General features: G+C 39.2%; 227 protein-coding genes, 2 tRNA genes, 1 pseudogene and 1 riboswitch (2 of these 231 running past the window's edge). Of the genes and pseudogenes, 125 read left to right on the top strand and 105 right to left on the bottom strand.

Features of this window, described 5'->3' with window-relative positions:
- The 4 genes from GR160_RS03235 to GR160_RS03220 form a co-directional block, all read left to right on the top strand.
- Positions 1-350: the 3' portion of an MFS transporter gene (locus tag GR160_RS03235; RefSeq protein ID WP_160748393.1), read on the top strand. The gene continues 1,294 nt to the left of window position 1, outside the view; 350 of the gene's 1,644 nt are visible here — the last part of the coding sequence; the start codon falls outside the window, past its left edge; the stop codon is at positions 348-350.
- A gap of 72 nt (positions 351-422) precedes the next feature.
- Positions 423-532: riboswitch (SAM riboswitch) on the top strand.
- Between the two features lie 147 nt (positions 533-679).
- Positions 680-1,858 carry a PLP-dependent aspartate aminotransferase family protein gene (locus GR160_RS03230; protein WP_160748392.1) on the top strand — a complete coding sequence of 393 codons (1,179 nt, stop codon included), beginning with the start codon at positions 680-682 and terminating at the stop codon, positions 1,856-1,858.
- Positions 1,859-1,867: 9 nt separating this feature from the next.
- Entirely contained in the window at positions 1,868-3,103 is a 1,236-nt protein-coding gene (locus GR160_RS03225; RefSeq protein ID WP_160748391.1) for a homoserine dehydrogenase, read from the top strand.
- 266 nt (positions 3,104-3,369) lie between these two features.
- A complete protein-coding gene (locus GR160_RS03220) occupies positions 3,370-4,317 on the top strand; it encodes an alpha/beta fold hydrolase (protein WP_160748390.1) in 948 nt (315 codons plus the stop codon).
- 40 nt (positions 4,318-4,357) lie between these two features.
- Here GR160_RS03220 and GR160_RS03215 read toward each other — a convergent pair whose 3' ends face one another.
- The 3 genes from GR160_RS03215 to GR160_RS03205 all read right to left on the bottom strand — a co-directional run bounded on the left by GR160_RS03215 (position 4,358) and on the right by GR160_RS03205 (position 7,773).
- Positions 4,358-5,332 (bottom strand): transglutaminase family protein, encoded by a 975-nt coding sequence (locus tag GR160_RS03215; protein WP_160748389.1) that lies wholly within the window; start codon positions 5,330-5,332, stop codon positions 4,358-4,360.
- A gap of 84 nt (positions 5,333-5,416) precedes the next feature.
- Positions 5,417-6,343, bottom strand: coding sequence for an alpha-E domain-containing protein (locus GR160_RS03210; protein WP_160748388.1), 927 nt, complete (start codon positions 6,341-6,343; stop codon positions 5,417-5,419).
- A 17-nt stretch (positions 6,344-6,360) separates the two neighbouring features.
- Positions 6,361-7,773: a circularly permuted type 2 ATP-grasp protein gene (locus tag GR160_RS03205; protein WP_370519205.1), complete on the bottom strand. Its 1,413-nt coding sequence runs from the start codon at positions 7,771-7,773 to the stop codon at positions 6,361-6,363.
- 277 nt (positions 7,774-8,050) lie between these two features.
- Between GR160_RS03205 and GR160_RS03200 the strand changes: the two genes are divergently transcribed.
- The 8 genes from GR160_RS03200 (at position 8,051) to GR160_RS03165 (ending at position 15,171) form a co-directional block, all read left to right on the top strand.
- Positions 8,051-10,222 carry a S9 family peptidase gene (locus tag GR160_RS03200; protein ID WP_160748386.1) on the top strand — a complete coding sequence of 724 codons (2,172 nt, stop codon included), beginning with the start codon at positions 8,051-8,053 and terminating at the stop codon, positions 10,220-10,222.
- Between the two features lie 102 nt (positions 10,223-10,324).
- The gene (locus tag GR160_RS03195) at positions 10,325-11,083 is read left to right on the top strand and encodes an alpha/beta hydrolase (protein ID WP_160748385.1); all 759 of its coding nucleotides are present in this window, start codon (positions 10,325-10,327) and stop codon (positions 11,081-11,083) included.
- Between the two features lie 124 nt (positions 11,084-11,207).
- Positions 11,208-11,810, top strand: a complete 603-nt coding sequence (locus GR160_RS03190; protein ID WP_160748384.1) for a hypothetical protein — start codon at positions 11,208-11,210, stop codon at positions 11,808-11,810.
- A gap of 2 nt (positions 11,811-11,812) precedes the next feature.
- Positions 11,813-12,109 (top strand): transcriptional regulator, encoded by a 297-nt coding sequence (locus GR160_RS03185; RefSeq protein WP_160748383.1) that lies wholly within the window; start codon positions 11,813-11,815, stop codon positions 12,107-12,109.
- Between the two features lie 53 nt (positions 12,110-12,162).
- A complete protein-coding gene (locus GR160_RS03180; protein ID WP_160748382.1) occupies positions 12,163-12,819 on the top strand; it encodes a DUF1361 domain-containing protein in 657 nt (218 codons plus the stop codon).
- Positions 12,820-12,866: 47 nt separating this feature from the next.
- Positions 12,867-13,304 carry a hypothetical protein gene (locus GR160_RS03175; protein ID WP_160748381.1) on the top strand — a complete coding sequence of 146 codons (438 nt, stop codon included), beginning with the start codon at positions 12,867-12,869 and terminating at the stop codon, positions 13,302-13,304.
- A gap of 43 nt (positions 13,305-13,347) precedes the next feature.
- Positions 13,348-14,739, top strand: coding sequence for a cell envelope integrity protein CreD (gene creD, locus GR160_RS03170; RefSeq protein WP_160748380.1), 1,392 nt, complete (start codon positions 13,348-13,350; stop codon positions 14,737-14,739).
- A gap of 60 nt (positions 14,740-14,799) precedes the next feature.
- Positions 14,800-15,171, top strand: coding sequence for a hypothetical protein (locus GR160_RS03165; protein WP_160748379.1), 372 nt, complete (start codon positions 14,800-14,802; stop codon positions 15,169-15,171).
- A 1-nt stretch (position 15,172) separates the two neighbouring features.
- Here GR160_RS03165 and GR160_RS03160 read toward each other — a convergent pair whose 3' ends face one another.
- On the bottom strand, positions 15,173-16,729 hold the full coding sequence (locus GR160_RS03160) for a hypothetical protein (RefSeq protein WP_160748378.1): 1,557 nt from the start codon (positions 16,727-16,729) through the stop codon (positions 15,173-15,175).
- A gap of 269 nt (positions 16,730-16,998) precedes the next feature.
- Here GR160_RS03160 and GR160_RS03155 point away from each other — a divergent pair, with 269 nt between their 5' ends.
- The 6 genes from GR160_RS03155 (at position 16,999) to GR160_RS03130 (ending at position 25,542) form a co-directional block, all read left to right on the top strand.
- The gene (locus tag GR160_RS03155; protein WP_160748377.1) at positions 16,999-18,165 is read left to right on the top strand and encodes a 2-isopropylmalate synthase; all 1,167 of its coding nucleotides are present in this window, start codon (positions 16,999-17,001) and stop codon (positions 18,163-18,165) included.
- 5 nt (positions 18,166-18,170) lie between these two features.
- On the top strand, positions 18,171-19,553 hold the full coding sequence (gene leuC, locus GR160_RS03150; RefSeq protein WP_160748376.1) for a 3-isopropylmalate dehydratase large subunit: 1,383 nt from the start codon (positions 18,171-18,173) through the stop codon (positions 19,551-19,553).
- 1 nt (position 19,554) lies between these two features.
- Positions 19,555-20,133 carry a 3-isopropylmalate dehydratase small subunit gene (gene leuD / locus GR160_RS03145; protein ID WP_160748375.1) on the top strand — a complete coding sequence of 193 codons (579 nt, stop codon included), beginning with the start codon at positions 19,555-19,557 and terminating at the stop codon, positions 20,131-20,133.
- A gap of 1 nt (position 20,134) precedes the next feature.
- On the top strand, positions 20,135-21,247 hold the full coding sequence (leuB, locus tag GR160_RS03140) for a 3-isopropylmalate dehydrogenase (RefSeq protein ID WP_160748374.1): 1,113 nt from the start codon (positions 20,135-20,137) through the stop codon (positions 21,245-21,247).
- Positions 21,247-22,110 carry a branched-chain amino acid transaminase gene (locus GR160_RS03135; RefSeq protein ID WP_160748373.1) on the top strand — a complete coding sequence of 288 codons (864 nt, stop codon included), beginning with the start codon at positions 21,247-21,249 and terminating at the stop codon, positions 22,108-22,110. Before leuB ends, GR160_RS03135 begins: the two co-directional genes overlap by 1 nt.
- A 132-nt stretch (positions 22,111-22,242) precedes the next feature.
- Positions 22,243-25,542 carry a glycosyl hydrolase gene (locus tag GR160_RS03130; protein ID WP_160748372.1) on the top strand — a complete coding sequence of 1,100 codons (3,300 nt, stop codon included), beginning with the start codon at positions 22,243-22,245 and terminating at the stop codon, positions 25,540-25,542.
- Between the two features lie 91 nt (positions 25,543-25,633).
- Here GR160_RS03130 and GR160_RS03125 read toward each other — a convergent pair whose 3' ends face one another.
- The gene (locus tag GR160_RS03125) at positions 25,634-26,701 is read right to left on the bottom strand and encodes a branched-chain amino acid aminotransferase (protein WP_160748371.1); all 1,068 of its coding nucleotides are present in this window, start codon (positions 26,699-26,701) and stop codon (positions 25,634-25,636) included.
- Between the two features lie 202 nt (positions 26,702-26,903).
- Here GR160_RS03125 and GR160_RS03120 point away from each other — a divergent pair, with 202 nt between their 5' ends.
- Positions 26,904-27,581: a DUF4920 domain-containing protein gene (locus tag GR160_RS03120; RefSeq protein WP_160748370.1), complete on the top strand. Its 678-nt coding sequence runs from the start codon at positions 26,904-26,906 to the stop codon at positions 27,579-27,581.
- Positions 27,582-27,676: 95 nt separating this feature from the next.
- Positions 27,677-28,147 (top strand): hypothetical protein, encoded by a 471-nt coding sequence (locus GR160_RS03115; protein WP_160748369.1) that lies wholly within the window; start codon positions 27,677-27,679, stop codon positions 28,145-28,147.
- Positions 28,148-28,270: 123 nt separating this feature from the next.
- Here the strand turns inward: GR160_RS03115 and GR160_RS03110 are convergent, their stop codons facing one another.
- Positions 28,271-28,654: a MazG nucleotide pyrophosphohydrolase domain-containing protein gene (locus GR160_RS03110; protein WP_160748368.1), complete on the bottom strand. Its 384-nt coding sequence runs from the start codon at positions 28,652-28,654 to the stop codon at positions 28,271-28,273.
- Positions 28,655-28,728: 74 nt separating this feature from the next.
- On the opposite strand from GR160_RS03110, the gene GR160_RS03105 reads away from it, so the two are divergent.
- From GR160_RS03105 to GR160_RS03070, 8 genes are all read left to right on the top strand, one after another.
- Positions 28,729-28,923 (top strand): hypothetical protein, encoded by a 195-nt coding sequence (locus tag GR160_RS03105; protein WP_160748367.1) that lies wholly within the window; start codon positions 28,729-28,731, stop codon positions 28,921-28,923.
- Between the two features lie 100 nt (positions 28,924-29,023).
- Positions 29,024-29,488: a hypothetical protein gene (locus tag GR160_RS03100; protein ID WP_160748366.1), complete on the top strand. Its 465-nt coding sequence runs from the start codon at positions 29,024-29,026 to the stop codon at positions 29,486-29,488.
- A gap of 9 nt (positions 29,489-29,497) precedes the next feature.
- Positions 29,498-31,279, top strand: a complete 1,782-nt coding sequence (locus GR160_RS03095) for a sensor histidine kinase (protein ID WP_160748365.1) — start codon at positions 29,498-29,500, stop codon at positions 31,277-31,279.
- Positions 31,276-31,887, top strand: coding sequence for a response regulator transcription factor (locus GR160_RS03090; protein WP_160748364.1), 612 nt, complete (start codon positions 31,276-31,278; stop codon positions 31,885-31,887). The genes GR160_RS03095 and GR160_RS03090 overlap by 4 nt, the downstream gene beginning before the upstream one ends.
- Before the next feature lie 280 nt (positions 31,888-32,167).
- Positions 32,168-32,758 (top strand): penicillin-binding protein activator LpoB, encoded by a 591-nt coding sequence (locus GR160_RS03085; protein ID WP_160748363.1) that lies wholly within the window; start codon positions 32,168-32,170, stop codon positions 32,756-32,758.
- 27 nt (positions 32,759-32,785) lie between these two features.
- Complete coding sequence (locus GR160_RS03080) at positions 32,786-34,618, top strand: COG3014 family protein (protein ID WP_160748362.1); 1,833 nt, start codon at positions 32,786-32,788, stop codon at positions 34,616-34,618.
- 9 nt (positions 34,619-34,627) lie between these two features.
- Positions 34,628-35,011, top strand: coding sequence for a hypothetical protein (locus GR160_RS03075; protein WP_160748361.1), 384 nt, complete (start codon positions 34,628-34,630; stop codon positions 35,009-35,011).
- A gap of 133 nt (positions 35,012-35,144) precedes the next feature.
- Positions 35,145-36,521 carry a hypothetical protein gene (locus GR160_RS03070; protein WP_160748360.1) on the top strand — a complete coding sequence of 459 codons (1,377 nt, stop codon included), beginning with the start codon at positions 35,145-35,147 and terminating at the stop codon, positions 36,519-36,521.
- A 27-nt stretch (positions 36,522-36,548) separates the two neighbouring features.
- Here the strand turns inward: GR160_RS03070 and era are convergent, their stop codons facing one another.
- The 8 genes from era to GR160_RS03030 form a co-directional block, all read right to left on the bottom strand.
- Complete coding sequence (gene era / locus GR160_RS03065; protein ID WP_160748359.1) at positions 36,549-37,433, bottom strand: GTPase Era; 885 nt, start codon at positions 37,431-37,433, stop codon at positions 36,549-36,551.
- A gap of 223 nt (positions 37,434-37,656) precedes the next feature.
- A complete protein-coding gene (locus tag GR160_RS03060) occupies positions 37,657-37,944 on the bottom strand; it encodes a hypothetical protein (protein ID WP_160748358.1) in 288 nt (95 codons plus the stop codon).
- The gene (locus GR160_RS03055) at positions 37,934-38,329 is read right to left on the bottom strand and encodes a hypothetical protein (protein WP_160748357.1); all 396 of its coding nucleotides are present in this window, start codon (positions 38,327-38,329) and stop codon (positions 37,934-37,936) included. The genes GR160_RS03060 and GR160_RS03055 overlap by 11 nt, the downstream gene beginning before the upstream one ends.
- A gap of 11 nt (positions 38,330-38,340) precedes the next feature.
- Positions 38,341-39,015 carry a DUF4145 domain-containing protein gene (locus GR160_RS03050; RefSeq protein WP_160748356.1) on the bottom strand — a complete coding sequence of 225 codons (675 nt, stop codon included), beginning with the start codon at positions 39,013-39,015 and terminating at the stop codon, positions 38,341-38,343.
- Between the two features lie 27 nt (positions 39,016-39,042).
- Positions 39,043-39,270 (bottom strand): hypothetical protein, encoded by a 228-nt coding sequence (locus tag GR160_RS03045; protein ID WP_160748355.1) that lies wholly within the window; start codon positions 39,268-39,270, stop codon positions 39,043-39,045.
- A 23-nt stretch (positions 39,271-39,293) separates the two neighbouring features.
- Positions 39,294-39,845, bottom strand: a complete 552-nt coding sequence (locus GR160_RS03040; protein ID WP_160748354.1) for an autotransporter outer membrane beta-barrel domain-containing protein — start codon at positions 39,843-39,845, stop codon at positions 39,294-39,296.
- Positions 39,846-39,900: 55 nt separating this feature from the next.
- Positions 39,901-40,377, bottom strand: coding sequence for a hypothetical protein (locus GR160_RS03035; RefSeq protein WP_160748353.1), 477 nt, complete (start codon positions 40,375-40,377; stop codon positions 39,901-39,903).
- Between the two features lie 54 nt (positions 40,378-40,431).
- Positions 40,432-40,824, bottom strand: coding sequence for a helix-turn-helix transcriptional regulator (locus GR160_RS03030; protein WP_160748352.1), 393 nt, complete (start codon positions 40,822-40,824; stop codon positions 40,432-40,434).
- 91 nt (positions 40,825-40,915) lie between these two features.
- On the opposite strand from GR160_RS03030, the gene GR160_RS03025 reads away from it, so the two are divergent.
- Together GR160_RS03025 and GR160_RS03020 are read left to right on the top strand one after the other, a co-directional pair.
- A complete protein-coding gene (locus GR160_RS03025) occupies positions 40,916-41,164 on the top strand; it encodes a hypothetical protein (RefSeq protein ID WP_160748351.1) in 249 nt (82 codons plus the stop codon).
- 31 nt (positions 41,165-41,195) lie between these two features.
- Complete coding sequence (locus GR160_RS03020; protein WP_160748350.1) at positions 41,196-41,345, top strand: hypothetical protein; 150 nt, start codon at positions 41,196-41,198, stop codon at positions 41,343-41,345.
- On the opposite strand, the gene GR160_RS03015 is transcribed toward GR160_RS03020, so the two are convergent.
- Positions 41,320-41,610: a hypothetical protein gene (locus GR160_RS03015; protein WP_160748349.1), complete on the bottom strand. Its 291-nt coding sequence runs from the start codon at positions 41,608-41,610 to the stop codon at positions 41,320-41,322. The genes GR160_RS03020 and GR160_RS03015 overlap by 26 nt on opposite strands.
- Positions 41,611-41,728: 118 nt before the next feature.
- Between GR160_RS03015 and GR160_RS03010 the strand changes: the two genes are divergently transcribed.
- The 18 genes from GR160_RS03010 (at position 41,729) to GR160_RS02925 (ending at position 48,691) form a co-directional block, all read left to right on the top strand.
- Positions 41,729-41,917, top strand: a complete 189-nt coding sequence (locus tag GR160_RS03010) for a hypothetical protein (RefSeq protein ID WP_160748348.1) — start codon at positions 41,729-41,731, stop codon at positions 41,915-41,917.
- Between the two features lie 6 nt (positions 41,918-41,923).
- Positions 41,924-42,148 (top strand): hypothetical protein, encoded by a 225-nt coding sequence (locus GR160_RS03005; RefSeq protein ID WP_160748347.1) that lies wholly within the window; start codon positions 41,924-41,926, stop codon positions 42,146-42,148.
- Between the two features lie 180 nt (positions 42,149-42,328).
- On the top strand, positions 42,329-42,634 hold the full coding sequence (locus GR160_RS03000) for a hypothetical protein (protein WP_160748346.1): 306 nt from the start codon (positions 42,329-42,331) through the stop codon (positions 42,632-42,634).
- An 87-nt stretch (positions 42,635-42,721) separates the two neighbouring features.
- The gene (locus tag GR160_RS02995) at positions 42,722-42,862 is read left to right on the top strand and encodes a hypothetical protein (RefSeq protein WP_160748345.1); all 141 of its coding nucleotides are present in this window, start codon (positions 42,722-42,724) and stop codon (positions 42,860-42,862) included.
- Positions 42,849-43,133 carry a hypothetical protein gene (locus GR160_RS02990; RefSeq protein WP_160748344.1) on the top strand — a complete coding sequence of 95 codons (285 nt, stop codon included), beginning with the start codon at positions 42,849-42,851 and terminating at the stop codon, positions 43,131-43,133. Before GR160_RS02995 ends, GR160_RS02990 begins: the two co-directional genes overlap by 14 nt.
- Before the next feature lie 146 nt (positions 43,134-43,279).
- Entirely contained in the window at positions 43,280-43,501 is a 222-nt protein-coding gene (locus GR160_RS02985; protein WP_160748343.1) for a hypothetical protein, read from the top strand.
- Positions 43,498-43,806 (top strand): hypothetical protein, encoded by a 309-nt coding sequence (locus GR160_RS02980; protein WP_160748342.1) that lies wholly within the window; start codon positions 43,498-43,500, stop codon positions 43,804-43,806. Before GR160_RS02985 ends, GR160_RS02980 begins: the two co-directional genes overlap by 4 nt.
- Positions 43,796-45,493, top strand: a complete 1,698-nt coding sequence (locus tag GR160_RS02975) for a hypothetical protein (protein WP_160748341.1) — start codon at positions 43,796-43,798, stop codon at positions 45,491-45,493. The genes GR160_RS02980 and GR160_RS02975 overlap by 11 nt, the downstream gene beginning before the upstream one ends.
- A 3-nt stretch (positions 45,494-45,496) precedes the next feature.
- Positions 45,497-45,730, top strand: coding sequence for a hypothetical protein (locus GR160_RS02970; RefSeq protein ID WP_160748340.1), 234 nt, complete (start codon positions 45,497-45,499; stop codon positions 45,728-45,730).
- Position 45,731: 1 nt separating this feature from the next.
- Positions 45,732-46,085 carry a hypothetical protein gene (locus GR160_RS02965; RefSeq protein WP_160748339.1) on the top strand — a complete coding sequence of 118 codons (354 nt, stop codon included), beginning with the start codon at positions 45,732-45,734 and terminating at the stop codon, positions 46,083-46,085.
- A 21-nt stretch (positions 46,086-46,106) separates the two neighbouring features.
- A complete protein-coding gene (locus GR160_RS02960; protein WP_160748338.1) occupies positions 46,107-46,367 on the top strand; it encodes a hypothetical protein in 261 nt (86 codons plus the stop codon).
- Positions 46,364-46,528, top strand: a complete 165-nt coding sequence (locus GR160_RS02955; RefSeq protein WP_160748337.1) for a hypothetical protein — start codon at positions 46,364-46,366, stop codon at positions 46,526-46,528. The genes GR160_RS02960 and GR160_RS02955 overlap by 4 nt, the downstream gene beginning before the upstream one ends.
- A gap of 149 nt (positions 46,529-46,677) precedes the next feature.
- The gene (locus GR160_RS02950) at positions 46,678-46,887 is read left to right on the top strand and encodes a hypothetical protein (RefSeq protein WP_160748336.1); all 210 of its coding nucleotides are present in this window, start codon (positions 46,678-46,680) and stop codon (positions 46,885-46,887) included.
- 21 nt (positions 46,888-46,908) lie between these two features.
- A complete protein-coding gene (locus tag GR160_RS02945) occupies positions 46,909-47,193 on the top strand; it encodes a hypothetical protein (protein WP_160748335.1) in 285 nt (94 codons plus the stop codon).
- A gap of 15 nt (positions 47,194-47,208) precedes the next feature.
- Positions 47,209-47,838 (top strand): hypothetical protein, encoded by a 630-nt coding sequence (locus GR160_RS02940; RefSeq protein WP_160748334.1) that lies wholly within the window; start codon positions 47,209-47,211, stop codon positions 47,836-47,838.
- Positions 47,839-47,859: 21 nt separating this feature from the next.
- Positions 47,860-48,207: a hypothetical protein gene (locus GR160_RS02935; RefSeq protein WP_160748333.1), complete on the top strand. Its 348-nt coding sequence runs from the start codon at positions 47,860-47,862 to the stop codon at positions 48,205-48,207.
- 2 nt (positions 48,208-48,209) lie between these two features.
- On the top strand, positions 48,210-48,422 hold the full coding sequence (locus GR160_RS02930) for a hypothetical protein (protein ID WP_160748332.1): 213 nt from the start codon (positions 48,210-48,212) through the stop codon (positions 48,420-48,422).
- A complete protein-coding gene (locus GR160_RS02925; protein ID WP_160748331.1) occupies positions 48,419-48,691 on the top strand; it encodes a hypothetical protein in 273 nt (90 codons plus the stop codon). The genes GR160_RS02930 and GR160_RS02925 overlap by 4 nt, the downstream gene beginning before the upstream one ends.
- Positions 48,692-48,732: 41 nt before the next feature.
- Here the strand turns inward: GR160_RS02925 and GR160_RS02920 are convergent, their stop codons facing one another.
- From GR160_RS02920 to GR160_RS02910, 3 genes are all read right to left on the bottom strand, one after another.
- Entirely contained in the window at positions 48,733-49,059 is a 327-nt protein-coding gene (locus tag GR160_RS02920) for a hypothetical protein (protein WP_160748330.1), read from the bottom strand.
- A 3-nt stretch (positions 49,060-49,062) separates the two neighbouring features.
- Positions 49,063-49,467, bottom strand: a complete 405-nt coding sequence (locus GR160_RS02915; RefSeq protein WP_160748329.1) for a hypothetical protein — start codon at positions 49,465-49,467, stop codon at positions 49,063-49,065.
- Positions 49,468-50,268: 801 nt separating this feature from the next.
- Positions 50,269-50,448 carry a hypothetical protein gene (locus GR160_RS02910; RefSeq protein ID WP_160748328.1) on the bottom strand — a complete coding sequence of 60 codons (180 nt, stop codon included), beginning with the start codon at positions 50,446-50,448 and terminating at the stop codon, positions 50,269-50,271.
- A 334-nt stretch (positions 50,449-50,782) separates the two neighbouring features.
- Here GR160_RS02910 and GR160_RS02905 point away from each other — a divergent pair, with 334 nt between their 5' ends.
- From GR160_RS02905 to GR160_RS19255, 26 genes are all read left to right on the top strand, one after another.
- Entirely contained in the window at positions 50,783-52,246 is a 1,464-nt protein-coding gene (locus tag GR160_RS02905) for a hypothetical protein (protein WP_160748327.1), read from the top strand.
- 1 nt (position 52,247) lies between these two features.
- The gene (locus GR160_RS02900; RefSeq protein WP_160748326.1) at positions 52,248-53,258 is read left to right on the top strand and encodes a hypothetical protein; all 1,011 of its coding nucleotides are present in this window, start codon (positions 52,248-52,250) and stop codon (positions 53,256-53,258) included.
- Positions 53,259-53,280: 22 nt separating this feature from the next.
- A complete protein-coding gene (locus tag GR160_RS02895) occupies positions 53,281-53,844 on the top strand; it encodes a hypothetical protein (protein ID WP_160748325.1) in 564 nt (187 codons plus the stop codon).
- Positions 53,845-53,883: 39 nt separating this feature from the next.
- Complete coding sequence (locus GR160_RS02890; protein ID WP_160748324.1) at positions 53,884-54,435, top strand: hypothetical protein; 552 nt, start codon at positions 53,884-53,886, stop codon at positions 54,433-54,435.
- 93 nt (positions 54,436-54,528) lie between these two features.
- On the top strand, positions 54,529-54,894 hold the full coding sequence (locus tag GR160_RS02885) for a hypothetical protein (protein WP_160748323.1): 366 nt from the start codon (positions 54,529-54,531) through the stop codon (positions 54,892-54,894).
- Complete coding sequence (locus tag GR160_RS02880; RefSeq protein WP_160748322.1) at positions 54,894-55,184, top strand: hypothetical protein; 291 nt, start codon at positions 54,894-54,896, stop codon at positions 55,182-55,184. The genes GR160_RS02885 and GR160_RS02880 overlap by 1 nt, the downstream gene beginning before the upstream one ends.
- 4 nt (positions 55,185-55,188) lie before the next feature.
- Positions 55,189-55,977 (top strand): hypothetical protein, encoded by a 789-nt coding sequence (locus GR160_RS02875; protein ID WP_160748321.1) that lies wholly within the window; start codon positions 55,189-55,191, stop codon positions 55,975-55,977.
- Between the two features lie 4 nt (positions 55,978-55,981).
- Positions 55,982-56,170 (top strand): hypothetical protein, encoded by a 189-nt coding sequence (locus tag GR160_RS02870; protein ID WP_160748320.1) that lies wholly within the window; start codon positions 55,982-55,984, stop codon positions 56,168-56,170.
- 4 nt (positions 56,171-56,174) lie between these two features.
- Positions 56,175-56,693 (top strand): hypothetical protein, encoded by a 519-nt coding sequence (locus tag GR160_RS02865; protein ID WP_160748319.1) that lies wholly within the window; start codon positions 56,175-56,177, stop codon positions 56,691-56,693.
- A gap of 11 nt (positions 56,694-56,704) precedes the next feature.
- Positions 56,705-57,142: a hypothetical protein gene (locus GR160_RS02860; RefSeq protein WP_160748318.1), complete on the top strand. Its 438-nt coding sequence runs from the start codon at positions 56,705-56,707 to the stop codon at positions 57,140-57,142.
- A gap of 2 nt (positions 57,143-57,144) precedes the next feature.
- Entirely contained in the window at positions 57,145-57,609 is a 465-nt protein-coding gene (locus GR160_RS02855; protein ID WP_160748317.1) for a hypothetical protein, read from the top strand.
- Positions 57,609-58,079 (top strand): hypothetical protein, encoded by a 471-nt coding sequence (locus tag GR160_RS02850; RefSeq protein WP_160748316.1) that lies wholly within the window; start codon positions 57,609-57,611, stop codon positions 58,077-58,079. The genes GR160_RS02855 and GR160_RS02850 overlap by 1 nt, the downstream gene beginning before the upstream one ends.
- 66 nt (positions 58,080-58,145) lie before the next feature.
- On the top strand, positions 58,146-58,415 hold the full coding sequence (locus tag GR160_RS02845; protein WP_160748315.1) for a hypothetical protein: 270 nt from the start codon (positions 58,146-58,148) through the stop codon (positions 58,413-58,415).
- Between the two features lie 4 nt (positions 58,416-58,419).
- Positions 58,420-59,304 (top strand): hypothetical protein, encoded by an 885-nt coding sequence (locus tag GR160_RS02840; RefSeq protein ID WP_160748314.1) that lies wholly within the window; start codon positions 58,420-58,422, stop codon positions 59,302-59,304.
- A complete protein-coding gene (locus tag GR160_RS02835; RefSeq protein WP_160748313.1) occupies positions 59,304-60,911 on the top strand; it encodes a hypothetical protein in 1,608 nt (535 codons plus the stop codon). The genes GR160_RS02840 and GR160_RS02835 overlap by 1 nt, the downstream gene beginning before the upstream one ends.
- 6 nt (positions 60,912-60,917) lie before the next feature.
- On the top strand, positions 60,918-61,289 hold the full coding sequence (locus tag GR160_RS02830) for a hypothetical protein (RefSeq protein ID WP_160748312.1): 372 nt from the start codon (positions 60,918-60,920) through the stop codon (positions 61,287-61,289).
- 2 nt (positions 61,290-61,291) lie between these two features.
- Positions 61,292-61,555, top strand: a complete 264-nt coding sequence (locus GR160_RS02825; protein WP_160748311.1) for a hypothetical protein — start codon at positions 61,292-61,294, stop codon at positions 61,553-61,555.
- Positions 61,539-61,874, top strand: a complete 336-nt coding sequence (locus GR160_RS02820; protein WP_160748310.1) for a hypothetical protein — start codon at positions 61,539-61,541, stop codon at positions 61,872-61,874. The genes GR160_RS02825 and GR160_RS02820 overlap by 17 nt, the downstream gene beginning before the upstream one ends.
- The gene (locus tag GR160_RS02815; RefSeq protein ID WP_160748309.1) at positions 61,874-62,428 is read left to right on the top strand and encodes a hypothetical protein; all 555 of its coding nucleotides are present in this window, start codon (positions 61,874-61,876) and stop codon (positions 62,426-62,428) included. The genes GR160_RS02820 and GR160_RS02815 overlap by 1 nt, the downstream gene beginning before the upstream one ends.
- A complete protein-coding gene (locus GR160_RS02810) occupies positions 62,404-62,901 on the top strand; it encodes a M23 family metallopeptidase (protein WP_160748308.1) in 498 nt (165 codons plus the stop codon). Before GR160_RS02815 ends, GR160_RS02810 begins: the two co-directional genes overlap by 25 nt.
- Positions 62,898-63,488, top strand: a complete 591-nt coding sequence (locus GR160_RS02805; protein ID WP_160748307.1) for a peptidoglycan-binding protein — start codon at positions 62,898-62,900, stop codon at positions 63,486-63,488. Before GR160_RS02810 ends, GR160_RS02805 begins: the two co-directional genes overlap by 4 nt.
- 5 nt (positions 63,489-63,493) lie before the next feature.
- On the top strand, positions 63,494-63,958 hold the full coding sequence (locus GR160_RS02800; protein WP_160748306.1) for a hypothetical protein: 465 nt from the start codon (positions 63,494-63,496) through the stop codon (positions 63,956-63,958).
- Between the two features lie 2 nt (positions 63,959-63,960).
- A complete protein-coding gene (locus GR160_RS02795; protein ID WP_160748305.1) occupies positions 63,961-66,690 on the top strand; it encodes a zincin-like metallopeptidase domain-containing protein in 2,730 nt (909 codons plus the stop codon).
- A gap of 1 nt (position 66,691) precedes the next feature.
- Complete coding sequence (locus GR160_RS02790) at positions 66,692-67,015, top strand: hypothetical protein (protein ID WP_160748304.1); 324 nt, start codon at positions 66,692-66,694, stop codon at positions 67,013-67,015.
- A 12-nt stretch (positions 67,016-67,027) separates the two neighbouring features.
- Entirely contained in the window at positions 67,028-67,396 is a 369-nt protein-coding gene (locus GR160_RS02785) for a hypothetical protein (protein WP_160748303.1), read from the top strand.
- Positions 67,397-67,429: 33 nt separating this feature from the next.
- Positions 67,430-67,597 (top strand): hypothetical protein, encoded by a 168-nt coding sequence (locus GR160_RS19255; RefSeq protein ID WP_202390693.1) that lies wholly within the window; start codon positions 67,430-67,432, stop codon positions 67,595-67,597.
- 129 nt (positions 67,598-67,726) lie between these two features.
- Here GR160_RS19255 and GR160_RS02780 read toward each other — a convergent pair whose 3' ends face one another.
- Both GR160_RS02780 and GR160_RS02775 read right to left on the bottom strand, forming a co-directional pair.
- Entirely contained in the window at positions 67,727-68,968 is a 1,242-nt protein-coding gene (locus tag GR160_RS02780; protein ID WP_237421159.1) for a site-specific integrase, read from the bottom strand.
- A 56-nt stretch (positions 68,969-69,024) separates the two neighbouring features.
- Positions 69,025-69,097, bottom strand: a tRNA-Met gene (locus GR160_RS02775).
- Positions 69,098-69,337: 240 nt separating this feature from the next.
- Here GR160_RS02775 and GR160_RS02770 point away from each other — a divergent pair.
- Together GR160_RS02770 and GR160_RS02765 are read left to right on the top strand one after the other, a co-directional pair.
- Positions 69,338-69,790, top strand: coding sequence for a 6-carboxytetrahydropterin synthase (locus GR160_RS02770; RefSeq protein ID WP_160748302.1), 453 nt, complete (start codon positions 69,338-69,340; stop codon positions 69,788-69,790).
- Positions 69,791-70,072: 282 nt separating this feature from the next.
- On the top strand, positions 70,073-70,297 hold the full coding sequence (locus GR160_RS02765; RefSeq protein WP_160748301.1) for a hypothetical protein: 225 nt from the start codon (positions 70,073-70,075) through the stop codon (positions 70,295-70,297).
- Between the two features lie 720 nt (positions 70,298-71,017).
- Here GR160_RS02765 and GR160_RS02760 read toward each other — a convergent pair.
- The 5 genes from GR160_RS02760 to GR160_RS02740 form a co-directional block, all read right to left on the bottom strand.
- Positions 71,018-71,098 (bottom strand) — tRNA-Tyr (locus GR160_RS02760).
- A 158-nt stretch (positions 71,099-71,256) separates the two neighbouring features.
- Positions 71,257-72,828, bottom strand: a complete 1,572-nt coding sequence (locus tag GR160_RS02755) for a murein L,D-transpeptidase (RefSeq protein ID WP_160748300.1) — start codon at positions 72,826-72,828, stop codon at positions 71,257-71,259.
- 205 nt (positions 72,829-73,033) lie between these two features.
- Complete coding sequence (locus GR160_RS02750; protein WP_160748299.1) at positions 73,034-73,906, bottom strand: T9SS type A sorting domain-containing protein; 873 nt, start codon at positions 73,904-73,906, stop codon at positions 73,034-73,036.
- 185 nt (positions 73,907-74,091) lie between these two features.
- Positions 74,092-74,982 carry a T9SS type A sorting domain-containing protein gene (locus tag GR160_RS02745; RefSeq protein ID WP_160748298.1) on the bottom strand — a complete coding sequence of 297 codons (891 nt, stop codon included), beginning with the start codon at positions 74,980-74,982 and terminating at the stop codon, positions 74,092-74,094.
- A gap of 104 nt (positions 74,983-75,086) precedes the next feature.
- A complete protein-coding gene (locus tag GR160_RS02740; protein ID WP_160748297.1) occupies positions 75,087-75,905 on the bottom strand; it encodes an AraC family transcriptional regulator in 819 nt (272 codons plus the stop codon).
- Positions 75,906-76,104: 199 nt separating this feature from the next.
- On the opposite strand from GR160_RS02740, the gene GR160_RS02735 reads away from it, so the two are divergent.
- Entirely contained in the window at positions 76,105-76,860 is a 756-nt protein-coding gene (locus GR160_RS02735) for an AraC family transcriptional regulator (RefSeq protein WP_160748296.1), read from the top strand.
- 24 nt (positions 76,861-76,884) lie between these two features.
- Positions 76,885-78,045 (top strand): NAD(P)/FAD-dependent oxidoreductase, encoded by a 1,161-nt coding sequence (locus GR160_RS02730; RefSeq protein ID WP_160748295.1) that lies wholly within the window; start codon positions 76,885-76,887, stop codon positions 78,043-78,045.
- A gap of 66 nt (positions 78,046-78,111) precedes the next feature.
- Here the strand turns inward: GR160_RS02730 and GR160_RS02725 are convergent, their stop codons facing one another.
- On the bottom strand, positions 78,112-79,749 hold the full coding sequence (locus tag GR160_RS02725; protein WP_160748294.1) for an ABC-F family ATP-binding cassette domain-containing protein: 1,638 nt from the start codon (positions 79,747-79,749) through the stop codon (positions 78,112-78,114).
- Between the two features lie 205 nt (positions 79,750-79,954).
- Between GR160_RS02725 and GR160_RS02720 the strand changes: the two genes are divergently transcribed.
- The 14 genes from GR160_RS02720 (at position 79,955) to GR160_RS02655 (ending at position 103,043) form a co-directional block, all read left to right on the top strand.
- Complete coding sequence (locus GR160_RS02720; RefSeq protein ID WP_160748293.1) at positions 79,955-80,155, top strand: hypothetical protein; 201 nt, start codon at positions 79,955-79,957, stop codon at positions 80,153-80,155.
- A gap of 214 nt (positions 80,156-80,369) precedes the next feature.
- Positions 80,370-80,990, top strand: coding sequence for a TetR/AcrR family transcriptional regulator (locus GR160_RS02715; RefSeq protein ID WP_160748292.1), 621 nt, complete (start codon positions 80,370-80,372; stop codon positions 80,988-80,990).
- The gene (locus GR160_RS02710; RefSeq protein WP_160748291.1) at positions 80,980-82,332 is read left to right on the top strand and encodes a TolC family protein; all 1,353 of its coding nucleotides are present in this window, start codon (positions 80,980-80,982) and stop codon (positions 82,330-82,332) included. Before GR160_RS02715 ends, GR160_RS02710 begins: the two co-directional genes overlap by 11 nt.
- A gap of 5 nt (positions 82,333-82,337) precedes the next feature.
- Complete coding sequence (locus GR160_RS02705; protein WP_160748290.1) at positions 82,338-83,426, top strand: HlyD family secretion protein; 1,089 nt, start codon at positions 82,338-82,340, stop codon at positions 83,424-83,426.
- Between the two features lie 5 nt (positions 83,427-83,431).
- Positions 83,432-85,024 carry a DHA2 family efflux MFS transporter permease subunit gene (locus GR160_RS02700; protein WP_160748289.1) on the top strand — a complete coding sequence of 531 codons (1,593 nt, stop codon included), beginning with the start codon at positions 83,432-83,434 and terminating at the stop codon, positions 85,022-85,024.
- A 187-nt stretch (positions 85,025-85,211) separates the two neighbouring features.
- Positions 85,212-85,505, top strand: coding sequence for a DUF3861 domain-containing protein (locus GR160_RS02695; RefSeq protein ID WP_160748288.1), 294 nt, complete (start codon positions 85,212-85,214; stop codon positions 85,503-85,505).
- A gap of 210 nt (positions 85,506-85,715) precedes the next feature.
- A complete protein-coding gene (locus GR160_RS02690) occupies positions 85,716-89,387 on the top strand; it encodes a two-component regulator propeller domain-containing protein (protein ID WP_160748287.1) in 3,672 nt (1,223 codons plus the stop codon).
- A gap of 300 nt (positions 89,388-89,687) precedes the next feature.
- Positions 89,688-92,699: a DUF4982 domain-containing protein gene (locus GR160_RS02685; RefSeq protein ID WP_160748286.1), complete on the top strand. Its 3,012-nt coding sequence runs from the start codon at positions 89,688-89,690 to the stop codon at positions 92,697-92,699.
- Between the two features lie 374 nt (positions 92,700-93,073).
- Complete coding sequence (locus tag GR160_RS02680; protein WP_160748285.1) at positions 93,074-96,073, top strand: TonB-dependent receptor; 3,000 nt, start codon at positions 93,074-93,076, stop codon at positions 96,071-96,073.
- A 12-nt stretch (positions 96,074-96,085) separates the two neighbouring features.
- The gene (locus tag GR160_RS02675; RefSeq protein WP_160748284.1) at positions 96,086-97,759 is read left to right on the top strand and encodes a RagB/SusD family nutrient uptake outer membrane protein; all 1,674 of its coding nucleotides are present in this window, start codon (positions 96,086-96,088) and stop codon (positions 97,757-97,759) included.
- A gap of 82 nt (positions 97,760-97,841) precedes the next feature.
- Complete coding sequence (locus tag GR160_RS02670; RefSeq protein ID WP_160748283.1) at positions 97,842-98,864, top strand: LacI family DNA-binding transcriptional regulator; 1,023 nt, start codon at positions 97,842-97,844, stop codon at positions 98,862-98,864.
- Positions 98,865-98,881: 17 nt separating this feature from the next.
- Positions 98,882-99,844, top strand: a complete 963-nt coding sequence (locus GR160_RS02665; RefSeq protein ID WP_160748282.1) for a polysaccharide deacetylase family protein — start codon at positions 98,882-98,884, stop codon at positions 99,842-99,844.
- Positions 99,844-100,767 (top strand): sialate O-acetylesterase, encoded by a 924-nt coding sequence (locus tag GR160_RS02660; RefSeq protein ID WP_160748281.1) that lies wholly within the window; start codon positions 99,844-99,846, stop codon positions 100,765-100,767. The genes GR160_RS02665 and GR160_RS02660 overlap by 1 nt, the downstream gene beginning before the upstream one ends.
- 182 nt (positions 100,768-100,949) lie before the next feature.
- On the top strand, positions 100,950-103,043 hold the full coding sequence (locus tag GR160_RS02655; RefSeq protein ID WP_160748280.1) for a T9SS type A sorting domain-containing protein: 2,094 nt from the start codon (positions 100,950-100,952) through the stop codon (positions 103,041-103,043).
- A gap of 79 nt (positions 103,044-103,122) precedes the next feature.
- Here GR160_RS02655 and hisS read toward each other — a convergent pair whose 3' ends face one another.
- Complete coding sequence (gene hisS, locus GR160_RS02650; RefSeq protein WP_160748279.1) at positions 103,123-104,547, bottom strand: histidine--tRNA ligase; 1,425 nt, start codon at positions 104,545-104,547, stop codon at positions 103,123-103,125.
- Positions 104,548-104,631: 84 nt separating this feature from the next.
- On the bottom strand, positions 104,632-105,099 hold the full coding sequence (locus GR160_RS02645; RefSeq protein WP_160748278.1) for a hypothetical protein: 468 nt from the start codon (positions 105,097-105,099) through the stop codon (positions 104,632-104,634).
- 95 nt (positions 105,100-105,194) lie between these two features.
- Between GR160_RS02645 and GR160_RS02640 the strand changes: the two genes are divergently transcribed.
- From GR160_RS02640 to GR160_RS02630, 3 genes are all read left to right on the top strand, one after another.
- Positions 105,195-106,439: an ABC transporter permease gene (locus GR160_RS02640; protein ID WP_160748277.1), complete on the top strand. Its 1,245-nt coding sequence runs from the start codon at positions 105,195-105,197 to the stop codon at positions 106,437-106,439.
- A gap of 76 nt (positions 106,440-106,515) precedes the next feature.
- Positions 106,516-107,757, top strand: coding sequence for a peptidase T (gene pepT, locus GR160_RS02635; protein WP_160748276.1), 1,242 nt, complete (start codon positions 106,516-106,518; stop codon positions 107,755-107,757).
- 151 nt (positions 107,758-107,908) lie between these two features.
- Positions 107,909-108,493, top strand: coding sequence for a YdeI family protein (locus GR160_RS02630; protein WP_160748275.1), 585 nt, complete (start codon positions 107,909-107,911; stop codon positions 108,491-108,493).
- Between the two features lie 42 nt (positions 108,494-108,535).
- On the opposite strand, the gene GR160_RS02625 is transcribed toward GR160_RS02630, so the two are convergent.
- Complete coding sequence (locus GR160_RS02625) at positions 108,536-109,588, bottom strand: oxidoreductase (RefSeq protein ID WP_160748274.1); 1,053 nt, start codon at positions 109,586-109,588, stop codon at positions 108,536-108,538.
- 103 nt (positions 109,589-109,691) lie between these two features.
- On the opposite strand from GR160_RS02625, the gene GR160_RS02620 reads away from it, so the two are divergent.
- From GR160_RS02620 to GR160_RS02605, 4 genes are all read left to right on the top strand, one after another.
- The gene (locus GR160_RS02620) at positions 109,692-110,906 is read left to right on the top strand and encodes an RsmB/NOP family class I SAM-dependent RNA methyltransferase (RefSeq protein WP_160748973.1); all 1,215 of its coding nucleotides are present in this window, start codon (positions 109,692-109,694) and stop codon (positions 110,904-110,906) included.
- Between the two features lie 78 nt (positions 110,907-110,984).
- On the top strand, positions 110,985-112,097 hold the full coding sequence (locus GR160_RS02615) for an endonuclease (protein ID WP_160748273.1): 1,113 nt from the start codon (positions 110,985-110,987) through the stop codon (positions 112,095-112,097).
- A gap of 180 nt (positions 112,098-112,277) precedes the next feature.
- A complete protein-coding gene (locus GR160_RS02610; RefSeq protein ID WP_160748272.1) occupies positions 112,278-113,360 on the top strand; it encodes an endonuclease in 1,083 nt (360 codons plus the stop codon).
- Between the two features lie 200 nt (positions 113,361-113,560).
- Positions 113,561-114,985 (top strand): L-serine ammonia-lyase, encoded by a 1,425-nt coding sequence (locus GR160_RS02605; protein WP_160748271.1) that lies wholly within the window; start codon positions 113,561-113,563, stop codon positions 114,983-114,985.
- Position 114,986: 1 nt separating this feature from the next.
- On the opposite strand, the gene GR160_RS02600 is transcribed toward GR160_RS02605, so the two are convergent.
- The 8 genes from GR160_RS02600 to GR160_RS02565 form a co-directional block, all read right to left on the bottom strand.
- Positions 114,987-115,688: a sulfite exporter TauE/SafE family protein gene (locus GR160_RS02600; protein WP_160748270.1), complete on the bottom strand. Its 702-nt coding sequence runs from the start codon at positions 115,686-115,688 to the stop codon at positions 114,987-114,989.
- Between the two features lie 162 nt (positions 115,689-115,850).
- The gene (locus GR160_RS02595) at positions 115,851-116,300 is read right to left on the bottom strand and encodes a FixH family protein (protein ID WP_160748269.1); all 450 of its coding nucleotides are present in this window, start codon (positions 116,298-116,300) and stop codon (positions 115,851-115,853) included.
- Positions 116,301-116,316: 16 nt separating this feature from the next.
- Positions 116,317-117,735, bottom strand: a complete 1,419-nt coding sequence (ccoG, locus tag GR160_RS02590) for a cytochrome c oxidase accessory protein CcoG (protein WP_160748268.1) — start codon at positions 117,733-117,735, stop codon at positions 116,317-116,319.
- 6 nt (positions 117,736-117,741) lie between these two features.
- Positions 117,742-118,647, bottom strand: coding sequence for a cbb3-type cytochrome c oxidase N-terminal domain-containing protein (locus GR160_RS02585; protein ID WP_160748267.1), 906 nt, complete (start codon positions 118,645-118,647; stop codon positions 117,742-117,744).
- Positions 118,648-118,659: 12 nt separating this feature from the next.
- A complete protein-coding gene (locus tag GR160_RS02580; RefSeq protein ID WP_160748266.1) occupies positions 118,660-118,854 on the bottom strand; it encodes a CcoQ/FixQ family Cbb3-type cytochrome c oxidase assembly chaperone in 195 nt (64 codons plus the stop codon).
- A gap of 5 nt (positions 118,855-118,859) precedes the next feature.
- Positions 118,860-121,052, bottom strand: a complete 2,193-nt coding sequence (ccoN, locus tag GR160_RS02575; protein ID WP_160748265.1) for a cytochrome-c oxidase, cbb3-type subunit I — start codon at positions 121,050-121,052, stop codon at positions 118,860-118,862.
- Positions 121,053-121,054: 2 nt separating this feature from the next.
- A complete protein-coding gene (gene ccoS, locus GR160_RS02570; protein WP_160748264.1) occupies positions 121,055-121,228 on the bottom strand; it encodes a cbb3-type cytochrome oxidase assembly protein CcoS in 174 nt (57 codons plus the stop codon).
- Positions 121,229-121,436: 208 nt separating this feature from the next.
- Complete coding sequence (locus GR160_RS02565) at positions 121,437-122,348, bottom strand: AEC family transporter (RefSeq protein WP_160748263.1); 912 nt, start codon at positions 122,346-122,348, stop codon at positions 121,437-121,439.
- 127 nt (positions 122,349-122,475) lie between these two features.
- Here GR160_RS02565 and GR160_RS02560 point away from each other — a divergent pair, with 127 nt between their 5' ends.
- The 4 genes from GR160_RS02560 to GR160_RS02545 all read left to right on the top strand — a co-directional run bounded on the left by GR160_RS02560 (position 122,476) and on the right by GR160_RS02545 (position 125,519).
- A complete protein-coding gene (locus GR160_RS02560) occupies positions 122,476-122,883 on the top strand; it encodes an Rrf2 family transcriptional regulator (protein ID WP_160748262.1) in 408 nt (135 codons plus the stop codon).
- A 58-nt stretch (positions 122,884-122,941) separates the two neighbouring features.
- Positions 122,942-123,589, top strand: a complete 648-nt coding sequence (locus GR160_RS02555) for an NAD(P)-dependent oxidoreductase (protein WP_160748261.1) — start codon at positions 122,942-122,944, stop codon at positions 123,587-123,589.
- 172 nt (positions 123,590-123,761) lie between these two features.
- Complete coding sequence (gene meaB / locus GR160_RS02550) at positions 123,762-124,808, top strand: methylmalonyl Co-A mutase-associated GTPase MeaB (RefSeq protein ID WP_370519204.1); 1,047 nt, start codon at positions 123,762-123,764, stop codon at positions 124,806-124,808.
- A 72-nt stretch (positions 124,809-124,880) separates the two neighbouring features.
- A complete protein-coding gene (locus GR160_RS02545; protein ID WP_160748259.1) occupies positions 124,881-125,519 on the top strand; it encodes a DUF4159 domain-containing protein in 639 nt (212 codons plus the stop codon).
- A 250-nt stretch (positions 125,520-125,769) separates the two neighbouring features.
- Here the strand turns inward: GR160_RS02545 and GR160_RS02540 are convergent, their stop codons facing one another.
- The 10 genes from GR160_RS02540 to GR160_RS02495 all read right to left on the bottom strand — a co-directional run bounded on the left by GR160_RS02540 (position 125,770) and on the right by GR160_RS02495 (position 141,902).
- Positions 125,770-126,945 carry an aldose epimerase family protein gene (locus tag GR160_RS02540; RefSeq protein WP_237421158.1) on the bottom strand — a complete coding sequence of 392 codons (1,176 nt, stop codon included), beginning with the start codon at positions 126,943-126,945 and terminating at the stop codon, positions 125,770-125,772.
- A 98-nt stretch (positions 126,946-127,043) separates the two neighbouring features.
- Positions 127,044-127,748, bottom strand: a complete 705-nt coding sequence (locus GR160_RS02535) for an L-ribulose-5-phosphate 4-epimerase (protein WP_160748258.1) — start codon at positions 127,746-127,748, stop codon at positions 127,044-127,046.
- A complete protein-coding gene (locus GR160_RS02530; protein WP_160748257.1) occupies positions 127,732-129,423 on the bottom strand; it encodes a ribulokinase in 1,692 nt (563 codons plus the stop codon). The genes GR160_RS02535 and GR160_RS02530 overlap by 17 nt, the downstream gene beginning before the upstream one ends.
- A gap of 118 nt (positions 129,424-129,541) precedes the next feature.
- A complete protein-coding gene (locus tag GR160_RS02525; protein ID WP_160748256.1) occupies positions 129,542-131,533 on the bottom strand; it encodes an alpha-L-arabinofuranosidase C-terminal domain-containing protein in 1,992 nt (663 codons plus the stop codon).
- A 126-nt stretch (positions 131,534-131,659) separates the two neighbouring features.
- Positions 131,660-132,661, bottom strand: coding sequence for an arabinan endo-1,5-alpha-L-arabinosidase (locus GR160_RS02520; protein WP_160748255.1), 1,002 nt, complete (start codon positions 132,659-132,661; stop codon positions 131,660-131,662).
- Positions 132,662-132,663: 2 nt separating this feature from the next.
- Entirely contained in the window at positions 132,664-133,590 is a 927-nt protein-coding gene (locus GR160_RS02515; protein WP_370519203.1) for a glycoside hydrolase family 43 protein, read from the bottom strand.
- Between the two features lie 67 nt (positions 133,591-133,657).
- Positions 133,658-135,271, bottom strand: a complete 1,614-nt coding sequence (locus GR160_RS02510; RefSeq protein ID WP_160748253.1) for an arabinan endo-1,5-alpha-L-arabinosidase — start codon at positions 135,269-135,271, stop codon at positions 133,658-133,660.
- Positions 135,272-135,282: 11 nt separating this feature from the next.
- The gene (locus GR160_RS02505; RefSeq protein ID WP_160748252.1) at positions 135,283-136,842 is read right to left on the bottom strand and encodes an alpha-N-arabinofuranosidase; all 1,560 of its coding nucleotides are present in this window, start codon (positions 136,840-136,842) and stop codon (positions 135,283-135,285) included.
- Between the two features lie 402 nt (positions 136,843-137,244).
- Entirely contained in the window at positions 137,245-138,801 is a 1,557-nt protein-coding gene (locus GR160_RS02500; protein WP_160748251.1) for a RagB/SusD family nutrient uptake outer membrane protein, read from the bottom strand.
- A gap of 17 nt (positions 138,802-138,818) precedes the next feature.
- On the bottom strand, positions 138,819-141,902 hold the full coding sequence (locus tag GR160_RS02495) for a TonB-dependent receptor (protein ID WP_160748250.1): 3,084 nt from the start codon (positions 141,900-141,902) through the stop codon (positions 138,819-138,821).
- Positions 141,903-142,137: 235 nt separating this feature from the next.
- Between GR160_RS02495 and GR160_RS02490 the strand changes: the two genes are divergently transcribed.
- Positions 142,138-142,824, top strand: a complete 687-nt coding sequence (locus GR160_RS02490) for an NUDIX domain-containing protein (protein ID WP_160748249.1) — start codon at positions 142,138-142,140, stop codon at positions 142,822-142,824.
- An 8-nt stretch (positions 142,825-142,832) separates the two neighbouring features.
- Here GR160_RS02490 and GR160_RS02485 read toward each other — a convergent pair whose 3' ends face one another.
- A complete protein-coding gene (locus GR160_RS02485; protein ID WP_160748248.1) occupies positions 142,833-143,489 on the bottom strand; it encodes a DUF4294 domain-containing protein in 657 nt (218 codons plus the stop codon).
- Between the two features lie 79 nt (positions 143,490-143,568).
- On the opposite strand from GR160_RS02485, the gene GR160_RS02480 reads away from it, so the two are divergent.
- Positions 143,569-144,657, top strand: a complete 1,089-nt coding sequence (locus tag GR160_RS02480; RefSeq protein ID WP_160748247.1) for a M42 family metallopeptidase — start codon at positions 143,569-143,571, stop codon at positions 144,655-144,657.
- A gap of 61 nt (positions 144,658-144,718) precedes the next feature.
- Here GR160_RS02480 and GR160_RS02475 read toward each other — a convergent pair.
- The 3 genes and pseudogenes from GR160_RS02475 to GR160_RS02465 form a co-directional block, all read right to left on the bottom strand.
- Positions 144,719-146,173: pseudogene (locus GR160_RS02475) on the bottom strand (catalase).
- A gap of 87 nt (positions 146,174-146,260) precedes the next feature.
- Positions 146,261-146,998, bottom strand: coding sequence for a hypothetical protein (locus GR160_RS02470; protein ID WP_160748246.1), 738 nt, complete (start codon positions 146,996-146,998; stop codon positions 146,261-146,263).
- A gap of 8 nt (positions 146,999-147,006) precedes the next feature.
- On the bottom strand, positions 147,007-147,990 hold the full coding sequence (locus GR160_RS02465) for an alpha/beta hydrolase (protein ID WP_160748245.1): 984 nt from the start codon (positions 147,988-147,990) through the stop codon (positions 147,007-147,009).
- A gap of 449 nt (positions 147,991-148,439) precedes the next feature.
- Here GR160_RS02465 and uxaC point away from each other — a divergent pair, with 449 nt between their 5' ends.
- The 5 genes from uxaC to GR160_RS02440 all read left to right on the top strand — a co-directional run bounded on the left by uxaC (position 148,440) and on the right by GR160_RS02440 (position 155,662).
- Positions 148,440-149,843 carry a glucuronate isomerase gene (uxaC, locus tag GR160_RS02460; RefSeq protein ID WP_160748244.1) on the top strand — a complete coding sequence of 468 codons (1,404 nt, stop codon included), beginning with the start codon at positions 148,440-148,442 and terminating at the stop codon, positions 149,841-149,843.
- A gap of 5 nt (positions 149,844-149,848) precedes the next feature.
- Positions 149,849-150,868: a sugar kinase gene (locus tag GR160_RS02455; protein WP_160748243.1), complete on the top strand. Its 1,020-nt coding sequence runs from the start codon at positions 149,849-149,851 to the stop codon at positions 150,866-150,868.
- Positions 150,869-151,029: 161 nt separating this feature from the next.
- Entirely contained in the window at positions 151,030-152,562 is a 1,533-nt protein-coding gene (locus tag GR160_RS02450) for an MFS transporter (protein ID WP_160748242.1), read from the top strand.
- An 8-nt stretch (positions 152,563-152,570) separates the two neighbouring features.
- Positions 152,571-154,031, top strand: coding sequence for a tagaturonate reductase (locus GR160_RS02445; protein ID WP_160748241.1), 1,461 nt, complete (start codon positions 152,571-152,573; stop codon positions 154,029-154,031).
- 17 nt (positions 154,032-154,048) lie between these two features.
- The gene (locus GR160_RS02440) at positions 154,049-155,662 is read left to right on the top strand and encodes a UxaA family hydrolase (protein WP_160748240.1); all 1,614 of its coding nucleotides are present in this window, start codon (positions 154,049-154,051) and stop codon (positions 155,660-155,662) included.
- A 16-nt stretch (positions 155,663-155,678) separates the two neighbouring features.
- Here GR160_RS02440 and GR160_RS02435 read toward each other — a convergent pair whose 3' ends face one another.
- From GR160_RS02435 to GR160_RS02385, 11 genes are all read right to left on the bottom strand, one after another.
- Positions 155,679-156,707 (bottom strand): LacI family DNA-binding transcriptional regulator, encoded by a 1,029-nt coding sequence (locus tag GR160_RS02435; protein WP_160748239.1) that lies wholly within the window; start codon positions 156,705-156,707, stop codon positions 155,679-155,681.
- A 248-nt stretch (positions 156,708-156,955) separates the two neighbouring features.
- Positions 156,956-157,768 carry an alpha/beta hydrolase gene (locus GR160_RS02430; RefSeq protein ID WP_160748238.1) on the bottom strand — a complete coding sequence of 271 codons (813 nt, stop codon included), beginning with the start codon at positions 157,766-157,768 and terminating at the stop codon, positions 156,956-156,958.
- Positions 157,765-158,283 (bottom strand): GNAT family N-acetyltransferase, encoded by a 519-nt coding sequence (locus GR160_RS02425; protein ID WP_160748237.1) that lies wholly within the window; start codon positions 158,281-158,283, stop codon positions 157,765-157,767. Before GR160_RS02425 ends, GR160_RS02430 begins: the two co-directional genes overlap by 4 nt.
- A gap of 125 nt (positions 158,284-158,408) precedes the next feature.
- Positions 158,409-158,627 carry a putative signal transducing protein gene (locus GR160_RS02420; RefSeq protein ID WP_160748236.1) on the bottom strand — a complete coding sequence of 73 codons (219 nt, stop codon included), beginning with the start codon at positions 158,625-158,627 and terminating at the stop codon, positions 158,409-158,411.
- A gap of 2 nt (positions 158,628-158,629) precedes the next feature.
- Positions 158,630-159,295, bottom strand: coding sequence for a DEAD/DEAH box helicase (locus GR160_RS02415; protein ID WP_160748235.1), 666 nt, complete (start codon positions 159,293-159,295; stop codon positions 158,630-158,632).
- A gap of 83 nt (positions 159,296-159,378) precedes the next feature.
- The gene (locus GR160_RS02410) at positions 159,379-160,542 is read right to left on the bottom strand and encodes a sigma-54 dependent transcriptional regulator (protein ID WP_160748234.1); all 1,164 of its coding nucleotides are present in this window, start codon (positions 160,540-160,542) and stop codon (positions 159,379-159,381) included.
- A gap of 168 nt (positions 160,543-160,710) precedes the next feature.
- Entirely contained in the window at positions 160,711-162,012 is a 1,302-nt protein-coding gene (locus GR160_RS02405; RefSeq protein WP_160748971.1) for an ABC transporter permease, read from the bottom strand.
- The gene (locus GR160_RS02400) at positions 162,009-162,938 is read right to left on the bottom strand and encodes an ABC transporter ATP-binding protein (protein ID WP_160748233.1); all 930 of its coding nucleotides are present in this window, start codon (positions 162,936-162,938) and stop codon (positions 162,009-162,011) included. Before GR160_RS02400 ends, GR160_RS02405 begins: the two co-directional genes overlap by 4 nt.
- Before the next feature lie 192 nt (positions 162,939-163,130).
- Entirely contained in the window at positions 163,131-164,255 is a 1,125-nt protein-coding gene (gene dnaJ / locus GR160_RS02395) for a molecular chaperone DnaJ (protein ID WP_160748232.1), read from the bottom strand.
- Between the two features lie 23 nt (positions 164,256-164,278).
- Positions 164,279-164,842 (bottom strand): nucleotide exchange factor GrpE, encoded by a 564-nt coding sequence (locus GR160_RS02390; RefSeq protein ID WP_160748231.1) that lies wholly within the window; start codon positions 164,840-164,842, stop codon positions 164,279-164,281.
- A gap of 176 nt (positions 164,843-165,018) precedes the next feature.
- Positions 165,019-165,927 carry a TIGR01777 family oxidoreductase gene (locus GR160_RS02385; protein WP_160748230.1) on the bottom strand — a complete coding sequence of 303 codons (909 nt, stop codon included), beginning with the start codon at positions 165,925-165,927 and terminating at the stop codon, positions 165,019-165,021.
- 191 nt (positions 165,928-166,118) lie between these two features.
- Here GR160_RS02385 and GR160_RS02380 point away from each other — a divergent pair, with 191 nt between their 5' ends.
- The 5 genes from GR160_RS02380 to GR160_RS02360 all read left to right on the top strand — a co-directional run bounded on the left by GR160_RS02380 (position 166,119) and on the right by GR160_RS02360 (position 170,798).
- Complete coding sequence (locus tag GR160_RS02380) at positions 166,119-166,790, top strand: YggS family pyridoxal phosphate-dependent enzyme (protein ID WP_160748229.1); 672 nt, start codon at positions 166,119-166,121, stop codon at positions 166,788-166,790.
- 126 nt (positions 166,791-166,916) lie between these two features.
- Positions 166,917-168,290 (top strand): exonuclease domain-containing protein, encoded by a 1,374-nt coding sequence (locus GR160_RS02375; RefSeq protein WP_160748228.1) that lies wholly within the window; start codon positions 166,917-166,919, stop codon positions 168,288-168,290.
- A gap of 21 nt (positions 168,291-168,311) precedes the next feature.
- Positions 168,312-169,148 (top strand): ion transporter, encoded by an 837-nt coding sequence (locus GR160_RS02370; protein WP_160748227.1) that lies wholly within the window; start codon positions 168,312-168,314, stop codon positions 169,146-169,148.
- A complete protein-coding gene (gene miaA / locus GR160_RS02365) occupies positions 169,145-170,071 on the top strand; it encodes a tRNA (adenosine(37)-N6)-dimethylallyltransferase MiaA (RefSeq protein ID WP_160748226.1) in 927 nt (308 codons plus the stop codon). Before GR160_RS02370 ends, miaA begins: the two co-directional genes overlap by 4 nt.
- Entirely contained in the window at positions 170,058-170,798 is a 741-nt protein-coding gene (locus GR160_RS02360) for an acyl-[acyl-carrier-protein] thioesterase (RefSeq protein ID WP_160748225.1), read from the top strand. Before miaA ends, GR160_RS02360 begins: the two co-directional genes overlap by 14 nt.
- Positions 170,799-170,936: 138 nt before the next feature.
- Here GR160_RS02360 and GR160_RS02355 read toward each other — a convergent pair whose 3' ends face one another.
- The 14 genes from GR160_RS02355 to GR160_RS02290 all read right to left on the bottom strand — a co-directional run bounded on the left by GR160_RS02355 (position 170,937) and on the right by GR160_RS02290 (position 189,148).
- Positions 170,937-171,659, bottom strand: a complete 723-nt coding sequence (locus GR160_RS02355) for a response regulator transcription factor (RefSeq protein WP_160748224.1) — start codon at positions 171,657-171,659, stop codon at positions 170,937-170,939.
- A 6-nt stretch (positions 171,660-171,665) separates the two neighbouring features.
- A complete protein-coding gene (locus GR160_RS02350) occupies positions 171,666-173,186 on the bottom strand; it encodes a sensor histidine kinase KdpD (RefSeq protein WP_160748223.1) in 1,521 nt (506 codons plus the stop codon).
- Positions 173,187-173,257: 71 nt separating this feature from the next.
- Positions 173,258-173,845 (bottom strand): dephospho-CoA kinase, encoded by a 588-nt coding sequence (gene coaE / locus GR160_RS02345; RefSeq protein WP_160748222.1) that lies wholly within the window; start codon positions 173,843-173,845, stop codon positions 173,258-173,260.
- Entirely contained in the window at positions 173,842-174,837 is a 996-nt protein-coding gene (locus GR160_RS02340) for a glycosyltransferase family 2 protein (protein ID WP_160748221.1), read from the bottom strand. The genes coaE and GR160_RS02340 overlap by 4 nt, the downstream gene beginning before the upstream one ends.
- 97 nt (positions 174,838-174,934) lie before the next feature.
- Positions 174,935-180,538: a T9SS type A sorting domain-containing protein gene (locus tag GR160_RS02335; RefSeq protein WP_160748220.1), complete on the bottom strand. Its 5,604-nt coding sequence runs from the start codon at positions 180,536-180,538 to the stop codon at positions 174,935-174,937.
- Positions 180,539-180,816: 278 nt separating this feature from the next.
- Positions 180,817-182,007 carry an enoyl-ACP reductase FabV gene (fabV, locus tag GR160_RS02330; protein ID WP_160748219.1) on the bottom strand — a complete coding sequence of 397 codons (1,191 nt, stop codon included), beginning with the start codon at positions 182,005-182,007 and terminating at the stop codon, positions 180,817-180,819.
- A gap of 63 nt (positions 182,008-182,070) precedes the next feature.
- Positions 182,071-183,723, bottom strand: a complete 1,653-nt coding sequence (gene recN / locus GR160_RS02325) for a DNA repair protein RecN (RefSeq protein ID WP_160748218.1) — start codon at positions 183,721-183,723, stop codon at positions 182,071-182,073.
- Between the two features lie 103 nt (positions 183,724-183,826).
- On the bottom strand, positions 183,827-184,708 hold the full coding sequence (locus GR160_RS02320) for a DUF4835 family protein (protein ID WP_160748217.1): 882 nt from the start codon (positions 184,706-184,708) through the stop codon (positions 183,827-183,829).
- Positions 184,701-185,912: a bifunctional phosphopantothenoylcysteine decarboxylase/phosphopantothenate--cysteine ligase CoaBC gene (gene coaBC / locus GR160_RS02315; RefSeq protein ID WP_160748216.1), complete on the bottom strand. Its 1,212-nt coding sequence runs from the start codon at positions 185,910-185,912 to the stop codon at positions 184,701-184,703. The genes GR160_RS02320 and coaBC overlap by 8 nt, the downstream gene beginning before the upstream one ends.
- Before the next feature lie 8 nt (positions 185,913-185,920).
- Entirely contained in the window at positions 185,921-186,241 is a 321-nt protein-coding gene (locus GR160_RS02310; protein ID WP_160748215.1) for a DNA-directed RNA polymerase subunit omega, read from the bottom strand.
- 7 nt (positions 186,242-186,248) lie between these two features.
- Positions 186,249-187,055 carry an outer membrane protein assembly factor BamD gene (locus GR160_RS02305; protein ID WP_160748214.1) on the bottom strand — a complete coding sequence of 269 codons (807 nt, stop codon included), beginning with the start codon at positions 187,053-187,055 and terminating at the stop codon, positions 186,249-186,251.
- 152 nt (positions 187,056-187,207) lie between these two features.
- Positions 187,208-187,720, bottom strand: a complete 513-nt coding sequence (locus GR160_RS02300) for a ferritin (RefSeq protein ID WP_160748213.1) — start codon at positions 187,718-187,720, stop codon at positions 187,208-187,210.
- 30 nt (positions 187,721-187,750) lie between these two features.
- Entirely contained in the window at positions 187,751-188,626 is an 876-nt protein-coding gene (gene dapA / locus GR160_RS02295) for a 4-hydroxy-tetrahydrodipicolinate synthase (protein WP_160748212.1), read from the bottom strand.
- A gap of 3 nt (positions 188,627-188,629) precedes the next feature.
- Positions 188,630-189,148 carry a hypothetical protein gene (locus GR160_RS02290; RefSeq protein WP_160748211.1) on the bottom strand — a complete coding sequence of 173 codons (519 nt, stop codon included), beginning with the start codon at positions 189,146-189,148 and terminating at the stop codon, positions 188,630-188,632.
- Positions 189,149-189,254: 106 nt separating this feature from the next.
- Between GR160_RS02290 and GR160_RS02285 the strand changes: the two genes are divergently transcribed.
- Together GR160_RS02285 and GR160_RS02280 are read left to right on the top strand one after the other, a co-directional pair.
- On the top strand, positions 189,255-189,986 hold the full coding sequence (locus tag GR160_RS02285; RefSeq protein ID WP_370519194.1) for a 5'-nucleotidase C-terminal domain-containing protein: 732 nt from the start codon (positions 189,255-189,257) through the stop codon (positions 189,984-189,986).
- Positions 189,986-190,894 (top strand): bifunctional UDP-sugar hydrolase/5'-nucleotidase, encoded by a 909-nt coding sequence (locus GR160_RS02280; RefSeq protein ID WP_160748209.1) that lies wholly within the window; start codon positions 189,986-189,988, stop codon positions 190,892-190,894. Before GR160_RS02285 ends, GR160_RS02280 begins: the two co-directional genes overlap by 1 nt.
- Positions 190,895-190,974: 80 nt before the next feature.
- On the opposite strand, the gene yajC is transcribed toward GR160_RS02280, so the two are convergent.
- The 4 genes from yajC to GR160_RS02260 form a co-directional block, all read right to left on the bottom strand.
- On the bottom strand, positions 190,975-191,262 hold the full coding sequence (gene yajC, locus GR160_RS02275) for a preprotein translocase subunit YajC (RefSeq protein WP_160748208.1): 288 nt from the start codon (positions 191,260-191,262) through the stop codon (positions 190,975-190,977).
- A gap of 17 nt (positions 191,263-191,279) precedes the next feature.
- A complete protein-coding gene (locus tag GR160_RS02270) occupies positions 191,280-191,756 on the bottom strand; it encodes a DUF1573 domain-containing protein (RefSeq protein ID WP_160748207.1) in 477 nt (158 codons plus the stop codon).
- A gap of 19 nt (positions 191,757-191,775) precedes the next feature.
- The gene (gene nusB / locus GR160_RS02265) at positions 191,776-192,720 is read right to left on the bottom strand and encodes a transcription antitermination factor NusB (RefSeq protein ID WP_202390690.1); all 945 of its coding nucleotides are present in this window, start codon (positions 192,718-192,720) and stop codon (positions 191,776-191,778) included.
- A gap of 90 nt (positions 192,721-192,810) precedes the next feature.
- The gene (locus GR160_RS02260; protein ID WP_160748206.1) at positions 192,811-193,914 is read right to left on the bottom strand and encodes a Glu/Leu/Phe/Val dehydrogenase; all 1,104 of its coding nucleotides are present in this window, start codon (positions 193,912-193,914) and stop codon (positions 192,811-192,813) included.
- A gap of 197 nt (positions 193,915-194,111) precedes the next feature.
- On the opposite strand from GR160_RS02260, the gene GR160_RS02255 reads away from it, so the two are divergent.
- Entirely contained in the window at positions 194,112-195,869 is a 1,758-nt protein-coding gene (locus GR160_RS02255; protein ID WP_160748205.1) for an ABC transporter ATP-binding protein, read from the top strand.
- A gap of 69 nt (positions 195,870-195,938) precedes the next feature.
- Positions 195,939-196,310, top strand: coding sequence for a PUR family DNA/RNA-binding protein (locus GR160_RS02250; RefSeq protein WP_160748204.1), 372 nt, complete (start codon positions 195,939-195,941; stop codon positions 196,308-196,310).
- An 81-nt stretch (positions 196,311-196,391) separates the two neighbouring features.
- Here the strand turns inward: GR160_RS02250 and GR160_RS02245 are convergent, their stop codons facing one another.
- Both GR160_RS02245 and GR160_RS02240 read right to left on the bottom strand, forming a co-directional pair.
- Positions 196,392-196,724 carry a tRNA-binding protein gene (locus GR160_RS02245; protein ID WP_160748969.1) on the bottom strand — a complete coding sequence of 111 codons (333 nt, stop codon included), beginning with the start codon at positions 196,722-196,724 and terminating at the stop codon, positions 196,392-196,394.
- 141 nt (positions 196,725-196,865) lie between these two features.
- A complete protein-coding gene (locus GR160_RS02240) occupies positions 196,866-197,798 on the bottom strand; it encodes a peptidylprolyl isomerase (RefSeq protein ID WP_160748203.1) in 933 nt (310 codons plus the stop codon).
- A gap of 105 nt (positions 197,799-197,903) precedes the next feature.
- On the opposite strand from GR160_RS02240, the gene GR160_RS02235 reads away from it, so the two are divergent.
- The gene (locus GR160_RS02235; RefSeq protein ID WP_160748202.1) at positions 197,904-198,707 is read left to right on the top strand and encodes a bifunctional 2-polyprenyl-6-hydroxyphenol methylase/3-demethylubiquinol 3-O-methyltransferase UbiG; all 804 of its coding nucleotides are present in this window, start codon (positions 197,904-197,906) and stop codon (positions 198,705-198,707) included.
- 37 nt (positions 198,708-198,744) lie between these two features.
- Positions 198,745-199,194: a DUF1569 domain-containing protein gene (locus GR160_RS02230; RefSeq protein WP_160748201.1), complete on the top strand. Its 450-nt coding sequence runs from the start codon at positions 198,745-198,747 to the stop codon at positions 199,192-199,194.
- A gap of 182 nt (positions 199,195-199,376) precedes the next feature.
- Here GR160_RS02230 and GR160_RS02225 read toward each other — a convergent pair whose 3' ends face one another.
- Entirely contained in the window at positions 199,377-204,248 is a 4,872-nt protein-coding gene (locus GR160_RS02225) for a PKD domain-containing protein (RefSeq protein WP_160748200.1), read from the bottom strand.
- A gap of 461 nt (positions 204,249-204,709) precedes the next feature.
- Between GR160_RS02225 and trmD the strand changes: the two genes are divergently transcribed.
- On the top strand, positions 204,710-205,384 hold the full coding sequence (gene trmD, locus GR160_RS02220; RefSeq protein ID WP_160748199.1) for a tRNA (guanosine(37)-N1)-methyltransferase TrmD: 675 nt from the start codon (positions 204,710-204,712) through the stop codon (positions 205,382-205,384).
- A gap of 119 nt (positions 205,385-205,503) precedes the next feature.
- On the opposite strand, the gene GR160_RS02215 is transcribed toward trmD, so the two are convergent.
- Entirely contained in the window at positions 205,504-206,529 is a 1,026-nt protein-coding gene (locus tag GR160_RS02215; protein ID WP_160748198.1) for a low specificity L-threonine aldolase, read from the bottom strand.
- A 55-nt stretch (positions 206,530-206,584) separates the two neighbouring features.
- Between GR160_RS02215 and prfB the strand changes: the two genes are divergently transcribed.
- Positions 206,585-207,686, top strand: a protein-coding gene (prfB, locus tag GR160_RS02210) for a peptide chain release factor 2 (protein WP_160748197.1) whose coding sequence is annotated in 2 segments (ribosomal slippage) — positions 206,585-206,647 and positions 206,649-207,686 — 1,101 coding nt in all. Because the reading frame shifts where the segments join, the coding sequence is not laid out codon by codon here.
- A gap of 84 nt (positions 207,687-207,770) precedes the next feature.
- Here the strand turns inward: prfB and GR160_RS02205 are convergent.
- Positions 207,771-208,628, bottom strand: coding sequence for a DUF2911 domain-containing protein (locus GR160_RS02205; protein WP_160748196.1), 858 nt, complete (start codon positions 208,626-208,628; stop codon positions 207,771-207,773).
- A gap of 140 nt (positions 208,629-208,768) precedes the next feature.
- Here GR160_RS02205 and GR160_RS02200 point away from each other — a divergent pair, with 140 nt between their 5' ends.
- Both GR160_RS02200 and GR160_RS02195 read left to right on the top strand, forming a co-directional pair.
- Complete coding sequence (locus GR160_RS02200; RefSeq protein WP_160748195.1) at positions 208,769-209,242, top strand: SRPBCC family protein; 474 nt, start codon at positions 208,769-208,771, stop codon at positions 209,240-209,242.
- Positions 209,239-210,522 (top strand): deoxyribodipyrimidine photo-lyase, encoded by a 1,284-nt coding sequence (locus GR160_RS02195; protein WP_160748194.1) that lies wholly within the window; start codon positions 209,239-209,241, stop codon positions 210,520-210,522. Before GR160_RS02200 ends, GR160_RS02195 begins: the two co-directional genes overlap by 4 nt.
- Here GR160_RS02195 and GR160_RS02190 read toward each other — a convergent pair.
- The 20 genes from GR160_RS02190 to GR160_RS02095 all read right to left on the bottom strand — a co-directional run.
- Positions 210,519-211,811, bottom strand: coding sequence for a phenylacetate--CoA ligase family protein (locus GR160_RS02190; protein WP_160748193.1), 1,293 nt, complete (start codon positions 211,809-211,811; stop codon positions 210,519-210,521). The two genes, GR160_RS02195 and GR160_RS02190, sit on opposite strands and share 4 nt — an antisense overlap.
- Positions 211,812-211,813: 2 nt before the next feature.
- Positions 211,814-213,478, bottom strand: coding sequence for a C45 family peptidase (locus GR160_RS02185; RefSeq protein WP_160748192.1), 1,665 nt, complete (start codon positions 213,476-213,478; stop codon positions 211,814-211,816).
- Between the two features lies 1 nt (position 213,479).
- Positions 213,480-215,006 carry an NAD(P)/FAD-dependent oxidoreductase gene (locus GR160_RS02180; protein ID WP_160748191.1) on the bottom strand — a complete coding sequence of 509 codons (1,527 nt, stop codon included), beginning with the start codon at positions 215,004-215,006 and terminating at the stop codon, positions 213,480-213,482.
- Positions 214,999-218,697, bottom strand: a complete 3,699-nt coding sequence (locus GR160_RS02175; protein ID WP_160748190.1) for an MMPL family transporter — start codon at positions 218,695-218,697, stop codon at positions 214,999-215,001. The genes GR160_RS02180 and GR160_RS02175 overlap by 8 nt, the downstream gene beginning before the upstream one ends.
- Complete coding sequence (locus GR160_RS02170; protein WP_160748189.1) at positions 218,690-219,874, bottom strand: DUF2062 domain-containing protein; 1,185 nt, start codon at positions 219,872-219,874, stop codon at positions 218,690-218,692. Before GR160_RS02170 ends, GR160_RS02175 begins: the two co-directional genes overlap by 8 nt.
- Positions 219,875-219,972: 98 nt before the next feature.
- On the bottom strand, positions 219,973-220,455 hold the full coding sequence (locus GR160_RS02165) for a hypothetical protein (RefSeq protein WP_160748188.1): 483 nt from the start codon (positions 220,453-220,455) through the stop codon (positions 219,973-219,975).
- A gap of 51 nt (positions 220,456-220,506) precedes the next feature.
- The gene (locus tag GR160_RS02160) at positions 220,507-220,878 is read right to left on the bottom strand and encodes a 3-hydroxyacyl-ACP dehydratase (protein ID WP_160748187.1); all 372 of its coding nucleotides are present in this window, start codon (positions 220,876-220,878) and stop codon (positions 220,507-220,509) included.
- A gap of 63 nt (positions 220,879-220,941) precedes the next feature.
- Positions 220,942-221,586: a porin family protein gene (locus GR160_RS02155; protein ID WP_160748186.1), complete on the bottom strand. Its 645-nt coding sequence runs from the start codon at positions 221,584-221,586 to the stop codon at positions 220,942-220,944.
- A gap of 43 nt (positions 221,587-221,629) precedes the next feature.
- Entirely contained in the window at positions 221,630-222,241 is a 612-nt protein-coding gene (locus GR160_RS02150) for an outer membrane beta-barrel protein (protein WP_160748185.1), read from the bottom strand.
- Between the two features lie 18 nt (positions 222,242-222,259).
- Positions 222,260-222,844: a hypothetical protein gene (locus tag GR160_RS02145; RefSeq protein WP_237421157.1), complete on the bottom strand. Its 585-nt coding sequence runs from the start codon at positions 222,842-222,844 to the stop codon at positions 222,260-222,262.
- Positions 222,845-222,851: 7 nt separating this feature from the next.
- Positions 222,852-223,478 (bottom strand): outer membrane lipoprotein carrier protein LolA, encoded by a 627-nt coding sequence (locus tag GR160_RS02140; RefSeq protein ID WP_160748183.1) that lies wholly within the window; start codon positions 223,476-223,478, stop codon positions 222,852-222,854.
- Entirely contained in the window at positions 223,468-224,244 is a 777-nt protein-coding gene (locus GR160_RS02135) for a polysaccharide deacetylase family protein (protein ID WP_160748182.1), read from the bottom strand. Before GR160_RS02135 ends, GR160_RS02140 begins: the two co-directional genes overlap by 11 nt.
- Positions 224,238-225,302, bottom strand: coding sequence for a beta-ketoacyl synthase N-terminal-like domain-containing protein (locus tag GR160_RS02130; RefSeq protein WP_160748181.1), 1,065 nt, complete (start codon positions 225,300-225,302; stop codon positions 224,238-224,240). The genes GR160_RS02135 and GR160_RS02130 overlap by 7 nt, the downstream gene beginning before the upstream one ends.
- Positions 225,302-226,498, bottom strand: coding sequence for a beta-ketoacyl synthase (locus GR160_RS02125; protein ID WP_160748180.1), 1,197 nt, complete (start codon positions 226,496-226,498; stop codon positions 225,302-225,304). Before GR160_RS02125 ends, GR160_RS02130 begins: the two co-directional genes overlap by 1 nt.
- On the bottom strand, positions 226,498-226,755 hold the full coding sequence (locus GR160_RS02120) for a phosphopantetheine-binding protein (protein ID WP_160748179.1): 258 nt from the start codon (positions 226,753-226,755) through the stop codon (positions 226,498-226,500). Before GR160_RS02120 ends, GR160_RS02125 begins: the two co-directional genes overlap by 1 nt.
- Before the next feature lies 1 nt (position 226,756).
- Positions 226,757-227,362, bottom strand: a complete 606-nt coding sequence (locus GR160_RS02115) for a 3-oxoacyl-ACP synthase (RefSeq protein WP_160748178.1) — start codon at positions 227,360-227,362, stop codon at positions 226,757-226,759.
- Positions 227,362-228,501, bottom strand: coding sequence for a beta-ketoacyl synthase (locus GR160_RS02110; RefSeq protein WP_160748177.1), 1,140 nt, complete (start codon positions 228,499-228,501; stop codon positions 227,362-227,364). Before GR160_RS02110 ends, GR160_RS02115 begins: the two co-directional genes overlap by 1 nt.
- Entirely contained in the window at positions 228,501-228,947 is a 447-nt protein-coding gene (locus GR160_RS02105) for a thioesterase family protein (protein ID WP_160748176.1), read from the bottom strand. Before GR160_RS02105 ends, GR160_RS02110 begins: the two co-directional genes overlap by 1 nt.
- The gene (locus GR160_RS02100; RefSeq protein WP_202390689.1) at positions 228,922-230,208 is read right to left on the bottom strand and encodes an ABC transporter permease; all 1,287 of its coding nucleotides are present in this window, start codon (positions 230,206-230,208) and stop codon (positions 228,922-228,924) included. Before GR160_RS02100 ends, GR160_RS02105 begins: the two co-directional genes overlap by 26 nt.
- A protein-coding gene (locus GR160_RS02095) for an ABC transporter ATP-binding protein (protein WP_160748175.1) crosses the window boundary here: on the bottom strand, positions 230,201-230,686 show its 3' portion. 267 nt of this gene lie beyond the right edge of the window; only the last 486 of its 753 coding nucleotides appear in the window; the start codon falls outside the window, past its right edge — the gene reads right to left on this strand; its stop codon occupies positions 230,201-230,203. Before GR160_RS02095 ends, GR160_RS02100 begins: the two co-directional genes overlap by 8 nt.

The following is a 230,686-nucleotide window of genomic DNA, read 5'->3' as shown; positions in this document are numbered from 1 at the left end:
ACCAGCACTACAAAGAACAGTTTTTGGCACACCTTACCCCTTACGATACTACCTATACCGATGCAAATTCGGCAGCCGTGCAGTCTTATGTAAGCAAAGGTTTTACACAACAGGAAGCGATCGCGCTGGCACATTCATCCATCATGAAACAGCTTACCACACAGGCACAGCTGTTAACATCACAAACCATTTTTTTAATTGTTGCGACGGCAATATCGGTCATAATCGTGTTGGTACTAACCTGGCCTTTGACCCAAAAAGTATATCAAAAATACATTTCAGGTAAAATCACAAGCAAAAAAACAACTTCACAACAACCACAAATACAAGCACATAATAATTATTTTTAAAAATTTTTAAAAAAATATTTGGAAATTAATATTATTGTGTCTTACCTTTGCTGCAAGTTCTTTAAAAGATTATTCTTATCCAGAAAGACTGAGGGAATTGACCCTATGACGTCTTGGCAACCTGTTCGTTTTGCGAATAAGGTGCCACATTCAACCACGCCAATGGCGGGGAAAGATAAGTTAAGAAATGCAGATTATTTCAACAAATATATATGCCCTTCTGACTTATCGGAAGGGCTTTTTTATTTTAAGCACTTTCGATAGACTGGTTTAGAAAATTTTTTATTGACTAATTAATTAGTAATAAAAATTTTAAAAAATTAAACAACATGAAAGAGCAAACTGCAATCCTAAACAACCTCCCTATCGATCCTTTAACCGGAAGCATTTCTGTGCCAATTTACCAAACATCTACATTTGTTCAGGAAGCACCGGGCGTACACAAAGGGTTTGACTATGCCCGCAGCAACAACCCTACCCGCAAAGTACTTGAAGATGCCATTGCCCAACTTGAAAACGGCACAAACGGCTATGCTTTTGCCAGCGGCCTTGCAGCTATAGATGCAGTTATAAAATTGCTTTCTGCCGGGGATGAAGTTATTGCGGTTGATGATATTTATGGCGGTGCTTTCAGGCTGTTTACCCACGTTTACGAAAAATTTGGCATCAGCATTAAGTATGTCGACACTACCAATGCACAAAACGTAGCCGATGCCGTTACCGATAAAACTAAGCTTATCTGGATTGAAAGCCCTACTAACCCTACCCTTAAAATATCTGATATTGCAGCCATATCTGCCATTGCAAAGGCTAACAACATACTGCTTTGCGTAGACAACACATTTGCATCGCCCATAGCACAAAAGCCTATTAACCTTGGTGCCGATATTGTGGTACACAGTGCTACCAAATACATATCGGGCCACAGCGACCTTATTGCAGGCCTTGTAGTTACAGCTACCGAAGAGCTTGGTGCAAAAATTAAATTCATACAAAACGCATCGGGTGCTATACTTGGGCCGTTCGACAGCTGGTTGGTTATCCGTGGTATAGAAACCCTAAGCCTGCGTATTAAAGCCCATGCTGAAAATGCACTTAAAGTGGCAGAATATCTACAAACTGAGAAACTGATCAAAAACGTTTACTATCCTGGCCTTCCTACACACCACAACCACGATGTGGCTAAAAAACAGCTTAAATATTTTGGAGGTGTGGTAACGTTTGACCTTGTGATAGACGATAAAGAACTGGCTTCTAAAATAGTATCGGGCACTAAACTGTTTAAGCTTGCCGAAAGCCTTGGTGGCGTAAAGAGCCTGTGTTGCCTTCCAAGCGAAATGACCCACAAATCTATCCCGGTAGAAAAAAGGTACAGTTCCGGCGTAACCGACAGCCTAATCCGCCTGTCTGTTGGCCTTGAAGATGCCGATGACCTTATTGCCGACCTGAAACAGGCTTTTGCAGCCGCAGTTGAAGTTAGTGCCGATAAAGAAGTAGCAACCGTTTAATACCTCACCATGTCGAGAAAGCAATTAAATATAGGCCTTTTTGGGTTTGGGTGCGTGGGCAACGGCCTTTATGAGGTGCTGCAAAAAACCCCTGCCTTAAGGGCAAACATAAAGAACATTTGTGTTAAGGATAAAAATAAGGAGCGCGAAATTGCTGCCGAAAATTTTACCTTCGACAAAAATGACATCCTTAACGACAACGATATTAATGTAGTTGTAGAACTTATTGACGATGCCGATGCGGCTTTTGAGATAGTTTCGGCTGCACTTAAAAAAGGTAAGGCGGTAGTTTCTGCCAATAAAAAAATGGTTGCCGAGCATTTTACCGAGTTGCTGCAACTTCAAAAAGAATACAACGCTCCCCTGCTTTATGAAGCTGCTGCATGTGCCAGTATGCCCATAATCCGTAACCTGGAGGAGTATTATGATAACGACCTTTTGGAATCTATAGAAGGTATTGTAAACGGTTCTACCAATTACATACTTACCAAAACCTTTGCCGAAAACCTTAGCTATGAGGCAGCGCTTAAAGAAGCACAGGAAAAAGGATTTGCCGAAAGCAACCCTATATTAGATACTGGTGGATTTGATGCCAAATATAAACTGCTTATACTGCTTGCACACTCGTTTGGCTACATTGCCAACCCGGATGATGTGTTTAACATCGGCATTGACAACATTGGCGAACTGGAACTAAAATATGCTAAAGAAAAAGGCTATAAAATAAAACTGGTGGCACAGGCATTTAAAGGCGCTAACGGAAACCTGAGTGCTTTTGTAATCCCTAAATTTGTTACGCCCGAAGACCGTCTGTATAACGTAGACGATGTATTTAATGGGGTGATTACCAAAACCAGCTTTGCCGACACCCACTTTTTTGTGGGCCGTGGCGCGGGGTCGTTCCCAACGGCATCGGCAGTACTGTCGGATATTTCGGCACTGAGCTATGACTATAAATACGAGTACAAAAAAATATACCGTCAGGAAGATGTAAGGCTAACTAACGATGCCGAGCTTAAAGTGCTGCTTCGCCACAAAAAGGAAAATGCCGAGGCACTAAAACTGCACTTTAATACGGTTGAGGAAGCCTACACCAACAGCAACAGCGGTTACATAACCGGCAACATTACACTTGACAACTTAAAAGCCTTACAGGCTAAAAATAACGGCGAACTTTCTTTTATACTTCTTAATGTAGTAACAGAACAGGAAGCAGCAGTTGCAGAAACTGTAGCTTTGGCTTAACACGATAACGCTTTTCCACAAATAGCGCAGTTGTTTCCTAAACCAGCTGCAACTAAAGCCCTATATTTTTATATAGGGCTTTTTGTATTTCAACTCTTTAATAATCTGCATTATAAGCCAACACTAAAATAATTAAAAACAATCAGCTCAAATCAGTAATTGTTAAATTTTTAAAAACAATCATTTTTATAGCTGTAAAAATTCAGAAATTTATAATGAAAATTCATACGAATAATTTTCAATTGTGTATTAAATTTTTCATTAAAATGATTCGAAAACACCTTATACTCATAGCTTCATCAATGCTTTTATTAAGTTGTACGGCAGCTAAAGATAAAAGCACTAACGAACTGTTTTTAAATAAGAAAGCAGAAAATAAATACATCTCTGCCTACAATAACACTATGAAATTGTGGCCTGTTCCTTATGAAGAAAAAGATATTACTACCACTTATGGTAATGCCCATATAATTATCAGTGGCCCCAAAGACGGCAAACCTTTAGTATTGCTTCATGGCATGGATGCAAGCTCTACCATGTGGTATCCTAATATAGGGTCGTATGCTAAACATTATAGAGTATATTGTATTGATTATCTGACTGAAGCAGGAAAATCGATTAAAAATGAGGACGCTAAATTTAACCCTGATGATATTACTCCCTGGTACACCCAAATATTTGATGCCTTAAAACTCAAAAAATTTGACCTTGTAGCAGCATCGCGTGGTGGATGGGTAGCTACAAACTATGCACTAAAATGCGATGGAAGAATAAAAAAAATGGTATTACTTGCGCCTGTACAAACATTTGAAGGCATTAATATGCAATCTAAAACAATGACGGCTGCAAATTTTAAATTTTTCCCCACCAGAAAACGCCTGAATAAAATGGTTGCATATTTTTCGGAAAAGCCCGAGAAAGTAAGCCATCAGTTTAAGGAACAAATGTATTTGGGAACCAAGAATACAAAAACCAAAATGGATTTACTGCACATGAAACCTTTTAGCGATAAAGAACTAAAAAGCCTTACGCTGCCTGTATTGGTGTTGGTAGGAGATAACGATATACTTAATAAGCCCGAAATAACAGAGAAAGCTAAAGAACTTTTGCCCAATTGTAAAACAGAGATTATAAAAGATGCCGGGCACTTTTTAACTATGGATCAGCAGGAAAAAGTAGATGCTACTATCATAAAATTCTTAGAGAGTAAATAGGTCTATTTTCAGTCGTAGTTGCATAACTGCGACCGAAAACTTACTGTTGCTGTTGCTGCTGCTGCATATCTAAAAACTTTTGATAAGAGTTTCGGTTAACAGGAATTTCTAAGGGTTGTGTTTCTGATATATATGCTGGCTCAGTAAATACATGGGTGTTTTCATCTGCTTTCTCATTACTTATAAGCACAGAAACCGTTAGCCTATGATTGCCGGGACCTTTATAGGTTCCTTTAACAGGCGTACAATCAGAAAAGTCACGCCCATAAGCAATCTTAACATGGCGGTCGCTTACCCAGCAATTGTTGGTTGGGTCTATGGCAAACCAGCCATAATCGGGTATGTACGCTTCTACCCAGGCATGAGTAGCTCCCTCTCCCCTAAGCTCATGGTTTACAGGGCAAATATAACCGCTTATATAACGAGAAGGTATGTTCAGTGTGCGCAGCATTTCTAAAAGCAGGTGCGCAAAATCCTGGCATACACCAGCCTTAAGTTCCCACACTTCATCAATTTTTGTAGTTACATTGGTAACTCCCTGCTTATAAGCAAAATTAGTATATATATATTCTGACAGTTTAGACACAACCTCTAAAACAGATGTTCCGGGTTTTAAAATACTCTTTGTCAAAGCTTCTATCTCCGGCCTGTAGTTGTACACATCAGGACGGGCAAAATCTATAAAATCAAATGTATCTTTCAGTTCGGCAAGCACTTTCCACTCTTCATCAGGAAACGCTGTAGGATCAGGAAATTTAACCGGGTTTGTAAATACCTCCAACTCTGATTTTATTTCCAGTTCGCTGTGTGGTTCCACTATAGTAAACACCCCGGTAGAGTTGCCCAGATAATCTGTAAAATAGTCTATAGGCACATTGGGGTTTATAGTAATTTTAATATCGCGTATTTCCTGTTGATCAGAGCTTTGCGGCTTAAGCATTATCTGATTGGCGCTGTCGGTTACAGGCTCCGGATAATGATAACGGGTAATGTGTTTTATATGATATAAAGGCATAGTCTGCTATCTCAGTTTAGTTTGTTTGGGAGGCAAATATCATACTTTTAAGGCGTTTTATAATCGGTTTTTTATAAAATTATATTAATACGCCACTTTAAAATAATGCTTGTCGAAAGCTTCGACAATATCATACAACGCAAATTCCAGCCTGCTGATATATTCTAAACGCGAATCGTTATTATCCTCAGGTTTAATATACTTAAGCATAGCAATGCTTTTGCCTATCATAAACTCAATAGTATCTTTTTGCTCTTCAAGGTTGCTTTTTTTTAGGTTTTTGCTAAAGGCTGCAATTTGGTTTAAGGCAAAAGCAAGCGAGTTAGGAAAATGCTCTTCATATAATATCTGGTTATACATAGATTCAGCATTAAACGATCCTGCATTGGCTTTAAGATAATATTCATAGCCGCTCAGCGATATTAGTAAATACCTCCAGCTAACGGGGTCTACTGTATCGGCCCGTGTAATATCTGATAGTAATAACTGTCGTTTTAAAAGTTGAATACACTGTAACGCCCTCTCTAAAAATCCGCCTATGCGAAGAAAAAAGAATCCTTCGCCCCTAAACATAGAACTGTCTACCGTGCCATAATAATGCATGCATTGCTTTATAAAGACATCAAAAACCGTCATAGGGTCATGATTAGCTATGTTTGCCTTTAAAGCAGGATTGCGCATTTGATGATAAAAATCGTTAAGCGATTGCCACAGGTCTTTTGTAATGTGATCTTGGGCACTACGGGCGTTTTCTCTTGCACGCAAAATGTTGTTGCATAACGAATATTCAAGATTGTTATCAAAAAAAATGTTCTGCAATATATTTACGTCTCCCGAACATGCCGCCGATTTTTCACCGGGATTGTATTCATTATAAATGGTTTCCCAGCTAATAATAGGTGTGCCATCCTGCGAGGCAATGTATAATGTTTGTAAATTTCGAAGATGTATATTGGTGCGCTCCATGTAGCGGCTCATCCAAAAAATATTTTCGGCTACTCTGCTTAGCATCAGTGTATTTTTAAACGTTAGTCAATAATCCAGGTGTCTTTACTGCCACCGCCCTGAGAAGAGTTCACTACAATAGATCCCTCTTTAAGCGCCACACGCGTTAGTCCGCCAGGCACTATATCTATACCGTCAGGTCCATAAAGTGCATAAGGCCTTAAATCTACACGGCGTGGTTGCAGCTTACCGTCAATATAGCATGGAGCTGTAGAAAGTTTAATAATGGGCTGGGCAATAAACTGGCGTGGCTCGTTATTTATTTCTTTAATAAATGTTGCCACTTCTTCATCGGCAGCGCAATCGCCTATAAGCATTCCATAACCGCCACTCTCATTCGTGCGTTTAATTACCATATTTCTAATATTCTCTATGGCATATTTTCGCTCATCCTGATTTTCCATTTTATAGGTAGGCACGCTTTTAAGAATAGGCTCTTCATTAAGATAATACTTAATCATATCCGGTACATAAGAATATATGGCTTTATCGTCGGCAACACCATTGCCCATAGCATTAACTATAACCACGTTACCTTTACGGTAAGCATGATAAATACCCGGAACCCCAAGCATACTGTCAGGCCTGAAAACTAATGGGTCTATAAACTCATCGTCTACCCTTCGGTATATAACATCTACCTTTTTAAGCCCTTTGGTGGTTTTCATATAAACTTTATGGTTTTGCACCACAAGGTCGCGCCCTTCTACAAGTTCGATGCCCATTAAACGAGCAAGTGTAGTATGCTCAAAATAAGCAGAATTATATATTCCCGGCGTTAAAAGAACAACGGTTGGCCTGCTGCTCTTTTCATGGGCAAGTGCCAAAAGATTTTTTATTAAAAGTTCCGGATATTCTTTTACCTGTCTTACCTTGTTATCCGGCAGTATGTTAGGAAAAATACGCGAACTCATATTACGGTTTTCGAGCATATAGCTTACACCGGAGGGAGTACGGAGGTTATCTTCAAGCACATAATAAGAACCATCATAGTCGCGAATAAGGTCTATGCCACTAATATGGGAGTAAATATCAAAAGGCACGTTTACATTTACCATTTCCCTTAAATAATTAGGACATGAATAAATGAGCGATGCAGGTATTATACCATCTTTAATTATAAACTGCTGATGATAAACATCTTTTAAAAATATATTAAGCGCTTTAAGCCTTTGTTTTATGCCTTTTTCTATAAAATCCCATTCGGCCGCTTCTATAATACGGGGAATCATGTCGAACGGAAAGATCTTTTCAATACCCTCCCCACTACTATATACAGTAAAGGTTATTCCCTGTGTCATGAAAAGCTTTTGTGCAAGCTCGTTTTTAGCTTCTACTTCGTTGTTTTTTAAAGCACTAAACGAAGAAATGAATTTTGCATAATGGTCGCGCACTTTGCCGGGAGCCATCATTTCATCAAAAACGCCTTTTAGCATGTCATAGTTACTCACAATTGATTTGTTTTCCATAAAATGAAGCTAATTAACATTTGTTTATTTATTATTTGGCTAAATGTAAGTTTTTCTTTGATAATAATAACACAAAAACATCAAAAACAATAAATATTTCACATTTTAAAAAACCAACAATAAAACAAAAGCACGCAAAACACTGATTTACAATACGTTAAAGTCTAAAATAGAAAATGAAGCTTCAATAATTCTGTACAAGCCAACTTATTATTTAAATTAGCTTTTTAAAATTATAGCGATAATGAAAAAAATTTTATGGCTCTTCCTGCTTAGCGGAATGGCAGCCACAGCACAAAAAAACCTGACAATACAGGAAGCAACCTTAGGCCAATATCAGGCTTTTGCCCCTAAAAGCCTTGTGGCACCGCACTGGAGACCTGACAATCATACTATAACCTACCTTGACGACACTTATGGCAAATTGATGCAGCGCAGCGAGGCAAACAAATGGGCTGAGAGTGTTTTAGCAACCAAAGAAGATATAGCTGGTGCTCTTAAAACTAAATTCAACAACGATACTTTTAATTTAAGAATGTTTCCATATACCTATATATGGAAGGATAAAAATTCTATACAATTTGAAATAGGCGGAGAAAAATCAAGCTATTTAGTGGTTTATGATATTGAGAAAAAAACTCTTATCAATGCTGTAGCAACCAATTCTGATGCTGCAAATTCAGTGCTATCTCCCAACGGAACATCTTCTGCATGGCTTAAAGAAAATAACATTATAATAAGCAAAGCATCAGGAAACACTGAGGTTACAAAAGATACCGATAAAGGTATTGTAAATGGTAGTGACTATGTTCATCGTCAGGAATTTGGTATAGACCGTGGCATGTGGTGGAGCCCGGACAGCAACAAGTTATTGTACTACCGAAAAGACGAAACCATGGTAGCCAATTTTCCTTTAGTGCAGTGGGATGAACGCATTGCTAAGGCTAAAGAGATTAAATATCCTATGGCAGGTATGAAAAGCGAAGAGGTGACACTTGTGGTTTTTGATACCACTCAAAACAAATATGTTACACTTAAAACCGAAGGGCCTAAAGAGCAGTTCCTTACTACCGTTACATGGTCTCCTGACAGCAAATATATTTATGTAGGGGTGCTTAACCGTGAGCAAAACTACTTAAAACTAAACAAATATGACGCTGCAACCGGAAACCTTTCTAAAACATTGTTTGAAGAAAAAGCTACCACATATGTAGAGCCTTTGCACAACTTAACTTTTGTTCCCGGTAAAAATGACCAATTTTTATACAGAAGCGAGAAAGAAGGCTATGAACAACTGTATTTGTACAATACTGACGGTAAGCTAATAAAAAAGTTAGGCTATAAAGATGTGGTGATCACTGAATTTTTAGGCTTTGATAGCAATGCAAAAAATGTATTTTATATAGGAACTGCTAACAACGGCCTTGACAGGCAATTATATAAGGCAGAACTGTCATCGGGGAAAACCACGCAGATAACAACAGGATCCGGCACGCATGAGGCATTGGTTAGTAGCGACGGGGCATTTGTTTTAGATAATTTTAGCGCACTTAACACTGCTAATAATGTATCGGTTATAAACGTAAAAAATAAAAAATCAGAAACATTATTTAATGCCGAAAATCCATATGCCGGTAAAACCATTTTACCTAAAATTGAATTTGTTACGGTAACATCTGCCGATGGAAAAACCCCGCTTAACGGTAGGCTGATCTATCCTGCAAATTTTGATGCCACTAAGAAATATCCGGTAATGGTGTATGTTTACGGAGGGCCACATGCACAGCTTGTAACCAATAACTGGCTTGGCGGTGCACGATTGTTTGATGTATACATGGCTCAGCAGGGATATTTGGTGTTTACTGTAGACAATCGTGGCAGCGATGCCCGAGGCCGTGATTTTGAGCATGTGGTACACCGAAACCTGGGGGTTAATGAAATGGCAGACCAAATTAAAGGTGTGGAATTTCTTAAAGGCAAAGCTTTTGTAGACCAAAACAAAATTGGTGTATATGGCTGGAGTTTTGGTGGCTTTATGGCAACATCCTTAATGCTTGACCATGCTGATATTTTTAAAGTGGGTGTAGCAGGTGGCCCAGTGTGCGACTGGAAATATTATGAGGTTATGTATGGCGAACGCTATATGGATACCCCACAGGAAAACCCTGAAGGCTATGAAAAAACAAACGTAATTAAAAAAGCACCTAAATTACAGGGAAGATTGCTTGTAATTCATGGGGCGCAGGATAATGTTGTGGTTCAGCAACACAGTATGGAGTTTATTGAAGCGTGCATTAAAGCAGGAAAACAGGTAGACTACTTTTTGTATCCTACCCACGAACACAATGTGAGAGGCAAAGACAGAGTACACCTCAACCAAAAAATTGCCGATTATTTTGATACACATTTAAAATAAAATTTTAACAAGGCCGCCCGAAATATCAATTTCGGGCGGTTTTTATTATAAATTCATACTAAGATCTATCCCTATAAATTTTTATTGATGTATTTTCAGGACATGAAAACTGAAAATACAAAAAGGGCTGATATTGGCAGTGTATCTGAGTTTATTATAGAGGCACCTCAACTGAAGCGCAATAAAACCATTTGGGTGTATCTGCCTTATAATTATGAGCAAAATAGACAGCATTACCCTGTAATATACATGCACGACGGGCAGAATGTATTTGACCATGCCGAAAACGAAAAACACGAGTGGCATGCTGAAGACAAGCTAAACGATTTGCATTCACAGTCAATTATAATAGGTATAGAACATGGTGGGAGTACTCACCGCATAGACGAGATGACTCCCTATAAAAATGAGAAATATGGTGGAGGTCATGCCGATGATTACCTCGATTTTATAGTAAACACGCTTAAACCATATGTTGATGCCAATTATAAGACCCTGCCTGATACAGCAAACACTACAATATTTGGCAGCTCTGTAGGTGGATTAATATCGTTTTATGCTTTGCTTAAATTCCCAGATGTTTTTGGCAATGCCGGTGTATTCTCTCCTTCGTTTTGGTTTAGCGATGAGATATTTAAACTCATACAAACCATTGAGACTATAACAGGGCGTATATATTTTATGGCGGGAGACCACGAAAGCACCAATATGGTTCCTGATATTGAACACATAGAGCAACTAGTTTTGGAAAGGGTACAAAGTTCGGCACAGGTACACAAAAAAGTTGTCCACAATGGCAGGCATAACGAAAAACTATGGCGCAGGGAATTTGCCGATGCCTATATATGGCTGTTGGGATAGTTTTTTTAGATTGCCGGATTTCTTTACACCCTCTCTAAAAGTTTATTTTTGAGTAAAAATTCTTCCTCTCCCCCATTGTCATTCCAAATATTATATTTTACTTTGCGATTCAAAGTACTTTAAAATGGAAAATTACTTAAAGGATATTCAGGATATTAAAAAAATGATGGACAGGTCTACCCAGTTCATTTCCCTTAGTGGTCTTTCAGGCATTTTGGCCGGAATCTATGCATTGACCGGGGCATTTTTTATAAAGTACATTGCAAATCTTAACTATGGCTATGTTACTTTAGAAAGCTATTCGTTTAGACTTATCCTCATCATTGCCCTGGCAATTCTTGCTTTATCTGTAGGCACTGCATTTTTGCTTACTTTCAAAAAGGCAAAAAAGCATGGTGAAACAGTATGGAACAGTACTTCTAAAAGGCTGGCAATAAACTTTCTTATACCATTGTTTACAGGCGGTATATTCTCACTTCTCCTTATAAAAAATCAATATTACGGACTTATAGCTCCCGTTACCCTAATATTTTACGGGCTTGCCTGCATCAATGCCAGCAAATATACGCTTCGCGATGTGCGCTATTTAGGCCTCACCATTGTGATTATTGGCCTCCTTGCCACTTGGTTTATGGGCTACGGACTTGAGTTTTGGGCACTGGGGTTTGGTGTGTGCCACATAGTGTACGGATCTGTAATGCATTATAAATACGACCGTAAACAATAGTTTTGAAAAATATTTTACAACATATAAACAAAGCATTCGATCACCGTATTCGTTTGGGTATTATGAGCATACTTATGGTTAATGAGTATGCCGATTTTAATACACTCAAAGAATTGCTTGGCGTTACCGACGGCAATCTGGCAAGTCATGCCAAAGCGCTTGAAACAGAAAACTATATTATGATAGAAAAACAGTTTATAGGGAAGAAACCTAACACCCGCTATATGGCCACCAAAGAAGGTCGTAAGGCATTTAAAGACCATATTGACGCGCTTGAAAAACTGATACAAAAACAGTAGCATTTTTTTATTCTTTTACTTTGAAAAACAAAGTACTTTTAAAAATATAAATTATGAAAACAATTCAACAACCAATCAATCAAACGGTTAGCAGGCCATCAATGCTTATGCTGCTTGCAGGCTTTTGCATGGCACTATTGCTTCTACGGGCAAAACTTACCCAAAGCATTTACCTGTTTTTTCTTATATGGAATTTGTTTTTAGCATACACACCATTAGCACTAACATATTTTTTAATCTTTAAAAGAACTTTAATTAAAAAATGGTACTTCTACCCTGCCTTTATATGTTGGCTATTGGTATTGCCTAATGCCCCATATATAATTACCGATTTTATACACCTCTATAAAGATTCAGCCATACCTGTTTGGTTCGATATATTGCTTATAGCATCTTTCACACTATGTGGGTTATTGTTTGGGCTTGCTTCTATGAAAAATATGCACCGCATGCTGTCTATAAAGTTTAATAATAATATAGCAAACGTAGTGCTTGGCATTAGCAGCCTGCTATCGGGGTTTGGTATTTACTTAGGCCGTTTTTTAAGATATAACAGTTGGGATGTGTTGCACAAACCGCTTGCGCTTACAGCAGATATTTTTAACAGCCTGTTTGCTAATGAAACTTACAAAGCAGCTTGGGGAATTACGCTTGGGTTTGGTACGTTGCTGTACCTGCTCTTCCGCCTTTATTATGAACCTGAAAAATAAAAAAATTTATCCATCTACTTTGAAATTCAAAGTAAAAACTAATGCTTATGAAAACAATGAAAGAAAAGATCGAGGCTGTTCGAATAGAATTTGAACGCAAAAAGAAGAAAACAACCGCCCTACAACTAATAAAATACCCGAAAGACAGTTTGGGGCACAACTTAGGTAAACACCTGCTCGACACCAACTATGGCACTAATGTTACAGCCGAAAAAGAAGACGTCTATCAACTGCTTATAGCACGCGGAGAGGTATCCGTTAAAGAAGATATAGCCACGCAGTTTTACATTTTTGGTAATGGTAGCAATAGCCTCCGCACGCTGCTTGCTATGATGGTGGGCATTGCATTATGCCCGTTTTATGCAGCATATTTTTATAAACGATACAAGGAGGGCAAAGAAGCACTACGCTTTTATGACGTAGACCATTTTGGCATGTTGCACCTGCCTGTGGAAAGAATTAAAGACACTTTTTTGATACGATAATAACAAGACCATATAATAACCATTTAATCTAAAATTAATTTTTATGGAAACCAATCAAAACACCAATCAAGACCAGCCTCAGTATCAATATCCTGAGCCACAAAAAATTAATATCTTTCAGTCAACAACAGCCCGGGTTATCCTAGTAGGATTGTTAACACTTGTACTGCTTATCCCACTGCAGTTTGTTAAAAGCCTGATATTTGAAAGAGCGGCTTTACAGGATGATGTGGCAAATGAAATTGCTAAAAAATGGGGTGGCAGCGTGTATTTTTACGGTCCTGTACTTAAAGTACCCTACAAAGTAGTTACAGAAACCGAGGTAACGGATCAAACTACTAAAAAGGTAACAGTGCAACGCACAATGTCTACGGATTATGCCTACTTTTTTCCTGAAAAACTGGAGATAAACTCTAATGCAAAGACTGACACCAAGTATCGTAACAATTATAAGGCAACGGTGTTTAACAATCGCATGGAGATAAAGGGTCACTATCCTACTCCCGACTTCAGTTCGCAAAACATTGCTCCGGAAAATATAGAGTGGGAAAAAGCCAGTGTACTTATAAATACTAACAACCTCAAAAGTATTAAAGGTGCTGTAAATGTAAACTTTAATGGAAACCAATATGCATTTGAGCCTGTTGCTAAAGAAAACGAATCTGATAGTGTAGCAACCCTTGAAACAAAGGCCATAAACATACAGCAGGCTTTTGATGGCACCATGCCTTTTAATCTAAATATAACCTATGACGGCAGCAGGCAAATAGATATTGTACCTATAGGTAAACTTACCGAGGCTACTATGGCATCTAACTGGCCATCGCCAAGTTTTGACGGTAATTTTTTACCCGAAGACAAAAAGGTTACTAATAGCGGATTCACAGCCTACTGGAAAGTTTCGCACCTTAACAGGCCGTTCATGCAACAGTATTTTTCAGTGCTTCCAAACCTGGAACGCTATACGTTTGATGTAAAATTTATAATCCCTGTAGATGAATACCAGCAAAATGAACGTGCTTCAAAATACGGGTTCTTAGTTATCGGGCTCACATTCCTTATCTTTTTCCTTATTCAGAGTATCAGCAAAATAAGCATACATATTTTTCAGTACAGCATGGTTGGACTGGCACTTATAATGTTTTATACACTGCTAATATCTATTACAGAGCACAGTAGCTTTAAATTGGCCTATCTTGTGGCAGGCATTGCTGTTGTGGTAATGATAGGCACTTACTCAATATCAATCCTGAAAAATAAAAAGTTCCCGCTGTTTATAGCTACATCGTTAACAGCATTATACAGCTTTATTTATATCATTATTCAGCTTGAAAAATATGCACTATTGGCGGGCAGTATCGGTCTGTTCTTTATTCTTGGGGCAGTAATGTTCGTGTCAAGAAAAATAGACTGGAATAACACGAAACAAGTTTAAGTAAATCAATTTTCAAACCTCTGTGGCAGGGGCTACAGAGGTTTAAAAAATCTAAAATATATGGAACAACTTATACTTTTCACATGTGCTCAGGTAACTTTTATTTTGATGTTGTTGTGTATAAAGAAACACTTTAGCAATACAATGATCAGCTTGCTTGCTTCAATATTTTTCTACATTAGCATTATAATAATGGTGTTGTACACTAATTATATTTTTAAAAGCAGGCTTGACGCTTTCGACCTCAACAGGGATGGCTTATTTACTGAAAATGAAATAAATACTGATCAACAAAAGGCCATGAAAGCAGTAATAGCTGATACCGGCCGCACTTTAGCACCTTTTACAGGTATTATATTCTCCGCTTTATACTTTGCAATAATAAGGATATTATTAGCCGCTTTAAGACGTAAAAAAACTACTCAAAGCTAAACTATACCTTGTGCTTTCCTGCTACCTTGCGGGCTATAACATCGGCAATGGGTTCTCCGTTAATGTGGCCTTCCAGCCACGACAGAAGATCAAGATATAAAAATGCCCTGCGCTCAAAAGGATGATTTTCATACTGGCTCAAAATTGCATGAAACCTCCTGAACTCATCTTTAATATGCAGTGGCGATATTTGCGGCAGGCTTTCCAAAAAGCCCATCAATGCACGTTGCACTTCATGCAAGTGGTTCATTTTGCTTAAAAATATGCGTGTAGATTTTATAAGAGCCTCAAGCCTGTAGTCCTGCCCAGCCTCATAATGCGCGGCAAGATTTAGTATCATGGTAAAGCAAACCAAGTCTTCACGCAATGGAGTGCTTTTGTTATCAATAATCTTTTTAAGAAAATAAATACACTTATCATATTTTCTGTTCCCAAAATAAAGGCAGGCCATTTTATAATATAATATCATAATATGGTGGTCGTCTACCTTATCCCTGTAGCGTTCAATCTTTTTATTAATGGTGTCCAACAGCTCTTCACCATCAGTATATTCGGCTTTCATAAACCTTAAATTCAGTTTATTAGAATACACATATAAAAAAGACAATACCATAATATTATCATCCTCAGGAATATCGGTACTGGTAAGCAATAATTCAAAATCGTTGAGGGCAGTTTCAAACTGTTTTACACGATTTAGGTAAAACAACGATTCTAATACATAATGATGCCCTTTTATATAAAACACCGGGTGCACCGTTATTAAATGTGGTGCCTTGTCAAACAATGCAACCCACTTACTGGCATATTTATAGCACGACACAAAATCCTGAATTATAAAACTGTACCAAACATAAGCCTGGCAATACCAAAGCTTTTCCCTAAAGCCCAAACGCTTTTCATCATATTCCGGCAAATGATCAAAGAAATATGCAGACACTTCGTCTTTTTCTTCGGGTGTACGCACATAACCATTCTTTAAAAAAATGTTATACAAATACAGCGTAAGGTTAGAGAGCTCGCTTGCGATAGTATTAAGGTGCGTAAGCTCATTGGTTTGCTCAATAAGCAATTCGGCACGATTGGGACGGCTGCGGGTAATGTATTGCGACTCTATTATCTTTTCGAGGTCTAAAATTTCGTATCCAATGTTCTTCTCTTCATACAGCAGTGCAAGGGTTTTTATCTTTTCAAGCACTTTCAGGCTTTGCTGATAGAGTCCTTTACGGTACAATATCATGGCAAAATCAAGCTGCTCCCTTATCTGCAACGGCACACTCCGTACTGATGGGTTAAGCCGAAGGCTGGTAAGTATCTGGTTGTACAGGTGCGACTTTATATTAGATAGTTGCTGCTTGGTAATATCAGTACTGTTAAGTATAGCGGCCTCATCATACTTTGTCTGGGTACACAAAATTTTAAACAGGCTTATAAATTTGCTCTCGCTGTTCATCGCTACCCGGCCGGCATAAAGCGAGAACTGCCTCTTTTCTGAAGCAGTAAGCGACTTTACAAGCGCAAAAAGATTATCGGTTAATTCGTTGTTATTCTTGATCATTATACTTTAATAACGACTATGCTTTCAACTGTCGTATATCAATCCGAAATTTAGCTAATTTTCATCATAAATCATATATCATCGAAGCTACTGTTTAAAACATTTTAAAATACTTTTTTTAAGCATCGTAATAAAAATAAGCTTAAAAAACTATAAATCAAAAACTTAAAAAATAATTATGCACGCCTAACATCGTAAAACTACTTTTAATACAAACCGCTATTTGTTATGTATCAAATAATTTAGCTACATACAAAAACTATGATGAGATGGATTACGTAGAAATTTTTGATACTACCCTAAGAGACGGCGAACAGGTACCGGGCTGTAAATTAAATACAGGCCAGAAACTGCGTATTGCCGAACAGCTTGATACATTGGGTGTTGATGTTATAGAAGCTGGTTTCCCGGTTTCGAGTCCTGGTGATTTTCAGTCGGTCACAGAGATTGCCAAACTGGTAAAGAATGCTACCGTGTGCGGACTTACCCGTGCCGTGGAAAAAGATATTGAAGTTGCTGCAGAAGCCCTTAAATATGCCAAACGGCCGAGGATACATACCGGTATTGGCACGTCTGAATCGCATATAAAATATAAGTTCAATACTACTCCTGATAAGATATTGGAGCGTGCTTTTCAGGCTGTTTCTTACGCCAAAAGCTTTGTAGAAGATGTAGAGTTTTATGCCGAAGATGCCGGACGAACGGATAACGAATTTCTTGCAAAAGTGTGCAGCGTTGCCGTAAAGGCGGGTGCTACAGTGCTTAATATTCCTGATACCACAGGCTATTGCCTGCCGGACGAATACGGAGCTAAAATTAAATACCTTAAAGAACATGTAGAGGGCATTGATAAAGTGCGCCTGTCGTGCCATTGCCATAACGACCTAGGCCTTGCCACCGCCAATGCTATTGCGGGTGTTATTAATGGTGCAAGGCAAATAGAGTGTACCGTAAACGGCATAGGCGAACGCGCGGGTAACACATCTTTGGAAGAAGTGGTAATGATACTCCGCCAGCATCCTAAATTAAACCTTAATACCCATATAGACACCAAACGCCTGTTGAGCATCAGTAAAATGGTTGCCGAAGAAATGGGCATGATTGTTCAGGCCAATAAAGCCATAGTGGGCGAAAATGCCTTTGCACACAGCAGCGGCATCCACCAGGATGGGGTTATAAAAAACCGCGAAACCTACGAGATTATTAACCCAGCCGATGTGGGCGTTAACGAGTCTTCTATTATCTTAACCGCGCGCAGCGGCAGGTCGGCACTGGCATACAGGGCTAAAAACATTGGCTACGAGTTTACTAAGTTAGACCTTGATATTATTTATTCAGAATTTATAAACTTTGCCGATACCTGCAAGGTGGTAGACGATAACCACATTCATCATATAGTAGAATTGTCAAAGAACAAGTTTCAATTAAGTATTTAAGTAAAATGAAAAAAACGCTTTTTGATAAAGTTTGGGATGCCCACGTGGTAGAGTCGGTAACAAACGGCCCCGATATTTTATATATAGACAAGCACCTAATACACGAGGTTACCAGTCCGCAGGCTTTTAACGAGCTTGAGGAGCGCGGCATACCGCTTTTTCGACCTAAAAAAATTGTTGCCACGGCAGACCATAACACCCCTACCCTTAACCAGCATTTGCCCATTAAGGATGAAATGTCGCGCAAACAAATAGAAGAACTTACAATCAACTGCCATAAAAACAACATAGAGTTTTATGGCCTTGGGCATAAATACAACGGCATTGTGCACGTTATAGCACCGGAGCTTGGCATAACACAGCCGGGCATGACCATTGTATGCGGAGACAGCCACACCAGTACCCATGGGGCTTTTGGCACCATAGCCTTTGGTATTGGCACCAGCCAGGTAGCACAGGTATTTGCAAGCCAGTGCCTGCTGCTGGAAAAGCCTTTAAAAATGCGCATTAATGTAAACGGCAAACTTAAAAAAGGTGTATTGCCTAAAGATGTTATACTGTATATTATAGCCAAACTTGGCACGAACTCGGGCACAGGATATTTTTGCGAATATGCAGGCAATGTTTTCCGTGAAATGTCTATGGAAGGCCGCATGACCGTGTGCAACATGAGCATTGAAATGGGTGCCCGCGGAGGCCTTATTGCTCCTGACGAAACTACATTTGAGTATGTGGCAGGACGGGAGTTTGCCCCTAAAGGCGAAGAGTTTGATGCAAAGGTAGCCTACTGGAAAACCCTTGTTACCGATGAAGGCGCTGTATTTGACAAAGAGATTGATATTGATGCCGAAGAAATAGAGCCAATGCTAACCTATGGCACTAACCCGGGCATGGGTATAAAAATAGGCGATACGATTCCGCAAAGCACCGAAGCCAGTACCGATAAGGCATTGGCTTATATGGGTTTTGACTCGGGGCAGTCTTTGTTAGGCACTCCTATAAACTACATTTTTATAGGCAGCTGTACCAACTCACGCATAGAAGATTTCAGGACTGTGGCAGAATATATTAACGGCAAACGCAAGGCCGATAATGTAACCGCGCTTATAGTGCCGGGTTCGCAGCAGGTAGCCAGCGAAATGAAAGCTGAAGGGCTTTATAAAATATTTGAAGACGCAGGTTTTCAGGTACGCCAGCCGGGCTGTTCGGCATGCCTTGCCATGAACGATGATAAAATTCCGGCCGAAGAATACTGCGTTTCTACCAGCAACCGCAACTTTGAAGGCCGTCAGGGTCCCGGTGCACGTACCATACTGGCAAGCCCGCTTACAGCTGCTGCCATAGCCATTGAAGGAAAAATTATAGACTTTACCAAAAACCTGAATTAGCATGCAAAAGTTTACAACACTTACCGATGTGGCCATGACGCTAAACATTGAAAATGTGGATACCGACCAGATTATACCGGCACGCTTTTTAAAATCGACCGATAAGAAAGGTTTTGGCGCTAACCTGTTCAGGGACTGGAAATATATAAAAGACGAAGAACTCAACCCCACCTTTGCACTCAACAACCAACAGCACGGGCCTATATTAATTACGGGTAACAATTTTGGCTGCGGTTCGAGTCGCGAGCATGCGGCGTGGGCATTGTCAGGGTTTGGGTTTAAAGTAATTGTATCAAGCTATTTTGCCGATATTTTTAAAGGCAACTGCCTTAACAACAGCCTACTGCCATTACAGGTTAGTCCTGAATATTTAAAATTCCTTTTCGATACATTAGAACAGAACCCAGCCGAGCCGGTAACCGTGAACCTTGAAGAGCAAACCATTAGCTGTGCCGGAAAACAGGAAAGTTTCGAAATCAATAACTACAAAAAAATATGCTTGATAAACGGTTATGATGATATCGATTTTTTACTGAGCAAACTGGATGCCATTACACAATTTGAAGAAAAATATAGTTAATATGCAATTAAATATAGCTGTTTTAGCCGGAGACGGCATTGGCCCGGAGGTTACAAACGAAGCCATTAAAATACTCAAAGCTGTTGCAACGCGCTTTGAACACAACTTTACTTTTAGCCATGCCCTATTGGGAGCCTGTGCTATAGATAAATATAATGAGCCGCTACCTAACGATACCCTTGAAACCTGCCTTGCCGCAGATGCGGTGCTTCTTGGGGCGGTAGGCCACCCTAAGTATGACAATAACCCCGATGCACCTGTACGCCCGGAACAGGGCTTGCTTGCCATTCGCAAGGCGTTGCAATTGTTTGCAAATATTCGCCCTATAACCATTTACGATAAGTTGATAGAGCAGTCACCACTAAAGGCAGACCGCATTGCGGGGGTAGATATTTCTATTTACCGCGAACTTACGGGAGGTATTTATTTTGGCGAAAAGCATTTAAGCGAAGATAAAACCGTAGCTTCCGACCTGTGTTCCTATTCGGTACAGGAGATAGAACAAATTACCCACATGGCCTTTAAGGCTGCACAAAACAGGCGTAAGAAAGTTACGCTGGTAGACAAGGCAAACGTACTGGAAACATCGCGCCTGTGGCGCAGGGTGGTTGGCCAGATAGCAACCCAATATCCTGATATAGCTTTAGACTTTTTATTTGTTGACAATGCTGCCATGCAGTTAATATTAAACCCTAAACAGTTTGATGTAATGCTTACCGAGAATATGTTTGGCGATATACTATCAGACGAGGCTAGTGTAATTGGTGGCAGTATTGGCCTTGCAGCATCGGCATCTGTAGGCGATAAGTACAGTTTGTTTGAGCCTATACATGGCTCATACCCTGCCGCTACAGGCAAAGGCATTGCCAACCCGGTGGCCTCTATACTTTCGGCCGCGTTGCTTTTAGAGCATTTTGACCTTTATGATGAGGCAACTGCCATTAAAGAAGCGGTATCTACAAGTATTGAGCAGGATTTTTGCACTACGGATATTAACCCTGAAAGCACCTACAGCACAAGTGATGTGGGCAGCTTTATAGAAAGCCTGATTTTAGGCAATGAAACTTTTACTAACAGTACTAATGTAGCCCTTGGCAAATCAACAATTATATAATGTATTATAACGAAAATACCATTGTTTACTTAAATGGTGAGTGGCTCCCTTCGGCTCAGGCAAACGTGAGCCTGTACAACCAGACCATGCATTACGGCAATGGTATTTTTGAAGGCATAAGAGCCTATAGTACAAATAATGGCGTAAAGATTTTTAAACCGAAAGAGCACTATGAGCGTATGCTGAAATCGGCTGCGCTGATGCACATTAAAACCGATTATACGGTTGAACAGCTGACTTATTTAAGCTATGAACTGCTTGAGAAAAACGGAATGACAGATGCCTATATAAGGCCATTGTTTTATTTAGACCCTAACATGTCGTTAGTTCCTGTAGATAAAACCAATCTGTTTTTGTGTGCCTGGGAATGGGGTCGTTACCTTGGCGACAAGCTTTTGCGTATTAAAACATCCTCTTATCAGCGCCCAAACCCTAAATCGTGCCATGTTGAGGCAAAAACAGTTGGGCATTACATCAACTCAATACTTGCCACCACAGAAGCTAAACAAAACGGTTTTGACGAAGCCCTGATGCTGGATGCGGCCGGGTTTGCAGCCGAAGGTCCCGGTGCCAATTTCTTTTTTGAGAAAGACGGTGTTTTGTATACCTGTCCATTAGGCAATATACTTCCGGGAATTACACGCAATACGGTTATAGACCTGGCGAAGCAAAACGGCATTATCATACACGAAAAATTCTTTACAATTGAGGAAGTAAAAACCGCCGACAGCGCTTTTTTTACAGGAACAGCAGCTGAGATTGCCGGTATAGGTTCGTTAGATGACTATATATTCCCCATGGAGTGGAACAACAGTTTGGGAAAAAAACTTTCAGCATTGTATCAGGAAGAAGTACGGAAATAGAAAAAACACTCTTTAATAGTAAAGTTCAGTTTAAAACCTGAACTTTTTTTTGTGAAACATTTTTCAACTACAACGTTTGAATATATTTGTACAATAATAAAAAATCCCTATAATCACTCATAATTACATCCATTGAAAAAAATCTACAACAAATATTTTCTATTATTTCTGTACGGTATATCAGCTATTAGTATCTGTAACTTTTTTGTATCATGTACAGCCAAACAATCAAAAAAAATATCTGTTTTAAATTCTCTAAAGAATGGGTTTGAAATACCCCAGGATAGTACCCGAACAAAAGTATGGTGGTTTCATGGCGAAACCGAAACTACTAAAGAAGGAATTACTGCAGATTTAGAAGCATTTAAAAAAGTAGGTGTTGGCGGTGTTATATATTACGACCAAAACCATGGAAAGGCAGAAAAAGCATTAGAAGGCTTTTCTAAAGAATGGTGGGAAATGCTTCGATTTTCTGCTGAAGAAGCAAAACGTCTTGGTTTAACCTTCGAAATTCACATTTCCAACGGGTATGTTGCCGGTGGACCATGGATTGATAATGAGAACAGTATGAAACGCCTTGTTGCCACAGAAATGTTACTGGATGGAGGAAAGCGATTTACCGGCAAGTTAGCCGAACCAAAAAACAAAAGCAACTTTTATAAAGATGTTGCTGTACTGGCTTTTCCTGCAAAAAGAGGCACCGGAAAAAATTCAGCTACAGAAAAAGTAATAATTACTTCTGACAATAAAGATATAGACCTCAAAAAGCTTTTTAATCCAAGCACGGAGAGCCTTACTAAAATTGAAAGAAATGAGTCTGGTATTTACATAAACCTTCAATTTGAGGCTGACTTTGAAGCTCGAAGTATAACTTATAAAATGCAACCCCGCGGCAAAGCTACAACAAGCGCAACAAATGTGCCGGGTGCTCCTGCCAAATCTTTTGTAGGAACCGGATATCGCGTTTTACCTGATTTTGGCCAACTTGAAGTATCTGCTGATGGCATTCATTTTGAAAAGGTATGTGACCTTAAGCCTATTTACAAGGCACATGAAAGCTGGAGACAAAAAACTTTATCGTTTAGTGCCGTTAAGGCAAAATACTACAGGCTTTATTTGCACGACTGGTGGGAAGAAACAGAAAAAAATCAACAAATGATGATTAACTCCATAGTGTTAAACTCATCAGCAAAAATAGACCTCTGGGAAGAAAAAGCAGGATTATTTGCTGAATATACCGAAACATCAAAAAGTCCAAACTATAGCTCTGATGAAGTTATAGCTTCTGACAGCATAATTGACATTACCGATAAGTTAGATGCCAATGGTTTATTAAACTGGGAAGTTCCAAGCGGAAAATGGAACGTTATCCGTTTTGCCTACGAGCCTACGGGTGCTTCTATAAAACATGGAAGGTCGAACCTTTTAGGAAAGGAATGTGATAAATTGTCTGTTAAGGCAGCAAAAATTCATTGGGATAATTATGTAGGCAGAATAGCCGATTCATTAAATATTAGCGGTAGTGGGCATCTTACAGGAGTTGCCATGGACAGTCATGAGGCCGGTGCGCAAAACTGGACAGATGATTTTATTAAAGAATTTGAAACCCGTCAGGGATATAACGCTGTAAAATTTTTGCCTGCAATGGTAGGGTATGTTGTTGACGGCACAGACAAAACCGAAAGTTTTCTATTCGATGTAAGACGAAATATTGCAGATATGATATCTGATAATTACTATGGCACTTTTGATAAACTAAGCAAAGAAAGAGGACTTACATTTACTGCTCAGGCAGTTGGAAATGCCCTCTGTATAGTAGCCGATCCTATACAGGCAAAAAGCAAAGTAAGCAAACCACAGGGAGAATTTTGGGTTATACATCCGGATGGAAATTATGATATTAAAGAAAGCTCCTCATCAGCTCATTTATATGGTAAAACAATTGCGTCTGCTGAAGCTTATACAGATACAAAATATTCTAACTCACTATCTGAATTAAAGTCCCTTGCAGATTATGCCTATGCATTTGGCATAAACGAGTTTGTAATATGTGCTTCGGCTTATCAGCCATGGTTAGATAAAATTCCGGGAAGCACCGGCGGCGGACGTCATTATGCTATTAACCGAAGTAATACATGGTGGAATTACAGTAAGCCCTTTTGGGATTATCAGGCCAGAAGTGCATATCTTATGAGAATCGGGAAACCTCATGCCGATATTTGTGTATATCTTGGAGAGAATGCCCCTGTGAAAATTCTTACTTACCGCCTGCCCAATATACCGGGTGGATTTGATTTTGATGCTTTTACAACAGATGCATTAATTAACAGGATGCAGGGCGATGACGGTAAAATAGTTTTACCGGATAGAGTAAATTATAAAATGATGGTATTGCCTGAGAGTGGAGATTTAACACTGAACGCTTTACGAAAAATTGCTTCGATTGTTAAAATGGGCGGAAATGTTTTTGGCAACCGTCCCGTGAAATCTGCTTCTGCAATTGATCTTGGCAAAGATGATGAGTATCAGCAATTAGTAGCTATGCTTTGGGGTAAAGAGCCAACTGCCAAGGGGAAAATGAAAACCGGTAAAGGTTTTATATACTGGGGAATGACTTTAGAAGATGCACTTAAAGATGCACAAATTAAACCCGATGTTGTTTTAGCAAACTCCAACACTAAAGACTCCAAAATTTATTTCTGTCACAGAGAACTGCCTGACTCGGACATTTTCTTTTTGGATAATCATAAGGATGTCGAAGAAAAAAACACCTTTACTTTTAATTCTGTTAAAAAACATGCTCAATTGTGGAATCCTGTAACCGGAGAACGTTTTTCGATCGTCTCAAAAAATGGTTTGGCATCTTATGATCTAGTCTTAGCCCCAAAAGAATCATATTTTATTATATTGACAGACAACTATGAAAGGCTTCCTGTTAAACAGTTTGACAACGAACCTGATAAAGTACTAATGCTTAACGACTCATGGAACGTATTTTTTGATAAAAAAATGGGAGGCCCGGGCAACGTTAAATTTGACTCTTTAACAGACTGGACAAAATCAAGTATTCCTGGTATAAAATATTACTCGGGTACAGCTATTTATTCAAAAGATATAAGTTTAAAGAATAAAAATAAAAAAGTATGTATTGAAACCGGCAATCCAGACTTTATAACAGAGGTTAAAATCAATGGAAAAAGTGCCGGAATAATATGGTGCTCACCATGGCAACTTGATATTACAAACTTTTTAAGCAATGGAAAAAACACTATCGAAATTCATGTGGCAAATTCTCTGATGAACAGAATGATCTATGATAGTCAGCTTTTAGAAAAAGACAGGATTACTTACTCGTATCCGGAAATTGTTCAACCAAATGACAAATTAGAACCATCAGGTTTAACAGAAGTAAAATTATTAATGTATGAATAGTTAAAAAAGTGCCGTTTAATAGCTAGGCTATTAAACGGCACTTTTTTAATCCAGATTATGTATAACTGAGTGATGTTTAAAAACAGTTTTATTACACTTTTACTGTCCAGCCAAAAGTATCTTCGGCAAGTTTGTGCTGAATGTTCGTTAACTTATCTTTAATTTGAAGCGATAGCGGATTTTCCTGTTTAGGAAGTTCATAATAAACATCCTTGTAGCTAAATCCTGCGATCGGATTTACTACAGCAGCCGTACCTGCGCCAAAAATTTCTTTAAGAGATCCGTCTTTAGCAGCTTCTATAAGCTCTGACACTAATATTGAGCGAACTTCAACCTTAATATTGTCGCGCTCAGCAAGCTCTAAAATACTTTTTCGGGTAACCCCATCCAATATTCTCTCGCTTGTAGGGGCAGTATAAAGGGTATCGTTAATTTTAAAGAAAACGTTCATGGTGCCTGCTTCCTCAAGTTTTGTGTGTGTAGCATCATCCGTCCAAATCACCTGCTGGTATCCCTGCTGGTTGGCAAGACGAGTTGGGTAAAACTGAGCAGAATAATTTCCGGCAGCTTTAGCAGCACCAATACCTCCATTGGCAGCACGGCTGTAATGTTCAGCAATAAGTACTTTAACTTCACCCTGATAGTAAGACTTGGCAGGTGATAATATAATTGCAAATCTGTACTGGGCACTAGGTGCCGCAATAACGCCATGTCCGGTTGCAATCATAAAAGGACGCAGATACAAAGAGTTTCCTTTGCCTTTTTTTACCCAGTCTTTATCTAAACGGATAAGTTCTTTTAAACCTTCGATAAAAATATCTTCCGGTACTTCCGGCATTGCAAGCCTTACAGCAGATTTGTTGAAACGCTCAAAGTTTTTATCCGGCCTGAAAAGCCACACTTCGTCGTTTTCATCTTTGTAGGCTTTCATACCTTCAAAAATTGCCTGGCCGTAATGAAAAACCCTTGATGAAGGATCCATTGACATTGGTGCATAAGGGGTAATAACCGGCGTGCCCCATTCGCCATCCCTGTAGTCGCAATACAGCATATGATCTGTAAAAACATTGCCAAAAGAAAGGTTTTCAAAATCTACCGATTCTATTTTTGATGTTTCAGATTCATTTACTGTAATACTTAATGTTTTGTTTTCGCTCATCAGGGATAATTTTGTAGTTAAAAGTTAGTCGTGTTATGGCAAATTTACTAAAAAATCATGTTAAAGGGCTTTTTGTAAAATAAAAATGAAAATTAAAAAAATAAAGCCTTGAAAATAAGAGTTATAAATAATGAGTAGACATTGTGGGGTTTTAAAGATTTCTATATAAATTTGTCACACCAAATCTAATTTTCGTTAAAAAATGAAAAAAACATTGCTTGTTGGAGCAGCATTGCTAACACTTGCTGCCTGTAAAAAAGAAACTGAGGTTAAAACCGAAAATACTGTTATAGAAACGGCTACAGATACTGTTAGCATTGATACGGATACTATTACTGCAAATGAAACTTCTGAAGTTACTGAACAAAAAGAAGTAGTTGAAGCACCTGAAGCTGTTGAAAAACCTGAAGTTAAAGAGAAAAAAGAAACCGCTTCCAAACCCGAAATAGCTGTTAAAGTTGCTAAGGATGTAAAAGTTGACTATGCATCTTTTGGTGATAAAATATTGGCAGATAAAGCATTGAGCAAAGAACAGATGTTTGCTAAATATAAAGGCTTAAAACCAGGCGATAGTGTTTCTATAAAATTTGCAACAAAAATTAAAGATGTTTGCCAAAAGAAAGGTTGCTGGATGTCTTTGCAGTTACCTGACGAAAAAGAATCGTTTGTAAAGTTTAAAGATTATGCCTTTTTTGTTCCACTAAATGCTGCGGGGCAGGATGCTGTTGTTAGCGGCAAAGCCTTTGTTAGCGAAATATCTGTAGCACAGCTGAGGCATTATGCCAAAGATGGCGGAAAAACCGAAGAAGAGATAAACAAAATCACTGAGCCTAAAAAAACATATGGTTTTATTGCCGATGGTGTTTTAATAAGCAAATAACATATACTGATTTTAGCCACGAATTACACAAATTTTCACGGATCTTACAGCGTGAACAGTGTAAATAATTCGTGGCTAATTATTTTTAAAGATAGATGAAAAACTACATAGGGCTTGCATTAGCGCTTATTTCTATTATTGGTTGCAATAAAAAACAGGAAGCTTCAAATACAGTAACTGCTGAAAAAGACACTCTTCCGGCAACATGCAATAAACCTGCGAAGAAAGAGTTTAAAATGTATGAAATGAGCCAGATGGCCGCTCTCATGGAGCAAATGTATGTAGACAACCAAAGGCTTAAAGAACGTATTATAAAAGGCGATACCATTGGCACTTTCCCTAAGCATATACTAAACATACACTCATCTGCAATGACAGATGAAAGCGATAACGATGCTTTTTTTAAAGAGCAGGCAGCTAAATTTATTAAGGCACAGCAACTTATATACAGCGACCCTGATAATGCAAAGCAACATTTTAATGATGCCGTTTCGAGCTGTGTGCAATGCCATGAGGGCAAATGCGAAGGCCCCATTCCACGCATTAAAAAGCTTTACATAAAATAATTACATGGAATTTATTGCTGAACTGCTTGCAGAAATACTTTTCAATATAGTTTTTTCGGTTGCATTTGCTGTATTGAAAAGTATTTTTGTTGGTTTTAAAAAGATGGTTTACACAGCTACTAATTACTTAAGTATCTCTGTAAAATTTGGTTTAAAATAATTAGGTCCCTTCATAACCTTACCGTCTTCCCTGTAAATAGGCTTACCGTCTTCGCCCAGTTTACTCATGTTGCTGCGCTGAATTTCATTAAAAACCTCCTCTATCTTGTATTGCAGGCCGTGTTCTAAAATAGTTCCGCACAAAATATAGAGCATATCGCCCAGGGCATCGGCAATTTCTACAATATCTTTATTTTTAACCGCTTCAAGATATTCCTCGTTTTCTTCTTTCATAAGGTTATAGCGCAACAGGTTTACGGCATCTCCAAGACAGTCTTTAGGTGTTTCGCTAATGCCCAGTCCAAAAGAGGTATGAAATTCTTTTACGGCATCTAATTGTATTTTCATGGTCTAAAATTTAAGGCTTAAAAATACCCAAAAATACTCCTGCAATAGCTTAACTTTGCAAAAAAGATTTCAACATGTTTAGTACCGGACAACTTGTTTTTGCACTTTGTTTTATTGTAGGCTTTGTTGCCGTAATGATATTTGTATACAGAAAAGACCTTGCCCTGCACAAAAAATATTATAAGGGAAGCTACCGTATACTTATTGCCTTTTTACTTTTTATTGCAGCACTGTTTGTTGTAAAGTTTCTTACTAAAGACAAAGTTTAAACAGCTTATTGATAAATATTTTAAAATCCCCACTATTGGGGATTTTATTTTTAATTTAAGTTGCTGTAATTTGTACTAAACCAATAAAACATTAAATATTATGAAAGTGTACACAGGATTTGGGTATTTTAACCCTGACAAAAAAACAGCAACCGTTGAGGTTTGCCTTCCTCCGGCAAGCCCTGCAACCAATGGATATAAGTATGAATATGTAAACATATCAAATGGCACTTATGATGCCCTTGTGGTATTTGTAAAAAAAGAAACTGATAATGGTGCAGATCTTAGCGGCATTAACTTAAATTATGAAAGTAGAGCAATAGACTTAAAAAATGGCGTAACCACCTATAGTGGAGATAATGGTACCGCACAGGCTTTTACCTACACTAAAAACATTATTTTAATAATACATCATGAAGCTAATACAGCTGTATATAATGATGTTAGCAAGCAACTGTTTGGCAACCTTAATACAATAGCCACTACAGGGACAATAACCATAATTCCCTCAAATACAGCAGACGGCCCTGTCAATACTGGGGTTGGTACGGTAAAAAAACTATAAAATTGATAAATGAAAATAATATTAAGAATTAACCTGCTTACATGCCTCTTATTTATAAGTACGGCTTATTCTCAATATAATTCAAACTTGCTAAAGGCAGAAGAAAAAGCCAATGCTACGGACAATAGCGCGGCATTAAAATTTATAGCAAAAGTAGACACAACAGCCTTATCTAAACCGGATAAGGCTTACTATACTTATGTTAAGGCCAAAATATTAGAAAACTCAGGCAGGGAAGATGAAGCCATACAGCAATACTTTACTGCAAAAAAATTATTTAAAGAGGCAGACAGCATAGAAAAATCTATCGACGTTAATCTTGACATTGTTTATGCTATTGATGGACAAACCAACAACACCGTTGAATATCTGCATTACATAACCGAATATCTTGACTATAATATAAAATATAATGACCCATTTAAAATGGCGCGTGGGTATTCGTATATGGCTCAATATAAAATGCGAAAAAAAGCTTTTAAAGAGAGCCTTAATTATTATTTTAAAGCATTAAATCTTTTTAAAGAAACAAAAAGTGTATACCAAGAAGCTAACGTATATCACAATATCGCTACACTGTATAACGAGCATCTTAGCAAACCTGATTCTGGTCTTTATTATTTAAAAAAAAATGCTGATTTAATACTTCTTACAGATAGTAATCCATATGAATTGTATCATAACTATGTAAATCAGGCATCTTCATACAGGCATTTAGGCAATTACAATAAGGCTATTGAATTACTGCTCAAAGCCGACAAGCTGCCTATTAAAGATAACGTAGATAAGCACAAACAACTACTCTACGAAATATTACACCAAAACTATAAAAGTATAAATGATAATGGCAATGCCTATAAATATCTTTTAAAAGAACAGGAACTTACCAAGAAAATAAACATTACCGAGCAAAATATTGCTATTGGTAACATCAATACAAAATATGAAACTCTTGAAAAAGAGCTTGAAAATAGAGAGCTAAAAGATAAAGACAAAATTAATACAATATTAGTGTACACATTAATTGGACTTTTAACCGCTTCTTTTGTAATTGGGGTTTTGATAGTAAAAAACTCCCGAAGGAAAGAAAAAATATTACATCAGGATAAACTCATCGAACAGCAAAGGTTTGACAAAGCTTTTAAAGAATATGAGCTTAGCAGTATAGACCTTATACTTGAAGGGCAGGAAAAAGAACGTCAACGCATTGCAAACGACCTGCACGACAATTTGGGCAGCATGCTGGCTACCCTGAAACTTAATTTTGAAAACCTCAAAATGCGTAAAAAAGAGACCACTGAGGATGACGCCAAACTTTACGAAAAAACGGATAGCCTTATTGATGAAGCCTACCAAAAAGTGCGCAGGATGGCGCATACAAAAAACGCCGGGGTTTTAGCCAATGACGGTTTAATACCGGCCATAAAAAGACTTGCTGAGAAAATGTCAGTACAGGGAAAACTGCAAATAAATGTAATTCCGTTTGGATTTACAGACAGGTTGGATAATACGCTGGAAATTGCTATCTTTAGGATCGTTCAGGAACTGGCTACCAATATTATTAAACACAGCCAGGCAACTGAGGCAACCATACACTTAACCCAGCACGACTACAATTTGAACATTATTATTGAAGATAACGGTGTAGGTATGGATACCTCAAAAATAAATTTTTCAGACGGCATGGGATTGCACAGCATTACCAAAAAAACTGAGCAGCTCGACGGCACACTTACTATAGACTCAACTCCCGGCAGGGGCACAACCATAATTATAGACCTACCTATATGATACAGCTTGTTATAGCCGAAGACCACCAATCGTTAATTGATGGTTTAAAGATATTTTTTGAATATGAAAACGATATAAAAATTGTTGGCGAAGCTAACAATGGCGAAAGCTTACTTGAAATTGTGCGCAGCAAAAAGCCTGATGTTGTACTTACAGACATCCGTATGCCTAAAATGGATGGTATTGCTGCTACCCGCATTATCAAAAAAGAATTTCCTGCATGTAAAGTAATCGCATTCAGCATGTTTGAACAGGAAGAGGCCATTGTGCAAATGCAGTCTGCAGGAGCATCGGGTTACATACTCAAGAATGCATCATTAAAAATAGTACTTGCAGCCATTAGAGCCGTAATGCGAGGGGAAACTTTTTTTGACGATGCTATTCCTGCCACAAATCATGCTTCCGAAAATGAGGTTCATTTAAGCAAACGCGAAGAAGAGATCTTAAGGCTTATAGGTAAAGGAAAAACTTCTCATGAAATTGCCGAAATACTTTTTATTGGCAAAACAACGGTAGACACGCACCGAAAAAACATCCTTAAAAAATTAAATCTTCAGGGAAAAACAGAATTGCTGCGTTACTCTATGGAAAAAAAATACGAATTTTAGATCACTTTTACATACTGGCACCTTAAAAATACCCAATAATGGGTATTTTTTTTTATTGTAGAATGTCGCAAATTTGCAATGCAAGCTTACTCTGATAAGAGAGGGACTAAAATTTTTATTTTAGTTATTTTGTAGTTGGTTTAGGAAAAAAATACCCTTCGGGGTATTTTTTGTTTATATATATCTTACATGCTGTAAATTGTGGCATGCAGTTTGTAATAACCAAAAATATAACACATTTTTTTAATTACCTTTACATAAATTAACCAATACATCAATCATGAAAAATAGTACAATCGCATTAATGGCTGCCCTTACAATTTCTGTTTCACTAACAAATTGCGGCTCTCCAAAAGTTACACGTGTTAGCGATACAACCGTTACCGACCTTAGCGGACGCTGGAACGAAACAGACTCACGCCTTACTGCAGAAGAAATTACAGCCGAACTTATGGATCATGCATGGTACAGCACTTATGCAGCCGAAAATGCTGGTAAAAAGCCTGTAATAATTGTTGGGCTTATAACAAACAAATCACACGAGCATATAGCTACCGAAACTTTTTCTAAAGATATAGAGAAAGCCATTATTAACTCTGGCCGTATGAAACTGGTACAGGCAGGCAACATGCGCGAAGAAATTAGGGCAGAGAGAGCAGACCAGCAAAACCATGCATCGCAAAGCACCATGAAAAAATTTGGTCTTGAAAACGGTGCCGATTTTATGCTACAGGGTACCATAAATTCTATTACAGACCAAAACAAAAAAGAAAAATCGGTTTACTATCAAATAGATCTTGAGCTTACTAACATTCAAACCAATGATAAAGTTTGGATTGGCGACAAAAAGATCAAAAAAATGATAAAATAGTACAACCAGGCTAAAACATTTTTTTAAATGAAAGCAACCAAAAGAACTGTTGCCGCCTTAATGGCGGCACCCGTATTTTTATTGTTTGCCCTGCAGTCCTGTAGTACTTATAACTTAAAAACTGCCGATATTGAAAACCAGTTGGTTACAGGGCAGTTTACCGAAGCTTCAAAAAGCATTGATGCCAATAAATTTCTTAATAAAAAAAGAAACAGGCTATTATATCTTTTAGAAAAAGGTAAGATGGAACACCTGGCCGGCAATTATACCGAAAGCAACCGGCTTTTTGAGCAGGCCTATATACTTATAGACGACCAGATAAAAACAAACGCCGGGCAAACAGTAGCTGCAAAGTTTACAAACCCAATGGCTGAACCTTACAAAGGAGAAGATTTTGAAAAAGTGACCATACATTATTACATGGCACTCAATTATTTCTTTTTGGGACAACCTAACGAGGCATTAGTAGAGGCAAAAAGGATAAACATTAAGTTATTACAACTTAATGAAAAATATAAAGAAAATAAGAACAAATACACCCGCGATGCCTTTTCGCAAATTTTACAGGGCATTTTGTATGAAGGCACAGGCGATATAAACAATGCTTTTATTGCCTATCGCAATGCCGAAGAAATTTATTCCGGCAGTAATGGCTCTTATTTTGGCGTTGCCATGCCGGAACAGCTAAAAAAAGACTTGCTTCGCACAGCGCGCCAACTTGGTTTTACAGAAGAATATAATGCTTATCTAAAAAAGTATAATATCAAGGCACCAAATTCTACTCCTGTAGCACCCACAGGCGAAGCTATCATTTTTTGGGAAAACGGCCTTGCCCCTGCCAAAGACCAAATAGTAGCCACAGTATCTGGTGCAGGACACTTTTTTTATGCAACCTATATGGATGAGGGCGAAGTGTTCGATATACTTTTACCCATTCCGCTGGGCACAAATGTGGGTACAATAAATGCAATAGCAATACCAAAATACAGAACAAGGCCGAGCTTTTATAACAAGGCTGCTCTTATTGTAAACGGTCAGGAACAGTTTTTTGAAACTTCTCAGGATTTTAATTCGATTGCGCGTCGCTGCCTAAAAGACCGAATGCTCAGGGAAACGGTAGACCTTGTGGTTCGTTTTGCAGCAAAAAAAGGTGGCAGTGCCCTTCTTGCTGCTATTGCCAAAGAAACCCTTGGCGATACAGGCGAAGACCTTGTAAGACTTGGAGCCGATGCTGCCGGTGCACTAACCGAAAAAGCCGATACGCGTAACTGGCAATCACTACCATCTACCATTGGCTACACCCGTGTTCCATTACAGCAAGGCATTGAAAACAAGTTTGTAATTAAAAAGTATGGTCCAAATGGAATTGTTGATAATGACACTATTAGTATTCCTTACGGGCGCGGACTTCAAATTATAAACTATTTCGACCTTGGGCGCACTCAGGTAATACCTAACCAGAATACAACATCCAAACCAGTTGCTTCTAAAGCTGAGCCAATCTCTAAAACTATTGCCGAAAAATATGATAAATGGATTGATGGCGGCAATGGTCTTTCATACAAAGTATCTTACTACAACACCAACAAAGATGATATACAACAATATGGTAAAAAAATAGTTTTTAGATCAGACAGGCCTACTACCATTACGTATGTAATTACAGAAAAACCATATAGTAAAGATCTAAAAGTTGTAACTCTTGATGAGTATGAGAAGCTCGAAGATGAAGGGAAGACCGATAATGCTACATATATGCTAACGGATAAAATAACTCCGGGCAAAGAAATTACAGGATGGTATCCTTACATACACAAAAATCCTGATTTTTATGTAACTATTTTAAAAGTAGAACCTTAAATTGCAGTTATGAAAAAGTTTTTATTCATATCTCTGCTTGCAATGATAGCAAGTATTTCGATGAAGGCACAATCTGCCGGATGGGAAAGCTGGCAAAAAACAAGTTGTTACAGTAAAATATCGTTTCGGCTAAAAGATGAGGGCATGCGTGGGGAACAGCACGTTTGGAAAGTTCAGTTTAAAAATGATTACGAACAGCTCATTTCTTTTAATTATCATGTAACCGATAAAATGGGGCAATACAATACAACAACTCATCGAAAAACCATAATGGGAGGTCGTATAAGCGATGAACTGGAAGTATTCACAAAAGAACAAGATCTCTTTTTATTGGTAGATAAAGTAAGCCTGTCTCCTTATCCTAAAGATTTTGTTGAATGCGACAGCAACTAACACTTGTGTATTAGTAAATTAAATTGTATATTTAAAAGCATCTGTATATTTAAAAAAGGTGTTTATACAATATAAAGTTCCTTGCTTAAATAACAGAAATATTCATAATTTTACGCCACCGTAAATTTCTTACATGAAGATTGTAAAATATATATTTCTGCTTCTGCTTTTGGCTTCTATAGCCACAACCGTATTTATTGCCACTCAGGACGGAAAATATACAATAAAGAGAGAGAAAGTAATAAATGTATCCAGACCCGTGCTCTATAATTATTTAAATGATTATAAAAATTGGGAAAATCTGGGCTTTTTTGCCAATGCCGATACTTTGGCTACTTATAGCTATTCTGATAATTCAGTTGGCGCAGGTGCTACTATGAGCTGGCTAAAAGACGGTAATGGAGGAAGAATAGAAACACTGGAAACTGCTAACAACGACTCTATAAACCAAAAGGCAGAATTAGAAAATCTTGACGCCAATGTTACCTGGATTTTAAAAGACACCCTTAAAAGTACTAAAGTAAAAGTTCGTATTAGCGGAAAACTGACGTTTACACAAAAAGCATATGCCCTCTTAAATGGTGGTACTAACGTAACCATAGATTCTTCTTTAGAAAAAGGACTTGTAAACCTAAATAACTTTTTAGTGAAAGAGGTTCAGAAATTTTCTACCGAAGTTGTTGGCGTAGTAAATAAAAAGGCAACATTTTATTTAGGGACTACTTCTACCCTGCCTATTGCAGATGTAAATAAAAAAGCAATTGGAGCCTTTGATAAATTGTTAGAGTTCTCTAAAGAAAACAGAATCACCGTAACCGGAAAGCCATTCATCTTATATCAAAATATAAATAAAGCTAATCAAACTGCTACCTGCACATATAGCATACCCATTAAAGATGAGATGTACACAGCTCCTGGCAGCGATTATGCAGGAGGCAAATTACTTGCTTTTAATGCGCTTAAAACAACACTTAGAGGAGATTATTCTCATTTACCTAAAGGATGGCAAGCGGCACGCAAGTATATGTCCGAAAAAAAAATACAGGAAAAAACCACTGCTCAATATTTAGAAGTCTATACCAAAGGAGTTTCGCAAACGCGAAGACCATCTTTACTTGTTACTGACATTTATATTCCTGTGGGTGCTCCGGATATTATTGTTACAGATACGTTGATAAAACCGGTTATACCGACGATAGTAACACCTCCAACTGGCTCAACAGCAAAGCCGACAACAACAAATGTAAAACCAGTCATAAATCCTGCAAATAATAAACCTACCAGTTCAACTGTTCCGCTTAAACAGGCAGGCAGTATCCTCGCTAAACCTGCCGGAACTACAACTCATGTAACTCCGCAAAAACAAACTCAGGGCAATACATCAACAAAACCAGCTTCTACTACTCCGGTAAAGCCCTCAACCACAAATCAACCTAAGCCAAAACCAGCAAAAGCAACAACTAAACCCACATCATCGGGTGGAGACGACCTTAACCCTCCGAGGGCATAAAAAAACCTGCAAAAAGCAGGTTTTATATTATTTGTTATTATAACCAAATCGTCTTAGCTGAAAATTATTGCTGCGCCAGTCTTTATTGACTTTTACAAACATTTCTATGTGAATTTGTTTGCCAAAAAACTTCTCAAGGTCTTCGCGAGCCTGTATACCAACTTTTTTGATTGCAGCCCCTTTATGCCCTATAATGATACCTTTTTGGGTATCACGCTCTACCATAATAACAGCGCGAATACGAATGATATTATCATCTTCTTTAAATTCCTCTGTCTCTATCTCTACAGCATACGGAATTTCCTTATCATAATTCAAAAGTATTTTTTCGCGTATGGTCTCGTTTACAAAAAAACGCTCCGGCTTATCAGTTAACGCATCTTTAGGGTAATAAGGCGGAGATTGTGGCAATAATTCAAGAATACGGCTAAACACTTCCTGAACATTAAAATTTTGCAATGCACTTATAGGATATATCTCGGCATTAGGCACTTTCTCTGTCCATAATGCAACCTGTTCTTCAAGCTTTTGCTGGTCGCTGGTATCTATTTTATTTAATAATAAAAGTACGGGAATCTTAGCATGTACTATTTTATTAAAGAAGGCTTCATCTTTAAGTTCCTTCTCTCCTATCTCTACCATATAGATAAGCACATCGGCATCCTCAAAAGCAGATTTCACAAAATCCATCATCGAATTTTGCAACTCATAAGCAGGTTTGATGATACCTGGAGTATCAGACAGCACAACCTGAAAATCATCGCCATTTACAATTCCCAATATACGGTGGCGTGTAGTTTGAGCCTTACTGGTAATTATAGAAAGACGCTCACCCACAAAAGCATTCATAAGAGTGCTTTTACCTACGTTAGGATTACCAATTATATTTACAAAACCTGCTTTGTGCAACATATCTCAAAAGTATTAATGTAAAAAAAGCCACTCATTTCTGAATGGCTTTACTTAGTAGCGGGAACAGGACTCGAACCTGTGACCTTCGGGTTATGAGTTCTATAAGAACCCGAAAACACACGAACTTTGCTATCAAAAGAGGCCAAAACCTTACGGTTAGAGAGGCAATTTCTAAAATGTTATAGTAAAAGTGTTCAGTTTCCTGTTCACGTGACAAAGGTACTTATTTAGAATTTTTAATATTCATTTTTAAATCTTTTTTCAATTTAATTTCTTTTTCTAATTCTATAATCTTCTTTTCCAGACTTTCTCGATTATACTCTTCCTTAAAATAGGCTTCCAGGGCTTCTAAATATATATTCTTCGCTTCCTGGAGTTCTAAGTAGGCGTTCAATTCCATTTCTAAAGCTTTTCTACGGGCTTTCAGGGAAGTAATAAATGCTATCATTACAGCCAATAAAGCGGCTAAGACAGCTAAGATTTCAAGTATTGTCTCCCAATTATCTACCATTTCTTTCGGAATTAAAAATTACAAATTCATTGCCTTCTTTAATGTAATAGATGTATTTGTCAAGTCCTAAAGTCATTATGACAAATACTATTATCAATGTCTGAAAATTGTAGACTGTTTCAATATTTTTATTTTGAGGGACATGACCATATATACCCATCAAAAAAATAATTATTAGAATAAGCACCGCATACATTGAATTAGGCATTCTATTAAGTGAGATAACTATACCAGCAACAAACATCGCTGTAGACATAGTTAAATTACGTTCAGAAATAGGTTCTTTATAAAAGAAAGTTATTAAAAATGGTAGCATTAATAATCCAATATTAAGCAGTAAGCTTAAAAAGTAATTATCCCATTTTTTTCGAGTGTCTTGTGCCATCTTAATTTGTTTTATGGCTTATTGTATGGTTTAATACTATTTAAATAGTGAGCCTTCTTGTATTCTTTATCTAGTTCAGCCAAAACGTAATCAATAAGGTCTTTCAGCATTGTTAAGTCAAATTGCTCAAAAATTTTGTAATAATGAGCATGGTCATTGCCTAACCAAACAGCCCTTTCTAATATGTCTTTTATATCTCCGGTAAAATAATCCTTTAATACTTGTGCTAATGCTTTACCTTTAATTTTTTCGATATCATTGGGAAATTTTGCAGTAGCTAAATCTTTTACTAAATATTCGATAGATTTTCTATAACCCATTCCTGCTATTTCATCTAATCCTGCATTTTCTGCTTGCACACTTTGATTGTAAGTTTTAATAAACTTTGATTCAAGTGTTGAATCGCCTGCACTTTTTAATTGTAATACTGGCTCAGGCCATATACGCTCTTGAGGACAAGAATCTAAGAATCGTATGAAGACAAATTCTGCCCCAATTAATTCGTTTTCGCATACAATAAGTCTTTGACAAGACATATTAGTACATCTCCATAGTGAAATAAGGCTTTCTTTAGAAGAATGTTTTTGTGAACATCCAACTTCAGTACATATTTGAGTTACATAGCAATATGGACATATATTTGGAGCTACAACATCATAATAGTTATTATGCACTAATGAATTCATAATAGAACAATATTTAGACTTAATATATCAATAATTGGCATAGAGATTTTTGACGCAGTTGCCACATACCGGACGACCTTGACTTGCACACTCTTTTCGAGCCTCATTTTCGTCAAGACATGCAAAAACAGTATGGTTTGAGTCAACCTTATCCATAGCTTCACAAATAGATTCAGGTTCAACAAAGCAACGGAGATCATCTTTAGCCATTAATCCCTTAAAAAGATGCAGTTCTTCTGTATCTTTTCTTTTCATAAGTGTATATACTAATGCCATAATTAAAAACTATATCCAAATTTAACACCGGTTCTCACAGCCCATTCGTCCACGTTTTTGTTGTCTATGTCGCCTTTGCCTTTTATCTCAATTTTCCACATGGCACCAATAAAAGGATCTATAGAAAAGTTGCCCAGCTGTATTTTATATCCAATCTCGGGAGCAAAGAAAGAAAAGTAGCTATAAGTGCCATCTACCACTCCAAAAATAAACAGGTTTTCGTCAAACTTTACATTGCCGTAAGACAGGTAGTTTGCACCGTAAAAGCCTTTGTGTTCAGGCCCCCAATAGTTGCGGCTGCCCAGCTCTATAGCAAAGCCGGTTCCGTCAATATCATAGCCTGCAACAGAATAGTTCATTAACCCGGCAGCAACATTTACAATGTGCGATTTGGCATGCTTGCCATCGGGCTTAATTTTGTATTCATACTGTAGGCCAATTTGGCTTGGGTCTGAAAACATTGGGTTGATTGATACCTGATGCTGTTTTGTTGTTTCCTGCGCAAAAGTAAGTGTGGCCGCTAAAGATGCAGCGAGAGTAAAAATTTTTCTCATAAGGTGGTGTTTATTTAAAATGGTTAATTTTTGTATATGATAAAGAAGAAAAAGCTTATTGTAACTCCTTTTTAAACTTTACAAGTTTTTCTTCTTCAATGAAATTTTGCTTTAGTGGAAAGTAGCCATCGTGTCGAAGACCATTCTTAAAGCCTATATAAGTAGCTAATTGTTCCCTGGTAAGTACTGCTCTAAAATCTTCCTCATTTTTTACAAGCAATTTCATTATTTCGACCTTAGACTGAGCTGTTTTTGTCTCATAATACTTTTTAGCTGTCTCGTAAAAAACTGGGTATTGGTCTGTAAACAGTTTTTTGAGTTGAGCTTTTTGTTCTTCTGTAAAATCAACAACATCTTTTATACCCTTTATCTTACCATTTGCATAATATTCTGCCGGATTAAAATCAGGAGTCTTTTTTATATTCCTTTCAATACCATAATAAATGCCAAAAGTTCTGTCGCTTAAGTCTCTATCTGATTGAGCAAAGGCTATTGTAGAAAATAAAATGAATAGTAAAGTAATTTTTTTCATGTGGTGTAATAGTAATGGTTATTTGTAATTTTTAGTTTTTGTATACCAACCAGGTTATGATGCGGCTCCGGGTTGTGCTTTCAAATTTTCTATTTGCAACTTCTGTGCCTCAATAAATTCTTTTTGCAGCTGCACCATGTCTTCAAGCTGCTTTACATACTTTGCGGTGCCATAATCGGGCGGCGGTGGTTCTGCCAACACCCGTTGCTTGTCGTTGTTGGTTGTAGTAAAGCCCTTTAAAGTTAAATCTAAGTTAATAAAATCATCAATTGTAATTCCAAAGTGCTTACAAATTTTTTGTATCGTCTCTACGTTTGGATTACTACGGCCATTAATGTAAGTATTAATTGTAGCCTGTTTCTGCTCAAATATCTCTCCAAATTCTTTTTGTGATAATTTATTTTTATCACATAAGTACTTGATATTTAAACCTATATAATTAATCATGCTGTTTTTTGTAATTTTTATTACAACAAAATGTAATTTTTATTACTTTTTGTATTACATTTGTCTTCATAAATGTAGACAATTTTTCGTTATGGCAAAATTGAGCGAAACCATTAAAGAGAAGAAAGCGCGCCGCAACAAAGCTGTTTTGGACCGCTATATTGAACTAAAGAATTTAATGACGTGCCGTGAAGCCCAAAAACTTCTCGAAGATGAATTTAACATCAGCAAGTCTACAGTTACTAAAATTTTATTTGTTCCCTCCTACTCACTTTCTCCACTCCCAACGATAGTTGCAACAACCGTTGTTGTGGCAGAAACTAAAAGCGTGCCAGTTTAACAGATTTAGTAAGAAAAGGATTTTTAAAGTTATGGGATATACCACAGAACAACTTAAAGAAATGGCTAACGACCCCTCAATATCAAGACATGAGTTTAGAGAACTTGTTTTAAAACAGTTCTATGAAGATAATGCGACACCTTTGGATGATACATCTATTTACCCTGAAGCTTCCGGGTAAATTCTAAAAATAAAGTACTATAGTGTTTAAAAACGGTATCAATGTAGTGAGATAGATCGGGGTTTTCAGCAGGGCTGTTATCGCACATTTTGTCTAACTCGTTTGTGTATCTCAAAAACACATCGCCCAGTTTGTCAATATCTGTTTTAGTAACTTTTTGTTTTACAGATTTAAAGGCAGGTATTTTAAGAGCTTCGTCCTTATACGTTTTCAGTAATTTTTCACATTCAACCTTTAGAGCAGAAATTAAAGCAGAGTTATCCATTGATTATATAAAAACACAATGATACAAAAATAAACCTTAGCCGCCCCTTTTGTTGTGCATATTCAGTTTTTTGGTTGGTTGATATTTTTAGGCGGCTTTGGTTTTATAAATACATAGTATGGATTTATCGATTGAACAAAAAATAGAGATACTGGAGCATGAGATAAAAAATTTAGAGTATGGCAAACAGTGGTATAGCAATAGCCCTTTGCATAGCAACCAGCTAAAGCGCACGATACAAATGAACGCGTATGATAATCGCATCCAGGACAAATATAAACAGATAAAAAAGCTATCTAAAAGCTAAACAACAATGCAGGCAGAAACAGTATATAACGTGTATATGGCACTTCCGGAGGAGGAGCGGTTACGCTTATATAAAATGGTCGACGCCGATGTAAAGCTGCTGCAACCTGTTGAAGTTAAAAAAGATGATGGCCAGTACACCGATGCAGAATGTACGGATGCTTTAATGAAAATACTTGAAAAACAAAAATCAGAACGATTTGGAAAGAAAAAACTAATGGTGGTAAAATAAAAAAGTGCGGGCACCACCCCGCACCTACCCGAAAGATAAATAACCTGTTGGAAGCAGGTAATTATACTTATCGCTGCAAAAATAGTGATAAATGAAGTAGGGACAAAGCTTTAACACATTTATAACAAAAAACCATGCAACAATTGTTGTTGCTAAACCCGAAACCTAAATAATTTAATTATGCTAAAAACAAACCTTACCCCTGCGGGTGGCTGTATGCCCCCGGCAGGAACCGTACCTACCCTTTTACAAAAACCCATTGCCAAGCTAAACAAAATGCGCTGCGTTGCCGGAGTTTCTTCCGGCAGCTTGCAGCCCAATATGGCAATGGTGCATATAAGCTTTTCTAACCAAAAGAAAACAAACCCCAAAAAAGCCCTGGACTGTTTTAAGCGTGCCGGTGTAGTACCAAAGCTGCTACACATTAACCGCATTGGCCAGTTTATGCAAATATGGCTTCAACCTGCTAAAACTTTAACCCATTAAGATACCTCAGTGCAAGTAATTGCAATCTACCCGAAGCCGCCGGCAGCATGATGCATGCCGGCCGCCAAGGGGTTAAAAGCTACAACTATGGAAACACACAAAGTTTATGATTTAGATGGCAGGCCTGTACTGGATCCGGAGGCCATTGCAAAACAGGAGCGCAACGCGCAAGAAATAGAGGTTAATGATGCTGAAACTTTAAACCCTACTACCAATGCAAACATTTAAAAACAATACCGATGCCAGGCTACGGGAGTGGCCTCAATCGCCCCAGGAATGGCAGGCCAGCCCGGTTATAAAATTTACTGTGCCGGGTAACCGCATTGTACATGTGGGAGACCGCATACACGCAGCCACTAAAATGGTTAAAACAGGCTTAGAAAGCGGCGGTGTTAAAGACATTTACTACTACATACAGGAAATAAAAGAGGTTAAGGCCAATGCTGTATTTATTACAGATACCGATATAACCGCTACGGCTAAACGCTTGGAGGTATGACAAAGCAGGAAATACTTGAAACGTTACTTTGGACTAAAGGATTATATACCCAATACATTGATGTAGATAATTCAACGTGCGTACATGATTTTTATATAGGTCTAACACATGATGGATTAGAGTTCGGCTTTTGTGTATTATTCCGGATGGCTCTCGCAAATGAATATGATGTGTTGTTAGAACTCTGTCGAGATCTTAACACAAGGCATCCTAACCCACTGGGTATATTGTGGTACACAGCAGCTAATAAACTCTATCCAACAACAACCGTTGAAGACATCAAGCAACAAGCGTTGCAACCGCGTTTAGACCACCTGAACCGTACAATAGCGCGCCTACAGGAAGAACTTAAAGCTGAAGCCGTATGACGAACGAACGTTTATGCGAAATCCTTAAAGAAAAGATGATTGCGCTACATCCTGGAATGATAAGCTATAACTGTAGAGTAGATATAGAGACACGGTATTTAAAGGGAAAAATTTTAAAGGAGATATACGTAAGCATGGGAGCTTTAAAACATAATCATCCTGCTGAAGATGATTTTATCTATGAAGGGTACTGGGCTAAAAATGTTGCAGAAGCTATTTCAATCATAGATCAGAAAATTTACGGCTACACAAAAACTACAAAATTAGAACCTAATCCTAAAACAAACAACAACAATGAGAACTAACCAGGTAAATAATATTGCCGGGGCCTTGACAGCTGCCAAACTTTTTGGCTACCAACCCAGTGTGCAGCTGCCCGAACCGGAAACTAACTCAAAAGAACAATCCAATGTGCTTACAGCCGTATATCCGGCAATAGCAGGAGAAGCGTTTGCAAGAACGATGGATAATTACCGCATTTATGCCGCTCAATACAACTTTCGCACTAAGGCAGAAAACGAGTTAATTGATAAGCATAACGCAGGTGTACAAATATACAAAGAAAACAATCAACTTGCTGAATATGAGAAACAAATTATTGCAAATTTTAGAAAAAGATTTGCCCACCTTTCAACGCGTGATTATAATGCCGAGGTAGATAAAGCAGGTGAAACTTTTAGCCGTTTACTGGACAAAAAGCGCATACAAACGCTAAAGTATGGCACAGAAATGCATTTTGCCAACTGGCTGCACCTTTATGATGCGCAGCTGCGCAGGCGCAACAACGAGTACCGCAATTTAAAGGTGCGCACCGCCACCCCGGTGCAGCCGCTCGTAACCAACAGTTTTCATATAACCAATTTAAAGCGCAATGGAGAGCTTTCTATTGATGTATGCACCAAAACCGTGCGCAACCACCGTTACCGCCTTGAAGAGGCTGGTGTGTTCTTAGACAGCACGTTTATTGGCCGCTTTTTGGGTGTAAAAGTGGAAATTAACCCTGATATTTTGGTAATTCTTGATCTCGCAACCAATAAAGTTGCCTCAGCTGAAAATCAGCCTCTTAACCCTGACCGAGAGAAAAAGTTACCTAAACACTATGAAGCTACTGGAACTTTTTCAGAGGATTATAAGAAAAAGGAGGTCGCTGCGCAAACCTCTGTCGATAAGGTGTCTCCTTCGTCGACATCCTTTGAGATTAGCAGGAGCATTTTAGCAGGAACACCCCGAAGCAAGCAAACCCCGGATTCACCAGGGGGCGCGGCCGCGAAAAAAGATGAAAAATTTGAAGAAACTTTAAGCCATAAACTCCGTGCGCTCATTATACACCCCCAACAACTGGCGTTGGAACTGGCAGCAGGCCTGCACGATAGCTACCAACCCATTGATGTTAGGCTATTGTACAAAGAAGCAATGGGCGGCTACCTTACCCGGGCTGAGTTCCGCGAGTTGGTAATCCAGGATTTCTTTAAAAATGCTGCTAAACTCTACCGTGGCCAAACGGTTTATGCCGGGGCATGGAAAAAGGCAATTAACTACTGGATGGAACATAAGTTCATCACATTCAACGGCTATCACTTCCAAAAGGCAAACATTATTGATGATGTATCGCAACTGCGTTGGAGGTTAGAGCATGCGCGCAAATGGTTTGTGCGTACAGGAATTTCAACACTTTACCCGTCTAACTACTTTGATTTTACGCGCAAAGCTGCCAAAGAAATTGGCTTTGAATACACCGAAAAGGCTTGGAAAAGGCATGTTAAATACCAGGAAGAAAAGCCCGAAGCTAAACGCAGGTTAGAGAAAAACGCCAAGCTGCGCCTTGAAACCATAGACTACTCTAAAAAGTTTGATGCGGCCGTTAGGCGTTTCCTTACCAACAAAATTACTGTTAACCAGTTGCTTGACTATGTAGAGAACAACCTGCCAACGCAGTTCAAAAACAAGCTTGCAACAACAATTGAGAAAATGATAACCGAAACTAAATTTTAAGCCATGCCAGTATTTTGCAGTGTAAAATCGCGCATAAAGATGATTGCGCTAACAAAACCGGGATTGCCAAATATTATTTGGTTTAGCATCCTTAGCCATGACCATAAGCCCGAAGAAAAGATCATTGCCGGCATGCTCCGGAGGTTCCAGGCTACTAAAGACATCAATATTACTCAGGTAATACAATTTTATGACAACCAGGAGAAAAAGCGGCCAAAAATAGTAGAATACAGATGATATGAAAGCCATAAAATTTACAAAGGTAGACCGCGACGAAGTAATTGTACTGCAACGCGAATTAGAATGTTACAGCAACATACAGGTGTATGGCCTTTATTTTAGAAGTATTGATGATTTTATAAATGCCATTATTGCTGTAGACACCGCCCAACGCCTATGGGTAGCATTGCGCAAAAAGGTAGAAAGTGACAGTAAATTCTATAACCTGAAGTTTAATGCCACTGAAGCTGCTGTAATATTTAAATGCTGCCTTTGGAAACGCGATGGCCGCACGCCCTATCAAACATTTGTTGCTGAAAAATACAAGAACGGTATTGATAACGAATTTAAAAACCTAACACCAGGACAGTAATTAAAAAATGCGGTTAGTTCAATGACAGGTACAGATAAACTTAAGCCACTACCATACAGCACGAGCAAAAATCAACTTACCAAATGGTATATATCCTGTGGTGTGTCTGAAAAGAACATACGCCACGCCATTAATGCCATAATATCTGATAACCGCAAACTACCACCGGGTAAAACCATCTATGATAAAAACGTGCGCCACGACGAACTACAGGAATTTGTAGAACAGTTTGGCCTGCCTAAAGATTATTATAACCCCTATTCTAAAAAAGAAGCGATATGAAACGCATAAAGATCATTCTAACCATTGTTGCCGCCCTTATTATTGGCGGTGGAGGCTATTTTATTGCCGCAACACCTTTAGCCATTTGGAGCCTGCTATGTGCCGTTGTTGGCTTTTTCCTGCACATTTTGGGGAAACTTAAACCCATAGATAAAATATGACACACTTTTTAGAAGCACTGGCCATGGCTGTAATGCTTGGCCTTGTTGTTGGCCGTTTGGCTTGCAGGAAAATAAAGCAACTCAGTAAAAAACGATAACCATATAATACAATTCCTGGCCCTTTACTGGCCTTTTAAAACTACCACATTATGCCGAAAACAGAACCCATTTACAAACAGCAAGGCAACCGGTTTTACAAAATTGTTGGCTTTGATATGTTAGAGATTGACTATTCCAATGCTGAACATGGTATTATGAGCATTAGCTATGCCGATACACGAACCAGCCCTATAGCACCCAATGGGCATGCTAAAATCTATCTAAGAACACTTTTGATAAGTTTTTTAAAAAGGCTATGAAAATCTTTAATGCTGTAGGCCATGCCAGCGGTTAAAAGCAACAACCCTTTGCATGCCGAAATGAATCGATATTTCAACATGCATGTGTATGAATGGGTAGGTATTGAAACAGTTACAACAACTGTTGGCGAGATAAAACAGCCTAAATACGCCCATGCCGGTATATGCAGTGCAAACGAGGTTGCAGTTTACATTGCAGATGAAAAACTTAAAATAAAGCTTTTTAACAAGGCTTTGGACGGTGGGTTAGACAGATACACCTTTCTAATACGAAACCGCCTTAAAATCGAAATTTACTCAAAATAACTAAACGGTTTTGTTATGAAGATATTAGTGGCCTGCGAAGAGAGCCAGGCAGTAACAATAGCTTTTAGATCAAAAGGTCATGAAGCATTTAGCTGCGATGTACAGGAGTGCTCAGGCGGGTATCCTGAATGGCATATACAAGGCGATGCCCTGAAAGAAGCCTACAGCGGAAATTATGATATGATGATTGCTTTCCCTCCATGTACCTATCTGACTGTTGCTGCTAACAGGCACTTTGTAAACAATCCTGAACGTTGGAAGGCAAGGTATGAGGCAATGTTGTTTGTGTATGATCTTCTGAATGCTCCTATAGATAAAATTGCATTGGAAAATCCTATTGATGCAATATCTACCTACATAAGGCCTCCGGAGCAAATCGTAAACCCGTTTTATTTTGGCGACAACGTGCCCAAAAAAACGTGCCTGTGGCTTAAGAACCTGTCCCCCCTAATTCATTCAGCTAATAACACACTGTTTGATGTAAAAACACACGTTGAACCTGAGTACTTAGTTTATAATTCAAAATCGAATAAATCAGGAAAATCAAAATATTCTGTTTTTGGGAAACAGGGTAAAGGCCACGGTAAAACAAGAAGTAAAACATTCCCCGGCATCGCCAATGCAATGGCTGAGCAATGGGGCTAAAATCAATTAATATTAAATCACATGAAAAAACTACCAAAAATTATCGCCTTTATTATCGTGCTAATCTTTATTGATGCCCTTGCAGCAACAAATGTTGGCTATTATGCAACAGTTGTTGATATGGGAGCCAACAACGCTACCACCACGCCAACGCAAAGCCCAAACAACGAGCGTATGACTACCGCAACAACATTCGAGCCGGTTCCGGGAAGTTATAGCCTTTCTTTAAGGTTGCCTAACGGTAATATCAAGTCTTTCAAGGTTACCGCAGGCACTTATAACAGTGCCACTATTGGGCAACATGTACCTATGAGTACTAAATATGGCCTTTTTACTGGATATGATTGGATAACTAAAGTTGTAGAGTAGTCATGAGAAAACAATCATCTAAATTATTTGAAGACAGCATTATGTACAGTATTGTGCAAATTAATGATCCTGAAATTGGTTGGGTAGAAGAATACCGTTTTGAAATATACCAACGCCCCTACTTTTTTGGCCTGCTTGGTAAGAAACGATGGGAGTTTGTAATTCAAACAAATGATTTTAACCTAGGCTATTCCTTTTGTAAATCTCAATTATGAAAAACCTAACACTAAAAGAGGGCTATAAAAACCGGCACACGGAGCCGCTGCCCACAGAAGAATATTACATGATAATCGTTATAAATGACAGCACCGGAGAGCATAACGAGGTTTGTTTATGGAAGCCTGCCGAACCGGAAAACGAAGACCAATCGGGATTTTTAGGTACTGCTTACTGCATGTATAGCAATAAACGCGGTGTTAGTACAATTGGGCATCATGTCTGGGAGCAAAACAATGCCGAATTTGTTTATTATAAACAAATATAAATAAAAAAACCACCTTAATAGGTGGTTTTTAGATATTTGGATTATTCCATATCGTTATTATTAACTTCAAGCGCATCTGTTTCTACATAAGCACCTTCTTTCCATCCTTTATTGACCAATAGCCAATCCAATAAAGCTCCCATAAATTGATAATTAATTGCATGGGCAGATGCTTGGTTATAATTTACAACTCCATCTTCATGGGTTATAATTACATGTCTTTTATGCATCGGCTTTGTTCCTTTAAGCACAAAAGTTGTCATATTTGGACCAACATCAAATCTGGAATCTTCTATGATTTTATTACATTTTGTTAAATTCTCTGTAATAAAATTCAAATCTACTGTAGGGAGATAAGTATCTAACATATCTTAATGGGACAACTCTAGTTGATTTTCGTTTATAGATGAACTTTCAAAATCTATAATTTGTGGATGCTTTTCTCCGGTATGAACCATTTGTTCAAATACAAAATTATCCACTTTATATACCATAGTACTCTTCGTCAGCTCCTGCCATCCCAAGGCTAAAAGCTCAGTTTCCAATTTTAGACCAAATCTTTCACAATTAATACAAAAACCTTTAATTGCATCTTTGGCTAATTTGTCAATGTCCATGTTATTGAAAGCATGAAATTTAATTCCAAAAAATGGCATTGTAATGCTAATAGAGCCGTCAGAATTTTCTTTGTCCCATACGGGCATAACTACAGACACAGATTCCAAATTGTTATTTGTTCTATCTCTGCGAATTTCAATTGTTGCTTCGTTATTCATAATGTTTTAAGGTATTCTTTAATAACGCAAATATCAGGGAACAATACTCTTTGTTATTAAGCGGTGTGGTTGTCGTTATTTTAAATCATAGTAAATTAAGTTAAACAAATATCTTGTCACATTGACATTCAATACTTTCCAACTTCTACACCCGTGTTATAAAAACGGCTGCAAAAGTAATATTTTTTTAAATATTAGAAAAAAAAATATTACCTATTTGGAAATACTTCTTAATCTATTAATTACGAATATCATGCCATACTATCTCTCTTAGCTTTTTAACTATAGGACATGTACAATTGACATATTTCTTGACGGAAAATTAAGTAAAAGTTTGGAATTACAACACGTGCTTATATAATTTTTAAGACATGAACTACCCTAAAAAAATACTTTTAATGTTAAATACATCTTAAAATACCAGTATTCGCGCGGTGTCTACATTTTTTAAAAAAATAAAAAAAATAAAAAAAAGCAAAAAAAAAATTGTCGGGAGCGGCCTCAGAGCGTGTTTTGGCTACCAAAATGCTTGTAAAAAACATAAAAACGCTTAGTGTTTTCCCTCAAAAACGCGAGCGCGCGAGAAAATTAGCAACAAAAAGACACAAGTGCGCGCGCAATTTCGCGACGTAAAAACACAAGCGCGCGAGAAATTCTGCGGCGAAAAAAACAAACGCGCAAGAAATTTTGCGGCGGAAAAACACAAGCGCGCAAAATTCCGCAACGCGCGCAACAATCGTTGCAACACGAAATTTCGCCAATCCTGTCTATATATCGTCTATTGTTTTTTCTCTATGTTGTCTATACGTTGGGATATGGACGTAAATCCCTTTCAAGTTGATTATACAACGGGTAATTTTTAGGATGGTATAGCGTTCCCAAGTCATACACAAATTGCCCTGTATAGTTTTCGCGCCTGGCAATGATTATATACAGCGTTTCTTCACCCTCTAAAGTCACAATATCTCCTACATGAAACATAGTTATAGTATTTACACAAAAATAAAGACTATGGGTCAATTAGCATTATAAATATCTAGTACTTGATTATTATAATGCTAATTGACAGCAAATAAAAAAAGCCCCGGAACTATCCAGGGCTTTTCGCACTCACTTACGCGAAGTCGAAGCATACCAGTGACTACAAATACACGATATTGTGTGCGCAACCTTTCCTAACCTTCCCAAAGTTCCCCTAACCTGCCCTAACCTTTCCGAAGTTTCCCTAACCTTTCCTATCCTGCCCTAACCTTTCCTAACCGGACAACTCTAAAAATCCCCTCGCTTTATTTGCATCGTTATCAATGGACAGTGAATGAGCGACATCAACCAATTGCTATACCGCCCACTAAAAGACGGTAAAAAATACAACCGCCTTATCCCGGAAAGCGCATGTGAGCGCGTAGACCTTGGTACAGGCATGACAGATTATACCGTCAAAAAAATGGCAGAATGGATTTACCAGTATGCCTGGCACATGGCAAAGGTTGCGCCGCTCATGCAACAACAGTTGTTGGAAGACACGTGCGAAGAGATACACATGTTTGCCTACCATCATTTTACATACCGTGCAGATTTAGCCGAACAATTCTTGCGCTCCCCTGCTTGTGCCTGGCATAGCCGTCATGAGGGGCTTGATTGCAAAAGCTACAGCATTATATGCAGTGCCTTATTGCTAAACCTCGGCATAACGCACTACATAAGGCGTATAAGGCAGGATAGCTACGAGCCGGACTTATGGACACACGTGTATGTAATCGTGCCTGTAGATCAACAAACAGGCAGCCTAAACAAGGGCTACTATTTTGTAGATGGTACAGTGCCTTTTGATACAGAACCCGAATTTTTAGAAAAAGACGATTATATGATGCAGCATACTGGTTTAGCAGGCGCAAGGCCACAAGGTTTGAACTCCTTTGACTGGAATTCTATTAAAGGCCTCTTTGCCGGAGGTTGGTCATTCAACTGCATTGGCGGCACTTATGATGCTAACGACTTCAACAACGCATCGGGACCAGCTATTGTAAAATGGATGGCAGATACTATGGCAGAGGTTAACGCAGCCATGAGAGCTAACAGTTCAGGCGCAATGAGTGTTTGCAACAAGCTGCTTGTGCAAACCCAACAAATTAAAGACCATGCTGCAAATACAGCCTCTAAAGACTGGAGCTCTAACTGTTCTAAGCAGGCAACCAACGCATACAGGGCTTTAGGCGAATACTACAACAACATTGTAACGCAGGCTTTCCTTGCGTGGCTCGAAAAATACTTTACGGTAACCTACACCACCGAAAGGATAATGAACAACACTTTTGATGCTATTATCCGTACGGGCAAAGGCTTCAAAAAAGAAGAGTTTGAACGCTTTATAGATGCAAAAAAAATTGCTTCTATGGTTTTAAAACCAGGGCAGCAAAACATTGTTGAATTTGAACTTACGGCCTACAACACCAACACGGCAAGTTATGCCAACAACAGTTTTGATGCTATAAAAGCACTTGCCGAAATGGCTAAGCCCCTTGTAACCATTGGCGCGGCTGTAATAGGCGGCAGCAACAATAACAGTGGCGGCAGCGGCAGTGTAGTTACTGATCCTTATGTAAACAATGGCAACTATGCCAAAGGCGACAATAGTGGCGGTACAACTTCTACAGCCCAAATGGTAGGAGGTGCAATATTGATAGGTGGTTTGGCTTACTTCCTGCTGATGCCTGATACACCTAAAAAAGGCTTAAATGCTTCAAAATCAAAAAAATCATCAACCAAAACTAAAGTATAACATGAACAATGGAGTAGTATATAGGCCACAGCCAAAAGGGGTAACAGTATATAACCAACCGCAGGGATTAAATGGTTTTTGGCGTAGCCTTTTTAATGCAATAGTTGGTGAAGTTGGTGGTTTATTGGAAAATACATCAAGGTCACTGCCTATAGTTGGTGGCACTTTAGGTGATTGGATTAATCGCCTTACCAGGTATGCTCAACAAGAAATAGGTTACAGAGAAGTTCCTATTGAAGCTACACCTGAAGAAGAGATCAAAATTAGTGCATGGAAAAATAAATATAAGCTTTGGCTTAGCCGCTTAGCACACGAGTTAGAAGCTGCCGCAGCGTTATCGACTCCGGTTGATAGGTTAAATGCAATAAACGTTGTTGTAAACAAGCTAAACACCGTTGCCGACCATTTCGCAAATTACGAGACGGACGGATTTACAGAAAATGGTATTATTCAGCGTGACAACATCATTTATGAGACCATGCAACCAATGAGGGAAACCATTAAAGAACTGGTTACCGCCATAGGCGCAACAACAATTGTTGTGACGTTTAACCCTCAGATATACTTGCCATTCGTACCACTAATTACAACCACTCCTTTAACTTCTGTACAGGGAGATAACTATGTTATTGCAAGCACGTCTAACGGTTCTAATCCGGGCGGTTCTACATCAACTGGTAGTGGCACAACCGCAGGAGGCAGTACTTCTACCGGAAGCGGAACAACCGCAGGCGGAACGAAGCCTGCAACAGGCGGCACCGTAGTTGGTGGTACAGTGGTAGGAGGTTCAACAACCCCTGTTGTAACCACAACAACAAAGCCAACAACACCTGTTGTTACTGTGCCAACAACACCTGCAAAAACGTCTACAGAGGCCGAACCCGAAAACAAATCATCAGTAGGTAAAATAATAGCCTTGTTGGGGCTTGCAGGTGTAGCATACTATGCTTTAGCTACCCCCTCTAAACCAGTACGCAAAAAGGCCACAGGCCGAAAAACCTCAAAAAAGTAAGTAACAATTAATTATATATCAAATGGAATTCAAAACACCATCAGGTTCCGCGATTACTGATCCACTTGCCACAGCCGGTGGTGCAGTCGCTGGTGCAATGCTGTCTAAAGCTACTGTAGGGCTAATCCATAACCCGGTAGCATCAGAAGATGCAGAGACCATTAAAAAAGACGAAAATGCCCTTTTGTTTAAACGTGCCGGATTAACAGCTGTAGGTCTTGCCGCTGCCATGTTTATTACAGGTAAAGACGGTCTTACTACCGCTGCCAAAGGTGCAGGAATAGGCATAGCCGTTGTACAAAGCCTTGAAATTATAAAAGTGTTGGCAAGCCGTGGCGGTGTTACTGCCGATCCCGCAGCTTCTAAAGCTAAAAAAGCCCTCGCTAACGCTGTTGGACTTGGTTGTCCGTGCAACGGTGGTTTAAACGCATCACGCCGCAGGCGTAGGCAAACAGGCAGGCTAAACGCACCTGTGTATGCTTTCTCTAACATGGACAAGTTTGCACCGGCTGCTAAATCTTTGGAAAGCTTGGGATCAGGCGGCGGATTAGATAAATGGGCTGCTAAACAACTATTAGCAGCCTAATAAACCTTTAAAAAAATATAAAAATTAAATAAGACAAACATGAAAAAGTATTCGATTCAGGAAATCATGGAAACCCTGCCGGTAAAAGATGTAGCGGTAATTGCTGGCAGAAAAGTAAGAACAAAAGTATTGTATATAGCAGGTTTGGCTGCTACAATGTCTCCCGACGGACAGATCATTGAACAAAGCACCAAAAAAGAGGTGGGCGTAACCAACTTTGATGCCGGGAACAAACTTAATGCAGGCCGCGACCTCCTTGTTTTAGGAGTCCGCATACTGTTTGATACTACAGCAGCCGTAACAGTAAAAACAGCATCTTGGAAAAGTGAAGCCCCTGCAAACTTTAAAAACGGTCAGTTAGTAATTAACCAACAGGGGTCGGGTGATTTGTTTAACAACCCTATCGGACCTTTTGCTCAGTATAACGCTGCTATTGCAGTAGAAGACCAGTTCAGGGCTGTATCTCCTTTTTGGATACGTCAACTATCAGAATTTAGCATTCAATTCTTACTTGCAGGCGCAGGTGCAGCCGACCAAGCCTTTAGGGTTGAGTTAGATTGTCTTGAAATTACAGATGCATCAGTATCATAATAGTGCTTCTTAATAGTTGAGTTTGGTTAGTTAGTGTTTGAAAAGGGCAAAAGCGTTTTGCTTTTGCCTTTTTTCTTAAAAATTTAAAATCACATGAAAAATTTAGAGCATTCAGAGCCTTTTACTATAGAAACCGGTCAAAGCTACCTTTCTAAAAGCTTTCAGCCTCGGGCAGGCTTTGTAGTAGGTTGCAGCATATACCACAATAATACCGACGGTTCTATTAACCCTAACCTGGTAAGCGCAAAGATCGTAACTGACTCAGGCGAAGAAATATCTCCATTGTCAGATATAAGGCATTACCGCAACCGAGAATCCGGTTATTATGAGGGGCTAAAACCGCTAAACTTTGAGACTAATAACAAAACCTACAGGTTAGAGATCATAGCACAGGAAGCCTTTACAGGCGATTTTGTTGGCAACCTTGTTTTTGTTTTTAAACCTGAAGGCGACTGCTAATGCAAAGGTCAGGTCTTACCACCATAAAGTACACCCGGTCTTCAAGCCTCATTAAACTGAATGATATTACCAGCCTAACCATAGCTAATTATGGGGAATTTGAAGTAACGGCTTTTGTTAATGATGTAGCGCGAAAGATACCTGGGTTTAATCCGGCAATAGGTGTGCCTTATGGCTCTTATAACCTGCCCGGAGACGGAACTTACTGCGATGTAAACATTCGCATAGAAATTAAAGGAGCCGGTGAAGTAATCATCGACTACCGAAAATTAATACCACAAACCTGTTAAACTAATGGATCAACTAACAGCAATTACCGAACGCCTTGAAAATGAGCCTACCATAGCAGTAAGCATTAATAGTGCTGCAAACTACGCTGTGTTGTGTCGCAACAAGACAGGTGCACAAATGCAGGCCGAAGCCGGTAGTGTTGTAGATTGGTTCAATAAGTTACTATCTACCACACCCAATATTATCGTGCAGCTTAAACGCAAAAATGGCAGTTCGCATATCAACCTTGGCGAATCTATAAAGCTGAATGCTGCACCTGTCGACCAGGGCTTAAATGCTCCAGTCTACGCACCTACCCACCAAGATTTTCAACAACCTGTTCAAATGTTTCCAGGATTAATGGCCGGACTTAACCAGTTAGACATGGTGTATAGACACCAGGATTACCCCAAAGTTATAGCCGAAAATACCGAACTGAAGGCTGAAAACAAAATACTTAAGACTGAAGTTGATAAGCTAAAGTATGAGGCTTTGGAAAACCGCTTTAGCGAAAACAAGGCAAATGGCAATAAAGAAATGCTTTCAGGCTTCCTTGCTATGGCACCGGAGATATTCGCAATGCTTGGCCGTGGAGCTGCCCCAGTAGCAGCCGCACCGGGCTTAGGCCAACCTACCCATCAGGATGATAATCTTTCAGACAGTAAGTACAATCTGATCCAGGTTATACGTGAAAATCAGGATTTCGTTTCTGATTACCTATTTGCCATTTATAACGGCATGAACACAAACCAAGAGTTTGGACAGGAACTAATGGAACTATTAAAAAAGTACAACCTAACAACAACAGCTTAACACTATGGCACAAATTACTATAGAAGTTCCTGCGGCTAACGCTATGGAACTGGCACAAAGAGAAAAAACACTCAAGGCCGTTGCAGCCCTGCCGCTCGAAGACAGCGAACGCATTTGCAAACTGGCTGAAAGCAAAAAGGCACTTGCCGGCCTTAAAAAGCACTGGAAAATGTTAACCGCAATGTTTGGATAAAACCATGATAAGTACCACCAAGAAAAAAGGATTAAATAACCCGGCTGTTGCTGCAGCACTAAACAGCGAAGAGGGCAAAAAAGCCATTGGCAGCACTACAGAGAATGCCAGTGTTGCCGTAAAAGCTGCTGCCGGCATTGCAACGGATGTTATTCCTTTTATGATAAAAACAGCCTTGGTTTTAGGCATTGGGTGGTACGCCTTTGGGTTATTCAAAAACAGGTTTATCAAGTTAGGGATTAATCCTAACTACCCGGCTGCCAATGTTTCTGACGGGCAGGCAGCAGCAAGGGCATCAGCACTATATGAAGCTATGTATGGCTTAGGTGCCGATTTTGAAGCTGTAAAGAACGCTATTTCGGGGCTAAACTATAACGGATGGGTAAAGGTCTACAATTCCTTTGGAAATAGAAAAGGTATCAATATCCTGGGCGATGAAATGAACCTTGTTGAATGGTTACAGGATCAGTTTAATGAAGAAGATTTACAGGAACTAAGATTCCTTGTTAACGGAGTATTTTAAAAAGCATGAAAATGACAGACAAAGATAAAAAGTGGTTAATGATTGGCAGCGGTGTAGTTGCAGTCATTGTAATTATTAACCTTACCAGGTCTAAAACTGATACTTCCGGCTCTTTAGAAGACCCAACCGGAAACGGAGGTAATTCATCTGCCAATGCACCGTTCAATGCGGATTATGTTGCTACCAACCTGTATGACATAATGAAAGGCAGCTTTACCGATGAACAGGACATTATGGATGCCCTTAAAAATGTAAATGCCTATCAATTTCAGCAGGTAATAATCAAGTTTGCCAAACAAAGTTACAACACGACTACAGGCAACCAGTATAACTTTTGGCCGTTGACACCCTTACCACTGGAGCCTTTAAAAGTTTGGCTTAGAACTGAGCTAAGCGACAGCAAATACAACACACTAAGGCTTAAATATCAATCACTAAACTACCTGTAATCATGCCATATACAATAAGAGGTAAAGTATTAGACGAATTTGGCGAGCCAATCGGTTTGGGTGACCCTATGGGGCATCCGGTAGTTATTACCGAAAAACCATCGGTCCCAGGTGGGCTTACTATTGCAGATGTTTGGGCAGAGCCGGACGGTTCTTATACCATTTCAGCACTCTCCAGTACGTCACGTATTGAGATTTCTGCTTATGGCTACAGCACACAAAGCTTTGCGGCTACAGCAGTACCATCTATAGTGCAATTGCAGGTAGACCCGGCACTGGTAATAAGCGGCACAACAAAACCGCCTGTAAAAAAAAACTACAATTGGGTTTGGGCTGCGGCAGCAATTGCGCTGCTTGCAGGTGTAGCAATGGCAGACAAAAGTAAGCCTAAACCAACGCGCACAGGCGCAACAAAAGCAAAAGCAAAAACAGGGTTAGGAAAATCCGCCGTAATGGTAGTAGTATAATGGCATATAAGAGTTATTTAAACAGGGAGAAACTGACACTTGGTTTAAGGAATAATAATCCTGGTAACCTTGTTAGAACCTCTATTGATTGGGAGGGTAAAATACCGCATTCCCTAAGCAAAGATAAACGGTTTGAGCAATTCTATGAACTCAGATACGGCATTCGCGCGCTAATGCGTGATATAATTACCGACATAACCAAAGGCAACAACACCATTGCCGGGCTTATTGAAGAATTTTCTCCGGCCATAGAGAACAACACCGCTAACTATATAAGGTTTGTTTCAAATTCTTTGGGCGTATTGCCAACAGCAGTATTTGAACTTACTGAAGAAAGCCTTGTAGCTATATGTAAGGTTATTATCAGGATGGAAAACAATGCAGACGTTACCACATATATTACGGATGATGATTATCAGGATGCATTAGAGATACTTGGAAAGCCTTTAAAAAAAAAGCAAATCCCATAACAACATACCTCATATTGGGCGGGGTGGTAGCCGCCCTTTATGCAGGTTACATGATCTACAAACACCATGACAATAGGAACAAGCATTGACGGATTTATAATGTTGGGTGGCGGTGGCGGTGCCGGTTCCGGGCTTAACAGCATAAAAGTTACCATACTGGCCGATGCTAACAACTTGCAACATGCCGCCCTTGTAGGTGCTACCGAAATTGTTACGGCAACCTGCAACGGCAACACAAAAAATACTGATTTCGATTTTACTTCAGCAGCAGGCAGGCTCAACGCCTATGATGTTTATGCAGGCGAAGTACACACAATCTTTTTCAAAAAACCTTAACCCCATGAAAACAAAAATATTAACCCTGTGCCTGTTTATCGTTAGCTTTTTTGCCATAGGGCAAACGATCGACAGCCAGGGTAACGTAAACAGGGCAAACAAGTATATGGGCGGTATGTGGTTTACTACCGCTACCGTTTTGCCCACCGGCAACCATGATGCCCTCTACCCTAACCTACCGTTAAAAGGCCGCACACAGATAAACGCTACAACGGGCAGGCTTGAGTATAACGATGGCAACACCTGGTTTACACTGGCCTTGGACTACACTAACAATGTTTCTACAATTAGTGTTAGCCCAACCTTTGGCGAAAAAGGTGTATCTGTACCCGTTACGGTAACCTACAACATTGCGAGCAATAGCGATCAGTTTACAGCAGCGAGTATTAATCAGGGCATTGGCTCTGTGCTTGCAAACATTAATACCGGCAACAGAACCGCAGCCGGAGGCAGCAGGACAGCTACCACGACATTTACTCTGTCAATGACCTACAACCGCCTGAGCGTTGTTACCAATGAAAGTAAAAGTGCAACATATACCGGGCATGTACCACAGTGGATGGGTATTAGTGCTACGGATGATTTTACCACCTATGCTGCGATTAGTGCCGATGCAGGACTACAAAAGTTTATACAGGCTTCCGGAGCCATGACACGGCCTCTAAGCCCATCAGCGCAATATGTGTGGGTGTTCACCACCAATTCTACAGGCAAAGTGTATGACCAAAACAATTTTGAGCAAACTGAAGGTGCCTGGAATAACGGAACGACAGAGTTCTACACAAAGTCTATTACTATAACGCTACAGGACGGCACTACAGCCACTGTATATGCGAAGCGCACAAGGTTACCTAAAACTTTAACCAATCAAAACTACAGGACAAACTAATGAAAAAGTTTATATACATACTCATTGGCCTTTTTACCCTTACTGCATTTGCGCAAGGCGGTGTTACGCTGCCGACAGGCTTTAATTTGCAGGATGATCAGCCGCTTGATGATAGATTCAGGCATAATGGTTCAGCAGGCCGTGCCGCGCTTCATAATGCTTTTACAGGGGTATTCAGTACAGATATAAGTGATCCTGAAAATCCAAAATTATATATCAAAACGTCTACAGGTTGGATAAACTGTATAACTGGAGTTAAAGGCAGTTATCGCAATTATGCAATGACACCGGGTGCAGATTTTAGCGCAACCCTTGCTTTGACAGCCCTAAACAGCCGAACCAATTTGCGTGCAGGCACAACGCCTTTTGTTGTCGCTGCCGATGAAAGCCCTCTTTTACTTCAATTTACTGTTAGCAGCAATGTTTTTGGAGATACTACGCTTAGAAAAACATACATTTTTGCATTTTTAGGCGGTGCAGGTTCATGGGGTCAGGGTGGTACAGCAGTTACAGCTGCCAATTTAAAACTACTGTCAATACAGCAAACAACGGTTGAAGATATTACCAATGATCCTAACACGGTAACAATACCACTGGGCACGCTGTCCGATGGCAATTACTTAGTAGCCGCCAATAGTGCCGTTAGAAATTTAAGCAGCTCAACATCTGTTTACTATTTTTCCTATACACAGTCAGGAAACCTATACATGGTTCAGTTCGTGGGTACACCAGGCACGTATGGCGGTGGTGGAACGCAATTAGTAGGCTCTAATCTTGTACCGGCTACAAATAGCACAGTTCAGCCGGTAAGCACGCTGCAAAGTGTTACAGAGGCAGGTTCTACGACTACTAAGCCAATAACCATTCAGGATGCGAGTATCACAGCCCGTAAGACAGAATTAAATGCTGAAGGCATAAAGCTTACGAACAGCAGCGGTTTTACCACTACCGTTACAAACGCCACTGCCACAGGAAATGCAACGCTAAATATACAGAACGCAGCTTTAAAAACTGGCGGCAATACCTGGACTGGAACTCAAACAGGTCTAAACGTAGCTACAGCGATCACTACAAGTAATACCACAGCAGTTACCAACGAGATATATGTAAATCAACAGGTAAATGCGGCTTTGACTTCGGTATCCGGTGTAAAAGTATGCGACGTTACCCAATACACTGACTTTACCGGAACTACCACCAATACGCTAATCAGGACTTACTTTTTTCCGGCAAATAGCCTTTCTAATGGAGTTCTAAAGATTGATGGACAATTCAAAGTATCAGGAACCGGAAACCGCACCGTACGGATATATGCAAGCCCTACCGCTGCTATTTCGGGCAGTTCATTGTGTACCATACAGGCAAGCGCGAACGGAGAGGGAATGATTGGGTTGGACAGGGCATTTTACCTTACTGGAGGCCGGGTGTACTCCCTGAACTTTCAGGGAAGCCGAGAAAGCTTCGCGCCACTGGGTAATTATCAAAGTGAGAACTGGCCGCTCAATACAGGCATGTACATAGTTGTTGCCTATCAGCTTACTGTATCTGCCGATGTCATGGCACAAAAATACTTTAAGATAACGTACGATAAAGAAACTGTAAACTAAATAGTTATGAAAAAACTACTCATTTTTTTAGTCCTTTTGGCAGGTATGTGCTGCAATGCTCAGGCCATATACACTACTTATGATTGCACAACATTCGACGAAGTAACCGGCAGCATTGTTGAACCCTTTAGCGGATGTTATACTACTGTAAAAAGAACGGTAACGATGGTTAAGCCCAAGTTTAACACAACAAGCAATACCTGGTACGAAAGTGCCACGCCGGAAGAAATTGCAGCGAGCATACCACCAACACAAAATGTGGATGTTGAACATCTGAATGAAGAGTACCCTACCGCCCCGGTAAATTTCACGTTGATCTACACAAAAACTTCTGAAACGGAGTGGAAAGTAACCCAATTACAACCAATAAGCAATTAGATATGTTGTTAGCAAAATTTAGAAACTGGCTATTGCCAGTGTTACTGGCCTTGGCAGGCAGTGCGGAAATGTTTATTGGTTTGTTTAGTGAGATCGTAAAAGATGCCGGGCTTCCCTCCTACTATGTTCATGTGTTCAGGATGGTGGCACTTTTCATGACAGTAGTACTGATAAAAAAAGAGCCTCCAAGCTACAGAAAAGTAGAGAAACAACGGTTAAAGCGCATAGGAAAATTAGACCATGTACAGAATGAAGAACCCACTTGATTATATACGCCCGGTGCCAAAAGAATGGATTGAGGCAGCTTCATTCTTATCGGCTGTAATGGCTGGATCTGTCTACAAGATGATAAACCAAAACAAAAAGGGTATCAAGATAACCCTTAAAACAATGCTTGTAGAGGCGTTTTCATCATTCTTTATAGCCTTTGTTGTTTATGCGGTACTCAATCAGTTTCTACACTTCAATACCTTTTTTACATACATGATGTGTAGCCTTGCAGGGAGCATGGACACTCTGATACATTCAAAAATAGAAGCATTAATCGACGTGGCATTTAATGCCGCTAAAAATAAGATAGAATAATGGAAAAATATTTTAACCGATCTGTGGTTTGTTGGTTTCTTTTTCTGCTTTTACTGGCATTCATGGTAAGCTGCGGCCGTAAGCCTATGCCCGGCATAGACAAAGCCACAAGCGATGTAAGCACTACAAGCCGTGACTCCAGTGCTGTAACAGATCGTAACCTCGCTATTATAGACAGCCTCAAAGCCTACATAGGCGGCATAAGAACAACAAAGCCTGAATGTGATAGTGTGTGCCAAGAGGCTGTAGACCGTGCATTAGCAGGGCTAAACACGCAAAAAACTTCCGGCAATAATGGCTATGGCATTTATTACGATAAATACAACAAGCTACTTGTAATGTACACAAGGCTTGCCGAAACTAAAAACGAAAAAACAAATGTTGCCAAGGCCAGCACACGCACGGTTACTGTAACCATTACCAGGAACAACCCTGTGCCATATACCCCAACGTATATGAAATATAGCGCGTGGTTTGGTTGGGCTGCGGCAGCATTTTTTATAGTAAGAGCCTATTTAAAACGAACAACATGGCTACCAAAAATATTTACCTAATAGCAGGTGGCACAGCAGCACTGATAATTATAATACTACTTATGAAAAATAAAAAGGTTTTTACTCCAGTAACAAAAAATATGAAGTTCCGCGGATATGATCCGTTAGGTAGTGGTGCATTTGGCGCGCATCGATCAGGGAACACAAGGAAGCACAGTGGTGTAGATGTCTTGGCAACTCCTGGTCAGGATATATTTGCTCCTATATCCGGTACTGCTGTACGTGTTGCTTATCCTTATAAAGATGATCTTAGCTACACGGGCATCCTTATCAAAAATGCAGAGTATGAGGTAAAAATGTTTTACCTAAGCCCTACTGTGGTAATGGGTAAGCAGGTAACAGCCGGACAAAAAATAGGCGTTGCGCAAAACATCACTGCAAAACATGGTGCAGCAATGCAGAACCACGTTCATTTTGAGGTTCGCAATAGTGCCGGTGTATTAATAGATCCAACTAACATGTTCAATGTATGAAAGGCGTAAAAACTCAATACCTCGTTATTGGCGGTTTGGGTTTAACTGCCATTGCCTATGGCCTGCTTAAAAAAAAGAGTGTGCCGGTTGAAAACATAGAACCCATTACAACACAACCAACAACACCTGTTGCAACAACGCCAACGCTAAACAACAGCCTGTTGCTTAAAAAAGGCAGTACCGGCAATGAGGTTAAGCAGCTTCAAACCCTGTTAGGTGTTACGGCTGATGGCATTTTTGGTTCGCAGACTGAAGCCGCATTGAAAGCTAAAAAAGGTGTAACGCAAATAACACTGGCCGCTTACCGAACCACAGCCGATATAAATAACAGTGCTTTGACCGTTGGCACGCGAGTAATGGCAAACCGTACCAATGGTGTGGCTGTAAATTCTGTGATAAGCCTTGCAAATAACACTTTTAGTCCTGGCAGCTACGCTACCACCTTTAACTATGGTAGTGAGATCGGAACAATAGTGTCAGTATCTAATCCCGCTAAAACAAGCTATGTTGTTGAGTATAGCGGTTGGTTTACTGCATGGATACCTACCAAATATTGGGTTAACGCCGCTGATGTGGCAAAAATTTAAAGCGTATGAAAACAAAATATGTAGTTGCAATCGGCACTGTAGGCTTAGTAGCTTTAGGAATTTACCTGTATAACAAAGCAAGGCAATTCAAAAAGGTATTCGACAACATGCGCGTATGGCCTTCAGGGATAAGGAACATTAGGGTACAATTGCCTTACCTCCTTTTCAACCTTGATATTACGCTGCAAAACCCTACGGACGTGCCTTTTTCTATTACAGGCGCATCACTTGTAACACTGAGGCGCGTTGTAGTGTATCGCAATGGTAAGTTCTTAGGGCAGGCAGAGGTAAATCTTGCCGGGTTAGAGATACCTGCCTTTGGTACCACCGTAGTGCGCGACCTGCCTTTTAGGTTTGAACTGGTTAACGTACTTGATAATCTAATTAACGCTGAAAGCCTCACTGTGAACGATCTGACATTATCGGCAGTGGTAGAAGTTTTTGGGCAGCAATACGAAATAGAGGGGTAATTATGAGTGTAGTTAAGAAATTCAACGGCCTCAATGGTTCTAAAATTAGCCGCGCACAAATTGTAAAAATGATTGCCGAGGCTAAAGACCAGGAACAATTTGCCGTTGCTGCAAGGCTCGAAAAGGTGTTAGCCAATTATCCTGAGGCAACAAGCTTCAAGTTTTCAATTCATGATCCCGCTATAGAGGTGGTGCCGGATAGCATCCTTTTTACACTGGATCAGGAAAGCGAGAACCACGAGCAGGTTTATGGCCTCGGAAAGCCGGTTACACCCAATGAGATTTACAGCTACGTGACCGACCTTATTTTGAATACCATTCAGGAGGTTGGGCACCTGCCATGGCAAAAGGAATGGCAAGGCAGCGGCAACGATGGCCAGGCGCGCAACTATGTGAGCAAAAGGCCATACAGCGGTATAAACTTCGTTCTTTTAAATTTTGATATTGCAATGGACGAAAAAGGCAAGCCATACCTTGTACCAATTGAATTTGAACAACCGTATTACCTGACTTTTAATCAAATAAACGAGGCTAAGGCGACACTTAAAAAGGGTGCAAAGGCGCACCGTGTGGTGTATTACAGCATGCTGTACAATTACAAAAGTGATTCTGCAGAATTTAAAGGCAGCGACCGCAAAGCTTTTGAAACCTTTGTAAAAGAAAACGGCATCACTAAAAAGGATATGCAGGATAACCTTACGCGCATCCCTATGCTGAAATATTACAATGTATTCAGGGCCGATGATTGCACGGGGTTAAAGTTCCCTAAGCTTCAGCCAACTAAAAAGGTTGAGCCTATTGCTGCATGCCAGGCTATTATAGACAATTACCCGAAGCCGCCAAGATATACATTTATAGGCGATAAAGCTAGTTACGCCCCGACTAAAGATGTGCTTAACATGCCTAAGATAGAGGCGTTTAATTTTGAGGCCGCTTATTACAGTACTTTTTTCCATGAAATGGTACACAGCACCGGGCATAAAAAAAGGCTTGATCGTGATTTTGAAAATAAAACCAGTAAAAAGGATTATGCCTTTGAAGAATTGGTAGCAGAGCTGGGCGCGGTCTTCCTTTGTTCTGAGGCAGGTATATTGTTCCAAACGCGTGAGAATTCAGCAAAATATCTGAGTGGTTGGAATAGCCGACTGACGAAAGAACTGAAAGAAGACAATCGTTTTTTCCTGAAAGCTGCGGCACAAAGCCAAAAGGCTGCCGATCATATTCTTGATGCTGACGCCGATGGCGTTCCAAAATACTTGCAGCTTGTAGCCAATGAGGTCGAAAAAGCAAAACCGGTAAAGAAAACCAAACCGAAACAACAGGCTAAGGAAATTAAAGGCTATGCGATTGTTGACAATGTTAGCGGTCAAATAATTGCTTCTAAAGAAACTTTACCTGAGTTAAAAGCAGTGTATAAAGCTTTGGAACGCAAAAAAGCATTTACAACACTTTCGGCATTGGTATATGAAGTTATAAAGGTAAAAGGCAAAAATAAGCTTGGAGCCTTAGTGGAAGTAAATTGGGATAGCGAAAAACAACCGTTTAAGAAGCTTACTAAAGAAAAACTGGAGCAAGCCAACCCAAAACCTTTTGCCAACAAACCTAAAAGTGTTAGTGTGGCCAGTGCTATTGATGATATTTTGGCGACAGGCAATTATCCTGGCATAAAGCCGATGCAAGCTAACGTTCTTTATACCTTGACTAAAGATATTGAAGATTTTGAAGAAGAAATTGATTTAATGCGTACCTCTGAATTTCAGGATGCAATTTTGAATGGGATTAGCAATAGGTACATATATAAGTACGATTCAGTTTCAATGTCTGTAAACGCTGATGGAGTTAAGCTTATTACGGCTATAAAGAACCGCATAGACAGCAAGAAAAACCAAAAGACTAATTACGCGCTCTTTGATGGTCTTAAAAGGCCGTTAGTTCCGGAAGCTGCGCCACAGGCTCCGGTTACAGAACCAAAGCCAGCGGCTACAGTAAGTAAAGACCCACGCATTCAAAAAATAGGTGGTGGAAATAATAAACCGTCAGAGTTCTATACCGTTCAGGGCGAGGTTGGCAAATTTTTACAGCGCGTGGAGCGCAAGCCGGTACAGAGTGTCGTTATAACAATGGATGGCGAGCAAGGCGCAGGTAAGACAACTACACTGTACCATTTTATAGAGGCTTTTGCCGCACCCGGCAACAAGTGTTTGTATATCTCAGGTGAAGAACATCCGGATAGTACACTGGCTACCGATAAAAAGGAAAAATACCTTTCGGAAGCGGGTAACGATAACTTAGATACAATTCCTGAAGTTACCGGTCCTGAAGATTTATATAACCTGGTTAAGGACTATGATGTAGTTTTTATTGACAGTTGGCAGAAACTGGTGCGCATGAACTGCAAGGGGTTAAGGCTTGACGAAGATTTGCGCAAAAGGTTTAACGGTAAAGTGTTCGTTATCATTTTTCAGCAAACAACAGACGGCCGTACAAAAGGAGGCGCAGAGGTTGTATTTGATGGGGACATAATTATTAAGATGGTTAAAGAAGCAAGGTTCTCTGACAACTATGCTTATTTCGATAAAAACCGTTACACCCAGGTACCACTCGAAACGATACGCTACAATATAGCAAGTGGAACGTGCTACAACCCGGAGGCACCGGCAGAGCCGGAACCGCAGGCAGAGCCAGTTGCAGAGTCGGCAGCAAAACCAAAATTATTATTTAAAGCAGTTTAGTATGGGCTTAGGAACAAAGATATTAATAGGTGCCGGAATACTCGTATATATATATAGGAGTAACTTTTTCACAAATACACAGTGTGAAGTATGCCGTTGCTGGCCTAATACAAGCCCCTATATCGGATACGCGGTAACAAGCCCGGCAACTGTATCGGTCTACAAAATAAATGAGTATGGGTATAAAGTACAGTATGAAAATTGGGATGCATGGATTAACGACGGTGAACCCGAACTACTATCGCTTTTACCCGAAGAACTAAGCGCAATTAGCACGCTAACCACGGCTAAAATTTTTGAAATAGGAGGTTACAGAACATTATAATTTTAAAACAACATGGACAAAAAAAAGAAAATTATTTTAGGTGTTGCAGTGTTAGGTGCTGCGGCTTTTATCTTTAAGGACAAGCTATTCCCGTCTTCGTCTACGACAGCAGGTAAATCAGGAGGCTCAAACAGCCCTTATGAGGGAATGATAATACAGGAAGAAGGCTCACAGGGTTGGGGCAAGGTATTTAACGGGGAGTATATACCCTATTGGACTGATACCGCCTGGCAGGCAGATACTGGAGGAATATTGCCAACGGTAATTTCAGCAGCAGAGTTTGCTAAGATACCAAAGGCATCCGAAAAAGGCATTGACCTTAATGCTACCGGTGTTGCCGTAATCAAAGACCACTATGGTAACACCTTTTCTTTAAGATAATAATCAGGTATTAACTTTAATATATAAAACGCAATGGCCACAAAAAAGACAGGCACAAAGAGAAAGAAAAGCCCATCTGCAAAAAAGATGTGCAGGAAAGTTGTAAAAACTGAAGGCATCAACCAACGCACCGGGCAATTAAAGCCAGGATACAAATACAAAAAAGGAGGTGCCGTAGTAAAGGCAAAAGCCAAGAAATAAAAAAACCGCTCGTTTGAGCGGTTTTTTGTTTTTATCCGTCCTGCAAACGGATGTAAATAACCAATGATGGACTCAAATGTAGCCATAAAATAGTTGTTTACAAATGAATTGGCTTATAATTAAGAAATGCTATTGCTTTTTCTTCTTTAGCAAAGCTGAATAATCTTCCGGCAGCTCTGCATCTATATCTCGCAGGTAACTATCCAGGGCTTTCATACTCGTGTGTCCAGTAATGAGCATAAGCCGGCTTTTGGCCTCAAATGGCGAGTAAGTTTTTCTTATCTCGCGGTATAGCTTAGTTATATAGGTGTGCCTGAAACTATACAGTCCATAATCTTTACCAAGATCCAGTTCATCTTTTATTTTTTTAAACCTTTCGGAAAAATAATTACGTCTGTTTATATCGGTGCCATCTGCAATACCTGACATATTTTTAAATATAAAATCATCCAATTTATGATTTTCAAAATCCGGTAGGTCATCCAAAAGTATCTTTGGAATGATCTTAACCTTTACCGGCTGGTTTTTAGCCTTAACCCTAAGTGTTTTGTCCGTTACAGAAATATCACGCACTGTTAAGCGTACTACTTCTATTGGCCTTAAAAAGTTTAAGGAAATAAATTTTACAAACAAATGCAGCTGAGGGTCTTTTTTACGCAGCAGATCCAGTACCTTTTCTTCCTGGTCGGTGGTAAACGTCTTATTTTTTGTTGGTGTTGCTTTTAATATGTTGATCTCTTCAACAATATTTTCTTGTACGATAAAATTAGCCTTAAGTGTTGCATATAAAGACGAAAGCCCTGTACGGGTATTGTTCCGGTTCCTTGCACTTGAACGCTCCAATACCTGGTTTAAAAAGTCAACAATTGTAACAACATCAATAGTAGACATTGGTGCATTTTCAAACCCCTCTTCAATAAGATACTTTTTGAATTGCAGTACCCGGCTCTTATGATCAGGGTAACTGGTAGTAGAAAGTGTTTTCTCCGCAATATTAAGTCCTATAGTAATGGCTTCTTCTACTGTTTTGTTAAGGGCTATAACTTTGGAGTTTTTAATCCTGGCTTTCTCAGCCGATTTTTCATCATAAGGATTATAACCGCTTTCAAGAATCCGCTCCAAGTTCTCTACAGCAATCCTTACCGCTTTGCGCCTGGCACGTAAACTATCGAAGTCAGCAAAGTTCAAATAGATATTGGGTTGCCGCTCTAATTTACCCGTTTCAGGGTTACGGAAAGAAAAATAAATATACCAACGTGCCTCGAGATTTCCCCCGGCATCGTAGGTGCTTATCTTTCCATATTGCTTTTGTTTTTTCAAATCATGTTCAAAATCATGTTCAAGCAACAAAAGCCGTAAATTTGGGGGCATAAAAAAACGGTTTTAAATTTCTCTAAAACCGTTTATTGGAGGGCATTTGCACTTAGTAGCGGGAACAGGACTCGAACCTGTGACCTTCGGGTTATGAGCCCGACGAGCTGCCTACTGCTCTATCCCGCGATGTTTCGAGTGCAAATATACAACCAATATTCAATTTTGCAAGCATTTTTCTAAAAAAAGTTTTTAATTTTATGTTTTATTTATCAAATGATGATTAACTTTCACTCTTATCAACTAATAATTAAACACTTAAAAACATGTAATATTATTCAATGCCCTATTTTCTTAAAACATCAATGTTAGAGTATACTTTAACTAAAGTGTTTATTTTGTAAATTTGCAGACTCAACCTAAGAAACAATGAGCAAAATAAGGATTACCAAACAATTTACTTTTGAAACGGGACATGCGCTTTATGGCTACGATGGCAAATGTAAAAATGTACATGGTCATAGCTATAAATTATCTGTGACCGTTATGGGCAGCCCTATTGATGATACTGAAAATGTAAAATATGGAATGGTTATTGATTTTGGCGACTTAAAAAAAATTGTGAAACAGGAAATAGTAGATGTTTTTGATCACGCAACAGTTTTTAATAAAAATACACCTCATGTAGAATTAGCTAAAGAATTAAGTGACCGGGGACATCATGTAATACTTGTAGATTATCAACCCACAAGTGAAAACATGGTTATAGATTTTGCTGAAAAGATAAAAACAAATTTACCTGAAGGCATTCTTTTACACTCTTTAAAATTACAGGAGACCGAGACATCCTTTGCAGAATGGTACCAGGCTGATAATACTTAACTATATTTTTATTGAAAAATAGCTGGTACTATTTTTTATTTATTCTAAGCAATTTCATTTAAGGTCTTTATATGCTATAAAATAGTTCTCTAATAGGTAAGAACAAAACAAAATTAGCTATTTTGAAGATACATTTTTTCATTTCAAACAGAATAAACACATCTTTAAATCATAAATTGTGAGTGAATTTTAATTACATATTAAAAAACAAAAAAACGAGTGTTTTTTTTTGTTTTTTAAACAAATAGTATATATTTGTATTATAATTTAAACCCCAAAATTATGAAGAATAGTCTTTTAAAGTGGTACATGCTAGCTTTTATGCTGGTTAGTAATTTAGTTGTATTTGCTCAGCCTGGCTCAGGAGGTCAGGGACCTGGCGGACCAGAAGGTGGAGACGAAGATGACGTTTCTTTAAATGGTAAAATTTTCCTATTAGGAATTTCAGGAATAATTTTTGCTTACATGTATTACAAAAGGTTTCTTAGTAATAAGCAATCAGTATAATACATAAATAGTTTTAAAAGTGCTTATTTTATATAGTAATTTAAGAATAAACACTTAAGACATAATAATATGGGGTGAAAATAAAATTTCACCCCATATTGTTTAAATATAAATCAACACAAGTAGAAACGGACATCCTAGTTTCACTCTTCTTTATTTTTAGAAGTTATACTTTACCCACCCTCCTGTATTCTTAGCCATTCAAAAAATACGTAGTTTAAAAAATTTACCTATTATACTTCCGTACTAAATATAGCATTAAGCCACTTTAAAACGCTTTAAATTTGGATCAAAGCCATTTTTTAGATTTAAAATGTAAAGTCCTGAAATGACGCCTCAACAATTTTGAATTTACATACACCTCAAGAAACAAAACTTCGTACCCAAATACCTCTATCGACATTTATGTCACTCATTACACAAAAACTACAGAATAATTCTATCAGCACACTTTATAAAATTAGACATTAGAGAATCTTAATTATCCCTTATTAATTTTGACTTAAGACACTTCTACCATTCTATATAGTAAAATCTTAAAAAATTATCTTTTCAAAAAAACCTTGAGAGAGAATCTTTCATTATAAAATTTAGTCATTCGAAGACATTCTATGAAATATCGCTCTAAAATTTTCCACATTAGTCTTTGATTAAGGAGTATTGGAATCCAAAATAAGAACACAAAAAAAGCCTCAGTAAAACACTGAAGCTTTTAGTTTGTGGGGAGAGCAGGATTCGAACCTGCGAAGGTTTCCCAACGGATTTACAGTCCGTCCTCGTTGGCCGCTTGAGTATCTCCCCTCCTTGGCCTAATTCAAGAATTTTCATTCCCTCATTGCGGTTGCAAATATACAGTTGTTTTTTAAGTTAACAAACATATTTACTACTATTTTTAACGATATTTATTAAACAACTGTATATAAGCAGTATATATTTTAATTTTTATCAGTATTTTTTATTTAAGATTTATAAAGCAGGTCTGCCAGGCTGTTATCACGCTCATAAACATCATTAAAAAAGACGACACTCCCATTCTCATCTGCCCATGCTGTAAAATAAGTTATATATACCGGTATTTTAGTTTTAAGCACATAAGTACTTTCTTTTTCCGAATTCATAGCTTTATCTACTTTAGTCTCGGTCCAGTTACCATCTTTTTTGGTTATGGCAATGGCAAGATCTCTGGCCTTTTGCACACGAACGCATCCGTGGCTAAAAGCCCTGTCATCGGCATTAAATAAACTTTTAGCAGGAGTATCATGTAAATAGATGTTGTTAGAGTTAGGAAACATAAACTTTACTTTCCCTAAAGAGTTTTGTCCGCCTGGTTTTTGCCTAACCATATTGCCATGCCATTCCATATTATGTTCTGCCAGATAGTTTGGATTTTTTGCAATACCAGGTTTAATTTCTTTCTCTAAAATACTTTTAGGAATGTTCCAATAAGGGGCAAAGGCAAGATAACTCATGTTACCGCTAAATACAACAGTCTTATTTAGCTCTTTACCTACCACTACGTTAGATATCATGAATAATTTACCGTCTCTCACATATCGAAGCCTGTATGAAGGTATGTTAACGGCAATGTATTCCTGTTGCTTATCAATATCAGGAGTAATCCAGCGGCAACGCTCCATATTAACCGTAATAGTCTTAATTCGGCTTTCTACAGGTATATTAAGTTCCTTAACAATTGCAGGCCCCACTTTACCATCAAATTGCCTGAAATGACTGGTTTCATAGCTTGTAACCGATTTTACAAGCTCATCATCAAATTTTGTTGACTTAGAATCACTGCTTAAATAGCCCTCAGTAAAAAGTCTCGCCCTTAATTGTGCCACGGCAGGATAATCATCCCCCTGTTTTATAGATTTCACTCCGTCGGGCAATGCAATTTCCTGCCATCCGCCTTTTGCTTCAATATCTTTATACTTTTTAAGTCCTTTTTTTAGGTTGTAATAACCACTGAATAATTCACCCGAATCTTTATTAAACAGCTTTGGATCCTGCATCAATGTATCAAGATAGGCTACATAGTCCGTTTTTTCACGAGGTAAAAACCATCCGGTTTGTTTGCTTTTTGTAGTATCTAAGCCATTCAGCACTTTCTTGGCATAATAAAAATAAGTAGAACTTATAAGCAGTTCAGAGTTTACATCGGGCCTTTCTCCCCTACCATTATTTTCGAATAATTCGTCAAGCTCTTTTTTATAAGGAATTTTTCTTGGCAAACCATCGGCATCAAGTTGGTTTACCCGATTGTATAACGCTTCTGCCATTTCTATAAATCCTTTTTTTTCGTGCCATATATAATGGTTATGCTTACGGTAAAGCTCACCTATCTCGCCTCTAAACTCTTTAAAATCTGGGTGTTTTTCAAAAAAAGCCCCAAATTGTGTAGTGTCTAATGCTATCTCTTTCGTGTCGTTGTCATTGTGGTCATGCACTTCCGTATTACCTGATTTTTTACAGGATATTACACTTAAAAGCGCACCTAAAACAACCAATGTCAGGATTCTCGTTTTTCTCATGTTTTTATCATAATTACTTCTAATATAAAAATAATTTTCACAGATCTAATACCAAACTCATTTAACTTTTGTTTTTCTTTTTAAAGGAAATTAAAAAAATAAAACCCTCCAAACACAGAAGCTGTACGGAGGGTAATAAAAAAAATCACGCTATAAAATTATTGAAAACTAAAACCAATGCATATACTGCATTTTAAGGTAAACATTATTGTTTGATGAACTTTATGTTTTGTAAGGCATTATTGTTATTTAATTGCAAATAATAAATACCCGATGGAAGAGCTGTAACTTCAATCTTTCCGGTATGCACATTGTTGTTTTTTAAAACAAGCTTTCCTAGGGCATTAAAAATAGTTACTGTCCCCTGAAAACCATCTAAACTTAAAGCGTTGACTACCGGATTAGGATAGACATTAAATTTCTTTTGTTGCAATTCATCTCCTTTCAAGACCTCTTCTGTAAGTGCTATATTATCTACAGTAAAAAAGGAAGCTACTCCATCCGGAGCCAAAATACTTGCATAACCGGGCCTGTTCATCAAAGAGCAATCTAATAAAACTTTTACAGTATCAGGGATTTCATTACTTGTATATGCTACAGGACAAACAAAACGAATATAGTCTTCTGAAGCATCAAGTAAAACATCTCCGCTTCCAATGGTATCCTGGTGCGAAAGAGCCTCATTCCATTTAGTAAGATATATTGATGCCGAAGCCTTATCATCGATCTCCCCTACTCCGGAATAAACCCTGTTGCCTGTGTATTTATAATACCCAACCAATGCTGTTGGGCGAAAATCTATTGGTGCAGTTTGCTCTGCCATATCTTTAGTATAATTATACCAAATACTCATTTTTAGGGCATAGTTCCCATTTTGAACATCAGTAACCGGAGGGAAATATGTATTTGTATCTTCCATAATTGCGCGCCCGTTGCTAATAGTCCACCCAACTGGCCTGTTTGCAAATATTACATCCGTAACCGGGTTTATCCATTCTTCAAAATCTGTATTTTGTAATTGCGCAGTAGCAAAAAACGGCGCTATAAATGCTAAAAATAAATAAGTAATTGTTTTCATAATTTCTTCTTTTAAAGTTTTATTATAACAAACTTATGCTAAGAATTATCAAACAGAGTTATTAAAAAACCGTAAACAATTGTAGTTTTAAAACTAAATACCAGTAGTTTATAAAAATAAAAAGCAGCGCATCTTTAAAATACTGCGCTGCCTTAGGGTGTTTGAGTTAGTGTAAGTATAAATGATTACTTTTTAATGAATTTAGCCGTATGTATAGCTTTTCCATCATCAAGTTTTACATTATATAATCCGGGTTGTAGAGACAAAACAGAGATACTTTCTTTTTGTTTTTGAGAAAGAACAAGTTTTCCTGTGGCATCATAAACTTCTACATCTCCTTTAAAGTCTGTAAATTTTACAACGTCTGTTGTAGGATTAGGATACACCGCAAAATATTTTTGTTTTTGCATGCCTGTACCAAGACTCGAGCGGCCTGAAGACTCTTCTTCAATCAGTTCAATATTATCTATTGTTAAAAGCGAGCTCTGTCCCCAAGATGAGAATAGCACCGGATAGCCTTCATGATCCATTACAGAACAGTCAAACTTTACAGTAATACTATCCGGAATCTCGTCACTGGTATAAACTATTTCGCATTCAAATTCGCTGGCAAAGATTGTACCTCCTAAAAAAACATGTCCGGTACCAATTGTATCATGCCTTGAGGCAGCCTCATTCCATTTCGTTAAATGTACTGTTACAGATGCCAGATCATACAAATCTCCTGCATCGCTGGTAAGCATGGCATCCGTATATTTATACAGTCCTTTTAGTGCGGCAGGCCTGTAAGATATTGGGGCGGTTTGTGTAGCCATATCTTTTAAGTAGGAATACCACACCCCTAACATTAAAGAATAATTACCGGTTAAGGCATCTTCTATAACCGGAGAATAATTAGCATTTACAGGTCCTAAACCACGACCATTGTCTATGGTCCAGCCAAGTGGACGATTTACTTGTGTCTGATCTGTTCCGTCCGGCTCTATTGCCCATTGTTCAAAGCCCGGGTTTTGCAACTGCGCAGTTGCCATAAAAGGCAGTGCTATTGCCATAGCCAAAGTGGTAATTGTTTTCATAACATTTTTATTTAAATTTTATAAAAACAAAACTACTTTTTACAAATGAAGCAGAAGTTATTAAAAAACCGTTAATAATTTTAGTTTTAATGTAAAGCTTAAATTTATGCTTTTCTAAAAATAGATCCCTGTAATTCAGATGGTGTTTGCCCTGTGTGGGTTTTAATAAATGCGCTAAAATTAGCAGGACTGTCAAAGTTCATATAATAGGCAATTTCCTTAAGCGACAATTGGTTAAGCAGCATAAGACGGCGAATTTCTAAAATGGTCTCTTCATGAATAAGCTTTAAAGGTGTTTTTGCGATACCTGCCTTGCAGGCTGCTGTAAGTTTATCAGGGCTACACCCTAAAATATCGCAATAATCGGCAACTTTCTTTTTCGATTTTATGTGTTGGGTTACCAACGACAAAAACTGCACTATTAAATTGGCATCCTGAAAATTGGTATAATTATTATAATGCTCTGTTAGGGTTATGAGTATAATTTGCAGGTAACTATATGCCTTGTAAATAGATAAAGACGAAAGTTGCTCTGTTTGATTGAGTTTCAAAATACTTTCGGCAAAATTATACAGGCGCGCAAAAGTTGCCGGGTCAAGATCAAAAATAGGGTCAGGAAAATACAAATTGTAATGTCTCAAGGGGTATATAAATTCAAAAATGTCTTTTCTAAACTGTATCAAAAGCCCTTGTGCAGTGCCGCGTTGCATTAAGTGTACCTGCCCCGGGTAGACGGTAAATATTTGTCCAGGTTGTATTAAATAAGGATTGAAATCGATATACTGTTGCCCACAGCCACTTTTAATAAGTATTATTTCAAAATAATCGTGCCTGTGCGGATGATGAAAATCATAAGGGTTGGGATAATCTAACGGCTCTATAATAAGCAGTTTTCCCGGGTGGGGTAAAGATATTGGCTGCATGGTGTAGGGATTTTAGCAATAAAACAACCAAAGTTTTCAAACCCCTAACTAAACCATAAATTTTTATTAATTTTTCAAACATAATCACTATTTTTTAATATTACAAAAAATAATTCACCCATTAATTCTGAGAAAGTTTTATAAATAAGTCTATGAGAAGTTTTATAAATTTACTTTCACATTGCAAAACAGACACTACATGCACAGTAATTTTGTATATAAATTTGTTAAACCTGAAGCTACAATCTCCGACTTTGTAGAAAGTATTGGTATGTTTCAAAATCCTACCGATAGTCCTAAAGAAGTTGTTGTAATGCCAGATGGCAGAGTTGATCTGTTTTTTTCTGTCTCAGCATCACAACCCTATCATGTTACTCTTGTAGGATTGGAAACTTTTCCTGAAACAAGAAACGTTTTGCCACACACCCACACATTTGTAGTAAGTTTCAAGCCACTCGCTGTTGAATATATTCTTAAACTGTCTATAGCCGATATTATTAACAGTGCGAAAGAGTTGCCTCATGATTACTGGGAATTTACCGAAGACCAACCTAAAGATTTTGAAGCATTCTGTCAAAAGGTAACAAGCAAAATAATATCACTGCTACCCCAAAATATTGATAATCGTAAAAGAAAACTTTTTGATCTGATATATGCATCAAATGGCTCAGCAACTGTTAAGCAGCTCGCAGATGAAGTTGGGTGGAGCAGCAGGCAAATAAACCGTTACTTTAATCAAACATTGGGGCTTTCACTAAAAGCCTATTGTACTATACTGCGCTTTAGAAAATCATTAGAACATATTGCCCATGGCAAACTTTTTCCTGAGGAAGATTTTACTGACCAGACTTACTTTATTAAAGAAATAAAGAAATTTTCGGGTGTAGTACCTAAAGAATTATCTAAAAATAAAAACGACCGATTTGTACTATTATCCGTCTTAAAACAGCGATAATTTTGTGTCATTAATTTAAAAGACATGAAATTACAAAATAAACAAATTGCCATTGTGGGTGGTGGCCCTGGTGGCCTAACATTAGCAAGACTACTGCAGCTTAACGATTTAAATGTAAATGTTTACGAAAGAGATTTTGATAAAAATGCCCGCGTACAGGGCTCTCCTCTTGATTTGCACGAAGAATCCGGATTGGCGGCTTTACGCAAAGCCGATCTAATAACAGCGTTTGAACAAAACTTTATGCCGGGAGCAGATAAAAAAATTATTACTGATAAAAATGCTAAGATATGCTTTAGCGATCATGATGATAAAAAAGAATATAATTTTGGCAGTAAATATTTTAGACCCGAAATAGATCGTGGGCCATTAAGAAATATACTTTTAGATTCTTTAAAACCGGAAACGGTTGTTTGGGACAGCCATTTTATTTCGATGGAAAAACAAAATGACGGCTGGCTCCTGCATTTTAAAAACGGATCATCACATTATGCTGATATTGTAATTGCTGCCGATGGTGCTAACTCTAAAATCCGTCCGTATATTACAGATATAAAATCAGTATATTCAGGCATCACAATGATCGAAGGCACGGTAGGCAAATCTAAAATTTCTATTCCAAATATAAATGCTATGGTAAAAGGAGGCAAAATAATGGCTTTTGGAAGTTCTAAATGTATATTGGGCGGTCAAAAAAGCGATGGTGATTTCGGTTTTTATCTTAGCATTAAAACAGACGAATCATGGACCAACAGCAATGGTATTGACTATAACGACAAAAAACATTTTTTTGACTGGTTTAAAAAAGAATATTCCGATTGGGGCAGTAAGTGGGATGAGCTTATAGAAAATGTTACAACTCCTTTTGTGCCCCGACCTATATACTATATGCCGTTAGATCAGCAATGGGAGACAATGCCTAATTTAACCATGTTAGGCGATGCTGCCCATGTAATGCCTCCATTTGCCGGAGAAGGAGTAAACATGGCAATGCTTGATGCTTTAGAACTTAGTGAATGCCTCATATCAGATAAATTTGGCAGCCTATATGAGGCTATTTCACATTACGAAACTAATATGCAAAAAAGAGCAGCAATAGCTGCAGAAGAATCTGTTGTAAACGGAGAATTAATGCATTCAGAAAATGCACTTGATAAAATGATGGAAATGTTTAGCCAACACTGATTCTTGATTTACACTATAAATAAAGCCCTGAAAATAATAGTTATTTTCAGAGCTTAATATTTTCATTTACTTCTTTTCTATATCTCTAAGGTTTTCCATTTTTTTATGTTCAAGGAAACCTTTAATATCTTCAAAATGTTCTTTAACGCGTTTATTACCAAATTCGAACACTTTAGTAACCAATCCGTCAAGAAAATCCCTGTCGTGAGATACTAATATAAGTGTTCCGTCAAAGGCATTAAGTGCATCTTTTATTATGTCCTTGGTTTTCATATCAAGGTGGTTGGTAGGTTCATCCAGTATCAGTACGTTAACCGGTTCAAGAAGCAGTTTTATCATGGCAAGGCGTGTTTTTTCGCCACCCGAAAGCACTTTTACCTTTTTAGTGGTATCATCTCCGCTAAACATAAATGCACCCAGAATATTCTTTATCTGTGTACGGATGTCGCCTTCGGCAATACGGTCTATGGTTTCAAAAACAGTAAGTTCACCATCTAATAACGATGCCTGATTTTGGGCAAAGTATCCAATTTTTACATTGTGGCCAATTTCAAGCGAACCTCCGTCATAACCGATCTCGCTCATTATAGCTTTGACCATAGTAGATTTACCTTCGCCGTTCCTGCCCAAAAATGCCAATTTTTGTCCACGCTCAATAACCATCGATGCGTTATTAAAAACTACATGATCGCCATATTTCTTGCTTAATTCACTAACTACTACAGGATACTGTCCGGATCTTGGTGCAGGCGGAAACTTAAGCCTTAGTGCCGATGTATCTACTTCGTCTACCTCTACAAGCTCCAGTTTTTCAAGCATTTTTACACGAGACTGCACCTGCAATGTTTTAGAATAGGTTCCTTTAAAACGCTCAATAAATTCCATATTCTCGGCAATCATTTTTTGCTGCTCGTCATAAGCCTTTTGCTGGTGGGCACGGCGGTCTTTTCGCAACTCTAAATAATGACTGTATTTAGCTTTATAATCATAAATACGTCCCATAGTAACCTCAATGGTACGTGTAGTAATATTATCTACAAAAGCGCGGTCGTGGCTAATTACCATAACTGCTTTTGCACTGTTTATAAGGAAATCCTCAAGCCATTGAATGCTCTCAATATCCATGTGGTTTGTAGGCTCATCCAGTAAAATAAGATCGGGCTTTTGTAAAAGTATTTTAGCAAGCTCTATACGCATACGCCATCCCCCGCTAAATTCAGATGTTGGCCTTGTAAAATCTTCGCGGGTAAAACCCATACCTGTAAGTACTTTCTCTACTTCAGCCTCATAATTTACTTCTTCGATAGAATAAAACTTTTCACTCAACTCAGACACTTTCTCAATGATCTTGTAATACTCATCCGACTCATAATCTGTGCGCACAGTAAGCTCTTCGTTAAGTGCATCGATCTCGGCCTTCATTTTAAAAATGCCTTCAAAAGCTTTAGAAGTTTCTTCAAAAACGGTTGCGTCATCTTTAGTAAGCAGGTGCTGTGGCAGGTAAGCAATTACAGTTCCTTTAGGCGATGATATTTGCCCTGACGAGGGTTTATTTTCTCCTGCTATAATTTTTAGCAGTGTCGATTTTCCTGCGCCATTTTTACCCATAAGGGCTATTTTATCGGTCTCGTTTATAGAAAAAGAAACATCGCTAAAAAGTGTGGTACCTCCAAACTGTACCGCAACTGAATCTACTGTGATCATGAGGTGTTTTTTTGAAGCCGCAAAGATAGGATAATAACTATGTTGCTAAAAAAGAAATTATTAATAAAACATAAAAGCTATACAAATATATAGTTATGTTTAGTGCCTTAAACATTGTTCATCTTCAAAAAAATCAGTACATTTATAATGATACTCTTTCTAAAAGAGCATCAATAACCTATTGTATAACATAAAATTTTATGTCATGAAAAAGTGGGTTCGTTCCGGCCTAGTGTGGGCCGGTATACTATATGTTATTACCATGGTGCTTTTTCCTTTAGCAGACCATGAAAGTTTTAATACAGAAAAACTATTGCTTGGCATACCCCTTTGGGCAGTAACAGGACTAATTTTAGGCTATCTGTTCGAAAAAAAGAAAAGCAAAAAAGCTGTTACAGGAAAATAATTAAAGTATTATTTTACTACTAAGTAGCTTGGATTTTTATTCTTTATCCGTCTAATAAATAATTAATCATCCGGTCGTTAACCATATAAAATTAACGACCAAATCTTATTTTATACTAAATCGTTTTATGTTAATATTTTGTTAATAAACAATTTAAACAAACGTTTAATTTAAACAAGTGTTTAACTTTGTACCGTTATTTATAACCTATGTTATGACAGAATTTAATGATAAACAAATCGAGATCCTTCAGGTGGCAGAAAAGCTATTTGCCGAGGAAGGATTTGATGGGGCATCTATAAGGACTATAGCAAAGGCAGCCGGGGTTAATATAGCCATGATATCCTACTATTTTGGTTCGAAAGAAAAACTGCTCGAAACACTTATAATATATAGAACATCGGGCATGAAAATGCAGTTGGAGACTATATTTAAAGAAGACCTCTCCCCTTTTGAAAAAGTGGATCGCCTTATAGACCTGTATATATCACGAATAAATAAGAACAAATGCATGTACCAAATAATGCATTTTGAACTTTCTACCAAGAAAAGGATACTCAACATGGATTCGTTCATGGAGATCAAAAAAGTAAACTCCGAGATATTCAATAAAATAATAGAAGACGGGCAGAATAAAGGGTCTTTCAGGCGTGGAATAAATATAGGGCTTATACCTACCACTATATTAGGCACCCTTACCCATTTTCATACCAACAAACTGTATTTTCAAAAAACTCTTGGCCTTGACGATGCCGGGTTTGACCAATACATTGCAAACGAGTTAACACTACATATTAAACAAACCATTAAAGCGCTTTTAGCAAATGAAAATTAGAAAAATGCTGCCCATAGGGTTTCTGCTTATTACGGGTGCCACAATGCACGCGCAACAAAAGCAACAGCTATCGCTGGATGAAGCCGTAAAAATGGCAGTTACAAAAAGCACCGAGGCGAACCTGGCGGACACTAAGGTAGAAACCTCAAAACTGGAACTGGCAAACACAAAAAACACTGCCTATCCGTCATTTACGGTAAGTGGCCAGTACCTTCGTCTTACAGACCCTACCATAAATCTAAAATCTGCCGGAAGCAGTAGTTCAGGAGAATCGGGCGAATCTTCAGGAGGCTCATCTACACCAAAAGTAAACAGTGCCATGTTTGCACTTGCTAATGCAAGTGTGCCTGTATATGCAGGCGGTAAAGTAAAGAACAGTATTGCAGCCAGCGAAAATGCCTATAAAGCACAAACGTTTAATGCTGCCGATACTAAAGACCAGGTAGCGTTGCAAACTATTGCTTTATATACAAACCTATATAAAGCACAACAATCTGTAGCACTTATAGAAGAAAACCTTAAAAGTGCCAACCAAAGGGTTAAAGACTTTACAGCAATGGAAGAGAACGGTCTTATTGCCCGTAATGACCTTCTTAAAACAAAACTTCAGGCCAGCAACATACAAATAAGCCTTGATGAAGCCAAAAAAAATGTGGCAACTATAAACTACCAGCTTATAACATTGCTGCACATGCCCGAAAGTACACAGATAGATGTGAAGGACGGTTATTTTAAAAACCAAAACGCAGATGTTGCTATTAGTGAGAGCGAAGCCATAGCACAACGAAATGATCTTGAAGCCATGCGCTATGAAGAAAAGGCTGCAGAGAACAACATTAAAGTTGCCAAAGCCGGATATTACCCTTCCCTGTCATTATCTGCCGGATATGTTTACCTTAATATACCCGACTTTGTAGAGGTGTATAATGCCGCTAACGTGGGTGTAGGCCTTTCTTATGACATTGCAGGAATATGGAAAAACGGCAAAAAAGTAAAAGCTGCCGAAAGCCGTAGAAACGAAACACACCAGCAATTGGACCTGATGACAGAAAGTGTGAAAATACAGGTAAAAACTGCACAGGAAAACTATAACCTTGCACTTAAACAAAACAGGGTATATACTGAAGCCGTAACACAGGCGGAAGAAAACTACCGTATTGTAAAAGATAAATATGACAACGGCCTTGTAGACACTAACGACCTGCTTGAAGCCGATGTACAAAAGCTACAAACACAACTAAACGAAGCATTTTCTAAAGCCGACATAACCCAGCGTTTCTATGAGCTGCTAAATGCATCGGGCAAACTAACAAACTCTTTTAATCTTACACAAAACAAATAATAACCATGGAAACCACGGAAAAAAAGAAAACCAATAAAAAGTTCCTTATCATACTTATAGTTCTTGTTATTATAGGTGGTGGTTACGGTATCTATAAATACATGCACTCTTTGGCACACGAAACTACAGACGATGCCCAGGTAGAAAAAAACATGAGCCCGATATTGCCCCGCGTTACCGGATATATTACTAAAATATATGTAAAAGATAACGACTTTGTAAAAAAAGGCGATACACTATTTACTATTGACGATAAAGATTATGCGGTTCGTGTTGCCGATGCCGAAGCACAGCTTTTAGCAGCACAAAGCAACCTTGAAGTGGCCAAGGCCGATATAGGCGGTGCGGCTGCGGGAGTATCTGTTTCTGAAGCTAATATACTTTCATCTAAAGGAAATATTGAGGCTGCCAAAGTAAGACTATGGAGGGCTAATAACGATTTTGAGCGTTACCAGAACCTTTATAATAACAGGAGCATAACCAAACAACAGTTTGAACAGGCACAGGCTGCTAAACAGGAAGCCGAAGCCGAACTTAAAGTATTACAACAGGCACAGGCCGCAAGCACATCTCAAAGAGCTGCAAGCGTATCAAGAAGCAATGTAAGCAACAAACAAACCGAAGTTGCCCAGGCAAACATTAAAAGAGCTCAGGCTGCCCTTGATGCTGCTAAACTAAACCTTTCTTACACAGTGGTTACTGCTGCTGTAGACGGTCAGGTATCTACTATAGACATTCAGCCCGGACAACTTGTACAACCGGGTCAGGCATTGTTTTACATCTTAGACAATTCTAACAGCTGGGTGGTTGCTAACTTTAAAGAAACACAGGTTACTAAAATGAAAGAAGGCCAAAAAGTTATTATCGTGGCCGACGCTTACCCGGATGTAGAATTTGAAGGCGTAGTTAGTTCGTTCTCTCCTGCAACCGGTGCACGTTTCTCTTTATTGCCTCCTGACAATGCCACTGGTAACTTTGTTAAAACAGTACAAAGACTTCCTGTAAGGATCAATCTTACCGACAGTAACGATAAAGAGAAAGTAAAACTTTTACGCTCAGGTATGAACGTTGAAGTTGATGTACACTTAAAATAATAAATATGGCAGGAGCAGCAACAGTAAAAGCAGACGATAGTTTAGTTTTATATGGCTTTGAACGCGTTATTATTACAATAACAGCAGTACTATGTGCCCTGCTTGAAATTGTAGATACAACTATTGTAAACGTAGCGCTTAATGAAATGCGTGGTAGCCTTGGTGCTACATTGACCGATGTGGCTTGGGTAATTACAGCCTATGCCATTGCAAACGTAATTGTTATACCTATGACAAGCTGGCTTTCACAGCAGTTTGGCCGACGAAATTATTTTGCGGCATCTATTATAATTTTTACGGTATCGTCTTTTTTGTGTGGTAATGCTGATAACATTTGGGAGCTTGTAACTTTTAGGTTCATTCAGGGAATGGGAGGTGGTGCCCTCCTTGTAACGGCACAAACCATTATAACAGAAAGTTATCCGGTGGAAAAACGAAGTATTGCACAGGCTATTTATGGTATGGGTGTAATTGTAGGCCCTACCCTTGGGCCGCCGCTGGGTGGATGGATAGTAGACAACTGGTCATGGCCTTACATTTTTTACATTAACGTTCCTCTTGGTATTATAGCGACCATGTTGAGCCTTATATATGTAAGAAGCCCTAAATATGGCGAAAAGCTTAAAGCAAGCCAGGTAGACTGGTTGGGAATATTTTTTCTCATTGCGTTTATTGGATCATTACAGTTTGTATTAGAACACGGGCAGCAGGACGACTGGTTTGAATCGCACGAAATTGTTATCCTGAGTGTGGTTGCCGTTTTTGGTTTACTCGCATTTATTTGGAGAGAAACCGTGTATAAACATCCTATTGTAAACCTTAGTGTACTTAAAGACAGTAACCTGCGCATTGGTACCATAATGTGTTTTATATTAGGCTTCGGGCTTTATGGTTCAACGTTTGTTATACCAATTTACACCCAGTCTATGCTGGGCTGGACCGCACTACAGGCAGGTATGCTATTAATACCAAGTTCTTTAATGACAGCCTTTATGATGCCTTTTATTGGTAAGATGATCCAGAACGGTGTACCTCAAACTTATATGGTAGCTGTTGGTTTTATGGTGTTCTTTGGCTTTACCTTCTGGATGTACAGCATTATGACACCAGATACAGGTTCCGAACACATGTTTTGGCCTCTTATACTTCGCGGTGTTGGCTTGGGCTTGCTATTCGTACCTATTACAACTATGGCACTAAGCACCCTTAAAGGCAAAAGCATTGGCGAGGGTGCGGCTTTTACAGGTATGATGCGTCAGTTAGGCGGTTCGTTTGGTATTGCACTCATCAGTACGTTTATTACAAGGTCTACACAGGCACACAGGGTAAACCTTGTAGCACATGAAAACGCTACCGATTTTGCAGTTCAGCAAAGAGTACAGCAACTGCAACATGGCTTTATGGCAAGGGGTTTTAGCTCATCTGAAGCTTTAAATAAGGCCTATGCCGCTCTTGAAGGTGGTGTAATGAAACAGGCAACAGTATTATCATACATGGACGTGTTTCTGTATTTGGGCATACTTTTCGTTATCTGTATACCGTTTATATTATTGGTAAGACAAGGTAAGAGTAAGGTAGATATGTCATCAGTACACTAAGAGACGAAACATAATAGATGAGAGATAATAGACCGAATGTTATTTATTATAAATTATAGCAGGTTCTTAATGTATGTTTCGGAAATGTCGACAGAAAATATAAACAGTAAATTTAACTTTGCCTAACCAGCAGGTAGCCTGGCGCACAGCTTTTCAGTGCGCCAGGCTTTTTTAAATCATTAAAATCATGAATACAAAATACAACCATTATAAAGTTACTTTAGAACATACTTACAACCCTAAAGATGAAGAATTACAACAGCCTGTTGTTATAGAATTTGATAATCACGACAATATTTTCAACATTATAAAAGTGTTGCAGGAAAAAGATCATTTTGGTGATGTGAACCAGTCGGCTGAATTTGCCATTGGTTTAAAAATGTTTAGCGAAGTAATGCTGCGCAATAAAGAGCATGGTCTTTTCGAAGATTTTTTACCCGCATTTAAAGAGTTTATGAAAAGGCTAAAAAGCGGCATATAATTTTCTACAAACTAATACTTTTAAAACTCCGGAATATACTTTCGGAGTTTTTTTATTCAATACAGTTGGTAAACATCATCGGCACATAACAGTACATGACAGTTAAAAAATAATAATGTTGTAGTTTAGAGCCTGTTTAAGTTTTATTTTTTACTGAAAATGTTGAAACCTATTTGCTATATCCTTAACCAAAAGCATCTTTATATTGTAATGATGTTTTTACTTATTGGCTGTAGCATACATGAGGCATTTTCTCAACATCCAATTATCCGGTTTAATCACATTACTTCAGATGACGGCCTGCCCCAAAACACTGTATTGGGCATAGTTAAAGACAAATATGGTTTTATTTGGTTTGGAACCTGGAACGGATTGTGCCGTTATGACGGGTATTCTTTTAAAACCTATATGTACAATCCAAAGGATAAAAAAAGTATCAATAACAACAGGATACATACCCTAAAGCTTGACAAAGAGCAGAACATCTGGATACGCACTTTTGAGGATGATGAGTTGTGCCGCTACAACTATGAAAAAGATAACTTTGACAGGTTTAAAAGAAATGAAATTGCCGACTCTATTTTTTTATGGACAGACAGAAGAAAACATATTAGTAAAACCAAAGCTAATTTTAAGGATTATGTATGGAAAATTGAGGTTCCAAGAAACCGTCTTATAGAAACAAATATAAGATCGGGCGTAACAAAGATCTATGAAGAAGGCTCAATAAATCCCGGACAATTAAATGACGCTTATGTAACAGATATCTATAAAGATAATCACGATATATTATGGGTAGGCACTTATAGCAACGGCATTAATAAAGCAAACTTGGCAGCAAAGCCCTTTCAGCATTTTTATCATGATCCTTTTGTAAAACAATCATTAGCAGATAATAATATAACCTCTATTTGTACAGACAAGACCGGAAATATCTGGGTGGGTACGCGTGATAAGGGTATTACTGTAATTGGCAATAAAACACGGCATCTTCAAAAAGGGCCAGGTTCAATAACGAGCAATTTGATACGCTCCGTTTTTTGTGATTCGCGCGGAGTTATATGGATAGGCACTAAAGAAGGGCTCAACTGTTATAATCCCTCGACGGGAGTTTTCAGCGATCTGTCTGCAAAAGTAAGGTACACTACCGTTTTTGGCATTAACGAAGACAATGAGCATAATATATTAATTGCAAGCTGGAACGGAGTTTATAAATACAAACCAAAACAAGACATTTTTATAAACTACAGCCCGGAAAAAATGATGCTGCATGCCCACACACGGGTTGTTATGCAGGATTCAAAAGGCCAAATATGGGTTGGGTGCGAAGGAATAGGCGGCAATACCGGTGGGATAAGCGTACTTAAACAGGTAGCGAATTCTGATGAGTTTAAAGTTACAGCGCATTTTGTTCATAATGAAGATAGAAACTCTGTAAGCGATAACCGAATAAACTGCATTTATGAAGATAAAAGCGGAATAATATGGATCGGTACCGGAAATGGGTTAGATAAGTATGATCCTGTAAACAAAACATTTACGAACCTTTCTGCTAATGATCAGTTCTTAAAATCTTCTGTCGTCTCTATTTTAGAAGATGACAAAGGCTTTTTATGGATAAGCCATAAAAAAGGTATATCGCAACTGCATAAAAAACGGATGAGCGTAAGAACCTATGGTTTACAGGATGGCCTGCAAAGTCAGGAGTTTTCTGCCGGAGCCGCTTTTAAAGATAGTAACGGCAAAATGTATTTTGGGGGCAATAACGGATTTAATATTTTTAATCCTGATGATATTCTACCGGAAAAAACACTGCCTGTTACCGTACTCACAGAATTACAGATACTCAACCGTCCGGTACAGATCAACGAAAAAATAAACGGCAGGGTTGTATTAACAAAGCCATTATATTTAACCAAACAAATTGAGCTAAAATATAATGACAAAAGTATATCGATAGAATTTGCAGGCTTACATTACTCTAACCCCCAAGCAAATAAATATGCTTATAAACTTGAAGGGTTCGATAAAAACTGGGTATATACTGATGCCACACGCAGGGTTGCCTCCTACTCCAATCTTCAATCAGGCAAATATACCTTCAAGGTTATTTCTTCAAACAGCGACGGTGTTTGGAATACTGTTCCAACTGTATTAAATATAGAAGTATTACCTCCTTTTTGGGCCAGCGGATGGGCATATTTTTGTTATATCATAATTATAGCCGGCAGTTTTTACACCTACCATAAATATTCGGCACGGGTATCAGGGCTTAAAACAAAACTGGCTTATGAGGAGCTTATGCACAAACAGGAAAACGAACTGTATCAAAACAAGCTTCAGTTCTTTACGAACATCTCTCACGAAATTAAAACGCCACTAACCCTCATACTTGCCCCATTGGAAAGGCTTACAAACATGTTTGCCGAAAATAAAGCTATATATACTCAACTCTTAACCATGCGCCTTAGTGGTGAAAGATTGGTGAAAATGGTTAATCAGCTTCTTGATTTCAGGACACTCGAAACAGGCAATTTACAACCTGAACTTAAAAATTATGACATAATAGCTTTTTTACATACTGTAATAGCGTCCTTTAAAGATAACGCAGCGTCAAAAAATATTAGCTTGACCTTTAATCATAATGTAAGCAGTTGCATATTTCTTTATGATGAAGACAAAATGGAAAAAGTAATTTACAACCTTTTGTCTAACGCACTAAAATTTACGCCTGTATCAGGAAAAATAGACGTAAATTTCTCTTTTTCCTCAAAAGAGAATGAACAAAACGCAGTAATTAAAGTTACAAATACCGCTACAGAAATAATATCTGATGAAGACAGTGAAGTAATCTTTCTGCCATTTAAACAAGGAAAAAAACATAGCTCGGGCGGTACAGGTTTAGGGCTTGCATACAGCAGAGGGCTTGTAGAGCTCCATGGCGGAACAATAGAAGTTGAGAGCAAATATTCAGCCATAGGTCAAAATCAAACTGCATTTACAGTAACGTTGCCTTTAAAAACGTATGATGCTGATACAAATAATGAGTTCATAGCAATTAATGATATTACGGATAATGCTATAATCCCCATTCAGGAAAAAGGCATTGGGGCAAAAAAAGTCAATACTATACTTTTAGTAGAAGATAATATAGAATTAAGAGCCTATCTAAAAGATTACTTTTCTAATACTTATACTGTATTGGAAGCATCTGATGGAACCGAAGGATTTAAAACTGCCATACAGGAACAGCCTGATATTGTAATATCGGATGTGATGATGGAGCAAATGGACGGTTTTGAATTGTGCCGAAAAATAAAGAATGATATTAAAACTTCTCACATACCCGTAGTGCTGCTTACGGCTCAGGATCCTGTTGAATCTGAAATTGAAGGAATAGAAAACGGTGCCGACGATTATATTACTAAGCCATTTAACCTCTCTGCACTGTCTGCCCGTATTAAAAACCTGCTCATATTGAGACAAAATTTAAAAGAAAAATACCGCAAAGAAATATCTGTACAGCCTGCAAAAGAGATACCTCTTTCGGCCGATGAAAAGCTATTGCAAAAACTTTTAGCATTTATTGAAAATAATTTATCGAAACCCGAACTTGGAGTAGAAGAAATTTGTATAGGCATTGGGGTAAGCAGGAGTCAGCTTTATCGGAAGGTTAAAGACCTTACAGGACTAAGCCTTTCTGAAATACTGAAAGAAATTCGTCTGAAAAAAGCTCAGCAACTACTATCAGAATCTAAGTTTACGGTTAATGAAGTAGCCTATATGGTTGGTTTTAGCGATGCAGATTATTTCAGGAAATGTTTTAAATCAGAATTTGGTATGGCACCAACAGAATATGCTAAAACAATTACATCAAAATAAAATTGATACGTCTTTTCAATGCATCAACAACCCTAAAATCGTTGCAAATTTAACGTTCAATAATTCTAAAAAATATTTTTACTTTTTTTTATATCCAATAAAAAAACAACAAAATATTCACGTTTATTCTTCCAAAACAAGAGGTTGGTCTGTTTTTACCCGTAATTCGGGACAATTTTACAGGCTCATTTTTTACTCATGTTTTACATTTGCCCTGTTAACAATATCGTTTTCGTTTACATTATCGATCATCGTCATTTCAGCATTATACTATATAGTAACCCTATTTAATTACAAACCATGGACAAGCATTTAAGAGTAATAGCTCTTACATTTTTAGTATTATTTTTCAATACCGACAAACTTTTATCGCAATCTAAAAACCAACAGTTAAAATACAACTTTAATAGTGAGTGGCTGGTAAATGTAGGGGAAGTGACCAACGGTGCCGACCCAAAACTGGCCGACACCTCATGGAAAAAAGTAACCTTACCGCGCGCTTTTAACGAAGACGAAGCTTTTAAACTGCCTATAGACAGCCTTAGCACATCTATAGTATGGTACCGCAAGCATTTTGCATTGCCTAAAGAAGCTAAGGGCAAAAAAGTGTTCATTGAATTTGAAGGCATACGCTTCGGGGGAGAGTTTTACATCAACGGAAAATCAATCGGTATACACGAAAATGGTGTAATGGCTGTCGGGCTTGATGTAACAGATTATCTTAACCCAAACGGTAAAGACAATATAATAGCTGCACGCATAGACAACTCCTGGAAATATAAAGAGCGTGCCACACAGTCTAACTACCAATGGAACGACAAGAACTTTAATGCCAACTATGGCGGTATTCCTAAAAATGTGTACCTGCATGTAAAAGACAGAGTATATCAAACATTACCTCTTTACAGCAATTTGGGTACTACGGGTACTTATGTATATGCCAAACAGATAAATATTAGTAACAGAACGGCTATTATCCGCGCCGAATCGGAAGTGCGCAACGAGCATAACACATCCAAAAACATACGCTATGAAGTTAAAGTAGAAGATATGGATGGCAAAGTAGTAAAAACATTTTCCGGCACAAATAAAACACTTAAACCGGGTGAAACAGCAGTTTTATCGGCAGAAGAAGAAATAGGCAATCTTAATTTTTGGAGTTGGGGATATGGCTACCTGTACAATATTTACACAACACTTTATGTAGACAATAGACCTGTAGATGTGGTAAACACACGCACCGGATTTAGGAAAACACGTTTTGCCGATGGTATGGTATGGCTTAACGACCGTGTAATACAAATGAAAGGATATGCACAGCGCACCAGTAACGAGTGGCCTGCCGTGGGCATGAGCGTGCCGGCCTGGTTAAGCGATTATAGTAACAAGCTAATGGTAGACAGCAATGCAAACCTTGTGCGCTGGATGCACGTAACACCATGGAAACAGGATGTGGAAAGCTGTGACCGTGTGGGGCTTATGCAGGCCATGCCCGCAGGAGATTCTGAAAAAGATGTAGAGGGCCGCCGCTGGGAACTGCGCACACTGCTAATGCGTGATGCTATTATATACAACCGCAACAACCCAAGTATTATTTTTTATGAGTGCGGTAACGAATCGATATCTGAAGAACACATGGCGGAAATGAAAGCCATACGCGATAAATATGACCCGTTTGGAGGACGTGCCATAGGATCTCGCGAAATGCTGGATAGTCAAATTGCCGAATATGGCGGCGAAATGCTCTATATAAACAAAAGTGCCCATATACCTATGTGGGCAACAGAATACTGCCGTGATGAGGCACTTCGCAAATACTGGGACGACTACTCCTACCCTTTTCATAAAAATGGCGAGGGTGTTAACGAATATAAGTCAACTGTAACGAACACAAGCCAAAAGAAAGATGCCCGTGCCTACAACCAAAACCAGGATTCTTTTGTTAGGGCAGATGTTTCAACCTGGTGGGATTATTACAGGGTGCGTCCCGGCACAGGTACAAGGGTTAGTTCTGGGGGAGTAAATATTATATTCTCTGACTCTAACACGCACTTTAGGGGTGTGGAAAACTACAGGCGCAGCGGCGAGGTAGATGCCATGCGCATAGCCAAAGATGCTTTTTATGCCCATCAGGTAATGTGGGACGGATGGGTAGATGTTGAAAACTACCGCACGCACCTTGTAGGCCATTGGAATTATACTCCGGATGTGGTGAAGGATGTTTACGCAGTATCGTCAGGAGAGCAGGCAGAGCTGTTTGTAAATGGCAAGTCGCAGGGGATGGGAGAACGCAGCAACGGGTTTTTATTCACCTTTAAAGATATTAAATGGCAGGAAGGTACTATAGAGGCAGTAAGTTATGACGCTAATAAAAAAGAACTTAGCCGCGCTAAAATTAAAACTGCAGGAAAACCGGCAGCCATAAAACTTACTGAAATGCATGCTCCTGATGGTTTTAAAGCCGATGGTGGCGATCTTGCACTTGTTCAGGTTGAAGTGGTAGACGCACAGGGGAACCGTTGCCCATTGGCAAATGATGCCATATCTTTTGAACTGAATGGCCCTGCCGAATGGCGTGGCGGTATAGCACAGGGAAAAGACAACTACATACTGTCGAAAATACTTCCGGTAGAATGTGGTGTAAACAGAGTACTTATACGCTCTACAAACAAAGCGGGCAAAATAACATTAAGTGCAACAGCAAAGGGCTTAACACCTGCATCTATTGGCTTTACAACCGTAACAGCTAAACAAAAGAACGGATTATCAGGATACATTAGCGGCAACCACCAGCCTTCTAACCTGCAAAGGGGGGCAACGCCAAAAGGTGCATCTTATAAAGAAAGCCGCAAAGCAATAAAAATTGTGGGGGCACTTACAGATACTAATACTGATAAAGTAAAACAAAGCTTTGATGACAACGAGCTAAGCGAATGGACAAATAACGGCGACATAAAAACCGGATGGATTACTTATGAGCTGGAGCGTGATGCAGAAATAAGCGAGATAGAACTAAAACTTACAGGCTGGAGGATGCGAAGCTATCCTATTATCATATCTGTTGATGGCAAAGAGGTGTACAGCGGCGATACTGAAAAGAGTCTTGGATATATATCGATACCTGTAAAACCAACAAAAGGCCGTTTTGTAAAGATTCAGCTAAAAGGACAAAGCCAGGATAAAGATGCTTATGGCGAGATCATAGAAATTACAGGCAATAAAGAGCTGGACCTGTATAAAGATCCCAACGCCGCCGATGGTAAAGGACAGTTGCGTATTGTAGAAGTTGAAGTCTATGAAAAAGTAAACTAGAAAAGGTAATCTGATTAAATTTTGGGGAGCAACATCCTTATAGTTTTGCTCCCCACTTGGGAAACGCTTCCCTAAAAAATACGAAAATTATATCGTGTACTATACCTGTAAAATCATGACGATTTAGCGGGCAGCTATAATATTGACTTATAATTTTCAAATCCTGTGAAGAATCTCCTGAAAAGGAGTTTTTTTTTCAAACGAAAACGAAATCGATATAGTGAATTTAATTAATAGAAAATAAATCCAATAACAAGCATGAATTATAACAAGATGAATAACTATTACAGCAGGTACAGCAAATTTAAAACCTCAGCTAAGGGACTGGAATTATCAGTCGAAAAAATCAATTGTATAACTATAAAACATAAAAAATGATTAATAAAATTACTTTATTTTTTTCGTTTATACTTCTGTTTTCCTGGAGTGTAAAAGCGCAGGACAAAGAAATAACCGGGGTTGTTCATGACGAGCAAAACCTTCCAATTCCCGGTGTTAATATATTTATTTCAGGCACATCGGTTGCGACCGTAACCGATATGGATGGTAATTTTACTATAACCATTCCTTCGGGTGTTCAAAACCCTGAACTGGAATTCTCCTTTATAGGCTACGCAAAAAAAACTGTAGCTGTTGCCGAGCAAACATCGCTAAATGTAAGAATGGATCCTGACATCAAAACCCTTGAGGAAGTAATTGTGGTGGGTTATGGTACACAGAAGAAAAAAGACCTTACAGGTGCAGTATCCAGTGCTAACCTCGAAGCCTTCAGGAAAGCACCAAACGTAAATATTATCCAAAGTTTGCAGGGGACGGTTCCGGGTTTAAATATAGGTCAGGTAAACTCTGCCGGACAAAACCCATCTATACAAATTAGGGGAAATAATACCATTAGCGGTAATGGAAGCGTACTTATAGTACTTGACGGAATTCCGTACAGCGGTACTCTTGCCTCTATTAACCCTAACGACATAGAATCTATAGAAGTACTTAAAGATGCCAGTTCAGCTACTGTTTATGGTTCTCAGGCTGGTAATGGAGTATTACTGATTACCAGCAAAAAAGGAAAAAAAGGTAAACCAAAAATTACCTATAGCTGGAGCTATGCCTCTCAAACCCCCGCTACTAAACTAAGGCCACTAAACAGAGATGAATTTTTAGAAAAAGTTAGGGATTTGTATTATGACGAAGCTTTTTTAGCCCCTGATTATACTACTCCTAACCCGGCTTTTGATATAACAACCCGTATGGATCGTTTTATGCTGGATGAAAATAACAATATTAGAGATAATAATTTTGACTGGTGGGATGCGGGCACAAATCCGGGTGAGATACAAAAACATGAAGTAAGTGTGTCCGGAGGTGCAGATAATGTAAATTATCTTATTTCGGCAGGATTAACAGATCAGGCAGGTTTTATAATAAATGACAACTTTAAACGTAAGAACATCAGGGTAAACCTTGAAAGCAAAGCTACCGATTGGTTAACCGTTGGTGTACAGTCTTTTGCTGCGTTTAATGATTATAGCGGCGCAGAGCCCGATCTTGATGCACTTATAAGGCAGGCTCCTTTTTTAGTCCCGTATGATGAAAACGGCAACCTTATTCCGGCGCCTACGGGAACCAATATACAAAACCCATTCTTAACATACGATGTAGAAAACCACTCTACACAGAATGATTTCTTTGGCAATTTTTATGGCATAGTAAACTTTCCTTTTCTTAAGGGCCTAACTTATCGTGTAAATTATGGTAACAACTACAGAATAAGCGAAAACTTTGGTGCAAGTAAATATGATGCCGGCTTGACGGGTGCTGCATACAAGAACCACACCCGTTATAATGATTATACACTGGACAACATTGTAAACTACAAGCGCAACTTTGGCAGGCATGATATAGATGTAACCCTGCTGTATGGAGCCATTGAAAGAGAAAGCACTATAACAGAGTCTAACTCATCAGACATATCCTCTTTAATAATGGGCTATAACAGCCTGGAACAGGGCATCAATCAGTTTGCTAATTCAGGAGCATGGAGAGAAGCCCTTAACTATCAAATGGCACGTGTTAACTACAAATTTAAAGACCGATACCTTTTAACAGCCACTGTTAGAAGAGACGGAGCTTCGGTATTTGCAAAGAATGAAAAATGGGCAATATTCCCTTCAGCGGCTTTGGGCTGGATCGTATCTGAGGAATCATTCTTAAAAGACAACAAAACACTCAACTTTTTAAAAGTAAGGGCTAACTATGGGGCTACAGGTAATACACTTGGCCGTTATCAATCGCTTCCTACTTTTGGCCGTGGCAGGAGCTATGTATATGGCGACGGCGGTACCCCTGTTTTTGGGCAGAATGCCACGAGGCTGGAAAATCCTAACCTGCGTTGGGAAAAAAACATCGGCTTAAACTTTGGATTGGATTTTGGGCTGTTCAATAAAAGGCTTTCGGGTACAGTAGAGTACTATAGAAACAAAACGGATGATCTTGTATTTAGTGTTCCTCTACCGGCCTTGGTTGGAATACAAAGTATACTAACAAACGTGGGAGAAGTACAGAACAAAGGGCTTGAAATACAGCTAACATCGCAAAATATTAAAGGTGAAGACTTTTCGTGGAGTACAACCGCCAATTTTTCTACGAACAAGAATGAGATTATTGCTTTAACAGGTGAAGATATTGACGGTGATGGGCGCGAAGACGACCTTACATCGGCAGGGCTTTTTATAGGCCAGTCAACAGGGGCAATATTTGGTTATAAATATGACGGTATCTATCAGATAGGCGATGATATTCCGAGCGGTTACAGCCCAGGAACGCAGCGAATAGTAGACGTTAACGGCGATGGGCAAATTACAGCCGATGACCGCGTTATACTGGGACAAACTAACCCGGCCTATCGTGTAAGTTTACTTAATACTGTAACCTACAAAGGCTTTACCCTGAACATATTCTTTAACTCTATACAAGGAGGCAAAGACGGCTATCTTGGCAATATGCTGCCTACAAGCGTTGGCGGATTGCGTAATGACAACTCGGTTAGATACAATTATTTTTCTGATATAGACTACTGGTCGCCCCGCAACCCCAATGGAGAATTCCCAAGATCTATTGTAGCACCATCTATAAGCACACCAGTGTATCGTGACCGTAGCTTTATAAGGCTTCAGGATGTATCGCTATCCTATAACTTCAATCAAAAACTGGTTAAACAGTTAGGGGTTTCTGATGTAAGCCTTTTTGTTAGCGGCAAAAACCTTGCTACCTGGACAAAATGGAAAGGCTGGGATCCTGAAACCGGACAGGGACTTGACGAGAATGGCAGGCCGGTAATGAAAAGTTATTCTGTAGGTGTCAATATTACTTTTTAAACTATGAAGACTATGAAAAAATATATAATACTTCCACTTTTAGCCGCACTGATGGTATCTACATCCTGCGAAAAAGACTTTCTTGAAGAAGAGCCTTTGGATTTTTTAGCGGCTTCTAATGCTCTGAACACTTATGACGATTTTAAAATGTCGCTCAATTATTTGTATGATAGGGTTCGTTTCGAGTTCTACTCTAAAGGCGACCGCAACAACATGGACTACATTTATGGAACCGACCTTGTTTTTGACGGCCAGCCCGATGTGCTGCGATTTACAAATTATGAAGGAGCTATGAACCCTTATGGCGACAGCAACAGTGTTGCCGTAGTGCACTGGGTAAACTTTTTTAAGATAATATCTGAAGCTAATATTATACTGGATAAAATAGGCGAATCGGAAATGACCGATGAGCAAAAAATTTTAGTTGAAGCCGAAGCGAGATATTTCAGGGCATTTAGCTATCGTACACTGGTATATTTATATGGTGGTGTGCCTTTAATTACAGAGGCTGTTTATGAACCCAAACTCGACTTTGTAAGAGCCACAAAAGAAGAAGTTTTAAACCAAACAATACTCGATTTGCAGTTTGCCGCCGAAAACCTGCGTACAAAAGCACAGGTAAGCCCGGGGCAGGTGCACAAACTTGTGGCTCGCCATTTACTGTCTGAAGTATATCTTGCAGCAGGACAATATCAAAACGCAGTAGATGCCGCTACAGTGGTAATAGACGACCCTTCTACAGGGCTTATGACCCAAAGGTTTGGAAACAGAATAAGTGTACAACCGGGCGATGTGTACTGGGATCTTTTTCAGCGCAATAACCAAAACCATGCGTCTAATACAGAGGCACTTTGGGTAATACAGTTTGAAACTGATGTGCCGGGCGGTGCTGCCGTAACCACTACCAGAACAGGTGCACCGCTTTATGAAAGGCACCACGCACCGTCTGTCAGGGATATTGTAATAAACGGAAGCCGTCCGTTTAGCTGGCCCATAGGAGATTATACAGGTGGCCGTGGCATTGGTTGGGCAATATCTACAGTATATTTTAGCAACACTATATGGCAAAGCGACTGGACTAATGACATAAGAAACGCTAATCACAATTTTGTTAGAGAATTTAAGGCAACCAATCCTGCCTCTCCACTATACGGGCAAATAATCTCTACCGAGAATCCTCCTGCTGGTATTACCGTTCCAAGCCGTGCCTTTTATGCTTATCAAAGTAAGGTAACCACACCTTTTGACCATCCTGCGAACCTGTATCAAAACGCAAGTACATTTTTATTAAAAGATGCAACAGCAGGTGGCACATATACAGACCAGTATATGTTCAGGCTGGCTGAAACCTACCTCATACGCGCAGAGGCTTACTATCGCCTTAATAATACAACCGCGGCAGCGGCTGATATTAATGTGGTTCGCTCGCGCTCTAATGCCGGTAATGTGGCACCATCGGCAGTAAACATCGATTATATTCTTGATGAAAGGATGAGAGAGTTTGGTGTGGAAGAAAAAAGGAGGCTAACCTTAAACCGCCTTGGATTGTTGTATGACAGGGTTACACGTTTTAATACTTATTACAATGATATTGAGCCTCATCACAACCTGTTGCCTATTCCTTATTCTGAAATTGAGAGGAACAGGGAAGCTGTGTTAGAACAAAACGAGGGATATCCTCAATAAACAACATGAATTGGGTTAGAAAATTTGATGTACAGGCATTATTTGCCTGTGCATTGAATTTAACCTTTAAGACAATTATGCTATGGCAAATATTACCATTAAAGATATTGCAAAGGCTTTGGGACTATCTGTGTCTACTGTTTCAAAATCTTTAAATGATATTAGCGAAATAAGTCCGCTAACCAAACAGCGCGTAATTGATTTTGCAAATACTAACAATTACAGAGCAAACAAAGTAGCCACCAGCCTTAAGAACGGCAAAACAAACACAGTTGGCGTAATAGTTTGCTCCATAAATAACACTTTTATTTCGCAGGTGCTGGATGGCATCCAAAAAGCATCGCTGCAAACTGGCTATGATATTGTTATTATGCAGAGCTTTGAAAATACAGATACCGAAAAATCCTGTCTTGAAACCTTAATATCAAGGGGCGTAGACGGAATTTTAATAGCTCCGGTTGATGCATCTGCTAATATATCTTTCATTTCATCAATAATAAAAAACTGCTGCCCGGTTATAATTTTTGACCGCATTAGCTGCGAATTGGAGACTGTAAAAATAGGAGTTGATGAATACATGGGAGCTTTAAAAGCCACACAACACCTTATTAAAAAAGACCGTAAAAGGATTGTGTTTATTACCGCAGAACAGTTTGGAGAAAACCATCCCCGCTTTAGGGGATTTCAGGAAGCGCTGAAAAAAAATGATATACAATACGATCCTGATTTTAAAATTTCCTGTAATCTCGAAGATATAGAGTCTTTAGATGAAAAGATAGGCCATTGGATCAAAAAACTTAGATCGTCGGGCGGTAAACCTGATGCCATTTTTGGTGCAACAGATATTATTACCACACGCACATTGGGTATTTTGGCAAAACTCAAAATTAAAGTACCGAATGAAATAGCAGTTATAGGGTTTTCTAACACCGATATTGCCTTTGCGCTAAACCCTCCCCTATCTACCATTAGGCAACCGGCAACAGATATAGGCTTTTTGGCACTTACCAATTTGGCCGAAGTAATAAAAACTAAGGCAGTACCTAAACAAAAAACATTATTACTGCATACCAAAATACAGTTTAGAGCTTCGAGTAAAGTATAACTTTTGTTCTTAATAATATGAGCTATATATTTAAAAACATACTACTTATATGCACCGTGTTTCTTTTCAATGTTTCGCCAAAAGATCAATTAGGCATACATATAGCAAAATACAGGAATGACAGGCAATGTGCTATAAGCTACACTTTTGATGATGGTCTTGCCGAACATTACAGCCTTGTGGTGCCACAGCTCAAAAAATATAGATTTAAAGGTACATTTTGGATTAATGGCAGTAGGGTAAGTACAAGTGCTAAGCCGGACTCTACCCGAATGAATTGGAAGCAGATAAAAGAAATCAGTTTATTGGGGCAGGAAGTTTCCAATCATGGATGGGCACATAAAAACCTTACAAAATGTACTCCGGAAGAAATTGAAACAGAACTGTATAAAAACGACAGTGCAATATTTGCAAATACAGGCATATTGCCCCGCTCCTATTGCTATCCGGGCAACAGAAAAAACCCCGAAGTTATTGCTTTAGCATCGCGTAACCGTGTAGGTACCCGGACAGAACAGCGCTCTATTGGAAGTAAATCGACTAAAGAAGACCTCTCTGATTGGGTTGACAGCCTTATTAAAAGCAACGCGTGGGGCGTGGGGATGACACATGGCATTACCTATGGCTATGATGCCTTTAACAATCCTCATGTTTTTTGGGAACATCTGAAAACAGTTTATGAAATGCAGGATAAAGTATGGGTGGGCACATTTAGGGAGGTAGCCGCTTATACAAAAGAATATGAAAACACGAGGCTTGATGTAAAAAGCAAAAAAGGGGAATATGTGATTACGCCTCTATTAAAATTAGATCCTGAAATATTTACAGAGAAATTGACGGCTGTAATAACCGAAAAGAATATAAAGCAACTAAGAGCAATGCAGAATGGAAAAGCTCTTAAAGTAATGATATATGCTGATAAGGCACTTTTTGATTTCGATCCGTTTGGTGGGGAGATACTACTTAAAATTTTAAAGTAATGAAATACAAATACCTCTGCTTACTGTTAATACTATTAGCATCCTGTTCTTCAGGTAAAATGAATGACAGCGAACCGACCGCAGTGATTATTACTGCGGGTCAGTCTAATACTGATGGGCGTATTGGTAATGATAAGTTACCTGATTATATCTTGAACGGGTATAAAGACAATGCATATCAATACTGTAAAATAAGTAGAGGAAGCACTACCGATACCGTGACCGGAAATTTTAAACCTTTCTGGCCAAGCATAAAGAACAAGAACAATCCGCACCGCTGGGCCTATGACGCTGTTACTTATTACTGGCTTGAAAAAGCGTTTCAAAAAGATTTTTACGTAATTAAGTGGTCTTTAGGCGGAACTGCTATAGATACAGCGGCAACCAGCAACAGTAAATATTACTGGCAGGCAGATGAAAACTGGTTAACCCAAAATACATCTACTGCCAAAGGAGGGAAATCCTTACTGCTCTCCTTTGAAGAAAACATTAGCCTGTGCATAGACAGCACATTATCAAAACTAAAGAACGGATACAGTATTAAGGCATTTTTATGGCATCAGGGAGAAAGTGATAGCAAGTATGGCAGTCACTATTATGAAAATCTTAAAAACGTGATAGCCCATATGCGCAATTTCTTAGTTCAAAAAACCGGAGATATGAAATACAAGCAACTGCCATTTATATGCGGAACTGTATCCAGGTTAAATAAGCAGTACAACAAAGAAGTAGAAACAGCCATGCATCAACTTGCTCTTGAAGACAGTAACTTTTATGTTATAGATATGTCTCAGGGAGAACTACAAACAGACCAATTGCATTTTACTGAAACATCGGCGGAGTACCTTGGTATTGAAATGTACAATAAACTCGTCGAACTCAATATAGCGGGTAACAGAGCAAAAAAAGTTACCCTAAAATAGCATGATAAATTTCAAACAATTTCTACAAGCCATAAAACATTAAGGCAGTCCATACACAATAACTATCCGCAGGTTTTACAATTCAGGTTCTATAAATATTGTAATCGGCTATTTAAAGCATTTATTAGCCGTCAAGAAAATAAATTCCAACAAATTATTACTAATATTAAAACCACAGAACAATGAAAAAATTTGCATTTCTGGCAGTATTACTACTACTGCAATCGGGCATTCTGCATGCGCAGAGAAGGATGGAAAACTTAGGGCGGGGCGTAGTTGCGGTTCGTACTAACAATACAGTTTTTATAAGCTGGCGGCTTTTGGGGCTCGACCCCTCGGGTATAGGTTTCAACGTTTACAGATCTGAAAATGGTGCAACTGCCACAAAATTAAATACCTCAGTATTAACGGCTGGAACCAATTTTACAGATACTACTGCTAACCTCACTCAGGAAAATGTATATTATGTAAAACCTGTAATAGGCGGAACAGAGCAGACAGCAAGCGGTACCTACACACTTATTGCTAATGCCGATAGCAAGCCCTGTTATACAGTGCCTATACTCCCGGGCTCGAGTATACACTTTGTATGGGTGGGCGACCTTGATGGTGATGGCGAGTATGATTATGTGCTTGACCGCATTGGCGATGTTTCAGGCCATAGTAAAATTGAAGCCTATAAACGTGACGGTACATTTTTATGGGACATAGATTATGGCCCCAACAGTGCCAACCAGAACAATATATCGCCAGGATCGGCTACTATAGATGTTGGTAACTGGGATGGCGTAACCGTGTATGACCTTGATGGTGACGGAAAGGCCGAAGTAATTACAAAAATTGCCAACGGTGTTAGGTTTGGAGATAACACTACATGGACCAACAGTAGCGACACCAAGCAATGGATTGCTATACTTGATGGAGAAACAGGCGCGCTAAAAAGTTACAAGACCATTCCGAATGATTATACAACTGCAGGATCTTTTGCCTGTAGCCTGGGCATTGGATATTTAAATGGCACCACGCCAAGCATAGTAGGCAAATTTAAAAACCGAAATGCCGATGGTTCTTTTAACCTTATGGTTTGCGCCTTTAACTACAACGGCAATAACACCAACCTGCAATGGAAATGGCTTAGGGGCAACACTGATGCACCGGATGGTCACCAAATAAGAATAATAGATGTTGACGGTAACGGCACCGATGAAGTTTGCGATATAGGCTATTGCCTTAATGGTGATGGCACTGTGCGTTATTTACTGGGGCCTGAGGGCGTAGTACATGGCGACCGCACACAAATTGGCAAGCTCGACCCTAACCGCGCAGGTATGCAGGGTTATGCCGTTCAGCAAAACAACCCAAGCGGGCTTTTGGAGTATTATTATGATGCCAATACCGGAGAGCTTTTGTGGGAACATTATGGAAGTGTAGGCGACATAGGCCGTGGCACAGCAGCCGATGTAGACCCAACACACAGCGGGTTTGAAGTATGGTCTTTTTTTGGAATATATAATGGCCCTACTAACACACAGCTTACATCTGACCCCAACCGCCCCTACCCTAACTTTAAAATTTGGTGGGATGGCGATTTACTTGGCGAAAACCTCCACGACGAAAAGATCGAGAAATGGAATTATACCACCTCATCGGTTTCAAGGCTGGTAACCTGCTGGCATTATAATGATGCAGGGGGCAGCGACCGCAACGCACCTCTATTTTATGGAGATATTAACGGAGACTGGCGCGAAGAGGTTATATTAAGAAATGCTGATAACTCGCAGTTAGTTATTTTTACAACAAATGTTCCTTCCACCACGAGATTATATACTTTAGCACACAATCCTGCCTACAGAAACTGTATGACCATTAAGGGCTATATGCAATCGCACCATACTGATTATTTTTTAGGAGCAGGCATGAGTACACCGGAGCAGCCCGATATATATTATGCAGATGGCGGCGCATCGTTTACTGCAAATAGTAACGCCCGTACTGCAGCTCCACAACGGCCTGACAATAGCTTTAACATCTATCCTAACCCAATAAACGGGAAAGAAATAACTCTTTCGTTATTAACTGACAATAACGGAGATGCTCATTTTACTTTGACCAACATGCAGGGACAGGTAATTTTCAGTAAAACATTGGGCAGTTTGGAAAAGGGCTACAACACTGTTAATATTGACCTAAGCGGATTAAATATAGCTGCAGGAACATATATTGGCAATGTTAACCAAAATGGCAACAACCATACTAAGCTTGTTGTAAAAAAATAAGCCCGATCTATTTAATATAAAAAGAGTTACCTTTTCGGGTAACTCTTTTGCTTTAGTAATTATTTCTATACCTGTTTTGTTAGCTTCTTAACTTTTCGGTCAATTCATCTATGTTAACAGTTTCCTGAACTCCTGTAAGAAGATTTTTAAGATTGAACAGACTGCCGTTTATCTCTGTCTCTCCCGCCAGCACTGCAAACGGAATGCTTCGTTTATCGGCATGGTTAAACTGCTTGTTCAGTTTCGCATTATCAGGATATAACTCGGCTTTAATACCGCTTGCGCGAAGTTCTTTAATAGCTTTAAGTGCATATAAAGCCTCTTTTTCGCCAAAGTTTATAAACAATACTTTTGTGCCTTCTGTAACAGTTTCAGGGAAAAGGTTAAGCTTATCTATGGCTATATAAATACGGTCAAGGCCAAACGAAATACCTACGCCACTTTTATCTTTAAGCCCGAAAATGCCTGTAAGATCGTCATAACGGCCACCACCTCCAATAGATCCAAGGTCTACACCTTTGGGTGCTGTAACCTCGAATATGGCACCTGTATAATAGTTAAGCCCACGAGCCAGTGTAACGTCAAGATCAAGTTCGCAGTCGCCCATGCCTAAAGCGGCTACATTACTGCAAATAAAACGAAGTTCTTCCACTCCTTTTAAGCCTTCTGCCGAGGTTTGTAACAGGCTGTCAAGCTTTACAAGTTTTTCATTAACATTGCCTGTAAAGTTAAACAGCGGCTGAACTTTCTCTATAGCATCAGCAGAAATCCCTTTTTCAAGCATTTCTTTTTTAACACCATCCTCCCCTATTTTATCAAGCTTGTCTAAGGCAACGGTAAAGTCTATCAGTTTATCTTTAGCACCTATAACCTCAGCAATACCGCTAAGCACTTTACGGTTGTTTATTTTAATGGTTGTGCCTTTAAGCCCAAGTTTAGTAAACACAGCATCATACAACTGTACAAGTTCTACCTCCTGCCATAACGATGTGCTTCCCACAACATCGGCGTCGCACTGGTAAAACTCACGGTAGCGGCCGTTTTGTGGGCGGTCTGCTCTCCATACGGGCTGTATCTGGTAGCGTTTAAAAGGAAACTCTATTTCGTTTTGGTGCTGCACAACATAGCGTGCAAAAGGAACAGTTAAGTCATAGCGCAACGCTTTTTCAGATATTTGCGCTGTAAAACGGTTAAGTTCGACTAACTGTTGTGTAGTAATGGTCTCGGCAGAATTTTCTAACAGTTCGTTTAGCGACTCCGGCAATTTTACCCCTTTTTTATCAAAAAAGAAATTACCACTGTTCAGTATCTTAAATATAAGCCTGTCGCCTTCCTCGCCATATTTACCCAAAAGGGTGTCAAGATTTTCAAACGAAGGTGTTTCAATCGGCTGAAAGCCAAACGACTCAAAATGATGTTTAATGGTAGCTATTATGTATTGACGCTTAGCCACCTCTATTGGTGAAAAATCTCTTGTGCCCTTTGGAATTCCGGGTTTTGCCATCTCTTCTATTATTTAAAGATGCAAATATACTGAAAGACTTTTTAGATTACGGGTATTTTGGATGACAGAATCTAACCAGAAACCCTATGGATATAAACTTAATGTTTGGCAAACATTGTCAAAATGAGGCTCCCATTCGGGTAGTTTACTGTTTGGCAATTTTATGGATAATGTAAGCATAATGCCATCGGCTAAAAATATGCCATAACTAAGCACAGCAAAATCTACATCTTCTGTATGCCGGCATTTTAAACGCTTTTTATCCTCCAAAACGTCTAATTTTAAACGTTTATCCTGCTTCAATCTGTTTAAAGTTTCTTCATATCCCATATTATTCACACTTGCATTTAATATCATCACATCATTGTCTGCAATATACCTAACAGGCAGGGTATCATCTTCTGTAAACCATTTGCTGTTTATTGTAAAATATACTTTTGGGGCATTATTACTAATATATTCTACTCTAAGATCGTCATTATTATTGGTGCGCTGTGCAAATGCATTAAAGTTTAAAACCGCAATAATTAAAAAGATAATGCTATTTTTCATGACTAATAATTTTGCTAAAGATACCTTAATCAAAGCTAACATCAATATTTATAAACCTTAAAAGCAAAATGCTTATTTTAGCATAAAAAACAAACATGTTTAATTTGTTTGCGGAAAACACTAAAATAGCCCTCTCTGCCATAAAAGGCCAGTTATTGCGCACCATATTAACCGTATGCATTATAGCATTGGGTGTGTGGGCTTTGGTAGGAATATTGGCATGTGTGGCAGTATTGCAAAACACCCTTACCGGAAACTTTGCCGTAATGGGCACCAATACTTTTTCTATAAGCAGGTACGATTTTTCGGGTCAGGTAGGCCGCCAAAACAGGCGTGATGCCCGTGTAAACCCCGTTATAACCTATACACAGGCACGCGGTTTTAAAGAACGATACAATTTTCCGGGGGCAACCACTTCGCTATCTTTTACCGCTGCCAGTAATGCTGAGGTAAGTTATACTGACAAAAAAAGTGATCCAGAAATAACCATTATAGGGGCAGATGAAAACTATTTGCCAACTTCAGGGCTGGAAACTACAAGCGGGCGTAACTTTAATACATTCGATATTAGCAACAACAACTATGTGTGCATAATAGGCTCTGATTTTGAGAAAGGCATTTTTAAAGATGTTAACCCTATTGGCAAAACACTTTCGGTGCGCGGGGCACGGTTTAAGGTTATTGGCGTTTTAAAAGCTAAAGGTTCTACATTTGGCAACAGGCAGGACCTTAATGTTATGATTCCATTACAAGTTGCACGCTCTATGTTTAGCGCACCCGAAATAGATTACAGTATTAAAGTTACCATTGCTAACCGCGATTTGCTCGAATCTGCTGTCAACGAAGGCATTTTTGCCATGCGCCTTGTACGAAAACTTAACCCTGTTGAAAAAGAGAATTTTGGCATAGAACGCAGCGACGAACTTTTACAGCAACTACTTTCTATGACATCGGCACTAAGCATTGCGGCCTGGGTTATTGGCATTATAACCGTATTTGGCTCTTCTGTAGCGCTAATGAACATTATGTTGGTTTCCGTAACCGAGCGTACCAGGGAAATCGGCGTTAGAAAGTCATTAGGTGCCAAGAAAAATACAATAGCCATGCAGTTTTTTACCGAAACACTTATTGTCTGCTTTTTGGGTGGCATGCTGGGCACGCTTTTAGGATTGGGCATGGCATACGGTGCTTCTGTTTTTATGAACCTTTCGTTCCCTGTGCCATGGATGGCCATTACTGCATCGTTGGGCACTATTGTAATTGTAACGGTAGTATCCGGCCTCTACCCTGCCATTAAAGCCGCCGCCTTAGATCCTGTCGAAGCTTTAAGATATGAGTAATTGTTGCCTTTAGCATTAAACTTTTTTTAAAGTCAAATAAACCCTAAATTTGCATTACAAAATTAAAACACAAAAAATGCAGCATATTATAGACCGTTTTATAAGCTATGTTACCATAGACACGGAATCTGACGCAAACTCTCAAACCACTCCCAGTACTGCAAAGCAATGGGATCTTGCCAATAAACTTGTAGAAGAACTTAAAGCCATTGGTCTAACCGAGGTTACTATAGATGAGAATGCCTACATAATGGCAACGGTTCCCTCTAATGTAGACCACGAGGTACCTGTAATAGGATTTATATCGCATTTTGATACTTCGCCCGATTTTAGCGGAGCCAATGTAAAACCACAAATTGTTAAAGATTATGATGGTGGCGATATAGTGCTTAATGCTGAACAGAATATTGTGCTTTCTCCTGATTATTTTAAAGATTTGTTGCAATATAAAGACCAGACACTTATTACTACCGATGGTACTACCCTGCTTGGCGCAGATGATAAAGCCGGGGTTACAGAAATTGTTACTGCTGCCGAGTATTTAATACAGCACCCGGAAATTAAGCACGGCAAAATACGCATTGGGTTTACTCCGGATGAAGAGATTGGCAGGGGTGCACATAAATTTGATGTTGCCGCTTTTGGTGCCGACTGGGCTTATACAATGGATGGCAGCCAGATTGGCGAACTTGAATATGAAAACTTTAATGCTGCCGGGGCCAAACTTACCTTTAAAGGCAAAAGCGTTCATCCTGGATATGCCAAAGGCAAGATGATAAACTCTATGCTGTTGGCCAACAAGTTTATATCTAAACTACCTAAAGAGGAAGTACCTGAACTGACTACCGGATATGAGGGTTTCTTTCATGTAACGGGTATTACAGGCAGCATAGAAGAGAGTGTGGTACAGCTTATTATTCGCGATCACGATGCCAAAAAGTTTGCTAAACGCAAAAAACTGGTGAAAAAAATAGCCGACAGTATTAACCGCAAATACCAAAAACAATTTGGAGGAGATGTTGTTGTTGCCGAAATAAATGACCAGTACTACAACATGAAAGAAAAGGTTGAGCCTGTTTTCCATATTATTGAAATTGCAGAGCAGGCCATGAAAGAACTGGACATTAAACCACTTATAAAAGCCATTCGTGGCGGTACTGATGGTTGCCAGCTTTCGTATATGGGTTTGCCATGCCCTAATATATTTGCAGGCGGACATAACTTCCATGGCAAGTATGAGTATGTTCCGGTAGAAAGCATGCAAAAAGCAGTAGATGTAATTGTTAAAATTGCCGAGCTTACTGCCTCAAAAAAATAGCATTATTTTTAAGCCACGAATCATACTAATTTGCAATAATAAGTTAAGTAAATTTTAAATCAACTATTAAAAATAGTACAACAAAAAGACTGATCTTTCTGCTGTAATTTGTATAAATTAGCGCAATTCGTGGCTTAAAAATAAGTAATTCATGGAAAAGAAAAACACCACAAAAGTTTGGGATAAAACCAACCAGTGGGAAAAAGAACTTGAGGCACTTAAGGCTATTATTGCCAAAACCGAACTTACAGAAACCACCAAATGGGGTGGCACTACATATACTTACAACAACAAAAATGTTATTGGAATTGGCGGCTTTAAAAACTTCTTTACCATTTGGTTTTACAAAGGCGTTTTTTTAAAAGATGAAGCCAATGTACTTATAAATGCAAATGAGGAAAATACCAAATCGTTGCGCCAATGGCGTTTTACATCTTTAAACGACATCAACGAAAAAGCCATACTGCATTATATAAATGAGGCCATAGAGGTAGAAAAAGCAGGACTTGCGATTGCTCCTCAAAAAAAAGAACTGATAGTTCCCGAAATATTATTGTATGCTTTTAAAAATATTGACGGACTTGAAAATGCTTTCAATAATTTTTCGCCATACAAGCAAAAAGAGTTTTGCGAATTTATTGCCGAAGCCAAACAGGAAAAAACAAAAATTGCCCGTTTAGAAAAAATAAAACCTATGCTCTTATCAGGCGTTGGGCTGAATGACAAATACAGATAGAAAAAAGCTTATCAGGTGCTAAGATGTTTGGTTTCTTAAAAACTATTTCAAACTGATCTTAACTATTTTATTCTGTCCGGCTGCTACAATGGTTTTGTTGTTTACAAACTGCACAGTATGAAAAATTTTTGCATCTGCAATTTGTTTCCATGTAATGCCTTGGTCATAAGAATAATAAATTCCAGTCGGTCCTGCAGTAACCAGTTCATCGCCACCGCTTCCGGGCATAAACTTTACACAAGAGGCATAGCCAAACCCAATGTTCTCCCCTACCAGCTTCCATGTTTTACCCCCATCGGTTGTAACAATTTTATTACCACTGTTTTTTGTAGGTTTTTCATAATCTCCTCCAACGGCAAAACCAATATTTTCATCATAAAAATCTATAGAAAATATGCCCGACATTTCTGTTCCCTGTGCGATCGGGGTTTTATAAACCTGCCAGTTTTTAGCATTATTGCCCAAATAAAATATTCTCGAACTTTTACCACCCGATGCTATCCACGTATTTCCATTTTTTACAGCCATGTTGCTGTTGCTTGCAGCAAAACCCGCCTCGCCTTCATTAAAACGGGGCAATAATTCAGTACCTGTTTTAGTCCATGTTTCTCCGCCATCATTCGTTTTGATTATTTGAGCATAACCATCTACAGGGTCACCCATAACTATGCCTTTTTTATTATCATAAAAGTGCATACAGTCATAAAAAACTTTATCTCCTGTTTCGGTGTACACTTCTTTGTTGCGCTTGCCGTCTTTAGATATTTTATGTAATAAAGCAGGAGTGCCTGCATTCAATATAAATACATCGGTTTCAGTTTGGGCAATAGATCTAAACTCCGGCAACAGGCTATCTTTAGCAATAACACCATTAAATTTTTTGCCCCCGCTTAACGACACCCAGCCAAACTTGCCCTGACTGCCTGCATACCAGGCTTTATCACCATCAACAATAAGTGCCCTAATGCTAATATCATCGGTTAAAAGAGTATCTATTGTTACTGTAGTAAAAGACGGAGCATATGTTTTGGGTTCCTTATTCTTACATCCGGCAAGAACAAGCACAAACAAGAGAGCAAATGAAATATTTTTCATGACAGTTGATTTTTAAAGCTAATATAGTATAACTTTTTAGAAGCGTTTAAACATAATACAACATCCGCCAAAAAATAATACCTTTGCGGTTCAATTTTTTATGATGAGATTACACAGGAATTTATGTTTTACGGTAATAGACTCTCTTGGGTTTATTTTTAATGATGGCGAATATGCCGATAAGGTTGTGGCACGTGCGCTAAAAAAAGACAAACGCTGGGGCAGTGCCGACAGAAAGTTTGTTGCCGAAACAATTTATGAAATTGTGCGTTGGAAACGCCTGTATGCCGAAATAGCCGAAGTTAAAGAACCGTATGACCGCGACAACCTGTGGCGCATATTCGCCGTATGGGCAGTGCTGCGCGGTATTACCCTACCCGACTGGAAATATTTTGAAGATACTCCTGTGCGTCGTATAAAAGGTCGTTTTGACGAACTCTCCAGGATTAGAAAATACCGCGAGTCGATACCCGACTGGATGGATGAACTTGGTGTAAAAGAACTTGGCGAAGCCAAATGGGAAAAAGAAATTGCCGCTCAAAACGAGCAGGCAAAAGTAATACTTCGTGTAAACACGCTTAAAACAACACGCGAAAAATTAAGAGCCATTTTAATGGACCTTAACATTGATACCGAAGTTTTAAAAGACTATCCGGATGCTTTAGTGCTAAAAGAACGTGCCAATGTTTTTTTAACCGATGCATTTAAAGAAGGTTTGTTCGAGGTGCAGGATGCGTCGTCTCAGCTTGTAGCGCGTTTTCTTGATGTAGAGCCGGGCATGCGCGTAGTAGATACCTGTGCCGGTGCCGGGGGTAAAACCCTTCATATCTCTGCGCTTATGGAAAATAAAGGTCAGCTTATTGCCATGGACCTTTATGAAAGTAAACTGAAACAGCTTAAAATACGTGCCAAGCGCGATAGTGCCTTTAATATAGAATATCGAATTATAGATAGCACAAAAGTTATTAAAAAACTGCACGAAAAAGCCGACCGTGTACTTATAGACGCTCCATGCAGCGGTTTGGGTGTATTAAAACGTAATCCCGACAGTAAGTGGAAACTGCAACCTGAGTTTGTAGACAATATCAGGAAAACACAGGCCGAGGTTTTAGAAAGCTACAGCAAGATTGTTAAACCTGGTGGTAAACTGGTTTATGCAACGTGTTCGGTATTACCTTCAGAAAACGAACAACAGGTTAAACATTTCTTAACCACCGATATTGGTAAAGAGTTTACTTTTGTAAAAGAAAACAAAGTATTGGCATCTCAATCGGGTTTTGACGGGTTTTATATGGCACTTTTAGAGCGAAAAAAATAACTCAGAACCTTAGTAGTGTTAAACTTAGGAAGTTATATCGATAATCTCCCTAAATTAGCTGTCCTTAAAAATAACAGAATGAAAAAATTTTACACATTGTTTTTAGCATTTACGGCGGTGGCTGCATTTGCACAAATACCTGCCGGTTATTATAACACTGCAACAGGCACCGGTTATACATTAAAAACACAGCTACACAATATTATTGATGATCATACCGATAGAGGTTATGCCGGTTTGTATACAACCTATACCACATCAGATAAAGATTTTTATTACGAAAACAATGGTACTCTTTTAGATATGTATTCTGAAAATCCTACCGGGCCTGATGCTTATGAGTATGAATATGGCAGCAGCCAACAGGATGACGGTACTTTAGGCACAGCCGAAGGACAACGCTTTAACAGAGAACACATTGTACCTCAGTCATATTTTAGTTCGAACCTCCCAATGTATGCCGATGCACATTTTATTGTACCTACAGATAAATATGTAAACGGGCAAAGGGGTAACTTCCCGTTCAGTAAAGTTGGCACAGCAACACTGACTACATCAAACGGATCAAAAAAAGGATCGAATCTTAATTCAGGCTATTCTGCCGGATATACAGGTACTGTTTTTGAACCTATAGATGAGTTTAAAGGCGATATTGCCCGCATGATACTCTATTTTGCTACACGATATGAAGGACAATTAGCAGGGTTCTATACCTCTACAAACGTATCGTCTACACAATCTAAGGCTATGTTTGACGGTACTGAGGGTCATGCTTTTTCTAATACATTTTTAAATGTACTGCTAACCTGGCATGAGCAGGATCCTGTAAGCCAAAGGGAAATAGACCGCAACAACGCCATATATGTACGTCAGCGCAACAGAAACCCATATATAGATCATCCGGAATATGTTGCCCAGATATGGGGATCTGTAGCAGGTGTAAAAGATGTACTAACCTCTGCCCTATCTGTTTATCCTAACCCGGCGGTAAACAATAAAGTTAATATTTATAGCGAGAGCGTTCTTGACGAAATTCAGCTTATAAATAGTAACGGGCAGTCAATACAGCGCATACAAAAACCGCAATCTGCAAGTAGTACTTATACCTTAGAGCAGCTGTCACAAGGCTTTTATTTGCTTAAAGCAACAAGCGGTAACCAAACCATTACTAAAAAAATACTGGTCAACTAAGTTAGCTGAAAACTGAAAGTCGTAAAGTCAAAAGAATTTTAGCCTCCCAATACGGGAGGTTTTTTTATGTTTTTACAGCATCCTTAATAACAGAAAAAATAACACAGGATTACGTAAATGTTAAATTTATGAAACCTATTGATAATCACACTAAATTTGCCGTCCTTATTTATAGAGAGAATGAACAAAATTTTTACACTTGTCCTGGGCTTTATTGCTTTAGGAGCTTATGCGCAGGCCCCTGCAAATTATTACAACAACGCAACCGGAACTGGTTACACACTCAAAACACAATTACACAATATTATTCGCGGGCACAATACCCAGTCTTATAACCAGCTTTATACATGCTATGAAGAATCTGATCGCGATTATTTTTATGAAAACGACGGTACGGTTTTAGACATCTATTCTGAAAACCCAACAGGCGCCGATCCGTATAACTTCTCGGCTACAAACAGGAACGACCGTTGCGGAAACTACGCCAACGAAGGCGATTGCTATAATCGCGAGCACCTGCTGCCACAAAGCGTTTTTAATGAACGCTCTCCAATGGTATCAGACGCGCACCACATCTTACCAACCGATGGTAAAGTAAATGGCTATCGCGGAAACCTTCCTTTTGGTAGGGTTAACAATACTAACTATACTTCAAGAAATGGCTCTAAACGTGGCAGTAACTTAAATTCGGGTTATACAGCCGGGTTTAGCGGCACTGTGTTTGAACCTATAGACGAGTTTAAAGGAGATGTAGCACGTTGCCTATTGTACATGGCAGTTCGTTATCAGGATGTAATTGCCGGCTGGGGCGATTGGGCAATGCTTGACGGCACCAACGACCATGTATTTACAAACTGGGCGTTAACCACATTGCTTACATGGCATCAGCAAGACCCTGTTAGCGACAGGGAAACTACACGCAATAATGCCGTATATGACTTTCAGGGCAACAGAAACCCTTTTATAGACCACCCCGAATATGCAGCCCAAATATGGGGAACTGTAGCAGGTACTGAAGATATTTTTGCATCTGCACTATCAGTCTATCCTAACCCGGCTGTAAACAATAAAGTTAATATTTACAGCGAAGCAGTACTTGATGAAATTCAGCTTATAAGCATAAACGGACAGTTAGTGCAACGCATACAAAAACCACAGGCCATAAACAGCACTTATACTTTAGAGCAATTGCCACAGGGTCTTTATTTGCTTAAAGCAACAAGCGGCAACCAAACGGTTACTAAAAAAATTGTGGTAAACTAAAGCTAAAAATCTTAAAGTCTAAAGAATTTTAAACCTCCTTAACGGGAGGTTTTTTTATGGCTATAGATTCCACATAAAGCAGAATAATTATGAATTTTACCAAATCAACAATTATTTTTCGCTATCGTTATAGTAATGCTAATTTATTTACCTTTGCGCGCGGCAAATAAAGTATCTTTGCAACAAATTGCCCTATTGCTATGACCGAATGTATCTCTGTTTTTGACATGCTTAAAATAGGTGTTGGCCCATCAAGCTCGCACACCCTTGGCCCATGGCGCGGTGCCGAACGTTTTTTGAACGAAGTGCGCGACCTTGGCATTTTTAACCGCATAACACGTGTTAAGATAGACCTTTACGGCTCATTATCGCTTACAGGAAAAGGCCATGCGACCGACCTTGCCGTAATGCTTGGCCTTAGCGGTGCCGACCCCGAGTATGTGCCTATAGACAGTATTTCGGGAACTATACATGCCATAAACCTTACCAATACTTTAAATCTTGGCAATGAAAAGGTAATTGATTTTACTATTGCCAATGATATTGTTTTCAATCGCGATTTCCTGCCGTTCCATGCCAACGGATTTACATTTACCGCTTATTATGACGATACAGAATATGTTTCAACCTTTTATTCTATCGGCGGCGGTTTTGTAGTTAAAGAGGAACGTACTGTTGCAAAGGAAAAAGAAATAATAAGAAGGGAATTTCCTTATCCTATAGACCTTGCCGATCAGCTTTTGGCCTACACAAGGCAACTTAACAAAAGTATTTCTGAAGTGGTTTATGAGAACGAAAGATCAATACGCACCGATGAAGAGATAGACCATGAACTGATGCGCGTATGGAACACCATGCTCGAGTGCATGTACACCGGATGCCATACGGAAGGCATACTGCCAGGTGGGCTTAATGTGCGCCGCCGCGCTTTCGATATGCACCGCGGACTTATAGGCACACTACCCTATAGCTCTCCGCAGGAATGGTTACAGGTAATACGAAAAACCGAGGTAAAATTCAGGCAGATATTAAAATGGGTTAGCTGCTTTGCCCTTGCTGTAAACGAGGTTAACGCATCATTGGGGCGTGTGGTTACTGCACCTACCAACGGAAGTGCCGGGGTTATTCCTGCCGTATTAATGTATTATATGGTTATTGAAAACCATAATGCCGATGAAAGTCATATCAAACAATTTTTAATGGTTGCCGGAGAAATTGGAAGCATCTTTAAAAAGGGAGCAACTATATCGGCTGCAATGGGTGGTTGCCAGGCCGAAATAGGTGTATCGGCTGCAATGGCAGCAGCGGCACTTTGTGAAGTTCTTGGCGGCACACCGGAGCAATGCCTAATGGCTGCAGAAATTGCCATGGAACATCATCTTGGCCTTACCTGCGACCCTATTGGCGGACTTGTTCAAATACCCTGCATAGAGCGAAACACTATGGGTGCCATAAAGGCTATTAATGCTGCCGAACTTGCCCTTGAGACCGACCCTAAGAATGCTAAAGTTCCGTTAGATAAGGTGGTTAACACCATGTGGAAAACCGCTCAGGATATGAACAATAAGTATAAAGAAACATCTGAAGGCGGACTTGCAGTGACCGTTAACAGCACCGATTGTTAGTCTATTTGCAATCGGCCATTGCGCCTACATATAAGTTTAAATTTCCGGGAGATAAATACGGAATGCCCAAACCAAGCCCCCGTACTATAAACAGCATGCCTATAACTACGGCAGCATAAGGGACCACCTTAGCCATGCTGTTTCTAAACGGGGCTTTTATAAACCCCGACGCATATACTACTATGCTCATAAGAGGAATTGTTCCAACACCATACAGCAACATATACACTATACCGATCGGTATATTTTGCATAGCTATAGCACCAAAGAGAGCTGCATATACTAAACCGCAGGGCAGGTAGCCATTGAGCATGCCTGTTACAAAAAGCGCTTTATAACTGCGCTTTTTGAACTGGCTGCCAAGATTGGTTTTTATTTTAGATATGATCCTGTAAACAGGCTTAGAAAAATTATATCGGGCAAAAATTCTTTCAGGCAAGAGCACAACGGTTATCATTACAATACCGGCTATTATAGAAACCTGCTGCTGCATTCCTGCTAAATAAAATCCCCTGCCTAACACCCCGAACGCTAACCCTAAACTTCCATAAGCCGTGAGCCTGCCTGCATGATACAGCATTATCTGTAATGCCTTTTTTGCAGGATTTTTGTGGTCTACGGGAAGCATCATGGCTATAGGCCCGCACATGCCAATGCAATGCAGGCTGGATATAAGGCCGAGTATGAGGGCTGAGAATACCATTTCAGATTTATGATTTAAGAAAGACTTTTAGATAATAGATGAGAGATAATAGAGTTTAGATGATAGATTAGTATATATGTATTTTTAAAAGATGTAATATTTTTAAACACGTGTATTATCTTTCATCTAAAATCTAACGTCTATTATCTCCCGTCTTATAGTCTACTTCAAAGTAAGTTTCTCTGTGTTTAAATAGCCTGTTCCGTTATAGTTCCAGTCTATAGATATGTCCCAGCGGCCGCCTGCCAGGGCATTAGTAGGTATGAGCATGTATGGCGCAGATAATGAGATGGGCACCTCAAAATCCAGCTCCCGGCTCGACGGCCTGTACAAGGACACTTTTCCTTTTATATTTTTATAATCAAACCCTTTCGGGAAATCTATTTTAATCCCTTCGGCAATAACCTCTACCGCAACATGGGCAGAAAGAGCTGCTGCGTTTTCTTCTTTATCAATCTTGGTTTGCAATACGCGCTCCTGTTTGTAATATTCTTCTACAACCAGTTCGTTATCATATTTATGGTTGGCCTGTACACTAAACACAAAGAACAGTATAAACCCCATAAAACAAACAATGGCTATTGCAATGCCTGTACCCCAGTTAATTTTCATGATACTATTATTTTAATTAAAAATGGCGCGGCCCCAAAAAGTTGGTCGATGCAGTTTCTATAAGCCTGTTGCCATCATAAACTTCCAATTTTATTTTTGTTTTATCACCTTTAAGCAAGTGCGGTTTTATTTCTACAAAAAGAGTTCCCTGTGCCATGCCTTCCTTAGGTACTTTAAAATCAGGTTTACCCACAAGTTTTACTTCTCCTTCTATGCCTGAAAGCTTGAACGTTACATGCTCAAGGCTGTTAGCTGTTTTATTTATAATCTTGTACGTGTACACATTGCTTATAATATCTCCCTTTTGCTCAAACAACTGCCCTGGCAGGCGAAGCACCGTAGCCTCTGCATCATTTCGCAAAAACAATAACCCTAAAAATATTCCGGTCAGTATAACTAATACAGCTGTATATCCTTTCATTCTGGCGGTAAAGGCAAAGGGTGCTTTTTTGGTTATCTCATCTTCGCTGGCATAGCGGATAAGTCCCTGCGGAAGCCCCACTTTATCCATTACCGTATTGCACTCGTCTATACAGGCAGTACAGTTAATACATTCAAGTTGCGTACCGTTACGAATGTCTATACCGGTAGGGCAAACCGCTACACAAAGCTTGCAGTCTATACAGTCGCCTTTGCCGCTGAGCAAACGATTTTCGTTTTTGACGATCCTACCACGGCCATTTTCGCGCTCACCGCGCACATGGTCGTAAGCCACAATAACCGACTCATCATCGAGCAATGCTCCCTGTAGCCTGCCGTATGGGCAGGCAATAATGCAAACCTGCTCCCTGAACCAAGCATATACAAAATAGAACACCGCTGTAAAGATCAACAGAGCTACAAGTGTGCCTATATGACTTGCAGGGCCATCCTGAACCATGGCAATAAGACTGTTGCTACCCACCAAATAGGCAAGGAAAACATTAGCAATTGCAAACGATATTACAAAGAACACAAACCATTTAAGGCCTTTCTTTCTTATTTTCTCTGCATTCCATTGCTGCTTATCCAGCTTGAGCTGCGCATTGCGGTCGCCTTCGATCCAGTATTCTATACGTCGGAATACCATTTCCATAAAAATGGTTTGCGGGCATATCCAGCCACAAAAAATACGGCCAAAGGCAACGGTAAACAATGCCACAAACACTACTCCTATTACCATGCACATTACTACAAGGTAAAAATCCTGAGGCCAGAAGGGAAAGCCAAATATGTTGAACCTGCGGTCTAATACATTAAAAAGCAGGAACTGATTACCATTAATTGTAATGAACGGTGCAATAAACAGGAATGCCAATAAAAACCAACCTGTTATTTTTCTATACTTATACCATTTGCCCGATGGCTTTTTAGGATATATCCAGGCTCTCTTCCCTTCTTCATTTATGGTTCCTATCCTGTCGCGAAACCCATCATCATCATGCGTGTCAGACATAGTTATTTATTTTGCATTCTCCGGCTTTGCAGCCTCCTCCTCTACCCAAACATCGCCCTGTGGTTCTTTGGGGTCTTTAGGGTTAGAGCCTTTAAGCGAAAGCACATAGCTGGCTACAGCCTGAATCTCTGATGGTTTTAAGTTGCCTTTCCAGGCCACCATACCTTTACCGTCGCGTCCGCCCTCTGTAATAGTATGGAAAACATTTTTAATACCTCCACCTAACAGCCAATACTCATCGGTAAGATTTGGGCCAATGGCACCACCCGCATCGGGTCTGTGGCACGCAACACAGTTTGTTTCAAATATCTCTTTACCTTTAGCCAGATCGGCAGGCTCTGTAAGCAGGGTTACACTGTTAGCGTCAATAAGGTCTTTGGCCGTTTTTTTGTATTCTTCAACGGCAAGTTTAGCTTCAGCCATTTCGGTATCAAATTCTGCCGCCTGACTTTTACCGTCTAATACATGATAGTAGATAAGATACACTACACCAAAGGCAATACACACATAAAACAGGTTTACCCACCATGGCGGCAACACATTGTCTAGCTCTTTAATACCGTCGTAATCATGGTCTAATATAATACTGTCCTCTTCTTCAATAGGTGCACTATTATTAAAAAAGCCTTTCAGTTTTTTATACCATTTGCTGTCTTTAAAATCCCATGTTTCGGCAGCGGCAAGCTTTTGTTTTTGTTCTTCGGTAAGCAGGCTGTAGGTAACCCTGTCTATGGCTAAAACCACTATCTCTATTGCTATCTGCAAAAAGATGAATACTGCCAGGAACAACGATACCAAAGGGTATTTTATAAAGGCTGGCCTGTCTCCGGAGTCTATAAAAAACTCTAAAGCTATAAACACCATGGCAAAAATTATCGGCACCCTTACATATACGGGAATGAATTTTTTCATTATTCTAAGTTTTTAAATGAATAAGTTAGCATCGTCGTTCTCGTCAGAAAAAGGCAGGTTGCTCATTTCGCTTATTTTTTCTTTTTTATAGGTGTAAGTCCATGTATACAGGCATACAAAGAACAAAAAGAAAATCAGCAGCGAGATTATAGGGTATATATCTACACCAGCTATGCTCTCAAGGTTATGTTTAAAAAATTTAAGCATGATGTTTAGTTTTTGGCAGTTGCTTCTTTAATTTTTATATCAGTACCCATGCGTTGCAGGTAGGCAATCAGGGCAACAATTTCACGGTCGTGCATTGGTACAAAGGTTTCCCCTCTGGCTGCTGCATCTTCTTTGCTCTGCTCATAGCTTTTTACAAAATCAGGATCGGCATACAGGTTCTTTTCAATCTTAAGAGCCTGTTCTTTAACCAATGCATCTGCATTTTCAATATCCTTTGCGGTATATGGCACTCCAAGGGTTACCATTACCTCCATTTTCTTTTTAGTTTCAGAATAATCGGCTGCCTTGTTATCAAACATCCATTTATAAGCAGGCATAATAGAACCCGGCGATACACTTTGTGGATCCCACATGTGGTTAAAGTGCCAGTTATCGCTATACTTGCCTCCCACTCTCATCAAATCAGGCCCGGTACGTTTAGAGCCCCAAAGGAATGGGTGGTCATACACATATTCTCCCGATTTAGAGTATTCACCATAGCGCTCTACCTCACTACGGAATGGGCGTATCATTTGCGTATGGCAACCCACACAGCCTTCGCGTATGTACAGGTCGCGGCCTTCAAGCTCCAGTGGTGTATATGGCTTTACTGTAGATATTGTTGGTATGTTACTCTTAACCATAATGGTTGGTACAATTTGTATAATACCACCAATAAGCACAGCCACCGTTGCAAGTATGGTAAGCTGTATAGGCCTGCGCTCCAACCATGGGTGGAATTTCTCTCCTTTAAGCCTTTTGGTGCTTATGCGTTGCAGTGCAGGTGCTTCGGCAAGTTCATCCTGTACTTTTTGACCTTTGCGTATGGTTTGTACAATGTTGTAAACCAATACCAGCATCCCTATAAGATATAGTGTACCACCAATAGCACGCATCCAGTACATTGGCATGATCTCTTTAACCGTTTCAAGGAAATTACCGTACTTAAGTGTACCGTCCGGGTTAAATTCTTTCCACATACTTGCCTGTGTAAAACCTGCAACGTATAGTGGCAGTGTGTACATTATAATACCCAGTGTGCCTACCCAAAAGTGAAAGTTTGCCAGTTTTGTAGAGAACAATGTTGTTTTGGTTAAGCGAGGTATTAGCCAGTATATCAACCCAAAAGTTAAAAAGCCGTTCCAGGCGAGGGCACCAACGTGTACGTGAGCCACGATCCAGTCGGTAAAGTGGGCAATGGCATTTACATTTTTAAGCGACAGCATTGGCCCTTCAAACGTTGCCATACCATAGCCGGTAATGGCTACCACAAAGAATTTCAATACCGGTTCTGTACGCACTTTATCCCATGCGCCACGAAGTGTAAGTAAACCGTTTATCATACCACCCCAAGACGGCGCAATAAGCATTACAGAGAACACCACACCAAGGTTTTGAGCCCATTCCGGCAATGCGGTGTACAACAGGTGGTGAGGCCCGGCCCAGATGTAAATAAATATTAACGACCAGAAGTGAATTATAGACAGCCTGTAAGAATACACCGGGCGGTTGGCCGCCTTAGGCACAAAGTAGTACATGAGCCCCAGGAACGGAGTAGTTAAAAAGAATGCTACCGCGTTATGCCCGTACCACCACTGCACCAATGCATCCTGCACACCTGCATAGGCAGAATAGCTTTTAAGTGCATTTACCGGAAGTGCCAAACTATTGAATATATGCAATATAGCAACCGTTATAAAGGTGGCTATGTAAAACCAGATAGCCACATACAGGTGACGCTCCCTACGTTTTAAAATAGTACCTATCATGTTGATACCAAACACTACCCACACCACTGCAATGGCAATATCTATAGGCCATTCGAGTTCGGCATATTCTTTAGACGAAGTATAGCCCAGCGGAAGTGTTATGGCTGCCGCCACAATAATAAGCTGCCAGCACCAAAAGTTAATGTTGCTAAGCACATCGCTAAACATACGGGTTTTTAGCAATCGCTGCATAGAGTAATATACACCCGCAAAAGTAGCATTACCCACAAAGGCAAAAATAATGGCATTAGTGTGTAAAGGCCTTAAACGCCCGTAGCTTAGCCACGAAATTCCGTCGGTCATGCCCGGAAAAAGGTACATTCCCGCTACAAGAAGCCCTACAAGCATACCCACAACACCAAACAGTATGGTGGCATAGAGGAATTTTTTGACTATCTTATTGTCATAATAAAATTGTTGCATTTCCATGGTTAGTCTCTGTTTGTTTTATCGGTTTTGTTTTTGGTTTCATCGTCAAAAAGCATCCTGACCGACGGTGTGTAGTCATCGTCAAACTGCCCCTGTTTTACGGCTTTAATAAATGCATACAAAAAGAGTAATGCAACTATAATACTGATGGTGATTAATAAATAAATGACGCTCATACTTTGTAATTTTATGTTAACAAAATTACTTTCGGAGCATGGGGTAAAATATGATATTTGTCATACACGGATCTTTTTTAGCATCTTTTTGCCGAATAATTCGATTTGACAGATAAACCAATCTATGAGCCTATACGATAAAAAAATTCCGCTTATTTAAAAAATAAGCGGAATTAAAATTATACTGACCAAAGGACAGCGTGTTTGGTTAAAAGAATTTTAAAACTATATACCATAAAGCCATTGTAATAAAAGACAGGGGTATGCCTATACCAACCATCATTCCGCTAAGGCGGGGCTTCAGGCCGTTAACAGATGCCAATATTGCTGCAGTAATCTGGGTTGCCATAGCAGCCTGCATTACAGATATATCGGTTTCCAGTTTTGGTCCTTTAAAAATCACTTTGTAAAGTACAAGAAAAAATAACGGTGTCAATATCAGTTTAAAGAACAGGCCAAGAGCCAAAAAGTTCCAATGTTTGCTCTTGCGTTCAATTTTAAGCTGCAGGCCTACTGCCACAAGGGCAATTGGGGTTACTGTGGCAGCAAGCCGTTGCAATACATGCTGGGCAGTGTCTATAAAATCATAGTGGGCAAGGTTCATGCAAAAACCTGCAAAAAAGCCTAAAAATGGAGGAAACAACAATACCTTTTTCAATACTGTAGCGGTTGTGGGCATACCTTTACTATATAATGCCGCAACAAGAATGCCCAGTGTAGACACCACAACAAAATAGCCTGGCTGATCTACAATTATAGCTGTTTCAAGTCCTTTTTTGCCATATAATGCTTCTATTACAGGCAAGCCCACAAAGGCGGTATTGCCTAAGCCTCCGGTCAATACAAGACAGCCGATCAGTTTTTTTGGCCAGCCAAAGATTTTACCTAATCCGCCAAAAAAGAGCCAACATAATATAAAACCAAGCCATGCTACCCCAAGCGGATAAAGTAGTTTTGTGCTAATGGCTATTTTAGGTATATAAAACAGTGCCATAGCAGGCAATGATATGTAAATAACAAACTGATTTAAAGATAAGTGTGCATTAGCAGGAATTGCTCTGACATATTGAAGCCCCACTCCGGCAAAAAGACAAATAAATATGAGGATTATATTATCCATAAAACAGGTTATTAAAACAAAGATAGCCCACAAGCGAACGGAAATGCGTCTGTTTGAACAAAAAAACTGTAAATATTTTTGAAGTTATAGAATTCTTTATACTTTCGTAACAAATTTTATTACAGTAATGATTCCCGGTAAGTTTGCCATAACGCTGCACATCTTAACATTAATGACTAAATATCCTGATGAATTTCTTTCGTCTGAATATATAGCCGGGAGCATGAATATAAACCCTGTACTGGTTAGAAAAGAAATTGGGAATTTAAAAAAGCATAACATTGTAGAGAGCCGTGAGGGTAAATTTGGGGGTACCCGCCTTGCTAAGCCTGCTGCCGATATTACACTGGAAGATATTTACAACATGACGTTCGACTGTGTATCTTTAGGATATTCTAAGAACGACCCTAACCCGGCCTGCCCTGTAGGCAAAAAAATAAACGAAAATCTTGATAATCTGTATAAAAATATAAACGTAAAAATTTGCGGGCAGCTTAAAGATATTTCGCTGCTTCAATTTACCCGTGATTTTTAATCACATTTTTTTTAACTTAAACTGTAACTTTTTTTATAACATATAATTTTCTTACACTATGAAAGTAGCAATTATTGGAGCCACAGGATTTGTAGGCGCGGCATTAGTAACAGAATTTGCTAACCGTAATCATGAGGTTAGTGCAATTTCCAGAAACCCGAAAGAAGCGAACGCAGAAAATGTTACTGCTGTAAAAGCTGATGTTTTTGATGTTGATGCATTTGCAGAACTACTAAAAGGGCACGATGTGGTTGTAAATGCTTATAACCCGGGATGGACTAACCCTAATATTTATGACGATTTTATTGCCGGGTCTAAGGCAATACAGGAAGCTGTAAAAAAATCGGGAATTAAACGTTTTATTACCATTGGTGGTGCAGGCAGTCTTTTTGTAGCTCCGGGTTTACAGGCTGTAGATACACCAGATTTTCCTGCTGAGATAAAACCGGGTGCTACGGCAGCCCGCGATTATCTTAATATTCTTAAAGAAGAAAAAGAACTTGATTGGGCTTTTTTCAGTCCGGCATTCGAAATGCATCAGGGTACAAAAACAGGTCGTACGGGCAACTACCGCCTTGGACTTGATGAGCCTGTATTTAATGACGAACAGCGCAGCATACTCTCTGTAGAAGACCTTGCAGTAGTACTTGCAGATGAAGCTGAAAACCCTAAACACCATCAGGTGCGTTTTACGGCTGCATATTAACTTTCAGGCCAAGTGAATAAAACCTAATAAACAAAGGGACAGGAGTAATCTTTTCCCTTTTTTCTTTTATCTAAATTAGTGCAATTGAGCGTTAAGCCTTAATTTTACCCTATCAAGAAGAATTGCTTTGGAAAACCCCGAAACGACATCCTCCCCTATCGATAACAACAGGATACTCCAGGCCGAAAGTATTAGCAATGCCGCGGTTGCAAATATTTCGCGGTTGCGCAAAAAACAACCATCGGTTCAGGAACTGGTTAGTGGAATACTGTCAGGAAATAAAACGGCACTTAGCCGTGCTATCACCCTGATAGAAAGTACGAATCAGACACATCTTGAAAAGGCCAACGAGATAATAGCGCAATGCCTTTCACATGCCAACAAGTCTATTCGCATTGGTGTAACCGGTGTACCGGGCGTTGGTAAAAGTACTTTTATAGAAGCTTTTGGCAAATATCTTACTTCACTCGGTAAAAAAGTTGCAGTATTGGCTGTAGACCCAAGTAGTTCTATCTCTAATGGCAGTATACTTGGCGACAAAACCCGTATGGAAGAGTTAGTCAAAGATGAAAACGCATACATACGGCCATCCTCATCAGGAGATACCCTAGGCGGAGTGGCGCGTAAAACCCGAGAAGCCATAATACTTTGTGAAGCCTGCGGATTTGACACTATAATCATCGAGACCGTGGGAGTTGGTCAAAGTGAAACCGCTGTACACAGTATGGTAGATTTCTTTTTGTTGCTAAAATTGTCAGGCGCAGGAGATGAACTTCAGGGAATAAAACGCGGCATTATGGAAATGGCAGATCTGATAGTTATCAATAAAGCTGATGGTGATAACATCGAAAAGGCACGATTGGCTAAAACCGAGTTTGGCCGGGCACTCCATCTATTCCCCGCAAGGACTTCAGGCTGGCAACCAAAAGTTAGTACATGCAGTGCAATAACCCATGAAGGTATTGCAGAAGTTTGGAAAACAATCGAACAGTATCTTGATATAACTAAGACTTCGGGCTTTTTTAATTTAAACCGAAATGAGCAAAGTACATACTGGCTTACAGAAACCATTAACGAACAACTAAAGGCTAATTTTTACAGTAGCGAAGATATTACAGGATTGTTGGACGCTTCAAAAAAAGCAATCCTGGAAAATGAAATGTCTCCTTTCGTGGCAGCACAAATTTTGTTGAACAGGTATTTTAATGGAAATGATTAGGAAAATTTGAGGAAAAACATTCCCTCAAATTTTCACATCAACTTTACTTATATTTACATTTTACAATTTAAAATGAAAAGACTTTTATATATACTCATGCTGTCTTCTGCAATTACACAGGCACAGGAAATCGCAGTATTAAAATATCCGGGCGGTGGCGACTGGTATGGAAATCCAACATCGGTTCCCAATCTCGCTAAGTTTTGTAACCAAAATATAAATACCAAAATAAACCCAAAGACTGCCATTGTAGAAGCCGGAAGTACAGATCTTTTTACCTATCCGTTTGTACACATGACAGGGCACGGAAATGTGGTTTTTAGCGATAATGACATTATCAACCTCCGCAATTACCTGACATCGGGTGGCTTTTTACATATAGATGATAACTATGGTATGGATAAGTATATCCGCCGCGAAATAAAACGCCTGTTCCCTGATAAAGAGCTTGTACTAGTACCTTCTAATCATGAAATATTTAAAGGCCCTTTTGCATTTGCACAGGGATTACCAAAAATTCATGAGCACGATAATAAAGCACCACAGGGATGGGGTATTTTTTTAGAAGGCAGGCTGGTACTGTTCTATACCCTTGAAACCGACCTTGGAGACGGATGGGAAGATGCCGAAGTACACAACGACCCGGCAGATGTGCGCACCAAAGCCCTTAAAATGGGTGCAAACCTTGTTAATTACGCTTTTAAAAATTAGAGGCAACTTCTAAAAAGCCATTGAACTAAAAAAGCCGGTTTCAGCAAAGAAACCGGCTTTTTATTAAAACATAACCCATTTTAACCCTAACAAACTATGTCCCAAATAATTTGTTATAACTACGGCTTATAATTCTGTAAATACACTCTCTTTATAAACTGCCGTCCCAAGGCAGCTTATTTTAAAAGAAAACAGCTTTTCGTGCCTTTGCAAACCCAAACAATGCTTGTGCACTACGCGCTGTAAAGCGTTATTTTACAGAAAACTTATAAGTGGTTTTTGTAGTATATTTTTCACCCGGGCTTAACACTGTTGAAGGAAACTTCGGCTGGTTAGGCGCATCAGGATAATGTTGTGTTTCTAAACAAAGACCGCTGCGTTTTTCATATTTACCACCTGTTTTGCTGTCTTTAGTACCATCTATAAAGTTACCACTGTAAAACTGTACAGCAGGCTGGTCTGTATAAACCTCCATATAACGTCCAGATGCTTTGTGGTATACACCTGCAACCTGTTTTAGCTTGTTGCTGCTGTCTGTAAATACCCAGCAATGGTCAAAACCGCCACCTTTTTTAATCTGGTCATCGGCAGCATTAATATCTTTACCTATTTCTTTAGATGCAGTAAAGTCAAACGGTGTACCTTTTACGGCCTTAAGTTCTCCTGTTGGTATAAGTGTAGCATCAACCGGAAGGAATTTATCAGCCTTGATCTCAAGCTCATGGTCTGTTATAAGTTTACTGAAATCACCCGATAGATTAAAGTAAGAGTGTTGTGTTAGGTTAACAACAGTTTTCTTGTCTGTTTCAGCCTCATAAGTAATTTCAAGCGCATTGTCATCAGTAAGTACGTAAGTAACTACTGTTATAAGATTTCCAGGGTAACCTTCTTCACCATCTTTAGCGGTATAGCTCAACCTAAGTGTTGGGCTTGCAGCACCAGCAACTTCTTCGGCTGTCCATACTCTTTTATCAAAACCTTTACCACCATGCAGTGAGTTCGGCCCGTCGTTTACTGTTAGCTGATAATCTTTACCGTCAAGGCTAAACTTGCCTTTAGCAATACGGTTGCCATAACGGCCAATAACAGCACCAAAAAAGTATGGGTTGCCGTTAAAATAGTCTTCCTTATTTTTATAGCCAAGCACTATATCTTCATACTTGCCATCTTTATTAGGCGCAGTAAGCGATGTAATGATGCCGCCATAAGTAATAACCTCCATTTTCATGCCTTTGGCATTTTCAAGAGTATATTGCTCAATTTTAACACCTTCGGGAGTTGTACCGAATTCAGACTTGGTGATGCCTCCTTTTTTTACTGCTTCTGTTTGTTCTGGCATAGCTGTTTCTTCTTTTTTTTCTTCCTTACAGCCTACAAGCATTGTTCCTGTAAGCAAAAGGGATAAACCTAAATTTAAAGTTTTCATACTGGTTTTAGTTTGTTATTATTACTGTAGCTGCTCACTACATCGATGTAGGCAGCAAGGTAATAAAATGCTGCCTTTTAGAGGCAGCATCTTTTTATTTAACTCTGCCCGTAGTACGAATCGGCTCCGTGCTTACGGTCATAATGTTTTTTAATTAACGAATCTTTTAGCCTTGGCGCAGCAGGGTTTATTTGCAGCGTTAAGTAAGCCATTTCGGCAACAGCTTCAAGCACTTTACTGTTGTAAACCGCTTTTGCAGCATTTTTACCCCATGTAAATGGCCCGTGATTGCCCAAAAGCACCATCTCTACCTCCTCATAACTAAGACCTTTTTCTTTAAAGCAATCCAGTATCTGTATACCGGTATTGTGCTCATAGTTGCCTTGTATAAGATGGTCAGCCATTGGCGGTGCCGCAGGAATATCAGCCGTAAGATGATCTGCATGCGTAGTACCAAAAATAGGTATATCGCGCTGTGCCTGTGCCCATGCTACTGCATAAGTAGAGTGCGTGTGTACAATACCACCTATTTTGTCCCAGTGCTTGTAAAGGTAGGCGTGCGTTTTAGTGTCTGACGACGGACGCATAGTACCCTCCACAATGTTGTTATCATAATCAACGATAACAATATCATCAGGTTTTAAAATTTCGTAAGGTACACCACTTGGCTTAATGGCAAATATGCCTTTATCCCTGTCTACTGCGCTTACGTTTCCAAAGGTATAAATTACAAGCTTTAATGCATCAAGCTGCATGTTAGCCTCATAACATTCTTCCTTAAGGCTCTTATAAATGGAACTCATAGTTTTTAGATTTGATTATAGTTTCTACAAACTCTCCTAATTGGATGTACGATTGTATTTCGCCTTCAAATTTAGCAACCTGGTCGGCTTGTGGAAAATATTCTGCCTCAAAATCGCTTCCCATTACCTTACTTGCCTCAATTACATTGCTGTAAACGCCGGCAGCAACAGCAGCATAGATAGCAGCACCCAATGCAGGAGCCTGATCAGATTCTGCAACTTTTATAGGCATATCCAGCACATTGGCAAGGGTTTGCATAATGAATGGCGACTTACGTGCCACACCACCAATACCTATAACACTGTTTATTTTAACGCCTTCGCTCTCAAAACGGTCTACGATCATTTTAGAGCCAAAGCAAATAGCATTAACAAGTGCTTTAAATATGTGCGGAGCTTTTGTACCAAGAGATAAGCCCGTCATTGCACTCTTAAGTTCCTGGTTGGCATCCGGAGTACGGCGACCGTTAACCCAGTCAAGAGCAACAGGTACCGCTTCAGATAACGGAATATGCTCTGCCTGTAGTGTAAGCGTCCTTATAAAATTAGCATCAATTTCTGCCTGTAGTTTTGCTTTTTGGTCAGCAGTAATGATATCTGATTTCATTACCAGATTATCAATAGGCCAAGAAAGGATGTCTTTGAACCAAGCCAAAACGTCGCCAAAAGCCGACTGCCCTGCCTCAAGTCCTACAAGACCCGGAATTACAGAACCATCTACCTGTCCACAAATACCTTTTACGGTTTTAGTACCAATGATGTCCGACTGAGAGATCATAATATCGCAGGTAGAAGTACCCATGATACGAACCAGTACGTTCTCATCAACTTTAGCACCTACCGCACCTGAGTGTGCATCAAAAGTACCTACTGCAATTACAGTATCAGTAGTAAGGCCAAGTTTTTCAGCCCATTCTGCATTAAGGTTACCTGCAACAAGGTCTGACGTATAGGTTTCATCATAAAGGTTGTTGCGAAGTGATGCAAGATACGGGTGCAACTGACCAAGGAATTCCTCAGACGGTAATCCGTTCCAGCTTTCGTGCCACATGGCTTTGTGTCCTGCTGCACAACGGCTGCGTTTAAACGATTTAAGGTCTTTGTTCTCGATAAGAAGATACGTCATAAGGTCGCAGTGCTCCATCCAGGTGTAAGCAGCATTCCTTACAGCTTCATCTTCTCTCGCTATGTGAAGGATCTTAGCCCAAAACCACTCCGAAGAGTAAATTCCGCCTTCAAACTTAGTGTAGTCTTCCCCACCCCATTTGGCAGCAAGCTCATTAATTTCGTTCGCTTCTTTAATAGAGGTATGGTCTTTCCATAATATCATCATGGCATTAGGGTTTTCTTCAAAACCTTTTACCAGTGCTAATGGCGTACCGTCCTGAGTAACAGGTATAGGAGAAGAACCTGTTGTATCGATACAGATACCTACTACAGAGGCAGGATTAACCTCGCTGGTAGTAACAACCGATTTGATCGTTTTCTCTAAACCTTCGATATGGTCAAGAGGATGCTGACGGAAACGGTTGGTTTCCGGATTACAGTATAGTTTGTTTTTCCAACGTGCATACATGTGCACTTCAGAAGCTAGTTCTGCACCGTTCTCGGTATCAATTAAAACTGCACGTACAGAGTCTGTACCGTAGTCTAAGCCAATAACATATTTTTTCATTAGTTCTTATTTTTTAAAGCGTTGTGTTGTGTAAGGCCATACGCTTTGTGTTGGGTTTGTTACTCCCGCAAATATAGCAGGAAAAAAATAATAAATGTAATTTAAACACTTAATATTTTTAAGAAAGTTTAACTTTTATCACTATAAAAGATTCTGCAGGAACAGTAACATCAATTTTACTGCCGTTCAATTTAAATTCAGACTCTTTAGGAACAACACTTTCTGCACCAAAAGTATTTTCTGTGCTCAACGTCTCCCCTTTAAGTGTAATGATCTTTCCTGTCTTGGCAAGTTTACTTCCTTTAACGCTTATATCAGTTTTTTGGGCTTCTTTTGTGGTGTTAACCACTTTTACAATAACCTCTTTAGTGTTTTTATCGGTAACCGCCGATGCAAACAAACCGTTTTGGCCTGTTATTGCTTTGCCGCCCTCTGTAACCGCAACAAGATCTGTACCGGCATTTGTGCCATACAATTGCTGCACATAATAGTTAGGTGTTGCATAGCTTTCTAGGTTGTTAAACCAAATAAGGTCCGGTGTCCACTGCCAGCCCTCTGCATGGGCAAAAAGCGGAGCATAAGATGTAAGGTTAACCACTTCTGCATTACGCTCAAGCCCTGTCATGAAAGCAGCTTCAGCAAGCGCACCATCCCAGTTGTTTTTGTTCTCAGGACTTGCAATGGCTTTACTTTGAACAGCATACTCACCTGCAAAAACTTTAGGGCCTTTACGGTCATATTTATCATAACGTGTAGCATTGCCTTTAAACCACTCAGCAGTATTGTAAAAATGCTCGTCTACAATTTTTACGCCCAGCTTAGAAAGCTCTTTCCAGCCGTAATCAAAATATTCTCCGTCAGGAAAAGGGCCACTGCCCGAAACAATGATCATGTTTGGATATTTTGCGTGTATCACTTTTTCAAAAGCTTTGTAACGCTCAATATAGTCCGGCCCCCATTGCTCGTTACCAACGCCAATATATTTCATATTAAACGGCTTCGGGTGCCCCATATCGCTGCGCAGCTTACCCCATTTAGTGGTAACATCGCCATTGGCAAATTCAATAAGGTCTACAGCATCCTGAATAAACGGCTCAAGCTCGTTCATAGGCACCATTTCTCCTGTATTAAACTGGCATGCAATACCACAGCTAAGTACCGGCAGTGGCTCTGCACCTATATCCTCTGCCATTTGGAAGTATTCAAAGAAACCTAAACCAAACGTTTGGAAATAATCAGGTGTTAAACGATGGTCAAACTCAGTGTTCCAGCGGTTAATAAGCAGTTCGCGGTTATCAACATCGCCAACAGTTTTTTTCCATTGGTAGCGTTGCTCTAATGTACGCCCTTCTACAATACAGCCGCCAGGGAAACGAAGGAACCCCGGGTTTAGGTCGTATAACTTTTGAACAAGGTCTTTACGTAAACCGCCCGGACGGCCTTTCCAGGTATCTTTAGGGAAAACCGAAACATTATCAAGGTTGATTGTTCCTGTACCAGTAAACGTTACTTTAAAGTTTGCTTTAGCCTCTGTTTTGGTTGCCTTTATCTGGGCTTTGTATTTTTTAAGGTCTTTGCCCGAAACATTTACTGTAGTTTCGCCAAGCACATTGTCTTTGGCATCAACAAACTGAAGTTTAATAGCGGTAATAGTCCCCTCTATTGTAGCGGCATCTAAAGAAATATCATAAAGTTCGTTAGCCTTAACACCCATACCACGGAAACCTTCGTTAATAAGGCTGTACCCTTTATTATCTTTTACCTGAACACGTAGCAGATGCTTGTTTGTTGGATGGTTATTTTCTATTGCACTGGCATAGCCCGATTTTTCATTCAGCTTGTGCCTGTCGCTGTTTGGTTGCTTCCAGCCCATCAACGGGTCGTCAAATTCAAAAGAACGGTTTTTAACCATCTCGGCATAAAGTCCGCCATCTGCACCAAAGTTTATATCCTCAAAAAAGATACCGTACATGGTAGGCTGAATTTTAACTCCTGTGTTAGCAAGGTTAAGCACCAGTTTGCGCTCTTTGGCAGATTGTGCATTACAAAGCATTGAGCCTGTTAATGCAAAAGCCGTAAGAGCAGCTGTTTTAATTAAATGTTTTTTCATTATTGGGTAATTAGTGTTTATAATCAAAATTCCAGCCTCAATACAAATCCTTTTAAAGAAGAAGCTGTACAGGCCGGAATGCTTTTTTGTTCGTTATTTATGTAAATTTTTATCCATCGATCAGGTTTAGTTCATAGGCTCCACTTTTGGCCAGCCGTTTTCCCACTTAATCTCTTTTATCTTAAGCTTAGGAACTCCGCGCTGCGCCATATCGTAGGCATGAAAAACCAAATAATCTTTGCCTTTAAAAGTGTAGGTACTGTTATGCCCTACCCCAGCCCAGTTTTTATTGCCCTCGATAACCAATGTGCCGCCGCCTTCAAACAAAGGTTTGCCTGTGGCATCAACATAAGGTCCCTGTACTGTTTTACTCCTTCCCACCACTACTTTATAAGTACTGTTCTCGCCACGGCAGCAGTAATCCCATGATAAGAAAAGATAATAGTAGCCGTCTTTTTTAAATACGAAAGGCGCTTCCAGAGCAGCATCACCCGGGTCTTTATCTTCCAGTTTAAAACTGCGCTCGCGTCGTGCAATGGTATGCCATTCCTGTGGCTGTGCTATGGTTTTCAGATCGGCGTTAAGCTTTACCATTTTAAGCCCGTTCCAAAAAGAACCAAAAGCAAGCCAAGGTGTATTGTTCTCATCAAAAATAAGGTTTGGGTCTATGGCATTCCAAAGATCTCTGTTAGGAACCGATTCTATAACAATGCCATGATCTATCCACTTATAATTTTTATCGGCAGGATTAAGCGTTTTATTGGTAGCAACACCAATAGCCGATGTGTTTTTTGCAAATGCAGACACTGAATAATACAAGTAGTATTGCCCATTATGGAATGAAACATCGGGAGCCCAAATGTGGTTATCAAACTTTGGCACTACCTTTTCTACCCACTGTGGTGCGGTTTCAAAAACCTGGTTCAGTTTTGTCCAGTTGTTCATGTCTTTAGACGAGAACATCGAAATGCCTTTACCGGTACAAAACAAATAGTATGTTCCGTCCTGCTCTATCATTACAGGATCGTGTACTATGGTTTCGTTTATGTGCAGTGTTTTTTGAGAAAAAACACTGCCATAAACTAACAAAACCCAAATATAAATATTTAAACTAAAACTAACTCTCATAACTATTCCTGTATTCCTTCGGTTGTCATTACTACACGTTTCATAGTACCGTCGGGGTTATAATAAAGCCTGTCAATACATACCGATCTCCTGAAGCTGCCACCATGTGGTTGTATAGCCCCGTTATGATATATAAAGTATGACTTTCCTTTAAAATCTATAATAGCCTGGTGGTTGGTATTGCTGTTACCTGCCAGTTCGTTAAGTATGCCTTTGTATTCCCAAGGGCCTGCCGGCGATTTACTCATAGCATACGCTATCTTTTCCGGAAACTCATAAGCATACGAAAGGTAATACCAGTCGTTGTGCTTGTGCAGCCATGGCGCCTCAGTAAAATTAGGCAGGTTAACCACATTTATAGGACCATCGGCTTCAAGCATATTTTCTTTAAGCTTTATGTACTTACACACCTGATTGCCCCAGTATAAATAAGCCTGACCGTCATCGTCTACAAAAACGGTTGGGTCTATATCATCCCAATCTATACCTACCTGCTTGGTCATATCGTTTGTAATCAAGGCCTTTCCTAATGCATCTTTAAATGGCCCAGTTGGCGAATCTGATACTGCTATTCCGATTGCCTTGCCCGGAATTGTAGCATGGCTAACGGTTACATACCAATAAAATTTGCCGTTACGTTCTATAACCTGAGCCGCCCAGGCATCGCCCTTTGCCCATTTAAAATCGGTTGTTTTCAACGGCACCGGATGCTCTTTCCAATGTATAAGATCGGCAGACGAATACACCAGCCACTCTTCCATTTTATAAAAATTAAAGTCGTTTGGTGCTACATCGTGACCTGCATACAAATAAACCGAGTCTTTATATACAAGTGCCGCAGGATCGCCTGTGTACTTGTCTTTTATAACCGGGTTATTAATTTTTAAGTTTGCTGTGGCTACCTGCTGTTTTGAGGATGAACAGGACATTAGCGCAACAGCAGACAATATAGTAAGTGCAACTTTCTTCATTATTCTTGTAATAAATTAAAGGGTATTACATTTTTTTACCCCATATAGGTTTGCCATCAGCAGTAAGTCCGGTAAAAGTAATGGTCGTTTTTCTTGGAGATGCTTCCCAGTCCCATCCGTTAGACACCTTACATTCCCTGCCATTTAAAAGCAATGTTCTCGTTGTATTGTTATAGCTCCATGTACCTGTCATGGCACCTGTAAGATTTCCATCGGCACCAAGGGTTACAACTAAAGAACGTTGCTGCGTCCTGTAGGCATAGTTCATGGTTATAACCTCATATCTTCCTGCCATATTATCAGGAGTTAGATCGGTTTGCGGTACAGCAGCATAACGCTCCGGCGATACAACCGGCCATCCGTCAGACGTCCAGTACATCTCCCTTACCTGCCCCATCATAACAGCATTAGATACGTTTATGCCCGGAACATTTTCAGGTAGTCTGCCCTGCGATGAAAAATACCATTTGTTGGCAACATCATCTTTAAACACTGCGCAATGCGATATACCTACCCAGCCTGTGTGGTTAGCAAAGGCATAAGGATGCGTAAGCATTGGCCAGCACTCTGCCCCTGTTGTAATATCCTGCCCGTTTATGCCTACATAAGGACCAGTGATAGTACGGGATCTAGCTACACGTGTATTATATGCGACAGAAAGTTCATCATAAGCCAGGAACAGATAATAATACTGTGTATCAGGGTTATAAATAATTTCCGGACCTTCAAGTCCCTGCCATCTGTTTGTGTTAACATCGCCACGGCCTGCAATGCGCACACCAAAATCAGAAACGTTGTTTAACTGAAAAGGTTTACCAGTTACAGGATCTATCTGCACGGCAGCCATACCTGTATGCCATGATCCATATATCAGCCAATGCTCGCCCTGCGGAGTTTCTATATAGCTTGGGTCTATAGCATTATATTTATAGTAGGCACTCCAGTCGTTAGCACCGTTTCTTCTAAAATCTTCTACACCATCAGGCACCTGCCATATTACAGCACCTTTATCTTCCCATACATTAGAAGCAAGACTTGAAGTTTCCATCATTCCAATGTAAGACTCCTCGCCCCAAGATGTATTAGGATCTGTGCCTTCTATCTCAGCATCATTTATAACACTGTAATACATCCTGAATTTGCTGCCCACTTTACGCACACAAGGTGCCCAATAGCCATACGTTATAGTTTGTATAGGAGCACGTCCTTCTGTAGCTCTTTTTTCATTTATAACATCTTTTACCCAGTTAGCCTCACCCGGCATTGTTGCACCTATATATTCCCAGGTAACAAGATCGCGTGAACGTCTGCAATGAAAATGTCCATGCCCTTCATGAGCATTACCATAAGAGGCATCTGTTTGGTACATATACCAATACTCACCATCCTTAACAACTGTAGGATCGTGTACATTTGCAAGGTTCCATTGGCTTCTGTTAGCCCATGCCCCAATAGGTGTATAATTATCCGCATAGGTTGGACCGTTGAAAGTCTGGCCCGGTTCGTCATCCGTACCGGAATCTGCCGGAGCACTGTCATCGCTGCCAGAACAGCCTACAGCCATAAATCCGGCTACAGCTATAGCAAAAAAACAATTAAGTGATTTTGCTGTTATTGCTTTATATGTTATTTTTTTCATGAAAGATCTTATTATTTTCCTTCAAGAACCACTACAGAGAATGGAGGAAGTGTTACTGAAAGCACGCCGTTTTTAAACTTGAAATCTTTAAAATCTTTAGGAGCAATTACATTCGGATTTTCAAATGTGTTGTGATCCTGAAGTTTGGCTGATGAAACTATTTTAGCCGTAAAACCTTTAAGATTAGAAGTTGCAAGGTCTACATCTACAGTTATTGCATTTTTAGAATCTATGTTTACCAAAGACACATGTGTTTTGCCTTCTTTAACCGAAGCACTTGCCGATATTGCAGGCAGCGTTGCATCTCCAAATTTATAGTCAGGCGTTAAAACTTTTACAGGTAAAAGCTTGGCATCCTGGTGTACTTTATACAACTGCATTACATGATATGTAGGTGTAAGTATCATTTTTTCGCCTTTTGTAAGTATAACTGCCTGTAACACATTTACAGTTTGCGCAAGGTTAGCCATACGAACACGGTCGCTGTGGTTGTTAAATATGTTTAGCGTAGTGCCTGCAATCATAGCATCTCTCATGGTGTTTTGCTGATACAGGAAGCCCGGATTTGTACCTTCTTCTACATCATACCATCCACCCCACTCGTCTACAATAAGGGCAATTTTTTTAGCAGGATCATATTTATCCATTATTTCGCTGTGCCTTGTAACAAGCTCCTCCATTTTAAGAGCTGTTTTCATGGTATCGAAATATTGCGATTCATCATATTTTGTAGATGAACCTTTCTTTTCCCATTTTACAAACGAATAAGAGTGAAGTGCCACGCCTTCTATAAGGTTTTTAGGAATATCACGCATTAAAACTTCTGTCCAATGATAATCAGCTACGTTAGCCCCCGATGCTATACGGAACAATTTACCTGAGTTTTCCCAGTCGCCCATAAAAGTAGCATACTGCCTGTACAGGTTTGCGTAATACTCCGGTGTCATGTTACCGCCACAACCCCACATTTCATTACCTACACCCCATATAGAAACTCCCCATGGCTTTTCCCTGTCGTTCTTTTTCCTAAGATCAGCCATTGGGCTTTTGCCATCGTGGTTTACATACTGTACCCAATCGGCAAATTCTTTAACCGTACCACTGCCTACGTTGGCAGCAAGATAGGGCTCTGTACCAAGAACTTCACAAAGGTTAAGGAAGTCGTGTGTACCAAAACTGTTATCCTCAGTAGTACCACCCCACCATTGGTTTACAATAGTTGGCCTTTCATTTTTAGGCCCAATACCGTCTTTCCAGTGGTAAGTATCAGCAAAACAACCACCCGGCCAACGCAGGTTAGGAATTCCAAGATCTTTAAGAGCAGCGATAATATCGTTACGAACACCTTTTGTGTTTGGAATTTTACTGTTTTCACCTACATAAAAACCATCATAGATACACCTGCCAAGGTGCTCGGCAAAATGACCGTAAATATGTTTATTAATGGTAGGCGCTTTTTCATTTTTCTCTACCGATACGGTAGCTCTTTGCTGGGCATCAACACTGTTTACAGAAACAAAAGAAGCCGTAGCTATAAATAAATAAGAAAAAATAGAGTTTTTTTTAAGCATGGTAATTTGATTTTACTAAAAAAGATTAGTGCTCAAACAGCAAAGCAAATGCTACTGTTAAAGCAAAAAAGTGAATTAATGATTTGAGCTTTAAAAGTTAAAAGCATTAAACAACCATCTCATCGCGAATGTAATGTTGGGTGATAAACATAAATTAAAAAGTTTGGTTAGATTATAAATGTATTTTTTACACTTCCAAATTTAACAAAATGTTTTCATAAAACCCAAATAAAAATTTCAGTATTTTAATTTTTAACTAAAATAATATGACAACAACACAATACTACAACGTATTCAACTTACAATTAGTTATAAACACAGGTTTCCTTTAACAAAAAATAATTGCTATAATAAAAAAGCAGGCCTATTGGCCTGCTTAATTTAATGAAAACTACATAACTGTTAGTTAGCAGAATTTGGTAGTGCATTAGGGTTGATATCTAACTCCCTTTGAGGAATAGGAAGATACTCTTTACCCGGTGTCCATGTATTAAAGTCAGTATCATGAGAGCGCAACATAGCAAGCTTTGCAGGATCATATAACCATCCCCAACGGATGATATCGTGTATACGGATACCCTCAATAGCAAGTTCCAGTGCACGTTCATGACCTAACTGATCTCTCATTTGCTCCTGTGTCATACCCGGTCTTGTATCAGCAAGATTTGGAAGGTTTGCACGATTCCTTACCTGCTGAATGTACTGATAAGCATTCGCAGTTTGCCCCTGCTCGTTAAGTGCTTCTGCATACATCAACAAAATATCAGCATAACGCAATACACGGTAATTAATTTCAGAATATTCTACACCGCCCTGGCTTTCTGTACTAAAGTCGAAGCCATCATGAGTATATTTGCGCGGATAAATATTAGTTTGTGGATTTAGCCAAGGTTGACCATTATACACAGTAGTCCTTCCCGCAGCCGCTTCATAAGAAGCGATAGAAACAAAAAGTCTTGGATCTAAGGCTCCTGTAACAGTACGCTCTAATTTGTACTCATCATAAATCCAGCGTGTAGGCAGGAAGTCAGAATATCCATAACCTTCCATAGCATAGGTATGCCCCACAGAACTTACCTGCATCCATGCAGATGATGGTTCGCCACCGTAGTTTTTAATAGTGCCCGAGCCTGTTTGGAACTGAATCTCGAATAAAGACTCTGAGTTATTTTCAGTATAAGGACTAAAGTTATCCTGATAGTTTGAAGTAAGACTGTATATGTTTAATTCCGGCCCGTTGATAAGTTTATTAAACTCAGTCGCTGCTTGGCTCCACTGCCTTGTATAAAGGTATGATTTACCTAAAAATCCTGTAGCAGCACCCTTTGTCGCTCTTCCTATCTGATTAAGATCCGGACCTGAAAGTGTACTATATGATACCGGAAGTAAGTTTTGAGCAGCAGTAAAATCTTCAATAACCTGCGCCCATATTTGCTCGTTTGTTCCGGTAGCCGCGTAATAATCAGCAGAACTTACCGGAACTGTAGTCGTTAAAGGCACTTGCTCATAATTAGTTACCAACTGGAAATATGCCAATCCTCTCAAAAAGTGTGCTTGGCCAAGGCAGCGTTGTTTAAGTGCTTCGTCCATTTCAATTGCTGGAACATATTGTAAAACCTGATTGGCACGGAATATAGCTATATAATAAGACGTAAACATCCAATCAACAGGCCCTGAAGTAGATAATATGTTAAAATTTGCTACCTGAACCAGATCTAACCATGGACTGTCTCCTTTGAAATCATCACCCCTGCCATCAGTAAGTGCAGGTGTCATACGCATAAAAGACCCATCAATTATAAAGGCATTGTATATAGCATCAACCCCTTTTACAGCATGCACGTCAGTTTCCCAAAACCCTTCACTTGTTGGGTAATTAGGATTTATTTGTTCAAGTTCATCATTACAGCTAAGAGCAATAAATGATAACCCTATCAATAATATTTTTATTTTTTTCATTTCGTAAATTTTTAAGATTAAAATGATACTTGTACTCCCATCATATAACTCCTCGGCCTTGGGTAGCTTCCACCATCAAACCCAGGGTTTAATGTACCCGAAGTAAAATCAGGGTTAAAACCTTCATATTTAGTAAAAGTATGCAGGTTTTGCAAAGTGCCATAAATCCTTACCGATTCAATAGTCTTACCAAAGAAAGTTGGCAGTTTATAGCCTAAACTAATAGTATTAATCCTTAAATAATCTCCTCTTTGTAACCAGCCTGGTCTGTTAGAATCCCTATTGTTTCCGTTAGGGTCATCTGATACCAGCCTTGGTATGTCTGTATTGGTGTTTGTTGGTGTCCAGTGATTTAAAATATCTGTATGTGAGTTTACTGAGTCACCAGACCACATTAACGTCCTGTATAAAGCACTGTTAATATAGTATCCTGCCGCACCTGATGCAAAGGCTGTAAAATCAAAGTTTTTATAGGTAGCACTAAAGTTTAAACCATAAGTTATACTTGGAATGGCGCGACCCAAATAAGCCCTATCATCAGCGTTGATTACACCATCATTATTAAGGTCTTTAAATTTAATATCTCCAGCAGAAGTACCGCCCGATTGGAATGCATGATCTGCAACTTCCTGAGCAGACTGGAATATACCTTCATATACATATCCAAAATGTTCACCTATCCTGCCACCTACTTCTGTTTTAGATCCGGTACCATAAATAGGCTCTCCGTCCGCGCCAAGCCTAAGCACTTCATTCTTAATTGTACTAACGTTTGCCGAAACGTCAAAGCTAAAATCTTTGCTTTTGTTGTAATGGTAAGTAAGCTCAATATCTAAACCTGAGTTCCTTACCGAACCTGAATTTACCCACGGTGCAAGGTCTAACGAGCCCGTAGAGTTAGGTATAGGCCCATTAATTAAGATATCGCTGGTTTCTTTGATGTAATAATCAGCAGTCAGGTCAAAAGCTCCTTTAAGGAATGTACCATCAACACCAAAGTTGGTAGATTTTGTTGTTTCCCAAGTAATATCCCTATTTACAACACTGGTTTGAAGCCCTCCCATAACCACTTGGCCGTTGAATACATAGGGTATATTATTATTTATAACCGCCTGATATCGGTAATTTGCTATGCTTTGGTTACCTAGTTCACCATAGCTACCACGTAATTTTAACTGGCTCACATAATTTTCAGACACATTCCAGAATTTTTCGTTGCTTATTTTCCACCCCAATGCTATAGATGGGAAATTACCAAAACGAATCTCTTTCCTGAACTTTGATGACCCGTCACGGCGGATGGTGGCCTGAAGTAGATACCTGTCGTCAAAACTGTAGGTTAAACGTCCGAATACTGATGCAATTGTTTCTTTTTCTTCATAAGAGCCTACTGTCTGGTTTATACCGTTGCCAAGCAGGGGAAGGTAAGGTTGCGGTAGGTTTTCTGAATGTCCATTTCTTCGCAAAAATTCCTGTGCCTGAAACGTGTAGCCTCCAATTAAATTAACATCGTGCTTGCCAAAAACCTTTTTATACTCTAAGGTATTCTCAACAAGTGAGTTGGTATATGTTCTTGTATTATCATCAAGCAATGATTTTCCTGAGTTGAAGAAATAGCCCATATTAAACTCCGGTACAAAAGAAAAATCCCTTGTTTGAGTTTTGTCATAGCTAAGGTTTAGCTTATAAATAAGCTCATGTCCATTAGTATTAACCAGTTTAAGCTCAGGATTTACAATAGCAAACGTCCTGTCTACCTCTACCCAGTTTTCAAACAAAGAGTTAATACCCGGTACATTCAATGTAATCGTGCCGTGAACCTCTGCTTTTGTACCACCCCAGCCCCCAATGTTGTTAGCATCATGCAGCGGCATTGTAGGTATAGCCATTACAAGGTCATTAATAAGAGGTGGGCGTCCACCTGTTAAAACGTCTCCTCTAAAAGTAAGCGAATTTTCAAAAGAATGCGCATAATATAATGATGGAGACATTTTAAAGATACCTTTTTCAAAAGTCGTATTTATACGGCCTGAATATCTTTCATAGCTCGGTCCCCTACCCACAAACATTCCTTCCTGCTTAAAATAGTCAGCAGAAGCGTTATAGGTAAAGTTCTCGCCACCGCCTGAAAAGTTAAAGTTCTGATTGTGGCGTGTTCCGTCTTTTAATCCTATTTTCTGCCAGTCATTATCAGTATCTGATATAAACAATGGAGAATTTGGATCGTTACCCGGCAATAAAGTAAAGCCAGCATTAGTACGCTTTTGATTAACGATCGACTGGTACTGCACCCTATTAAGTACAGGGATTTTTTGAGCAACTTCATCTATACCATAGTAAGCACTGTATTCTATTTTAAGCGGAGAATTTTTCCTACCATTCTTAGTAGTAATAATTACCACTCCATTAGCAGCCCTTGAACCATAGATAGCACTGGCAGCACCGTCTTTTAGTATCTGGATACTTTTAATGTCGTTAGGGTTAAAATCCCTTACAGAACCACTCATAGCAACACCATCAACAATATATAATGGTTCTGCATTACCAAAAGTACCTATACCCCTAATCCTGATTTGAGGACCGGCACCTGGTTGACCGTCTGTTGTCACAGTAACACCTGATGTTCTACCCTGTAATAATTGCGAAACATCGCTGGTGGAAGTTTTTTTAGCTTCAGAAACGTTTACCACAGCAATAGATCCCGTCAAGTCAGCCTTTTTTTGCGTACCGTAACCTACCACTACCACATCTTCAAGTTCTGTAGCCGCAGCACTCAATGCAATATTAATTACCGTTTGGTTACCTACGGTAATTTCCTGATTTGTAAAACCGACGTAAGAGAAAACTAATACATCGTTTGCGCCCGCGGAGATAGAATAATTTCCGTCAAGGTCTGTAGACACTCCGTTAGAAGAGCCTTTTACCACTACATTTGCCATTGGAAGGCCTAATCCGTCTGAGGCAGATGTTACCTTACCTGTAATGGTAGCGTTCTGTGCATTTACCACAGAAACAGAGAATAAGAAAACCACAAAGCAGGCCAACTTAAATAATTTAAGCTTTGCCTGATCGTGACAGAATAAACTGGTAATTCTCGTCATAATCATTAAAATTTGGTTAGTTTATAAATGTATTTTTTACACTTCCAAATTTAACAAAAGATTTTCATAAAAAACAAATAAAAATTTAGATAAATTAATTTTTAACATAAATAAACTATTAACCCAATAATACTACAACGTATTCATACATTAAATGTATATTGTACACGTTTTCGCAAAAATCTTGCAATTTTATGGTAATGTTAGTATCTTGGCTGCGATTTTAAATGCATCCATGAATAATTACAACGATAAAGAAAGGATTTTACTGGCGGTAGACTGTATAATTTTTGGCTTTGACAATCAAAACCTAAAGATACTGCTTATCAAAAGAAATTTTGAGCCCGAAAAAGGCCGATGGTCACTTATGGGCGGTTTTTTGAACCGCGAAGAAAATCTGGATGAGGCCGCTGTAAGGGTACTTAATGAATTGACCGGACTGCATAATATATATATGGAGCAGCTTAGAACCTATGGGGCTGTTGACCGTGACCCCGTTGACAGAACGGTTTCTGTGGCTTACTATGCCCTGATAAATATTACAGAACATACAGCCGAGATCAATGAAAATTATTCTGCTAAATGGTTTAATATTAATGAGGCACCTGACCTTATTTTTGACCATAAAAAAATGGTTGATAATGCCATGCTAAGGCTGAGGCGCAGGGCACTTTCCAAGCCTATAGGTTTTGAACTCCTGCCAAAAAAGTTTACCATGAAACAATTACAAACCCTTTATGAAGCCATTTTGGGTGAAACTCTTGACAAACGTAATTTTATAAATAAAATAAACGCACTTGATATTTTACTTAAAACCGATGAGAAAGACATGAACTCATCGCGCAAAGGGTCTTACTTTTATATGTTCGACGAAGAAAAATATCAGTTTAAGGTACAGGAAGGTTTTACGTTTAAGCTATAACTTATGCGTTAACCTTCTTTTTTATTCTTTTCTTTCCAGGATTTTTTTAAGGCCGCATAATCTATTTTAAATGCCGGATCCTGTTTTACCAACCGCCTTTCTTCAAAAGCCTTTATTAAAAAACCTTCTATCAAAAAGTCTTCGGCAATTGCCGATGGATTATAGCCCAATTTTATATCTATATTAAAGGCTTTACCTATTTTACTGTACCAAAAAGCTTTCCAGCCACTTTTATGCTCTTTTATCAAATCAAAGGTTGAGTGACCTGTTTGCCTGTATATAAGTTTTACCAATATTTGCCCTTCTTTTCTCGACAGCTTCTTTAACTGTTCTTCAAACTCATCGGTCAAATATTTTTCAACGATCTTAGAGTATTTCTTTTTCTCCTTATCTGTTTTTAGCAGGCTCATGGTCTTGTTGAGCATGGTTAAACGCTCTGCCGCTATTTTTGCATAAGGGTATACTTTTATAACGCGTCTTCGCAAAAGAAGTAATTGCTTCTTTGTTTCTTCAGACAGGGTATCTTTTACATTAGAAAGCACTATTTCCTGCAACTGCATATTAAATGCAATTGAATCGTTAGATATACTGTCCTGCACAGGATCCTGTGCATGTACTGCAAGCCCTAAAAACAGGAATATTATAGATATTACCCCTAACTTCATCTTCAAAAATTTACATCAAAAATATACAATAATACCAAACTCTGTAATGTAATTTATATTTTAGCCAAAAATTATATTTATGTCATCAAAATCTATATTAAACGATGCATCACTGGCATTTTTAGAGCAATATTTAAACAATGCATCACCTACCGGATATGAGTCTGAAGGGCAAAAACTCTGGAAAGAATACTTAACTCCGTACGTAGACACTTTTATTACCGATACTTATGGTACTGCTGTAGGCGTAATAAACCCCGATGCCCCTTATAAAGTAGTTATAGAAGGCCATAGCGACGAAATTTCTTGGTATGTAAACTACATTACTGATAACGGACTTATATATGTAATTCGCAACGGCGGCAGCGACCACATGATCGCTCCATCTAAACGTGTCAATATCCATACCAAAAAAGGCATAGTTAAAGGAGTATTTGGCTGGCCTGCCATACACACCCGCAACCGTGGCAAAGAAGAACCTGCTAAAATTGAAACTATTTTTATAGACCTTGGCTGCAGCACTAAAGAAGAGGTTGAAAACCTTGGGGTACATGTGGGGTGTGTTATTACTTATCCTGATGAATTCATAATATTAAATGAAAATAAATTTGTTTGCCGCGCTATTGACAACCGTATTGGCGGCTTTATGATTGCCGAAGTAGCCCGTTTACTTAAAGAAAATGGTAAAAAACTGCCTTTTGGTTTATACATTACAAACTCTGTACAGGAAGAAGTTGGTCTTCGCGGTGCCGAAATGATCACACAAACTATTAAACCTAATGTAGCCATTGTTACCGATGTTTGCCATGACAGTACCACGCCAATGATAGAGAAACGTATTGAAGGCGACACCCAAATTGGTAAAGGTCCGGTTATTACTTATGCTCCTGCCGTGCAAAACAACCTGCGCGAGCTTATAATTGACACTGCCCTTAAAAACGAAATACCTTTTCAACGCCTTGCTTCAAGCCGCGTTACAGGCACTGATACTGATGCTTTTGCCTATAGTAACGGCGGTGTAGCTTCAGCACTTATATCATTACCGCTTCGATACATGCATACTACTGTAGAGATGGTGCAGCGTGAAGACGTTGAAAATGTTATACGCCTCATCTATGAAACATTACTTAATATAGAAGACGGCGAAACTTTTTCTTATTTTAAATAAGCCTTATCAAAAATAAAAATTGTCATAATAAAGCCTGCATTTTTTAGTGCAGGCTTTGTTTTTATCTTATTACTTCGCTTATGTCTATACCCAGAGCGTTTGCCACGCCTGTACCATAATCAGAGTCGGCCTTATAACAATTTTTGATGTGGCGTTCCTGTATAAACCGCTGCACACCCCCTATTGCCGCTACAGTATTTGTAAAAAGCAACTGTTTCTTTTCTTCTGTAAGCAACCTGAAAAGATTGCCCGGCTGAGAAAAATAGTCTTCATCTTCCCTATGATCCCACGCTGCTGCATCTCCATGCAGGGCAAGGGATGGCTCTTTATATTGTGGCTGTTGCTGCCATTGGCCAAAGCTGTTGGGTTCGTAGCCTTTAGTGGAGCCATAATTTCCATCTACACGCATTGCTCCATCTCTATGAAATGCATGATAAGGACATTTGGAAGCATTTACCGGTATTTGATAATTATTAACCCCTAAGCGATACCGCTGCGCATCTCCATAAGAAAAAAGCCTGCCCTGTAGCATTTTATCGGGCGAAAAGCCGATGCCAGGAACTACATTGGCCGGATTAAATGCCGCCTGCTCTACCTCAGCAAAATAATTCTCAGGATTTCTGTTCAAAACAAATTTACCTACAGGTATAAGCGGATAACTGCCATGAGGCCAAACTTTGGTAAGATCGAAAGGATTGAATGGACTGTTATCGGCCTGTTCCTGAGTCATAATCTGGATATAGAACTTCCATTCAGGATAATTACCATTCTCTATATTATCAAATAAATCCCTTTGGTGGCTTTCCCTGTCCTGCCCTATTATTGCTACCGACTCTGCATCGCTTAGATTCTCTATACCCTGCTGTGTCCTGTAATGAAACTTTACCCAAAACCTTTCGTTATGTACATTTGTAAAACTAAAAGTATGACTACCGAAACCGTGCATGTTCCTGTAACTTTTAGGTATGCCCCTATCTGTCATATTTATGGTTACCTGATGCAGTGCCTCGGGCAGCAGCGTCCAGTAATCCCAGTTATTATCGGCACTGCGCATGTTGGTTTTTGGGTCGCGCTTTACGGCATGGTTAAGATCCGGAAACTTCATTGGGTCTCTTAAAAAAAATACGGGAGTGTTATTTCCAACAAGATCCCAATTGCCTTGCTAAGTGTAAAATTTAAGGGCAAAGCCTCTTATATCGCGCTCGGCATCAGCCGCGCCACGTTCGCCTGCCACGGTAGAAAAACGTACGAACATTGGAGTTGTTTTTCCTATCTCCGAAAAAATATCGGCTTTGGTATATTGGGTAATATCATGCGTAACGGTAAATTCTCCATAAGCACCGGAACCTTTAGCATGCATTCTGCGTTCGGGTATAACTTCCCTGTCAAAATGTGCCATTTTTTCAAGGAACCAAAAATCCTGTAAAAGTGCAGGACCATGCTTGCCTGCCGTCATTATATTTTGATTGTCAGGAACGGGTGTTCCGGTAGCTGTAGTAAGTTTGTTATTTTCCATGATTAATATGATTTAAATGATTGGTAAAAATTATTAAGAAATAACAACTGCCGAAAGATCTATCGGCAGTTGCATAATGAGAAATTTTTATTTTACACTGTAAGGCAATGAAAGATTACCGCTGGCAACAGAATACACTTTATAAACCCCCAGCATAGGTTTGTCTCCTGCGCCCATTTTATCGTCGCCATCGCCGGTGTTTACCATCATGTAGCAGGCTACGGCATCAAATTTAAAATTGGTTTTATTGCTTATCCTGTAGTTTGGCACAATTACTTTTATAGAATTGCCTTTTGTAACCACATTAAAACCGGGGCTGTCCATATACATTTCCATTCCGGGGTTATTTGCCGGCAACGTTACGGTTGGATCTCCTTTTTTAAATTGTTTTACCGATAGCCCTCCTTCAACGCGATTATCTTTATTTAATATAACCCAATGCGGATGCCATATTACACCATCGTTGCCATAATTTGTATCGGCATCTTCGTCCCACATTGGAGTATCGTCAAAATCCGGATGAGATGTTAATGCCAATGCCACAATGCCTTCGGTATTGCTAAAGCCCACATCGGTAGGTTTAAGTGTTGTAGGAAAAACATAGCCCAATACAGGTGCACCGTTTAACTTTCCAGCGGCTTTTGGAGTTGTAGCTCCTGCCTCGCCCTTAACTTTTATTTCCCAAATGGTAACGCCAAGGTCTTTGTTATTTGTTACTGATGCCGATTTTATTACAAAATCATCATTGTCATAACATTTATCACAGTCGGCTGTTGGAACAATTCCAATAGCAAATGAACTTAAAATTGCAAATAGTGTTTTCATAGTTATAATTATTTAAGGTATTTTTTTAAAGTTGCGGCAGCCTGCTCAAACAGCGCCTTAGTTTGTGGCAAATCGGCAAGACCGTTAAGAAGTCCCCAATCGTGTATAACATCATTAAAGCGCACCGTAGTGGCATCAACACCCGCTTCAAGAAGTTTCCTTCCAAATGCTTCGCCCTCATCTCTTAAAATGTCATTCTCTGCAACCTGAATAAGCGTAGGCGGCAATCCTTTTAACTGATCTACAGTAGCCTGTAATGGAGAAGCAAATATTTCATTTCTCTTGGAAGGTTCAACATATTGATCCCACATCCATTGCATAAGTGATGCCGTTAAAAATCGTTCAGTACCAAAAAGCTTCCACGATTCCCTTTCAAAATTGGCATCGGTAACAGGCCAAAATAAGATCTGGGCTTTAAAATCAGGCCCACCATTTTCCTTAGCCATAAGGATGGTTGCAGCAGCAAGGTTGCCTCCTGCACTATTACCTACAATGGCAAGCTTTGCAGCGTCTACATTTATCTCGGATCCATTAGCAGCGATCCATTGTGCTGCCGCATAAACTTCATTTACAGGATACGGATATTTTACTTCCGGAGCCCTTTTATATTCTACAAAAACTCCGGTAAAACCTGTAAGCACCACAAGATCCCTAACCATTCTTTTGTGTGTAGGATAATCACCTAAAACCCACCCGCCGCCATGTATATACATAAATACGGGTGTAGTACCTTTTTCACCTTCAGGTCTTACAATGTTTAGGGTTATAGTAAACCCGGCATGCTCTACGATTTTTTCATACTCCTCGATACCGCTAAGATCTACCTTAAAGGCTTGTTGTGCTCCGGTAAGTACATTGCGGGCATCGGTAACAGAAAGACTCTCTAACGGACGATTTCCTTCTGCATTAAGTGGTTTTAAAAACTCTTTAACTGCTTCAGATAAATTTGGATCACTGTCGTAAGGATTTGATTTTAATAAAGTTGTACTCATGATATAAAAGTTTTGATTATTATTTTTTATAAACTTGTATTGCATTGAGCCAAAATCACACCATTAAATACAAAATACTGAAAATCAAATAATTAAATTTAAAGCTAAATTATAATCAACTGATTAATAGCGAATAATCGCTGTATTTTCAGCGATATTTAGAGGTGCAGAATTGATTATTTCTTTATCAAAATGTTAAAAGCCAACACCAATTGCAATTAACTGATTATTGGCTTTAGTCGATTTTTTTTAAATATTATTACAAAATTTCATCAATTATGTTTTATTAATTAAATGTAATCGATTACATTTGTTGCATGAGATATTATATTTTATAATAAACAATTTTTATAATAATTAAAAATCAACTACTAATCAGTTAGTTATATTAAAAATTTGTAATAAAGAAGAATACAACAACGATAAATGACAAAACAATAATGAATACAATGATTAAAAAACCTCTGATTTCTGATAATTTTTTACTGTCTAATAAGTATGCAGAAGAGCTTTACTTTAATTATGCAGAAAAACAGCCTATTATAGACTACCATTGTCATTTATCGCCAAAAGATATAGCCGAAGACAGAGTGTTTGACAACATCTCTCAGGTATGGATTGCAGGCGACCATTATAAATGGCGTGCCATGCGTACTCTTGGTATTAACGAAAAATATATTACAGGTAATGCTGCCGATAGTGAGAAATTTGCCGCATGGGCAAAAACGGTTCCACATACACTAAGAAACCCTTTGTTCCACTGGACACACCTTGAGCTAAAACGCTATTTTGGTGTAGACGATTTTCTTAATGAAGGTAATGCCGCTGCTATTTTTGAAGATGCAAGCCAGCAACTTCAGCAAACCGGTAAATCGTGCAGGGGACTTTTAAAAATGATGAATGTAGAAACCGTGTGTACTACTGAAGACCCTACTGATACACTAAACTACCATCAGGATTTTGCAAAAAGTGGTGCAGGTATTAAAATGAGTACCTCTTTCCGCCCTGATAAAGCCATTTTAATTGATAATAAAGATTATACTGATTATATAGCAAAACTTGGCGAATCAGCCGGAGTTGCCATAAACTCTTATAACGACCTTTGCGATGCATTACACAAGCGCATAGAATATTTTGATGCTAACGGTTGCAAACTGTCTGACCATGGATTGAACTACATTTCTTTTACAGAATTTACAGATCAGGAAATAAGCACTATTTTTAGCAACAAGCTTGCAGGAAAAACCATATCTGATACTGATGCAGAGAAGTTTAAAACCGCAGTTTTATTGTTCTTAGGAGAAACATACCACAAATTTGGCTGGGTACAGCAGTTTCACCTTGGGGCATTGCGCAACAACAATGCTCGTATGCTGAGCATTCTTGGCCCTGACACAGGATGGGACAGTATTGGCGATTATAAACAGGCAGTTACACTTAGCAACTTTTTAAATACATTAGATACTAAAGATAAACTTGCCAAAACCATACTTTACAATTTAAATCCTGCAGACAATGAACTGTTTGCCACAATGATTGGAAACTTTAACGACGGCAGTATTAAAGGAAAAGTACAATATGGCTCAGGATGGTGGTTCCTTGACCAAAAAGATGGTATCATTAAGCAATTGAATGCCTTGAGCAACATGGGGCTTTTAAGTACTTTTGTGGGTATGCTTACTGACTCAAGGAGTTTCCTTTCTTTCCCGCGCCACGAATATTTCAGGAGGGTGCTTTGCAACCTGCTTGGACAGGAAATGGCTACAGGAGAACTGCCACAGGACATTGAATGGATTGGAAAAATGGTTGCCGATATTTCTTATGGCAATGCTAAACAATATTTTGACCTGTAATTATAATGAGAAATAACACAGTAGGCAAAATAGTAACCTTTGGCGAGGTAATAATGAGGCTTAATCCGCCGGGGTGCAATAAAATGAAACAAAGCAAAGAGCTCGAATTCTTTTTTGGCGGTACAGAGATGAATGTTGCCGCCTCTTTGTCTCAGTTTGGCTTATCTGTAAAGCACGTCAGCAATGTCAGCAACGATTTTGTTGGCGATGCTGCCCTTGCCTGTATGCAAGGATATGGCATAGATATATCTCATATAAACAAAGTAAACCATCCGTTAGGATTGTATTTTATGGAAACCGGAAGCGGTTTTCGCGCCAGCCAGATTGCCTACAACCGCCTGCATGGTGCCTTTGCCAATATTAGCCCTGAGCAAACAGACTGGGACGAGATATTAAACGGCTGCTCACTCTTACACTGGACAGGCATTACCCCTGCCCTTAGCGAAGGTGCCTATCAAACCCTGAAACAGGGACTTATAAAAGCCCTTGATAAAGGAATTGTTATTACTACCGACCCTACCTACAGAAGCAACTTATGGCAATATGGCCGCAACGGAAAAGAGGTTTTGACAGAACTGGTTGGCCTGAGCACTGCATTTATTGGTGGTGTAAACGAGATCAATGAAATACTCGGTACTCATTTTACTCAAACCGATGAGGATTTTATAAATGCTGCAAAACAATTGATGGTTACCTGCCCTAACATTACTAAGGTGTATGACAAAGTACGTGTAGCCTATAGTGTAAACCATCAAAAAATATATGCACAGGCCTGGGATGGTGTTACATATTATAAGACCGACGAAATTGAAATAACCCAGGTTGTAGACCGTATTGGTACCGGAGATGCCTACGCAGCCGGATTGATCTATGGCCTGCAGTTTTATAACGACGAAGCTTCTTTACGCTTTGCAAATGCTGCCTGCGCCCTTAAGCATACCATACACGGAGATATAAACCTGTGTACAGTAGACGAAGTACTGGAACTTGTAAACGGTAGTTCAGGAGGAAGGATAAAAAGATAACGGAAAGAGGCAAGTCAAAAAAGAATGAAAAGGCATAAAGCTATAAAAATGCATTTGAGAAATTATTATAAAAATAGTTTCTCTTTTGGTTGGATTTCGCAATCGATATAGTAAAATAGCTATCAAAAAAAATCACCTTACAACGCACTAAGATTTTAAAAATGAATACACAGAATTTATCTACGCCAAGCAATTTCAGATGGACTATATGCGGTTTACTTTTTATTGCCACAACCATTAACTATCTCGACAGGCAGGTATTATCGCTTACATGGAAAGATTTTATTTCGCCAGAATTTCATTGGAATAATAACGACTATGGCAATATAACAGCTCTCTTCTCTATATTTTATGCTGCAAGCATGTTGTTTGCTGGTAAGTTTATCGATTGGCTTGGAACCAAAAAAGGATTTTTATGGGCTATAGGCATTTGGTCTGTCGGGGCATGCCTTCATGCTTTTTGCGGCATTGCAGCATCAGGTATATTAACAGGTAATTGGTTTGTATCTTTTTCGGGGTCTAAAGAGGTTTTACATACGGTTAAAGATATCTCAAGGCTTATAAACGTAAGCGTGGTGCTGTTCATATTTGCCCGCCTTGTTTTGGCCGTGGGCGAAGCGGGCAACTTTCCTGCTGCCATTAAAGCCACTGCCGAATATTTTCCTAAAAAAGACAGGGCTTTGGCAACCAGTATATTTAATGCAGGGGCAACCGTAGGTGCTTTAGCCGCCCCCGTTACCATTCCTTTTATTGCTCAGGCAATGGGATGGGAAATGGCTTTTATTATAATCGGTGGCTTAGGATTTGTCTGGATGGGATTGTGGACATTTTATTTCAAAAAACCTGAGCTACATCCAAAAGTTAACGAAGCCGAATTAAAATATATACAACAGGATCAGGATGACATTTTTAATACTACGGGGGAAAACAAACCCGAAACAAATTTTTCATTCAAAAAATGCTTTAGCTATAAGCAAACCTGGGCATTTGCGTTTGGTAAATTTATGACCGATGGTGTTTGGTGGTTCTTTTTATTCTGGACACCTGCTTACTTAAGCTCTGTTTATGGAATGGATAGTACACAAAGTGCCTTCCCGTTATTTATATTATATGTAATTACATTGTTATCGATAATAGGTGGTTGGCTTCCCACCTACTTTGTAGACAAGCTTGGCATGAATCCTTATTCCGGCAGAATGCGTGCCATGCTTATTTTTGCTTTCTTCCCGCTATTGGGGCTTTTAGCGCAACCATTGGGTTCTATAAATTATTGGATACCTATTATTATCATTGGCGTGGCACTTGCTGCACATCAGGCTTGGTCGGCAAACATATTCTCTACTGTAGGCGATATGTTCCCTAAAAAGGCCATAGGAACCATTACAGGCATAGGCGGTATGGCTGGTGGATTAGGATCTTTTCTTATAAACAAAGGTTCGGGCGTCTTATTCGATTATTCGCACAAAGCCTGGACAACCATAGACGGAGTTCCTTTGCTTGAAAAATATCCGCAATATGCTGATGCCCGTCTACCGGAAGGTTTTTTCGAAGGACTTCAAAAATCCGGGGCAGTAATATCAGATGGTATAAATACAGGCTATATGATAATCTTTTCAATATGTGCCGTTGCCTATTTAATTGCATGGGTGGTTATGAATGCTTTAGTACCAAAATATAAGGTTATAACTAACTAATTTAAACTATGGAAGATCAGCTAAAAAAGAGTTTGAGCAGGGAAACCACAGGCTATAATAAAAACCTGCCTATTAAGGTCCTGCAATTTGGAGGAGGAAATTTTATGCGCGCCTTTGTAGATTATACTATAGATGCACTTAACGAGAACCATGGTTTCAATGCCGGAATAGCACTCATACAGCCTACACCAAGAGGATCTGTACATAAACTGGAAGAGCAGGGAAACCTTTATACGCTTTTTACAAGAGGTATAAAGAACGACACTATAGTAGATGAAAAAAGGATAATATCTGCCATACAAAAATCGGTTAATCCTTACACCAACTACAATGCTTATTTAGCTTTAGCTGAAGAGGAAGAATTACAGTTTTTATTTAGTAATACCACAGAGGCAGGTATTGTGTTTGACAGAGACGAAGACCGTTTAGAAAGTGGCCCTCACATAAATTTTCCTGCCAAAGTAACCGCTTTTTTATACAAACGCTATCTGCATTTTAATGGTGCAGAAAGCAAAGGACTCACTATCATTCCGTGCGAACTTATCAATAACAATGCCGATACTTTAAAAGAATATATCCTCAAATATGCTGCCCTTTGGAAACTGGAAGAAGGCTTTAGCGAATGGATACAAAACCACAACTATTTTCATAACACACTTGTAGACAGGATCGTTCCTGGATATCCTAAAGACGATGCAAAAGTGTATGAGGAGCAACTGGACTATGATGATAAAATGATGGTAGTATCTGAAGCATTTTTATTTTGGGTAATACAGGGAGGCGAAGCCCTGAAACAAAAACTTCCATTACATAAACTCAACGAGCAAATTTTAGTTGTAGACGATATTCAGCCCTACCGCACCATGAAAGTGCGGATACTGAATGGGGCGCACAGTGCTATGGTTCCTTTTTCTATACTATATGGAAAAGAAACCGTTAAAGAATCTGTTGACGACGAATTTACGGGTGCATTCATTAAAAATGTAGTGTTTGATGAAATTATTGCATCACTCGAAATGAATAAAGATGAAGTAGAAACTTTTGCCAATGAAACCTTTGATCGTTTCAGGAATCCGTTTGTAAAGCACCTGCTTTCAAGCATAGCATTAAACTCAGTTTCTAAATTTAAAGTAAGGGTAATACCGAGTCTTTTGCAATATGTAGAAAAAGAACAAAAGTTACCCCTCCATCTCACCTTTGCACTTGCTGCATTAATACGCTTTTACAAAGGAGACTGGCACGGCACTACCCTACCTGTTAGCGATGAAGAGAGCATTGTAAACATATTTAAATATATATGGCTCTCTAAAGACTATAATAAAATAGCTACGCTGGCTTTAAGCAATACCTCATTTTGGGAAACCGACCTAACAGAAATAGATGGACTTAAAGAAGCCGTTGCAACTGCCTTGAAAGAAATAGACACCAAGGGCATCAAACAAGCCTATCTGGATTTTATTAAGCAATAAACTTAACATTTACAGCCATGCAAAATAAAGCACTGAAAGTAAATCCAAAAGACAACGTTGCGGTTGCTCTTGTAAATCTTAATAAGGGAGAAAATGTTGCAGTAGATAATGTAAAATATAACATCTTAAATACAATACAGGCAAAACATAAATTTGCCTTACAGAACCTTACTGCCGGAGATGAGATAATTATGTATGGTATTTTGGTGGGGAAAGCAAATACTTTTATTGGCAAAGGCGATGTTATAACGACACAAAATGTGGTACATCAAAGCGCAAAAGTGACTTCTAAGACCGAAACAACACACTGGGATGCCCCTAATGTTGAAAAGTGGAAAGAACGCACTTTTATGGGGTATCACAGAGAAGACGGGCAAGTGGGTACTGCAAACACATGGCTGTTCTTTCCGTTGGTTTTTTGCGAGAACAGAAATATAGAAATACTTAAAGATATTTTTGAGAAAGAGTTGCTGCACGAACATGTTAGCAAACATCAGCTGTTGTTACGATCTTTAGTACAAAACAAGGCTGAAACCGAAACAGTAGTTAATGAAGAAGATACAAGGGTATTTAAAAACCTTGAAGTAAAGTTTGTAACCCATCAGGGAGGGTGCGGAGGCATCAGGCAGGATGCAGAGGCATTGGCTAAGCTGTTGGCCGGGTATGTAAAAAACCCTAATGTGGCAGGTGCAACAGTATTGAGTTTAGGCTGCCAAAACCTACAGATTCAGATATTTAAGAACGCACTAAATGCTATTAGCCCGGATAATAAAAAACCTATAATTATTTACGATCAACAACAATCAGGCACAGTAGACCAAATGCTGGACGGTATTATAAAAGATACATTTAATGCACTCAAAGAAGCCAACGATACCCAACGTAAACCCGCCCCATTATCTAAGTTGCGTGTTGGTTTAGAGTGTGGTGGCAGCGATGGTTTTTCGGGTATTTCTGCAAACCCGGCTCTGGGGCATGTATCAGATATGGTAGCGGCCCTTGGAGGCACGAGCATTTTATCTGAATTTCCTGAACTTTGTGGTGTAGAACAGGAAATTGTAAACCGTTGTGTAGAGAATAATGATGCGCAAAAATTCCTGTCACTCATGAAGGCTTATGAACAGTCTGCCATAGATGCCGGATCGGGATTTGATATGAACCCATCTCCCGGAAATATAAAAGACGGACTTATTACAGATGCCATGAAATCGGCCGGAGCAGCAAAAAAGGGAGGATCATCGCCTGTTAATGCCGTATTGGACTTTGGAGAATACATTACAAGACCTGGGCTCAACCTGCTTTGCACACCTGGTAACGATGTAGAAAGTACTACTGCTTTGGGAGGTTCGGGGGCAAACGTAGTGCTGTTTACCACAGGGTTAGGTACACCAACAGGTAACCCAGTAGTGCCGGTTATAAAAATATCCTCTAATACAGCATTAGTAGAACGAATGCCGGATATTATTGATTTTGATTGCGGACCGGTTATTAGCGGTCAAAAGAATATTGAAGAAATGGGCGAAGAGCTGCTTGAATATATAATTAAAGTAGCCAGCGGAGAGGTAGTAACCAAATCTAAAATATTAAATCAAAACGATTTTATTCCCTGGAGGAGAGGTATTTCACTATAAAATTACAGTAAAAATACTATTTTCTCAGGGACGATTTTCTGATAAGTAATTCGGGTTTAAGCACAACCTTTTTTTGAATGTTCATACCCGAATTGCTTTCGTTTATTCCCTCTAAAAAAACCTGTCCTGCCATTTTGCCCATCAAAACAGGTGTTTGATCTACTGAACTCATTGGCATCTCCATATATTCTGTAAAGGGCTCGTTACTGAAACCTATAACGGCTACCTCATTCGGAATATTTATACCTTTAGCTTTTAGTTCTTTACAGGCACCCAATGCGGCGAAATCGCTCGAAGAAAATATAGCATCCGGAACATCGTCCCTATCCCATAATTTCCTAACGGCATCGGCACCCGATTCGATAGAACTTGCAGTGGTTATAATATAATCTTCTTTAAGTGTAAGTCCGTAAGCTTTTAAAGCATCTGCATAGCCATTATACCTTTGCTGATAAATTTCAAGGTTATGATTACCCGAAAAATGGCAAATGTTCTTACATCCTTGTTTTATAAGATGCTCAGTTGCAAGATATCCTCCTTTATAATCGTCTATTGTTACAGAGCTTATACCAGAAATATCTTTTTTCCTGTCGAAGAATATTATAGGGGTATTGTTAGTATTTAGAGCTCTTGTAATATAATCAGTGTTCAATGTAGTTTTAGAAAGCGACATAAAAATGCAATCTACCTGAGCATTTAGCAGTGTATTAAGTTGCTTGATCTCTACAGAATAGTCTTCATGACTTTGGCATATAATTACATGATAGCCCTGCGGGGTAAGCTCCTCCTCTACCCCTCTGATCACCGAAGAGAAAAAGTTTGTGTTGATGTACGGAACTATGATACCTACATTTTTGGTACTCCCGCTCTTAAGGGCTTTAGCCAGTTTATTCTGCTTATAGTTCATTTCTTTAGCAGTTTTTAAAACCAACTCCTTAGTTGCCTGGCTCACTTTAGGATCATCGTTAAGTGCCCTTGAAACTGTTGCCGCACTTATATTAAGTTTTTCTGAAATATCGTAAATAGTAATGTTCTTTTTATCCATACCGGAAACTTTATAAAATAATATCAGCAGTTTAAATATCTCTTATTTCAGATTTAAAGCGTTCGCTTTGCTAAAAACAAATAAACCACTAACAATCAAAGCTTTATTTTAGTTAATAATTATACAATTTACAATAAGACAGTAAGTATTTGTGCTCTGTGAAGATACGTAATTTATTGCGGATTTTGGTAGGCCTGAATACATTTTTTTAAGCTAAGCTTCAGTTTGAATCAACTTTATAAACAAGCTTATTTTAGCAGTATGTTTTTTAGACTCTCTCTAAAAAGTTCATTCTCGTTCATGCCATTGTGTGCGGCACCCGGAAGCGGAATTACGCTGACCTTTTTATTATATTCCCTGATCTTTAATGCATGGCTGTAAGGTATAAGTTTATCATCTGTTCCATGAAAAATATAAACAGGTGCTTTTACGCTTTTTAAATTTTTATAGGTTTCGAGCCTGTATCTCTTAATAAATTCAGGCACCAAAGGCACCTTTTCATCAATCAACGCGGTAAGAGAATAATAAGGTGCCTGCAGGATCAGTGCCTTACAATTCTTATTTTGGGCCAACAAGGTTGCCGGCCCCGTACCTATAGAATACCCGGCTATAATAGTATTATCTTCTTTAAAATGATAATAGCCGAGAACATAACTATATGCTTTTTTTACATCGTTAACCAACTGATCTTCATTCTGTATGTGCCCTCCACTTTTGCCATAGCCACGATAATCAAGTATAAAAAGATCGTAACCCAGATCAGTATAAATTTCATTGCCAACGCCTCGCCCTCCTACCGACCCTCCGTTACCGTGCAGGTAAAATACCAGACCTTTAGGGTTTTGAGCTTTAAAAAGTATTCCATGTAAATTTACACCTTTATCTACCGGAATATAAACTTCCTCATAATTACCGGGAAACTCAAACTTATAGTCCTTAGCAAGTACTTCAGGATGAAAAAGAAATTTTTCCTGTTTAAAATACAAAAATACCAGGGCAATCAGGTGCAAACCAATGCAAAAACAAACAGCTATAACAAATCTCCTCAACCACTTTTTCATATCCGGTCAGGGTTTACTATTTCTAACCACATTGCTTCCTCACCTTTATAATCATAAGTTTCTACAAACCGTAACCCTGCATTTTGTAATGCTTTTACCGAACCAATATTATCTGATAATGCACTTGCATTGATTTTATCAAGCTTTAATGCTTCAAAGCCATAATTTACAAAGAAAATAGCCGCCTCAGTAGCATAGCCGTTGCCCCAAAACCGTTCTATAAAACGATAACCTACATCATAAAACTTATCATGACCGTTAACATTACTTTCCAGTTTTAATCCGGCCCAGCCAATAAATTCGCCAGTATCTTTTAGAATAACAGCCATGCGTCCAACCCCGTTAGTTATATATTGCTGTCTAATAAAAGCAATTACAGCGCGGCTTTGCTCAATATCTGTAACGGGATTATTACCCAAATAACGATGTACGTTTGGATTAGAATCTAATTCAAACATTGCCACATCATCAGATGGCAAAAGTTCACGATAGATGAGGCGTGCTGACTGAAGCATCTATAATATTGATTGTATAATTATTTAAAAAATTGTTTCTAAAGGAAAACCAGCTCAGGAAACAGAGGGCATTGGACTAAAAAATTTATGCCATAGAGATTATATTTCACTCTTAATTGTGGTAACTATTCCCCCATTTTAAAAGCTGTAATAATAGGCTCAGCTTTTTCCATAAAATATTCATCTATAAAAACTTCGGCAGCCATACCAATATCGCCAAACCCGGCCATTCGCGCGCTTTGTATGTTGTTTTTTATCATGGCATCAATACCCAAAGTAGCAAGCCGTGCCTGTAGTGCCTGCGCCAATATCTCGCTACCCGAAAATACTTTTTTAAGCGCCATAGTTATTCTGTTTCGTTAGTTTCTTCATCCTCATATTCTTCTTTCTCTTCTTCAAGATCGTCAAACTCAAAAAATACAGGCTCTATCATCAGTCGATCGGCAAGCAATTCTACCCGTTCAGTAATTACATCCGTAAAGAAAATGCGTTGCGTTTTAGCAATACTGTTGCTAATACGGGCTATTTTGGGCTCAAGTCTGTGTTTTAGCAACGTTTCCGTATCATCAACTACAAACATTTTTAGCTGGTTCACATCAAAACCTGCCGATGAAAACATATCTCCAAGCCTGTTAACCGTTCCTACAAGCACATCTATGCCTACCGATATTTGGTTTTTATCATAATCAATATCGCCTTTGTCATGAACACCATACACCCTTAAATCGGTATGCTGTCCAAAATCTCTGAAAAGTTGTAATACTTCCAGCATTTTTTCTTTGGTTTCCACAACTATAAGAGCACGTGGCGACTGCTGAAAAGCCTTATCAAGTTTTTGTATTACATTTATAACAATAGCTGTTGTTTTGCCCTCTTCCTTTGAGGCACCAATAACACAATCAGCACCGCTTTTCAGGGTGCCAAAAGTTTCTTTCTGAAGGTCTGTAGGCTCTGTAAAACCTGCCTCAGCAAGCGCTTCTGCCAACCCCGGATTTATTTTTTTTAATTTCATTGTTGATGTTTTAGCCACGAAGCACACTACTTTACACTAATCGCTAATTAGTAAAATCCGTACAATTTGTAGCTTATAAAAAATTATTTACTTGCAAAAAGCCTTACGTCAGTTTCAGATATTTCGTTTCCACCCAAAATAATCAGACGCTCTACCACATTGCGCAGTTCACGAATGTTACCTGTCCAATCATACTCCTGTAGCAGCTTAACAGCATCTGATGAGAAACGTTTTTGTACCGTTCCCTGGTCGGCAGCTATTTTTTCGGTAAAATGCTCTATCAGTAACGGAATATCATCACGCCTGTCATTTAGAGCCGGAACTTTAACTAAGATCACAGCAAGACGGTGGTAAAGATCTTCCCTAAAACGACCTTCAGCAATTTCTTTTTTGAGGTCCTTGTTAGTAGCCGCCACTACACGCACATCTACTTTTATATCTTTTTCGGCCCCCACACGCTGTATCATGTTTTCCTGTAAAGCACGTAGTACTTTTGCCTGGGCTGGCATACTCATATCGCCAATTTCATCTAAAAAAATAGTGCCCTTATCAGCAGCTTCAAACTTACCTGCACGGTCTTTTACCGCACTGGTAAAAGCTCCCTTAACATGCCCAAAAAGCTCGCTCTCAATAAGCTCGCTGGGTATGGCCGCGCAGTTAACCTCTATAAAAGGGGCTGCTGCACGTTCGCTTTTTTCGTGAAGCCAATGCGCTACCAACTCCTTTCCTGTACCGTTAGGCCCGGTTATAAGCACACGCGCATCCGTAGGGGCTACTTTTTCTATAATCTGCTTTATGTGGTTAATAGGCTCGCTATCGCCTACCATTTCATAGCTTTTGCTTACTTTTTTTTTCAGCATCTTATTCTCTACAACAAGCACTTTACGGTCTAAAGCATTGCGCACTGTGTTGAGCAAACGGTTAAGATCTGGTGGCTTGGATATATAATCGAATGCCCCTAAACGCATGGTATTTATAGCAGTTTCTAAATCGCCATGACCGGATATCATTATAACCGGAATTTCAGGCTTTAGTTTCTTAACGGCTTCAAGCACCTCAACACCATCCATTTTGGGCATTTTTATATCACAAAGCACCAAATCATAATCATCGGTTTTTATTTTCTCAAGTCCCTGCACCCCGTCCTCGGCTTCATCAACACTGTAGGTATCGCTTTCTTCCCTAAGTATCTTTCCAAGTACACGGCGGATTGCGGCTTCGTCTTCTATAACAAGTATTTTGGGCATTTTTAGATTATTTAGATTGCCGGATATTAGATTGTTGGGAATGCCAAACAATCATGATTTCCTAAATTAGTAATTCCTTCTACAGATAACAAACAAGCTGTAAAAGTTTTAACGTAAATTATTTATTTACAGCACTTCAATCTGTAAACTGCGACTGCAACTGTAAACTTAATATTTAAGCCATTTAAATATCTCTTTATATGTGGGCTTTTTACCATACATAAGAATACCAATACGGTAAATTTTTGCAGCAAACCAAACCACCCCAAAGAAAGTTGCAAACAGTATTGCCATAGAGACAATTATTTGCCAAAGCGGCACTCCAAACGGTATGCGCATCATCATTACAATTGGCGATGTTAGCGGTATCATACTGAAAACTGTTGCCACGGTGCCGTGTGGATCGTTTATAACAGTAAAAAAACCTACATAAACCCCAAGCATTAACGGCAGGATTATTGGCAAAAGGAATTGCTGCGAGTCAGTCTCGCTGTCTACAGCTGCCCCTATTGAAGCATAGATAGAGCTGTACAAAAAGAATCCTCCTATAAAAAACAACAGGAACGAGAGCAGCATTGTTCCCCAAGGCATTGCAAATATTTCGTTAATATACCCCTGTAACTGTCCCATAGAGTTCTTTCCGGCTTCCATCATTTCCGGGGTTACTTTAGACGCAGCCCCCATTTGTAATCCGAAAATACTGCTGGCTACAAAAAACAAAATGCCTCCCAATACAGCCCAAATAGCGAACTGTAAAATTCCTGCCAGTGAAGTGCCTACAATTTTGCCCATCATAAGCTGAAACGGCTTAACCGATGATATGATGATTTCTATAATACGGTTGGTTTTTTCCTCGATAACACTGCGCATTACCATATTGCCATAAATAATTATAAACATCATGATAAGATAGCCAAAGGCGAAACCAATACCTATCTTTATCTCATTTAACCAACGCAGGCTTTCCTCACCACTAAACTTGCTTAGTCTAACGTCGGCTTTTGTTTTGGCTTCTTCTATTTTTTTATAGTCTATGCCTGCCTTTTCAAGATTATATTTAGTAAGTTTATCATTTACCACATCTTCTATACCTCCAACAAACTCCATCGATGGGCTTTCGTTAGAAATATATTCTACTTTGTGCAGCAACTCTTTTGGGTCGGCAACTTTTGGCACATAAATAAGCCCTTCATAACTCTCAGCGGCCTTTTCTTTAGCAGCTGCTAATGGAAGTTGAGACAGGTTGGTATAGGCCGTCTTTTTATCGCTCTTAAAGTTGTTGACCAACATACTGCCTTCATCGTGTACTGCGATTTTAACAACTTCCTCGCCATTAATATTGGCCAGATAGCCCACGAGCACAGCCATCCCTACAAAAAGTATGGGACTTAAAAACGTCATTACTATAAACGACTTGTTTCGCACCTTGGCGTTAAATTCTCTTTTTATAATTAAAGACAGGCTCATTATTTCTTTTGGCTTACGGTTTCTATAAATATGTCGTTTACACTTGGTATTTTTTCTACAAAGTAGGTCACACTGCCATATTGCAACAGGTATTGCAGCAAATCGCGAGAGCTTTGCCCTTCAGATAAAGCTACTTCCAGCTTAAGTTCGTCATCAAGGGTTTTAAAATTTGCCTGGCGTGTATTGTATCTCAGGCTAATATCGGCCAGTAATTGTTGCAGGTTCTTAGGCACAATACCCACCTCAAAAGTATTGGTGCGGTAACGGCGTTTAACAGCCTGAAGCTCGCCCTCTATAAGTTTATTCGATTTATGGATAAGCGCAATGTGGTCGCACATATCTTCAACGCTCTCCATGCGGTGCGTAGAAAATATTATGGTAGTGCCCTTATCGCGCAGCTCCATTATTTCATCTTTAATAATATTGGCATTAACCGGGTCGAAACCGCTAAAAGGCTCATCCAATATTAGCAGCTTAGGCTGGTGCAGCACCGTTACCACAAACTGTATTTTTTGTGCCATGCCTTTAGACAGCTCCTGTATTTTTTTATTCCACCAGCCCTGAATTTCAAGCTTTTCAAACCAGTATTCCAATTGTTCTTTAGCCTCCTTTTTAGACAGGCCTTTAAGCTGAGCAAGGTACAGTGCCTGCTCACCTACCTTCATGGTTTTATAAAGCCCTCTTTCTTCGGGCATATAGCCAATGTGCGATATGTGAGACGGGTTTAGCTTTTCACCGTCGAGCAGTACTTCGCCACCATCAGGCATGGTTATTTGATTTATGATGCGGATAAGCGAGGTCTTGCCTGCACCGTTTGGGCCAAGAAGCCCGTAAATACTGCCCTTGGGCACGCTAAGCGAAACGCTGTTTAAAGCTGTATAATTACCATACTGCTTAACTACGTTCTTTACTTTGAGTATTGGTTCCATTCAATAATTTTGTGAGTGTAAAAATACAGATATATGGCGCAAAATTTTTAAAAATGTTACAATTTAAACCTCTGCAAAATGTACAAAATAAAAAAACCCTCCCTTATTTGCATAAGGGAGGGAAAAATTGCTATGAAAAAGAAAAATTCACTAAGTGAATAGTGAGTATCAAATATATAAAGTTTTCTTAAATTATGAAAACATATCTTTAACTTTTTCAAAAAAAGATTTCTCTGATTTCTCAGGATGCGGAATAAAATTGTCGTCTGTAAGAGATTTCTCAAAAAACTGACGTTGTTCTTTAGTTAGAGTCTTTGGTGTCCAAACATTTACGTGCACTAAAAGGTCGCCACTGCCATAGCTGTTAAGGCTTGGAATTCCTTTGCCTTTAAGCCTCAATATCTTACCGCTTTGAATACCTTCTTCCAGTTTTATCCTTACTTTTCCGGTAACGGTCTCTATATCTTTAGAAGTTCCAAGTGCAGCCTCGGCAAAACTAATATACAGATCAAGGTGCAGGTTTTCGCCCTCACGCTTAAGAGTATCGTGCTCTACTTCTTCTATCGCCACAATAAGGTCGCCCGGAACGCTGTTGTTGCCCGGAGCATCGTTACCTTTACCGCTAACTTTTAACTGCATACCATCGGCAACACCCGCTGGTATTTTGATCGATACCGTTTCATCTTCCATTATCATACCCTGAGCATCAGCATGATTAGGTTTAGACTCTATTATTTGGCCCGTACCGCCACAGCTATGGCAGGTAGATGCTGTTTGCATCCTGCCCAGTATGGTGTTGGTTACCTTCATTACCTGACCTGACCCATTACAGGTAGGACAGGTTTTAAAACTAACACCCTTAGCCTGAACTTTACGTTTTACTTTTACTTTCTTTTCTACACCATTGGCAATTTCATCAAGCGTAAGCTTTACTTTTATGCGTAGGTTGCTGCCTTTCATTCTGCGTTGGCCTCCGCCACCGCCAAAACCTCCAAAGCCACCAAAACCGCCGCCACCAAAGATGTCGCCAAACTGGCTGAATATGTCATCCATATTCATGTGGCCGCCGCCAAAACCGCCGCCACCGCCCGGACCATCAAAAGCAGCATGACCGTATTGGTCATATTTAGCTTTTTTATTGGCATCGCTCAAAACTTCATAAGCCTCTGCAGCAAGTTTAAAGTTTTCTTCTGCTTCTTTGTTTCCCGGGTTTTTATCAGGGTGAAATTCAATAGCCTTTTTACGGTAAGCTTTTTTAATTTGCTCTGCCGTTGCACCTTTATCTATACCTAATATTTCGTAATAATCTTTTTTCATTTCGCCTATTCTTTACGCAGCAATTAATTACCTAACACCACTTTAGGGAAACGTATAATTTTGTCGCCCAGTTTATAACCTTTCTCCACTACATCAACTATCTTGCCTTTAAGATCATCGCTAGGTGCCGGTATCGAAGTAATAGCCTCGGCAAAATCTGCATTAAAAGCATCGCCTGCCTTAAGTTCTACCTGCTCAAGTCCTTTAGACACAAGAGTATCTTTAAGTTTGTTGTGTATAAGTTCTACACCTTTAAAAAGAACATCATCTTCGCTTTTGGCAATTTGTGCCAAAGCCCTGTCAAAATCGTCAAGTACAGGCAACATGACCTGCAATACTTCCTGATTAGCCGTTTTAAAAAGGTCAAGCCTTTCTTTAGAGGTCCTCTTTTTATAGTTTTCAAATTCGGCAAACAGGCGTAAAAACTTATCTTTCTCAGCAGCAAGATCTTCCCTTAGCTTTTGCTCTTCGGTAAGTTCCTCTGCAGATGGAATTCCCTCTTCGGTCTTTGCTTCGGCAGCGGTTTGGTTAATAACCTCATCCTGTGTTACTTCTTTCTCAACTTTTTCAGAATTCTCCTGGCTCATATTTTTAAATATTTTTTTAAACATTACTTTTTGCTGTATGGTCGCTAAAGCGAATTGCAAAAGTATTGCCAAAATATATTTTGTGCCAAATTGTCACAAAATAAGACAGGAAGACTTTGGATGATAGATAATAGATTGCGTTAAGGTATATAAACAAAAAAACCGCCTGACAGCGGTTAGTTTTTAAGAGCATTTATTATGGCCTTTTCGAGGGAAAGGTATTTAAACTGATATCCCTCTCCTATTATTTTTTTTGCACTAACATTTTGGCTGGAAAGCACCAATGTACTCATTTCACCCAATGCAAAATCTATTGCAAATGCAGGAACATTAGGCATAAAATAAGGCTTATCTAACACTTTAGCTATGGTTTTAGCCAATTCGTTTTGGTTTACAGGATGTGGTGCTACGGCATTAAAAACGCCTTCAAGTTCGTTTTTTAGCACATAAGTGTATATACCAACAAGGTCTGAAATATGTATCCATGCCTGCATCTGTCTGCCACTGCCAAATGCGGTACCAAAACCTAATTTTGTTGGTGCTGCCATTTCTTTAAGCACTCCCCCTTTGCCCGATAGCACCAAACCTGTTCTAATCTTCGCCACTTTAATGCCAAGCTTGGCAATAAGGTCTTCGGAAGCTTCCCACTTTTGAACTACGTTGCTAAGGAAAGAATTGTCTGTTTCTTTACTTTCCTCAGAATAGACCTTAGTTAAGCTGTCAGGATATATACCCGTAGCCGATGCGCCAATAAACTGATGCACACTGTTTGGTGTATTTTTTAATAATTTATACAACAGGTTAGTGCTCAGCACACGACTTTCTATAATCTCTTCTTTATAAGACGGGGTCCAACGTTTAGAAATATTTGCACCTGCCAAATGTATAACCGCATCTACTCCATCTATACAATTTTCATCTATTTCTCCCAATTTGGGGTTCCATAGAAAACCATGGTAGTTTTCTTCTTTTTGCAATTTATCGTTAGATGTAGTAAGGTAATTTATATGAATTCCGTTCTTTAAAAGCAGTGACACCAGTTCGTTCCCAACAAGCCCTGTGGCTCCGGTAATTAAAACTTTCATATCTATATTTTTGACAAATTTACAGTAGTATGGTCAAATATTTATTTTATGATTAATCGTTTAACGTAAGTTTATGACTTATTAGTAGCTCAAAGCCTAAATTTTACGTCAGGCATTAGTGTAAAAAACCTAACCAAAAAGTTTTTGCTATTTTTGGCAATTAAACCTAGGTTACTTTATAAAAGAGAATAATGTCTATACAACAAAATCTTATCGATATAAAAGAGGGGCTGCCCGAACATGTAACACTTGTGGCAGTCAGCAAAACTAAACCTGTATCTGATTTACAGGAGGCTTACAATGCCGGACAGCGCATTTTTGGTGAAAATAAAATACAGGAAATGACCGAAAAATGGCAGCTTTTACCAAAAGACATACAATGGCATATGATTGGCCATGTACAGAGCAATAAAGTAAAATATATGGCTCCATTTGTGAGCCTGGTGCATGGAGTAGACAGTTTGAAACTTTTAACAGAAATAAACAGACAGGCTAAAAGATACCGCAGGGTTATTGACTGCCTGTTGCAAATTCATATTGCTGAAGAAGAAACAAAATTTGGCATCAACGAACAGGAGCTTAATGATCTCATATCATCTGAAGAATTTAAACAGATGGAGAACATTAAGATAAAAGGGCTAATGGGCATGGCTACTTTTACAGATGATGAAACACAGATTTCCAAAGAGTTTACCCACCTTAAAACTATTTTCGACCGGCTCAAAGGGTCAGAATTTTTAAAACAAACCTTAAATCTTAAGCCCGAAACCTTGTCTATGGGAATGAGCGGCGATTATAAAATTGCTATAAACTGCGGCAGCAATATGGTAAGGATTGGCAGCAGTATTTTTGGCAGCAGGTAAAACACTCAAAACTCATTAAGATGTTATCCTTAGACAGATATAACTAATATTAGTATATTTGTGTGAGATAATAAAAAACTATTAAAATTTACCATCTAATTTACCCTTTAGGGTTAGTGGGCATATATGTACGCAATACTTGATATAGAAACTACCGGCGGACAATTTAATGAAGAAGGAATTACCGAGATTGCCATATATAAATTTGACGGACACGAAGTTACCGACCAGTTTATTAGCCTTGTAAACCCTGAAAAAGAAATACAGCCCTTCGTAGTAAAACTTACCGGAATTAACAATGCCATGTTGCGCAGTGCCCCAAAATTTTATGAGGTTGCCAAGCGCATTATAGAAATTACCGAAGGCTGCATACTTGTGGCTCATAACGCCCAGTTTGATTACAGGGTATTGCGTACCGAATTTAAGAACCTTGGCTACGAATTTGAAAGGCAAACGCTTTGCACTGTAGAGCTAAGTCAAAAGCTATTGCCTGAGCAACCATCGCACAGTTTGGGTAAGTTAGTACGTGCGCTTGGCATACCTATGAGCGACAGGCATCGTGCTACCGGAGATGCCCTTGCTACCGTGCAACTGTTTAAACTTTTGCTTTCTAAAGATGTTGAGAAAGAAATTGTAAAAGGTCTGATTAAAACCGAAACCTTCCAGAAAAAGGGTATTATGCCTGCCAAACTGAAAGACCTGCTGGAAAGCATACCTGCTATTACTGGACTTTATTATATCTATAAAGAAAACGGTACTCTTATTTATCTTGGCAAAAGCAGGAATATAAAAAAAAGGGTAAACCAGCATTTTACGGGCATGTCAAGAAAATCTAAACGCATACAGCGTGATGCCTTTACCGTTACCTATGAAGAAACGGGAAGCGAACTGATTGCCCTACTAAAAGAATGCCAGGAGATCAAGGTAAATCAGCCACAGCTTAACCGATCACAAAAGAAAGTTATCTTCCCTTTTTCGCTATATGCCGTTAAAAATCCCGAAGGATATCTTAGCCTTGTACTTAGCAAAACTGATGGCCGCAAAAAGGAAATAATATCGTTTGCAGGCATTGCTGAGGGTAAAGCGGCCTTGTTGCGCATTACCAACAAATACAACCTATGTCAAAAAATAAATGGTATAGATCCGTCTGCAAAACAAAATTGCTTTCCTTTTGAAACCGGAAGTTGCAATGGCGGTTGTATTGGCAAAGAAAGCACAACAGATTACAACCAACGTGTTACAGAATTTATAAACAATAATAGTTTTTATGGACAAACCATGATCGTTATTGACAGTGGACGCACTGTAAACGAACGCAGTGCCGTGCTTATAGAGAACGGTATTTATAAAGGCTATGCTTTTTATAACCTTAACTATCAAATAAATAATATTGCTATACTTAAAAACATCCTTGTGCCAATGGAAAACAATAAGGATGCAAAAAAAATTATACAGGAATACATCCGTAAAAAGAAAGGTTTAAAAATTTTACGTTTTTAACGGATTTCGTATTTTTATATAATGCACGAACAACAAACCGATAAAGGCCTTATACCCGAAAAACTGCGTGAGAAGCTGCATACGGTTATTTATGAAGCTGATACAAAAGCAGGAAAAGTATTCGACATTGTACTGATGTTGGTAATACTGATAAGTGTTATAGCAGTAATGCTGGAGAGTGTAGCTTCTATAAAAATTGTATATGGCAGGCAGCTTGCAATAATAGAATGGATAATCACGGCTCTTTTTACTGTAGAATATATAGCAAGGGCAATTTCTGTAAGAGAGCCAAAAAAATATATATTTAGCTTTTATGGCATTGTAGACCTATTGGCAACCTTGCCAAAATATATAGGCCTCATTTTTCCGGGAACCGGATTTTTTATTGCCGTACGCGCCATACGCCTGCTTAGGGTTTTCAGGATATTAAAGCTGGTACACTTTGTTGGTGCAGGCAATCAGCTTATTACCGCTCTTAGAAAGAGCCAAACAAAAATTGCAGTATTTTTATTCAGCGTTGTTGTAATATGTACTATTATGGGAACGCTAATGTATATGGTAGAAGGGCCTTCGAGCGGATTTACAAGCATTCCTACAAGCATTTACTGGACCATTGTAACACTTACAACAGTAGGTTTTGGCGATATTACACCTGTAACCCCACTGGGGCAATTTCTGTCGGTCGTAATCATGATAATGGGTTATGGCATTATAGCCATACCAACCGGGCTTGTAACGGCACAGTTTATGAACGAAAAAGCACATTTAAATACCCAGGCATGCCCCAACTGTGCTGCCAACCAGCACCGTGACGATGCCAAATATTGCTATAGTTGCGGCACTGAACTGGGCAAATGATTATGAATAACAAAAAATACCTTATAACCGTTATTGGGCCTACCGCAATTGGCAAAACGGCACTGGCGATACAAATTGCACAGCATTATAAATGTGAGATTATCTCGGCAGACAGCAGGCAGTTCTTTAAAGAAATGACTATAGGCACAGCTGTACCTTCTGCCGAAGAACTTGCAGCAGCACCTCACCATTTTATACAGAACATCTCTATATTCGACAATTATACTGTGGGCGATTTTGAACGCGATGCTATTGCAAAGCTCGATGAATTGTTTGCTACTAACGATTATGCTGTTTTAGTAGGTGGTTCAGGGCTGTATATTGATGCTGTATTGAAGGGTTTTGATGATTTTCCGGATACAGATCCGACAGTAAGGCAACAGCTCATTGCTGAATATGAAATTAAGGGTATTGGCTATCTACAAAAAAAACTGGAAGAGTTGGATCCCGTGCATTATCAAAATGTTGCCAAAGAAAATCCGCAGCGTTTAATGCGTGCGCTTGAGGTTTGCATTAGCAGTGGCCTTCCCTATTCTTCTTTTCTCAATATCAAAAAAAACAGCCGTAATTTTACCCCAATAGTTATAGGTCTTGAGGCTGAGAGAGAAACGATGTACAGCCGTATTAATCAGCGCGTAGATATCATGGCAGATATGGGATTGATCAATGAAGCGAAAGCATTATACCAGCATAAAAATCTGAATGCCTTGCAAACAGTGGGCTATAGAGAATTGTTCAGTTATTTTGACGGAGAATTTAGCCTGCCTTTTGCCATTGAGGAAATAAAAAAGAACACGCGCCGTTTTGCTAAAAGGCAAATCACGTGGTTTAAACGCACCGAAGGAGCAACATGGTTTGACTACACTACACCTTTTGCCCAAATTATAAATTATATAGAAGATAAAGTAAATGCCAATTTCTAAAGATTTTACATCGGTATACTCACATGACTGGGAAATAAACTTTTTGCAGTGTACACCCAACGGATTGCTTAAGCATACCGAATTGTGCAATATACTACAGCTAACAGCAGGTTACCATGCCGAATTAGGGGGAATTAATTTTACCGACATGCAGTTGCATGACCAGGCATGGGTACTTAGCCGCATGCGTGTTGAAATTGAAGAATTGCCCAAATGGACCGAAACAATTACTGTAACTACCTGGATATATGATTTACAGGGATCAAGATCTATAAGAGCTTTTGAAGTACATGCAAACGGTCGCAAAATTATAGGCTCGGTTACTTACTGGGCTGTTTTCAACACAAAACTGCGTAAGGCCGAAGCTCTTGCATTGCCTCATGAACATGTTACAAAATTTCCTGAAAGGCATGCAACCTCAGAATCTTTTAAAAAAATAGATCTAAACAGGGATTTTGTTTTAAACAGCGAACGCAAAGTAGTATTATCTGACGTAGATATTGTAAACCATGCCAATAATGTAAAGTATTTAGAATGGTGCTTAGACAATACAGACCCACGCCCTATTTTAAAACAACAGCTTAAAAGCTTTGATATGAACTTTATGCGCGAGCTAAAACTTGGCGACAGCGTTCAGCTACTGCTTGCAAAAGAAGAAAAAGCCTCTATATTTACTATAAACAAAGATGATAAGCCCTGCTTTGCACTGGAGCTTGACTGGAAGTAATTATATAGTTTAAAAACAGTAAATAAATAAAAAGAGATTCTCCCTTACGTTAGAACAGTATCCGTTAAAAACGAACACCACCTAAGAGTAAAAAAAGAATCTCCTAAATTATATATACAGGGCTTACCTGTAAATTTATTATTTCTCTGCAGCTACTTTGTTTTTTACAACCAGCCTAAAGCCTTCTCCGTGAATGTTAAGTATCTCTACCTCATCATCCAGTTTAAGGTATTTTCTAAGCTTGGCAATATAAACATCCATACTTCTTGAAGTAAAGTAGTTATCGTCTCTCCAAATTTTGGTTAATGCAAGCTCCCTTGGCATAAGGTCGTTTTCATGCAGCGCAAGCATTTTTAGCAATTCGTTTTCCTTTGGAGAAAGTTTTATAGGCTCGTCGTTCTCAAAAGTAAGGAAACGAAGTTTAGAATTAAGGTGGAATTTACCTATCTGGAACTCAAATTTAGAGTTATCTGTTTTAGTTTCAGATGCTTTTCTCTGTATAATAGCTTTAATTTTCATTAAAAGCACTTCAGAGTCAAAAGGTTTGTTCAGGTAGTCATCAGCACCTACTTTATAGCCTTTAAGCACATCTTCCTTCATCGATTTTGCAGTAAGGAAAATAATAGGCACTTCTTTGTTTTTCTCCCTAATTTCACGTGCCAGCGTGTAACCGTCTTTATAAGGCATCATTACATCAAGAATGCAAAGGTCGTAGTTGTCTTTTTTAAACTTCTCGAAACCTTCCATACCGTTTTTAGCCAGGGTTACATCAAAATCATTAATTAGCAGATAATCTTTCAGTACCGCTCCAAAATTTGGATCGTCTTCTACCAAAAGGATCTTTTTGTTTACTTCTTCCATATTTTCTTAGTTTATTAGTGGCATTTTTATTATAAAGGTGCTACCCTTTCCTTTTTCGCTCTCTACGTATATTTGACAATTGTGGTCTTCAATTATTCTCTTAACATAGGCAAGGCCAAGACCATGCCCTTTTACATTGTGCACATCGCCGGTGTGCTCTCTGTAAAATTTCTCAAAAATCTTTTTCTGCGTTACTTTATTCATACCTAATCCATGATCTTTTATCTTTATCAGAATAAAGTCTTTTACATTTTCGGTATAGATATCTATAACGGGTTCATCCGGCGAATATTTTATGGCGTTATCTAAAATATTAACAATAACGTTGGTAAAATGCGTGTCATTTAACAGCGTCGAAGTGCGTTGTGCACTAAAGTGCCTTGTAAGTGTGCCATGCCTTTCTTCCACAATCAGGTTTACATGTTCTATTGCACTCTCTATAACATCCTCAACATTAGCCTGTTCTTTATTTATATCAAGCTCTTTTTTATCGAGTCTCGATATTTGCAACACATTCTCTACCTGGGCATGCATACGCTTGTTCTCATCCCTTATCATTTGCAGGTAACGTTGCACCTTTTCTTTATCGTCAAATATCCGTGGGTTTTTTATTGCATCCAAAGCAAGGTTTATAGTGGCAATGGGCGTTTTAAACTCATGGGTCATGTTATTAATAAAGTCGGTCTTAATTTCCGATATATTCTTTTGCTTTATCAGCTGGTTAATTGCGCTTAGGTATGCTATAATGATAATTAGCGTAAATACTAAAGAAAGCGACGTTATACCTACAATAGACGAAAATATATACACCTGCTTGTTAGGAAAACTCACCAGCAAATGGTAGTCTGAATATCCTTCACTGTCTTCAAAAATAGGATGGCTGTACATATCGCGCCCTACCTTTAAATTAGAAGATCTTATTTTTGTAGACATGCCATTGCTGTAAATAGCAAATTCAAAAGGGGTTTTTACACCGCTCTGCAAAAGCTCCGAAGCTATCATTTTTTGTAGCCTGTCTTTAGATATCCAACTTTCAAGATAGTTGTACTCCCTAAAATCCTTAAGAAATCCTTCTACCTGAAAACGAAGCCATCTGTCGGCATCGCCACCATTAGCAGTTTTTTTACTGTCATCAGCTACAATACCTTTAGCCTTTTTTTTAACAAGATCATCCATCCTGTTCTTATCAAAGAACACTTCATCATAATCGCGGGTAACCTGGTCGCTATATATAACAGTCTCTCCTCTGCCTTTTACACTACCTTTGTCATAAAACGGAAGCAGATCCTGCCTAAGAGGCACTTTACCTGTACTGTCTTTATACCTGCTGTATATTTTATAAAACTCTTCTCCTTCCTGCTCTTCAAGCTTGTAAGCCACTTTGCTTAAAACCTGCTGCACATGGAATTTAAATTGTTCTTCGCTGCTTTTTAGCGACGAGTTAACCCAATAAAGCTGTACTAATATTATACCTATCAAAGACAGGCTCATAAAAAATACCAGTAAGCGAAATTTAGTCTTATTCATCGCTACAAATTTAACATTTTAACATTTACAGCTAAATAACATTAACCAAACATTAACAACGAGATTTATTTTTAGAGAGAATTTACTAATTTAACTATTTTAACAACCTGTTTTTTAGCGCTTTCCAAATCTGTATTATCTATTATATAATTACTAAGGGCAGCTTTCTTTTCATCGTCCCATTGGTTTGCCATACGCTCTAAAACCTTATCCTTTGTAACTCCGTCGCGCTGCATAACCCTATCAACGCGCACCTCTATGGGTGCTGTTACTAATATAACCGCATCGCAATCTTTATAACTGCCGCTCTCAAACAGTATTGCTGTTTCTTTTATAACAAAAAGTTTGCCAGTATTTTCTGTAATCCACTTTTTAAAATGCTCTCCCACTTTAGGATGAATAATACTATTAAGAACTGCAAGCTTTTCGGGTTGCTTAAAAACAATCTCTGCTATTTTTGTCCTGTCAGGAATACCGTCTGTAAATATATTATTTCCAAACTTTTCAACCAGTTCAGCAACAACCTCAGGAGTGTAGAGTATTTTTTTTGCTTCGTCATCGGCTATATAAACCGGAATCCCAAGCGATTCAAAATAGCGGGCAATAGTGGTTTTTCCGCTGCCAATACCTCCGGTAAGACCTATAATTTTTGTTTTCATTTAAAAAATAATTCGGGAAATGCTTTTTGCGCCTTAATTTTAAGCATGTGTATTTTTACAAACGCCTTTATATAGCCGGTGCCATAGCCATAAAACTGTATATAAACAGCTACAAGCGACAGCAACCCTACCTTAAGGCTTTTGTTATGCATTGATGATGAAATAAATATCATAACAAAATACAAAACATAAAAATACAGTAGTAAAGGAATTTTAAACAGCACTAATAATGCAGCTATTGCTAATCCTGTTATAAAAAGTGAAGGGAAAAGGAATGTTATCTTTTTATATTCAGGGTGCCATTTGTCTAATATGGGGCGTGCTTTACCAAACTTGTTTACCTGGATGTAAAACTTTTTCCAGTCTATACGGCGCTTATGATATACATAAGAATCAGTAAACAGACGTGTACTAAAACCCAGCTTCCAAAGCCTAATAGAAAGGTCAGGGTCTTCGCCCGGATGTATATTTCCAAAACCGCCGGAGGCTTCGAATGCTTTTTTAGAAATGCCCATATTAAAACTGCGCGGTTGGAATTTTTCTATTTTTTCAGATTTTCCTCTAATACCCCCGGTAGTTAAAAAAGAGGTCATAGTGAAATTGATAGCTTTCTGGACATCGCTAAAACTATCAAGCGCACCATCGGGTCCACCAAAACAGTCAACATATTCTTTAGAAAGATTATCTGCAACACTTTGCATATAATGGGGTGGGATAACACAATCCGAATCAAAGATCAAAAAATAATCGCCTTTAGCGATCTTCATACCATAGTTACGGGAATCACCCGGCCCACTGTTGGGTTTATTGTAATATGATATATTCAGGCTATCGGCATAACGCACCACTACATCATTACACGGAATGGTTGAGCCATCTTCTACAACCACTACTTCATAAGGCTCAGTATAGGTTTGTAAAGTAAGGCTTTGAAGCAATTCTTCTATTTCATCTGGCCTGTTGTAAACAGGTATGATAAGCGAAAACAACATGTACTTATTTTTAACAAAGTTAGCGCTATTTAATAAAAAAGCCACCAAAAAAATGGTGGCTTTAGTTATTAAAATGTAATTACTTACACTATTTACCTTATTGTTTTTTAACTACCTTAACTGTTTTAACAGCATTGTTGGCAGTCACTTTTACAAGATAAGTACCTTCCTGCAACATTGCTGTATTTAATTTTACAGTAGTTGCATTTGGTTTTTGAGCAATTACCTGCTGACCCAACATATTGAATACTTCTACCGAAGTAATATCTGATGAGTAAGACAATGTAAGCTCGTTGTTTACAGGGTTTGGATAATAAGAGAATGATGACGCATCAAAACCTTTGCCTCCAAGTATAGCCTCTATAGTAACAGCAAGAACCTGAGTGCTTCTGCACTCTCCAACTACCTGTACAGCATAGTAGGTTGCACCTTCAGTAAGTTGTGTTCCGGCAGGAAGAGGTGTACTGCTTGAAGAAAGGGCAGCATTTTCATTATCATACCACAATACAGTACCTGTAGCAGTAACAACTATATCTTCTATAGTAGCCTCTTCAGCAGATGCTGCACTAATAGTTTGAGGCGATACGCCCTGTACAGGATCTATTGCTGTAACAGTAATTGTAAATGAATTCTCTGCAGTACAAATCTGATTGGTTTCAGAGCGTTCAAAAACATACAGTGTAGTAGTTTCTGAAATAACCTCTCCGGCAAGCAGCATAGTACCACCACCGTTTGTTGCTGTATAATAGTCGCCATTTGTTAGTACAGGCAGTGTGTAGCTATTACATGTCACTACATCAGAAGGAGCATCGGCAACAACATTAGTTATAGTAACTACAAAGTTACGTTCGTCAGTACATGTACCCGATTGTGCAAATACATAAAGTAAAGTAGTTTCTGTAATCACGGTACCGGCTTCAAGCATTTCGCCACCACCGTTAGTTGCAGTATAGTAGTTACCGTTTGTAAGTGCAGGAAGCACATAATCAACACACACAAGAACATCTGAAGGTGTATCAACAGTAACAGTAGTAAGCGTTACAGCAACTGCTGTTCTATCTGCGCTTTCGCAACCATTAACTGTTTGAGATGCATAATAAATAGCACCATCAGTAAGTGAAGCATTAGGAGAAAGTGGTGAACCACCTGTACTGTCTGCATACCACTGAATGTTATCTCCATCAGCTTCAAGATCTGCAACAGCAGCCTGAGTACAGAATGTTTGAGCAGCTTGTGCTGCAGGAGCAATAGTACTTGTAACGGTAACATCTACACTAGTGCTAATACTACATCCGTTTGTTGTAGTAGCCGTAGCTGTATAAGTAGTTGTAGACAAAGCCTCAGATTTTACATATACCGTAGCTGCCGGTGTTCCGGCTGCATAAGGTGTTGTAGCCTCAGCATTTGTATAAAGATTAGTAGCCGGAGACCATGTAACTGCATTTGCTGAACTTGTTGCAAATGTTACATTAAATCTTTTTACCGATAGAGTACCAGTAGCAGCAGTTAAGTTATTATAATTGTAAAGAGTAGTATTTGCACCACTGTCTGTATAATAAGTTCTTGCATTGTTAATGCTGTCTGCACCACTGTGAGAAACACTTATAACAATGTTAGACACACCATCCCAAACAAACGGTGTAGTAAACGGAATAGTATTTACACCCACAGCATGTGTATATGTTGCAGGGCCATAAACTGTTGTAAAACCTGTTTCACTTAAATAATTAGTATTTGCAAATACATCAGCCGAAGTAGTACCAATTTTCACCGTGTAGTTTGCATTTGTAGCACGATCACCCAATGTAGATATGTTGTATGCAACAGACACTATATTACCAGCCTGAAGTCCTGAAGCCAAAAGCTCGGCAGCTGTATAAATAGTTTGGCTCCTGTAACTAACCCTTCTGTTAGAAAAGGCAGTTAACTCCTCAGTATCGGTTGTCTGAGTGGTATCTGCACCTACAGTACCTGTAGAGGCAGAAAGTCCGCCCGTTACAGTTAAAGCCTGTGGTGTATTTACACATACCTGCTCTATCGGAGCAATTATAAGTGTAGTTGGCAGCGCATTTACTGTAATGGTAACCTCCTGAGTAGTTACACAAGAAGAGGCCTCATCTGTAGCAGTAACAGTATATGTAGTAGTTTGTGTAGGGCTTACAGTTTGTGTTGCACCTGCAAGGTTGCCCGGTGTCCAAACATAAGTATAATCAGCATTACTACTTGTTACACTTAGTGTAGAACTTTCTCCGTTACAAATTGTACTTTCAGAAGCCGTAGCGCTTATTGCAACTGCTTCAGTAACTGTAGCTGTTACAGCCTGACGTAGTGAATTACATATACTTACACCATTAAATATAAATTTAGGCCTTACAGAATATGAAGCTAAATTACTACCTGTAGTAGTACCACAAACCACATCGGCAGCTGTAGCAGAACTAACATGATATTTTACAGAAGAAACATAAGATGTAGCATCTGTTCTAACTGTTCTGTTCATAGTGGCACCCGAAGCACCGTTACCATGACAAAACTCTACCAATATATTAGATGTACCATCCCATACAAAAGGTGTCGAGAATACTAATGTATTTATACCTGTTGTTGGCATGTATGAAGCATTAGTATAAACAGTAGCGAGTGAAGCATTAGTTACAAAAGCTGTCATTCCAGTAGCAGTTGTTGTTCCTATCTTAACCGAAAGGTTTATCATTGGTAACGTACCTGCACTTGTAACATCAAGAGCAATAGAGTTTATATTACCTGCATACAATCCGGCAGCAGTAAGTTCCTGAGCCGTGATAAGGTGTTGTGTATGGTTATTGCTCCATAGTGAATAGAACGGATTTGAATATGTGTCAGACGTTGATGCTCCAGCACCCACTGCAGTATCTAAACCAGACACAACATTACCCGCACTAACATAAAAATCTGTTGTTTCAGTAATTTCAGGAGTATTGAAAGTAGCACCAGTACCAAGGGCTGTACCACCTGTTTGGGCAGCATACCAGCTTATCACTGCATTTTCGTTTGCCGTTGCCTGTAGTGTTGCACTACCCTGGCCACATACTGCACCATCTGTAGTGGTCAAAATATCACCACCGTCACAAAGTGTAGTAAAGCTAACCGGCCCTACCCATTCGCTTTGGCTGTCTCCACAATTAGAACGCACCCAAACATAATACAATGTACTTGGAGCAAGATTGCCTGCATTGGCAGTAAGCACACCTGCACCTACGCCACCTGTAGCTTGTATAGGAGCTGTATTTGCAGTACTAACATAATACTGATAACCAGCTGAAGGAGCTACTTCCGGAGCAGTCCAGTTTATTTGAACAGTACCTTCGCCAATAGTACCTATAGAAGGAGCAATAGGATTCAAACATGCAGGAGTTTCTCTAACCCTGAAGTTGTCGATATAAAATCTTAGATCCTGATCTGTTGTTGTACTGTAAGCATAAAAGCCTATTTTGATAATACCAGAGTAGCCTGTAAGCTGAATAGCTTCTGACCTGCTGCTCGTAGGAATATTGTTGCTATCATAAGTTCTCAACACGTTAGCGTCGCTCCATGTCGCACCACCATCAGTAGATACTACCACTTTAACATACTTCTCGCCCATAACAATAGGGTTAGTACCGCTCCATTGTGTAACAATAGTATTGTATTCTAACTGATAGTCAGTAGTACCGTTACCAAGATCTATAGCCGGCGAAATTAACCATGCATTTCTTGTACCATATAGTTCTACGCGTGCAGCAAGGCCATTAGCTCCGGTTGCATTTCCATAGTTTTCATTAGTCCAACTGCTGCTGCCCAGTGTAATTGCAGCTGGAGTTGCAGCAAGAACGCCTGTAGCTTCTTTCCAGCATAGAGGACTGTTTGCCGACCCATCATAAGATGTGAAAGTTTCATAGTTTTCAGACGGCTGCGAGGCAAGGCACTCTGTCCTGAAACTGCCTCCGCTTACCCATACACTTGTGCTGTTATCTCCACAATTACCTCTAACCCAAATATAATAAACTGTGTCAGTTGGAAGAGTAGTTAAAGAAAGTGTCGTACCTGTTGGCACATTACCTGTAACAGTTGTTGCACTTGTTGGTGCTGTATTTGTAGTACTGTAATAGTAATCATAACCTAAAGACGGCACCGTTGCAGGAGCAGTCCAGTTAACAGTTACTGTACCCGGAACTGTAACAGTTGTTACAGCACTTGGTGCAAAACATGTAACAGTAGTTATACTAAGATTATCTATAGCAGCTCCCGGAGGTGTACCACCACCACCATCATTTTGCCATTCAAAAACCAGTCTTATTGTTTGCCCGGCATAAACAGATGCAGGAACAATATAAGACAGTCTTGTAAACGCTTCACGAAGGTTAACATATTCTGCTATCATTACACCACCATTAGAGTTAGTTGTAGTAATAGCTGTTCCTGCTGTTGGTAGATGGGTTGCAGGCACAGCCCAAACCCTTACAAAATCATAAGTAGATTCTCCGGCACCTTTAAAATCGAAAGAAACATTTGCCTGCACAATATCGCTTGGTAAAGTAATATCTCTGTAAGCATGTACAACCGATGTTGTGTGCGAATAGTTATTAGTTACACCATTATCATTTGATATATATAGTGATTTGGTTCCCGTGCCATTGCTGACAACGCTGCCATTAACCCATTTGTTGGTTTGGCTGCCATTAGCAAAGGTAAATTGAGACGCAGCGCCCTCAAAGTCTTCTGTATAAGGCAATGTTGCCGGGTTTGGCATGGTATTAAAGCTTACGGGCCCTGTCCAATCACTAACAGAGTTTCCACAATTACCTCTTACCCAAACATATTGCACGGTAAGCGGAGAAAGTCCGTTTACCGGAGTCGAAGTTCCTGCAACAGAACCCGTTTCATCTGTAGATGCAGTTGGTGCAGTTGCAGATGTAGAAATGTAATAATCATATCCGTCAGACGGTACAATAGCCGATGCGTTCCAGTTGATAGTAGCAGATGACGCAGTTATTGCCGAAATATTTAAACCTGTAGGAGCTATACATGATGGAGCTTCTGTTATTACAAAACGTGCCTGCGGTTTAAATGCATTGATCTGATCTGTAGTAGCAGTACATTGGTTAGAATAATCGCTTCTTGAAAACCTGCTGCTGTTAGCCGCGGTTCCATATACGTAAACCTGACCGTAAGGACTTACATAATCAGTTTCACCATAACAAACATCTACCAGTATATTACTTGTACCATCCCAAACAAACGGTGTAGATAATGTAAACATATTATACCCTGCTGTAGAAGTATAATCTCCTCTGTAAACTTCGGTCAAAGTAGCCGTGTTATGAGCCGCAGAATTTGTAGCGGTAGTTTGCGCCATTTTTATGCTGTAGTTAGGAAGCACTACTGCAGATGGCGTTGATACGTTCCAGCCAAACTGGCTAACTAAACCAGAAGCACCACCAGCAGCAGTAATTTCTGCGGCAGTGTAAACAACCTGATAATGCATATAAGCATAATAACTGTTTACGGGACCTAACCCGCTTCCTGAGTTCGCTACAGAAGTGGCTGTACCAGAGCCTAATGTAGCAGTTTGTGCATGCGCGATATTACTCATAGTTAAAGCTATGAGCATAACCACACCAAGCAACCATTTTTTAGGGTGCCCAATGCTGCCATGCAACATGTTTTTAGTAAATTTTTTCATAAAATGATAATTAATTAAGTTATTAAAACTATAAAAAAATGCATTATAACCAACACAACATTAACATATTACCATATTTAGAAGCTTTTCGTTAAATTTAATTCACATACTTCATATAAGATTAAAAAAATTTACAACAACTCTTTTTTTTATGTTAATTGATAAATAATTATTGTTATATTTTTTAAATAAGTAGGGGTTATTTATAAAAAAAGCCCCTTAAAAGGGGCTAAATGTTATTTTTTGTGTAATAAATATATTTTTAACACACGTAGTAATTACTTAATACTTTCAACGTTTACCAATTCGTTAGCTTCGGCTTTATAATCTACACCTTCTAAATCGAAACCGAACAGATTGTAAAAGTCTTTTCTGTAGCCTTCAAGGTCACCTAACTCAGGCAGATTTTCAGTAGTAGCTTCTGTCCAAAGAGCCGCAACTTTTGCCTGTATATCGTCGCGCATTTCCCAATCATCAATACGAATCCTTCCTTTATCATCCAACAGAATTTCGCCTCCTTTGTAAAGTCTTTCAGCATACAGTCGCTGTATTTGCTCGATAGTACCTTCATGCACTCCTTCTTCCTTCATTATTTTATACAATAATGATATATAAAGAGGTATTACAGGTATTGCACTGCTCGCTTGGGTTACCAAAGCTTTATTTACAGAAACATAAGCTTTTCCACCAATATCGGCAAGCTTATCGGAAATTTCAAATGCAGTGGCCTCAAGATGGTCTTTGGCACGACCAATAGTACCTTTGCGGTATACGGCTTCAGTTAAGGCAGGCCCTATATAAGAATAGGCCACAGTAAGTGCACCTGGAGCCAGTAAATTCTCTGCTTTAAGCGCATCGATCCACATAGCCCAGTCTTCACCCCCCATTACAGCCACTGTATTTTCTATGTCACCTTCCTGCGCAGGCTGTATAGTAACCTCAGATACTTTTCCTGTATGAAAATCTACCGTTTTATTACTAAATACATCTCCAATAGGCTTAAGTACCGATCTGTGCAGCACTCCCGTTTCAGGATGCTGGCGCACCGGAGAAGCAAGACTGTAAATTATAAGGTCTACCTGACCAAGGTCTGCTTTTATAAGGTCTATGGTTTGTTGTTTTATTTCTTTAGAAAAAGCATCACCATTTATACTCTTGGCATAAAGGCCTGCTTTATGAGCTTCCTGCTCAAATGCAGCCGAATTATACCACCCCGGAGAAGCCGTTTTGCCCTCGGCAGCAGGTTTTTCAAAAAATACACCTATGGTAGCAGCATTACTGCCAAATGCGCTGGTAATTCTTGAAGCAAGGCCAAAGCCTGTAGAAGCGCCTATTACAAGCACTTTTTTAGCGCCATCAATAGCACCTTTAGATTTTACGTATTCAATTTGCTTTTTTACGCTCTGCGCAGCACCGTCCGGATGGGCAGTAAGGCAGATAAATCCTCTCATTCTTGGTTCTATGATCATAAGTAAAGGTATATTTCTTTAAGTAAGTTATGTTTTTTTGCGCAACAAATATAGCCCGATTTTTTAGTTAAGCAATGCACGGGCATGATTAAGGGCAGAATCGCTCACGTCTTTACCCGAAAGCATTTCGGCAATTTCCCTTACGCGCTCCTCCTTGTCGAGCAATTTAAGTTCAGAGACCGTAGTGGTATTACTGGTTGTTTTAAATACCTTGAAGTGATTGTCTCCCTTAGCAGCAATTTGCGGCAGGTGCGTAATAGCAAAAACCTGCATTTCGTGGCTCATGGCTTTCATTACATCGCCCATTTTTATAGCTATCTCTCCCGAAACACCGGTATCGATCTCATCAAATATAATGGTAGGCAGTTTACTGTAATTTGCCAGCACTGCTTTTACAGCAAGCATAATGCGCGACATCTCACCACCCGACGCTACTTTTTTCATCAGCCCAAAGTCAGTGCCTTTATTTGCCGAGAATAAAAGGCTCATTTGGTCTTTACCATTAGTGTAATAGTTTTCAGATGAAGAAACTTCAAACTTAAATCTTGCATTTGGCATACCAAGCTGGCTTAATATTGCTGTTATTTTATCAGTAAGCAACGTTATTGCATCCTGCCTTTTTTTATGTAATTGAGCTGCAAAACCATCAGTAGATTCTTTTGCTTTAGCCACAAAATCTTCGGCTTGTTTAATAGCATCATCAATACCTTCAACTTTACTCACTTTGCCTTCAAGCTCTATTTGTATATCCACCAACTCCTGAACTGTAGCAACCTGGTGTTTTTTTTGAAGATTATAAATAAGCTGTAGTTTTTGGTTTACCCTTTCCAGTTCAGCAGGATCATCGGCCAATTTCTCGTAATCAACTGAGAGGCTTTCGGCAACATCATCAAGTTCAATAATAAGGCTCGAAATGCGTTCATAATATCCACCATAATTTCCCGGAAGACTACTCACCTTTTGAAGTGCGTTTTTAATTTCCTTAAGGTTTTGCAATGCTCCAAGCTGTTCGTCGTTTGCTACCGCCAGCGCTTTGGCAACAGATTCTTTTATAAACTCTACATTACTCAGTGTTTCAAGAGACTGCTCCAACTCTTCCTGCTCTCCTGTCTTTAGATTAGCAGAAACAAGCTCCTGCAGTAAAAAAGCATTATAATCCTGCTCTTTAGAAAGTGCTGCTTTTTCATCCTGTAGTTTTTTTAGCTGCGAGAGTGCCTGCTTATATTCCGAGTTTTGTTTTTTATACGATAAAAGTAATTGCGCATTTCCGGCAACAGCATCTAATATCTGCATTTGATAAGCTTCATCACTAAGCTCACGGGTTTGTTGCTGCGAGTGTATATCTAAAAGATATTCGCCCAATTGTTGTAATTCCTGTAAATTGGTTGGGGTGTCGTTTACAAATGCCCTCGATTTACCCGATGGTAATATCTCTCTGCGAATTATGGTAACATCATCATAATCCATGTCATTCTCTTTAAAAAAATCGACTAGATCATAATCGGCAATTCTAAAATGTGCCTCGATGACGCATTTTTGCTCTTTGTCTTTAAGCGATGTCAGGTCGGCACGATTGCCCAATACAAGTCCAAGCGCACCTAAAAGTATAGACTTACCGGCTCCGGTCTCGCCCGTTATTATCGAAAAATTACCCGAAAAATCGATATGGAGCTGCTCAATAAGAGCAAAGTTTTTTATATGAAGTGTTTGCAGCATAATATTTTAAAGTGCAATAGCAATACAAATATAGTGTTTTAAGGAAATTTTGCCACAAGTGCATCCTTACTAATTTGTAAACATCTTTAAAACTTTGGGGCTATTACCTGATGTTATTCCACTTAGCACCGTTAAGCGGAGATATTCTGTTTAACGTAGCAACAAGTTCTGAAACCTGAACTGTAGGTCCTCCAGAGAACATTGCAGCTATTTCATCCGACTTTGCATCAAAAAATATACGGGTCAAAAAAGCATTAGGACGAACTTTGTAAAGCTCCGCAAGGGTTTTTATAGCAGCAATAGCTTTTTCTTTTGCCATTTTTTGATCGTCAGACATTTTATCCAAGGCAGTAATGTGATATTCATACAAGGCACTCCTGAAAGGAGTAAACGTATTAGACAAAATATCATTCACCAAAAAATACCTGCTTTGGTTGCCATCCTGCGGGCTCCAGCCTTTTCCGCCGCTTTGCGCAACAGATGCTATGCCCTGCGCGGCCTGATAATATTGTGTACCGCCCTCTTTCATAAAAGTATCGGCATCAAGGCCAATAATCATATTAGCATAAAACGCCACTATAGAAACAAGATTAGAATCAAAAGTGGTAGGGTTATAAATAAGGTTTTCGCCTTCTATATACCTAAAGTTTGCATCTTTATCGTTAAAGTTAAGCACCGGAGTAGTGTATCCCGAATTAAATACCGGCCTTGACGAAGACACCTGTAGCGTAGTTGTAAAATTATTATCTGCAAATGCCGAAACATTAAATATCATAGAGCAATCTATACGCTCATTCCTCATCATGTTTCGGTTAGTGAATTTTGTATTGTTTACAAAATCCGTCAATGATTTTTGCAGGGTTTTAAATATCTGCGGATTAACATCGGTAATACGGTCAAAATTAACCTGCACAGTGCAGTTAAGTTCCTGCGCCTGTACAGAAAAACTGCATAATACCAGCAATGCCACTATATATTTATACATTATAATGCTTTTTTATCTTGTTTATAATATCAACCGCCACCTCTTCTTTAGTTTTAAGATCCATTGGCTCCTCATTGAAGCTTTTGTCTATAAAGGTAACCTTATTGGTTGGTTTCCCAAAGCCCGCCCCTTCATCATTAAGCGAATTTAAAACTATCAAATCTAAGTTTTTTTTCTTTATTTTAAGCTTGGCGTTTTCAATTTCATTCTCTGTCTCTAACGCAAACCCGATCAAAAACTGATCCCTTTTTACCTCTCCTAAGGACGCAAGAATATCTTTTGTCTTTTCAAGTTCTAATACTAACGTGCTTTCGTTCTTTTTTATTTTCTGCAGAGCAACTTCTTTTGGCCTGTAATCGGCAACTGCCGCAGCCGCAACAGCTACATCAACATTATTAAAGTATTTGTGGCAGGCATTATACATATCCTGAGAAGACACTACATGAACCAGGTCAATGCGGTCATGGTTCAATTTTAAATGAGTAGGCCCGCTGATTAACACAACCTCTGCCCCTTCATTAGCCGCAGCAACAGCAATATCATAGCCCATTTTGCCCGATGAATGATTACCTATAAAGCGCACAGGATCTAAAGGCTCATAAGTTGGCCCGGCTGTAACCAGTATTTTTTTACCGCGAAGCGGCAGCTTGTCCTCAATATCATTTTCTATAAAAGATACAATATTTTCAGGCTCAGCCATGCGGCCTTCACCAGATAAACCACTGGCAAGTTCGCCAATTTCGGCAGGTATAATAATGTTGCCAAAAGATTGCAACTCGGTAAAACTGTTTTTTGTAGAAGGATGAATATACATATCAAGATCCATTGCCGGGGCGATGTAAACCGGACATTTAGCGGATAGATATGTAGCAATGAGAAGATTATCGCTATTGCCCGATACCATTTTAGAAAGGGTGTTGGCCGTAGCCGGGGCAATAATAAATAGGTCGGCCCAAAGGCCAAGTTCTACGTGGTTATTCCAAACAGCATTCTCATCTTCTTCATGATAAAAAGATGAATGCACCGGATTTTTAGATAGCGTAGATAGTGTAAGGGGTGTAATAAAATCTTTAGAAGCAGGTGTCATGACAACTTTTACATGCGCACCTGCTTTTATAAATAATCTTACTAGCGACGCTGTTTTGTATGCGGCTATGCCCCCGGAAATACCGAGAAGAATTTTTTTTCCGCTTAAAACAGACATGTGCTTACTTATTGTTTGTTAGGATCTCTAAAAGAAACTTTATTACCCAACCACTCCTCTACTGCAAGTGCGTGAGGTTTAGGTAATTTTTCATAAAACTTAGAAACTTCGATCTGCTCCTTGTTCTCAAAAATTTCTTCAAGAGAGTCGTTATAAGTTGCAAACTCTTCAAGCTTCTCGATAAGTTCCTTTTTAATTTCAGTATTTATCTGATTAGCTCTTTTAGCCATAATGGTAATAGCCTCATATATATTACCTGTAGCCTCTTCTATTGCAACCTTATCATAGGTAATAGTGTTTACCGGAGCTGTAGCTTTCTTTAAATCCATTGGATGTTTATTTAGAAAATTTTTGTAATTCAGTATCTATCCTTGCAAGCATTGTATCTGCCTGCGCTTTATATTTTGTATCTGCCTTAAATTTAATAAGTGCAGCATAGTTTAGTTTAGCAGCCTCAAGACGGTCAAACATTTTACTTGGCACACTGTTTATGGCAAGCTGGTATGACGAGTCGAACTTTAAAAACAATGCATCTTCTTTAAGCGGCGTTCCGGGAAAATCTATCAAAAAATTATCCAACGTTTTAAGCGCCGCATTATAATCTCCAAAATACTCGGCAGTAGCGTGATACTGCTTTGCAATTTCATAAGCTTTTGTTTCAAGCTTTGTATTGAGTTCCTGAACAAGCTGGTTAGCCTCCGGCATAAATTGCGAGTTAGGATATTTATCTATAAATGCCTGCAACTTGTCTAACGCTTTATAAGTATCTACCTGATCGAGCGAATAGCGTGGTGACAATTCATAATAACTTTTTGCACCAAGAAACATTGCTTCTTCTGCCTTTTCACTACGTGGGTAACCTGCTGTAAAACTCTCAAACTGGTAACCTGCTGTATAGTACTGCTTTGTTTTATATAAAGCCTGAGCATACATATAAAAAAGCTTTTCTGCCTGGGGCTTGCCACGATATGACGGTGCTATCTGCTCAAAAAGACGAATAGACTTCATATACTTCTCTTTTTCATACAACTTCTCAGCCACCTCATATTTTACCTTTATATCATCTGACTTCAAGGCTTTTTGAAAATCGCTGCACGAAGTAAGCACACATGCAAAAAGAAGAATGTAAATATATCTTGCCATATAAATTAGTTATGCCGCCACAGCAGCCTGCAGTTTTTAAGCAACTGCAAATTTAGTTATTAATTACAGAATACAAAATCTTTTTTTGAGCTTTGACCACACAAAAAAAGATGCCAGAAAGGCACCTTCCTTAAAACTGTATTTTACTGTATTTATTGCACAATATTATGCCCTGCCGATGTAAAACTTTTCATATCGTTGTCAAACATATATAATCCGCCTTTACTGTCGCCAATAAGATCAATCTTATCAAGAATAACCTTAGCCTGCGCCTCTTCTTCTATCTGCTCGCTAACATACCATTGCAAAAAGTTATGGGTAGCATAGTCTTTTTCGGTCAATGCAATATCTACAAGGTTATTGATACTCGCAGACACCTTAACCTCATGCTCGTACAACTGACGGAAAAGCGTTGAAAAAGAAGTATAATCAAGCCTTGGCTCTTCTAAAGCTGACACTACTGCCGAACCGCCGCGCTGGTTTACATACTTTAACAGCTTAAGCATGTGCATTCTTTCTTCATCGCTTTGTTTAAACATAAAGGTAGAAATACCTTCAAACCCCTTTACCTCTGCCCATGATGCCATGGCAAGGTATATCTGAGACGATTCTGCTTCTATTTTTATCTGCTCATTTAATGCAGCAGCCATTTTATCTGATAACATGATGTGTAATTTTAATGTTTATACACAAATTTAGCTGATTTTCTTTACAAAACCGCTTATTCTTGCTGCTAAATCTTCATCTACATTTACCAACGGAAGCCTTACAACGTCTTCACTTAGCCCCAGCTCTTTAAATATATGCTTAATGCCTGCCGGATTGCCCTGCTCAAAGATCAAATCGATAGAATCGGCATATTTATAGTGTAATTTATAAGCTTCATCCACCTTGCGGTCAAGCCCAAGCTTAACCATTTGGGCAAACTCAGTAAAGCCCTGCGCAATAACACTTATAACCCCTGCCCCGCCGGCAAGAACCATAGGCAGCGTTATCATATCATCGCCTGATATTACAAGAAAACTTTCAGGCTTATCCTGTATCAGTTTCATAGCTTGAACAATATCTCCGGCAGCCTCTTTAATAGCAACTATATTTTTAAAATTATTCGCCAGGCGAATAACCGTTTTAGGAAGCATATTACTACCCGTCCTGCCCGGCACGTTGTATAAAATTACAGGCAGTGGAGAAGCCTCTGCAACAGCTTTAAAATGCTGATAAATACCCTCCTGGGTTGGCTTATTATAATATGGAGATACCGAAAGTATTGCTGCAAATGAAGAGAGATCCCTGCTTTTTAACTCTTCAACAACCTCGGCAGTATTATTGCCGCCAACACCCAAAACCAAAGGTAGCCTGTTGTTATTAGCCTTAACAATTGTAGCTATTACAAACTCTTTTTCATCCTTAGTAAGCGTGGCACTTTCAGCTGTGGTACCTAAAACCACAAGATAATCTATACCACCATCTATTTGGTAGTTTACAATTTTTTCGAGTGCCGCTGTATCTACAGACAGGTCTTTTTTAAAAGGGGTAACCAGTGCAACGCCTGTACCTGTTAATGACTGCATGGGTTATATTTTGTTTAGTATTTTTAAATATTTAAAAAGCTCTGCCACAAATTCTTTATATTTTTCGGCAGGCAGGGAAATCATAAAATTATCAAGGCGATCATTTGTAGTGGCAAACCCTACCTTAAATTTAGCTTTGCTTTTAATAGTCGCCAGCATTAACGGTGGTTTATCTACATCATAATAGCTTATAAGCATATCAAAAGTCTTATTTATAAAAGCTTCCACATCATTTTTATTAAAACTACCCGTTGCCGATATATTGCCACGGGTAAAAAAGGCATCTTTAGGCTCTTGCCCTTTTTTAACACTCTCTAAAAAACTAAGCGTTTCTATAGCGTTACGGGCAATACCTTTAGACACCAACTCACTTACAAGAGCCTCTTTATCATTAAAATAACTTTCATCTAACACCACCCCTACCGATAGCACTTTTCCTGTCGCAACAGTCGGTTGATAATTAGATAAACTATTCTTAATAATCTTTTTCAGGCTGAAATCTTTAATAAACCTCAAAAACATAGTACTTTTATTGCCGAATGCAAAATTACCTAAATAAAGGTCAACAACAATGATATTAACTAAAAAGTATAACACAACTATTTTACGGTTTGTTTTATTCGTAACAATGGCAGGATTTACTGCCTGCGGACCAAACAAACTGAGAAATACCGTTATTGAAGGAAAAAAAATACCTGTTACTGCCGATTATGCCGCCACTCAGGAAATTGAAAATTTTGTAAAACCATACAGAGAACATATTGATAAAGACCTGGACAACGTGCTTGCTTATTGCCCCGAAACACTTGATAAAAGCAAGAGCATTAACGGATGGCAAACAACCATTGGCAACCTTATGGCCGATGTTACTTTTGAAAAGGCCAACAAAACATTAATGGCACGCGAAAAAAGAAATGTAGATATATGTCTGCTTAACCATGGCGGCATCCGCTCAATTATTGCCAAAGGAAATGTAACAGCGCGCACTGCATTTGAGATCATGCCATTTGAAAACGCACTGCTTGTTATTGCTCTTAAAGGCGAACAGATTGTAGAAATTGCCAACTATTTAGCCAAAGAAAAAAAACCGCACCCCCTCGCCGGAATGGAAGTACGTTTAAGCAAAGACGGCATTGTTACCGGTATTACTGTTGGAGGCAAACCTGTTGAAGCCGGGAAAATATACAATGTTGCTACTTCTGACTATCTTGCCAATGGCGGAGACAGTATGAACTTTTTTAAGAAAGGCGTTGCAACCTACGACCTTGATTATAAACTGCGCAACCTGTTTATAGATTATTTTAAAGAGGTAGATACGCTACCTGTAATTAAAACCGAACGCATTATACAAGACAAATAATGAAAAGGAGAGATTTTATACAAAAAACGGCTGCCGGAAGCGCGTTGGTTCTTGGAGGATTACCGTTAAGCAGCTTTACAGAACCCGAGGTTAAAAAACTTACCATACTGCACACCAACGATGTGCACAGCCATATAGACCCTTTTGATGTAAACGACCCTAAATATCCCAACATGGGGGGCGCAGCCCGCAGGGCCACGCTTATTGAGCAGATTAGGAAAGAAGAACCCAATGTGCTTTTACTCGATGCCGGAGATGTTTTTCAGGGAACCCCATATTTTAATTATTATGGCGGAGAACTGGAGTTCAAAATTATGAGCATGATGAAGTATGACCTATGCACTATGGGCAATCATGATTTTGACAACGGAATAGACGGATTTTATAAACAATTGCCACACGCAAAATTTGATTTTGTATCGGCTAATTATAATTTTAAGAACACAGTACTGAACGGCATTGTAAAACCGTATAAGATATTTGTTAAAGACGGGCTTAAAATTGGCATTTTTGGCCTTGGCATTGAACTGAATGGACTTGTAGACAAAAAGCTGTATAAGGAAACTGTTTACAACAACCCTATTGAAGTTGCGCAGGACATGAGCAGAATACTTAAAGTTAACGAAAAATGCGATCTTGTTATATGCCTGTCGCATCTTGGATTTATTTATGCCAACGAAAAGGAAAAGATATCAGACCTTGTACTGGCACGCACTACTAAAAATATAGACCTTATTATTGGAGGTCATACACATACGTTTTTAACCAAGCCTTATATAGAAAAAAACCTTGATGGCGAAGAAGTAATGATCAATCAGGTGGGATGCTACGGCATTAACCTGGGCCGCATAGATTTTACTTTTGAAAAAGGCCGTAAAAAAGCAGGTGGCAGGACGTTGATCGTATAAATAATCCTTACACTAAAAGTAAAAATCCCCATTATAATAAACTTTATAATGGGGATTTTTATATAAATAAAACCTGTTGGTTATTTTGCTGGCTGGTTAACTTTTTGAGTAAGCTCTGCTGATATAGCCGAACGTTCAAATTTAATTTTGCCTGCCATAGTTTCTATGATCACAGCCGTTTCTGTAAGCTCGGCAATCCTTCCATGTATACCGCTTTTAGTAACCACTTTATCGCCGTTTTTAAGGCCGCTTTCAAATTCTTTTTCCTGTTTGATCTTTTTTTGCTGCGGTCTAAGCATAAAAAAGTAAAACACTACTATTATAAGTAGTAAAGGCATAAACTGCCCTAAAGCTCCAAATTGTTCCATTACTTATATAAAAATTATTAGTGTGCAACAGGTGCAGGCGCTCCTGCAATCTGTGCTATATTAGCTTTAAAATTTAATACTTCGCTGCCTTTTTCTGTATTAAGTGTAAGCGTAACTGTTTTTTCCTGGTTACCGCTTTTTCCGGCAGAGTCAAACACCACGCTAACCTCGCCTGTAGCACCTGGTTTTACAGGCTCTTTTGTATAATTAGGCACAGTACAGCCACAGCTTGCTTTTGCATCGCTAATAATAAGGTCGGCAGTACCCGTATTGGTAAATTTGTATGTATGCTCAGCCTTAACACCTGCAGCAATGGTACCAAAATCGTGGTTAGGGTTATCAAATTTAATAACCGCCAGTTTACCGGCTTCGGCATGAGCAAGCTCTGCTTTTTTTGCAGTAGCATCGTCTATTTTAAGGGCAGCATTTTCTTTTTTGCATGATACCAGCGCTAAAGAAGCAACGGCAAGCATGGCTAATGATCTTCTAATCATAATTCTTTAATTTATAATATTACATTAAACCTCTTCCGGTTTTTATAAGCTTATTGGAACCCTGATAATCTTTTATAAGGTTATCTAAAATACCGTTGATAAAAATACTACTTTTTGGAGTACTGTATTCTTTTGCTATCTCTAAATATTCGTTTATGGTAACCTTTACGGGTATCGACGGAAATTTTAAAAACTCGCAGATAGCCATTTTAAGTATAATAGCATCAATTTCGGCAATCCTTTCTGTATCCCAGTTTGGTGTTTTATCTGTAAACTCTTTAGAAAGCTCGTTGTTATTAAGTACTGTCTTCCTGAAAAGTTCGCGTGCAAAGTCTTTATCGTCGCTGTCTTTAAAAACCTTTGGCACATAAAATGCATCACGCCCATCCGGAGTTACCTGCTTAAGCTGCTTGCTTATAAGCGTGTTTACCACAGGAATATCATCTACCCATGTAAGCTTATGGTCTTCAAGATATTCGTAAAGTTTTTCGTTTGGTGCAATAACTTCAGTAAACAGGTCGGCAACAAAATCCCTGTCTTCCTCATAGTTATTTTTGTCGTTATGCATATAATTCTTATATACATCGCTTTCCTTTACGGCATCAAGCAGCAACAATATATAATCGTCGTTCTTAGTCCAGTTGTCTATTTTATTATCAGCCATAGCAATACTAAGCGGATTGCTTTCAGCTAATAAATGCAGGACACCGTTATTTATAAATTTTTTGTTGGGATTGCGCTCTGCAGCAGTGGCAAGATGTTTTTTTTGCGACCTCTCAATAAATTCTTCCTCTTTATTGCGCAACTCAACCAGGGCAGAAACCATGATAAGATACAGGTCGCGAATATTTTCAATACTGTTAAAAAGGAATTTTTCTTCCTTTAGCATGTCATCTGAATTGTTTTGGTGCATTGCATAAATAGACTGCATCACCTTGATCCTGATATGTCTTCTGTTTAACATCCGCCTTTAAGAACTTTTAAAAATTAACAAGGCGAAAGAATATGGTTTCTTTCGCCCTGCAAAATTAAGAATATTATTGTTTTACGCTAATTATTTAGCGGTTTCTTTTTTTCGGTCATCAATACGCTTTTGCGCTATCTGCATAGCTGCCTGATGTGTAGTAATATTATTACTTTCAGCAAAGTGAAATATCTCTAACGTAGTATTATAAATATTCTCAGTCCTTTTCAGGGCTTCTTCTTTACCATAACCTGCAATTTCACCATAGACATTAATAATACCTCCGGCATTAATTAAAAAGTCGGGAGCATAGCTAATACCTTTTTCCATTAATATTTTGCCATGAACCTGTTCTACAGCAAGCTGGTTGTTAGCAGCACCTGCAATAACCTTTGCTTTAAGTTTGTTTATAGTAGTATCGTTTATGGTTGCACCAAGGGCACACGGAGCATAAATATCTACATCGGCACTATATAGGTCTTCACCTGTAAAGATAGAAGCACCATATTTTGCTGCTACCGCCTGTAGTTTTTCTTCGTTAATGTCAGTTATCTGTACAAGAGCGCCTTCTCTAGTAAGGAAATCTATAAGCGTTTCACCTACATGGCCAACTCCCTGCACCAATACCTTTTTACCATCAAGGTTAGCCGACCCAAATTTATAGGTCGCAGCCGCTTTCATACCCATATACACACCATAGGCAGTTACAGGCGATGGATTTCCGCTGCCCCCCCTGCTTTCAGATATACCTGTTACATGTGGGGTTACATCGCGAATAAGGTCCATATCCGGTGTAGTGGTGCCTACGTCTTCTGCAGTGATGTATTTCCCACTAAGCGAGTTTACAAACTGACCGAATCGTGTAATAAGTTCCGGTGTTTTATCTGTGGCAGCGTTACCAATTATAACCGCTTTACCACCACCAAGGTTTAAACCTGATATGGCCGATTTGTAGGTCATCCCTCTTGAAAGCCTTAAAACATCGTTCAAAGCTTCCCATTCGTTAGCATAGCTCCACATGCGTGTGCCGCCAAGCGCAGGCCCCAAAACTGTATTATGGATGCCAATTATTGCTTTTAAACCAGTATCTTTGTCATTGCAAAAAACAATTTGCTCATGATCATTAAACGATGGCTGGCCAAATACGGGGTCAACTTTAAAAAGTTCGTTCGCCTTAATAACTTCTGCTACCATAATAACGTTATTTTAATTATAAAAAAATCTAAAACCTAAAAGCAAATTTACACATTTTATTACAAAGAGGCTCAAAAAACAACTTTTATTATGATTAATGTAATTTACTAAAACGTTTTTTATAGATTTTTCATTAAAAATTCAGCAAAGCAATTAACATATCCGCCTACTGATTTTACATACATCAATGCATTACCATGAAAGAATTACAGTATTTAAACAAATATTTTATAAAATATAAATTTCAATTTTTTTTAGGGATTTTCATTACCATAGCCTCTCAGGTATTTTCGCTTTTTACCCCCAGCTATGTAGGTAAATCTATATCTGCCATTGAAAAATATGCTCAGGGCAATACAAGTATAGATGCTGTTAAAGGCGAACTTAACACTTACATATTACTCATTATTGGTACTACCCTTATTGCAGGAATATTAACTTTTGCCATGCGCCAAACATTAATTGTAATGTCTCGCCATATAGAGTTTGACCTAAAAAATGAAGTATTTCGCCATTACGAAAACCTGTCGCAAAGCTTCTATAAAAAGAACCGTACCGGAGACCTTATGAACCGTATTAGCGAAGACGTTAACCGTGTGCGACAATACGTAGGACCAGCCATTATGTATGCCCTCAACACCATTATACGTTTTGCAGTAATAGGCACTCAAATGTATATTATATCGCCTAAACTAACCTTTTATACTCTTTTACCGTTACCGCTGCTTGCATACAGTATTTATTGGGTAAGTAAAGAAATTAACCGTCGCAGCACGCTGACCCAGCAAAACCTCAGTAAACTTTCGAGCTATGCGCAGGAAATGTTTAGCGGCATTCGCGTTATAAAAGCCTATGCACTTGAAGGACAAAAAGAGGAAGGCTTTACAGAACTATCGCGCGACAGCGTTAAAAAAAATATGGGGCTTGCAAAAGTAAGTGCGCTTTTTGGCCCTTTAATGATATTGTTGATAGGAATAAGCAACCTTGTGGTTATTTATGTAGGCGGGCAGATGTATATTGATGGTGCGATTGCAGATATTGGTGTTATTGCTCAATTTGTACTTTACATAAACATGCTAACATGGCCTGTGGCATCTTTGGGGTGGATAAGCAGCATGGTACAGGAGGCAGAGGCTTCGCAAAAACGCATTAACGAGTTCCTTAAAACAGAACCTGATATTGTAAATAATAACCCTGACCACACTCCTGTTTTAGGCCAGATAGCGTTTAATAATGTAAGCTTTACTTACGAAGACACTAATATAACCGCCCTTAAAGATGTAAGCTTTACTGTAAATAAAGGCGAAACTCTTGCCATATTGGGCAGGACAGGGTCGGGCAAGAGTACAGTATTATCGCTTATCAGCAGGTTATATGACCCTACCACCGGCAGCGTTACCATAGATAGTCAGGATGCGCGTGAGGCAAACCTTTTTGACCTTCGCAACAGCATAGGTTTTGTGCCACAGGATGCCTTTTTATTTAGCGACAGCATTAAGAACAATATTAAGTTTGGTAAAGAAGATGTTACTGATACCGAAATTACCGATGTTGCCAAAAAAGCCGTAGTGCACCACAATATAGAGAGTTTTACCCATCAGTATGAAACTATATTGGGCGAACGTGGCATAACCCTGTCGGGTGGGCAGAAACAGCGCGTAAGCATTGCACGTGCGCTTATTAAAGACGCACCAATATTACTGCTTGACGATTGTTTAAGCGCGGTAGACAACGAAACGGAAGAGGCAATACTCAACAATCTTATGGATTTTTGCAGAGATAAAACCACTATCATTGTAAGCCATAGGGTTTCTTCGGCAAAAAATGCAGACAGGATAATTATACTCGACGACGGAAAAATAATAGAACAAGGCACTCACAATCAGTTAGTGAGCCAGCAAGGATATTATAAAGAACTGTACCTTAAACAAATTTCTGAAAAAGAATTACTCTAAATTGTTGCTTTTTTTAGATTTTTTTTAGATTTTTGAAGACCACATAAACCATATAAATGAACAAGGGGTATGAGAGAACATGACATGCTTGAAAAGGAAGAGATCTTTTCTAAAGTTTTAAGGGCAGGAAGAAGAACTTACTTCTTTGATGTGAGGGCAACAAAAGCCGACGACTATTACATTACCATTACAGAGAGCAAGAAATTTACTGAAGAAGACGGCTCTTTTCATTTTAAAAAACATAAAATTTATCTTTACAAAGAAGACTTTGTAGCATTTAAGGAAATTTTAGATGAAATGACTGGCTATGTACTTAGCAACAAAGGTGAAGAAGTAATATCTGAAAGACATCAAAAAGATTTCAGGAAACTTTTTGGAGATAAAGAGCCTGAAGTTGTAACTACTGAAAGTTTTACCGACATTAATTTTGACGATATTTAAAATGCGAACCATTTTAATTTTATAAAAGCCCTTGATGCATTTGTATCAAGGGCTTTTATAATTATAGCTAAAAGTATAAAATTACCCTATCCTTAATCCGTTCTCAACTTTAAAATCAGGGGCAAGAAGTATAACATCACCTTCCTCGCCTACCGCACCAAGTACAAGACATTCACTCATAAATTTACCTATTTGTTTTTTAGGAAAATTTACCACTGCAACAATCTGCCTTCCAACTAATACCTCTTTAGTGTAGCGTTTGGTTATTTGTGCCGACGATTTTCTTATACCTATCTCTGCTCCAAAATCTATGGTTAGCTGATAGGCAGGTTTGTGAGCTTCCGGAAAATCATTAGCTTCTGTAATTGTACCTACGCGCATTTCGGTTTTTTCAAATTCTTCCCAGGTTAACATATTCATTTTTTTAATGGGTTAATGTAGCAATTCAGCAATATAATAATTTGTATTGAGTTAAAATATTCTGTAAACGCTACAATAAAAAGAGGCCGCCTTACGGCAGCCTCAATATCATCATTGGTAATTCGTAATTCCTAATTACTTAACATCCATTAGTTCTACATCAAATATAAGTGTAGCATTAGGAGGAATTACACCACCGGCACCACGCGAACCGTAGCCAAGGTGAGACGGTATAACAAAACGTGCCTTATCTCCTACTTCAAGCAGGGCAATACCTTCGTCCCAGCCTGAAATTACCTGGCCAACACCCAACTGAAAATCAATTGGCTGTTTGCGGTTGTATGAAGAGTCAAACACTTGCCCATTCTCTAACGAACCTTTATAATGTACAGATACTTTTTTACCCTTTTCGGCTTTTTTACCGTTACCTTTCTGGATTATTTTATAACGTAATCCGCTCTCAGTCTTATCAAAACCAGCAGCAAGTTTTTCTAAAGCTTCCTCCGCCTGTTTTTTAGCTTCAGCAAGCCTCTTTTCGCGCGAGCCTTCAAATGTACGGAAAGCCTCTATTGCATTCCAGTTTTTAGCCTCATCACCTTCGCGTATAATTTCAAGGCTTTCAATAGTATCGCCCTGCTGTATAGCATCAACCACATCCTGTCCTTCTACCACATTGCCAAACACAGTATGTTTATCATCTAACCACGGTGTAGCCACATGCGTAATGAAAAACTGCGAGCCATTGCTGCCCGGGCCAGAATTTGCCATAGAAAGCACACCAGGGCCATCGTGCCTTAGTGATGGGTGAAATTCATCATCAAACTGATAGCCAGGTCCACCTGTACCTCTGCCTTGTGGGCATCCGCCCTGTATCATAAAATCGGCAATAACACGGTGAAATTTAAGTCCGTCATAAAAACGTTTGCCTTGTGGTTTTTCATTATTTTCGAGGTTGCCTTCTGCAAGACCTACAAAGTTACCCACGGTGCCCGGAGTAAGATCATATGTAAGCTTAACAAGAATAACACCTTTTGTCGTATTGAATTTTGCGTAAATCCCGTTTTCCATTATGTTTTTTATTTGTCGTGAAGCGCAAATTTACAAATAATTTCTAACTCTGTTAAGCCCTGCTTCATAACAAAAAAGTAAATTTGGATTGCCAAAATTTTAATTATGAAAACCGAAGACAACTATATAGCCCTCAACAAAAAAGCATGGAATAATAAAATTCCTGTTCACGTTGCCTCTGATTTTTACGATATGCCTGGATTTATGGCCGGAAAATGTACTTTGAAAGATATCGAATTAAAATTGCTTGGCAATTTTGCCAACAAAAAAGTATTGCACCTGCAATGCCATTTTGGGCAGGATACAATTTCTTTAGCACGATTAGGAGCTAATGCTACTGGAGTGGATTTTTCGGATGCCGCCATACAAAAAGCGCAGGATATTGCAGCAGAACTGGATGTGCCTGCACAATTTATATGTTGTGATATTTATAGCCTGCCCGAAGTACTTCATGAAAAATTTGATGTTGTTTTTACAAGTTACGGCACCATAGGCTGGCTGCCGGATTTAGATAGATGGGCCAGTGTTATAAGTCATTTCCTTAAACCGGGCGGTACATTTGTAATTGCAGAATTTCATCCGGTGCTTTGGATGTTTAATAATGATTTTACAGCCATTATCTACCGTTATTTTAAAAGCAATGCTATTATAGAAGACGAAACCGGAACGTATGCCAATACAAATGCCCCTATTACTAACCAAACCGTAAGCTGGAATCACAGCCTTACAGAGGTGATAAACAGCCTTATTAAGCAAAACCTCACTATAGAAATGTTTAATGAGTATGATTATTCACCCTACAACTGTTTTAACGGAATGGCAGAATTCGAACCCGGTAAGTTCAGGATAGCTAACCTAGGCGACAAAATACCTATGGTATATTCTATAAAAGCTATTAAAAATTCTTAGGTATTTATTATTATTTTTGCGTAAACTACTTACTACAATGGAGAGCTTGTATGACCCGCAGGGCAACCAGAATATATTAGACCGCATAGACCAACTGTCGCCCATAACCCTTTCGCAATGGGGTAAAATGACCGTTAGCCAAATGTTGTTGCATTGCCAAAAACCAATAGATGTGGCTTATGGCACACTGCATATTGCACCACACTGGAAAAGTTATTTTTTTGGGGCATCGCGCCGCAAAAAATTGGCCGATCCAAAACTATTTCATAGAGACCAATCTGCAATAAAAGAATTTATAATAAGGCATGAGCCCAAGTTTGACGAGGCAAGACAGGGTCTTAAAGAGCGCGTAGCTGTTTTTGCAAAAGACGGGCATGCTGCCATTAAGGTTACCAGACACCCGTTAATGGGCGAAATGACTCCTGAAGAATGGGATATACTGCAATGGAAACATCTCGACTATCATTTAAAGCAATTCGGGGTTTAATATAACAATTATAAAAGAACAAGCTCCAAAACCCTGAGAGTAATATCTCAGGGTTTTGGAGCTTGTTGTTATACTCAACATTCACTCATCAATAGTAAAATACAGATAACGTTTATTGATTTTAAAAGTAAAGGCAGCGCGAACGCTGCCTTTACAAAAAAGGATATCTGTGTAAAAAATAATTATTTTACTATCAGGGCTTTTTGAATGATTACTTCTCCATTGAGTTTCATCACGATCAGGTACTGTCCTGCCGGATAGCGTCCAAGATCGGCTTTCCATATACCGGCACCATTTTCAGGTGTATGGGTTTCAAGTAATACGCCCATTAAAGTATATATCTGTAATGTTCTTACATCGCCTTCAGCAACACCTGCATATTTATAGTTTAATTCTACAACGTCGTTTGCAGGGTTTGGTGCAACAATAAGATCTGCTTTAGCAAAACTTTCTCCGCTTTGGGCAAGTCTGCTGGTTCTTGCCGACTCTCCACAACGTGGGAACTCTATAGCAAACTTGGTAAAGCATAATTTGCCACCTTCTAAAAGCGAATCTACATTAATAGATACACCTCCGCCATTGAATGAATTGAGCGGTATGAAAACTACAGCTACCGATGTAGTAGTTGCCGGATTTATTGTAACCGTAGACGGAACAAAAATACCTTCGCCGTTTGGAGCCGTAAGCGTTACCTGTAATGGAGTTGAATATGGATTACTGAAATCAAGTATAACCTGATAAGAGCATATATCTCCACGAATAGACTCAATCCTTCTAACTTTCACCCTTATATCACACTCACATTTTCTCGTAGTATCAATATTTACCTCTTCACTGATCCTGTCACACAAACCGCTATTAAGCAATAGTTGATAGGTTCCTGAGCCATAAAGATTAACATCGAGTGGTGGCACATTAGTATTAGCCCCCGCATCTACGGCACTGCCGTTAAATAGCCATTCCCAGTAAGCAAATGGTTGTGTTGTGCCTGTAAGCGTAGAGCCTGCAAGTCCACCATCGCAAAACGTGTAGCAACCGTCCGGCACACCCCATAAGTGTATAGCAGGATCTTTTGGTACATCTATCTGCGCAGATGATGAACATCCCGAAGTATTGGTAAACGTTACCATATAACTGCCACCCTGGGTTACCTGTATGGTTTGGCCACTCATACCATTGCTCCATGTAAAGGTACCTGCACCGCTGGCATTGGCGTGTAATTCTAAAGTATAAGTATCGCAATCTAAAGATCCAAACGTTATGGTTGGTGTAGCCGGATTAGGGTTAACCGTTAATGTTTGGCTTTGTGTAGAAACACAATAACCGCCCGAACCGTTAGGAATTCTTACAGTTATACTGTAGGTATGAGTACCCACTGCTGTAAGGTTTTGTACCAAAGACCTTGTAGTACCTATTATGGTTGTACTTGGGCTTTTGCGCCATTCGTATAATGCTCCTGTTCCGGCATCCGGAACCGACCATGTAAAGGTGCTGCCGCTACAAATAGCCAACGGTCCAGATATGGTTGTAGACGGAAGGTCTATAATGGTAACATTTACAGCAGGTGTGGTAAATGTACATCCCTGTGTGGTAGATACTGTAACAGTATAGCTGCCGGATATTGTTGCATTGTAAGTAGCAGTAGTAGCGACAACAGTACTTCCTCGTTTCCATTGGTAAGAGTTAGCTGGCGGCGTTCCTGAATTAGGTGTATAAGACAATGCTACTGAAGAACCCTCGCAAACCGTACCATTGGCAGGAGAACGGGTTATAGTACCTGCGAGCAGGTTATCTATAATGGTAAGGTTTTGTGTAGTAGTTGTCTGGCAACCAAACTCGTTGGTTACAGTAAGACTTACAGGATAAATTCCGTTAGGATTATAAGCCGCTGATGCAACAGGTTGCAGGTTGAACACACCAGGTCTCAATTCCCATCTGTAACTAAGTCCCGACTGTGCAGGCGTAAAACTAATAACTGCCTCTTCACATCGTGGTGCAGTGCTTGTAAACGCCGAGCTTGGCATGGCAGGCAGTACCAAAGTTATAGGGCTTACACTACAAGGGGTACTGGTTGTGCCATCTATAGTAAGACCTAAAGTATAAGTGCCCGGCATTAAATTTACTGTGTGCGATACCGCAGTACCTACACTATAATTTGTAGTATTTACCCTAAATATATGGCTGTTTATAGGATGCCCGGGGAAATAGTTGGAGTTATCAAGCAAGGTAACACTATAACCTCCGCCTGTGCCACAGGTTACAGTATATTTAAGCTCTGGCATGTAAGATACCGTTACATTTTGGCTTCTCGTAACAATACATGTTCCATAAGTTACCTGATAAAATATAGTATAAACTCCACTTTCTGCAAAAGTAAACGAACCACTTGTGTTTGTTGTACTTTGAGATACAGGCGTAACATTCGTGTACCATACAATGTTCGATGGCGCTCCGGTATAGCTTCCTGTTACAGTTACTACACCACAGGAGTTAACCGGTGTATTTAGTGTAACAGTTTGGCCGCTGTTACAGTCAGGCAACGGAATACAATCATTAGTATAGGTAACAGTATTGGTCGTTGTTGTACAACCGTTTAAGCCTGTAACAACAGCATAATAACTACCTAAAGTAGTTGCGGTAAATGTTGTAGACATACCGGACGATTGCAGTACATTGTTTCTATACCATTTTATATTTGATGTTGCAGCAATCCCTCCCTGTATATTAACCGTTATATTTTGCGAGGTAAATGTTGGACAAATTGCATAATTACCCGCAGGGCTCAAAGAGGCAACCGGAGCAGGTAACACTGTTAGTAAATGAGTGGTAGAAGCATCATTAAAGCAACCGTTACCATTTTCAACAGTAACGTGGATAGTATAGCCTACATTGGCTGTTCCTGAGTTAGAATAAGGATGGGTTACTGTTAGCCAGTTTGGCATGGTATGATCTGTAGTAACCGAAGTACCATCTCCAAAATCCCAGGTAATTGTACCTTGAGTTAATGACGGTGTAGATGCTAAGGTAAGCGTTACAGGAGAGCCCTCACAAATTTGTGTAGGCGGGTTTGATAACGAAACTATTGGAGCTGTAATTACCTGTACCGGATAAGGGATACCCGGGCCCATTACGCCACATTTTGTAATATTAAGAACAACATAAGCTGTACCGTTATATTCATTCCATAGCACGGTAACATTTTGTGTACCATCTCCTACTGTAACAGTACCCGCATCGGCAGGAGAAATACTCCAACTGTATTCTTCTCCCTCGGCATAATTAACCGAATAGTTTGAAAAAGTACTTGAGCAGGCATGCGTAGGACCGCTTACAGTTGCATTAACAACAGGATATGTTACCGTTTTGCTTAAAACATTAGACGGACAATTTGGAGCACTAAGGCTTTCTCTCCATGCCTGAACCGTATAAGGACCGGAACCACTAAAGTTTACAGTAATTTCGTTGCCTGAATTGCTACCAACAATAGTACCTCCAACTACAGCCCATTTTATAACAGTACCAGGCACAGTGTTAGTAACACTATAGGCCGTAGGCACACCGGGACAGGCAACAGAAGGCCCGTTTATAGCAGTTGGCGTCGGCTCTTTATCCTTAACAATAATTGTTAACTGGCCTGGCTTACAAAAAGTGCTTCCGCTTACGGTAAGTGTATAATTACCTGCTACATTAAAAGTAGGAGTAAATGTTGTACCTGTATAGGTAGTCGTTCCGCTTGGGCCAGAAAGTGTAAATGTTCCGCTGTAGCCGCCCTGTATAGTATAGCTGCCGGAATTACCCCTGCATAAAGCAACCGGCCCCTGTATAATAGCCTGTGGCCTTACAGTAATTACAATCGTTGCTGTTCCACCACAGTTTAAAAGAGTGTTGCGATATGTAGCACGCAATGTAATAGTGCCAGAAGCATTTTGTGTTTGCACAATAACTTCATTAGGCAATTGTGTTTGCACTAAAACCGCTCCTGTGCTTCCGCTGTCTATGGTCCATGTAAATTCTGTAGAAGGCCATTGCGGCAGCTTATACATGCCCTGTTCGTTCTCGCACAGTACTGACTCTCCTAAAATAGTTCCGTTAGATTGTATAACCGGAATTTGGGCTGTACTTATACCTGCGCACTGTAGGTTGCAGCTTGTTGCATCCAATGATACATAACCAAAGCCATTGGCATCAACATTATCCCAGTCTACTAATATTTGTGGGCCATATGGAGTAGGTGAAACTATAGTACCGCCTACAACAGACCAGTTGTATCCTACAGAGGCACAGCCATCAATTACATCCTGAGGTACGGTATAACTGGCTCTTTCACCGTCACAAACCACACTCGGACATATTATCTCAAAACCGCCTTCACCTACTCTCACTGTCATTTCATAAGTATCCGTACAGTTACAGGCATTTGTTACCGTTAACCTTACAGTATAATTGCCTGCCTGAGCATAATTATGCGATGGTTGAAATTCTGATGAAGTATCGCCATCTCCAAATTCCCAGTAGTATGCTATAAGCGCTGTACCGCCGTTGGTTATTGATGTATTTACAAAATAAAAAGTATCCTGAACGCATCCGTCAAAATGAGTTGCATTAAGATCGGGCATAAGACCAAAACGGGCACGTGGCGAGTTTATGATCTCCACACAAATCTGTTCCGTCTGTGTAGTACCATTGGTCTTGTTAATAGTAGCAGTTACTGTTGCAGCTCCTGCAGCACCCCAGGTAACGGTGCATGTTGTAAGCGTTTGGGAGTTAATTGTTCCCCCGGCAACATTCCAGTTGGTACTTTGCCAACCGGTAGTGTTACCTGTAAGCGAATAGGTTACTGTACTGTATTCGCAAACACGAACACAGGCAGAAGGCTCAATATCTTCGCCGAATTCTTTTCGCTTGTCATCATAAACAAGACATCCTGTCTCTTTGTCCCAGATGATTGAAACGGTTTGTTGAGCCTGTAATTTTTCGGGTATGGCCAACAGCCAACACACGAAAAATAAAAAGAGTAGCACACTCTTTTTTTGCAGTTGTAGTGCTTTTCTCATGAAGTTAATTGGTAAATAATTGTTAATAAAAGGTTGAACGTTTCTTAAATTTAGAGGGACAATATTTACCAAATGTTAATAAAATCTTAAAATAATTATGATTTATTTGTAAAAAAAATCACGAACATCATTATTTTTAAAACAAAAAAATCAATTATACTGACAATAATTTAACATTTTACCCTTCGTCGGATAAATTGACTTTTAATCTTTAACATATTTTTTAACGTTCACGGAATTTATTACTCAAACTTGAGTGGGTAATGCTTCAAATTGAAAACATACGTTATTTAATATATTAATAATCAGCGTCATGTTTATTCAAATTTTGATATGAGATATTTCGTACACGAAATATAGTTTCACTTTTATAGGAGATTTTAACATCCCTATATACTATCTACTGCTTATTGAGGCTAAACTTTGTAACTTTGCATTCTCTTACTTTTGAATTTACTTTTATGAGAATTGATATCATTACCGTGTTACCCGAATTGCTGCGCAGCCCGTTTGAAGCTTCGATACTTAAGCGTGCGCAAGACAAAGGCCTTGTAGAAGTACACCTTCACAACTTAAGGGATTACAGCACCAATAAACACAAAAATGTAGACGACTACCAGTTTGGCGGCGGTGCAGGAATGGTAATGATGATTGAACCTATTGATGCCGTTATAACCAAACTTAAGAGCGAACGCGATTATGATGAGGTTATATACATGACCCCCGATGGCGAAACGCTAAACCAAGGCATGGCAAACAGCATGTCTTTATTAAAAAATATTATTATTTTATGCGGACATTATAAAGGTGTAGATCAACGCGTGCGCGATAATTTTATTACGAAGGAAATTTCTATAGGCGATTTCGTATTATCTGGCGGCGAACTTGCCGCAGCCGTGGTGGCCGATTCTATAATACGTTTAATTCCCGGTGTACTGAGTAATGAAACCTCTGCCCTTACCGACAGTTTTCAGGACAACCTGCTTGCCCCGCCCGTTTACACCCGCCCTGCAGAATATAAAGGCTGGAAAGTGCCCGATATTTTATTGAGCGGACATCAGGCAAATATTGATAAATGGCGCGAGGATATGGCTTATGAACACACAAAAACAAGAAGACCGGATTTACTTGAGTAATTTTTAGTTTCAGGTTTAAAGTTTAAAGTTTTAGGTTACCCGTTGGACTGAAATACAGGTAAAAGATACACCAATCAAATATGAGTGAGCAACTTGGAACTTTAAACCTGAAACAAAAACTAAAACACCATCTTCTGGAAAGCTTCCAGCACATACTGATGCATTACTTCTTTATAATCTAAATGAGTCACAATACGTAACTTTCCTTTTCCTAAAGAGCTTATAAAAATACTTTTCTGCTTTAGTTTTTCTATTAAGGCGGCTTCGCTGTATTGCGGTTTTAGGGAGAATATAAGAATGTTGGTTTCTACTGGCTCCACTGTTTGTATCCATGGCAATTGTTGTAGTAAACCACCAAGCTGTTTTGCCCTGCGGTGGTCTTCTTCAAGGCGGCCCACATTGTTTTTAAGCGCATACAGTCCTGCTGCAGCCAAATAGCCCGCCTGGCGCATGCCACCTCCAAATATTTTGCGAATGCGCAATGCCCTGTCCATATCTTCTTTAGTACCCATAAGCACACTGCCCACAGGCGCACCAAGCCCTTTAGACAAACAAACCGATATTGTATCGAACAACTGACCAAATTGCTTAGGGTGCTGTTTACGTGCCACAAGAGCATTCCATAAACGCGCACCGTCAAGGTGGTATTTAAGATTGTTCTTAACGCAAACTTCTTTTATATTAACCAGTGTTTGCAGATCATAGCATGCCCCGCCACCTTTATTGGTTGTATTTTCTATTGCTACCAACGACGTAAGAGGACTGTGGTAAAAATCGGGTGGGTTAATAGCCTCTGCAACCTGTGCAGCGGTAATCATGCCACGATTGCCATCTATCAGTCTTGACTGTACACCACTATTAAACGCAGCTCCACCCCCTTCATAGTTATAAACGTGTGCCCATTTATCGCAAATCATCTCATCGCCCGGCTGGGTATGCAGCTTTATGCCTGTTTGGTTGGCCATTGTGCCACTCGGAAAAAACAAAGCAGCCTCCATACCAAAAAGTCCGGCAAGGGTTTCTTCCAGTTCGTTTACGGTTGGATCCTGTTTAAAAACATCATCACCCACCTTAGCCCTGAACATGTGCTGCAACATTTCGTGCCCCGGTTTAGTAACGGTATCGCTAATTAAATTTATTTCCATAAAATTAAAAAGTATAGCTTATTTTTGCTTAAGCTAATACAAAACTACACTATTTATGACAAATACCGAACAAATAAAAGGTATTATAGAGCGCCTTGGTGCGCTGAGGAGGTATCTTTGACATTGACAGGAAGTTAATAGAGATTACCAACGAGGAAGAAAAAACCTATGCCCCTGATTTTTGGAATAATGCCAAAGAGGCAGAGGCTATTGTGCGCAACCTGCGAAGCAAGAAAAAGTGGATCGAAGACTATAATAAGGCTAACGACTTTGCCGAAGAGCTACAAATAATGTATGACTTTTTTAAAGAAGGCGACCTTAGTGAAGAGGAGTTGGATGAGCAATACAGCCAAACTATTACACATATAGAAAACCTCGAATTTAAAAATATGCTTAGCGACGAAGGCGACAGCATGAGTGCCGTACTGCAAATTACAGCCGGAGCCGGTGGTACTGAGAGTTGCGACTGGGCCAGCATGCTAATGCGCATGTATATTATGTGGGGCGAAAAACACGGCTATAAGGTTAAGGAACTCAACTTTCAGGAGGGTGAGGTTGCCGGTATAAAAACCGTTACACTGGAGTTTGAAGGCGATTTTAGCTTTGGCTGGCTTAAAGGCGAAAACGGCGTGCACCGACTGGTGCGTATCTCCCCGTTTGACAGTAATGCCAAGCGCCACACATCATTTGCATCTGTATATGTGTACCCACTTGCCGATGATACTATTGAGATAGAGATAAACCCAAGTGATATTAGCTGGGAAACCATGCGAAGCAGCGGTGCAGGCGGACAGAACGTTAATAAGGTTGAAACAGCAGTGCGACTGCGCCACCACCCTACCGGGATTATCATTGAAAACTCCGAAACGCGTTCGCAGCTTGACAACAAGATAAAGGCTATGCAACTCTTAAAGTCTCAACTATATGAAATTGAGCTTAAGAAACGCCAGGCCATGCGCGATGAAATTGAAGCCAACAAAATGAAAATCGAGTGGGGTTCGCAAATCCGCAATTATGTGATGCACCCATACAAACTGGTTAAAGACGTGCGCACTGCACACGAAACCAGCGATGTGGATGGTGTTATGAACGGCAACATTGACGAGTTCCTGAAAGCCTACCTTATGATGATGGGACAAAAAGAAGAAGAGAATTAAGAATTTATTTCACACAAATTAGTTCAATAAAAAAAGTGGTCAGGAATATTCTTCCTGACCACTTTTCTATATGAAAGAAACCAATTATTTTTTGCTCCACTCGTTTATAGAGTCCCTATTCATTTTAATATAATCAGGGTTATTGGCTTTTTCTGCCCCTGCCAACGATAGCTTGGCAGTCTCTATAGCACCTTTTTTGTCGCCTAGTTTAGCTTGTATAAGGGCTTTTTGCCTAAGCATGTAAAAAGGAGTATCTTCGCCCTGTGGCGTTTTATCTACAGCTTGGTTAATCCACGTTAGTGCTTTATTAAGGTCGGCGTTGCTCTGATAGTAATATTGGGCAGCTGCAAAATAAGCACCTGCTGTAGGGCCGCTCATAGCCTCGTCTATACTTTTAAGCGCAGTGGCTTTTGTAGGCACCTCTATTTTAAGGGCAACCATGGTTTTTTCCCATGCAATTTCAAGGAAACCATAATCGTTCTCTAAAGCATTAAGGCCAATAGTAAGCGTTTCAACATTTCGGTTTAAGAATTCCGGTTTTACCGTAGCTCTTACAGCCTCTTTACTGTCATCCCACTTTTCAGGAAGTCCCCAGTTTTTAGTATCGGTATAAAAAATTATATCCCAACTGTCGGCTTTCGGCTGGGTGTACAGTGCATAGCTTCCTGCCCTTAACGATTTTCCTGCAATAACAACATCGTCGCTAAAAGTAATAACTGTATTAGAATTGGCTCCTGTTCTCCACAACCTGCCAAATGGCACTAACTCTCCGTATACAGCCCTGCCTCTTGCGCTTGGCCTCGAATAATCTATTTTAACGGTAGTAAGACCTACCGTTTGCTCAATAACTGCTTTAGGGCTTGCCTGCGGCGTTTGAATTTGTGCCTGGGCACTCAGTATAAATGCCAGCGCAATAATGGCTGAGGCAAGTATTCTTTTCATGGTATTACAATTAAAAATGTTGTTAAAGCAAAATTAACAATTTGCCTTGTTATGGCTGTTAAAAAAAACTCAAAAATAGCAGCAGTTGTAGCCGTATAAAAAATACATTCGCTAAATTCACTGCTATTTTATCCGGCACAATGATATATACACTCCACAGGCTGCAAAAACTGCCTGTTTCTATACACGAAGCTTGGGATTTTATTGGTAATCCCAAAAACCTTGCCACTATTACGCCAAAATCTATGGGGTTTAAAACCCTTAGCGGAGACGACCGCAAAATGTTTGCAGGGCAGGTAATTGTGTACACCATTACACCTTTATTTGGTATTAAAATGCAATGGGTTACTGAAATTACGCACGTTGCCAACAATCATTTTTTTGTAGACGAACAACGCTTTGGGCCTTATGCTTTTTGGCATCACAAACATTTTTTAAAAGAAATTCCGGGAGGTGTGGAAATGGAAGACATTGTGCACTATAAACTTCCGTTCGGTTTTTTAGGCAGGCTCGTACACCCTTTTTTGGTGAAATCAAAACTGGAGGACATCTTTGCTTTCCGCCAACAAAAACTGACAGAATTATTTGGAGAATTTAAAGAGCCTGCCCAATGATAGTATTTTGGTTTAGACGTGATTTGCGCATTAAAGACAATGCGGGGCTATACAATGCCATTGCAACAGGCGAAAAAGTATTGCCTGTATTTATTTTTGACCCTACTATTTTAAGCGAACTGCCAAAAGACGACCACAGAATTACTTTTATAATGCAGTTGGTGGAAGATATAAACACTGAGTTAAGAAAGCATAAACGCAGCCTTGCCGTTTTTTTTGATGATCCTGCCACTGTATTTAGAAAGCTTATTGCAGATAACAATATTAAGGCCGTGTACACTAATCATGATTATGAGCCTTATGCGCAAAAAAGGGATTACGAAATAAAACAACTTCTTAAAAGTAAAGACATCGAATTTGCAACCTTTAAAGATCAGGTAATTTTTGAAAAAGATGAAGTTACGAAAGGCGATGGTAGTCCTTATGTTGTTTATACTCCTTACAGCAAACGCTGGAAAGAGCTACAAAAACCACATCATCTTAAACCCTACGAGATCAATATAAAAGCTGAGAATATCGAAGCTCACGACTATCCTTTTTTAAGTCTGAAGGATATTGGTTTTAAAACATCAGACATAAAAGTGGAGCCTTATGATATTTCACAGCCATTGATAAATAATTATGAAGGTACGCGCAATTATCCTGCTATAGACGGCACATCTATGCTTAGCCCTTACCTGCGGTTTGGAGCTGTAAGCATAAGGCATATTGTTGCTGTTGCCCAACAAAGCAATAACGGCACTTTTTTAAATGAGCTCATTTGGCGGGAGTTTTTTATGCAGATATTATGGCATTATCCGTATACAGTTACAAAAGCGTTTAGGCCAAAATATGACAACATTAAGTGGCGCGACAGCGAAAAAGATTTTAAAGCATGGTGTGAGGGCAAAACGGGTTACCCAATTGTAGATGCAGGAATGCGCCAGCTTAATACCACTGGCTACATGCACAACAGGGTGCGCATGGTGGTGGCAAGTTTTTTATGCAAACATTTACTCATAGACTGGCGATGGGGTGAAGCTTATTTCGCTCAAAAACTGTTTGACTATGAACAGTCCAGTAATATTGGCAACTGGCAATGGGCTGCCGGAAGCGGTGTAGATGCCGCACCTTATTTCAGGGTGTTTAATCCAACCGAGCAGGTTAAAAAATTTGATAAAGACCTTAAGTACATCAAAAAATGGGTGCCCGAATTTGAAAGTCTGGATTATAGACCAATAGTAGACCATAAAGAAGCACGCGAAAGAGCACTTAAAGTATATAAAGAGGCTGTAGCCTAAGCACGATTATCTATAAAGTTTACGGGCTTACGACTCATAGGGTTAAACATAATGGCGTTAATTTCCGGCAGGGTTACAAATACAATTTTTGGCGTTACCCTAAGCTTTGCCCTAAAGTGGTCTTTAATTTCGGTTAATAAATCATCAGTAGGATTTGCGACTGCCACTTTAATTAAAATTTCGTCGGTACCAAGGCTGTTGGTAGAAATTTCTATCAGGTGGCTTTGTATATCGCCAAAGGTTTGCAAAAGGTCTGTCATTGCCGGTGGGTAAAGCGTGGTGCCTTTATATTTAATCATTTGCTGTTTGCGGCCTATAACCGGCCCTATGCGCATGGAGTTTCGTCCGCATTTGCAGGATTCACTATGCAATTGTACAATATCACCTGTCTTAAAACGCACCAATGGCATCCCCTCAATGCCCAGTGTGGTAACGGTCAGTTCGCCACTGTTTCCGTTGGTTACAGGAACATCATTTTCATCAAGCACCTCGGCAATAATAAGCTCCGGGTGGTGGTGCCCACCTACCGAATGCTCGCATTCGGCAAAAGCGGTGCTCATCTCTGTAGAGGCATAGGTAGAAAACAGCTTAATATCCCATTTTGACGTGATTTTTTTAGACAATATATTCGGAGTAAAATCCTGGTTGCGTAGTGGTTCGCCTATACATACTGCCCCTTTTATACCGCTGTTGTTATAATCTATACCATGATTTTCAGCATACTCAATAAGCTTCAGTAAAAATGAAGGTACGGTAATTAAATAAGACGGCCTGTATTTTAAAATAGAATCCCATTGCAGTTCCGGTACGCCTGCCCCCACCCTAATAATACCCGCTTTTAACTTACGGATGCCTAAAAAATAAGCAAGACCGGCCATAAAACGCCTGTCTATGGTGGTCATGAGCTGTATAACATCGCCCTCTTTAATGCCCGAACAGGCAAAAGATATAGCCTCGTTATACGCCAGCCTGTCAAGGTCTTTATCAGTAATGCCAAAGGTTACGGGCTTGCCCGATGTACCCGATGTGGTGGCATAATCTACTATGACCGACTTAGGTACGCATAAAAAATCATCGTTAAACTCCTGAAGCTGCTCTTTTGTGGTAACAGGTATTTTTTGCAGGTCTTCTATGGTTTTTATTTCAGTAATGTCGATACCCTGATTAGTAAACAGCCTTTTGTAGTAAGCAGAATTTTGTGCAACATACTGCAACGCCTCTGCCAGTTTTTGCTCCTGAAAGGCTTTTATTTCCTGCTGCGACGCTGTTTCTATATAAGGGATATCCATACTTAATTTAATTTCCTGTTTATCTTTTTAAGGTATTCTTCTGTTTTCTGCTTACCAGGCAATGTGGTAATTTCCCTGGTCAGGGCTTTTTCAAATTCAATTCGGGCTGCTGTATAATAGCCACGGTTGTAATTATATACCCCTGCTTTGTAATACACCAACCAAAAATTTGGGTTAAGCTTTTGATACTTTTCAATAAACCCGGTTGGCAACGATGTATCATTATTAATGGCAGTATCAACAAACCTGTCTTCTACCCTGTATTGCTCATAATCTTTATATTGTTGCGAATATACAAACGGATCTTCGGGTATCAAAAGTGAATCTACCGCTACTGATGCAGATATGTTTTTATGGCTTTCGCCAAAAATGGCATTAAGGTCGTAAGCTACATAAGCCCCTAACTGATACGGATTGGCAGACACCCAAACCAGCCCCTGCTCCGGTTTAAAAATAACCGAATGGTGTGCCAGCAATTGGTTAATGGCTTTTTCGTTGCCGTAACCTAAAGCCCTATTATTCAAACCCTCAGTATTACGCATAACGGCAGCGGCTTTTACAGGGTCCATTTTTCCGTTTTCATCCAGGAGCTGGGTCATGCGCTCATAACGATACGCCGAATGGCTATTTTCTATAGCATCATTATTGTTGTTATCGTCTTTATAGCTGTCACTCTGGAAATGGTTAGAACAGATAAGTTGCGTAGTATTGGGCGCATCATATACCCCAAATTTATTTGGAGATACCTCTATCAAAACCGCTTTATGGTCGGCGGCACTGCCCACCATTATACTTTCCGACACAAAAACCTCACGCTTTTTTGCTATGGCAACAGCCTCATCTATGTTAGCAGCATACTGCAATATTTCGCGCGCCAGTAATGATATTGGTGTCTTTGCAATCAGCGGCATATCTGACTTTCCTGAGTTCAACGTTACGGTAATGCCTTTGGTATTCATGCCCGAAAGTGCCCCAATCATGCCGCCCCAGGTAACCGACATGAATGGGTAACCAGCATCGGGCTTTACAAACGACACGATTTTATTTTGTGCAAATTCATCCCCGGCATAAAAGTCAAGGTTGCGGGCAATGAGTAGTGAACCATCTTCTGTATTTTTGTCCCATGCAGCAAAAGAGGTACAGCCCACCAAAGCAAGGTCGTTAAGGGCGTGGCCAATATCGTGTGCGGCATGCAGGTAAAGGCTCCTCAAATAAGGCGGTGCTACATCATCATAATCATGAGACACGTATTGCGAAAGGCCGTAAATGGTGGTTTTGTATTCTTCGGTAACGTGCAGGTACAGCTTGCGGTTGTACCATTTTAAAAACTGTCGCAGTAATTTTTGCTTAAACTTAGACGGAACAATCTCTTTTACCTTATCTAAAAAAAGTTTTTCCTGCTTAATAACGAGCTGCTGAGACAAAGCACCCGTCACAAGCCCAAGCTGCAAAGGGTCGCCTTCGGCATACATTTCCCAGAGGCCGTATTTGTTTTGAAGCAAAAAATTATTGCCCGTTGTGGCTATGCTGTCCTTTTTAACTACAACCGGGGCAGTGTTGTTATAGCCCTGCGTAACGGGCTTGTGGTGTATTGAGTTGTACGTGCCGCACGAAACCAGCAGTAAAGCCGGTAACAGCATGCACAGTATATACAACCACCTTTTCATTTTAGCCTAAATTTAGCTCGCTATTTATTTTATTGATAAGATATTCTTTACCCAATATTTCAGAACAGGTAACCACAGCTCCAATGGTAACCCCAAGCACCCCGTGCATGTTGATGCTTTGCCCGGTAAGATATAAATTATCAAGCTTTGTTTTAGGTGCAAGATAGGTTTTCATAGGACTGTTGGAATCTTTTACATAGCCGTACAGGTTGCCATTTTGCCCGCCAATATAATCACGGTAAGACAATGGCGTAGAAGTGTATATCGACTTTATACTATCGCGAATACCCGGGAATTTCAGTTCGATTTTTTTAAGGAACTGCTCTGTTTTTTCTTTTTTAAACTGCTCGTATTCTTCTCCCCTGTCAAATTCTTCTGCAGTGGTATTATGAGTATGTGCCCACTTTTCTACCTCGCTAAAGTCCATAAAAGTAATGGCGGTCATGCTTTCAGCCCATTCGTCCTGCTTGCCCGTAACGTTCATAGAGGCCATAAAGCCCTCCGGCCAAGACTCGGCAGTATGATCCATAGTTTTCCAAACACGGTCTGTACTTACAAAATGATAGTAGTTGTGGTTAAGGTACTTAAAAGTCTGCGGTTTAAAAAGTATGTATAAACTAAAAGCCGAACCTACATTCTCTAAATTTTGAACGCGATTGTAAAACGACTTTCTGAATTTGTCTTCGCCCACCATTTTAAGAGTAGTCTTAGGTTCAATATTCGATATAAAAATATCACCAAAAACCTCTTCGCCGTTCTTTATTTTAGCCGAAAGTATCCTGTTATCTTCCGATGTAAAACTGGTAACTTCCTTGTATTTATAGGTTTCGCCACCATATTTTTTAAGCTGCTTAATAAGCTGCTTGGTTATATTGCTGCCGCCGTTTATGCAACGCCAGGCACTTTGCATGTATGAGTTAACCGACAGCGCATGTACATAAAATGGCGATTTGTCTTCTATTCCTGCATATAAAAAATTAGAACCGGCAAGAACTGCCCTTAACTTAGGGTTTTGGGTAATGGAGTCGATATACTCTTTCGCATTTTCAGACAGCACAGCAGAATCATAGCCCTCAGTCTCGGCCTTAAGATTATATAACGGAAAATTATTGCAGGTATCTATCAGCTTTTGGCAGTATGCCTTAAGGCTTTCTTCCTCATCGGGGAAAAACTTAAGCAATTGATTTACAAAATTTTCATAGCCCTGCGCATGCGGATATTCCAGTTCGTCATCGTCAAACGAAATAATGTCATACGCATCTTCGTCCATTTTTTTAAGCTTAAGGTCGTCCATTATGCCTATATACTTAAAATAGTTGTAAAGGTTCTGGCCTTCATCGAGTCCGCCAATGTAGTGTATGCCGGTATCAAAAATGGTTTTTTCTCTAACAAAAGTCTGAAGATTACCCCCAAACTGGTTATTTTTTTCGAGCACACAAACACTGTAGCCCTCTTTAGCTAAAATTATAGAAGACACCAGTCCGCCCAAACCGCTGCCAATAATTACAACATCATACTTTTTATTCACTTTCCTCTCCGTTGATTAGCACCGTAAATGTATCACTTTCAAACAATGTTGTAAAGCCATAAACATTATGTATGCCAAATTGCTTTATTAAAATTATGTATTGTGCCTTTTGCAGCATATTGTTATCTGTATCCTGCATTTTAGAGTGTGCAATAATAACACTATAATCTATATTTTTTGCATCGTCAAGGTGTTCAATATAGTTAATAGCGCGCTTTTTATTTAGATAGTTGGTCCTGGCAACATCCCTTTTATCAGGGTCTGCAATATAACAGAAAACCTTACGTAACGGCTGCTGCAATGCTAACAGTGTTGCTGTTTCTCCATGGTCGTCGGCAAGGTGTAGTACAGTAGCCTTTGCACTAATGTAGTTATTTATATCATGATAAACAGGTAAGTTACTGTTAATATGCTGTTTAACATCCTGCAAAATATCTTCTTCTTTATAGGCAAAACTGCGCAGCAAGGTACCTTTAAAGTAATCAGCTCCCTCAATTTCGGTGCGCATTTTTGCAAATTCCTCTTTAAAATATGCTGCTACTCTCTTGGTGCGCTCGCTGTAGTTCATTCCATATGACGCATCATCAGGTTTTATCCTGTCGAGAATTTTTAGTGTAATGCTGCCATCGTTTATAATAAAATCGCCTTTAGGCAACACCTCAGAATTTCCGTGGATGATAACCGGAATAATATCGAGGTTAAATTGTTCAGCCAAATAAAAAGTGCCTTTATGGAAACGCTGAATGTGGTTGTCTTTAGAGCGTGTCCCCTCAGGGAATATTGCAAGTGAATAGCCTTCTTCAACCTTTTTGCGCAGATGCTCCACGCCGCCCTCCAGTCCTTTTGAAACCGGATAAAAGCCCGCAAGGCGCACCCCTATGCCAAATACAGGCGAGTTATACACCCAGTCGCTTACCAGGTAAATAATTTTAGGGCTCAGCATGCCAATGGCAAGAATATCTAAGAAAGAGGTATGATTGGCAATAATAACAGCCGGTTTTTCAAACTGCTCTTTGTGCGGGTTAAGCACTGTTTTCTTTACAAATGGGTTTAGGTATAATACCGACTTCATGAATTTAGACAGTATGTACCTAAACACCTTAACCTTAAAATTGCGCTTTGCAGGGAAAATTGCCACCAATACGAAACTTGTAACGGAAAGTAAAAACCCGCCAAGGCCGTAATATATAAAACATAAAGTAGAATGAACAAGTGTGCGCAGCTCAAACGGTGCCCTGCCACTTTTTACCCTCTGTGTAAAAAAGAACCTGAACAGTATTGGGTAAAATATAAACGTAATGATGAGTGCCGCAAACACGCCTATTAACGATACCGACGATATCGATTTTAGTGCAGGATGCCCCGCAAACACTAATGCCCCTATACCCAAAACCGTAGTCAATACCGCAAGCAGTATAGATGTGCGGTAAGTAGCCATTTCGTTCTTTCCTGTGGTAAATTCTTTTTGCAACGCACTGGTCATAAAAATACTGAAATCTACTCCGTGCCCAAATACAAGCGTACACACTATAGTACTGAAAATGTTAAGCCTTATGTCGAACATTCCCATAATGCCTGTGGTAACCACACCGGTTATAAATATTGGAATACAGCTAATCAGCACCAATTCTACGCGCCTAAAGAACATAAACAATATTACTACCATTGCTACAACAGAATAGTTTATGAGTGCCGAGAAATCGTCTTTTAGTCCGCCAAGGAATGTTTCGTTCATTTGCTGGCGGTCTATAACCATAAGCTTAGGTGTTTTTTCTAACTTGGCCGCAACGGCATCGCGTTGCTCTTTAGACACCTTAACCACCGTGGCAACCGTATAAAAGCCGTCTTTTTGGGCAATAAATTCATTTAATGGTAACGCCTTTAATCCAAGATAATCCTGTAGCCCAATAGGCTCATACTTTTTATTCAGCATGCCATCAAAAAACCTTTGATAAGTACTGGGTTTAAAGCCAAGTTTAGCCCCTTCAGCAATAAGCCCGGCCTGCAATACGGCATTTCGTTGCGGTGTCCAAAAGCTGTTCCACCTGTCTATTTTTTTCTGTTGATCCTGCTTAGAAAGCACAATACTGCCAATAGAGTTAAAGCTAAGCAGCTCGTTTTTGTCTCTATCTGCAATAAGCTGTTGCCTTAAACGGCTGTTGTTTTGCAAAACTTCATCAACTGAAGTTCCGTAAGCTGCAACATAAAGTGATTTTGAAGTAAGGCTTGTGGCACTTTCAAGATGCTTTTCGGCGGTTTTAATATCCTGCGGCACGTAGTTAAGCTGCGATATATCTTTATCATACACCACATCATTAAAATAAAAAAAGCTTATGGCTATAACAACCACACTGAGCACAATCAGTATCCTGTTGCTGTGAAACGAAAAGCCCGCCATTTTATCGAGCACTGTTGCCTTGTGAGGTTTATGGTTCTCAGCATCATTATTAGCCGATGGCTTGTACAAATGCGGTATGATGAGCAACGAAAAAATGGCGCTTACCATTACACTCGTAGCTGCAAAGATGCCCAAATCCTGCAATGCCCCCGAGTTTACAAACAACAGGCATAAAAACGCCAGTGCCGTTGTACTGCTGCTCATAATTACGGGCTTGGCAATATCCCTGTATAACACCTTTATATCGCTGTTATGTTTGTAGTGCGTTAGTATGTGCAGGGCATAATCTATAGTTACACCCAATAATATCGATCCAATACTCAACGATATGGCTGATATAGTACCCCTTAAAAAATAGAGTAACCCAACGGCAAACAATACCCCAAAAATAGTAGGGATAAGTATAATAAACGGTACCAAAACCTTGCGATAATATACTATAAGTATAAGCATTAGCATAGATAATGCTACCGTGGTAGTTATCTTCACATCGCTTTTTATTTGCCTGGCATTGGCTACAGCAATATTGGTAGCACCAAAATATTCTATAGTTGCCTTATCCTTAAATTGTGTATTCAGGTTAGCTTTTATAGCATCGAGTTTATCTACAAACAGCGTATTTTTTTCGGTCTCATTGCCCGGCAGTTTCGGGTTAATAAACAATAAAAGCTTTTGATTGTCTTTTGTAATAACATAGCCGTCCTGCAATCTAAAATCATCACCCATGCCCAATTGCTGCAGTTTTTTCAGCCCTATGAATGAGATACCGAAAGGATCCTGCAATATAAAATCTTTGGTAACCAACCCTGATGGAGATATGAGCGATTTATAATTGCTATTTACTACAGCAGCAATACTGTCGTTGTTTAATTTTTTTTCAAGTTCAGTATAATCAGCATCGTCCAAAAACAAAGGGGCATTGCTGTACACAAAATCAAATGTTTCCTGTATGCCCTCATCGTCTACCCTACCCTGAATGCTGTTTATGTAATCTTTACAGCTGTTTTGCAGGCTATCTGTAAATGCAGTGGCTACAGCAGCAAGTTCTTCGGGAGCTACACCTTTTTTTGCATTGATAATAACGGTTATCTTATCGGCAAAATTAAGCTGTCCCAGTACTTTTGCTGCTTCGTCCGATCGCTCATTTTTAGGAATTAATCGCGTAATATCTTCCTCAAAGCTTATTTTAGAGGCAAAAAATCCAAAAACAGTCAATAAAACCAAAGCTATGGCTATAGCCAAAATACGGTTTCGGTTTACAAAAAAATGTATGGCTGTAAAAAACTTATGCATTTTCGTGTACTTTATTTTTACCTGTTGCAATTAATATAAAATAAGCCGATACTCCCATAACACAAGCCATAACTGTTGCAAGAACAACACTGCCAACAAGATACTGAACTAAATTACGATTAATGGTATCAAAAGCGGTATCATTATCGTTTTTTATAGTGCTGCCGGGAACTAAAAGCATACCCATTTTTACCGATGCTAAAATTATGAATGGTATTGCCGGAGGTATACTGATGTTAGAAAATGCGAAGGCTATAAGTTTATTCAGCCTCAAAACATAAGCGAGAAAAAAAACTAAAATTGTCTGAAAACCCCAAAATGGAGCTATTCCTATAAATACACCAAGTGCTATAGATAGTGCCTTTTTTAAAGGGCTGTCATCGCTGTGAAGAACATTTTCTAAAAAAAAACGCTTAAGGCTTTTTTTTTTAAAGCTTCTCACCATATCTCTCGGTTTAATGTACAAAAGAGAAATTGTTACCAATATGGTATTTAGCACACTAATACGTGAAAAATCGGTAAATGGCCTAAAGTGAGACACTCTTTCAGAAGGATCATACAGTACTTTAACGGGTACATTTTTTACAGGCAGCCCTTTCCAGGCGGCACGTACTATTACCTCAATTTCAAACTCAAACTTGTTTGTAAAGTATTTTGAGGGAATTTTATGTAATGGATACAACCTATAACCCGATTGTGTGTCCTGAAGTTTAATACCTGTTTCGAACCAAAACCAAAAATTAGAGAACTTATTGCCAAAACTGCTTTTTTTAGGCACGCCCTCCTGCATCATGTTTCGGCTGCCTATAAGCAGTGCATCGCCGTTTTGTTCTATTTGCTGTAAAAAAACAGGCATATCGTCAGGAAAATGCTGACCGTCAGAATCTATAGTTATAGCATATTCATATCCAGCCTGTTTTGCAGCAATAAAACCTGCACGCAGGGCAGCACCTTTACCTCTATTCTTGGCAAAAGCAACTATTGATATATCTGAATATTTTTCGAGAATTTGGGATGTAGAATCTGTAGCTCCGTCGTTAACTACAATTATTTTAGTGGTGTAGCGCAATACCCCATCTATAACCCTTTGCAGAGTTTTGCTATTATTATACGTAGGTATAATAACGCAATAGTTTAAATGGCTTATGGTATTATAATATTGCGGAACTTCGCCCATTATAAAATTGCAGGTTTAAAATAGGGTGCAAAGATACTTTTTTTAAATTCCTGATAAAATAGTTGATCTAACTAAAATCATACCTATTTATACGTAATTTAAAAGGCTGCCTTTTCTTCTGCTGTAAACGATTTTGATTTCTTCACAAAGCCTTGTGTAAACGCTTTTAAATCGGCTTTCTGGTTACTAAAATTTTTAATTATAAAGGTCTTATCGTTATCAATTTCATCGTCATAGCCTGTAATTTTTGGAGCATTTTCCTGAATACTAAGCCTTAAAAGTCGCGCTTCATAGTTGCTGGCATCGCGTTTAATAACTGCCTCAAGCAACTTTGCTCCTTTTGTAAACAGGTTCTTTTTATTCAGCAGTCCTTTTTCGTGTTTTGCTTTTAATGTAAGGGCGGCAGCCTTATAAGCCACTAAAGTAGTATTAGGACTGTCATCGGGAGTGCTTTCTAAAAGCGCATAAAGCTCTTCAGTATCTTTAGGAGATTCTGCTGCACCAATATATTTTTGCCTCACTGTGGTAAGATCTGCCGATGTTAATAAAATTACAGATACAAAAAACGCCAATAGTTTCATAACAGTATAGTTTAATTTTTAACTAAAGTTACTATATACAATTATGCCAATCTAATTTTTACTGTAAATACAAGATAATTTTAACGCTACGGTATCTTCAAATAAAGTAGTGTTCTTTACCTTAATTGTTGCATCATCCGTCTGAACAATATCCAGTTCAAGTTTTAAATGCGGATTTACTTCCGGATTTATAAGTGCCATGAATTTTATGTTCGAGGCACTGGTCATAACCAATGTACTATTTATTACCTGTTGTGTAATTTCTTTTATAATTTGCAGCATACACACACCCGGTGTTACCGGATTACCCGGAAAATGCCCTTTAAAAACATCATGGTCTTTGTTTATAGTAATTTCGGCCAAATATTTTGCACCATCCGTATTGGTAAGTGCATCTATTTTATAAAAGTCTTTTAGTAGCATAGTATATGATTATAAAACACAGCGTTTCTGTTTTTAAACAGAAACGCTGTAGAATTTTCTAATTTATTTAGTAGAGCCTGTCAACTTAAAGTTATAAGACAAACCTATTTGAAAAACACTGTTAAGCCTTGCTCTTTCCTGACGATCACCTTCATAATAATACTCATCATCGTCGTCCATATTGTCTCCAAAAATATCAACAAATCCTAACTTATAACGTGCCTCAATAGTTAAACCCATTGGCAGCTCATAGCCAAGTCCAAGGTTAAAACCAAAATCCACGTCATAGGGCCTTTCAGAAGTATATTTTCTAAAATTATCCCCTACCCTAAAATCAAGCGTAGGGCCAACTGTTCCATGAAAACCATCGATAATATTGAATTTATTCATAACCCCTAACGACAAATATTGTACTGCATAGTCGGCATTTACCCTGTATGTTGCAGCTACAGGATCGTATTCGTTAGTATAATAATATTCTTTTCCTTTGGCACCCTGCCTGCTGTAGTTTATCTCCGGTTGCAAAGTATAAAACTTAGCCAGCTTAATGGCAACAAAAGCGCCTGCATAAAAATCGGCTCTTGTGTCAAGATCAGTATCTGTAAGGGTAGAAAGGTTTAAACCTGCCCTCACGCCAGGTCTAACTGTTACCTGCGCCTTCGCTGCTATTGCTGTAAAACAAGCAATTAGCAATAACGTTTTTTTCATTTTAATGTGTGGTGATTAGTCATTGTATTTTTATCTGCAGAAATTACTTACTGGCTCCTGTTACCTTAAAGCTATAAGACAGACCTACAGAGAACACGAGGTTTGTATGATTGCTGTTATTATAATTGCCGTAATCATAATTGTAGTAATAATCATCCAGCACATCTACAAAACCTTTTTTTACACGGGCTTCTATAGTAAGTCCAAAAGGGAGTGTATAACCAAGACCGGCAGTAATGCCCACATCTACATCGGCATCTAAGTAAGCAGGGCTATTGGCAATAATATCAAATGTTGGCCCCACATGTACATTAAAATTATCTGTAAGCGTAAACTTATTTATCAGTGCAAGCGCAACATACTGAAGTTCAAGATCTACATTACGGGTTACATCATAACCTGTGTTGTAATCATAAAAATTCATTCTACCTTCCGCACCCTGACGCGAATAAGTAACTTCGGGCTGCATGGTGTAAAATCTTGTAAGCTTTACAGCAGCAAAACCACCTATATAAAAATCGGTTTTGGCATCCAGATCGGTGTTAGTAATTGATGAAAAGTTTGCCCCAGCCCTAATGCCCGGCCTAACGGTTACCTGTGCCGTGGCAGAAAGTACTGAAAACAGAAAAAGTGCAAATAGTACTGTTTGTTTCATAAAAGTAATGGTGATTGATTATTCTAAAATATTTAGCTCTATTTTGAGTTTTATGTTCTTATGGTCTATAACTATATTTTGTGCTAATATATTACTTTCCGGAGTATAAGTTATAATTGTTTTTTCTTTAGATTTTGTTGTATTTACAAGCTTGTCCAACTGCCCGGATGCCTTATTTATAAACATATAATTGAAGCGTTTACCGTCTTTACTTTTATATACTTTGCTTGCAGAATCTTCATATTGCTGTGAAATTGCATGGTTTTGCTTTAACAACAGCATAAAATCTTTCCTTAATGTGTTTACAATTATAGCCCTATCCAATTCTTCGAGAATGTAATTCACTTTGAAACTGTTATCTGATATTTCAAAATCAAACAGCTTGTTGCCAAATTCTGTAGTAAAGGCGGCTCTGTATAAACTGTCACTCACCCTTTTGGCAATAAAAATACCTCCAAAATCACGTCCGTAAACCGTAATTTGTGCTTTGTAAACATAATCTTTTACAGGATCAGAAAAGTAGGGAGCTTTATAACTTTCGGTTATAGGCTCTGTCTGCTCAAAACCATCTACAGTTTTTACAGCACATGATGATAGCAGCAAAAAGCAACTAATTATTAAAAACAGAGTCTGATATCGGCGCATTAACAACTTTATTTTTAAATACAATTGTAGTATAATCGTTAGACGGCTCGGTCATTTTAACCTGAGATACCATATTTTTTTTATCAAAATATAGTTCCATCTCTTTAATATATTTTTTTAACGCAGCATCTTTAGGAACCAGCCTTGTAATAACAAACTCGCTTGTTTTAAAAAAGGTCATTACAAACTCGTTTTCATCAAACATATCGCCGTTAACACTGCCCACAATAAGCTTGTTCAGTTTATTAAACATCTTGCTGTTACCCATATCCATGGCGCTTTTTTTGCCTGCATCATTTATAGATATCTTATTATTTTTAAAAACAACGCTATATTGATAAGGCTTTGTGTACTGCCACAAAAGCATTGAAGGTGCTTTAAAGCTCATCTTCCCTAACGTTTCAATATCCTTAGACAAAAAGTCCATGTGCTTGTACTGAACAAAATCAGTAGTAAGGGTTTTGGTACTCTTAGCCGTAGCGTTAACCGCATTTTTAAACGCTGTAGCTTCGGCAGCCGTCATTTTTTGCTCTTGGGTAAAACCTTTAAGACTAATGAGTAAAAAGAAAATATAAATAATACTATTTTTCATAAGCGGGTATATCTAACAAACGGTCTACAGTAACGGCTTTGTAGCCCTCCTGCTGCAAAAGTAACAATAATTGTTCCAAAACATTTACAGTTTTTTGCGATGTATCGTGTAATAAGATAATACAACCGGGTGCTAACCTGCCTTTAATACGGTTAAATATTTTGACCTCGCTGTCTATAACAGCATCTAACGAGCGCACGTTCCAGCCTATTACATAATGCCCTGTGAGTTTTAATGCCTTTGCGATATTAGGGCTTGTAACCCCAAACGGCGGCCTGAAAAGCAACGGCCTGCGTTGCGTACTTTCATTAATAAGCGCATCGGTTTCCAACAGCTCGTTAACTGTTTTTTCCACAGGAAATATGCTCAGCTGTTTAGAATGGCTGTACGTATGATTACCTATGGTATGCCCTGCTGCTACCGTTTTATTTACTATTTCAGGATATTGCTCAATTTGGGTACCTATACAAAAAAAGGTAGCCTTTGCATTGTACTTAGCCAAAAGTTCCAACACTTTCTCGGTTTCGGGTGTAGGGCCGTCGTCAAAAGTTATGGCAACTTCTTTAACTGTTGGGTGTTTTTTTCTGTAAAGTGCTTTTATATGATAGCCCGAGCGTATTAAGCCCGAACCTGCAACGGCAATGCCCAGCCATATAAAAGGCGTGGCCAGCAACCACCACCACGATAATACATCTGTAAAGGCTAAAACTGCTAAAAGTATGGCAGTAGCAAAAAAACAAATGGTATTTATTCTGTGGGTCAGCATTTTGAAATTAAGGTAAAACTATGGTCGTTACCCCTGTACTGGTTGTAAAGCAGTATGTTTTTATATTCACTTCGCTCTATGGTATTTACTTTTAAAATAGGGTTTATTTGCTGAAGCTTTACTAAGTGCGATGCTACCCAAAGCCCAAACGATGTAGCCACATAAAACTCTCCGCTCAAATGCTTGTAATACACCTGTGGCGTATCTTTAAAAACTCCCTGCGCCAGATTGTTGTAATATCCGTCAAATTCTGTATCGCCGTTATAGCCTAAAACTACGGCATCAACATCATTAACTGACAGACCATTACGCCCTAAAAAAGCCTCAAGTTTTACCTGAACTTCGTCCTGCTGTAGTGTATTGTAAATAAAAACATCTTTAAGTTCGACATAGGTGGTTTCTTTCTGTTGGTCTTCAAGCACAAAAAATGCTGCCCCCTCCGAAAAAACCGCACCTCCTGTAGTAGGATTGAGAACACTAAACGGCCCTGAATCATTAGCTTTTATAGCACCCGACATCTGCATAAATTGCATGGTGTTTTCGGCTGCTTCTTCTATACCGCCCACTAAAACCGCCTGTGCATTTTCTTCCTGTATCTGCATCTGGGCATCTATAAGTGCCGACTCAAAAGATACCGCCCCGTTTACATACGTAAAATTATATGCCTTGCATTGCAGTCCTAAAGCTATCTGAGCCCCTACAGTATTGTGTGTAGACTGTATAAACGATGTTGGGGTTAAAAATTGCTCCTGGTTGTCTAAAAGTGCCTGTAAAAATTTCTCAGAGTCTATATTACATCCCATTCCGGTGCCGGTAACAATAGCGTCAAAACTTAGTACACCTGCTTCTTTTATTGCCCTGCCCGATGCTGCAATGCCATTCTTTACCCCTTTAGCCATACGCCTTCCGGCAGCCGGGGCTAAATACTCTTTATAATCGGGTGCAAAGAGCGGGAGAATGTTATCAGTTTCGTTAACAACCACCTCATCCAAAAAAGCCGCATCTAAGGTTTTTTGGGCAGAAACACATCCGGTACCGTTTATGTAACACTTTTTCATTAGCTTTTAGAGAACAGCAGGGTTGAACAGTTGCCGCCAAACCCAAACGAGTTAGACAGCACATGGTTAATTTCTTTTTGCTTTAAAACCGTTTGTGGTGTAAGGTTAAACTCTTCCATTTGGGTTTTAAAATTCAGGTTAGGGTACACAACATTATGCTGCAATGCCAGCACGCTGTACACGGCCTCTATGGCAGCTGCAGCAGCAAGTGTGTGCCCCGTAAAAGGCTTGGTAGAGCTAAAATCGGGCACATTTGTACCAAAAGCCCTTATAATAGCACGCCCTTCAGATAAGTCGTTGTTAGGGGTTGCCGTACCGTGAGCGTTAATATAATCAACATCCTGTGGGGTTAAACCTGAAACTTTAAAGGCTTTTTCCATAGAGAGGAATGCACCGTCGCCATTTTCAGATGAAGCCGTTTGATGGTAGGCATCGTTGGCATTGCCATAGCCCGAAAGGTAGGCCAGTACTTTTTTATTGCTTTTTTGCACCACCTCATCCGATTCCAATACTAAAAACGCAGCCGCCTCGCCAAGGTTAAGCCCTTTCCTGTCGTTATCAAACGGGGTATTATAACCATCAGAATAAATCATCAGGGTTTTAAAACCGTTAATGGTAAATTTAGAAAGCGCATCGGTACCGCCCACTACTACCCTGTCTAACCTTCCTGATTTTATAAGCCTTGCACCCAGCATAATGGCATTTGCCGCCGATGAGCATGCAGTACTTATGGTCGTTACAAAACCTTTAAGGCCAAGGTCATTGGCTATTTTGTGGGTAACGTCGCCTGCATCGTGAGATTCTATGTAGCGCCTGTTTTCTTCACTTTCAAAATAATCGTAAAAAAAACGTTCGGTCATGTCCATCCCCCCCACACTTGTAGACGATATAAGCCCTGTATTATATTCGTTAATATCTGTTATACCTGCATTTGCCACGGCCTGTTTAGCAGCAATGGCACCCAACATGGCAGTACGCGAATAGTTATTATTGGCAGGCAGACCCAAAATTTCGGCAAGCTGCTGATTGGTCTTTTTTATCTCGCCTACCTTAATATCATTTTTATGGACAGTATCTATATTTTCTATAGCAGTAATGCCCGTTTTGCCATTTACAAGGGCATCAAAATTCTCTTCAACAGTTAATCCTATCGAAGACACAATGCCCATACCGGTTATGGCAACTCCCCTGCTCATTACTTAGTCCTTTTTTCAGATATGTACTGAGCCATAGTATTAATAGACTCAAATATAGCCTTCCCCTCTTTAGGGTCGCTTAGTTTAATACCATAATCTTTATCAAGCATTACAATAAGCTCCAGTGCATCTATAGAATCAAGCCCAAGGCCATCGCCAAAAAGCGGATCGTTATCATTAACGTCTTCTACAGTTACATCTTCCAAATTAAGGATATTGATAATCTTTTCTTTCAGTTCAAGCTTTAATGCTTCCATATTAACTAAGATATAATGTTTGTATATTTTTTTCTGTATGCTCTATTGTACCCTCTTCAGATACCAAATACATAAACGCTTTATAATCGTCTTTAAAAAACTCTACCCAACCGCACAGCACTTTATCTGCCTTTTGGGTTTCGAGCAATGCAGTTGCATAATTAACAAAAAAATCAGGATTAAACTCCTCAAATATAAAAAAACTATTTTCGGTAAACAGTTTATGCCTTATGCTTATCTCGCCCAAGCAAATATTAGGCAGTGTATAAACAAACACCGCCGGGCTCGGAAAATAATTCTCATCATCTGCAATCGACTCGTTGTACTTTACATCGGTATCAAGGCTGGACGATGCATTGGCAAACAACAGTGCCGTATTGCTGTTATTGGCCTCAGTGTTAAGTAACAAATCGGCAGCAAGAAAAGACAGTTTGCTAAGGTTGTCCATTTTAAAGAACTTAGCATAATCGGTCTCAGCATGCTTGTAGGCCTGCTTTGCAAAATCAGTAAATGCTGCCCCGGGCGCAGAAAAATATTCCTGCCCGTTAAGGTCTATACGGTTATCTTGTATGCTGCAATATCCTGATATGTAATACCTGCCTGCCATTAATTTATTTTTTTAAACACTACTGCCGTATTGCAGCCCCCAAAGCCGGAAGCTGTTTTTAGCCAATAATTTACCTCTTTATCCTGATTATTAGCAATTACATTTATGGGTTGCGATACTCCCGGTTCATCATAACCCAACGATTTAAACAGCCTGTTTTGAGCCATTGTTTCCAAACCTATAACTGTTTCCAACAACCCCGATGCTCCAAGCGTATGTCCGTAATATCCCTTAAGGCTATTAACCGGAACTTCGTTAAGCCCAAGCCTGTTAAAAGCTATGGCCTCCATTTCATCATTAAAAGGGGTTGCCGTTCCGTGTGCCGAAATATAATCGATAGCATCGCTCTCTATCCCGGCCTCTTTAAAGGCGCTTTCGATACTCTTTACAAGGCCTTCGCCTGTGCGCGACGGACCCGATATATGGTTGGCATCGTTAATAGAGCCATCCCCGGCTACAACTGCCTTGGTATATTCGCTGTTTTTTGTGACCAATGCCGCTGCGGCTGCCTCGCCTAACGACACACCATCACGGTTTGCCGAATAAGGCCTGCACGGCTGCGGACTCATAGCTTTAAACGAGTTGAAACCCGAAAGCACAAATTTAGAAACCTCGTCTCCGCTTACTACAAACACATTGTTGTATAGGCCAGACTGTATAAGCCGTTTAGCTACCGATACCGCCATAATGCCCGAAACACAGGCATTAGACACCACTATGGGCTGTGTTGTAAACCCAAAGAAATTAGCTATGTTTTTAGCCAACCCCTGCAAATAAGCACCTTTAGGAACTTCATCCCCGTCATTAAGCAATGTAATATTACCTTTTGTAGTAGAGAGTATCAATGCTGTTTTAGCATCTAATACCACCCCCGATGCTTTTATTACAGGCTCTAAAGCCAGCAGCATCATTTTTTCAAGCCTTGTGTATGTTGTATTACTGCTTATTTGCGTAAATGCATTATCAAGGCTTTCATTGTTTATTCTGGCGGCAAAAAAAGGCTCAGGTAAAAGCCCGGTATCATCCCAATGGGTAATACCGGTTGTACCGCTTTCTATTGCCTGCACATTACTTTCTACAGTAAACCCTAACGGGGTTATGCAGTTGGTTTGTGCTATATATACATTTTGCCTGTTCATTATTTAAGGCCTACTTTGGTTCGCCATTCATCAAAAAACTCAGGATAGTTCAATACCATTACCCCATCCTGATTAACAAAAACCTGTACTGTTTCGCCTGTGCAGGCAAGGTTATTATCGGCATCAAATATTTTGTACCTGAATATTATTTTAGCAGCAGGCGTGTCTACAATAGTTGTTTCTATAGTAGCCACATCGCCATAGCGCAACGGCAGCTTGTGCTCACAACTCGATTTTACAATAGGCGTAGTATAATTGTGTCTGTGCACATCAAGGTAGCTAATGCCATGCTCGCGCCCAAAGGCTTCGCGGCCATCTTCAAAATAAGTAATATAGTAGCCGTGCCAAACAATGCCTAACGGGTCGGTCTCGTTAAAACGTACCCTTATTTTTTGGGTAACTGTAAGCTGTGCTGCCTCTTTATACTGCTCTTTTCTTCTCATCATATACTATTGATATAGCTACCATTGCCACAAAAAACAGGAACAACAGTGCTATGTGCGGCAGTATGCCTGCCAGTGTACTATTTCTTAAAAGTACGTCGTAAAATGCTTCCAAACCCCAGTTCATGGGCGATGCCTTTGCCACATACTGCATTATTTTAGGCATGGCAAAAACAGGCACCCACACGCCACCCACCGCAGCCAGTATTACTACCGATGTTGCTCCAAAAGGTGCCGATTGCTCCTGTGTTTTTGCAAATGTGCCCAGCAATATACCAAAGCCTACGGCCGCAAAACCGCTAAATAACGCCACCACGCTCATTAAAAAGAATGCTCCGTTAAGTACTAAAGGCGGCAGCCCTATGTGCGGAAACAGATAAATGCCCACCGCCAGCATTAGGAAAAACTGCAGCATGCATATAATAAGGTACGTAACTGTTTTACCTGCAATTACGGTTAAATACGATACCGGGTTTGTGCGAAGTCGTACCTGTGTGCCTTGATTTTTTTCTTTTACTATATTGATAGATAACGGCACCACAATAAAGAACATGGCAAACAACGTCCATGCCGGCACATTGTGCTGGGTAGAATTTGGCACCATCTCTTTATCTTTAAACATGGGCACTATTTCTTTAAAGCTTATGTAGCTTTCCTGATTAAAGGCCGCAGTGCTCTCCTCGCCCATTTGCTCTTTAAAAGCATTGTAAATAGATTTTGTTTCTATTTGAGAGATCATTTTATCTATAGTGCTCTTAACCGCATTTTTAAATGCCGACTGCGAAGCCGGGTCAAAATACAACCTCACTTCCTTTGGGGCTGTATTTTTAGTTACAACCTGTTTTGCTATAATACTGTCGGTAGCGGTAAAACCTTCAAGAATGCTGTTTACGTTCTCCTCTACTTTGGCTTTAAGTCCTGCACTCAAATTGGCAGGGATGATTATTGCCATCTGATATTTACCATCAAATACCTTTTCTTTAGCGGTTGTTTCATCTAAAGGTTTTCCGTCCAGCTGACTAACAATACTAAACGAACCGCTTTCGCCAAGGTTCTCCGAAACAGTTTTACTAATTTCACCCTTATCGTTATCAACCACAAGTACCGGGATTTTAGTTTCGGTAGCGGTTTTAAAAGTGCTGTCCTGTATTAGTGTAATTGTAATTACCAGAATTAAGGGCATTACAAATAATATAATAAGACCGCCAAGATCGCGCTTAAGCAACAAAATCTCTTTATTTACAGACATCAATAGTTTATACATCGCGCAGCTCTTTACCGGTTAATGATAAAAACACATCTTCTAAAGAATGGGCATTGTGGGTAACCGTAATGATCTCCTCCGGAGTGCCCTGTATTAGGATCGTTCCACTGTCTATAATGGCTATATGACTGCACAGATCCTGTGCCTCTGCCAAATGGTGTGAAGTATATATAATGGTAGTGCCTTTGGCATTTACCTGCTTAAGATATTCTATAATTACGTTTTTAGAATGCACATCCACGCCCACAGTAGGCTCATCCAAAAACAGTACAGAGGGTTCATGCAGCAAACCTGCAATAAGATTTACCCTTCGCTTCATCCCTCCGGAAAAAGTTTCGATAGACTTATCGGCAAACTTTGTCAGACCAAGATATTCGAGCGAGTCGTTTATTTTTTGTTTCAGGTCTTTACCCTTAAGTCCATACATACTGCCAAAATACATAAGGTTTTCGCGTGCAGTAAGCGTAGGGTACAAAGC

The organism is Flavobacterium sp. Sd200, from assembly GCF_009826935.1.
GTDB lineage: Bacteria > Bacteroidota > Bacteroidia > Flavobacteriales > Flavobacteriaceae > Flavobacterium.
The sequence above is the reverse complement of the archived record's forward strand: the minus strand, read 5'-3'. Positions and strand labels throughout refer to the sequence as shown.

What these genes read in the sequence shown, in the direction of transcription:
- GR160_RS02280 (WP_160748209.1), top strand. Translation starts at nt 189,986, where the DNA reads ATGAAAAGGAGAGATTTTATACAAAAAACGGCTGCCGGAAGCGCGTTG.
- GR160_RS02450 (WP_160748242.1), top strand. Translation starts at nt 151,030, where the DNA reads ATGAATACACAGAATTTATCTACGCCAAGCAATTTCAGATGGACTATA.
- recN (WP_160748218.1), bottom strand. Translation starts at nt 183,723, where the DNA reads ATGCTGCAAACACTTCATATAAAAAACTTTGCTCTTATTGAGCAGCTC.
- GR160_RS02705 (WP_160748290.1), top strand. Translation starts at nt 82,338, where the DNA reads ATGGAAACCACGGAAAAAAAGAAAACCAATAAAAAGTTCCTTATCATA.
- coaE (WP_160748222.1), bottom strand. Translation starts at nt 173,845, where the DNA reads ATGAAAACAAAAATTATAGGTCTTACCGGAGGTATTGGCAGCGGAAAA.
- GR160_RS02555 (WP_160748261.1), top strand. Translation starts at nt 122,942, where the DNA reads ATGAAAGTAGCAATTATTGGAGCCACAGGATTTGTAGGCGCGGCATTA.
- GR160_RS03180 (WP_160748382.1), top strand. Translation starts at nt 12,163, where the DNA reads ATGAAAACAATTCAACAACCAATCAATCAAACGGTTAGCAGGCCATCA.
- GR160_RS02390 (WP_160748231.1), bottom strand. Translation starts at nt 164,842, where the DNA reads ATGAGCCAGGAGAATTCTGAAAAAGTTGAGAAAGAAGTAACACAGGAT.
- GR160_RS02640 (WP_160748277.1), top strand. Translation starts at nt 105,195, where the DNA reads ATGTTTAATTTGTTTGCGGAAAACACTAAAATAGCCCTCTCTGCCATA.
- GR160_RS03050 (WP_160748356.1), bottom strand. Translation starts at nt 39,015, where the DNA reads ATGAATTCATTAGTGCATAATAACTATTATGATGTTGTAGCTCCAAAT.
- GR160_RS02140 (WP_160748183.1), bottom strand. Translation starts at nt 223,478, where the DNA reads ATGAAAAATAGTATTATTTATATTTTCTTTTTACTCATTAGTCTTAAA.
- GR160_RS03200 (WP_160748386.1), top strand. Translation starts at nt 8,051, where the DNA reads ATGAAAAAAATTTTATGGCTCTTCCTGCTTAGCGGAATGGCAGCCACA.
- GR160_RS02445 (WP_160748241.1), top strand. Translation starts at nt 152,571, where the DNA reads ATGGAAGATCAGCTAAAAAAGAGTTTGAGCAGGGAAACCACAGGCTAT.
- GR160_RS02435 (WP_160748239.1), bottom strand. Translation starts at nt 156,707, where the DNA reads ATGGATAAAAAGAACATTACTATTTACGATATTTCAGAAAAACTTAAT.
- GR160_RS02910 (WP_160748328.1), bottom strand. Translation starts at nt 50,448, where the DNA reads ATGTTTCATGTAGGAGATATTGTGACTTTAGAGGGTGAAGAAACGCTG.
- GR160_RS03220 (WP_160748390.1), top strand. Translation starts at nt 3,370, where the DNA reads ATGATTCGAAAACACCTTATACTCATAGCTTCATCAATGCTTTTATTA.
- GR160_RS02870 (WP_160748320.1), top strand. Translation starts at nt 55,982, where the DNA reads ATGGCACAAATTACTATAGAAGTTCCTGCGGCTAACGCTATGGAACTG.
- GR160_RS02190 (WP_160748193.1), bottom strand. Translation starts at nt 211,811, where the DNA reads ATGGATATCCCTTATATAGAAACAGCGTCGCAGCAGGAAATAAAAGCC.
- GR160_RS02120 (WP_160748179.1), bottom strand. Translation starts at nt 226,755, where the DNA reads ATGGAAGCATTAAAGCTTGAACTGAAAGAAAAGATTATCAATATCCTT.
- dapA (WP_160748212.1), bottom strand. Translation starts at nt 188,626, where the DNA reads ATGCAGTCATTAACAGGTACAGGCGTTGCACTGGTTACCCCTTTTAAA.
- GR160_RS02835 (WP_160748313.1), top strand. Translation starts at nt 59,304, where the DNA reads ATGAAAAAGTTTATATACATACTCATTGGCCTTTTTACCCTTACTGCA.
- GR160_RS02730 (WP_160748295.1), top strand. Translation starts at nt 76,885, where the DNA reads ATGAAATTACAAAATAAACAAATTGCCATTGTGGGTGGTGGCCCTGGT.
- GR160_RS02950 (WP_160748336.1), top strand. Translation starts at nt 46,678, where the DNA reads ATGCCGAAAACAGAACCCATTTACAAACAGCAAGGCAACCGGTTTTAC.
- GR160_RS03080 (WP_160748362.1), top strand. Translation starts at nt 32,786, where the DNA reads ATGAAAGCAACCAAAAGAACTGTTGCCGCCTTAATGGCGGCACCCGTA.
- GR160_RS03095 (WP_160748365.1), top strand. Translation starts at nt 29,498, where the DNA reads ATGAAAATAATATTAAGAATTAACCTGCTTACATGCCTCTTATTTATA.
- GR160_RS02285 (WP_370519194.1), top strand. Translation starts at nt 189,255, where the DNA reads ATGGCAGGATTTACTGCCTGCGGACCAAACAAACTGAGAAATACCGTT.
- GR160_RS02780 (WP_237421159.1), bottom strand. Translation starts at nt 68,968, where the DNA reads ATGCCCCCAAATTTACGGCTTTTGTTGCTTGAACATGATTTTGAACAT.
- GR160_RS02710 (WP_160748291.1), top strand. Translation starts at nt 80,980, where the DNA reads ATGAAAATTAGAAAAATGCTGCCCATAGGGTTTCTGCTTATTACGGGT.
- GR160_RS03155 (WP_160748377.1), top strand. Translation starts at nt 16,999, where the DNA reads ATGGATTACGTAGAAATTTTTGATACTACCCTAAGAGACGGCGAACAG.
- GR160_RS02195 (WP_160748194.1), top strand. Translation starts at nt 209,239, where the DNA reads ATGATAGTATTTTGGTTTAGACGTGATTTGCGCATTAAAGACAATGCG.
- GR160_RS02670 (WP_160748283.1), top strand. Translation starts at nt 97,842, where the DNA reads ATGGCAAATATTACCATTAAAGATATTGCAAAGGCTTTGGGACTATCT.
- GR160_RS02840 (WP_160748314.1), top strand. Translation starts at nt 58,420, where the DNA reads ATGAAAACAAAAATATTAACCCTGTGCCTGTTTATCGTTAGCTTTTTT.
- GR160_RS02795 (WP_160748305.1), top strand. Translation starts at nt 63,961, where the DNA reads ATGAGTGTAGTTAAGAAATTCAACGGCCTCAATGGTTCTAAAATTAGC.
- miaA (WP_160748226.1), top strand. Translation starts at nt 169,145, where the DNA reads ATGATTATGAATAACAAAAAATACCTTATAACCGTTATTGGGCCTACC.
- GR160_RS02290 (WP_160748211.1), bottom strand. Translation starts at nt 189,148, where the DNA reads ATGTTTTTGAGGTTTATTAAAGATTTCAGCCTGAAAAAGATTATTAAG.
- GR160_RS02170 (WP_160748189.1), bottom strand. Translation starts at nt 219,874, where the DNA reads ATGGGCGAAGTTCCGCAATATTATAATACCATAAGCCATTTAAACTAT.
- GR160_RS02245 (WP_160748969.1), bottom strand. Translation starts at nt 196,724, where the DNA reads ATGTTAACCTGGGAAGAATTTGAAAAAACCGAAATGCGCGTAGGTACA.
- GR160_RS02905 (WP_160748327.1), top strand. Translation starts at nt 50,783, where the DNA reads ATGAGCGACATCAACCAATTGCTATACCGCCCACTAAAAGACGGTAAA.
- GR160_RS03030 (WP_160748352.1), bottom strand. Translation starts at nt 40,824, where the DNA reads ATGATTAATTATATAGGTTTAAATATCAAGTACTTATGTGATAAAAAT.
- uxaC (WP_160748244.1), top strand. Translation starts at nt 148,440, where the DNA reads ATGATTAAAAAACCTCTGATTTCTGATAATTTTTTACTGTCTAATAAG.
- GR160_RS02920 (WP_160748330.1), bottom strand. Translation starts at nt 49,059, where the DNA reads ATGTTAGATACTTATCTCCCTACAGTAGATTTGAATTTTATTACAGAG.
- leuC (WP_160748376.1), top strand. Translation starts at nt 18,171, where the DNA reads ATGAAAAAAACGCTTTTTGATAAAGTTTGGGATGCCCACGTGGTAGAG.
- GR160_RS02230 (WP_160748201.1), top strand. Translation starts at nt 198,745, where the DNA reads ATGGAGAGCTTGTATGACCCGCAGGGCAACCAGAATATATTAGACCGC.
- GR160_RS03035 (WP_160748353.1), bottom strand. Translation starts at nt 40,377, where the DNA reads ATGAAAAAAATTACTTTACTATTCATTTTATTTTCTACAATAGCCTTT.
- GR160_RS02975 (WP_160748341.1), top strand. Translation starts at nt 43,796, where the DNA reads ATGAGAACTAACCAGGTAAATAATATTGCCGGGGCCTTGACAGCTGCC.
- GR160_RS02620 (WP_160748973.1), top strand. Translation starts at nt 109,692, where the DNA reads ATGAGATTACACAGGAATTTATGTTTTACGGTAATAGACTCTCTTGGG.
- GR160_RS02255 (WP_160748205.1), top strand. Translation starts at nt 194,112, where the DNA reads ATGAAAGAATTACAGTATTTAAACAAATATTTTATAAAATATAAATTT.
- GR160_RS02350 (WP_160748223.1), bottom strand. Translation starts at nt 173,186, where the DNA reads ATGAATAAGACTAAATTTCGCTTACTGGTATTTTTTATGAGCCTGTCT.
- GR160_RS02945 (WP_160748335.1), top strand. Translation starts at nt 46,909, where the DNA reads ATGCCAGCGGTTAAAAGCAACAACCCTTTGCATGCCGAAATGAATCGA.
- GR160_RS02185 (WP_160748192.1), bottom strand. Translation starts at nt 213,478, where the DNA reads ATGAAAAGGTGGTTGTATATACTGTGCATGCTGTTACCGGCTTTACTG.
- GR160_RS02380 (WP_160748229.1), top strand. Translation starts at nt 166,119, where the DNA reads ATGTCTATACAACAAAATCTTATCGATATAAAAGAGGGGCTGCCCGAA.
- GR160_RS03090 (WP_160748364.1), top strand. Translation starts at nt 31,276, where the DNA reads ATGATACAGCTTGTTATAGCCGAAGACCACCAATCGTTAATTGATGGT.
- GR160_RS02885 (WP_160748323.1), top strand. Translation starts at nt 54,529, where the DNA reads ATGAAAAATTTAGAGCATTCAGAGCCTTTTACTATAGAAACCGGTCAA.
- GR160_RS03195 (WP_160748385.1), top strand. Translation starts at nt 10,325, where the DNA reads ATGAAAACTGAAAATACAAAAAGGGCTGATATTGGCAGTGTATCTGAG.
- GR160_RS02995 (WP_160748345.1), top strand. Translation starts at nt 42,722, where the DNA reads ATGGAAACACACAAAGTTTATGATTTAGATGGCAGGCCTGTACTGGAT.
- GR160_RS02335 (WP_160748220.1), bottom strand. Translation starts at nt 180,538, where the DNA reads ATGAAAAAATTTACTAAAAACATGTTGCATGGCAGCATTGGGCACCCT.
- era (WP_160748359.1), bottom strand. Translation starts at nt 37,433, where the DNA reads ATGTTGCACAAAGCAGGTTTTGTAAATATAATTGGTAATCCTAACGTA.
- GR160_RS02860 (WP_160748318.1), top strand. Translation starts at nt 56,705, where the DNA reads ATGACAGACAAAGATAAAAAGTGGTTAATGATTGGCAGCGGTGTAGTT.
- GR160_RS02300 (WP_160748213.1), bottom strand. Translation starts at nt 187,720, where the DNA reads ATGTTATCAGATAAAATGGCTGCTGCATTAAATGAGCAGATAAAAATA.
- GR160_RS02630 (WP_160748275.1), top strand. Translation starts at nt 107,909, where the DNA reads ATGGAAAAGAAAAACACCACAAAAGTTTGGGATAAAACCAACCAGTGG.
- GR160_RS02420 (WP_160748236.1), bottom strand. Translation starts at nt 158,627, where the DNA reads ATGGCGCTTAAAAAAGTATTTTCGGGTAGCGAGATATTGGCGCAGGCA.
- GR160_RS02655 (WP_160748280.1), top strand. Translation starts at nt 100,950, where the DNA reads ATGAAAAAATTTGCATTTCTGGCAGTATTACTACTACTGCAATCGGGC.
- GR160_RS02605 (WP_160748271.1), top strand. Translation starts at nt 113,561, where the DNA reads ATGACCGAATGTATCTCTGTTTTTGACATGCTTAAAATAGGTGTTGGC.
- GR160_RS02915 (WP_160748329.1), bottom strand. Translation starts at nt 49,467, where the DNA reads ATGAATAACGAAGCAACAATTGAAATTCGCAGAGATAGAACAAATAAC.
- nusB (WP_202390690.1), bottom strand. Translation starts at nt 192,720, where the DNA reads ATGTTAAACAGAAGACATATCAGGATCAAGGTGATGCAGTCTATTTAT.
- GR160_RS02625 (WP_160748274.1), bottom strand. Translation starts at nt 109,588, where the DNA reads ATGAAAAATATTTCATTTGCTCTCTTGTTTGTGCTTGTTCTTGCCGGA.
- GR160_RS02125 (WP_160748180.1), bottom strand. Translation starts at nt 226,498, where the DNA reads ATGAGCAGGGGAGTTGCCATAACCGGTATGGGCATTGTGTCTTCGATA.
- GR160_RS02900 (WP_160748326.1), top strand. Translation starts at nt 52,248, where the DNA reads ATGAACAATGGAGTAGTATATAGGCCACAGCCAAAAGGGGTAACAGTA.
- GR160_RS02720 (WP_160748293.1), top strand. Translation starts at nt 79,955, where the DNA reads ATGAAAAAGTGGGTTCGTTCCGGCCTAGTGTGGGCCGGTATACTATAT.
- GR160_RS02765 (WP_160748301.1), top strand. Translation starts at nt 70,073, where the DNA reads ATGAAGAATAGTCTTTTAAAGTGGTACATGCTAGCTTTTATGCTGGTT.
- GR160_RS02660 (WP_160748281.1), top strand. Translation starts at nt 99,844, where the DNA reads ATGAAATACAAATACCTCTGCTTACTGTTAATACTATTAGCATCCTGT.
- GR160_RS02355 (WP_160748224.1), bottom strand. Translation starts at nt 171,659, where the DNA reads ATGGAAGAAGTAAACAAAAAGATCCTTTTGGTAGAAGACGATCCAAAT.
- GR160_RS02565 (WP_160748263.1), bottom strand. Translation starts at nt 122,348, where the DNA reads ATGGATAATATAATCCTCATATTTATTTGTCTTTTTGCCGGAGTGGGG.
- GR160_RS02855 (WP_160748317.1), top strand. Translation starts at nt 57,145, where the DNA reads ATGCCATATACAATAAGAGGTAAAGTATTAGACGAATTTGGCGAGCCA.
- GR160_RS02930 (WP_160748332.1), top strand. Translation starts at nt 48,210, where the DNA reads ATGAGAAAACAATCATCTAAATTATTTGAAGACAGCATTATGTACAGT.
- GR160_RS02155 (WP_160748186.1), bottom strand. Translation starts at nt 221,586, where the DNA reads ATGAAAAAAACGTTATTGCTAATTGCTTGTTTTACAGCAATAGCAGCG.
- leuB (WP_160748374.1), top strand. Translation starts at nt 20,135, where the DNA reads ATGCAATTAAATATAGCTGTTTTAGCCGGAGACGGCATTGGCCCGGAG.
- GR160_RS03100 (WP_160748366.1), top strand. Translation starts at nt 29,024, where the DNA reads ATGAAAGTGTACACAGGATTTGGGTATTTTAACCCTGACAAAAAAACA.
- GR160_RS02540 (WP_237421158.1), bottom strand. Translation starts at nt 126,945, where the DNA reads ATGAAAACTTTAAATTTAGGTTTATCCCTTTTGCTTACAGGAACAATG.
- GR160_RS03115 (WP_160748369.1), top strand. Translation starts at nt 27,677, where the DNA reads ATGAAAAACTACATAGGGCTTGCATTAGCGCTTATTTCTATTATTGGT.
- GR160_RS02115 (WP_160748178.1), bottom strand. Translation starts at nt 227,362, where the DNA reads ATGGCAGGCAGGTATTACATATCAGGATATTGCAGCATACAAGATAAC.
- GR160_RS02200 (WP_160748195.1), top strand. Translation starts at nt 208,769, where the DNA reads ATGATATATACACTCCACAGGCTGCAAAAACTGCCTGTTTCTATACAC.
- GR160_RS02175 (WP_160748190.1), bottom strand. Translation starts at nt 218,697, where the DNA reads ATGCATAAGTTTTTTACAGCCATACATTTTTTTGTAAACCGAAACCGT.
- GR160_RS02610 (WP_160748272.1), top strand. Translation starts at nt 112,278, where the DNA reads ATGAACAAAATTTTTACACTTGTCCTGGGCTTTATTGCTTTAGGAGCT.
- GR160_RS03135 (WP_160748373.1), top strand. Translation starts at nt 21,247, where the DNA reads ATGTATTATAACGAAAATACCATTGTTTACTTAAATGGTGAGTGGCTC.
- GR160_RS02740 (WP_160748297.1), bottom strand. Translation starts at nt 75,905, where the DNA reads ATGCAGCCAATATCTTTACCCCACCCGGGAAAACTGCTTATTATAGAG.
- GR160_RS02100 (WP_202390689.1), bottom strand. Translation starts at nt 230,208, where the DNA reads ATGTATAAACTATTGATGTCTGTAAATAAAGAGATTTTGTTGCTTAAG.
- GR160_RS03070 (WP_160748360.1), top strand. Translation starts at nt 35,145, where the DNA reads ATGAAGATTGTAAAATATATATTTCTGCTTCTGCTTTTGGCTTCTATA.
- GR160_RS02595 (WP_160748269.1), bottom strand. Translation starts at nt 116,300, where the DNA reads ATGAAAATTAACTGGGGTACAGGCATTGCAATAGCCATTGTTTGTTTT.
- GR160_RS02890 (WP_160748324.1), top strand. Translation starts at nt 53,884, where the DNA reads ATGAAAAAGTATTCGATTCAGGAAATCATGGAAACCCTGCCGGTAAAA.
- trmD (WP_160748199.1), top strand. Translation starts at nt 204,710, where the DNA reads ATGAGAATTGATATCATTACCGTGTTACCCGAATTGCTGCGCAGCCCG.
- GR160_RS03040 (WP_160748354.1), bottom strand. Translation starts at nt 39,845, where the DNA reads ATGAGAAAAATTTTTACTCTCGCTGCATCTTTAGCGGCCACACTTACT.
- GR160_RS03125 (WP_160748371.1), bottom strand. Translation starts at nt 26,701, where the DNA reads ATGAGCGAAAACAAAACATTAAGTATTACAGTAAATGAATCTGAAACA.
- GR160_RS02485 (WP_160748248.1), bottom strand. Translation starts at nt 143,489, where the DNA reads ATGAAGTTAGGGGTAATATCTATAATATTCCTGTTTTTAGGGCTTGCA.
- GR160_RS02925 (WP_160748331.1), top strand. Translation starts at nt 48,419, where the DNA reads ATGAAAAACCTAACACTAAAAGAGGGCTATAAAAACCGGCACACGGAG.
- GR160_RS02940 (WP_160748334.1), top strand. Translation starts at nt 47,209, where the DNA reads ATGAAGATATTAGTGGCCTGCGAAGAGAGCCAGGCAGTAACAATAGCT.
- GR160_RS02375 (WP_160748228.1), top strand. Translation starts at nt 166,917, where the DNA reads ATGTACGCAATACTTGATATAGAAACTACCGGCGGACAATTTAATGAA.
- ccoG (WP_160748268.1), bottom strand. Translation starts at nt 117,735, where the DNA reads ATGTCTGACACGCATGATGATGATGGGTTTCGCGACAGGATAGGAACC.
- GR160_RS02695 (WP_160748288.1), top strand. Translation starts at nt 85,212, where the DNA reads ATGAATACAAAATACAACCATTATAAAGTTACTTTAGAACATACTTAC.
- GR160_RS02250 (WP_160748204.1), top strand. Translation starts at nt 195,939, where the DNA reads ATGAGAGAACATGACATGCTTGAAAAGGAAGAGATCTTTTCTAAAGTT.
- dnaJ (WP_160748232.1), bottom strand. Translation starts at nt 164,255, where the DNA reads ATGAAAAAAGATTATTACGAAATATTAGGTATAGATAAAGGTGCAACG.
- GR160_RS02990 (WP_160748344.1), top strand. Translation starts at nt 42,849, where the DNA reads ATGCAAACATTTAAAAACAATACCGATGCCAGGCTACGGGAGTGGCCT.
- GR160_RS02305 (WP_160748214.1), bottom strand. Translation starts at nt 187,055, where the DNA reads ATGGCAAGATATATTTACATTCTTCTTTTTGCATGTGTGCTTACTTCG.
- GR160_RS02960 (WP_160748338.1), top strand. Translation starts at nt 46,107, where the DNA reads ATGACAGGTACAGATAAACTTAAGCCACTACCATACAGCACGAGCAAA.
- GR160_RS02845 (WP_160748315.1), top strand. Translation starts at nt 58,146, where the DNA reads ATGACAATAGGAACAAGCATTGACGGATTTATAATGTTGGGTGGCGGT.
- GR160_RS02340 (WP_160748221.1), bottom strand. Translation starts at nt 174,837, where the DNA reads ATGTTGTTTTCGCTTATCATACCTGTTTACAACAGGCCAGATGAAATA.
- GR160_RS03165 (WP_160748379.1), top strand. Translation starts at nt 14,800, where the DNA reads ATGGAACAACTTATACTTTTCACATGTGCTCAGGTAACTTTTATTTTG.
- GR160_RS02480 (WP_160748247.1), top strand. Translation starts at nt 143,569, where the DNA reads ATGTCATCAAAATCTATATTAAACGATGCATCACTGGCATTTTTAGAG.
- GR160_RS02615 (WP_160748273.1), top strand. Translation starts at nt 110,985, where the DNA reads ATGAAAAAATTTTACACATTGTTTTTAGCATTTACGGCGGTGGCTGCA.
- GR160_RS02490 (WP_160748249.1), top strand. Translation starts at nt 142,138, where the DNA reads ATGAATAATTACAACGATAAAGAAAGGATTTTACTGGCGGTAGACTGT.
- GR160_RS02725 (WP_160748294.1), bottom strand. Translation starts at nt 79,749, where the DNA reads ATGATCACAGTAGATTCAGTTGCGGTACAGTTTGGAGGTACCACACTT.
- GR160_RS02465 (WP_160748245.1), bottom strand. Translation starts at nt 147,990, where the DNA reads ATGAGTACAACTTTATTAAAATCAAATCCTTACGACAGTGATCCAAAT.
- GR160_RS03020 (WP_160748350.1), top strand. Translation starts at nt 41,196, where the DNA reads ATGGGATATACCACAGAACAACTTAAAGAAATGGCTAACGACCCCTCA.
- GR160_RS02580 (WP_160748266.1), bottom strand. Translation starts at nt 118,854, where the DNA reads ATGCTTAAATTTTTTAAACATAACCTTGAGAGCATAGCTGGTGTAGAT.
- GR160_RS02680 (WP_160748285.1), top strand. Translation starts at nt 93,074, where the DNA reads ATGATTAATAAAATTACTTTATTTTTTTCGTTTATACTTCTGTTTTCC.
- yajC (WP_160748208.1), bottom strand. Translation starts at nt 191,262, where the DNA reads ATGGAACAATTTGGAGCTTTAGGGCAGTTTATGCCTTTACTACTTATA.
- GR160_RS03085 (WP_160748363.1), top strand. Translation starts at nt 32,168, where the DNA reads ATGAAAAATAGTACAATCGCATTAATGGCTGCCCTTACAATTTCTGTT.
- GR160_RS02410 (WP_160748234.1), bottom strand. Translation starts at nt 160,542, where the DNA reads ATGCCCAAAATACTTGTTATAGAAGACGAAGCCGCAATCCGCCGTGTA.
- GR160_RS02105 (WP_160748176.1), bottom strand. Translation starts at nt 228,947, where the DNA reads ATGATGAGAAGAAAAGAGCAGTATAAAGAGGCAGCACAGCTTACAGTT.
- GR160_RS02515 (WP_370519203.1), bottom strand. Translation starts at nt 133,590, where the DNA reads ATGTCCTGTTCATCCTCAAAACAGCAGGTAGCCACAGCAAACTTAAAA.
- GR160_RS03010 (WP_160748348.1), top strand. Translation starts at nt 41,729, where the DNA reads ATGGATTTATCGATTGAACAAAAAATAGAGATACTGGAGCATGAGATA.
- GR160_RS02135 (WP_160748182.1), bottom strand. Translation starts at nt 224,244, where the DNA reads ATGCTGACCCACAGAATAAATACCATTTGTTTTTTTGCTACTGCCATA.
- GR160_RS02430 (WP_160748238.1), bottom strand. Translation starts at nt 157,768, where the DNA reads ATGAAAAAGTGGTTGAGGAGATTTGTTATAGCTGTTTGTTTTTGCATT.
- pepT (WP_160748276.1), top strand. Translation starts at nt 106,516, where the DNA reads ATGCAGCATATTATAGACCGTTTTATAAGCTATGTTACCATAGACACG.
- GR160_RS02225 (WP_160748200.1), bottom strand. Translation starts at nt 204,248, where the DNA reads ATGAGAAAAGCACTACAACTGCAAAAAAAGAGTGTGCTACTCTTTTTA.
- GR160_RS02165 (WP_160748188.1), bottom strand. Translation starts at nt 220,455, where the DNA reads ATGAAACTATTGGCGTTTTTTGTATCTGTAATTTTATTAACATCGGCA.
- GR160_RS03000 (WP_160748346.1), top strand. Translation starts at nt 42,329, where the DNA reads ATGCTAAAAACAAACCTTACCCCTGCGGGTGGCTGTATGCCCCCGGCA.
- GR160_RS02260 (WP_160748206.1), bottom strand. Translation starts at nt 193,914, where the DNA reads ATGGTAGCAGAAGTTATTAAGGCGAACGAACTTTTTAAAGTTGACCCC.
- GR160_RS02895 (WP_160748325.1), top strand. Translation starts at nt 53,281, where the DNA reads ATGGAATTCAAAACACCATCAGGTTCCGCGATTACTGATCCACTTGCC.
- ccoN (WP_160748265.1), bottom strand. Translation starts at nt 121,052, where the DNA reads ATGGAAATGCAACAATTTTATTATGACAATAAGATAGTCAAAAAATTC.
- GR160_RS03025 (WP_160748351.1), top strand. Translation starts at nt 40,916, where the DNA reads ATGGCAAAATTGAGCGAAACCATTAAAGAGAAGAAAGCGCGCCGCAAC.
- GR160_RS03060 (WP_160748358.1), bottom strand. Translation starts at nt 37,944, where the DNA reads ATGGTAGATAATTGGGAGACAATACTTGAAATCTTAGCTGTCTTAGCC.
- GR160_RS19255 (WP_202390693.1), top strand. Translation starts at nt 67,430, where the DNA reads ATGGCCACAAAAAAGACAGGCACAAAGAGAAAGAAAAGCCCATCTGCA.
- GR160_RS02270 (WP_160748207.1), bottom strand. Translation starts at nt 191,756, where the DNA reads ATGATTAGAAGATCATTAGCCATGCTTGCCGTTGCTTCTTTAGCGCTG.
- GR160_RS02980 (WP_160748342.1), top strand. Translation starts at nt 43,498, where the DNA reads ATGACGAACGAACGTTTATGCGAAATCCTTAAAGAAAAGATGATTGCG.
- GR160_RS02495 (WP_160748250.1), bottom strand. Translation starts at nt 141,902, where the DNA reads ATGACGAGAATTACCAGTTTATTCTGTCACGATCAGGCAAAGCTTAAA.
- GR160_RS02500 (WP_160748251.1), bottom strand. Translation starts at nt 138,801, where the DNA reads ATGAAAAAAATAAAAATATTATTGATAGGGTTATCATTTATTGCTCTT.
- GR160_RS02385 (WP_160748230.1), bottom strand. Translation starts at nt 165,927, where the DNA reads ATGAAAGTTTTAATTACCGGAGCCACAGGGCTTGTTGGGAACGAACTG.
- GR160_RS02510 (WP_160748253.1), bottom strand. Translation starts at nt 135,271, where the DNA reads ATGAAAAAAATAACATATAAAGCAATAACAGCAAAATCACTTAATTGT.
- GR160_RS03225 (WP_160748391.1), top strand. Translation starts at nt 1,868, where the DNA reads ATGTCGAGAAAGCAATTAAATATAGGCCTTTTTGGGTTTGGGTGCGTG.
- GR160_RS02440 (WP_160748240.1), top strand. Translation starts at nt 154,049, where the DNA reads ATGCAAAATAAAGCACTGAAAGTAAATCCAAAAGACAACGTTGCGGTT.
- coaBC (WP_160748216.1), bottom strand. Translation starts at nt 185,912, where the DNA reads ATGTCTGTTTTAAGCGGAAAAAAAATTCTTCTCGGTATTTCCGGGGGC.
- GR160_RS03105 (WP_160748367.1), top strand. Translation starts at nt 28,729, where the DNA reads ATGTTTAGTACCGGACAACTTGTTTTTGCACTTTGTTTTATTGTAGGC.
- GR160_RS03205 (WP_370519205.1), bottom strand. Translation starts at nt 7,773, where the DNA reads ATGCTAAAAGGCGTTTTTGATGAAATGATGGCTCCCGGCAAAGTGCGC.
- GR160_RS02790 (WP_160748304.1), top strand. Translation starts at nt 66,692, where the DNA reads ATGGGCTTAGGAACAAAGATATTAATAGGTGCCGGAATACTCGTATAT.
- GR160_RS03015 (WP_160748349.1), bottom strand. Translation starts at nt 41,610, where the DNA reads ATGGATAACTCTGCTTTAATTTCTGCTCTAAAGGTTGAATGTGAAAAA.
- GR160_RS02850 (WP_160748316.1), top strand. Translation starts at nt 57,609, where the DNA reads ATGGCATATAAGAGTTATTTAAACAGGGAGAAACTGACACTTGGTTTA.
- GR160_RS02800 (WP_160748306.1), top strand. Translation starts at nt 63,494, where the DNA reads ATGAAAACAAAATATGTAGTTGCAATCGGCACTGTAGGCTTAGTAGCT.
- GR160_RS02470 (WP_160748246.1), bottom strand. Translation starts at nt 146,998, where the DNA reads ATGAAAACACTATTTGCAATTTTAAGTTCATTTGCTATTGGAATTGTT.
- ccoS (WP_160748264.1), bottom strand. Translation starts at nt 121,228, where the DNA reads ATGAGCGTCATTTATTTATTAATCACCATCAGTATTATAGTTGCATTA.
- GR160_RS02810 (WP_160748308.1), top strand. Translation starts at nt 62,404, where the DNA reads ATGGCTACCAAAAATATTTACCTAATAGCAGGTGGCACAGCAGCACTG.
- GR160_RS03160 (WP_160748378.1), bottom strand. Translation starts at nt 16,729, where the DNA reads ATGATCAAGAATAACAACGAATTAACCGATAATCTTTTTGCGCTTGTA.
- GR160_RS02880 (WP_160748322.1), top strand. Translation starts at nt 54,894, where the DNA reads ATGCAAAGGTCAGGTCTTACCACCATAAAGTACACCCGGTCTTCAAGC.
- GR160_RS03175 (WP_160748381.1), top strand. Translation starts at nt 12,867, where the DNA reads ATGAAAACAATGAAAGAAAAGATCGAGGCTGTTCGAATAGAATTTGAA.
- GR160_RS02935 (WP_160748333.1), top strand. Translation starts at nt 47,860, where the DNA reads ATGAAAAAACTACCAAAAATTATCGCCTTTATTATCGTGCTAATCTTT.
- GR160_RS02425 (WP_160748237.1), bottom strand. Translation starts at nt 158,283, where the DNA reads ATGCTTCAGTCAGCACGCCTCATCTATCGTGAACTTTTGCCATCTGAT.
- GR160_RS02525 (WP_160748256.1), bottom strand. Translation starts at nt 131,533, where the DNA reads ATGAAAAAACATTTAATTAAAACAGCTGCTCTTACGGCTTTTGCATTA.
- GR160_RS02745 (WP_160748298.1), bottom strand. Translation starts at nt 74,982, where the DNA reads ATGAAAACAATTACCACTTTGGCTATGGCAATAGCACTGCCTTTTATG.
- GR160_RS02820 (WP_160748310.1), top strand. Translation starts at nt 61,539, where the DNA reads ATGAAGAACCCACTTGATTATATACGCCCGGTGCCAAAAGAATGGATT.
- GR160_RS02530 (WP_160748257.1), bottom strand. Translation starts at nt 129,423, where the DNA reads ATGAAAAAATATGTTATTGGCTTAGACTACGGTACAGACTCTGTACGT.
- GR160_RS02520 (WP_160748255.1), bottom strand. Translation starts at nt 132,661, where the DNA reads ATGAGAGTTAGTTTTAGTTTAAATATTTATATTTGGGTTTTGTTAGTT.
- GR160_RS02400 (WP_160748233.1), bottom strand. Translation starts at nt 162,938, where the DNA reads ATGGAACCAATACTCAAAGTAAAGAACGTAGTTAAGCAGTATGGTAAT.
- fabV (WP_160748219.1), bottom strand. Translation starts at nt 182,007, where the DNA reads ATGATCATAGAACCAAGAATGAGAGGATTTATCTGCCTTACTGCCCAT.
- GR160_RS02535 (WP_160748258.1), bottom strand. Translation starts at nt 127,748, where the DNA reads ATGAGTTCCATTTATAAGAGCCTTAAGGAAGAATGTTATGAGGCTAAC.
- GR160_RS02110 (WP_160748177.1), bottom strand. Translation starts at nt 228,501, where the DNA reads ATGAACAGGCAAAATGTATATATAGCACAAACCAACTGCATAACCCCG.
- hisS (WP_160748279.1), bottom strand. Translation starts at nt 104,547, where the DNA reads ATGGCAAAACCCGGAATTCCAAAGGGCACAAGAGATTTTTCACCAATA.
- GR160_RS02985 (WP_160748343.1), top strand. Translation starts at nt 43,280, where the DNA reads ATGGCTCTCGCAAATGAATATGATGTGTTGTTAGAACTCTGTCGAGAT.
- GR160_RS03110 (WP_160748368.1), bottom strand. Translation starts at nt 28,654, where the DNA reads ATGAAAATACAATTAGATGCCGTAAAAGAATTTCATACCTCTTTTGGA.
- GR160_RS02675 (WP_160748284.1), top strand. Translation starts at nt 96,086, where the DNA reads ATGAAAAAATATATAATACTTCCACTTTTAGCCGCACTGATGGTATCT.
- GR160_RS02955 (WP_160748337.1), top strand. Translation starts at nt 46,364, where the DNA reads ATGAAACGCATAAAGATCATTCTAACCATTGTTGCCGCCCTTATTATT.
- GR160_RS02645 (WP_160748278.1), bottom strand. Translation starts at nt 105,099, where the DNA reads ATGAAAAATAGCATTATCTTTTTAATTATTGCGGTTTTAAACTTTAAT.
- creD (WP_160748380.1), top strand. Translation starts at nt 13,348, where the DNA reads ATGGAAACCAATCAAAACACCAATCAAGACCAGCCTCAGTATCAATAT.
- GR160_RS03210 (WP_160748388.1), bottom strand. Translation starts at nt 6,343, where the DNA reads ATGCTAAGCAGAGTAGCCGAAAATATTTTTTGGATGAGCCGCTACATG.
- GR160_RS02865 (WP_160748319.1), top strand. Translation starts at nt 56,175, where the DNA reads ATGATAAGTACCACCAAGAAAAAAGGATTAAATAACCCGGCTGTTGCT.
- GR160_RS02785 (WP_160748303.1), top strand. Translation starts at nt 67,028, where the DNA reads ATGGACAAAAAAAAGAAAATTATTTTAGGTGTTGCAGTGTTAGGTGCT.
- GR160_RS03120 (WP_160748370.1), top strand. Translation starts at nt 26,904, where the DNA reads ATGAAAAAAACATTGCTTGTTGGAGCAGCATTGCTAACACTTGCTGCC.
- GR160_RS03045 (WP_160748355.1), bottom strand. Translation starts at nt 39,270, where the DNA reads ATGAAAAGAAAAGATACAGAAGAACTGCATCTTTTTAAGGGATTAATG.
- GR160_RS02805 (WP_160748307.1), top strand. Translation starts at nt 62,898, where the DNA reads ATGAAAGGCGTAAAAACTCAATACCTCGTTATTGGCGGTTTGGGTTTA.
- GR160_RS02735 (WP_160748296.1), top strand. Translation starts at nt 76,105, where the DNA reads ATGCACAGTAATTTTGTATATAAATTTGTTAAACCTGAAGCTACAATC.
- GR160_RS02770 (WP_160748302.1), top strand. Translation starts at nt 69,338, where the DNA reads ATGAGCAAAATAAGGATTACCAAACAATTTACTTTTGAAACGGGACAT.
- GR160_RS02755 (WP_160748300.1), bottom strand. Translation starts at nt 72,828, where the DNA reads ATGAGAAAAACGAGAATCCTGACATTGGTTGTTTTAGGTGCGCTTTTA.
- GR160_RS02715 (WP_160748292.1), top strand. Translation starts at nt 80,370, where the DNA reads ATGACAGAATTTAATGATAAACAAATCGAGATCCTTCAGGTGGCAGAA.
- GR160_RS02215 (WP_160748198.1), bottom strand. Translation starts at nt 206,529, where the DNA reads ATGGAAATAAATTTAATTAGCGATACCGTTACTAAACCGGGGCACGAA.
- GR160_RS03075 (WP_160748361.1), top strand. Translation starts at nt 34,628, where the DNA reads ATGAAAAAGTTTTTATTCATATCTCTGCTTGCAATGATAGCAAGTATT.
- GR160_RS02455 (WP_160748243.1), top strand. Translation starts at nt 149,849, where the DNA reads ATGAGAAATAACACAGTAGGCAAAATAGTAACCTTTGGCGAGGTAATA.
- GR160_RS02505 (WP_160748252.1), bottom strand. Translation starts at nt 136,842, where the DNA reads ATGCTTAAAAAAAACTCTATTTTTTCTTATTTATTTATAGCTACGGCT.
- GR160_RS02825 (WP_160748311.1), top strand. Translation starts at nt 61,292, where the DNA reads ATGTTGTTAGCAAAATTTAGAAACTGGCTATTGCCAGTGTTACTGGCC.
- GR160_RS03055 (WP_160748357.1), bottom strand. Translation starts at nt 38,329, where the DNA reads ATGGCACAAGACACTCGAAAAAAATGGGATAATTACTTTTTAAGCTTA.
- GR160_RS03190 (WP_160748384.1), top strand. Translation starts at nt 11,208, where the DNA reads ATGGAAAATTACTTAAAGGATATTCAGGATATTAAAAAAATGATGGAC.
- GR160_RS02310 (WP_160748215.1), bottom strand. Translation starts at nt 186,241, where the DNA reads ATGGATTTAAAGAAAGCTACAGCTCCGGTAAACACTATTACCTATGAT.
- GR160_RS02965 (WP_160748339.1), top strand. Translation starts at nt 45,732, where the DNA reads ATGAAAGCCATAAAATTTACAAAGGTAGACCGCGACGAAGTAATTGTA.
- GR160_RS02700 (WP_160748289.1), top strand. Translation starts at nt 83,432, where the DNA reads ATGGCAGGAGCAGCAACAGTAAAAGCAGACGATAGTTTAGTTTTATAT.
- GR160_RS02360 (WP_160748225.1), top strand. Translation starts at nt 170,058, where the DNA reads ATGCCAATTTCTAAAGATTTTACATCGGTATACTCACATGACTGGGAA.
- GR160_RS02600 (WP_160748270.1), bottom strand. Translation starts at nt 115,688, where the DNA reads ATGGTATTCTCAGCCCTCATACTCGGCCTTATATCCAGCCTGCATTGC.
- GR160_RS02320 (WP_160748217.1), bottom strand. Translation starts at nt 184,708, where the DNA reads ATGTATAAATATATAGTGGCATTGCTGGTATTATGCAGTTTTTCTGTA.
- leuD (WP_160748375.1), top strand. Translation starts at nt 19,555, where the DNA reads ATGCAAAAGTTTACAACACTTACCGATGTGGCCATGACGCTAAACATT.
- GR160_RS02970 (WP_160748340.1), top strand. Translation starts at nt 45,497, where the DNA reads ATGCCAGTATTTTGCAGTGTAAAATCGCGCATAAAGATGATTGCGCTA.
- GR160_RS02545 (WP_160748259.1), top strand. Translation starts at nt 124,881, where the DNA reads ATGAAAAGACTTTTATATATACTCATGCTGTCTTCTGCAATTACACAG.
- GR160_RS03230 (WP_160748392.1), top strand. Translation starts at nt 680, where the DNA reads ATGAAAGAGCAAACTGCAATCCTAAACAACCTCCCTATCGATCCTTTA.
- GR160_RS02875 (WP_160748321.1), top strand. Translation starts at nt 55,189, where the DNA reads ATGGATCAACTAACAGCAATTACCGAACGCCTTGAAAATGAGCCTACC.
- GR160_RS02235 (WP_160748202.1), top strand. Translation starts at nt 197,904, where the DNA reads ATGAAAACCGAAGACAACTATATAGCCCTCAACAAAAAAGCATGGAAT.
- GR160_RS02815 (WP_160748309.1), top strand. Translation starts at nt 61,874, where the DNA reads ATGGAAAAATATTTTAACCGATCTGTGGTTTGTTGGTTTCTTTTTCTG.
- GR160_RS02150 (WP_160748185.1), bottom strand. Translation starts at nt 222,241, where the DNA reads ATGAAACAAACAGTACTATTTGCACTTTTTCTGTTTTCAGTACTTTCT.
- GR160_RS02205 (WP_160748196.1), bottom strand. Translation starts at nt 208,628, where the DNA reads ATGAAAAGAATACTTGCCTCAGCCATTATTGCGCTGGCATTTATACTG.
- GR160_RS02130 (WP_160748181.1), bottom strand. Translation starts at nt 225,302, where the DNA reads ATGAAAAAGTGTTACATAAACGGTACCGGATGTGTTTCTGCCCAAAAA.
- GR160_RS02560 (WP_160748262.1), top strand. Translation starts at nt 122,476, where the DNA reads ATGATTCCCGGTAAGTTTGCCATAACGCTGCACATCTTAACATTAATG.
- GR160_RS02160 (WP_160748187.1), bottom strand. Translation starts at nt 220,878, where the DNA reads ATGCTACTAAAAGACTTTTATAAAATAGATGCACTTACCAATACGGAT.
- GR160_RS02585 (WP_160748267.1), bottom strand. Translation starts at nt 118,647, where the DNA reads ATGAAAAAATTCATTCCCGTATATGTAAGGGTGCCGATAATTTTTGCC.
- GR160_RS02750 (WP_160748299.1), bottom strand. Translation starts at nt 73,906, where the DNA reads ATGAAAACAATTACTTATTTATTTTTAGCATTTATAGCGCCGTTTTTT.
- GR160_RS02685 (WP_160748286.1), top strand. Translation starts at nt 89,688, where the DNA reads ATGGACAAGCATTTAAGAGTAATAGCTCTTACATTTTTAGTATTATTT.
- GR160_RS03215 (WP_160748389.1), bottom strand. Translation starts at nt 5,332, where the DNA reads ATGCCTTTATATCATATAAAACACATTACCCGTTATCATTATCCGGAG.
- GR160_RS02240 (WP_160748203.1), bottom strand. Translation starts at nt 197,798, where the DNA reads ATGGAAAACGGGATTTACGCAAAATTCAATACGACAAAAGGTGTTATT.
- GR160_RS02370 (WP_160748227.1), top strand. Translation starts at nt 168,312, where the DNA reads ATGCACGAACAACAAACCGATAAAGGCCTTATACCCGAAAAACTGCGT.
- GR160_RS02415 (WP_160748235.1), bottom strand. Translation starts at nt 159,295, where the DNA reads ATGAAATTAAAAAAAATAAATCCGGGGTTGGCAGAAGCGCTTGCTGAG.
- GR160_RS02690 (WP_160748287.1), top strand. Translation starts at nt 85,716, where the DNA reads ATGATGTTTTTACTTATTGGCTGTAGCATACATGAGGCATTTTCTCAA.
- GR160_RS03005 (WP_160748347.1), top strand. Translation starts at nt 41,924, where the DNA reads ATGCAGGCAGAAACAGTATATAACGTGTATATGGCACTTCCGGAGGAG.
- GR160_RS02665 (WP_160748282.1), top strand. Translation starts at nt 98,882, where the DNA reads ATGAGCTATATATTTAAAAACATACTACTTATATGCACCGTGTTTCTT.
- GR160_RS02830 (WP_160748312.1), top strand. Translation starts at nt 60,918, where the DNA reads ATGAAAAAACTACTCATTTTTTTAGTCCTTTTGGCAGGTATGTGCTGC.